The 230162-nt window shown below is 71.9% G+C and carries 212 protein-coding genes and 6 pseudogenes (2 of these 218 cut by a window edge); 78 read left to right on the plus strand and 140 right to left on the minus strand.

Going from position 1 to position 230162, the window contains the following annotated elements; translation table 11 throughout:
• From ACN28F_RS05755 to ACN28F_RS05770, 4 genes are all read left to right on the plus strand, one after another.
• Positions 1-297, plus strand: partial view of a TRM11 family SAM-dependent methyltransferase gene (locus tag ACN28F_RS05755; protein ID WP_421357159.1) — the final stretch only. 759 nt of this gene lie to the left of the window's left edge; 297 of the gene's 1056 nt are visible here — the last part of the coding sequence; its start codon lies beyond the left edge, outside the window; its stop codon occupies positions 295-297.
• A 146-nt stretch (positions 298-443) separates the two neighbouring features.
• Positions 444-2666, plus strand: a complete 2223-nt coding sequence (helR, locus tag ACN28F_RS05760) for an RNA polymerase recycling motor ATPase HelR (RefSeq protein ID WP_421357160.1) — start codon at positions 444-446, stop codon at positions 2664-2666.
• 46 nt (positions 2667-2712) lie between these two features.
• Positions 2713-3186 carry a hypothetical protein gene (locus ACN28F_RS05765; protein ID WP_421357161.1) on the plus strand — a complete coding sequence of 158 codons (474 nt, stop codon included), beginning with the start codon at positions 2713-2715 and terminating at the stop codon, positions 3184-3186.
• 1 nt (position 3187) lies between these two features.
• Positions 3188-3352, plus strand: coding sequence for an alpha/beta fold hydrolase (locus tag ACN28F_RS05770; protein ID WP_289207046.1), 165 nt, complete (start codon positions 3188-3190; stop codon positions 3350-3352).
• 242 nt (positions 3353-3594) lie between these two features.
• Here the strand turns inward: ACN28F_RS05770 and ACN28F_RS05775 are convergent, their stop codons facing one another.
• From ACN28F_RS05775 to ACN28F_RS05785, 3 genes are read right to left on the minus strand one after another with little or no spacing between them, the layout of a single operon-like run.
• Positions 3595-4248, minus strand: a complete 654-nt coding sequence (locus ACN28F_RS05775; RefSeq protein ID WP_289211034.1) for a response regulator transcription factor — start codon at positions 4246-4248, stop codon at positions 3595-3597.
• Positions 4249-4265: 17 nt separating this feature from the next.
• Entirely contained in the window at positions 4266-5144 is an 879-nt protein-coding gene (locus ACN28F_RS05780) for a sensor histidine kinase (protein WP_289207047.1), read from the minus strand.
• A 42-nt stretch (positions 5145-5186) separates the two neighbouring features.
• On the minus strand, positions 5187-5537 hold the full coding sequence (locus ACN28F_RS05785; protein ID WP_421357162.1) for a sensor domain-containing protein: 351 nt from the start codon (positions 5535-5537) through the stop codon (positions 5187-5189).
• Positions 5538-5646: 109 nt separating this feature from the next.
• Between ACN28F_RS05785 and ACN28F_RS05790 the strand changes: the two genes are divergently transcribed.
• Genes ACN28F_RS05790 through ACN28F_RS05800 form a run of 3 tightly spaced genes read left to right on the plus strand, consistent with a single transcriptional unit; the run spans position 5647 to position 7978 of the window.
• Positions 5647-6384 carry an ABC transporter ATP-binding protein gene (locus ACN28F_RS05790; protein ID WP_421357163.1) on the plus strand — a complete coding sequence of 246 codons (738 nt, stop codon included), beginning with the start codon at positions 5647-5649 and terminating at the stop codon, positions 6382-6384.
• On the plus strand, positions 6384-7127 hold the full coding sequence (locus ACN28F_RS05795) for an FtsX-like permease family protein (protein ID WP_421357164.1): 744 nt from the start codon (positions 6384-6386) through the stop codon (positions 7125-7127). The genes ACN28F_RS05790 and ACN28F_RS05795 overlap by 1 nt, the downstream gene beginning before the upstream one ends.
• Positions 7055-7978, plus strand: a complete 924-nt coding sequence (locus tag ACN28F_RS05800; RefSeq protein WP_421357165.1) for a hypothetical protein — start codon at positions 7055-7057, stop codon at positions 7976-7978. The genes ACN28F_RS05795 and ACN28F_RS05800 overlap by 73 nt, the downstream gene beginning before the upstream one ends.
• Positions 7979-7982: 4 nt before the next feature.
• Here ACN28F_RS05800 and ACN28F_RS05805 read toward each other — a convergent pair whose 3' ends face one another.
• From ACN28F_RS05805 to ACN28F_RS05815, 3 genes are read right to left on the minus strand one after another with little or no spacing between them, the layout of a single operon-like run.
• Entirely contained in the window at positions 7983-8570 is a 588-nt protein-coding gene (locus tag ACN28F_RS05805; protein ID WP_421357166.1) for an ABC transporter ATP-binding protein, read from the minus strand.
• Complete coding sequence (locus tag ACN28F_RS05810; RefSeq protein ID WP_421357167.1) at positions 8554-8856, minus strand: ATP-binding cassette domain-containing protein; 303 nt, start codon at positions 8854-8856, stop codon at positions 8554-8556. The genes ACN28F_RS05805 and ACN28F_RS05810 overlap by 17 nt, the downstream gene beginning before the upstream one ends.
• Before the next feature lie 44 nt (positions 8857-8900).
• Entirely contained in the window at positions 8901-9512 is a 612-nt protein-coding gene (locus ACN28F_RS05815; RefSeq protein WP_289207052.1) for an ABC transporter permease, read from the minus strand.
• A gap of 56 nt (positions 9513-9568) precedes the next feature.
• Between ACN28F_RS05815 and ACN28F_RS05820 the strand changes: the two genes are divergently transcribed.
• Complete coding sequence (locus tag ACN28F_RS05820; protein ID WP_289207053.1) at positions 9569-10396, plus strand: TauD/TfdA family dioxygenase; 828 nt, start codon at positions 9569-9571, stop codon at positions 10394-10396.
• A gap of 24 nt (positions 10397-10420) precedes the next feature.
• Here the strand turns inward: ACN28F_RS05820 and ACN28F_RS05825 are convergent, their stop codons facing one another.
• The 7 genes from ACN28F_RS05825 to ACN28F_RS05855 all read right to left on the minus strand — a co-directional run bounded on the left by ACN28F_RS05825 (position 10421) and on the right by ACN28F_RS05855 (position 17138).
• Complete coding sequence (locus ACN28F_RS05825) at positions 10421-11419, minus strand: RNA polymerase subunit sigma-70 (protein ID WP_421357168.1); 999 nt, start codon at positions 11417-11419, stop codon at positions 10421-10423.
• Positions 11420-11627: 208 nt separating this feature from the next.
• Positions 11628-12446 carry an MBL fold metallo-hydrolase gene (locus ACN28F_RS05830; RefSeq protein WP_421357169.1) on the minus strand — a complete coding sequence of 273 codons (819 nt, stop codon included), beginning with the start codon at positions 12444-12446 and terminating at the stop codon, positions 11628-11630.
• Positions 12447-12451: 5 nt separating this feature from the next.
• The gene (locus ACN28F_RS05835) at positions 12452-13246 is read right to left on the minus strand and encodes an alpha/beta hydrolase (RefSeq protein WP_289207056.1); all 795 of its coding nucleotides are present in this window, start codon (positions 13244-13246) and stop codon (positions 12452-12454) included.
• Between the two features lie 38 nt (positions 13247-13284).
• Positions 13285-14121 (minus strand): alpha/beta fold hydrolase, encoded by an 837-nt coding sequence (locus ACN28F_RS05840; protein WP_421357170.1) that lies wholly within the window; start codon positions 14119-14121, stop codon positions 13285-13287.
• Positions 14121-14924, minus strand: coding sequence for an alpha/beta fold hydrolase (locus ACN28F_RS05845; RefSeq protein WP_421357171.1), 804 nt, complete (start codon positions 14922-14924; stop codon positions 14121-14123). The genes ACN28F_RS05840 and ACN28F_RS05845 overlap by 1 nt, the downstream gene beginning before the upstream one ends.
• Positions 14925-15062: 138 nt before the next feature.
• Complete coding sequence (locus tag ACN28F_RS05850; protein ID WP_421357172.1) at positions 15063-16076, minus strand: helix-turn-helix domain-containing protein; 1014 nt, start codon at positions 16074-16076, stop codon at positions 15063-15065.
• Positions 16077-16190: 114 nt separating this feature from the next.
• Positions 16191-17138, minus strand: coding sequence for a helix-turn-helix domain-containing protein (locus tag ACN28F_RS05855; protein WP_421357173.1), 948 nt, complete (start codon positions 17136-17138; stop codon positions 16191-16193).
• 214 nt (positions 17139-17352) lie between these two features.
• Between ACN28F_RS05855 and ACN28F_RS05860 the strand changes: the two genes are divergently transcribed.
• Positions 17353-17913: a hypothetical protein gene (locus tag ACN28F_RS05860; protein WP_353850464.1), complete on the plus strand. Its 561-nt coding sequence runs from the start codon at positions 17353-17355 to the stop codon at positions 17911-17913.
• A gap of 28 nt (positions 17914-17941) precedes the next feature.
• On the opposite strand, the gene ACN28F_RS05865 is transcribed toward ACN28F_RS05860, so the two are convergent.
• Complete coding sequence (locus ACN28F_RS05865; RefSeq protein ID WP_421357174.1) at positions 17942-18460, minus strand: CGNR zinc finger domain-containing protein; 519 nt, start codon at positions 18458-18460, stop codon at positions 17942-17944.
• A gap of 96 nt (positions 18461-18556) precedes the next feature.
• Between ACN28F_RS05865 and ACN28F_RS05870 the strand changes: the two genes are divergently transcribed.
• Positions 18557-19471 (plus strand): alpha/beta fold hydrolase, encoded by a 915-nt coding sequence (locus ACN28F_RS05870; protein WP_421357175.1) that lies wholly within the window; start codon positions 18557-18559, stop codon positions 19469-19471.
• A 24-nt stretch (positions 19472-19495) separates the two neighbouring features.
• On the opposite strand, the gene ACN28F_RS05875 is transcribed toward ACN28F_RS05870, so the two are convergent.
• Together ACN28F_RS05875 and ACN28F_RS05880 are read right to left on the minus strand one after the other, a co-directional pair.
• Positions 19496-20434, minus strand: a complete 939-nt coding sequence (locus ACN28F_RS05875) for a DUF2332 domain-containing protein (RefSeq protein WP_289211035.1) — start codon at positions 20432-20434, stop codon at positions 19496-19498.
• Positions 20435-20479: 45 nt separating this feature from the next.
• Complete coding sequence (locus ACN28F_RS05880) at positions 20480-21958, minus strand: sugar transferase (RefSeq protein ID WP_421357176.1); 1479 nt, start codon at positions 21956-21958, stop codon at positions 20480-20482.
• 81 nt (positions 21959-22039) lie between these two features.
• Between ACN28F_RS05880 and ACN28F_RS05885 the strand changes: the two genes are divergently transcribed.
• Complete coding sequence (locus ACN28F_RS05885) at positions 22040-23104, plus strand: LCP family protein (protein WP_289207064.1); 1065 nt, start codon at positions 22040-22042, stop codon at positions 23102-23104.
• Here ACN28F_RS05885 and ACN28F_RS05890 read toward each other — a convergent pair.
• The 10 genes and pseudogenes from ACN28F_RS05890 to nrdR all read right to left on the minus strand — a co-directional run bounded on the left by ACN28F_RS05890 (position 23101) and on the right by nrdR (position 36201).
• On the minus strand, positions 23101-24483 hold the full coding sequence (locus ACN28F_RS05890) for a glycosyl hydrolase family 28-related protein (RefSeq protein ID WP_421357177.1): 1383 nt from the start codon (positions 24481-24483) through the stop codon (positions 23101-23103). The genes ACN28F_RS05885 and ACN28F_RS05890 overlap by 4 nt on opposite strands.
• Positions 24480-25757 (minus strand): hypothetical protein, encoded by a 1278-nt coding sequence (locus tag ACN28F_RS05895; RefSeq protein WP_421357178.1) that lies wholly within the window; start codon positions 25755-25757, stop codon positions 24480-24482. Before ACN28F_RS05895 ends, ACN28F_RS05890 begins: the two co-directional genes overlap by 4 nt.
• A gap of 16 nt (positions 25758-25773) precedes the next feature.
• On the minus strand, positions 25774-27018 hold the full coding sequence (locus ACN28F_RS05900) for a hypothetical protein (protein ID WP_421357179.1): 1245 nt from the start codon (positions 27016-27018) through the stop codon (positions 25774-25776).
• Positions 27015-28073, minus strand: coding sequence for a glycosyltransferase (locus ACN28F_RS05905; RefSeq protein ID WP_289207068.1), 1059 nt, complete (start codon positions 28071-28073; stop codon positions 27015-27017). The genes ACN28F_RS05900 and ACN28F_RS05905 overlap by 4 nt, the downstream gene beginning before the upstream one ends.
• Positions 28073-29086 carry a glycosyltransferase gene (locus ACN28F_RS05910; RefSeq protein ID WP_421357180.1) on the minus strand — a complete coding sequence of 338 codons (1014 nt, stop codon included), beginning with the start codon at positions 29084-29086 and terminating at the stop codon, positions 28073-28075. The genes ACN28F_RS05905 and ACN28F_RS05910 overlap by 1 nt, the downstream gene beginning before the upstream one ends.
• Positions 29073-30161, minus strand: a complete 1089-nt coding sequence (locus tag ACN28F_RS05915) for a glycosyltransferase (RefSeq protein WP_421357181.1) — start codon at positions 30159-30161, stop codon at positions 29073-29075. The genes ACN28F_RS05910 and ACN28F_RS05915 overlap by 14 nt, the downstream gene beginning before the upstream one ends.
• Positions 30143-31021, minus strand: a complete 879-nt coding sequence (locus tag ACN28F_RS05920) for a hypothetical protein (RefSeq protein ID WP_421357182.1) — start codon at positions 31019-31021, stop codon at positions 30143-30145. Before ACN28F_RS05920 ends, ACN28F_RS05915 begins: the two co-directional genes overlap by 19 nt.
• Positions 31022-31327: 306 nt before the next feature.
• On the minus strand, positions 31328-35065 hold the full coding sequence (locus ACN28F_RS05925) for a vitamin B12-dependent ribonucleotide reductase (RefSeq protein ID WP_353850583.1): 3738 nt from the start codon (positions 35063-35065) through the stop codon (positions 31328-31330).
• A pseudogene (locus tag ACN28F_RS05930) lies at positions 35063-35533 on the minus strand (hypothetical protein); the annotation flags it as partial. The pseudogene ACN28F_RS05930 and the gene ACN28F_RS05925, both read right to left, overlap by 3 nt.
• A gap of 170 nt (positions 35534-35703) precedes the next feature.
• On the minus strand, positions 35704-36201 hold the full coding sequence (gene nrdR, locus ACN28F_RS05935) for a transcriptional regulator NrdR (protein ID WP_282226347.1): 498 nt from the start codon (positions 36199-36201) through the stop codon (positions 35704-35706).
• A 460-nt stretch (positions 36202-36661) separates the two neighbouring features.
• On the opposite strand from nrdR, the gene lexA reads away from it, so the two are divergent.
• Positions 36662-37456, plus strand: a complete 795-nt coding sequence (gene lexA, locus ACN28F_RS05940) for a transcriptional repressor LexA (protein WP_421357183.1) — start codon at positions 36662-36664, stop codon at positions 37454-37456.
• Positions 37457-37511: 55 nt separating this feature from the next.
• On the opposite strand, the gene ACN28F_RS05945 is transcribed toward lexA, so the two are convergent.
• Together ACN28F_RS05945 and hflX are read right to left on the minus strand one after the other, a co-directional pair.
• The gene (locus tag ACN28F_RS05945) at positions 37512-39215 is read right to left on the minus strand and encodes a hypothetical protein (protein WP_289207073.1); all 1704 of its coding nucleotides are present in this window, start codon (positions 39213-39215) and stop codon (positions 37512-37514) included.
• Between the two features lie 72 nt (positions 39216-39287).
• A complete protein-coding gene (gene hflX, locus ACN28F_RS05950) occupies positions 39288-40727 on the minus strand; it encodes a GTPase HflX (protein ID WP_421361282.1) in 1440 nt (479 codons plus the stop codon).
• A 336-nt stretch (positions 40728-41063) separates the two neighbouring features.
• Here hflX and ACN28F_RS05955 point away from each other — a divergent pair.
• Positions 41064-42488, plus strand: a pseudogene (locus tag ACN28F_RS05955) (NAD-dependent malic enzyme); the annotation flags it as partial.
• Positions 42489-42663: 175 nt separating this feature from the next.
• Here ACN28F_RS05955 and miaA read toward each other — a convergent pair.
• Both miaA and ACN28F_RS05965 read right to left on the minus strand, forming a co-directional pair.
• The gene (miaA, locus tag ACN28F_RS05960) at positions 42664-43629 is read right to left on the minus strand and encodes a tRNA (adenosine(37)-N6)-dimethylallyltransferase MiaA (RefSeq protein ID WP_289207074.1); all 966 of its coding nucleotides are present in this window, start codon (positions 43627-43629) and stop codon (positions 42664-42666) included.
• Entirely contained in the window at positions 43614-44444 is an 831-nt protein-coding gene (locus ACN28F_RS05965) for a hypothetical protein (RefSeq protein WP_289211040.1), read from the minus strand. Before ACN28F_RS05965 ends, miaA begins: the two co-directional genes overlap by 16 nt.
• 271 nt (positions 44445-44715) lie before the next feature.
• On the opposite strand from ACN28F_RS05965, the gene ACN28F_RS05970 reads away from it, so the two are divergent.
• On the plus strand, positions 44716-45924 hold the full coding sequence (locus ACN28F_RS05970) for a DUF349 domain-containing protein (RefSeq protein ID WP_289207075.1): 1209 nt from the start codon (positions 44716-44718) through the stop codon (positions 45922-45924).
• Between the two features lie 382 nt (positions 45925-46306).
• On the plus strand, positions 46307-47659 hold the full coding sequence (locus ACN28F_RS05975) for a cellulose binding domain-containing protein (protein ID WP_289207076.1): 1353 nt from the start codon (positions 46307-46309) through the stop codon (positions 47657-47659).
• A gap of 91 nt (positions 47660-47750) precedes the next feature.
• On the opposite strand, the gene miaB is transcribed toward ACN28F_RS05975, so the two are convergent.
• Both miaB and ACN28F_RS05985 read right to left on the minus strand, forming a co-directional pair.
• Positions 47751-49253, minus strand: a complete 1503-nt coding sequence (gene miaB / locus ACN28F_RS05980; protein WP_421357184.1) for a tRNA (N6-isopentenyl adenosine(37)-C2)-methylthiotransferase MiaB — start codon at positions 49251-49253, stop codon at positions 47751-47753.
• Between the two features lie 43 nt (positions 49254-49296).
• Complete coding sequence (locus ACN28F_RS05985) at positions 49297-49797, minus strand: hypothetical protein (protein ID WP_421357185.1); 501 nt, start codon at positions 49795-49797, stop codon at positions 49297-49299.
• 147 nt (positions 49798-49944) lie between these two features.
• Here ACN28F_RS05985 and ACN28F_RS05990 point away from each other — a divergent pair, with 147 nt between their 5' ends.
• From ACN28F_RS05990 to ACN28F_RS06005, 4 genes are all read left to right on the plus strand, one after another.
• The gene (locus tag ACN28F_RS05990; protein ID WP_421357186.1) at positions 49945-50712 is read left to right on the plus strand and encodes an amino acid ABC transporter ATP-binding protein; all 768 of its coding nucleotides are present in this window, start codon (positions 49945-49947) and stop codon (positions 50710-50712) included.
• An 82-nt stretch (positions 50713-50794) separates the two neighbouring features.
• Positions 50795-51682 carry a glutamate ABC transporter substrate-binding protein gene (locus ACN28F_RS05995; protein WP_289207080.1) on the plus strand — a complete coding sequence of 296 codons (888 nt, stop codon included), beginning with the start codon at positions 50795-50797 and terminating at the stop codon, positions 51680-51682.
• A 163-nt stretch (positions 51683-51845) separates the two neighbouring features.
• Positions 51846-52553: an amino acid ABC transporter permease gene (locus ACN28F_RS06000; protein ID WP_289207081.1), complete on the plus strand. Its 708-nt coding sequence runs from the start codon at positions 51846-51848 to the stop codon at positions 52551-52553.
• 70 nt (positions 52554-52623) lie between these two features.
• The gene (locus ACN28F_RS06005; RefSeq protein ID WP_421357187.1) at positions 52624-53640 is read left to right on the plus strand and encodes an amino acid ABC transporter permease; all 1017 of its coding nucleotides are present in this window, start codon (positions 52624-52626) and stop codon (positions 53638-53640) included.
• Positions 53641-53785: 145 nt separating this feature from the next.
• Here the strand turns inward: ACN28F_RS06005 and rny are convergent, their stop codons facing one another.
• The 7 genes from rny to ACN28F_RS06040 form a co-directional block, all read right to left on the minus strand.
• Positions 53786-55567, minus strand: a complete 1782-nt coding sequence (gene rny, locus ACN28F_RS06010; RefSeq protein WP_289207083.1) for a ribonuclease Y — start codon at positions 55565-55567, stop codon at positions 53786-53788.
• 490 nt (positions 55568-56057) lie between these two features.
• A complete protein-coding gene (locus ACN28F_RS06015) occupies positions 56058-56819 on the minus strand; it encodes a regulatory protein RecX (protein WP_421357188.1) in 762 nt (253 codons plus the stop codon).
• 5 nt (positions 56820-56824) lie between these two features.
• Positions 56825-57871: a recombinase RecA gene (gene recA / locus ACN28F_RS06020; RefSeq protein ID WP_282226335.1), complete on the minus strand. Its 1047-nt coding sequence runs from the start codon at positions 57869-57871 to the stop codon at positions 56825-56827.
• Positions 57872-58183: 312 nt separating this feature from the next.
• Positions 58184-58384, minus strand: coding sequence for a DUF3046 domain-containing protein (locus ACN28F_RS06025; protein ID WP_289207085.1), 201 nt, complete (start codon positions 58382-58384; stop codon positions 58184-58186).
• A gap of 57 nt (positions 58385-58441) precedes the next feature.
• Positions 58442-59836, minus strand: a complete 1395-nt coding sequence (locus tag ACN28F_RS06030; RefSeq protein WP_421357189.1) for an MFS transporter — start codon at positions 59834-59836, stop codon at positions 58442-58444.
• Complete coding sequence (locus ACN28F_RS06035) at positions 59836-60510, minus strand: UdgX family uracil-DNA binding protein (RefSeq protein WP_421357190.1); 675 nt, start codon at positions 60508-60510, stop codon at positions 59836-59838. Before ACN28F_RS06035 ends, ACN28F_RS06030 begins: the two co-directional genes overlap by 1 nt.
• A gap of 23 nt (positions 60511-60533) precedes the next feature.
• Complete coding sequence (locus tag ACN28F_RS06040) at positions 60534-61901, minus strand: aminotransferase class I/II-fold pyridoxal phosphate-dependent enzyme (protein WP_421357191.1); 1368 nt, start codon at positions 61899-61901, stop codon at positions 60534-60536.
• 38 nt (positions 61902-61939) lie between these two features.
• Here ACN28F_RS06040 and ACN28F_RS06045 point away from each other — a divergent pair, with 38 nt between their 5' ends.
• Both ACN28F_RS06045 and leuE read left to right on the plus strand, forming a co-directional pair.
• The gene (locus ACN28F_RS06045; protein WP_421357192.1) at positions 61940-62650 is read left to right on the plus strand and encodes a pyridoxamine 5'-phosphate oxidase family protein; all 711 of its coding nucleotides are present in this window, start codon (positions 61940-61942) and stop codon (positions 62648-62650) included.
• 44 nt (positions 62651-62694) lie between these two features.
• Positions 62695-63370: pseudogene (leuE, locus tag ACN28F_RS06050) on the plus strand (leucine efflux protein LeuE).
• Positions 63371-63391: 21 nt separating this feature from the next.
• On the opposite strand, the gene ACN28F_RS06055 reads toward leuE, so the two are convergent.
• The 10 genes from ACN28F_RS06055 to ACN28F_RS06100 all read right to left on the minus strand — a co-directional run bounded on the left by ACN28F_RS06055 (position 63392) and on the right by ACN28F_RS06100 (position 73344).
• Positions 63392-64456: a hemolysin family protein gene (locus ACN28F_RS06055; protein ID WP_289207090.1), complete on the minus strand. Its 1065-nt coding sequence runs from the start codon at positions 64454-64456 to the stop codon at positions 63392-63394.
• On the minus strand, positions 64453-65790 hold the full coding sequence (locus tag ACN28F_RS06060; RefSeq protein WP_289207091.1) for a hemolysin family protein: 1338 nt from the start codon (positions 65788-65790) through the stop codon (positions 64453-64455). The genes ACN28F_RS06055 and ACN28F_RS06060 overlap by 4 nt, the downstream gene beginning before the upstream one ends.
• 128 nt (positions 65791-65918) lie before the next feature.
• Complete coding sequence (gene mnhG / locus ACN28F_RS06065) at positions 65919-66278, minus strand: monovalent cation/H(+) antiporter subunit G (RefSeq protein WP_289207092.1); 360 nt, start codon at positions 66276-66278, stop codon at positions 65919-65921.
• Entirely contained in the window at positions 66275-66568 is a 294-nt protein-coding gene (locus tag ACN28F_RS06070; RefSeq protein WP_289207093.1) for a monovalent cation/H+ antiporter complex subunit F, read from the minus strand. The genes mnhG and ACN28F_RS06070 overlap by 4 nt, the downstream gene beginning before the upstream one ends.
• Complete coding sequence (locus tag ACN28F_RS06075) at positions 66565-67131, minus strand: Na+/H+ antiporter subunit E (RefSeq protein WP_289207094.1); 567 nt, start codon at positions 67129-67131, stop codon at positions 66565-66567. Before ACN28F_RS06075 ends, ACN28F_RS06070 begins: the two co-directional genes overlap by 4 nt.
• On the minus strand, positions 67128-68849 hold the full coding sequence (locus ACN28F_RS06080) for a Na+/H+ antiporter subunit D (protein WP_421357193.1): 1722 nt from the start codon (positions 68847-68849) through the stop codon (positions 67128-67130). The genes ACN28F_RS06075 and ACN28F_RS06080 overlap by 4 nt, the downstream gene beginning before the upstream one ends.
• Complete coding sequence (locus tag ACN28F_RS06085; protein ID WP_289207096.1) at positions 68846-69331, minus strand: Na(+)/H(+) antiporter subunit C; 486 nt, start codon at positions 69329-69331, stop codon at positions 68846-68848. Before ACN28F_RS06085 ends, ACN28F_RS06080 begins: the two co-directional genes overlap by 4 nt.
• 1 nt (position 69332) lies before the next feature.
• Positions 69333-72269: a Na+/H+ antiporter subunit A gene (locus ACN28F_RS06090; protein ID WP_421357194.1), complete on the minus strand. Its 2937-nt coding sequence runs from the start codon at positions 72267-72269 to the stop codon at positions 69333-69335.
• A 179-nt stretch (positions 72270-72448) separates the two neighbouring features.
• Positions 72449-72880, minus strand: coding sequence for a hypothetical protein (locus tag ACN28F_RS06095; RefSeq protein ID WP_421357195.1), 432 nt, complete (start codon positions 72878-72880; stop codon positions 72449-72451).
• A 155-nt stretch (positions 72881-73035) separates the two neighbouring features.
• On the minus strand, positions 73036-73344 hold the full coding sequence (locus tag ACN28F_RS06100) for a hypothetical protein (RefSeq protein WP_421357196.1): 309 nt from the start codon (positions 73342-73344) through the stop codon (positions 73036-73038).
• Between the two features lie 150 nt (positions 73345-73494).
• Between ACN28F_RS06100 and ACN28F_RS06105 the strand changes: the two genes are divergently transcribed.
• The 4 genes from ACN28F_RS06105 (at position 73495) to ACN28F_RS06120 (ending at position 80477) form a co-directional block, all read left to right on the plus strand.
• The gene (locus ACN28F_RS06105; RefSeq protein WP_421357197.1) at positions 73495-78132 is read left to right on the plus strand and encodes an ATP-dependent helicase; all 4638 of its coding nucleotides are present in this window, start codon (positions 73495-73497) and stop codon (positions 78130-78132) included.
• A gap of 117 nt (positions 78133-78249) precedes the next feature.
• Positions 78250-78489, plus strand: a complete 240-nt coding sequence (locus ACN28F_RS06110; protein ID WP_289207101.1) for a CPCC family cysteine-rich protein — start codon at positions 78250-78252, stop codon at positions 78487-78489.
• Positions 78490-78882: 393 nt separating this feature from the next.
• Entirely contained in the window at positions 78883-79554 is a 672-nt protein-coding gene (locus ACN28F_RS06115) for a DUF4142 domain-containing protein (RefSeq protein ID WP_289211041.1), read from the plus strand.
• Positions 79555-79634: 80 nt separating this feature from the next.
• Entirely contained in the window at positions 79635-80477 is an 843-nt protein-coding gene (locus ACN28F_RS06120) for a DNA-formamidopyrimidine glycosylase family protein (RefSeq protein WP_289207102.1), read from the plus strand.
• On the opposite strand, the gene pspM is transcribed toward ACN28F_RS06120, so the two are convergent.
• The 7 genes from pspM to ACN28F_RS06155 all read right to left on the minus strand — a co-directional run bounded on the left by pspM (position 80380) and on the right by ACN28F_RS06155 (position 88211).
• Positions 80380-81165 (minus strand): phage shock envelope stress response protein PspM, encoded by a 786-nt coding sequence (gene pspM, locus ACN28F_RS06125; protein WP_289207103.1) that lies wholly within the window; start codon positions 81163-81165, stop codon positions 80380-80382. The two genes, ACN28F_RS06120 and pspM, sit on opposite strands and share 98 nt — an antisense overlap.
• A gap of 43 nt (positions 81166-81208) precedes the next feature.
• A complete protein-coding gene (locus ACN28F_RS06130; RefSeq protein ID WP_289207104.1) occupies positions 81209-82087 on the minus strand; it encodes a PspA/IM30 family protein in 879 nt (292 codons plus the stop codon).
• Positions 82088-82368: 281 nt separating this feature from the next.
• On the minus strand, positions 82369-82809 hold the full coding sequence (locus ACN28F_RS06135) for a helix-turn-helix domain-containing protein (protein WP_289207105.1): 441 nt from the start codon (positions 82807-82809) through the stop codon (positions 82369-82371).
• Between the two features lie 122 nt (positions 82810-82931).
• On the minus strand, positions 82932-83495 hold the full coding sequence (locus ACN28F_RS06140; RefSeq protein WP_289207106.1) for a CinA family protein: 564 nt from the start codon (positions 83493-83495) through the stop codon (positions 82932-82934).
• On the minus strand, positions 83492-84103 hold the full coding sequence (gene pgsA, locus ACN28F_RS06145) for a CDP-diacylglycerol--glycerol-3-phosphate 3-phosphatidyltransferase (protein ID WP_289207107.1): 612 nt from the start codon (positions 84101-84103) through the stop codon (positions 83492-83494). The genes ACN28F_RS06140 and pgsA overlap by 4 nt, the downstream gene beginning before the upstream one ends.
• 4 nt (positions 84104-84107) lie before the next feature.
• Complete coding sequence (rimO, locus tag ACN28F_RS06150; RefSeq protein ID WP_289207108.1) at positions 84108-85616, minus strand: 30S ribosomal protein S12 methylthiotransferase RimO; 1509 nt, start codon at positions 85614-85616, stop codon at positions 84108-84110.
• 102 nt (positions 85617-85718) lie between these two features.
• Positions 85719-88211 carry an FtsK/SpoIIIE family DNA translocase gene (locus ACN28F_RS06155; protein ID WP_289207109.1) on the minus strand — a complete coding sequence of 831 codons (2493 nt, stop codon included), beginning with the start codon at positions 88209-88211 and terminating at the stop codon, positions 85719-85721.
• Positions 88212-88462: 251 nt separating this feature from the next.
• Between ACN28F_RS06155 and ACN28F_RS06160 the strand changes: the two genes are divergently transcribed.
• From ACN28F_RS06160 to ACN28F_RS06170, 3 genes are read left to right on the plus strand one after another with little or no spacing between them, the layout of a single operon-like run.
• Positions 88463-88933 carry a YbjN domain-containing protein gene (locus ACN28F_RS06160; RefSeq protein WP_289207110.1) on the plus strand — a complete coding sequence of 157 codons (471 nt, stop codon included), beginning with the start codon at positions 88463-88465 and terminating at the stop codon, positions 88931-88933.
• 5 nt (positions 88934-88938) lie between these two features.
• On the plus strand, positions 88939-90801 hold the full coding sequence (locus tag ACN28F_RS06165; protein ID WP_289207111.1) for an HSP90 family protein: 1863 nt from the start codon (positions 88939-88941) through the stop codon (positions 90799-90801).
• The gene (locus ACN28F_RS06170) at positions 90798-92372 is read left to right on the plus strand and encodes a YbjN domain-containing protein (RefSeq protein ID WP_421357198.1); all 1575 of its coding nucleotides are present in this window, start codon (positions 90798-90800) and stop codon (positions 92370-92372) included. Before ACN28F_RS06165 ends, ACN28F_RS06170 begins: the two co-directional genes overlap by 4 nt.
• On the opposite strand, the gene ACN28F_RS06175 is transcribed toward ACN28F_RS06170, so the two are convergent.
• From ACN28F_RS06175 to ACN28F_RS06215, 9 genes are all read right to left on the minus strand, one after another.
• Positions 92314-92703, minus strand: coding sequence for a DUF2784 domain-containing protein (locus ACN28F_RS06175; RefSeq protein ID WP_421357199.1), 390 nt, complete (start codon positions 92701-92703; stop codon positions 92314-92316). The genes ACN28F_RS06170 and ACN28F_RS06175 overlap by 59 nt on opposite strands.
• Before the next feature lie 131 nt (positions 92704-92834).
• Positions 92835-94391, minus strand: coding sequence for a S1 family peptidase (locus tag ACN28F_RS06180; protein ID WP_421357200.1), 1557 nt, complete (start codon positions 94389-94391; stop codon positions 92835-92837).
• 197 nt (positions 94392-94588) lie between these two features.
• Positions 94589-94786, minus strand: coding sequence for a DUF397 domain-containing protein (locus ACN28F_RS06185; RefSeq protein ID WP_289207115.1), 198 nt, complete (start codon positions 94784-94786; stop codon positions 94589-94591).
• A gap of 137 nt (positions 94787-94923) precedes the next feature.
• Positions 94924-95826, minus strand: coding sequence for a helix-turn-helix domain-containing protein (locus tag ACN28F_RS06190; RefSeq protein ID WP_421357202.1), 903 nt, complete (start codon positions 95824-95826; stop codon positions 94924-94926).
• Between the two features lie 108 nt (positions 95827-95934).
• Positions 95935-97602 carry a ribonuclease J gene (locus ACN28F_RS06195; RefSeq protein ID WP_421361284.1) on the minus strand — a complete coding sequence of 556 codons (1668 nt, stop codon included), beginning with the start codon at positions 97600-97602 and terminating at the stop codon, positions 95935-95937.
• Positions 97603-97619: 17 nt separating this feature from the next.
• Positions 97620-98543, minus strand: a complete 924-nt coding sequence (gene dapA, locus ACN28F_RS06200) for a 4-hydroxy-tetrahydrodipicolinate synthase (protein ID WP_289207118.1) — start codon at positions 98541-98543, stop codon at positions 97620-97622.
• A 60-nt stretch (positions 98544-98603) separates the two neighbouring features.
• The gene (gene thyX, locus ACN28F_RS06205) at positions 98604-99359 is read right to left on the minus strand and encodes an FAD-dependent thymidylate synthase (protein ID WP_289207119.1); all 756 of its coding nucleotides are present in this window, start codon (positions 99357-99359) and stop codon (positions 98604-98606) included.
• Between the two features lie 46 nt (positions 99360-99405).
• Positions 99406-100059 carry a DUF2752 domain-containing protein gene (locus tag ACN28F_RS06210; RefSeq protein WP_289207120.1) on the minus strand — a complete coding sequence of 218 codons (654 nt, stop codon included), beginning with the start codon at positions 100057-100059 and terminating at the stop codon, positions 99406-99408.
• A gap of 29 nt (positions 100060-100088) precedes the next feature.
• A complete protein-coding gene (locus ACN28F_RS06215; RefSeq protein ID WP_421357203.1) occupies positions 100089-101339 on the minus strand; it encodes a winged helix-turn-helix domain-containing protein in 1251 nt (416 codons plus the stop codon).
• A gap of 250 nt (positions 101340-101589) precedes the next feature.
• Between ACN28F_RS06215 and ACN28F_RS06220 the strand changes: the two genes are divergently transcribed.
• Entirely contained in the window at positions 101590-101868 is a 279-nt protein-coding gene (locus tag ACN28F_RS06220; protein WP_282226295.1) for a YggT family protein, read from the plus strand.
• Between the two features lie 113 nt (positions 101869-101981).
• On the plus strand, positions 101982-102557 hold the full coding sequence (locus ACN28F_RS06225; RefSeq protein ID WP_289207122.1) for a GNAT family N-acetyltransferase: 576 nt from the start codon (positions 101982-101984) through the stop codon (positions 102555-102557).
• A gap of 53 nt (positions 102558-102610) precedes the next feature.
• Here ACN28F_RS06225 and ACN28F_RS06230 read toward each other — a convergent pair whose 3' ends face one another.
• Positions 102611-103858 carry a helix-turn-helix domain-containing protein gene (locus tag ACN28F_RS06230; RefSeq protein ID WP_289207123.1) on the minus strand — a complete coding sequence of 416 codons (1248 nt, stop codon included), beginning with the start codon at positions 103856-103858 and terminating at the stop codon, positions 102611-102613.
• A 305-nt stretch (positions 103859-104163) separates the two neighbouring features.
• Between ACN28F_RS06230 and ACN28F_RS06235 the strand changes: the two genes are divergently transcribed.
• The 3 genes from ACN28F_RS06235 to ACN28F_RS06245 are packed head-to-tail and all read left to right on the plus strand — an operon-like array spanning position 104164 to position 105622.
• Positions 104164-104544 carry a hypothetical protein gene (locus tag ACN28F_RS06235; RefSeq protein WP_421357204.1) on the plus strand — a complete coding sequence of 127 codons (381 nt, stop codon included), beginning with the start codon at positions 104164-104166 and terminating at the stop codon, positions 104542-104544.
• A complete protein-coding gene (locus ACN28F_RS06240) occupies positions 104541-105257 on the plus strand; it encodes a GOLPH3/VPS74 family protein (protein WP_289207125.1) in 717 nt (238 codons plus the stop codon). The genes ACN28F_RS06235 and ACN28F_RS06240 overlap by 4 nt, the downstream gene beginning before the upstream one ends.
• On the plus strand, positions 105254-105622 hold the full coding sequence (locus ACN28F_RS06245; RefSeq protein WP_289207126.1) for a hypothetical protein: 369 nt from the start codon (positions 105254-105256) through the stop codon (positions 105620-105622). Before ACN28F_RS06240 ends, ACN28F_RS06245 begins: the two co-directional genes overlap by 4 nt.
• A gap of 65 nt (positions 105623-105687) precedes the next feature.
• On the opposite strand, the gene ACN28F_RS06250 is transcribed toward ACN28F_RS06245, so the two are convergent.
• Positions 105688-106932 (minus strand): glycosyltransferase 87 family protein, encoded by a 1245-nt coding sequence (locus ACN28F_RS06250; protein ID WP_289207127.1) that lies wholly within the window; start codon positions 106930-106932, stop codon positions 105688-105690.
• Positions 106933-106963: 31 nt separating this feature from the next.
• Here ACN28F_RS06250 and ACN28F_RS06255 point away from each other — a divergent pair, with 31 nt between their 5' ends.
• The gene (locus tag ACN28F_RS06255; RefSeq protein WP_289207128.1) at positions 106964-107584 is read left to right on the plus strand and encodes a GNAT family N-acetyltransferase; all 621 of its coding nucleotides are present in this window, start codon (positions 106964-106966) and stop codon (positions 107582-107584) included.
• A 17-nt stretch (positions 107585-107601) separates the two neighbouring features.
• Here ACN28F_RS06255 and dapB read toward each other — a convergent pair whose 3' ends face one another.
• The 16 genes from dapB to rimP form a co-directional block, all read right to left on the minus strand.
• Entirely contained in the window at positions 107602-108381 is a 780-nt protein-coding gene (gene dapB, locus ACN28F_RS06260; protein ID WP_421361286.1) for a 4-hydroxy-tetrahydrodipicolinate reductase, read from the minus strand.
• 53 nt (positions 108382-108434) lie between these two features.
• Entirely contained in the window at positions 108435-109784 is a 1350-nt protein-coding gene (locus ACN28F_RS06265; RefSeq protein ID WP_421357205.1) for a M16 family metallopeptidase, read from the minus strand.
• Between the two features lie 11 nt (positions 109785-109795).
• A complete protein-coding gene (locus tag ACN28F_RS06270; protein WP_289207130.1) occupies positions 109796-112159 on the minus strand; it encodes a polyribonucleotide nucleotidyltransferase in 2364 nt (787 codons plus the stop codon).
• 230 nt (positions 112160-112389) lie between these two features.
• Positions 112390-112659, minus strand: a complete 270-nt coding sequence (gene rpsO, locus ACN28F_RS06275) for a 30S ribosomal protein S15 (protein ID WP_278117399.1) — start codon at positions 112657-112659, stop codon at positions 112390-112392.
• A gap of 170 nt (positions 112660-112829) precedes the next feature.
• Positions 112830-113792: a bifunctional riboflavin kinase/FAD synthetase gene (locus ACN28F_RS06280; protein WP_421357206.1), complete on the minus strand. Its 963-nt coding sequence runs from the start codon at positions 113790-113792 to the stop codon at positions 112830-112832.
• 76 nt (positions 113793-113868) lie between these two features.
• A complete protein-coding gene (truB, locus tag ACN28F_RS06285; RefSeq protein WP_421361287.1) occupies positions 113869-114711 on the minus strand; it encodes a tRNA pseudouridine(55) synthase TruB in 843 nt (280 codons plus the stop codon).
• Positions 114712-114791: 80 nt separating this feature from the next.
• Positions 114792-116132 (minus strand): MATE family efflux transporter, encoded by a 1341-nt coding sequence (locus tag ACN28F_RS06290; protein ID WP_289207132.1) that lies wholly within the window; start codon positions 116130-116132, stop codon positions 114792-114794.
• A gap of 345 nt (positions 116133-116477) precedes the next feature.
• On the minus strand, positions 116478-116690 hold the full coding sequence (locus ACN28F_RS06295) for a DUF6186 family protein (protein ID WP_289211044.1): 213 nt from the start codon (positions 116688-116690) through the stop codon (positions 116478-116480).
• A gap of 2 nt (positions 116691-116692) precedes the next feature.
• Complete coding sequence (locus tag ACN28F_RS06300; protein WP_289207133.1) at positions 116693-117100, minus strand: hypothetical protein; 408 nt, start codon at positions 117098-117100, stop codon at positions 116693-116695.
• A 115-nt stretch (positions 117101-117215) separates the two neighbouring features.
• The gene (locus tag ACN28F_RS06305; protein ID WP_421361289.1) at positions 117216-118220 is read right to left on the minus strand and encodes a DHH family phosphoesterase; all 1005 of its coding nucleotides are present in this window, start codon (positions 118218-118220) and stop codon (positions 117216-117218) included.
• 26 nt (positions 118221-118246) lie between these two features.
• Positions 118247-118756: a 30S ribosome-binding factor RbfA gene (gene rbfA / locus ACN28F_RS06310; protein ID WP_289207135.1), complete on the minus strand. Its 510-nt coding sequence runs from the start codon at positions 118754-118756 to the stop codon at positions 118247-118249.
• A gap of 58 nt (positions 118757-118814) precedes the next feature.
• Entirely contained in the window at positions 118815-119108 is a 294-nt protein-coding gene (locus ACN28F_RS06315) for a DUF503 domain-containing protein (protein WP_289207136.1), read from the minus strand.
• Between the two features lie 113 nt (positions 119109-119221).
• Positions 119222-122203, minus strand: a complete 2982-nt coding sequence (infB, locus tag ACN28F_RS06320; RefSeq protein ID WP_289207137.1) for a translation initiation factor IF-2 — start codon at positions 122201-122203, stop codon at positions 119222-119224.
• Between the two features lie 93 nt (positions 122204-122296).
• Complete coding sequence (locus ACN28F_RS06325) at positions 122297-122629, minus strand: YlxR family protein (RefSeq protein WP_353850466.1); 333 nt, start codon at positions 122627-122629, stop codon at positions 122297-122299.
• 9 nt (positions 122630-122638) lie between these two features.
• The gene (gene nusA, locus ACN28F_RS06330; protein WP_289207139.1) at positions 122639-123676 is read right to left on the minus strand and encodes a transcription termination factor NusA; all 1038 of its coding nucleotides are present in this window, start codon (positions 123674-123676) and stop codon (positions 122639-122641) included.
• Entirely contained in the window at positions 123673-124314 is a 642-nt protein-coding gene (gene rimP / locus ACN28F_RS06335; RefSeq protein ID WP_421357207.1) for a ribosome maturation factor RimP, read from the minus strand. The genes nusA and rimP overlap by 4 nt, the downstream gene beginning before the upstream one ends.
• A 315-nt stretch (positions 124315-124629) precedes the next feature.
• On the opposite strand from rimP, the gene ACN28F_RS06340 reads away from it, so the two are divergent.
• The 3 genes from ACN28F_RS06340 to ACN28F_RS06350 all read left to right on the plus strand — a co-directional run bounded on the left by ACN28F_RS06340 (position 124630) and on the right by ACN28F_RS06350 (position 126279).
• Positions 124630-125235 carry a hypothetical protein gene (locus ACN28F_RS06340; protein ID WP_421357208.1) on the plus strand — a complete coding sequence of 202 codons (606 nt, stop codon included), beginning with the start codon at positions 124630-124632 and terminating at the stop codon, positions 125233-125235.
• Positions 125232-125645: a ferritin-like domain-containing protein gene (locus ACN28F_RS06345; protein ID WP_289207142.1), complete on the plus strand. Its 414-nt coding sequence runs from the start codon at positions 125232-125234 to the stop codon at positions 125643-125645. The genes ACN28F_RS06340 and ACN28F_RS06345 overlap by 4 nt, the downstream gene beginning before the upstream one ends.
• Positions 125646-125736: 91 nt before the next feature.
• The gene (locus ACN28F_RS06350; protein ID WP_289207143.1) at positions 125737-126279 is read left to right on the plus strand and encodes a PadR family transcriptional regulator; all 543 of its coding nucleotides are present in this window, start codon (positions 125737-125739) and stop codon (positions 126277-126279) included.
• Here the strand turns inward: ACN28F_RS06350 and map are convergent.
• The gene (map, locus tag ACN28F_RS06355) at positions 126266-127126 is read right to left on the minus strand and encodes a type I methionyl aminopeptidase (RefSeq protein ID WP_289207144.1); all 861 of its coding nucleotides are present in this window, start codon (positions 127124-127126) and stop codon (positions 126266-126268) included. The genes ACN28F_RS06350 and map overlap by 14 nt on opposite strands.
• Positions 127127-127225: 99 nt before the next feature.
• On the opposite strand from map, the gene ACN28F_RS06360 reads away from it, so the two are divergent.
• Complete coding sequence (locus ACN28F_RS06360) at positions 127226-127573, plus strand: STAS domain-containing protein (RefSeq protein WP_421357209.1); 348 nt, start codon at positions 127226-127228, stop codon at positions 127571-127573.
• 62 nt (positions 127574-127635) lie between these two features.
• Here the strand turns inward: ACN28F_RS06360 and ACN28F_RS06365 are convergent, their stop codons facing one another.
• Complete coding sequence (locus ACN28F_RS06365; protein ID WP_421357210.1) at positions 127636-131436, minus strand: SpoIIE family protein phosphatase; 3801 nt, start codon at positions 131434-131436, stop codon at positions 127636-127638.
• A gap of 210 nt (positions 131437-131646) precedes the next feature.
• Positions 131647-132201, minus strand: a complete 555-nt coding sequence (locus tag ACN28F_RS06370; protein WP_289207147.1) for a pyridoxamine 5'-phosphate oxidase family protein — start codon at positions 132199-132201, stop codon at positions 131647-131649.
• Between the two features lie 234 nt (positions 132202-132435).
• Here ACN28F_RS06370 and ACN28F_RS06375 point away from each other — a divergent pair, with 234 nt between their 5' ends.
• Positions 132436-133368 carry a hypothetical protein gene (locus ACN28F_RS06375; RefSeq protein WP_421357211.1) on the plus strand — a complete coding sequence of 311 codons (933 nt, stop codon included), beginning with the start codon at positions 132436-132438 and terminating at the stop codon, positions 133366-133368.
• Positions 133369-133378: 10 nt separating this feature from the next.
• On the plus strand, positions 133379-133906 hold the full coding sequence (locus ACN28F_RS06380) for a DUF309 domain-containing protein (protein WP_289207149.1): 528 nt from the start codon (positions 133379-133381) through the stop codon (positions 133904-133906).
• Here the strand turns inward: ACN28F_RS06380 and ACN28F_RS06385 are convergent.
• The 7 genes from ACN28F_RS06385 to ACN28F_RS06415 all read right to left on the minus strand — a co-directional run bounded on the left by ACN28F_RS06385 (position 133827) and on the right by ACN28F_RS06415 (position 141605).
• Entirely contained in the window at positions 133827-136025 is a 2199-nt protein-coding gene (locus ACN28F_RS06385) for a putative bifunctional diguanylate cyclase/phosphodiesterase (RefSeq protein ID WP_421357212.1), read from the minus strand. The two genes, ACN28F_RS06380 and ACN28F_RS06385, sit on opposite strands and share 80 nt — an antisense overlap.
• 2 nt (positions 136026-136027) lie before the next feature.
• Positions 136028-136849 (minus strand): SAM-dependent methyltransferase, encoded by an 822-nt coding sequence (locus tag ACN28F_RS06390; RefSeq protein WP_289207151.1) that lies wholly within the window; start codon positions 136847-136849, stop codon positions 136028-136030.
• 129 nt (positions 136850-136978) lie between these two features.
• Positions 136979-138184 (minus strand): 3-oxoadipyl-CoA thiolase, encoded by a 1206-nt coding sequence (pcaF, locus tag ACN28F_RS06395; protein WP_289207152.1) that lies wholly within the window; start codon positions 138182-138184, stop codon positions 136979-136981.
• Between the two features lie 21 nt (positions 138185-138205).
• On the minus strand, positions 138206-138997 hold the full coding sequence (locus ACN28F_RS06400; RefSeq protein ID WP_289207153.1) for an ABC transporter ATP-binding protein: 792 nt from the start codon (positions 138995-138997) through the stop codon (positions 138206-138208).
• 15 nt (positions 138998-139012) lie between these two features.
• Positions 139013-139789, minus strand: a complete 777-nt coding sequence (locus ACN28F_RS06405; RefSeq protein WP_289207154.1) for an ABC transporter permease — start codon at positions 139787-139789, stop codon at positions 139013-139015.
• Entirely contained in the window at positions 139786-140649 is an 864-nt protein-coding gene (locus tag ACN28F_RS06410) for an ABC transporter permease (RefSeq protein WP_289207155.1), read from the minus strand. Before ACN28F_RS06410 ends, ACN28F_RS06405 begins: the two co-directional genes overlap by 4 nt.
• Entirely contained in the window at positions 140646-141605 is a 960-nt protein-coding gene (locus ACN28F_RS06415; protein WP_289207156.1) for an ABC transporter substrate-binding protein, read from the minus strand. Before ACN28F_RS06415 ends, ACN28F_RS06410 begins: the two co-directional genes overlap by 4 nt.
• Positions 141606-141754: 149 nt before the next feature.
• On the opposite strand from ACN28F_RS06415, the gene ACN28F_RS06420 reads away from it, so the two are divergent.
• From ACN28F_RS06420 to ACN28F_RS06475, 12 genes are all read left to right on the plus strand, one after another.
• Positions 141755-142978 carry a 4-hydroxybenzoate 3-monooxygenase gene (locus tag ACN28F_RS06420; protein WP_289207157.1) on the plus strand — a complete coding sequence of 408 codons (1224 nt, stop codon included), beginning with the start codon at positions 141755-141757 and terminating at the stop codon, positions 142976-142978.
• Between the two features lie 36 nt (positions 142979-143014).
• The gene (locus tag ACN28F_RS06425) at positions 143015-143854 is read left to right on the plus strand and encodes a CoA transferase subunit A (protein ID WP_421357213.1); all 840 of its coding nucleotides are present in this window, start codon (positions 143015-143017) and stop codon (positions 143852-143854) included.
• Positions 143851-144618, plus strand: coding sequence for a CoA-transferase subunit beta (locus tag ACN28F_RS06430; RefSeq protein WP_421357214.1), 768 nt, complete (start codon positions 143851-143853; stop codon positions 144616-144618). Before ACN28F_RS06425 ends, ACN28F_RS06430 begins: the two co-directional genes overlap by 4 nt.
• A 32-nt stretch (positions 144619-144650) precedes the next feature.
• The gene (gene pcaH, locus ACN28F_RS06435) at positions 144651-145394 is read left to right on the plus strand and encodes a protocatechuate 3,4-dioxygenase subunit beta (RefSeq protein ID WP_421357215.1); all 744 of its coding nucleotides are present in this window, start codon (positions 144651-144653) and stop codon (positions 145392-145394) included.
• Positions 145391-145975, plus strand: a complete 585-nt coding sequence (gene pcaG, locus ACN28F_RS06440; RefSeq protein WP_421357216.1) for a protocatechuate 3,4-dioxygenase subunit alpha — start codon at positions 145391-145393, stop codon at positions 145973-145975. The genes pcaH and pcaG overlap by 4 nt, the downstream gene beginning before the upstream one ends.
• Entirely contained in the window at positions 145950-147392 is a 1443-nt protein-coding gene (gene pcaB / locus ACN28F_RS06445; RefSeq protein ID WP_289207162.1) for a 3-carboxy-cis,cis-muconate cycloisomerase, read from the plus strand. The genes pcaG and pcaB overlap by 26 nt, the downstream gene beginning before the upstream one ends.
• Positions 147340-148158 (plus strand): 3-oxoadipate enol-lactonase, encoded by an 819-nt coding sequence (gene pcaD, locus ACN28F_RS06450; protein WP_289207163.1) that lies wholly within the window; start codon positions 147340-147342, stop codon positions 148156-148158. The genes pcaB and pcaD overlap by 53 nt, the downstream gene beginning before the upstream one ends.
• Positions 148136-148618: a 4-carboxymuconolactone decarboxylase gene (gene pcaC / locus ACN28F_RS06455; RefSeq protein WP_289207164.1), complete on the plus strand. Its 483-nt coding sequence runs from the start codon at positions 148136-148138 to the stop codon at positions 148616-148618. The genes pcaD and pcaC overlap by 23 nt, the downstream gene beginning before the upstream one ends.
• Positions 148619-148646: 28 nt before the next feature.
• A complete protein-coding gene (locus ACN28F_RS06460) occupies positions 148647-149453 on the plus strand; it encodes an IclR family transcriptional regulator domain-containing protein (protein ID WP_289207165.1) in 807 nt (268 codons plus the stop codon).
• Positions 149454-149683: 230 nt separating this feature from the next.
• Entirely contained in the window at positions 149684-150316 is a 633-nt protein-coding gene (locus ACN28F_RS06465; protein ID WP_289207166.1) for a DUF998 domain-containing protein, read from the plus strand.
• Positions 150317-150326: 10 nt separating this feature from the next.
• The gene (locus ACN28F_RS06470; protein WP_289207167.1) at positions 150327-150869 is read left to right on the plus strand and encodes an ArsR/SmtB family transcription factor; all 543 of its coding nucleotides are present in this window, start codon (positions 150327-150329) and stop codon (positions 150867-150869) included.
• Positions 150866-152386 carry a serine hydrolase domain-containing protein gene (locus ACN28F_RS06475; RefSeq protein WP_289207168.1) on the plus strand — a complete coding sequence of 507 codons (1521 nt, stop codon included), beginning with the start codon at positions 150866-150868 and terminating at the stop codon, positions 152384-152386. Before ACN28F_RS06470 ends, ACN28F_RS06475 begins: the two co-directional genes overlap by 4 nt.
• Positions 152387-152423: 37 nt before the next feature.
• Here ACN28F_RS06475 and ACN28F_RS06480 read toward each other — a convergent pair whose 3' ends face one another.
• Entirely contained in the window at positions 152424-152741 is a 318-nt protein-coding gene (locus ACN28F_RS06480; RefSeq protein ID WP_421357217.1) for a hypothetical protein, read from the minus strand.
• A 10-nt stretch (positions 152742-152751) separates the two neighbouring features.
• Here ACN28F_RS06480 and ACN28F_RS06485 point away from each other — a divergent pair, with 10 nt between their 5' ends.
• Positions 152752-153567: an alpha/beta fold hydrolase gene (locus tag ACN28F_RS06485; protein ID WP_421357218.1), complete on the plus strand. Its 816-nt coding sequence runs from the start codon at positions 152752-152754 to the stop codon at positions 153565-153567.
• 10 nt (positions 153568-153577) lie between these two features.
• On the opposite strand, the gene ACN28F_RS06490 is transcribed toward ACN28F_RS06485, so the two are convergent.
• Positions 153578-154417, minus strand: coding sequence for a DUF4081 domain-containing GNAT family N-acetyltransferase (locus ACN28F_RS06490; RefSeq protein ID WP_289207171.1), 840 nt, complete (start codon positions 154415-154417; stop codon positions 153578-153580).
• 56 nt (positions 154418-154473) lie between these two features.
• On the minus strand, positions 154474-154671 hold the full coding sequence (locus ACN28F_RS06495) for a substrate-binding domain-containing protein (protein ID WP_289207172.1): 198 nt from the start codon (positions 154669-154671) through the stop codon (positions 154474-154476).
• Between the two features lie 17 nt (positions 154672-154688).
• On the opposite strand from ACN28F_RS06495, the gene ACN28F_RS06500 reads away from it, so the two are divergent.
• Positions 154689-155882 carry a glycoside hydrolase family 53 protein gene (locus ACN28F_RS06500; protein WP_421357219.1) on the plus strand — a complete coding sequence of 398 codons (1194 nt, stop codon included), beginning with the start codon at positions 154689-154691 and terminating at the stop codon, positions 155880-155882.
• Positions 155883-155921: 39 nt separating this feature from the next.
• On the opposite strand, the gene ACN28F_RS06505 is transcribed toward ACN28F_RS06500, so the two are convergent.
• Positions 155922-157346: a hypothetical protein gene (locus tag ACN28F_RS06505; protein WP_421357220.1), complete on the minus strand. Its 1425-nt coding sequence runs from the start codon at positions 157344-157346 to the stop codon at positions 155922-155924.
• 137 nt (positions 157347-157483) lie between these two features.
• Here ACN28F_RS06505 and ACN28F_RS06510 point away from each other — a divergent pair, with 137 nt between their 5' ends.
• Together ACN28F_RS06510 and ACN28F_RS06515 are read left to right on the plus strand one after the other, a co-directional pair.
• Positions 157484-157918, plus strand: coding sequence for a hypothetical protein (locus tag ACN28F_RS06510; RefSeq protein ID WP_421357221.1), 435 nt, complete (start codon positions 157484-157486; stop codon positions 157916-157918).
• Entirely contained in the window at positions 157915-162084 is a 4170-nt protein-coding gene (locus ACN28F_RS06515; protein ID WP_421357222.1) for a tetratricopeptide repeat protein, read from the plus strand. Before ACN28F_RS06510 ends, ACN28F_RS06515 begins: the two co-directional genes overlap by 4 nt.
• A gap of 1 nt (position 162085) precedes the next feature.
• Here the strand turns inward: ACN28F_RS06515 and ACN28F_RS06520 are convergent.
• A pseudogene (locus tag ACN28F_RS06520) lies at positions 162086-162208 on the minus strand (deaminase); the annotation flags it as partial.
• Positions 162209-162396: 188 nt separating this feature from the next.
• Entirely contained in the window at positions 162397-163311 is a 915-nt protein-coding gene (locus ACN28F_RS06525; protein ID WP_421357223.1) for an NADP-dependent oxidoreductase, read from the minus strand.
• A 99-nt stretch (positions 163312-163410) separates the two neighbouring features.
• Here ACN28F_RS06525 and ACN28F_RS06530 point away from each other — a divergent pair, with 99 nt between their 5' ends.
• Complete coding sequence (locus tag ACN28F_RS06530; RefSeq protein WP_421357224.1) at positions 163411-164289, plus strand: AraC family transcriptional regulator; 879 nt, start codon at positions 163411-163413, stop codon at positions 164287-164289.
• Positions 164290-164302: 13 nt separating this feature from the next.
• A complete protein-coding gene (locus ACN28F_RS06535; protein ID WP_289207179.1) occupies positions 164303-164551 on the plus strand; it encodes an adenylyl-sulfate kinase in 249 nt (82 codons plus the stop codon).
• Positions 164552-164683: 132 nt separating this feature from the next.
• Here the strand turns inward: ACN28F_RS06535 and ACN28F_RS06540 are convergent, their stop codons facing one another.
• Positions 164684-165142: a DUF5980 family protein gene (locus ACN28F_RS06540; RefSeq protein WP_289211045.1), complete on the minus strand. Its 459-nt coding sequence runs from the start codon at positions 165140-165142 to the stop codon at positions 164684-164686.
• A gap of 268 nt (positions 165143-165410) precedes the next feature.
• On the opposite strand from ACN28F_RS06540, the gene ACN28F_RS06545 reads away from it, so the two are divergent.
• Both ACN28F_RS06545 and ACN28F_RS06550 read left to right on the plus strand, forming a co-directional pair.
• On the plus strand, positions 165411-165812 hold the full coding sequence (locus ACN28F_RS06545; protein WP_421357226.1) for a hypothetical protein: 402 nt from the start codon (positions 165411-165413) through the stop codon (positions 165810-165812).
• Positions 165812-167212, plus strand: a complete 1401-nt coding sequence (locus ACN28F_RS06550) for a hypothetical protein (RefSeq protein ID WP_421357227.1) — start codon at positions 165812-165814, stop codon at positions 167210-167212. The genes ACN28F_RS06545 and ACN28F_RS06550 overlap by 1 nt, the downstream gene beginning before the upstream one ends.
• Here the strand turns inward: ACN28F_RS06550 and ACN28F_RS06555 are convergent.
• On the minus strand, positions 167191-168663 hold the full coding sequence (locus ACN28F_RS06555) for an SDR family NAD(P)-dependent oxidoreductase (RefSeq protein WP_421357228.1): 1473 nt from the start codon (positions 168661-168663) through the stop codon (positions 167191-167193). The genes ACN28F_RS06550 and ACN28F_RS06555 overlap by 22 nt on opposite strands.
• 107 nt (positions 168664-168770) lie before the next feature.
• The gene (locus ACN28F_RS06560; protein ID WP_289207183.1) at positions 168771-169181 is read right to left on the minus strand and encodes a nuclear transport factor 2 family protein; all 411 of its coding nucleotides are present in this window, start codon (positions 169179-169181) and stop codon (positions 168771-168773) included.
• A gap of 216 nt (positions 169182-169397) precedes the next feature.
• Here ACN28F_RS06560 and ACN28F_RS06565 point away from each other — a divergent pair, with 216 nt between their 5' ends.
• The 5 genes from ACN28F_RS06565 (at position 169398) to ACN28F_RS06585 (ending at position 173633) form a co-directional block, all read left to right on the plus strand.
• Positions 169398-169949 (plus strand): RNA polymerase sigma factor, encoded by a 552-nt coding sequence (locus ACN28F_RS06565; RefSeq protein WP_289207184.1) that lies wholly within the window; start codon positions 169398-169400, stop codon positions 169947-169949.
• A complete protein-coding gene (locus tag ACN28F_RS06570; protein WP_289207185.1) occupies positions 169946-170740 on the plus strand; it encodes a zf-HC2 domain-containing protein in 795 nt (264 codons plus the stop codon). Before ACN28F_RS06565 ends, ACN28F_RS06570 begins: the two co-directional genes overlap by 4 nt.
• Before the next feature lie 81 nt (positions 170741-170821).
• Positions 170822-171625 carry an ABC transporter ATP-binding protein gene (locus ACN28F_RS06575; protein WP_421357229.1) on the plus strand — a complete coding sequence of 268 codons (804 nt, stop codon included), beginning with the start codon at positions 170822-170824 and terminating at the stop codon, positions 171623-171625.
• Positions 171622-173022, plus strand: a complete 1401-nt coding sequence (locus tag ACN28F_RS06580; RefSeq protein WP_289207186.1) for a hypothetical protein — start codon at positions 171622-171624, stop codon at positions 173020-173022. Before ACN28F_RS06575 ends, ACN28F_RS06580 begins: the two co-directional genes overlap by 4 nt.
• Positions 173019-173633, plus strand: a complete 615-nt coding sequence (locus ACN28F_RS06585; protein WP_289207187.1) for a hypothetical protein — start codon at positions 173019-173021, stop codon at positions 173631-173633. The genes ACN28F_RS06580 and ACN28F_RS06585 overlap by 4 nt, the downstream gene beginning before the upstream one ends.
• A gap of 70 nt (positions 173634-173703) precedes the next feature.
• On the opposite strand, the gene ACN28F_RS06590 is transcribed toward ACN28F_RS06585, so the two are convergent.
• Together ACN28F_RS06590 and ACN28F_RS06595 are read right to left on the minus strand one after the other, a co-directional pair.
• Entirely contained in the window at positions 173704-174048 is a 345-nt protein-coding gene (locus ACN28F_RS06590; RefSeq protein WP_421357230.1) for a hypothetical protein, read from the minus strand.
• 160 nt (positions 174049-174208) lie between these two features.
• Complete coding sequence (locus ACN28F_RS06595) at positions 174209-174622, minus strand: hypothetical protein (protein ID WP_289207188.1); 414 nt, start codon at positions 174620-174622, stop codon at positions 174209-174211.
• A gap of 394 nt (positions 174623-175016) precedes the next feature.
• Between ACN28F_RS06595 and ACN28F_RS06600 the strand changes: the two genes are divergently transcribed.
• The 4 genes from ACN28F_RS06600 to ACN28F_RS06615 all read left to right on the plus strand — a co-directional run bounded on the left by ACN28F_RS06600 (position 175017) and on the right by ACN28F_RS06615 (position 180199).
• Positions 175017-175358: a DUF4212 domain-containing protein gene (locus ACN28F_RS06600; RefSeq protein WP_421357231.1), complete on the plus strand. Its 342-nt coding sequence runs from the start codon at positions 175017-175019 to the stop codon at positions 175356-175358.
• The gene (locus tag ACN28F_RS06605) at positions 175355-177040 is read left to right on the plus strand and encodes a sodium:solute symporter family protein (RefSeq protein WP_421357232.1); all 1686 of its coding nucleotides are present in this window, start codon (positions 175355-175357) and stop codon (positions 177038-177040) included. The genes ACN28F_RS06600 and ACN28F_RS06605 overlap by 4 nt, the downstream gene beginning before the upstream one ends.
• A gap of 158 nt (positions 177041-177198) precedes the next feature.
• Entirely contained in the window at positions 177199-179655 is a 2457-nt protein-coding gene (locus ACN28F_RS06610) for a low temperature requirement protein A (RefSeq protein ID WP_289207191.1), read from the plus strand.
• 115 nt (positions 179656-179770) lie between these two features.
• Positions 179771-180199, plus strand: coding sequence for a MerR family transcriptional regulator (locus ACN28F_RS06615; RefSeq protein WP_289207192.1), 429 nt, complete (start codon positions 179771-179773; stop codon positions 180197-180199).
• Positions 180200-180329: 130 nt separating this feature from the next.
• Here the strand turns inward: ACN28F_RS06615 and ACN28F_RS06620 are convergent, their stop codons facing one another.
• The 5 genes from ACN28F_RS06620 to ACN28F_RS06640 form a co-directional block, all read right to left on the minus strand.
• Positions 180330-182477 carry a cellulase family glycosylhydrolase gene (locus tag ACN28F_RS06620; protein ID WP_289207193.1) on the minus strand — a complete coding sequence of 716 codons (2148 nt, stop codon included), beginning with the start codon at positions 182475-182477 and terminating at the stop codon, positions 180330-180332.
• Between the two features lie 237 nt (positions 182478-182714).
• Positions 182715-183887, minus strand: coding sequence for a flavodoxin-dependent (E)-4-hydroxy-3-methylbut-2-enyl-diphosphate synthase (gene ispG / locus ACN28F_RS06625; protein WP_289207194.1), 1173 nt, complete (start codon positions 183885-183887; stop codon positions 182715-182717).
• Between the two features lie 7 nt (positions 183888-183894).
• On the minus strand, positions 183895-185142 hold the full coding sequence (locus ACN28F_RS06630; RefSeq protein WP_289207195.1) for a M50 family metallopeptidase: 1248 nt from the start codon (positions 185140-185142) through the stop codon (positions 183895-183897).
• Positions 185142-186335, minus strand: coding sequence for a 1-deoxy-D-xylulose-5-phosphate reductoisomerase (dxr, locus tag ACN28F_RS06635; protein ID WP_289211047.1), 1194 nt, complete (start codon positions 186333-186335; stop codon positions 185142-185144). Before dxr ends, ACN28F_RS06630 begins: the two co-directional genes overlap by 1 nt.
• Before the next feature lie 25 nt (positions 186336-186360).
• Positions 186361-186981, minus strand: coding sequence for a Uma2 family endonuclease (locus ACN28F_RS06640; protein ID WP_421357233.1), 621 nt, complete (start codon positions 186979-186981; stop codon positions 186361-186363).
• Positions 186982-187144: 163 nt separating this feature from the next.
• On the opposite strand from ACN28F_RS06640, the pseudogene ACN28F_RS06645 reads away from it, so the two are divergent.
• Positions 187145-187972 (plus strand): annotated as a pseudogene (locus ACN28F_RS06645) (YhjD/YihY/BrkB family envelope integrity protein); the annotation flags it as partial.
• Here the strand turns inward: ACN28F_RS06645 and ACN28F_RS06650 are convergent.
• Positions 187938-190157, minus strand: coding sequence for an MMPL family transporter (locus ACN28F_RS06650; protein ID WP_421357234.1), 2220 nt, complete (start codon positions 190155-190157; stop codon positions 187938-187940). The pseudogene ACN28F_RS06645 and the gene ACN28F_RS06650 sit on opposite strands and share 35 nt — an antisense overlap.
• Positions 190158-190211: 54 nt before the next feature.
• On the opposite strand from ACN28F_RS06650, the gene ACN28F_RS06655 reads away from it, so the two are divergent.
• Positions 190212-191852: a phytoene desaturase family protein gene (locus tag ACN28F_RS06655; RefSeq protein WP_289207198.1), complete on the plus strand. Its 1641-nt coding sequence runs from the start codon at positions 190212-190214 to the stop codon at positions 191850-191852.
• Between the two features lie 49 nt (positions 191853-191901).
• Here ACN28F_RS06655 and ACN28F_RS06660 read toward each other — a convergent pair whose 3' ends face one another.
• Complete coding sequence (locus tag ACN28F_RS06660; protein WP_289207199.1) at positions 191902-193500, minus strand: Rieske 2Fe-2S domain-containing protein; 1599 nt, start codon at positions 193498-193500, stop codon at positions 191902-191904.
• 223 nt (positions 193501-193723) lie between these two features.
• Here ACN28F_RS06660 and ACN28F_RS06665 point away from each other — a divergent pair, with 223 nt between their 5' ends.
• On the plus strand, positions 193724-193945 hold the full coding sequence (locus ACN28F_RS06665; RefSeq protein ID WP_289207200.1) for a DUF2631 domain-containing protein: 222 nt from the start codon (positions 193724-193726) through the stop codon (positions 193943-193945).
• Positions 193946-194024: 79 nt separating this feature from the next.
• On the opposite strand, the gene ACN28F_RS06670 is transcribed toward ACN28F_RS06665, so the two are convergent.
• The 8 genes from ACN28F_RS06670 to ACN28F_RS06705 form a co-directional block, all read right to left on the minus strand.
• Positions 194025-195302: a DivIVA domain-containing protein gene (locus ACN28F_RS06670; RefSeq protein WP_421357235.1), complete on the minus strand. Its 1278-nt coding sequence runs from the start codon at positions 195300-195302 to the stop codon at positions 194025-194027.
• Between the two features lie 35 nt (positions 195303-195337).
• A complete protein-coding gene (gene rlmN / locus ACN28F_RS06675) occupies positions 195338-196468 on the minus strand; it encodes a 23S rRNA (adenine(2503)-C(2))-methyltransferase RlmN (protein ID WP_289207202.1) in 1131 nt (376 codons plus the stop codon).
• Between the two features lie 136 nt (positions 196469-196604).
• Positions 196605-198014, minus strand: a complete 1410-nt coding sequence (locus ACN28F_RS06680) for a phosphatidate cytidylyltransferase (protein ID WP_421357236.1) — start codon at positions 198012-198014, stop codon at positions 196605-196607.
• Positions 198014-198571, minus strand: coding sequence for a ribosome recycling factor (frr, locus tag ACN28F_RS06685; protein WP_289207204.1), 558 nt, complete (start codon positions 198569-198571; stop codon positions 198014-198016). The genes ACN28F_RS06680 and frr overlap by 1 nt, the downstream gene beginning before the upstream one ends.
• Positions 198572-198650: 79 nt before the next feature.
• On the minus strand, positions 198651-199418 hold the full coding sequence (gene pyrH, locus ACN28F_RS06690) for a UMP kinase (protein WP_289207205.1): 768 nt from the start codon (positions 199416-199418) through the stop codon (positions 198651-198653).
• A 161-nt stretch (positions 199419-199579) separates the two neighbouring features.
• Positions 199580-200410, minus strand: a complete 831-nt coding sequence (gene tsf, locus ACN28F_RS06695) for a translation elongation factor Ts (protein ID WP_289207206.1) — start codon at positions 200408-200410, stop codon at positions 199580-199582.
• A gap of 39 nt (positions 200411-200449) precedes the next feature.
• Positions 200450-201295 carry a 30S ribosomal protein S2 gene (rpsB, locus tag ACN28F_RS06700; protein WP_289207207.1) on the minus strand — a complete coding sequence of 282 codons (846 nt, stop codon included), beginning with the start codon at positions 201293-201295 and terminating at the stop codon, positions 200450-200452.
• Positions 201296-201611: 316 nt separating this feature from the next.
• Complete coding sequence (locus ACN28F_RS06705) at positions 201612-202571, minus strand: hypothetical protein (RefSeq protein ID WP_289207208.1); 960 nt, start codon at positions 202569-202571, stop codon at positions 201612-201614.
• A 301-nt stretch (positions 202572-202872) separates the two neighbouring features.
• Between ACN28F_RS06705 and ACN28F_RS06710 the strand changes: the two genes are divergently transcribed.
• The 5 genes from ACN28F_RS06710 to ACN28F_RS06730 all read left to right on the plus strand — a co-directional run bounded on the left by ACN28F_RS06710 (position 202873) and on the right by ACN28F_RS06730 (position 208353).
• Positions 202873-203235, plus strand: coding sequence for a YraN family protein (locus tag ACN28F_RS06710; RefSeq protein ID WP_289207209.1), 363 nt, complete (start codon positions 202873-202875; stop codon positions 203233-203235).
• Between the two features lie 130 nt (positions 203236-203365).
• Entirely contained in the window at positions 203366-204883 is a 1518-nt protein-coding gene (locus ACN28F_RS06715) for a YifB family Mg chelatase-like AAA ATPase (protein WP_421357237.1), read from the plus strand.
• Entirely contained in the window at positions 204883-206115 is a 1233-nt protein-coding gene (gene dprA / locus ACN28F_RS06720; RefSeq protein WP_289207211.1) for a DNA-processing protein DprA, read from the plus strand. Before ACN28F_RS06715 ends, dprA begins: the two co-directional genes overlap by 1 nt.
• Positions 206116-206168: 53 nt before the next feature.
• Positions 206169-207113, plus strand: a complete 945-nt coding sequence (locus ACN28F_RS06725; RefSeq protein ID WP_421357238.1) for a tyrosine recombinase XerC — start codon at positions 206169-206171, stop codon at positions 207111-207113.
• A 37-nt stretch (positions 207114-207150) separates the two neighbouring features.
• Positions 207151-208353, plus strand: coding sequence for an aminotransferase class V-fold PLP-dependent enzyme (locus tag ACN28F_RS06730; RefSeq protein ID WP_289207213.1), 1203 nt, complete (start codon positions 207151-207153; stop codon positions 208351-208353).
• 24 nt (positions 208354-208377) lie between these two features.
• Here the strand turns inward: ACN28F_RS06730 and ACN28F_RS06735 are convergent, their stop codons facing one another.
• The 20 genes from ACN28F_RS06735 to ftsY form a co-directional block, all read right to left on the minus strand.
• Positions 208378-208908, minus strand: a complete 531-nt coding sequence (locus ACN28F_RS06735; RefSeq protein WP_289207214.1) for a peptidoglycan DD-metalloendopeptidase family protein — start codon at positions 208906-208908, stop codon at positions 208378-208380.
• Positions 208909-209048: 140 nt separating this feature from the next.
• Positions 209049-209372: a DUF2469 domain-containing protein gene (locus tag ACN28F_RS06740; RefSeq protein WP_123604412.1), complete on the minus strand. Its 324-nt coding sequence runs from the start codon at positions 209370-209372 to the stop codon at positions 209049-209051.
• Complete coding sequence (locus ACN28F_RS06745; protein ID WP_421357239.1) at positions 209369-210184, minus strand: ribonuclease HII; 816 nt, start codon at positions 210182-210184, stop codon at positions 209369-209371. Before ACN28F_RS06745 ends, ACN28F_RS06740 begins: the two co-directional genes overlap by 4 nt.
• Positions 210178-210696: an NUDIX hydrolase gene (locus tag ACN28F_RS06750; protein ID WP_421357240.1), complete on the minus strand. Its 519-nt coding sequence runs from the start codon at positions 210694-210696 to the stop codon at positions 210178-210180. Before ACN28F_RS06750 ends, ACN28F_RS06745 begins: the two co-directional genes overlap by 7 nt.
• Positions 210697-210741: 45 nt before the next feature.
• The gene (lepB, locus tag ACN28F_RS06755; protein WP_289207216.1) at positions 210742-211374 is read right to left on the minus strand and encodes a signal peptidase I; all 633 of its coding nucleotides are present in this window, start codon (positions 211372-211374) and stop codon (positions 210742-210744) included.
• Complete coding sequence (lepB, locus tag ACN28F_RS06760) at positions 211371-212219, minus strand: signal peptidase I (protein ID WP_421361292.1); 849 nt, start codon at positions 212217-212219, stop codon at positions 211371-211373. The genes lepB (ACN28F_RS06755) and lepB (ACN28F_RS06760) overlap by 4 nt, the downstream gene beginning before the upstream one ends.
• 335 nt (positions 212220-212554) lie before the next feature.
• Positions 212555-212911, minus strand: a complete 357-nt coding sequence (rplS, locus tag ACN28F_RS06765) for a 50S ribosomal protein L19 (protein ID WP_289207217.1) — start codon at positions 212909-212911, stop codon at positions 212555-212557.
• 140 nt (positions 212912-213051) lie between these two features.
• The gene (gene trmD / locus ACN28F_RS06770) at positions 213052-213870 is read right to left on the minus strand and encodes a tRNA (guanosine(37)-N1)-methyltransferase TrmD (RefSeq protein ID WP_289207218.1); all 819 of its coding nucleotides are present in this window, start codon (positions 213868-213870) and stop codon (positions 213052-213054) included.
• 21 nt (positions 213871-213891) lie between these two features.
• Positions 213892-214518, minus strand: a complete 627-nt coding sequence (gene rimM, locus ACN28F_RS06775; protein ID WP_289211050.1) for a ribosome maturation factor RimM — start codon at positions 214516-214518, stop codon at positions 213892-213894.
• Between the two features lie 2 nt (positions 214519-214520).
• Positions 214521-214781: an RNA-binding protein gene (locus ACN28F_RS06780; RefSeq protein ID WP_282229644.1), complete on the minus strand. Its 261-nt coding sequence runs from the start codon at positions 214779-214781 to the stop codon at positions 214521-214523.
• The gene (gene rpsP, locus ACN28F_RS06785; protein ID WP_289207219.1) at positions 214756-215235 is read right to left on the minus strand and encodes a 30S ribosomal protein S16; all 480 of its coding nucleotides are present in this window, start codon (positions 215233-215235) and stop codon (positions 214756-214758) included. The genes ACN28F_RS06780 and rpsP overlap by 26 nt, the downstream gene beginning before the upstream one ends.
• A gap of 230 nt (positions 215236-215465) precedes the next feature.
• Positions 215466-216137, minus strand: a complete 672-nt coding sequence (locus ACN28F_RS06790) for a DUF402 domain-containing protein (protein ID WP_421357241.1) — start codon at positions 216135-216137, stop codon at positions 215466-215468.
• 103 nt (positions 216138-216240) lie between these two features.
• Positions 216241-217647: a proline--tRNA ligase gene (proS, locus tag ACN28F_RS06795; RefSeq protein ID WP_289207221.1), complete on the minus strand. Its 1407-nt coding sequence runs from the start codon at positions 217645-217647 to the stop codon at positions 216241-216243.
• 105 nt (positions 217648-217752) lie between these two features.
• On the minus strand, positions 217753-218838 hold the full coding sequence (locus ACN28F_RS06800; RefSeq protein ID WP_421361294.1) for an amidohydrolase family protein: 1086 nt from the start codon (positions 218836-218838) through the stop codon (positions 217753-217755).
• 14 nt (positions 218839-218852) lie between these two features.
• Positions 218853-220412, minus strand: coding sequence for a signal recognition particle protein (gene ffh / locus ACN28F_RS06805; protein ID WP_289207222.1), 1560 nt, complete (start codon positions 220410-220412; stop codon positions 218853-218855).
• 228 nt (positions 220413-220640) lie between these two features.
• On the minus strand, positions 220641-222896 hold the full coding sequence (locus ACN28F_RS06810) for a [protein-PII] uridylyltransferase (protein WP_421357242.1): 2256 nt from the start codon (positions 222894-222896) through the stop codon (positions 220641-220643).
• 19 nt (positions 222897-222915) lie between these two features.
• The gene (locus ACN28F_RS06815) at positions 222916-223254 is read right to left on the minus strand and encodes a P-II family nitrogen regulator (protein WP_282226188.1); all 339 of its coding nucleotides are present in this window, start codon (positions 223252-223254) and stop codon (positions 222916-222918) included.
• 24 nt (positions 223255-223278) lie between these two features.
• The gene (locus ACN28F_RS06820) at positions 223279-224532 is read right to left on the minus strand and encodes an ammonium transporter (RefSeq protein WP_289207224.1); all 1254 of its coding nucleotides are present in this window, start codon (positions 224530-224532) and stop codon (positions 223279-223281) included.
• Between the two features lie 338 nt (positions 224533-224870).
• Complete coding sequence (locus tag ACN28F_RS06825) at positions 224871-225701, minus strand: phosphotransferase (RefSeq protein ID WP_421357243.1); 831 nt, start codon at positions 225699-225701, stop codon at positions 224871-224873.
• Positions 225702-225707: 6 nt separating this feature from the next.
• Complete coding sequence (gene ftsY / locus ACN28F_RS06830) at positions 225708-226919, minus strand: signal recognition particle-docking protein FtsY (protein WP_289207226.1); 1212 nt, start codon at positions 226917-226919, stop codon at positions 225708-225710.
• 376 nt (positions 226920-227295) lie between these two features.
• Between ftsY and ACN28F_RS06835 the strand changes: the two genes are divergently transcribed.
• Positions 227296-229041, plus strand: a complete 1746-nt coding sequence (locus ACN28F_RS06835; protein WP_289211052.1) for an alkaline phosphatase D family protein — start codon at positions 227296-227298, stop codon at positions 229039-229041.
• A gap of 109 nt (positions 229042-229150) precedes the next feature.
• Here ACN28F_RS06835 and smc read toward each other — a convergent pair.
• Positions 229151-230162: pseudogene (smc, locus tag ACN28F_RS06840) on the minus strand (chromosome segregation protein SMC) (its annotated part continues 2570 nt past the right edge of the window); the annotation flags it as partial.

Here is a 230162-nt window from a genome sequence, read left to right on the forward strand (position 1 = left end):
GCGATCGTCACCGACGCCCCGTACGGGGTGGCGCACGGCACCCGCAGCCAGGCGGACCGGTTGACCCGCGACCCGCTGGGTCTGCTGGCCGAGGCGCTGCCGGTGTGGGTGGCGCTGCTACGCCCCGGCGGGGCGCTGGGGATCTCCTGGAACACCCTGGTCGCCGCCCGCGACGACCTGGCCGCGCTGCTGGTCAAGGTCGGTCTTGAGGTGGCCGACGGTCCGGGGTACGGCGATTTCGCCCACCGGGTCGATCAGGCGATCGTCCGCGACCTGATCGTCGCCCGCCGCCCGTAATGGCTATCGTCTCCCGCCACTATTAACGTATAACGCATAGGGGGTCTTGCGGCAAGACCCGGGTCGTAGCGCACAATCGCGTTCCTACGGCAGTTCTCCGGCATTTGCCATTCGCTGGACGCTGCGCTCGTACTGCCGACCCGAGAATGGAGCTGATCGAGGTGCGCCCGCTGACCACCAGCGCTTTCGATCTCCCCGACCGGCTGCACACCAAGGCCGACCCGAAACTGATCGCCGACGACGAACGGCATTTCGCGGCGATCGCGCACCGCCTGGAGCAACTTTCCGCCGACCTGGCGCAGCGGCTCGACGCGGCGCGGAAGGCACCGGCCGGGAAGGGCCGGCGGGCGGTGGACCGCGACCAGGAGGTCCGCCGGCTCACCGTACGGCTGCGGGCGCTGCGCCGCTTCGGCCTCGACCTGTGTCTCGGCCGGATGGTCCCCGACCCCAGCGCCGCCGACCGTGCCGGTGCCGGCGGCGATAGCGCTGGCGACGACGTCGGACCGGTGTACGTCGGGCGGCAGGGCCTGACCGACGACACCGGCCGGCAACTGCTGCTCGACTGGCGCTCCCCCGCCGCCGCACCGTTCTTCGGCGCCACCCACGGCAACCCGATGGGCCTGGCCAGCCGCCGGCGGTACCGCTGGACGATGGGGCGGATCAGCGACTACTGGGACGAGGTGTTCGCCGCCGACGCGCTCGACGGGCACGCCGCCCTCGACGACCAGTCGGCCTTCATCGCCAGCCTCGGCGGGCACCGGTCGGACCGGATGCGTGACGTGCTGGCCACCATCGCCGCCGACCAGGACGCCATCATCCGCGCCGGCTCGGCTGGTGCGCTCGTCGTCGACGGCGGCCCCGGCACCGGCAAGACCGTCGTCGCCCTGCACCGCACCGCGTACCTGCGCTACCACGACCCCCGGCTCGGCCAGCGTCGCGGCGGGGTGCTGTTCGTCGGCCCGCACCGGCCCTATCTGGCGTACGTCGCCGACGTGCTGCCGCACCTCGGTGAGGACGACGTGCAGACCTGCACCCTGGCTGATCTGGTCGCCGAGGGTGCCACCGCGACCGTCGAACCCGACCCTGAGGTGGCCCGGATCAAATCGTCGGCGCGGTGGGAGGCGGCGGTCGAGGCGGCGATCCGGTTCTACGAGGAGCCGCCGCCCACCGCGACGACGGTGGCGACCGGTTGGACCGAACTCACCCTCACCCCCGACGACTGGGCGGACGCGTTCGCCGCACCCGGACCGGGTGTGCCGCACAACGAGGCCCGTGAACAGATCATGGCGGAACTGCTCACTATTCTGGTCGGCCGCTACGAGGGCGACGAGCCGGACGACCGGGTCCGGGCCGCGCTGGAGCAGAACCAGGCGCTGCGTACGGCGTTGCACCGGGCCTGGCCGCTGCTGGATGCGGCCGATATCGTCGCCGACCTGTGGTCGGTCCCGGCCTATCTGCGTCGGTGCGCGCCGTGGCTCGACCCGGTCGAGATCCGTTTGTTGCAGCGCACCGACGCACGGGCCTGGACCGTCGCAGACCTGCCGCTGCTGGACGCGGCCCGGCTGCGCCTCGGCGACGCGCGGGCGTCCGAGCGCGAGCGGCGGCACCGGGCCGAGGTGGCCGTCGAACGGGTCCACCGGGCCCGGGTGATCGACGATCTCCTCGATGCGCACAGTTTCGACGACGGCGAAGGGGTCCTGGCGATGCTGTACCACCAGGACCTGCGGGAGACCCTGATCGACGAGACGGGCGGGCCGGACGCCGACCCGGACGCGCTGGCCGGCCCGTTCGCGCACGTCGTGGTCGACGAGGCGCAGGAGTTGACCGACGCGCAGTGGCAGATGCTGCTGCGCCGCTGCCCGTCGCGCAGTTTCACCATTGTCGGTGACCGCGCCCAGGCCCGGCACGGGTTCACCGAGTCGTGGCCGGACCGGCTCGCCCGGGTCGGTCTGGACCGGGTCGAGGTCGCCACGTTGACGGTCAACTACCGGACGCCGGCCGAGATCATGGCGTACGCCGAGCCGGTGATCCGCGCGGCGCTGCCGGACGCCAACGTGCCGACCTCGATCCGGCACAGTGGCATCCCGGTCGCGCATCGGCCCGTCGCCGACCTACGGCCGATGCTGGAAACCTGGCTGGCTGAGCACGCCGACGGCACGGCCTGCGTGATCGGCGTGCCGCCGGTCGACGCCGACGCCCTGCCGGCGACGCCCCGGGTCCGGTCGTCGACTCCGGAGCTGGCCAAGGGGCTGGAGTTCGACCTGGTGGTGGTGGTCGATCCGGCGTCGTTCGGCGACGGGGTCACCGGCGCGGTCGACCGGTACGTGGCGATGACCCGGGCCACCGGGCGACTCGTCGTGCTCACTTGACAGCTACCGTCAAGTACTTGACGATGGTCGTCAATAAGGTGCCGTCGTGGCCGTACCGACCCACACCGAACTCGCCGACCACCTGGTGCGACAGATCGACATCAGGCTGGTCGACCCGCTGGAGATCCTGCTCGACGACCCGCTCGACGACCTGCGCGGCCGCGTCAACCGCCGCGCGGACACCCTCGCCACCGCGCTGCTCGACGGCGACGACACCGCCGCACTGCACACCGCGATCCAGCTCTACAGCAGCCTGCACCCCGGCGACGGACCGTTCGACCCGCCCGTCGACTGGTGGCGCACCCCGCTCGGCCAGGTCGTCGCCGCCCGGTTCGGCCACCCGACGGCGGCCGGCGTCTCACTTCCGGTCGCCGGGGCGATGCTCGGCATCAGCCGCCAGGGCGTACACGACCTGGTCCGACGCGGCAAGCTCGACCGCCACCCGGACGGTGGCGTCACCTCCGCCTCGATCCGCGACCGGCTCCGCGCACAGCTGGCCCCACCCGCCACCCGGAGCTGACATGCCACCCGCACCGACCACCATCGACCACACCGTCGACACCGGACACACCACGATCGCCGTACGGGACACCGGCGGCGACCACCCACCGTTGATCCTGCTGCACGGCGCCGGCGGCAACCTCGCCTGGCTGTCGGTGTTGCGTCCTAAGCCTGTCGATCTGTGACCCACAGCAGTCCGCGTCACCTCTTCCACGACCGGACGGCTTTGCGGCAACCTGCTCCGATACGGAGTCGCGTTCACCCCGATCGCCTGACGATCCACGACGTCGGCCAAGCGGCGGGGGTGAGCAAGAACCCGCAGTACGAGCGCCCACTCGGGCAGGACGACCTGCAGATGCCGGGGCTGCTCCAATTGCCCGTGGGCCGCTACGATCGAAATCTTGTGAGGCATCGATAGTCAGGGGTCTCATGCGCTCGGTGAGCCGCGCAGGTAAGTGAGGACGGCGGAGACCCGGCGATCCGAGTGCGGGTCGAGCGGAAGCTTCGCGAAGATGTTGCCGATGTGCTTGCGTACCGCTGCCTCGCTCACGAACAGTTTGCCGGCGATCCCGTGGTTGGTGTGGCCTTCGGCCATGAGCGCGAGCACTTCGCGTTCGCGTTCAGTGAGGCCGGTGAGTGGGCCGTCGGTCCGCCGGAGACCGACGAGTTGGCGCACCACCTCGGCGTCGATGACCGTGCCGCCGGCGGCGACTCGGTCGATGCTGTCCAGGAAGTCGCGTACGTGGCCGACCCGGTCCTTGAGCAGGTAGCCGATGCCCCCGCCGGGGGTCGAGTCGAGCAGCTCACCGACGTAGGCGTCGGCGACGTAGGCCGACAGCAGCATGATCGCGATGCCGGGCTGAGTGGCCCGGATCATCGCCGCCGCGCTCAGTCCCTCGTCGGTGTGGGTGAGTGGCATGCGGATGTCGGTGACGACGAGGTCTGGGCGGCAGTTTCCGGCGTACGTGAGCAGGGCGTGCGCGTCGCCGACGGCCGCGACGATTTCGTGGCCGGCGCGTTCGAGGATCCGCACCAGCCCTTCCCGGAGCAGGGCCGCGTCCTCGGCGACCACGATCCGCAGCGCGTTCTGTGGCGGTGTCAGTGGATCGGGCACGTCATCCTGACCTGGGTCGGGCCCCCGGTGGGGCTGGTGATGTCGAGTTCGCCGTCGAGGGCGTCGAGCCGGGCGTGCAGTCCGGCGAGACCGGTGCCGGCCCGTGGGTCGGCGCCGCCGACGCCGTCGTCGACGACCGAGACGATCAGGGTGTGGTCCTCGATCCACGCGTGCACCTGTGCCGATCGGGCGTGGGCGTGGCGGGCGACGTTGGTCAGGTTCTCGCTGACGAAGAAGTAGGCCGCGGCCTCGACCGTGGGCGGGAGCCGGCCGTCGACGGCGAGTTGGAGGTCGACCGGGACGGGTGACCGGCCGGCGATCTCGTGCACGGCGGCGGCGAGGCCGTGGTCGGTCAGTACCCGGGGATGGATGCCCCGGATCGTGGTGCGCAGGTCGGCGAGGGCCTGCTCGGCCTGCTGGTGCGCTTCACGGACGAGGTCGAGGCCGGGGCCGGCGGGCAGGTCCAGTTCGGCGCTGCCCAGCGTCATGGTCAGGGCGACGAGGCGCTGCTGGACACCGTCGTGGAGATCGCGCTCGATGCGGCGGCGTTCGGTTTCGAACGCGTCGACCAGCCCGGTCCGGGACCTGCGCAGCTGCTGGACCGCTTCGGCCAGCTGGGCCTCGGGCGGGGCCAGCAGGTGCCGGACCAGTGCCGCCTGGCCGCAGGCCAGCGCAGTCGCCGCGTACATCAGCAGGACCAGGGCGACGAGGCCGGCGGGTGCCACGGCCCATGCCTCACCGGCGGTGTCGACCCGCCACCCGGCGATGTCGATGGTGCCGGAACGGACCAGCAGCGGGGCGACGAGCAGCAGCACCGGAACCGTCAGTAGCATCAGCAGCACGGCGTCGGCGATCCAGAACACCGTCGTGAGCAGGACCGTGACGCCCGCCTCCGGCCACGACGCTTAGCGATGCGGCAAGGACGCACGGCGACGCGGCCAGGACGCCCGGCCGCCACGCTGCGGGTCGCGTAGCGCTGGTGACTGCCGCGCCGGCCGCCCGGGGTAGATCAGCCGGATCCGACGCCGCTCATCGGCGGCGGCCAGGCGGACCAGCACCGGAATCCCGGCCAGCACCAGAAGTCCCGCGATCAGCACGACCGTGGCCGCACCCACCGCGACCACCACGGCCAGGACGGTCAGCCAGGCCAGGCCGACCGGTACGGTGGTGGCCAGGTACGCCAGGGAGCGCCACGGCCACGCCGACGCCAGGAACCGTACGGGGTGTCCGCGTACGGCGGTCCAGGCGTCGTTCACGGGTCAAACCCTACGGATCGCGTCGGCCGCGCGGGGTAGCGCGCACGCTACCCCGGAAGTCGCGTCCGAGCCCGGGTGCCGGGCCGGGCCCGTCGGGTCCACTGAGGGCATGACCCAGGCAACTCCGGCGGCCGTCACGCTCGACGGTCTCAGCCGTACCTACCGCGCCCGCGCCGGCTCGGTGCATGCGCTGCGCGGCGTGACCCACGTGTTCCAGCGCGGCACGTTCACCGCGATCATGGGGCCGTCCGGCTCCGGCAAGTCCACTCTGCTCCAGCTCGCCGCCGGTCTCGACCGGCCGACCGGTGGGCGGGTGACCGTCGGCGGCACCCGGCTCGACACGTTGAACGAGACCCAGTTGACCCGTTTCCGGCGTACGGCGATGGCGTTCGTCTTCCAGTCGTACAACCTCCTCGACGCGCTCACCGCGTTCGACAACGTCGCGCTTCCGGCCCGCCTGGCCGAGCGGCGGGCCGATCCGACCACGGTACGGACGGCGCTGGCCCACGTCGGCCTCGCCGAGTATGCCCGGCGCCAGCCGTCGGAGCTGTCCGGCGGCCAGCAGCAGCGGGTCGCGATCGCCCGGGCGCTGCACGGCCGGCCCGAGGTGCTGTTCGCCGACGAGCCCACCGGCGCATTGGATCGCGGCACCGGACGCGACGTGCTCGGGCTGCTGCGGTCGCTGGCCGACGGCGGCCAGAGCGTCGTCATGGTGACCCACGATCCGCTGGCCGCCTCGTACGCGGACGGGGTGTTGTTCCTCGCCGACGGGCAGATCGTCGGTCACCTCGCCCGAGCTGACGCCGGCCAGATCGCCGAGACCATGAACGACCTGGAGCGGCGATGATGCGCGGCCCGACGATGCTGGCCCTGGCCCGGCAGACCGTCCACCACTCCTGGCGCGGCTACCTGGGGGCGTTCGTCGCTCTGCTGTTCGGGGTCGTGCTGATCTCCGTCACCGTGACGCTCATCGGGAGCATCGACGCCACCGACGGCCGGCCCGGCACGAGCGCCGACGAGCGTGCCCAACTCGACGGCCTGGCCGCGATGTTCGGGATGATCGCGACGATCTCCGTGTTCATGGCGGTTTTCGTGGTCGGCAGCACGTTCGGCTTCGTCGTGGCCGGCCGCCGTCGGGAGCTCGGCCTGCTGCGGCTGGTCGGTGCGACACCACGACAGGTACGCCGGCTCCTGCTGGGCGAGTCCGTCGTCGTCGCGGCTGCGGCCACCACGGTGGGCTGTCTACTCGGTACGGTGTCGGCTCCGGCCGTTCTCCGGCTGGTCCGGGCGGTCGGGATCACCACCCTCGATCTGCAGGCTCCGAGCCCGTGGATCGCCTGGGTGGTCGCCGCACCCACCGGTGCGGTGGTCGCGCTCCTCGGGGCCTGGCGGTCCTCGCGCCGGGCCGCCCGGATCAGTCCCAGTGCCGCGCTGCGGGAGGCTGCGGTCGAGCAGACCCGGCCCAGCGTCGTCCAGTTCGTCGTCGCGACGCTCTGCTTCGGTGGTCTGGTGGCACCGTGGTGGCCGCCGCCGACGAGCCGCCGCTGTTGTCGATGCTCGCCTCCATTCTGCTGCCCGAGGTGGTCGTGATCGGCCTGATGTGCATCGGGCCCGCGGTCATCCCACGGCTCGCCGCCCTGCTCGCCGGCCCGTTCGTCGGTCGGGACGTGACGGCCCGGATGGCCCACGACGAGGTACGTGCCGCCGCCCGCACCACTGCTGCGGTCGCCGCCCCGGTGCTGGCCAATTCCGCTATCGCGGGGTCGCTGCTGCTGACCCTCAGTTTGACCGCCGACTGGGCGACCGTGCAGAACCGGGCCCGGCTGTACGCGCCGCTGGTCGTCGAGGTGGGCAGCCCGGCCGCCGCCGCGTCGGTTGCGGCCGATCGGACCGTCGCGACTGCCGACGTACGCCGGCTGGCGATGCTTGTGCACGACGACGACGGCAGCCCCGGCGAACCCGACCGGGTCGAGGTCGTCGACCTCGTCACCGCGTCGGTCGCCCGGGGGCTGGCCGCCACGCGCGGCACCCTCGACGACTTCCACGGACGCGCGGTCGCGGTCACCGCCACCTGGGTCACCGACGCCGGCGTCGACCTGGGCGGCACCGTCCCGGTCTGGATCGACGGCGAACGGGTCCTGTTGCGGGTCGTCGCCGTCCTCCCCGACCTACCCGGCCTGCGGCACCGGTCTGCTGCTGGGCGGTGCCACCATGGCGCTGATGGGCTGGCTCGTCCGCCGCGCCACCACGGCCGACCTGGCCGCCGGCATCGACGCGCCCATCACGATCCCGTGGCTGCCGCTGCTCGGCATCGGCGTCACCTGCCTGCTGCTCACGGCCGCGGCGGCGACGGCCGGCATCCGTACCCGGAAGGCACCGCGCCTTGCCGACGACCCGGCCTGACCGACCGCAGCCGCAGGTGGTCAGGTCGGTTCGGCTGACAGGTCAGGCCGGTTCGGCTGACAGGGAGGTGCGCTGCTGGGAGGCCATGACGAGCGAGTAGACCTCTTCCCGTAGCTCGCCGAAGGTCGCCGTCTGTTTGGTCGCGATCTGGTCCCGGGGCCTCTCGAGTGGGACCGGCAGGTCGGCGACGACGGTGGACGGGCCCTGGGACAGGACGATCACCCGGTCGGACAGGTACACGGCCTCGTCGATGTCGTGGGTCACGAACAGCACCGTCGTCCCGGTCTCCGCCCAGATCTTGAGCAGCAGATCCTCCAGGCTCGCCCGGGTCTGGGCGTCCACCGAGGCGAACGGCTCGTCCATGATCAGCATCTCCGGCCGTACGGCGAGTCCGCGCGCGATCGCCACCCGCTGCTGCATGCCGCCGGAGAGCTGCCACGGGTACAGGCCGGCGGCGTGGGCCAGACCGACCATCTCCAGCGACTGCCGCACCCGGTCGCGGATCTCGGCGCGCGGCAGGCGTCGGTCCCGCAGCGGCAGGACGACGTTCTTCTCGACCGTCAGCCAGGGGAACAGCGACCGGCTGTAGTCCTGGAAGACGACCGCGACGCCGTCACGGGGGCCGGACATGGTCTCTCTCTCTCCCCCCCCCCCCCCCCCCCCCCCCCCGGAAGACCACCTCCCCGGTGGAGATGGGCAGCAGGCCGGCGATGCACATCATGAGGGTCGTCTTGCCGCAGCCGGAGGGGCCGACGACCGAGACGAACTGGCCGGCGTGCACGGCGAACTCGATACTGCGTACGGCGAGCACGTCCCCCTTGCGTGAAGGGTAGGACTTGCCCGCCTTGCGGACGTCGAGCACGGGCGCCGCGACGCCCGGGTCCTGCTGGTGGTGCGGGATCGTCACCGGTTCCATCCGGTCCTCCTCTTGCGTTGGGCCTGGTGTGGTCGGCCGACGGGTCAGTGGCGTTCCGCGCCGTCCGGCCGCACGTTGCGGTGCCAGCCGAGCAGCAGGCGTTCGACCAGGGCGAAGACGGCGTTGAAGAGGATTCCCAACAGCGCCAGAAGCACGATCGCCGACCACAGTTCCGGGAACCGGAACAGCCGCTGCTGGTTGACGATGTAGAAGCCGAGCCCGGCGGTCGCGGCGTAGAGCTCGGAGATCACCATGAGGACCAGGGCGATGCCGATGCTGATCCGCAGGCCGGCGAAGATCGCCGGGCTGGCGCCGGGCAGCAGTACCTGGAGGAAGTAGCGACGCCGGGTCAACCGCAGGCTCTTCGCGGCGGTGACCGCGGTGCGGTCCAGGCCCCGTACCCCGTCGTAGGTGTTGATGAGGATCGGCCACAGGCAGCCGAGCGCGATCAGGAAGACGTTCATGCCGCTGGTGATGCCGAAGACGACGATCGCGATGGGCAGCAGCGCGGTCACCGGCACCGACATGCCGAGCCGGATCAGTGGGTTGAAGAACGCGCCGGCGGGCCGCCATACGCCGATCAGGATGCCGGCGCAGATGCCGACGGTGGCGGCCGTGCCGTAGCCGAGGCCGAGTCGCGCCAGGCTGGGCAGCACGTCGGTGCGGAATTGTGCACTGAGGAACAGCGAGGTGGGCGAAGCGGAGAGCCCTGGTGCGAGGCCTGCGGATGGACGACTACGACGACACGCTCGCCGCAGCCATCTTCTACCTGATGGGCCTGCACCTCGGCGTGCCGATGCGGCAGAACGAACTCGGCGACCTCGTCGATCACGTGATCGCCACGTCCGACAAGACCCTGCAGGACCGCACCGCCCTACCGTCGCGCGTACGGGACCGGCTGCCCTTCCACTCCGACAGCTCCGACGTGGTCGCCCTCATGTGTCTGCGGCCCGCGAAGGAAGGCGGCGCGAGCAGCCTGGTCAGCGGGGCCACCCTGTTCAACGAGGTGCTGCGGCGACGCCCCACCCTGGCACCACTGCTGCTGGAGCCGTGGTACTTCGACTGGCGTCGGCAGGACCCCGACGCGCCGGCCGACTGGTACACCTCGCCCATCGTCAGCTGGACCGAGGGCGTGTTCAGCATGTACGCGGGCAGCGGCATGATCAAGGCCGCCCAGGACTACCCGGACGTACCGCCGTTGACCCCGGAACAGCTCGAGGTGCTGACCCTGCTCGACGACATCAGCCAGGAGCCCGGCGTGGCCCTGGACATGGACTTCCAGCCCGGTGACATCCAGTGGCTGCTGAACTATGCCGCACTGCACTCACGGACCGAGTTCGTCGACCACCCCGAGCCGGGACGGCAACGCCACCTGCTCCGGCTGTGGCTCAAGCGGGAGACCGGCCGCCCACTCGTGCCGAACTTCGGACGGCACGTGGTGATGGACCGTACCGAGACCCGAGGCGACGCGGCGTCGACCGGGTCGGGACACTTCACGATCACGAAGGCGGCGGTCCCCCGACGGGACTGGGGCGTCTGACACTCCCGGCGGTCGGCTCCGGGGCTACTGCGTACCGTCCGCCGGCAGGCGCTCCGGCAGCCCGAGCCGCGCGAACTGGTCGGCGTGGAAGGTGACGATCTCGGTGATCACCCCACCGGTGACCCGCAGGACGTCGATCGTCAGCGGCAGGTACGCGCCGCCTTCTTCCCGCTGGAGGTAGAACCCGATGGCGGGCTGCCGGTTCACGGATGTCGCGACGGTGCGCAGCCGCCCCAGGTCCGCGAAGCCGTCCTCGATCCAGCTGGTCACGACCGCGTCGCGGCCGACCGCCAGACCCGGCGTGGGCGGCATCGAGCAGCGGACGTCGTCACGCAGCAGCGAAGTGAGCGCGGGGATGTCCGTTGCCACGCTGGCGTCGGTGTAGCGGCGCACCAGTTCGCGCGTGCCGGCGTCCTGCGCGCCGCCGGTCCAGTCCTGCCGCTCGGGGGGCAGGTGGCCCCGCAGGCCGGCGCGGGCCCGCTGCAGCGCGCTGTTCACGGAGTTGACCGAGTCCCCGAGGAGCTCCGCGACGTCCTTCGCCGGCCAGCCGAGCACGTCGCGCAGGATCAGCACGGCCCGTGGGCGGGGCGCGAGGTGCTGGACGGCAATCAGGTACGCCAGCTCGATCGTCTCCCGCGCGACGGCGACCGCCTCCGGCTCGTCGGCGTCGCCTGCGGGCAGTTCGTCGAGCAGCCGGTCCGGGTACGGCTGCAGCCACGGCACCTCACCACCGGTTGCGGGCTCCGGGCGGCGGGTGGCCAGCAGGTCCAGGCAGGCGTTGGTGGCGATCCGGTACAGCCAGGCCCGGATCGTCGACCGCCCCTCGAAGGTCTCCCGTCGCCGCCAGGCCCGCAGGAACGTCTCCTGCACCGTGTCCTCGGCGTCCTCGAACGACCCGAGCATCCGGTAGCAGTGCACGTGCAGCTCCCGCCGGTGGCGCTGCGTCAGCTTCGCGAACGCCGACTCGTCGGCCTCGCTCAGCCCGCTCCCGGCCAGCTCCGCCAGCCCCATCTCCGAACTCATCACGTCATCCTTCCGCCCCGCCGTGTCCTGTCGTAGGTGTGACGGGTACGGGTGCGAAAACTCATCACCGGGGAGCTGACCGACGGACCGCGGCCGCAAGATCAGTTGACGTAGATACGGGCGACACGCCGATGAACGCCCGCATTCACATCAACTGATCTTGGCGACCGGCCGGCACCGGCACTGCCGCCAGCACCAGAAGCCCGGGTCAGACCGGTAGGGGTGTGGCCACGCCGGGGGTCAGCCAGTGCAGGCTGTGCCGTACCGGATCCGGGGCATCGGTGAACGCGGCCTCGACCGCCGCGCGGCCCTCGGTGAAGTGGCCCCAGCCCTCGTAGTGCACCGGCACCACCGTGTTGGCCTGGACCAGGGTGCACAGCTCCACACCGTCGGCCGCACTCATCGTGTACCGCAGCGGGCCGGTCAGGCCGAACCGCACCGCCCCCAGATGCAGCACCATCGTGCCGACGGTGAGCCGCTGCGCCACCTGCCGTACCCCGGGGTAGAGGACCGTGTCTCCGGTGATCCACAGTACGCCGTACCGCTGACCTGGCCAGTGCAGCGCGAACCCGGTCACCTCGCCCGCGACCGGGCGGCTCAGCGGCGGCCCGTGCCGACCCGGAGTCGCGGTCACCTCGATCGTCGGACGGCCCGGCGCGGCCAACTCGGTGCCAACCCACGGCGCGAGCCCGACCACCGACGCGGAGCCGACCGCCGACGCGGAGCCGGACCCGGCAGCGCCGAGGCGGCGGCTGCCGGCCACCGTGGTGACGATCCGGTCGACGTACGGCAGCAGCGCCCGACCGGCGTCGTCGAGGTTGTCGGCGTGGTGGTCGTGGGTCAGCAGGACCACGTCGATGTGGCCCAGCGCCTCCACCGGCACCGCCGGGCCGGCCAGTTTGCGTGACGCCGTGCCCCAGCCGAACCGGTAGGTCCGGCCAGGGTCGTCGAACGTCGGATCGGTCAGCACCCGCCAGCCGGCCACCTCGATCAGCGTGGTGGGACCGCCGATGTGGGTGATCCGCACGTCGCTCACCGGGCGTGCCGCAGCGCCCAGTCGAGGACCTCGTCGGCGATGGCCTCCCAGCCCTTCTGCGCCGGCAGCAGGTGGGCGTAGCCCTCGTACTCGATCCGTTCGGTGATGGTGTTCGACTTGTAATGCTTGGCGTTGGACGCCTGAATCGCCGGCGGCATGATGTGGTCCTCACTGCCGGAGACGAACAGCAGCGGCGCCCGGTCGTCGTTGTGGTAGTCGACCCAGATGTCCTGGTGGCCGGGCTGGAAGTTCGCCAGCACGCTGCCCCACAGGATGCCGCCGCTGGCCGGGATGGCGTACCGCTGCCACAGTGCCCGGCCCTCCTCCTCAGTGAACGTGTTGGTGAAGGCGTACTGCCACTGCTCGAAGGTCAACGGCACCGCCTTGTGCCGGTTCGCCGGACTCTTCAGCACCGGGAACGTCGACTTCACCTGCGACAACGGCACCACCCGGACGCCCTCGGTCGGGGCGGAGTTCATCGCCACCCCCACCGCGCCGAAGCCGTGGTCGAGCAGGACCTGGGTGAACGCACCACCGGCCGAGTGGCCGATGAGGATCGGCGGGTTCGCCAGCTCGCCGATGATGGTTTCGTAGTGGGCGATGATCTGCGGCACGGTGGACTGCAGGATCGGCGTCGGGTCGGCGTTGAGCGCCTCCACCTCCACCTCGTACCCGGGGTAGGCGGGTGCCAGGACCCGGAAGCCCTTGGCCTCGTAATGGCTGATCCAGTGTTCCCAGCTGCGCGGGGTGACCCAGAATCCGTGGATCAGCACGATGGTGTCGGGTGCCATGTCAGGCGTCCTCTCCGGTCATGGTCAGGAGGTCGAGGTCAGGAGGTCGAGGTCAGGAAGTCGAGCAGGTCCCGGCCGAGCTGCTCGGGATGGGTGTCGGTGATGCCGTGCGGCGCACCGGGGTAAACGAGCAGCCGGGCGTTCTTGATCCGCGCCGCCGATGCCTGGCCGCCCACCGCGAACGGCACGACCTGGTCGTCGTCGCCGTGGATGACCAACGTCGGTACGTCGATCGCGTCCAGGTCGGGCCGGAAGTCGGTGGCCGAGAACGCGGCGATGCACTCGTAGGCGTTGCGGTGCCCGGAGGCCATGCTCTGCAGCCAGAACGCATCCCGGATGCCCTGTGACACGGTCTCCCCGGGCCGGTTGTTGCCGAAGAACGGCCCGTCAGCCAGATCCCGGTAGGTCTGGGACCGGTCGGCCAACGACCCCGCCCGGATGCCGTCGAAGACCTCGACCGGTACGCCGCCCGGGTTGTCCGGGGTGTGCAGCATCATCGGCGGCACCGCCGAGACCAGGACGACTTGGGCGACCCGGCCGGTGCCGTGCCGACCCACGTACCGGGCCGCCTCGCCGCCGCCGGTGGAGAAGCCGATCAGCGTGACGTCGCGCAGATCCAGGGTGTCGATCAGGGTGGCCAGATCGTCGGCGTAGGTGTTCATCTCGTTGCCGTCCCACGTCTGGGTCGACCTGCCGTGGCCGCGCCGGTCATGGGCGATCACCCGGAACCCGTGCTCCGCCAGGAACAGTGCCTGAATCTGCCAGCTGTCGGAGTTCAGCGGCCAGCCGTGGCTGAGCACCACCGGGCGGCCCGTGCCGGGCCCCCAGTCCTTGTAGAAGATCTCGGCACCGTCGGCGGTGGTCACGTACGGCATCAGGACACTCCCTTGATCGCGGCGAGGATGACGTCGGTGGTCGGGCCGGGCCTGGAAACCATGACCGCGTGCGACGCCTTGACCTCGGTGACGCGGGCGCCCGCCCGCCGGGCCATGAACCGCTGGGCGGCGGCCGGGATGACCTGGTCGTCGGTGGCGACCAGCGTCCACGTCGGGATCGTCGCCCAGGCTGGTTCGCCGGCGGGCTGGCCGAGGGTGGCGAGTTCGGCCGGGCGCTGGGTGGCGGCCATGATCGCGGCGGTGCCGGCCGGCACGTCGGCGGCGAACACCGACCGGAACACCGACGTCTTGATGTAGCCGTCGTTGCCGCCCGGGTAGGGGCGGATGTCCAGCGCGGTCGGGTCGAGCCGGCTGCCGGGGAACTGGCTGGCCAGGCCGCCGACGGTGTCACCGGCAGTCGGGGCGAACGCCGCGATGTAGACCAACGCTGTCACGTCCGGGTCGCCGGTCGCGGCGGTGGTCATGACGAAACCGCCGTACGAGTGGCCGACCAGCACGATGGGGCCGTCGATGGTGTCCAGCACACTGCGCAGGTACGCGGCGTCGGAGTCGACGCCGCGCAGCGGGTTGGCCGGGGCGATCACCGGGTAGCCCTTGCGCAGCAGGTTACGGGTCACGTCGGTCCAGCCGGACGCGTCGGCGAACGCGCCGTGCACGAGCACGACGGTCGGCTTGGGGCCGTGCGGGCCAGCGGCCACCGCCGCCGTGGCGCTCACCCCGAGCAGTACGGCGACCGCCAGCGCCAGGCGTGGCAACCGCCAACTCCGTAGGGATCGGAACATCGGAACTCCTCACGGTGCCGGCCGCGTTCGGGCCGGCGTTGCGAGAAAATGTCGCACCGTGGCGACGCTCGGAGTTTTCTGACGACGCACAGCATTTTCGTCTCGTTGCACACTTTGCTGTCGGTGCACCGGTCGGCGTCAGCCAGAGCCGCCGTCGGCTGCCGATGCGGCGAGGTCACGGCCCCTGGCGAGGTCACGGCCGCGGGATGCGTCACTGGCCGCCACCAGTTGCCGGGGAGTGACGCCGAACGTCTGCCGGAACTTGGTGGCGAAGAAGCTCGGATTGGCGAAACCCCAGGCGCGGGCGACGGCGGCGATCGAGGTGTACCGGCGGTGCGAGGCGGTCAGGTCGGTCCGCGCACCCTGCAGCCGCTGCTCGATGATGGACTGTTCCAGGCTCTGCCCCATCGTCTCGTACAGCTTGTAGAGGGCGCGCAGCGAGATGGCGTTCGCGGCGGCGATCCGGGCCGGCGTCAGGTCGGGGTCGCGCAGGTTGTTGCGGACGTACGCCTGGACCCGGGCCTGCATCGACGAGTGCATGGCGTCGTTGAGCCGCCGGCCGTCGCCGGCGGCGGAGACCACCAGGGCCCGCATCAGCTCGGCGGACGCGGCCCCGAGTTCGGCCGCGCCCGGGCCGTCGGCCAGCTGCTCGGCCTGCGCGGTCACCCGGGCGACGTGGTCACGCACCAGGTCGTAGAGCGGGCTGCGGCGCGGTTCCCGGGCCGCAGCGTGGATCAGGTCGCGGGGCAGGCCGAGCTGGTCGACGTCGACATGCAGGGCGTACGAGGCGCCACCGCCCTGCCAGCCGTAGACGTACGGCAGCGACAGGTCGACCAGCATCAGGTCGCGCGGACCGTACAGCCGTTCCTCGCGGGCCCAGCTCAGGTGGTTGTCGGTGCGCATCGGCAGGGCCAGCACGATCGACGTCTCCGGAATCGACCGGGACATGTACGGCGTACGGCGCAGCGTGGTGCCGGAGGCGTCGATGTTGAAGACCTTCGCGGTGCCGAAGTCGGAGACCGTCATCCGTGCCTGGATCGCGGCCGGGTCCTCGAAGGTCGCCATGCTGGAGGAGCAGTTCGCGCTGACCGTGGCCTGGAACGCCTCGGCGCGGTCGGTGACCGGCAGCGACTGGGTGTCGAGAACGAGCATGATTGCCCCTATCTGGCGCTGACGGTGTGAAGGTAGCGCCGGAGCTCGATGTCGCTGAGGGGCCCTGCGTGCACCGGTGTTGCCCACAGTGCATGGTCAGGCGTCGGGTGCCTCCTACGACGACCGCCGCAACTCCCCCGGCGAGATGCCGTAGCGGGCCTTGAAACGCCGGGTGAAGTGCGTCGGGTCGCGGAATCCCCAGCGGTGGGCGATCACCGCGACCGGCCGGTGCCGGTTCTCCGGCCGCCGCAGGTCGTGCCAGGCGTGGTGCAGCCGTTCACTGATGATCCACTGTTCGAGGCTGATGTCGGCCTGCGCGCACACCTTGTACAGGTGCCGCAGCGAGACGCTGTGCGCGGCCGCGATGCGCCGGGGGGTGAGGTCCGGGTCCGCCAGGTGCTGCCGGACGTACGTGCGGACCCGGGTGAGCAGCGTTTCGGCGAGCACCTGGCTGGTCAGCCGGTCGGTGTGCGCGGCCGAGGCCAGCAGCGCCCGGACCAGCTCGATGCTGGCGGTGGCGACGGACCCGGCGGCGGGGTCGGCGGTGATCCGCGCCGGGTCCCGGGTGAGGTTCGCGATGTGGGCGGTGACCATGCCGTACAGCGGGCTTGACCGCAGCCGGTGGACGGCCTGGCGGATGACGTCGACCGGCAGGCCGAGCTGGTCGCTGGGGACCTGGATGCAGCCGGCCGCCCCGTCGCCGGACCACGAGTAGTCGTACGGCCCGGACAGGTCGACGGCGAGCAGCCCGCCCGGTGGGACGACCTGCAGGTGCCGGTACTGCTCCAGGTGTCCGTGGGCCCGCCGCTGGACCGACAGGGCGACGACCGGCATCGCGTCCTGCTTGGCCTGTTTGGCGGTACGCAGCAGCCGGATACCGGAGGAACGGCTGATGAAGATGTTGGCGTTGCCGAGATCCCACAGCTCCATCCGGCAGTGGATGTCCCCGTCGGGGTCCTCGTGGATGACGTGACACGGGGCCGAGGCGTACATCATCGCCAGATAGACGGCGTCGACGCGGTCCGGTTGCGGCAGGTCCGTGGTGTCGAGAACGTAGGCCATCGATGTCCGCTCTACTCTGTGCGCGCTGCCCGCAATATAGGCCGACGGATGAGTGGGTCGAAAGTATGACCGTCAAGCTGAGTATCAGCGTCCCCGACGAGGTGGCCGCCTACCTCCAACAGCAGGGCAACGGGTAGCACAGCACCGCCACCTGCTGGCAGAAATCTCCGAAGGCGTCCGCTGGCTGTGGCGCCAGCACCTACTGCGCACCCTCGTGGCGATCGCGTCGGCCGGCAACCTGGCCTTCAGCGCCCTCAGCCTGGCCGTCATCGTGCGCGCCACCGACCTCGGCGCGTCCCCGACCGGCGTTGGTGTCCTCCTCGGCCTCTTCGGCGTGGGCGCGATCGCCGGCGCCCTGGTGGCCCCACCGGTGCAACGCCTCGTCGCCCCGAACGTGGTCATGATCGGCGCACTCTGGTGCTGGGTCGCGCAGATGGCGGCGTTGGCCCTGGCCCCGACCGTGTTCACGCTGGGGGCGGTCTACACGGTCGGCGCACTGATGGGCCCGATCTTCAACACCACCACCGCCTACCGGTACGCCCTGACCCCCGACCGGCTCCAGGGCCGGGTCAACGGCGCCTCCCGGATGATCGGCTGGGGTGCCCGCCCCGTGGGCGCCCTCCTCGGCGGCATAGCGCTGGAGACCCTGGGTGCGGTGCCGACCTTCGCCACCCTGGCGGCGTGGCTGGCCGTCGTCGCGGCGGCATCGACGACGAGCCGCCAGATCAGGTGCGCCCCCAGGCTGGAAACGCTGGGCGAACATCCTGGAACCTGAGTCCGTGCCGTGGGTTGGGCTGCCCTGTTCAGGGCGCCGGCTCCCGGCGGGCGCGTTGTTGGTGTCGGCGCGCCTTCAGCCGGTTGCCGCAGGTCTTCATCGAGCACCAGCGGGCGGTGTTGGCGCGGCTGCGGTCCAGGTGGAACAGGCGACACTCGGTGTTGTCGCAGGGCCGCAGTCGGCCGGGTAGCCGGGCCTGTACGTCGAACCAGGCGAGCACCAGCTGCACGGCGAGCATCCGGTCGGGGGGCCCATACAGACGCCAGCGCAGGCCCGACGCGTCGACCTCGGGCAGCTGCTGGACGCCGGCGAGGATCCGCCGCAGGTCCGCTTCGGGCACGGCACCGCGGGTGGCGGTCTGCAGCGCATCTCTGGCGGTCCGCAGCCAGGTGGTCGTTGCCGGGTCGTCGGAGCCTCCGTGCCGGTGTGCCCACTGCCGCAGTGCGGTGTCGTCGGCCCACCGGTCCTGTGGCCGGCCGTCCACCACGGGTGTGCTGTTCAGCGCCTCAATCAGCGCCTGTTCGTCGAGCACGGTGACCTCACCCACCCTCACCACTAACCCCCTCGCCGCTCTTGACAGGTTATCGCAGATCGGGTCCACTTGAAGCTAGATAACCACCACGAAGCTCTGAGAGGGTTAGAGATGATCGAAGTCCACCACCGGTACGCCACCGTGCGAGGGCACCGCGTCTTCTACCGACAGGCCGGCCCCCGCGACGCGACGACGCTGCTGCTCCTGCACGGGTACCCCACCAGCTCACGTATGTTCCGCCGGCTGATCCCGCGACTCGCCGACCGGTTCCACGTCATCGCCCCCGACCACATCGGCTTCGGCCACTCCGACGCCCCGCCCGCCGACGCGTTCCCGTACACGTTCGACGCGCTCACCGACGTCACCGAAGCGTTCCTGGCCGAGCTCGGCGTCACCCGCTGCGCCATCTATGTGCAGGACTACGGCGCTCCCATCGGATGGCGACTCGCCCTCCGCGCACCCGACATGATCACTGCGGTCGTCAGCCAGAACGGCAACGGGTACGACGACGGCTTCGTCCCCGACTTCTGGACGCCGGTATGGGCGTACGCCGACGATCCAGGACCGGACACGGAGCCGGCGGTGCGCACCGCCCTCGGTCTGGACGCCATCCGCTGGCAGTACCTGCACGGCGTGGACCGCCCCGACCTTGTCGACCCCGACACCTGGACGTACGACCACCGCGACATCAGCCGCCCCGGCAACGACCTGGCACAGCTGGCGCTTTTCCGCGACTACGCCACCAACCCTCCACTGTACCCGAAGCTGCACGCGTATTTTCGGCGCAGTCAGGTGCCGCTACTGGCCGTTTGGGGGGCCGAGGATCTGATCTTCGGGCCGGACGGGGCGCGTGCCTTCGCGCGGGACCTTCCGAACGCCGAGATCCACCTGGTGCCCGGCGGCGGTCACTTCCTGCTGGAAAGCCACCTGGACACCGTGGTCGGCCACATCCGGGGGTTCCTGTCCCGCGCGCTGCCGACAACCCGGCCGGCGACAACCCCCGACGCGAGAACCACCCACCTGTGAAACGGCCGCCGCCCGGGTCGGCGGTCAGCCGAACCAGGTCATCCCCTGGCCGTGTGGACGGGTCCAGGCCAGTGGCCGGCCGTCCAGAGCGAGCACGTTGTGCAGGGTGTCGTCCGGTGGCGGTGGCAGCGCGCCGTGGCGCAGGATGTCCGGCCCCTCGTTCGCCACCCAGTGACCCGGCAGACCGCGTACCAGGTCGACGAAGACCGACCGGCGCGGAGCCGGCACGTGGTAGAGCACGGCGGTGTGGAACACCACCAGCGTCGCGTCCGGTGGCGCCGACGCGGCCAGTACCGGCAGGTCGTCGACCAGGTCACCCCGGACCAGCAGCGGCGGATCGGCCGCCGCGACGGCCGCAGCGGCCGCCAGCCGGGCCCGTCGATGCTCCTGCTCCGGCCAGATCAACGCGTCCAGCCAGGCGACGTCGTCGGCGTCGGTGACGTCCAGCGGGGTCAGGTCCAGCCCGGCCCGCCACACCACCTCCGGCCGGGTACCCGGCGGCGTCAAGCCGGCCGTCGCGCAGTCGAGCAGCGGCTCGCCGTCCCCCACGATCGGGCCGCCGTCGTAGCGGTAGGCGTACCGGTCCGGGTAGAGACACAGGCCCGCCGACGCGCCGACTTCGAGCAGCGCCAGCGGCTGCGGCAACGCCGCCAGCACCGGCAGCAGTACGGCGCACCGCCCGGCCTCGTTGGTCTGAGTCAACCGGCGACGCAGCTGCGCCTCGACCGCCGGCCAGTGCGCCACCGTGAAGTCGTGGAACGCGGCCGGGTCGTCGACCGGCCCGCCGAGCAGCCGGACCACGCCGAACAGCAGGTTGGGTTGCCGGGTCGGCGGCGGCACCGAGTCCAGCAGACCGAGGATGTCGTCGTCGCCGGAGACCGCGTACGCCAGCCGTTCGTAGCTGGGCGACACCCCGGACGCCTGCCGGCGGGCGAAGTCGGCGTACCACTGGGCGGTCGACAACCTCGGCGTCGGTTCTGCGGCGATCACCGCCCCATGATCGCCGCGTCAGCGGCCGCCGCCCCGCAGAACCTCCAGGATTGTCCGCAGGATCACCTTCACGTCCAGCCAGAGCGACCAGTTCTCGATGTAGTAGTTGTCGAACCGGGCCCGGTCGGAGATCGGCGTGTCGCCGCGCAAACCGCTGACCTGCGCCAACCCGGTCAGCCCGACCGGTACGCGGTGACGCATCGCGTATTCGGGGTAGTCGACCGAGAACTGGTCGACGAAGTAGGGGCGTTCCGGGCGCGGGCCGACCACGGTCATGTCGCCGCGCAGGATGTTCCACAGCTGGGGCAGTTCGTCCAACGACGTACGGCGCAGGAACCGGCCGACCGGGCGCAGCCGGGGATCGTCCGCCACCGACCAGGTGGTCTGCGCCTCCATCTCGTCGGCGGGCCGCATCGACCGGAACTTCAGCAGCTCGAACGACCGACCGTGCCGCCCGACACGGACCTGCCGGAACAGCACACCGGGGCCACCCTCGACCCGGGTCGCCACGGCGCAGGCCGCCAGCACCGGGCTGAGCAGCACCAGGGCGACGCCGGCGGCGACGATGTCGAAGGCGCGTTTCACCGCGAACTGCGGGCCGGTCAGCGACGGCGGGGTGACCCGGCTGACCCCGATCGCGCCGATGTGGTCGGGGATGCCGTTGCGGGCGTGGAACTCCCGCAGCCGGGGCACCACCCACAGATCGCAGGCGGCGACCCCGGGCAGCCGGGCGACCCGCAGCAGCTCCTCGTCGCTACAGTCGACGTCGGCGATCAGCACCACCTCGCACCGGACCCGGCGGATCAGCTCCTCGATCTGGTCGAAGCCGCCGAGCAGCGGCGGGCCGTCGGCACCGCAGTGCCCGGTCGCGGCGAGATCGGTGCCCCGGTGCCCCGTCGCGGCCGCGTCGGTGCCCCGGTGCCCGGTCGCCGCCACGTCGACGAACCCGACGACGTGCAGGCCGTACTCGGGGTAGCGGTGCAGCAGCCGGGCGAGCTCGGCGGCGACCGGGCCGCCGCCGACGATGACGGCGACGTGCTCGACCCAGCGGCGGCGGCGGGCGAGCACCACGGCCAGCCGGGTCAGCAGCCGCCCGAGGAGCACCAGCCCGGCGCTGACCGCGACCACCCGCATGAACCCGGCGACGTAGTCCACCGAGTCGTGCCGTTCGGCGGCGACGATCGCGACCACGGCGGCGGCTGCCAGCAGCCGCACGCACAGCTGCGGCAGCTCGTCGAGGAAGCTGACGTGCCGGCGGCCGGCGTACAGTCCACCCAGGGCGAAGATGGCCACAGTGACCAGGCTGGCGGCGATGACGCCCTTCCAGTGGTCCCGGTTCCAGGCCAGTGGCAGCAGGAACGCGGCCAGGTCGACGGGGAGCGTGAGCATCCAGGCCCGTAGCGCGCTGCGGTGCCCGGCCGGCGGTGCCGCCGCCGGGCCCAGCGGTGCGACCGTCGACACCGTACGCTGCCGTGGTACGGCCTCCACCTGTGTCATGACGACGTCCCCCGAGAAGCTGACCAGCCGTCCAGATGATACGGCGGCCGTCGATTGCCGCGCAGCCGCTACCATCCGGGCATGCCCGCCGACACGACGTCCGCCGACGACGCCGCAGCTCCCGCCCGGTCGCCGGCCGCCCCACCCCGACGACGGCGGTGGCTGCGGACGACGCTGGTCACCCTGGTCGTCCTCGCCCTGCTCGGCGGTGGTGGCGCGGTCGCGGCGTGGTGGTACGCCCGGGACATCGGTGCCGACATCGTCCGCATCGAGGCGTTCGACCAGGTGCCGCAGGAGGAGCGTCCGGTACGTGAGGAGGTGGCGGCGAACGCGATGAACCTGCTGATCCTGGGCAGCGACACGCGCGACCCCGGGTCGACCGGCGGTTCCCGCGCCGACACGATCATCCTGATGCACGTGCCGGCGGACCGCTCCGGCGCGCAGCTGGTCTCCATTCCCCGGGACACCTGGATCCACGTGCCGAGCAGTGCCGACGGCCGGTACGGCGACACCGACGCGAAGATCAACGCGGCGTACGCCTGGGGTGGTGCACCGCTGATGGTGCAGACCGTCGAAAACTACACGGGGGTACGGATCGACCATGTGGTCATGGTCGACTTCGCCGGTTTCAAGGACATCGTGGACGCCCTCGACGGAGTGGAGATCGACGTCGAGGAGGCGTTCACCTCCACACATTCGCTGAACCCGGACAGCATCCGCCGATTCGAAGCCGGACCGCAGACCATGGACGGTGCCGCCGCGCTGGACTACGCCCGGGAGCGGTACGCGTTCGCCGACGGCGACTTCGCCCGGATCCGCCACCAGCAGCAGGTGATCCGGGCGATCATCGACAAGGCGTCGTCGGGAGGGATCCTCACCAACCCGGGCCGGCTCAACGCGTTCCTGCGGGCCACCGCCGACGCCGTCGCCGTCGACGACACCCTCAACATCGTCGGCGTCGCCACCGACCTGCGCCATCTGCGCAGCGGGAACCTCAGCTTCTACACCAGCCCCACCTCGGGCACCGGGATGCGCGGCGACCAGAGCGTGGTGCTTCCCGACACGGCCCGGGCCGAGGCGTTCTACGACGCGGTCCGCCGCGACGACACGGCGGCCATCGCGGCCACCGGCACCGCCGCCGGTTAGGTGTCGGCGGCCAGGACCCGCACCTCGCCGTTGGCGAACCGGGCGCACAGCTGGGTACGGCCGTCGACCTCGCGGGCGAAAACCCGGACCTGGCTGTCGTGCGGGGCCGGCGGCGTCGGCTCGGCCCGCAGGTCGAACGCGGGCCGCACGACCAGGTTCTTCGGATGCCCGAGACCGTGGGTGATCTCCACCTGGGTGTCCGGTGCCGGCCGGCCGATCCAGCCGAGCCCGGTGCCTGCGACGCCGGCCACTCCCGGCTGGGACAGGGTGGCCCGCACGCTCGACAAGCCACGGTCGGCACCGAAGTCGACGGCGGCGGTCGCGCAGTTGCGGATCAACGTGTCGACGGTGACGCAGGCCGGCTCCGCCGCGACGGCACCGGGCACGAACTGGATGCCGATCTCAGTGGCCGGGCCGGGGTGGTTGGCCCCCTGGACGTAGCCGGCCAGCCAGCGGCAGTCGTTACGGGAGATCCGGACGCCGACCCCGCCGTCGAGGTCGGCGTAGCAGTTCACACAGCCGATGCCGGAAGCGGCCAGCTCGAACGAGACGTTCTGCCGTACCCCCCACGCGTGGCAGTTGACCATCAGGGTGCCGTACGAGTTGCCGTCCAGGTGAAACCCGGTGCCGGCGTTCTGAAACGACAGGCAGTTGAGGAACATCGAATCGTGCGGCCCGGCGAAGTTGACCCCGTGGCCGCCGTTGTCGTGGGTACGCAGACCGGTGACCCGCGACTCCATCTGATGCGACGGTGCCGGCAGGTGCCCGGCGGTCCCCCAGCCACTGACCACCCCGTCGGCACCACAGTTGAACACCGTCAGGTCGGTCAGTTCGTAGCCGTACCCGTACAGCCGCAGCCCGCAGCTGACCGGGTTGCCCTCCCCCTGGTTGCCGTCCACGGTCAGGTCTCGGACGCTGAACATGGTGATGCCGGCGTCGCTGCCGGCCCGCGACTGCGCCGCAAAGCCGTCGGACTCGACGACGGCGGTGTTGCTGTCGGGGGCCAGCCGCAGAATCGTGGCGTCGCCGCCGGAGCCGCGCAGGTGGACCCGGGAGTAGAGGGTGAGCTGGCGGGTCAGGTAGACGCCCGGCGGCAGGAACACGATGCCGCCGGTGGCGCGGGCGGCGTCCAGGGCACGCTGCAGGCTGTGGGTGTCGTCGGTACTGCCGTCGCCGACGGCGCCGAACTCCCGTACGTCGTAGTCCCGCTCGGCCGCCGCGGCCAGCCCGCTGCCGTACGCCGCAGCGCCGATCCCGCCGACCCCGGTGCCGGCGAGCAGCGCGGCGGTGGTGACGATCGCCCGCCGACGCGGCACGGCCCGACGCGGGTGCGGCTCGCCGGACGGCTGCGTTCGCTCGCCGGGCGGCTGCGGTCTCATGACTTCTCCTGCGGCTGACGGGACGTGACGAGAGTAGTCGATGGATCGCGCGGCCTGACAATCTCCACAGCCGGTGCGGTGGGCGGCGGGGCCGACGTTGCCGCCAGGCGGGCCGCATACCAGAGGGCGACCAGTGTCTCCCCCACGGCGAGCAGCCCGAACAGGCCACCAACAGCGTCCACCCACAGCAGCGCGGCAACCAGCCCGACCACCGCGATCGTCCGTGATCCGACCGCCGAGACGAGGAACGTCCGAGGTGCCGCCCGGACCATGTGCCGCACCGACAGCCAGGTCGACACCATCACGGCGGCTTTGTACGCGGCGTACAGCGCCACTGGGACCAGGCCGGCCGTGGCCAGCTCGGCGGCCAGCAGCCCCCGGACCCCGGCGCTGGCCAGCAGCAGCCCGCTGACCCCGACCAGCAGGACCACGGTCAGCAGCCGGGTCCCGGTGCGTAACCGGGCGGCCCGCCCGGCCACCAGGTCCTCGCGGGTGGTCGCGGCCAACGCCACATGGAACGGCCCGAACGCCAGATCCATCGCCCGCAGCACCACGATCGCGGCCGGGCCGGCCACCACGGCGGCGACCGCCGGCAACGCCACCACGTACCCGAGGTCGACCGCCGCCGCCAGGCAGTAGGTCAGGCCCGGTCGGAGCCCGGCCAGCAGGCCCGGCCGGGTCCGCCCAGGGACGCGGCCGCGGGTCCGGGTGCGGCGCCCGGTGCCCAACGCCCAGGCCAGTACGGCGAGCTGGCCGGGCACCGCCGCGATCTCCAGCCGGGCGCCGACGACGAAGAAGACGACGGCGGTCCCGATGGTGCCGGCCGCGACCAGCTGCGGTACCAGGTTCGCCCGCCGCCGCCCCCGGTCGGCGGCCATCGACCAGAACAGCGCCTCCAGCGGCAGCTGCAGCAGCACCGGCGCCACGACCAGCAGCCGGTCGGCGACGCTGGTCTGCGGCAGCGCCACCGACACCGCCGCGACGCCGACCACGGCGACCGGCAGCGTGACCACCGCCGCCACCCGGGTCGCCCACGCCTGCCGGTCCCACCCGGCCGGCACCACCCCGGCCGACTGCGGACGGCCGACCAGGGCCTCGATCAGGGTGTACGGGACGGCGAGCAGGGCACCCTGGAACGCCACCAGCGCGACGTGACCATGGTCGGCCCAGGACGCCAGCAGGAACACCGCGATGCTGGCCGACCGGGTCGACGCCTGCACGGACAGCTGCGACCGCTGCAGCCGCCCGACCAGCACCGTGCCGCGCCGGATCATGACGTGCCGGGCCGTGTCATCGCCGGGCCGGGTCGGACGCTGTCGGGTCGGGCCGCAGGCCGTGGTAGCCGAACAGGATCAGCGTCAGCATCGTCGAGGCGAACTCCCAGGTGTCCACCGTCAGGCTCGCCCCGGCCAGCCCGCTGAGCAGCGCGATCGGCAGGACCAGCTCGGGCCGGCCGGCCGACGCCCGGGCCAGGCGCACCAGGGCGTAGGCCGTGGCGGCCAGCAGCAGCACCATCACCACCGGACCGAACTGCAACCCGACGTTGAGGAAGTAGTTGTCCACGAACCGCGGCGGCGAGCTGGCCACCCGCGAGTACGAGGCACCACCGGCCGCGCCGATGCCGTCGCCGGCCAGCGGCACCGTCGCCAGCAGGTCACCCCAGACACCGAACCGCTCGAACAGGCTGGCGGTGCCGCCCGCGCCGATCACCACGAACGTCGCCGCGACACCGACCGCGATCGACCCGGCGATCGCGACCGCGAGCAGCCGCCGACCCCGGGACCGGGTGTACGGCAGCACCAGCGCACCGGTCACGCCGGCCACCACCAGTAGCGCGCCGGAGCGGCTGGTGCTCAACACCAGACACAGCACCGCCGCCGTGGCGGCCACATGCCACAGCACCGACAGTGGCCGGCGTTTCGGGGTCAGCCAGCAGGCCACGTAGCCGAGCAGGTACGCCCCGGCCAGCAGGCCCAGTTCGGCGTTGAACTCGGTCAGGCCGGGCACCCGGAACACCCCGTCGATGTAGCGGACGTTGTGGTGCGGGCTGAACCCCCATTCGACCAGGGTCGCCGGGCCGATCAGCACCTGCGCCACCCCGGCCACCGCGTTCGCGACGACCATCCAGGACAACGCGGTGAGCAGCCGCCGGACCGCGTCCGGGGCGAGCGCGGCGACGATCACGGCGAGCGCCACCGGGATCAGGATCAGCCGCAGACCGGTGACGGTCTGGGCCGTCCCGTGGTGGGCGATACCGATGACGCTCCAGATCACCGCCACCCCGGCGGCGGCCGCGCCGACCGCCACCCACCGCACCGGCAGGTCGCCGCCCCGGCGCAGCACCACCCCGGCGGCCAGGGCGCAGGTGACCACGGCGGCGGCCAGGTTGATCACCCAGGACCGGCCGCCGAACAGCAGCCACGACAGCCCGGACAGGGCCAGCGGGGCGGTGCTCGCGACCAGCACGAACAGCAGCCCGTACTCGTCGATGCGGTCCCAGCGTGACGTCGTGCGCGGCGGTGGTGCGGTGATCATCGCTCCTCGTAGGCGTCGAGTACGGCACTGACGTGGTCGTCCCAGTCCAGTTTTCGGCCGTCGGCGGCCGCCGACGCCGCCATCGCGGCGTACTCGTCGGGCGGCATCGCCGCAGCCCGCCGCAGGGCGACGCGCAGCCCGTCGACGCCGGTGTAGAGCAGCGTCGACGTCCCGGCCGCCATCGGCGGGGGCGCGTGCGCGCCGGCGATCAGCGGCCGGCCGGCCATCAGCGCCTCGGCGCAGGCCAGACCGTACGTCTCGGCCCCCGTACTGGGAAACACCAGCCAGCCGGCCCGGCCGACCGCCGCCCGTTTCGCCGCCTCGTCGAGGTAGCCCAGCGCCCGCACCGACGGACCGGACCGTTCGACACGGGCCCGTAGCGGCCCGTCCCCGGCCACCAGCAGGGTGCCCGGCCCGTCCCAGGCGTCCAGCAGCTGATCGAGGCCCTTGTGTGCACTCAACGCGCCAAGGAAAAGAAAGGTCCGCCGGTCGCCGACCGGCCAGGCCCGCCGGTTCCAGTCGGTCGCCACCGCCAGCGGCACCACCCGGCTGGTCGGCCGCCGGGCACCCGACGCGCCGCGCAGCACCGTGTCACGGACCCGGTCGGTGGCGCACAGCAGCCGCAGCCGCGTGAACCGCCGCAGGATCCACGCCGAGCGGGCCCGCAGCAGCGCGTCCAGCAGCCGCGACCGGCCCACGTTGCGCATCGTGTTGTTCGGGTCCACCACCGCGTGGTCGTGCACGGTGTGCACCGTCGGGTACGCGGCCGCCAGCCGGGCCACCACCGGCACCCCCAGCCCCTGCCAGTTGTGCACGTGCACCACGTCGGGCGCGAACTCCCGCAGGTCCGCCGGCCGCAGACCGGTCGGGTCCAGCAGGTCGCCCAGGTGCACGGCGACATTACCGGGCAGCCGCGCCGACCACCGTGGCCGGTCCGCGGCGGTGAAGACCCGCACCTGGTGGCCCCGGGCGACCAGGCTGGCGGTCAGGTCGTCGATGTAGCGCTCCGCCCCGCCCCGGACCGTGAACGAGGCGTGCACCATCGCGATCCGCATCAGCGCCACAGCCGTTCGACGAGCTCCGCCGTGGCCTGCCGCCAGCTGCGTACCGCCACCGGCCCCGGTTTCCCGACCCGCGTCACCGCCTCGACCCCCGTCGACGCCTCGACCCGCGTCAACGCCTCGACCAGCGCCCCGACCGACCAGTCCCGCATCCGGACCGCCGCCCCGGCGGTCGCCTCGTGCAACGCCGGATCCGGCGAGACGATCGTGGGAACGCCGAGGGCGAGCGCCTCCGCCGCCGGCAGCCCGAACCCTTCGAAATGGCTCGGCATCAGGAACGCGGCGGCACCGGCCACGGTCGCCGCGTAGGCTGCGTCGTCCAACCGGTCCAGGAACACGGTACGGCCGGAATCGTCCCGGAAATGCCGGGTCCCGCCGGTCAGCACCACCAACGTGTACCGGGGCACCGCCCGGACCGCCTCGATCGCCAACTCGACCCCCTTGTGCGGGGCGTGGCCGGCGACCAGCACGTACTCGGCCGGCAGCGGCGGCCCCACCCCGGGCGCGGCCAGGTCACTGCCCGGATGCCAGACCGTCGCCCGGTCACCGGCCACCCCGTAGAGGCCGAGCAGATCATGGCGGGTCCGGTCGCTGACGCACAGCAGCGCCGAGGAGCGGCGCAGCGCCGTCGCGTAGCTGCACCGCCGGTACGCCCGCACCGACCGCGACAGACCGGCCGGCCAGAGCCGGAACGCCACGTCGTGCACGATCGTCGCCACCGGCAGCCGGGCACCGGCGACCGCGATCGACGGGCTCAGCGACAGAATCCGCCCGGACCGCTGCCGGCGCAGGACGGCGGTCGCGGCGGCGATGGTGCCCGCCCGGCCGCCGGCCTGGTGACTCACCACCACCCCGGTGGCCGCCTCGAACCCCGGTGGCGCGGCCACGATCCGCAGGTCGTGATCGGTCGGCCAGTGCCGCACCACCTCCCGCAACATCCGGGTGATCCCACCCGGGCCGACCCCGCTGGCGTCCAGCACCGTCACCCGGCGCTCATCCGACGGCATCGTCGACCCACCTCGTCATCCGCTGCGCGAACCGGGCATGGCTGAACCGGGCCGCCTGCGCCCGGATCCGCGCCCGGTCCAGCCGGGGCACCTCGGCGAGCAGCCCGGCGAGGACCCGCGGGTCGGTCGAGTCGGCCAGCATCCCCGTCTCCCCGTGCACCACCGTCTCCAGTAGACCACCACGGGCCAGCCCCACCACCGGGGTACCGGCGGCCTGCGCCTCGACCGGCACGATGCCGAAATCCTCGTGCGCGGGAAACAGCAGCGCCGCCGCCCCGGCGTACAGCTCGCGCAGCCGCGCCCGCGACGGACGCACCTCGAACCGTACGGCGGACCCGGCCCGCCGACGCAGCTGCGCCTCGGCCGGGCCGGACCCGGCGAGCACCAGCGGCATCCCGGCCTGCTCCGCCACCTCGATCATCAGGTCGAACCGCTTGTACGGAATCCACCGCCCCACGCCGAGCAGGTAGTCCCGGTCACCGTCCGGCCCGGCGCCGAAGAACTCCACGTCCACCGGCGGGTTGACCACGGTCGCGTCGCGGTGCCAGAACCGCAGGATCCGGTCCCGGACCTCCACGGAGTTGGCCGCGTACGCGTGCACGTGCCGCCCACCCCACCGGTCGACCCGACGCAACGCCGCCCGGGGCAGCCCGAGCAGCGGATTCGCCCCCCGACCGTCGAAATCCGGCGACCACACGTACCGGGCCGGGGTGTGCACGTAACTCAGGTGCCGGGTCCGCGCCGGGTCACCGAACTTCACCGTGTGCGCGAACGCGTGACTCGACGAGATCACCACGTCCGGGGCGGGCCGGCCGGCCGTACGCCAGACCAGCGGCATCACCGGCAACGCGAGCGCCTTCGACCGACGCAACGGCGTACGGGCCAGCCACGTCTGCCGCAGCCCGGCCGGGTCGGCGTCCGGCTCGGCCCACAGCACGTGCCGGGAGGCGTGCGGAACCAGGTCGGCGATGGCCAGGAAGACGTTCTCCGAACCGCCGACGGCGCTGAACCACTCGTGCACCACCGCCACCGACCGGTCGGCCAGCAGGTCGGCCATCAACTGTGCCGCTGCCACACCGCGCGCAGCGGCTCCCACTCCCCACCGAGGCTGTCACACAGCACGTCCACGTAGACGGCCGTGTCGGTGTCGTCCGGGCTCCACCACACCCCGCACAATGCCGGGTCCTCGCCGGCGCGCACGGCGTACTCCACGTAGGTGCCGCCGACCCCGGTGACCCCACCCAGTTTGCGGTCCGGCTGGTCGGCACCGGGCAGGACGCTCGACGAGTTCAACGCGATCTGCCGCCGGAAGCTCAGGTCGGCGGCCTTGGCGTCCGCCGAGACATAGGCGACGAAGTGCAGGTACATGCCGCCGTCGCGGCACAGCACATGGGACCGCTGGCCAGGGTCCAACGTCGGGCCGTCGCTGTCGGTGTCGGCGACACAGTCGCTCATGTCGGCCAGCCACGGCTGCGCCACCGGGAGCAGGTCGTCGGGGAAACTGGCCCGGTTGGCCTCGATCAGCTCGGTGATCGCCGGCGGCTGGGCGGCGACCACCGGCACCGGGTCAGCGGCATCCACAGTGGCCCGGCCGACGAAGAACGCCGCCGTGCCGGCCACCAGGGCACCGGCGAGCAGGCCCCCGACCAGGCTGGGCCAGATCCGCCGGGGCGGCGGGGCCGGCAACGGCAGGATCCGGCGCTGCGGCGGCGGTGACGGCTCGATCGGCGGGTACGACGACGCGAAGTAGTCTCCCGTGCCGGGCTGCGCAGGATAGCCGCCGAAGGCCGGCGCGGCGGGATAGCCGCCATCCGCCGGTGGTCCGGCGTAGCCGCCGGTGGTGGGCGCGGCGGGGAACCCACCGGATGCCGGCGCGATGTCGAGGCCGAACTCGTCCCGGCCGTACGGGGCGGCCGCCGCCGGAGACGTGGGCACCGGCGGTCCGGCCTGCGGAGACCACGGACCGGGTGGCGACGACGTCGGCACCGCGCCTGGCTGGGCCGGCTGGACCGGATGTCCAGGTTGACCCGGCTGGACCGGCTGGCCTGCGTGACCCGGCTGGACGGGCTCGCCGGGCCCCTGCCCACCGCCCGGCCACTGCTGCCCTGACCGGGCCGCTTCATCAGTCACGAGCGGCACGATATCAGCCGCCTCGACTCAGGACCGGCACCGCGACCATGGTCACCGGACACACCGGAGGGGTCCGACCTGCTGGCCGAACCCCTCCGGTGTCCACTGGTGTCAGCTGCAGCCGGACGTGGATCCGCAGCCTTCGCAGACGTAGCAGCTACCCGCCGGGCGCATCTTCGTCCCGCAGGTGAAGCAGAGCGGCGCGTCGGCAGCCTTGCCGATCACCGCCTCAAGCAGCTCCGTCGACGAATGCACCGAGGCCGGCGCCGGGGCGGCGGCGGCCGGCGCGTCCGCCGTACCGCTGACCGGCTCGACTGACGACGGGGCCGGCGCCTCCGGGTGCTTCGGCTCGACCGGCGCGGACACCGCCATCGCCGACAGCTCCGACGCCGCGCTCTCCGCCTCCGCCTCGGCCCGCATCTGCGCGGTCCGCTCGGCGGCGGTGAAGATGCCCAGCTCGGCGCGACGGTCGTAGGGCAGGAAGTCCAACGCCAGGCGACGGAAGATGTAGTCCATCACCGACGCCGCCATCCGCACGTCCGGGTCGTCGGTCATGCCGGCCGGCTCGAAGCGCATGTTGGTGAACTTCGCGACGAAGGTCTCCAGCGGTACGCCGTACTGCAGGCCGATCGAGATGGCCACCGAGAAGGCGTCCATCACCCCGGCCAGCGTGGAACCCTGCTTCGACATCTTCAGGAAGACCTCGCCGAGGCCGTCGTCCGGGTAGGACGACGCGGTCAGGTAGCCCTCGGCACCGCCGACCGAGAACGACACCGTCTCCGACGGGCGCTTCTTCGGCAGCCGCTTGCGCACCGGCCGGTACTCGACGACCTTCTCGACGATCTTCTCGACGGCGGCGGTCTGCTCGGCGGTAGCCGCCTGGGTGGCCTTGTCGCTCTTTGCCACCGACAGCGGCTGACCCACCTTGCAGTTGTCCCGGTAGATCGCCAGCGCCTTGAGGCCCAGCTTCCAGCCCTCGTAGTAGATCTTCTCGACGTCGGCGACGGTCGCCGCCTCCGGCATGTTGACCGTCTTGGAGATCGCCCCGGAGATGAACGGCTGCACCGCCGCCATCATCCGCACGTGCCCCATCGGCGCGATCGACCGCTCCCCCATCGCGCAGTCGAACACCGGGTAGTGCTCGGTCCGCAGACCCGGTGCGTCCACCACGTGACCGTTGTCGGCGATGTGCTCGACGATCGCCTCGACCTGCTCCTCCGGGTAGCCGAGACTACGCAGCGCCCGGGGCACCGTCTGGTTGACGATCTGCATCGAGCCGCCGCCGACCAGCTTCTTGAACTTGACCAGCGCCAGGTCCGGCTCCACCCCGGTGGTGTCGCAGTCCATCATCAGACCGATGGTCCCGGTGGGCGCGAGCACACTTGCCTGCGAATTGCGCCAGCCGTTCTTCTCGCCGAGCTTGTTGCCCATCTCCCACTGCCGAGCCGCTTCGCGGGCCAGGGCGGTTGCCACCGGTCCGGTCGGGCGGATCTCGTCACTGGCGGCGGCGTGCTTGCGCATCACCCGCTTGTGGCCCTCGGCGTTGCGGGCGTAGCCGTCGTAGGCGCCGACGACGCCGGCGAGTTCGGCCGAGCGGCGGTACGCCGTACCGGTCATCACCGACGTGATGGCGGCGGCGTAGGACCGGCCGGCCTCCGAGTCGTACGGCATTCCGGAGGCCATCAGCAGGGCGCCGAGGTTGGCGTAGCCGATGCCGAGCTGCCGGTAGGCCCGGGTGGTCTCACCGATCTTCTCGGTCGGGAAGTCGGCGAAGCAGATGGAGATGTCCATCGCGGTGATGACGAACTCGACGGAGCGGACGAACTTCTCGACCTCGAAGCCGCCGTCGGCTCGCAGGAACTTCATCAGATTCAGCGACGCAAGATTGCACGAAGAATTGTCCAAATGAAGGTATTCCGAGCAGTTCCGGACGACCACGCCGTTGGCGATGTACGAGTGGTTGCGCGGCTCGGACAGGTTGTAGGTGGTCTCGAAACCGTCGAACTCACGGCTGACCAACCTCGCCGTCTGATCCGTGCGGTAGAACCGGTGCTGCTCGAGCCAATGGGCCACCCGCTGGGCCTTGGCCTGGTGGTCGAACCCGATCCGGCTGGCGAACAGGCCGATGTTCTCCCCGCTGATCCGCAGGTCGTAGAGCTGCTTGCCGTGGTACTCGCGCTCGTCGCCACTGTTCGTGGTGTACCGGAAGGTGGTGTCACCGGCCTTGCGGGTGGCGTAGATCCGGCTGCCGATGCCGAACCCGCTCAGCAGACGCTGCGCCTCGCGGAGCAGTTCGATCGAGACCGCGCCGAGCCCGACGTAACGGGTGCCGTTGGCGGTTTCGGCGGCGCAGCCGTCCGCGTCGAACAGCCCGCGTAGGAAGGCGGCCTGGATCTCGGGCGGCGCCTCCAGCACCGACGACGGCAGCCGCTTGTCCACGGCGCGGGCGGTGCTCACGCCGAGCCCGGTCAGGAACTCGACGACGGCAGTACGGTTGCTGCGTAGTTGCAGGGTGCCATTGGGCATCTGCACCGGATCGAATCGCAGGCCGACGATGCTCTCCAGCACACTCTGGTGCCGCTCGATGATCGCCTCCGGGTCGGACTGGCTGTAGACCCAGCTGGCACCGGGTCCGTTGCCGCGTACGCCCGGGGTGCCTTCCCGGACTGAGCCGTCGCCGACCAGCCAGCCGAGCAGGTGGGCGAAGTCCTCGGTCCACTTCTCCGGCAGTCGGGACTCGCGTTGCCACTTGGTCGGGACGACGTCGCCGGGTGACACACTGGCGTCCGCGCGCATGCGGAACTCCCAGGACGCGGCGGTCGCCGGGGTGGGCTGGTTGAGCGGCAGGATCTGGTCGTCCGGGGTGAGGTCCTTGGCCTCGACGTACCCCCGGTTGGTGGTCCAGATCCGGTGATTCGGGGTGCAGCGCAGCACCATGCCGTTGCTGAACTCGAGCCGGGTGATCTCGTTCGTCCCGGTGATCATGACCGCTTTGGGACGGGTCAGCACGACCTGGTCGGCGGGGGCATCCGGGTTGGTGGCGTCGTGGGTGTAGACACCGAACGATTCGCCCTGCCGGCTCCGGTCCACGAGTGCGTCGAACCGGATCAGGCCCTTGTCGGTGTGGACCAGGGTGTCGCCAGTGAAGCAAGGATTGGACGCGGTGATGCGTCCGCTCTCCGGGCAGGTGTGCCAGTCGTTGATGGTGTCGTCGTACTGCAGACCCGGGTCGGCGCATTCCCAGGCCGCCTGCGAAATGGTCCCGAACAGCTTCTTGGCGTCGATGGTGTCGATCACCGAGCCGTCGAGCCGACCGCGCAGGTCGAAGCTGCCACCGTCCTCGTACGCCCGCATGAACTCGTCGGAGACCCGGACCGAGTTGTTGGCGTTCTGGTACTGGACGCTGACGATGTCCGCGCCACCGAGGTCCATGTCGAACCCGGCGTCGCGCAACGCCCGGATCTTGTTCTCCTCGCGGGCCTTGGTGAGGACGAACTCCTCGATGTCCGGGTGGTCGACGTCGAGGATGACCATCTTGGCGGCCCGGCGGGTGGCGCCACCGGACTTGATGGTGCCGGCCGAGGCGTCGGCGCCGCGCATGAAGCTGACCGGGCCGGAGGCGGTGCCACCGCTGGAGAGCAACTCCTTGGAGGAGCGGATCCGGGACAGGTTGACGCCGGAGCCGGAGCCACCCTTGAAGATCAGCCCCTCCTCTTTGTACCAATCGAGGATGGAATCCATCGAATCATCCACAGAAAGGATGAAACACGCTGATACCTGCTGCGGGGAGGCCGTGCCGACGTTGAACCAGACCGGCGAGTTGAAGCTGAACACCTGGTGCAGCAGCATCCAGGTCAGCTCATGCTCGAAGATCTCGGCGTCGGCGCCGGTGGCGAAGTAGCCGTGCTGCTCGCCGGCGGCCCGGTAGGTCTGCACCACCCGGTCGATCAACTGCCTGAGCGACCACTCCCGCTGCGGGGTCCCCACCGCCCCCCGGAAGTACTTGGTGGTGACGATGTTCGCCGCGTTGACGCTCCAGGTCTCCGGGAACTCCACGCCACGCTGCTCGAAGTTGATCGAGCCGTCCCGCCAGTTGGTCATCACCACGTCGCGGCGCTGCCAGGTCACCTCGTCGTACGGGTGGACACCCTCGGTGGTCCAGACCCGTTCGACGGTGAGCCCGCCGGTGCCGGCCGCCTTGGCCCGCACCCGACCGTTGCCGTTGGCCGCCGCGCCGGTGCCCGCCTTGCCGTTGGCCCGGGCCGTGCCACTACCACCGCTACCGCCTGTTTTCGCGGTCACACCATCCCCCGCCATCTGATCGCCCCCTCAGGCTCTCGCGCAGCGTCGTGCCACGCGTTCGTTTCCGTCTGTGCTGTCCAGCTTTTTCGCGCCCCGCCCGCGCCTGGTCCGGCGAGGGAGGGCGTACGCCCTGTTGGTGCACGGCCGGTCGCGGCCCGGCAGTCAGCCGGGCCACCTCGGCCCGGTCAGCCGGGCCCGGCTCCGGCCGCCACCGGGTCCGCGCCGGCGGCCCGCGCCTGGGCCGCGGCCCGCAGCGTGTCGATCTCGCGCTCGAAGTCGTCGAGGGAGTCGAAGGACCGGTAGACGCTGGCGAACCGCAGGTACGCCACCTCGTCGAGTTCGCGCAGCGGGCCGAGGATCGCCAGACCGACGTCGTGGCTGGGGATCTCGGCGGCGCCCTTGGCGCGGACGGTCTCCTCGACCTTCTGCGCCAGCAGGGCGATGGCGTCGTCGTCCACCGGACGGCCCTGACACGCCTTGCGTACCCCGCCCATGATCTTGGACCGGCTGAACGGTTCGGTGACGCCGCTGCGCTTGACCACGGCCAGGACCGCCTCCTCGACCGTGGTGAACCGCTTGCCGCACTCCGGGCAGGAGCGGCGGCGGCGGATGAGCTGACCGTCGTCGGCCTCACGGGAGTCGACCACGCGCGAGTCGGCGTGCCGGCAGTACGGGCAACGCATGCCGAGGTCCTTTCCGTGGGGCCGGGTGTGGTCGCTACCGGGTGGTCGTCGCCCGCACCGCCACGCGGGTACGTGAGGTCCACTCGCGGGGAGTGTCGCTCCCGACGATGAACCCAACCTGTAGACGACTTACGCCCTTGTAACTACTAGATGTTGGGGTCGACGGTATTCCGCAACCGGGGTCCGGTCAAGTTGACCGGCACACCTCGGCGCGTCGTCACTCTGCCAACACCCGACCACGGCCGAGGGTTACCGGCAGGAGCGTGACAGCACCACCAGGGGCACGTCATTAGAACATGAGTACGATAGAATCGCGGTGCGCCGCACCGAACGCCGACACGACACGCCGACGCACCTCGTACAGATGTTTGAACCGGGCCGATTCTCTGACTACGGTCATGGTCAACACCGACGGTACGCCGGCTCAGCGGAATCTGAGGCGGCAGGGGAAGGGACGCACGTGTCGACCGACGACAGGACCGGATCGCCCCGGCAGAGCGCCGGCAAGGGTGCCGCGACGACAGCCAACGCGGGCGCATCGGTGCGTGCGGGGCGCGCCAGCCGGTCGGGCGAGGCACGACTGCGGGCGGTGACCTCGGTGGTCAGTTCCTTCCCCGACCCGGCCACCAGCGAACTGACCGCCCGGCAACGCCGGATCCTGGAGTTCATCCGGACCTGGGTCGACCGGCACGGCTACCCGCCGAGCGTGCGGGAGATCGGCGAGGCCGTCGGCCTGGTCTCCCCGTCGAGCGTGGCGTACCAGCTCAAGGAGTTGGAGCGGAAGGGCTTCCTGCGGCGGGATCCGAACCGGCCACGGGCGGTGGACGTGCGGCCGCCGGCCGAGGTCGCCGACGACGAGGCGGCGCGGGCCTCCCGGCCGGCACCGGCGTACGTGCCGATGCTGGGCCGGATCGCGGCCGGTGGTCCGATCCTGGCGGAGCAGGCGGTGGAGGACGTCTTCCCGTTGCCGCGTGAGCTGGTCGGCGAGGGCGAGGTGTTCATGCTGCAGGTCAAGGGCGACTCGATGATCGACGCCGCGATCTGTGACGGGGACTGGGTCGTGGTGCGTCAGCAGCCGACCGCCGACTCGGGTGAGATCGTCGCGGCGATGATCGACGGCGAGGCCACGGTGAAGACCTACCGGCGACGCGACGGCCACGTGTGGCTGATGCCGCACAACGCGGCGTTCGATCCGATCCCTGGCGACGAAGCGACGATCATGGGTCGGGTCGTGGCGGTGCTGCGCCGGGTCTGACGCCGCCGCGTCACCACGGCAGCCCCGGTCAGCCGGTTGGACGCCCGGCGGCCCGTCAGTCGTCGGGGTGGTCGGCGGCGGGTCGCCCGTAGACTCCGGCGTCCCGCCCGCCGCGGCCACGCTCGGGCGGGCGGCCGCCGGCCCGGGGCTGGTCGTAGCGGTCCGCCGGATAGCCCTCTCCGGGGTAGTCGCCACCGACGTCGCTGCCGCCGGCGGACCGGCCACCGCCGTACACTCCGCCGCCGGGCCGGGCCGGCGGGGGTGGCGGAGCCGGCGTGGCCGCGCCGTAGACCGCGCCCGAGTCGACCACCCCGGCGGCGCGGTAGCCGCCCGATTCCCGACGCGGCGCGGCGGGACCGCCGCCGTAGACGCCGCCGGACGGCTTCTGCCCGCCATAGACACCGCCGCCGCCCCGGGGAGCGGCCCCGGCGACGGGGGGCGGTCCGCCGGCCGCCGGCGGTCGGGCGGCCCCGGCGACAGGCCTGGCAGCGCCGTAGACGCCGCCGGACTTCGCCCCGCCGGCCGCGCCGGTGGGCACCGCACCGCTGCCCAGCGCACCGCTGGCGTACGCGCCGCTGACCAGGTTGTCACTGGCGTACGCCGAATCGCCGTCGTCGTCGCGGTCGGCCCGGACGGTCTCCCGGGCGCCGTTGCGGCGCACCCGGCGGCGGGCCCGGACGATGCCGTAGATGCCGACCCCGACGAGCAGGGCACCGAGTACGCCGACGGACGCGATCAGATAGTTGATGTCCTGAAGGGTGATCCGGTTGAGCCAGGACGGGCCCTCCTGCCCGTCGTCGCCGTCGGCGGCGACCTCGGCGGCGACCTCGGTGCTCGGCGTGTAGCGCAGGATCTCCACCGGGGTGTCCTCGTCGAGGGTGGCGACGTCGGAGACGGTGACGAAGCTGGTGCCGTCCGGGGTGTAGGCGATCGCTTCGCCGAACTCGTCGGCGAGCGCGGTGGCCCGGGGTTCCTCGCCGGTCAGGATGGCGACCAGGTCACCGTCGGCGGGCACGTCCCATTCGAAGGCGTCGGCGTACGTGCGGATGACGACGCGGGTGCCGTCCGGGGAGCGGGCCGCCCCGGTGACGGTGAGCCGCCCAGCGGCGGCGAAGAGGTTGGGCGTGGCGGTACGGGGAAGTTCGAGCTCGCCGACCTTCTCCATCGGCACCGGGTCGTCGTTGTTGCTGCGCAACTGCTCGACCGGCCGGTAGATGCCGGCGGGCCCGGTCTCCTTGGTGATGATCAGCGGGACGCCGTCGGGGCCGATCAGCAGTGCCTCGGCGTCGTGCGGGCCGTCCGGGTAACTCACCCGGTGGATCACCGGCTGGTCGGAGCCGTCCACCGGCAACGACCACAGGGCGATGCGTTCCCGACGTTCGTCGTTGGTCGGGTTGTCGCCGATGTCGGCGATCCAGAGCGTCTGCCCGTCCGGGGAGAGCGCGAGGTCCTCCGGGTCCAGCGGCCGGGACGGGTAGGCGACCGTGTCGTCGACCTCGCAGGACGAGTCGAGAAAGAAGATCCGCTCGTTGCGGTCGACCTCGGTGCCGTCGTTGACGACGACGTAGCCGTCGGCGGTGGCGACCAGACCGGACAGCTCCCGCAGCCGCTCGTCGGTGATCTCGCAGACCCGTTCGCCGGCCGCCGGTGCGCCGGCCGGGTCCTGCGCGGGCAGAGCCAGGGCGGGACCGGCCGGCAGTGCGACGTAGGTCGCGAGCAGCCCGCCGAGGACCGCGGCCGGGGTGAGAAACCGACGCATCCGACGAGTGTCGCACGCCGACCTCAGCGCTGGTGTTACACAGTGATCAATCACTGGACGTCATCAAGAAAGTCACTCATCGTCGGCAAGGAATGGTTGCAGTTCGGCGGCGAGCGCGTCGTCGACCCGGGCGTGCAGCAGCGTACCGGCACCGGTGTGGGCGGTGGCGAGCACCTCGCCGCGGTGGTGCACCCGCGAGACAAGGTCACCCCGGTGGTACGGCAGGACGACGCGGACCTGCACAGACGGACGGGGCAGCCGCTGCTCGATCGCGGCCCGCAGGTCCTCGATCCCCCGGGCCTGCCGGGCGGAGACGAAGACGGCGTCGGGCCACAGCCGCTTGAGCCGCAGCAGCTCCTCTTCGCTGGCGGCGTCGATCTTGTTGACGACCAGCAGCTCGGGGCGACGGTCGGCACCGACCTCGGAGAGCACCTCGCGCACCGCCCGTACCTGCTCCTGCGGGTCCGGGTGCGCGCCGTCGACGACGTGCACCACCAGGTCCGCCTCGGCGACCTCCTCGAGGGTGGACCGGAACGCCTCGACGATCTGGTGCGGCAGGTGCCGGACGAAGCCGACGGTGTCGGAGAGCGTGTAGACGCGGCCGTCTGCGGTGTGCGCCCGGCGGGTGGTCGGATCGAGGGTGGCGAACAGGGCGTCCTCGACGAGGACCCCGGCACCGGTGATCCGGTTGAGCAGACTGGACTTGCCGGCGTTGGTGTAGCCGGCGATCGCCACCGCCGGAACGGCGTTGCGGGTACGGCGGGCACGTTTGGTCTCGCGTACCGTCCGCATGCCTTTGATCTCCCGCCGCAGGCGGGCGATCCGGGTCCGGATCCGGCGCCGGTCGGTCTCCAGCTTGGTCTCACCGGGGCCGCGCAGACCCACGCCGCCGCCGGCGCCGCCGCCGCGACCGCTACCACCGGTCTGCCGCGACAGCGTCTCGCCCCAGCCGCGCAGCCGGGGCAGCAGGTACTCCAGCTGGGCCAGCTCGACCTGGGCCTTACCTTCCTTGCTCTTGGCGTGCTGGGCGAAGATGTCCAGGATGAGCGCCGTCCGGTCGATCACCTTGACCTTGACGGACTGTTCCAGGTTGCGCAGTTGCGACGGGGACAACTCACCGTCGCAGATGACGGTGTCCGCCCCGGTGGCCAGCACGACGTCGCCCAGCTCGCCGACTTTTCCGCGACCGACGTAGGTGGCGGGATCGGGGCGGTCGCGGCGCTGGATCAGGCCCTCGAGCACCTGGGAACCGGCGGTCTCGGCGAGCGCGGCCAGCTCGGTGAGCGAGTTCTCCGCGTCGACGACGGTACCGGCGTCCCAGACTCCCACCAGCACCACGCGTTCCAGCCGGAGCTGGCGGTACTCCACCTCGGTGATGTCGGTGAGTTCGGTGGAGAGCCCGGCCACCCGGCGCAGCGCGTGCCGGTCGGCGAGTTCCAGCTCGCCGGCGGTGTCGGCGGTCTCGGGTGCCGCCGCGTCGTCGACGGTCGGCGGGGCGAACGACGGGTGCACGACCTCGTCGGCACGATAAGTACGCAAAAGTTGCCTCCTCAGGTATCGATCGTGACACGCGGGCGGCCGGGACGCACCTACAATTCGCACCCGTCGGCGCTGCCGGTTCCGACCGACAGGGGCTTACCCAGCGGCGACCCGCTGATCCGTGCCGGGCCGTCCATGTGCCGGACCGTCCATGTACCGGACCGTCCATGTACCGGGCCGGGCCGGGGCGGGCGGTCAGGCCGGGTCGCCACGCCGTACGCTTCGCCCGCACCGCCGCCGTGCCGGATCGCGCGCAAGAATGGTCGGGCGGCCCGGCCCGGCCGCACCCACCAACGACGGAGGGAACCCGTGGCGACCACCCGCCTGCCCAGCGCCGGCTTCTCCATCACCATCCGGATCAGCATCCCCGCGGACGCGTCGGCGATCGGCCGGCTGACGACCTGTGTCGGCGAGGCGGGGGCGATCGTGACCGCGCTCGACGTGGTCGACTCCGATCCGGTCAGCGTGGTCGTCGACCTGACCTGTGACACGGCGGACTCGGCGCACGCCGACGACGTGGTCAAGGAGCTGGAGGCACTCGACGGCGTCGAGGTCCGCAAGGTGTCGGACCGGACGTTCCTGCTGCATCTGGGCGGCAAGATCGAGGTGTCGCCGAAGGTGTCGCTGCGCAACCGGGACGAACTGTCCCGGGCGTACACGCCGGGCGTGGCCCGGGTCTGTCTGGCGATCGCCGACAATCCGGCCGACGCCCGCCGGTTGACCATCAAACGGAACACGGTGGCGGTCGTCACCGACGGGTCGGCGGTCCTCGGACTGGGCAACCTCGGCCCGGCCGCGGCGCTGCCGGTGATGGAGGGCAAGGCCGCGCTGTTCAAGCGGTTCGGTGACGTCGACGCGTGGCCGGTGGTGCTCGACACCCAGGATCCGGACGAGATCGTGTCGATCGTCCGGGCGATCGCGCCGGGCTACGGCGGCATCAACCTGGAGGACATCGCCGCGCCGCGCTGCTTCGAGATCGAGTCGAAGCTACGTGAGCTGCTGGACATCCCGGTGTTCCACGACGACCAGCACGGGACCGCGATCTGCGTGCTGGCCGCGCTGACCAACGCGCTGCGGGTGGTCGGCAAGCAGCTCGGCGACGTACGGGTGGTGGTGTCCGGGGCGGGTGCCGCCGGTACGGCGATCATCAAGCTGCTGCTGCGCCAAGGAGTCGGTGACGTCATCGCCTACGACCGTCCCGGTGCGCTGCACCGGGGGCTGTCCGGGCTGAACCCGACCTGGCAGTGGCTGGCCGAGCACACCAACGTCACCGGCTACGCCGGTGACCTGCCCGGCGCGCTGCGGGGCGCCGACGTGTTCATCGGGGTGAGCGCGCCCAACCTGCTGACCGGTGACGACATCGCGACGATGGCCCCCGACTCGATCGTGTTCGCACTGGCGAACCCGGACCCCGAGGTGGACCCGCGCGAGGCCCGCAAGTACGCGGCCGTCGTCGCGACGGGGCGGTCCGACCAGCCGAACCAGATCAACAACGTGCTCGCCTTCCCCGGGGTGTTCCGGGGCATGCTGGACGCCCACGCGGAGTCGTTCACCGACGACATGGCGTTGGCGGCGGCGCGGGCGATCGCGGACGTCGTCGGCGAGGACCGGATCAACCCGACGGTGATCGTGCCGAGCGTCTTCGACCCCCGGGTCGCGCCGGCGGTGGCGGCCGCGGTGCGGGCGGCGGCCCAGCAGGCGGCCGCCGTACCGGCGGCGGCGGTGACCGACGACGGTGCCGGCGGCGGGAGTCCGGTGGCGGCCACCGACGGGGGTCAGGCGACCGGCGGCGGCCCCGCCACGCTGGTGCAGGCCGGGCCGGCGCTGGTCGAGCAGCAGCCGACGACCGCCGCGCACTGACCCCTACGGCGCGGGTCAGCCGACGCCGGTCAGCACCGTACGGCGCGGGTCAGCCGACGCCGGTCAGCACCGTACGGGCGACGTCGGTGAGGTCCGCGACCGTACCGGTCAGCCAGTGCACCCGAGGGTCCCGGCGGAACCAGGTGCGCTGGCGGCGGACGAAGCGCCGGGTCGCCCGCACCGTCTCCGTCCGGGCCTGCGGCTCTTCGTAGACGCCGTCGAGCATCCGGAGCACCTGCTGGTAGCCGAGTGCCCGGCTGGCCGTGCGGCCCTGCCGCAGGCCCTGCCGGACCAGCGCCTCGGTTTCGGCGACCAGGCCGTCGGCCCACATCCGGTCGACCCGGCGGGCGATCCGCTCGTCGAGTTCGTCGGTGGGCAGGTCCACCCCGAGCTGCACCGCGTCGTAGTAGGGCACCGGGTCCGGCAGGGCGGCGGTGAACGGGCGGCCGGTCAGCTCGACCACTTCGAGCGCGCGGACGATCCGCCGACCGTTGCTCGGCGAGATGGCGGCGGCGGCTGCCGGGTCGGCGGCGGCGAGTCGGGCGTGCAGCGGCGCCGGGCCCAGGGTCGCCAGTTCGCTTTCGAGCTGGTCGCGCAGCGCCGGGTCGGTGCCGGGGAAGTCGAACTTCTCCAGGACCGCCCGGACGTACAGGCCGGAGCCGCCGACCAGCAGCGGAAGTCGCCCACGGCGGTGGATGTCGTCGATCGCCGTTCTGGCCAGCCGCTGGTACTCGGCGACGCTGGCGGCCACGGTGACCGGCCAGATGTCCAGCAGGTGGTGGGGCACGCCGGCCCGTTCGTCCGGGGTGAGTTTCGCGGTGCCGATGTCCAGGCCCTGGTAGAGCTGCATCGAGTCGGCGTTGACCACTTCGGCGTCCAGTGCCTGGGCGAGCGCGATGCTCAGCGCGGACTTGCCGGCTGCGGTCGGGCCGACGATTGCCACGACCCGGCCGGCCCGCGCCGTCGGGTCCGGGCCGTGGCCGGGGCGGTCCTGGTCGGTCACGTGTGCTGCCACGAGGCCACAAAGTACGCCACCCCGTAGGGAGCGGCGTACCAGTGCAGTCGGCCCGCCCACCCGGCGGTCGACCCGGCGGCCGCGCCGGCGGTCACCTGCCAGGCCGCGCGGCCGGCGACCCGCAGTTCGGCGGCGACCTGCGGGTCGAGCGCCGCCAACGCGCGGTGGTCGGCACCGGCCAGCGCCGTACCCACCCGGTCGTCGAAGGGTTCGGCACGCTCGTCGTGGTACCCGGGGGCGGCGGCCCCCCGGCACGCCGAGCCGTCCCCCATCACCAGGGCCGCCCAGGCGGTGGGGTCGGCGGCGAGGTGCTGGCCGAACCGGCGGCAGTCGGCCGCCGACGCCTCGTCCGGCACCGCGACCAGCTCGATGGTGTGCCGGCCGCCGTCGAAGCCGTTGCGGGCCAGCAGCCAGGCGGCGACGGTCAGGCTCAGCGGCAACCGGCGACCGGATCGCGCCGCAGCGGACCCGGTCGCCGCAGCGGAACCGGTCGCCGCCCGGGTCGGCCGGGCGGGCAGGTCCACGTCGGCCGGTATGCCGTAGGGCCGGAAGCTGGCCCGCACCGGCGGTCGGTACACCGGCCAGGCCGGCGAGGAGGTCGGGAGCGTCGGGGCCGCATCGGCCGCCGAGGCCGGGGCCTGGGCCGGGCCGGGATCCTGACCGCCGATCACCACGATCCGGTCGACCGGGCAGGCGAGCAGTTCGCGTACGGCGGTGTCGGCGGCGGCGCGCAACGCGTCGAGCTCGCCGGCCGCCCGCCCCGCGCCCTCGGGAACGATCACCGGCGGCTGTGGGCAGAAGGCGGCGTGGATCATCGGCACCGGCCTACGGTAGCCGGGATCCGACATGGCATTGAGCAATCGGACAGTGACTGTCGGTGCCGCAATTCGGCCCGTTCGGGTACGACTGCCGGGTCGACCCCGGACAAGGACACCGTATGGTCACGGTCGGCGACAGGCGCTCGACGCGGACAGGGTTGGACCTGTGACAATGCGCGGGGGAAACTTACCCGCAATCTAACTGCGCCGTGGCGGCGTCCATCGAGAGATCTCGATCTTGTGGCGCCGGGAGAACGAGGATGGGCACATGAGCGACTGGACTTCCTTCGGACGGGTTGATGCGGACGGCACGGTCTACGTCAAGACCTCCGAAGGAGAGCGCGCGGTCGGTTCCTGGCAAGCGGGAGCGCCCGAGGAAGGGCTGGCGCACTTCGCCCGCCGGTTCGCCGATCTGGTGACCGAGGTCGATCTGACGGAGGCCCGGCTACAGTCCGGCGCCGCAGACGCGACGCATTCGCTCAGCACGATCCGGCGATTGCGGGGCTCACTCGCCGAGGCCCACGTGGTCGGCGACCTCGACGCGCTCGCGGAGCGGCTGGACAAGCTCACCGCACTCGCCGAGGAGAAGGCGGCACAGGCCAAGGTGGCCCGCGACGCGGCCCGCGCCGAGGCGTTGGCCCGCAAGACCGCGCTGGTCGAAGAGGCGGAGAAGCTGGCCGCCGAGTCGACCGGCTGGAAGACCGCCGGGGACCGCTTCAAGGAGATCCTCGACGAGTGGAAGACCATCCGGGGCGTCGACAAGAAGGCCGACGGCGAGTTGTGGAAGCGGTTCGCCGCCGCCCGGGACGGGTTCACCCGCCGCCGGGGTGCCCACTTCGCGACCCTCGACTCCCAGCGCAAGCAGGCCCAGACCGCCAAGAGCGAGTTGGTCGCCGAGGCGGAGTCGTTGGCCGAGTCGACCGACTGGGCGGCCACCGCGAACCGGCTCAAGGAGCTGATGGTCCAGTGGAAGGCGGCCCCCCGCGCGTCGAAGGAGGCCGAGCAGAAGCTGTGGGAACGGTTCCGGGCCGCGCAGGACGCCTTCTTCACCCGCCGCAGCGAGGTCTTCTCGGCCCGCGACGCCGAGCAGCGCGCCAACCTGGAGCGCAAGCAGGCGCTGCTGACCGAGTTGGAAGCCATCGACGTCGACGCGGATCCGCGTACCGCGCAGGCGAAGCTGCGCGAGGCGCAGGGCCAGTGGCACGACATCGGGCGGGTACCGCGCGAGTCCCAGGCCGGCCTGGACCGTCGGCTGCGGGCCGTCGAGGACCGGGTACGCGAGGCGATGGACTCGGCCTGGCGGCGGACCGAGCCGTCGGCCAACCCGCTGCTGACCCAGATGCGTGAACAGGTCGCCGAGGCCGAGCAGCGGCTGGCCCGCGCCCGGGCCGCCGGTGACGCGAAGCGGATCCGCGAAGCGGAGAAGGCCCTCGCCGGCAAGCGACAGTTCCTCGCCCTCGCGGAGCAGGCCAGATAGCCCCAGCATCGTCGCCCGTCGACGATCACCGACTCGCTTGACGCCGATCCCCGTTCCCCCTCGAACGGCGGATGCGCCTCGATGCCGTCGGCCGCGATCAACAGCAGCGGCCGACGGCCGGTGCGTCCTGTGCACTGGTCGACGTCGTCGGTTTGCGGACCAGGCAGGCGGATCGTCCCCGCCCGGTCTCCGCTCAACCTCCCTTTGACATCTGTGTAGGTCTATGTTTTGCTAGGAAAGCGCTTCCCCACATCGTCCAACGGGGAAAGCCATCCTTCCATTCCCCATGGCAGGACGCGCCGTCGGCGCTACACAACCGAGCCAACCGGGCTGGCTCCTTCCCACCGGCAACGCACCCGCCTATGCGTAAGGAGATCCCACAATGCACGTAGTACGGCGCCCCACCGCGCTGATCACCAGTGCGATCGCGGCTGTTGCCCTGACCGGGGCAGCCACGGTCGTCAGCGCAACCACCGCCCACGCCGCCACCGGTTGCCGAGTAGACTACTCGGTCGCCTCCCAATGGCAGGGTGGCTTCACCGGCAACGTCGTCCTCACCAATCTCGGCGACTCGATGTCGTCCTGGTCACTGCAGTGGACCTTCAACTCGGGCCAGCAGATCACTCAGGCGTGGAACGCCGAAATCTCGCAGAGCGGAAGCTCGGTCACCGCCCGCAACGTGAGCTACAACGGCAACCTCGCCTCGAACGCAAGCGTTTCGTTCGGCTTCAACGGCTCGTGGAACTCGTCGAACCCGGTGCCGAGCAACTTCAGTCTGAACGGGGTGGCCTGCAACGGTGGCACCAGTCCGACCACCCCACCGCCCAACCCGACCACCCCACCGCCCAACCCGACCACCCCACCACCCGGACAGACGCCGACCGGCCTGGTTGGCTGGGCCACTCAGAACGGTGGCACCACTGGCGGCGGCAACGCCTCCCCGACCACCGTCACCAGCTCGTCGGCGTTGTCCTCGGCGATCAGCGGATCCGGCTCCGCCGTCATCCGCGTCTCCGGCACGATCTCCTGCTCCGGCATGCTGAACGTCGGTAGCAACAAGACGATCGTCGGCATCGGCTCCTCGGCCACGATCTCCGGCTGCGGATTCAACATCAGCAACCAACGGAACGTGATCATCCGCAACATCAACTTCCGCAACTGGAACGACGACGCCATCAACGTCCAGACCGAATCCACCAACGTCTGGGTCGACCACAACAGCTTCACCAACGGGTACGACGGAGCCGTGGACATCAAGCGCGGTTCCGACTACATCACGGTGTCGTGGAACCGCGTCTTCAACCACGGCAAGTCGATGCTGCTCGGCCACTCGGACAACAACGCCAGCCAGGACCGCGGTCATTTGCGGGTGACCTACCACCACAACTGGTTCGACGGCTCCGGTTCCCGGCACCCGCGGGTCCGCTTCGGCAACCCGGTGCACGTGTTCAACAACTACTACTACGACAACGACTACGGCGTCGCCTCCACCATGGGTGCCGGCGTGCTCGTCGAGGGCAACTACTTCGAGAACGTCGACGACCCGACCCACGTGGGCTACGCCAGCTCGGGCCCGGGCACGCTCGTCGCCCGCAACAACCACTTTGTCAACTCCGGCACCCCGGAAACCTCCGGGAGCGTGGCGAGCATCCCGTACTCGTACTCGCTGACCAGCGCCAGCCAGGTCAAGTCCGTCGTCACGAACGGCGCCGGCACCGGAAAGATCGGTCTCTGACCCGATGACGTCCGCCTCCCGGCCGCATCGTGCGGCCGGGAGGCGGCGCGTCCGCCGTCGGACATCAGGCGGAGGCTTTCAGGCGACGGGCTCAGCGGTCGCAGGCCGAGGCGGTGACCGGGGCCGGCGGCGGTGCACCGATCGTCGGCAGACCCAGCAGCACGCCACCGGCGGTACGCGGCGCACGGCCCGCTTCGTACGCGTCACCGGCCCGGGTCCGGCGGTGCGCGACCGGCTCGCCGTCGGCGTTGAGGTGATGCGGCGCGGCGTAGCTGACCACGGTCTCGACGATGTCGCCGGGACGGATCAGGCCGGCGAGTGAACCGGCGTCGAAGTGCACCAGTCGACCGTCCCGGGCCCGCCCGGAGAGCCGGCCGGTGCGCTCGTCCTTGCGTCCCTCGCCGACCGCGACGAGGACCTCCACGCGTTGGCCGACCAGCCGGCGGTTCTCCGCCCAGGTGATCTCCTCCAGGCAGGCGATCAGTCGCTCGTACCGCTGCTGCACCACTGCCTTCGGCAACTGGTCGGGCAGCGCCGCCGCCGGCGTACCGGGGCGTTTCGAGTACTGGAAGGTGAACGCCGAGGCGAACCGGGCGGCCCGGACCACCTCGAGGGTTCGCTCGAAGTCCTCCTCGGTCTCCCCGGGGAACCCGACGATGATGTCCGTGGTGATCGCCGCGTCCGGCATCGCGGCGCGGACCTTGTCGATGATGCCGAGATAACGCTCGGCGCGGTACGACCGGCGCATCGCCCGCAGCACCGCGTCGGATCCGGACTGCAGCGGCATGTGCAGCGAATGGCAGACGTTGGCGGTCTCGGCCATCGCGGCGATCACGTCGTCGGTGAAGTCCTTCGGGTGCGGGCTGGTGAACCGGACCCGTTCCAGCCCGTCGACCTCGCCGCAGGCGCGCAGCAGTTTGCCGAACGCGAACCGGTCACCGAACTCCACACCGTAGGAGTTGACGTTCTGCCCGAGCAGCGTCACCTCCAGCACGCCCTCGGCGACCAGCGCCCGCACCTCGGCGAGAACGTCGCCGGGGCGGCGGTCCTTCTCCCGGCCACGCAGCGACGGCACGATGCAGAAGGTGCAGGTGTTGTTGCAGCCGACCGAGATGGACACCCAGCCGGCGTAGGTCGACTCCCGACGCGCCGGCAGGGTGGAGGGGAAGACCTCCAGGGATTCGAGGATCTCCACCTCGGCGGTGGCGTTGTGCCGGGCCCGGTCGAGCAGCGCCGGCAGGGCGCCGATGTTGTGCGTACCGAAGACGACGTCGACCCAGGGGGCGCGGCGGACGATCTCGCTGCGGTCCTTCTGCGCCAGGCAGCCGCCGACGGCGATCTGCATCTGCGGGTGCGCGTCCTTGACCGGCCGCAGATGGCCGAGGTTTCCGTACAGCCGGTTGTCGGCGTTCTCCCGCACCGCGCAGGTGTTGAAGACGACGACGTCTGGGTCGTCGGACTCCCCCGCCCGGACATAGCCGGCCGATTCCAGCAGGCCGGAGATCCGTTCGGAGTCGTGCACGTTCATCTGGCAACCGTAGGTGCGCACCTGGTAGGTACGCGGGTGGCGGGCGTGTGCTGCGCTGGTAGTCATGACAGGGGACAGCGTAGCCGCCGCCGCGGCACCGGTGTCACGCTCAGGCAGCCGCCCGGGCCGGCACCACCGAGTCCGGTCCCCAGCGGGACGCGCCGCAGGACACGCCGTTGTGACAGCCGGGGTCGACGAGGCTGCACGGGCGCAGGTTGCCGCGCTGGTCGCCGTAGCTGGTCGGCTGGATGTCCAGGTGCACCGGGCGCATCGTGCCGTCCGGCGAGATCAGCAGGTGCCGGCTGGGGTCGAGGGTGTCGTCGGGCAGCACACAGCGCCGGCGTACCCGGCGGGCGAACGCGGCGAGCACCCGGGTTTCGGACAGTTCCGCCGGGGCGGCGTAGCAGTCGACCGTCACCGGGAACTCCCCGGCGCCCTGCCAGACGTCGCAGAGCACCGCGTCGTCGGGGAACTGGTCCGCGACGGCGTCACTGAGCGCGACCACCGGCCGGCCCAGTACGGCCGTGAGGCCGGCTCGAATCTGACCGGGGGTGAGCGGCCCGTCAACGGACCAGTTCCACAGCGCGGCGCGAAACGGTGCAATCGCCATACGATCATGTTGCCGGGGCGGCCGCGACTACGCGGCGTGTGTTATCGCTCCGTGACCATTCGAGTTGCCTTCCGACACACAGCCCCGCCTAAAGTGGCGGGACGGTCGTGAGGTGGCCTCGCCGATCGCCGGCACAGGGGACGGTGCATGACAGGACGGAGCTCGACGGTGACGACCAGTGAACCTCTCATCGTGCTCAGTGGGGTCAACAAGTGGTTCGGCCCGCTGCACGTCCTCGACGATGTCGACCTGTCGGTCCACCGGGGCGAGGTCGTGGTGGTGATCGGCCCGTCGGGTTCCGGCAAGTCCACGCTGTGCCGGGCGATCAACCGGCTGGAGCCGATCAACTCCGGCACGATCCTGTTCGACGGTCGACCGCTGCCGGCCGAGGGCCGCGCGTTGGCCCGGCTGCGCAGCGAGGTCGGCATGGTGTTCCAGTCGTTCAACCTCTTCGCGCACAAGACGATCCTGGAGAACGTCACGCTCGGTCCGGTCAAGGTGCGCCGGGAGAAGTCGGCGACGGTCCGGGAACGTGCCCTGCAGTTGCTCGACCGGGTCGGCATCGCCAACCAGGCCGACAAGTATCCGGCGCAGCTCTCCGGCGGCCAGCAGCAGCGGGCGGCGATCGCCCGGGCGTTGGCGATGCAGCCGAAGGCGATGCTGTTCGACGAGCCGACCAGTGCCCTCGACCCGGAGATGGTCGGCGAGGTGCTGGACGTGATGACCTCACTCGCGGCGGAGGGGATGACGATGGTCGTCGTCACCCACGAGATGGGCTTCGCCCGGCACGCCGCGAACCGGGTGATCTTCATGGCCGACGGCCAACTGGTCGAGGACGCCCCGCCGACGGAGTTCTTCGCCAACCCGCGTAGTGACCGCGCCAAGGACTTCCTGTCGAAGATCCTCACGCACTGACACCGCTTCCGGACATGTTTCATCCATCGTGGAGTCGGCCGCGATCCGGCGGGCTTCCCATCGAAAAGGAGATCACCGAGCAATGCGTATGTCACGTGTAGCGGCGGTAGCCGCCGCCGCCGCCCTGGCGCTGTCCGTGGCCGCCTGCGGCGACAACAGCGACGGTACGGGCAGTGAGAACCCTGATGTGGCGACGCCGACGTTCGAGGCCGGCACCACCATGGCCCGGCTCAGCGAAGCCGGAAAGATCACCGTCGGCACCAAGTTCGACCAGCCCGGCTTCGGCCTGCTCGGCCTCGACGGCAAGCCGGCCGGTTTCGACGTCGAGATCGCCAAGCTGATCGCGGCCGAGCTGGGCATCGAGGCCGACGACATCGAGTACGTGGAGGCTCCGTCGGCCGTCCGCGAGGAGGTCATCGAGCAGGGCCGAGTCGACATCGTGGTCGCCACCTACACGATCAACGACGCCCGCAAGGAGCGGATCGACTTCGCCGGCCCGTACTACGTCGCCGGCCAGCACATCATGGTCGGCGCCGACGACGACTCGATCACCGGACCGGAGTCGTTCGAGGCCGGCGACAAGAAGGTCTGCTCGGTGCAGGGCTCCACCCCGGCGGAGAACATTCAGGAGTACCTGGCCAACGCCGGGGAGCAGCTGGTGCTCTTCGACGTCTACGACAAGTGCGTCGAGGCGCTGCGTGGCGGTCAGGTCGACGCGGTCACCACGGACAACGTGATCCTGCTCGGCTTCATCGCCGAGAACGAGGGCGAGTTCAAGCTGGCCGGTGAGCAGTTCACCGAGGAGCCGTACGGCATCGGGGTCGCCAAGGGTGACGACGCGTTCCGCGACTTCATCAACGACACCCTGGAGAAGATCTACGAGGACGGTTCGTACGCGCAGGCGTGGGAGTCCACCGCGGGCGCGTTCGACGACAACACCCCGACCGGCCCGGCCGTCGACCGCTACTGACGACCGACCCGGTCACACCTGACCGATCGCGGCCGGCCCGGGGGCCATCTCGGCCCGGGTCGGCCGCCCGGCACCGGCCGGCCCGGGCCTCCTTGGTCCCCGGGTCGGCCGCCAGGCACCGGCCGGCAACCCCGGCGCACGCTTCGCAGGAAGGGTCCACCGCGTGAGAGTGCTCGTCGACCACTTCGACGTGTTCGTCGGAGGTTTCTGGCTCACCCTTCAGCTGTGCGTGCTCTCCGCGACCGGCGCGCTGCTGATCGGTACGTTCATCGCGATCCTGCGGATCTCCCCGGTGCCACCGCTGCGCTGGCTCGGCGGGGCGTACGTCACCGTCTTCCGCAACGTGCCGCTGACCATCGTGATGTTCTTCTCCGCCTTCGGCCTGCCTGCGCTCGGCTCCAACGCCGACTTTCTGCGGATTCCGGGGCTGAGCACGATCTTCAGCCGGCTCGGCATCGACCTGCCGTACTTCCGGTTCGCGGTGATCGCGCTCAGCGTGTACACCGGCGCGTTCGTCTGCGAGGCGCTGCGCAGCGGGATCAACGCGGTGCCGCCGGGGCAGGCCGAGGCCGCCCGGGCCATCGGGCTGACCTTCACCCAGAACCTGCGGCACGTCGTGCTGCCGCAGGCGTGGAAGGCGGCGATCGTTCCGCTCGGCAGCGTGATCATCGCGATGATCAAGAACTCGGCGCTCGCCGGCTTCTTCGGCGTCGTCGGTGACCTGTCGAACTCGGCGCAGAACCTGACCAGCGCGCTGGGTGAGCCGATCATCCCGGTCTTCGTCGGCATCTCGATCGGCTTCCTGATCATGACCGTGCCGCTGGGGATGCTGCTCGACCGGGTCGAGGCCCGCCGGGCGGTGGCCCGGTGAGCACCGTCGACGGCGGCCGGCCCACGGTCGCGTACCAGGGACCGGGCCACATGAGCGAAGGATGGGCAGCGTGAGCCAGCAGAGCGTGCTGTACGACGCCCCCGGGCCACGCGCCCGGTTGGTCACCCTGATCGTCAGTGTGCTGTCGGCGGTCGCGGCTGCCGTCGCGGCGTACTTCCTGGTCTACCGGCCGCTCGCGGCCCGGGACCAGTTCACCATGGACAAGTGGGGTCCGCTGGTCGACCCCGGCAACGAGGTGTTCAGCCAGGTCTGGTCGCTGCTCGGGCAGGGCATCCGGGCCACGCTGACCGCCGCAGGGCTGGCGATCGTGCTGTCGCTGCTGTTCGGCACCGCGCTGGCGGTGCTGCGGATCCAGCTCAAGGCGCTGATGCGGCGCCGATTCGTCGGTCTCGCCGCCCCGCTGGCGATCGCGGTACGGGCGGCGAGCTGGGTGCTCAACGGGGTGACGCGGTTCTGCGTCGAGGTGTTCCGCGGCCTGCCGGTGGTCATCACGATCTTCTTCGTGGCGCGCGGCCTGCCGGAGCTGGGGCTGGAGATCACCCTGCCGTTCGGCCACGAGATGCTGCCGTACCTGGTGCTGGGCCTGACGATCTACAACGGCGTGGTGATCGGTGAGATCGTGCGCTCCGGGATGGAGGGGCTGCCCTCGGGACAGCGGGAGGCCGCCGCCGCGATCGGGTTGACCTCGTTCCAGACCACCTGGATGATCCTGCTGCCACAGGCGTTCCGGATCATGCTGCCGGCGCTGATCAGCCAGCTGATCGTGGTGCTCAAGGACACCTCGCTGGGCTTCATCATCGGCTACCAGGAGACGCTGCTGATGGGCCGGACGATCATCCAGAACCTGCGCAACCCTATCCAGGTGTACATCGTGATCGGGGTGCTGTTCATCGCGGTCAACTACGCGCTGTCCAAGCTGGCCGAGTTCGTTCAGCGAACCCTGGCCAGGGGGCGGCGTACCGCCGCGACTCCGCCGGCGGCGCCGCCACCGTCGACGACGGCGGCCGGCCAGCAGCCAGGTACCCCCGCCGGTGGCGCGACGGCGGCAGCCACCCCCACCCCCTGAGACCGCCCCCTGCCCCCTGCCCCCTGCCCATGATCGCGGCGATCTTGCACTTATTGACGGACAAACGCGACATTTGCTCTCGATAACTGCAAGATCGTCGAGGGAAGGGCGGGCGGGAGTAGGGGGCCGGGACAGGGCGGGGTTGTCAGCGGGCGATCTCGGTGACCCGTGACTCCCGGACGACCGTGACCCGGATCTGCCCCGGGTAGGTCAGTTCCTCCTCGACCTGCTTGGCCACGTCGCGGGCGAGCACCGCCGCCCCGATGTCGTCGACGTCGTCGGGCTTGACCATCACCCGGATCTCCCGGCCGGCCTGCATGGCGAAGACCTTCTCGACACCGACCTTGCCGGCGGCGATCTCCTCGATCCGCTCCAGCCGCTTGACGTACGCTTCGAGGCTTTCTCGCCGGGCACCCGGGCGCCCACCGGAGCAGGCGTCGGAAGCCTGGGTGAGGACCGCTTCGATGGTCTGCGGCAGCACCTCGTTGTGGTGGGCCTCGATCGCGTGGACGACGTCCTCGGTCTCCCCGTACTTGCGGGCGACGTCGGCGCCGATCAGCGCGTGGCTGCCCTCGACCTCGTGGGTCAGCGCCTTGCCGATGTCGTGCAGGAACGCGCAGCGCTTGATCAGGGGCACGTCCAACCGCAGCTCGGCGGCCATCACTCCGGCGATGTGGGCAGTCTCGACCAGGTGCTTGAGCACGTTCTGGCCGTACGAGGTGCGGTAGCGCAGCCGACCGAGGAGGGTGACCAGCTCCGGGTGGATCTCGGTGATACCCACGTCGACGAGGGCGTCCTCGGCCGCGCGGTGGCACAGCTGCTCGACCTCGCTGCGGGCGGTGTCGAAGACCTCCTCGATCCGGTGCGGGTGGATCCGGCCGTCGAGGACCAGCTTCTCCAGGGTCAGCCGGCCGATCTCCCGGCGCACCGGGTCGAAGCAGGACAGCAGGACGGCTTCCGGTGTGTCGTCGATGATGAGGTTGACCCCGGTGACGGACTCGAACGCCCGGATGTTGCGCCCCTCGCGGCCGATGATGCGGCCCTTCATCTCGTCGCCGGGCAGGTGCAGCACACTGACCACGCTCTCGGCGGTCTGTTCACTGGCCACCCGTTGGATGGCGTCGACCACGATGTGCCGGGCCCGCTGGTCGGCGGTGGCGCGGGCATCGGATTCGATGTCGCGGACCAGGATCGCCGCTTCCCGTTTGGCCTGGCTCTCGATCGCCTCGACGAGCTCGCCACGGGCCGCCTCGGATGTCAGCCCGGCGACCCGTTCCAGTTCGCGCTGCCACCGCTCCTCGGCGGCGGCCAGGTCGGCCTCGCGGGCGACCAGGGCGGCCTTGCGCTGCGCCAACTCGGCGGCGGTGGCGCTGAGCCGCCGGTCCCGCTCGGCGACCCGGTCGGCCTCCTCGGCGTGCAGCCGTTCCCGCTCGTCCATCCGCTGCGTGCGACGGTCCAGCTCCACCGACTGTTCCTTCACGGTACGGGAGAGCATCGCGATCTCCCGTTCGCCGCTACGGCGGGCCGCCGCCCGTACCTGCTCGGCCTCGGACTCGGCCTGCCGGTGTGCCCGTTCCAGGATGGTGTCGGCCTCGGCGCGGGCCGCGTCGAGCACCCGCCGGGCTTCGGCGCGGGCGGCGATCGCCTCGGCCTTGGCGGCGGCGGCGTCCGTCCGGGCCGCCGCAGCGGCGGACTTGGCCTGCTCGACGGCGGAGGAGGCCTCGTCGGCGGCGGTACGCAGTGCGGCCAGCGACTGTTCCTGCCGGTCCCGGGCGGCGACGAAGGCCGGGTCGTCCTCGGCCGGCGGCGCCGGCGGCGCCGTGAGAGTGAGTCGGCGCAGGGTGCGCACACCGATGGCCAGGCCGGCGAAGACGACACCGGCGAGCAGGACGACGATGGCGAACAGCGCCCACTCCAGCCCGGTCATGCCGGACCTCCGGGCACGCTGGCACCCATGTCTTCCGCTGCCCTACGCTGCGCCACGCCCGCCTCCAGTCCGCCGTCGGCTACCCGGAGGTCTGTCGCTCCGGCCCGGCCACGGCTATGGGAACACCCGACCGTGGCGGCTGACCATCGACCAGACGGCACCTCGCGGTGCCTCGTCACGGCAGGCGAGAGCCGCTGTGACGAGCCATGGTCACCGGACCGGCCTGTCCGGTAACGACGTATCTGGCTACTGAGCTGTTGCGAAGTGATGCCGTACCGTTATGCGATCTATGTTGTGCGGTTAGCCTGCGACGGATCGGTTGTTCGTCTGTAACGCGAGGCTAGGTCGCGAGGGGCCGTTCGGTCAAGAACTCATGATCCGGGTGACAGCAGAACGTAGGGCAGCGGCGCGCTCACTCGCAGCTGATCGCACTCAGGATGCGGCGGGATGAGTCGGAAATTTGGCACATCCTGCGGGGGACGATGTCCCGTCACGTGGACCAGGACTGCCCAGCATCCGGGTCTGGAAGGTCACCGATCAGCGCATCCTCCGCCACCGTGTCGGTGAACTCCGCCGCTTCGGCCGACTTTGCGGCGAGCGCGTCGCGCACCACCGGCACCGCCACGCCCGCCGGGTAGCCCTTACGGGCGAGCATCGCGACGAGCCGCCGGAACAACACGTCGGGCGCGCCCCGAGCGGCCCGCAGCTTGCGGGCGACCAGTTCCTCGGCGGTCGCCCGCTCGGTCTGCTCGTCGAGCCCGTCGAGCGCGTCCCGGGCCACCTGCGGATCCACGCCGCGCTGGCGCAGCTCGACAGCGAGATTGCGCCGGGCCAGGCCGCGGCCGTGGTGCCGGCTGCTCACCCAGGCACGGGCGAACGCGGCGTCGTCGATCATCCCGACCTCGTCGTAGCGGTCCAGGACAGCTCCGGCCGTCTCGTCGGAGATGCCCCGACGTCGCAGTGCCGCCGCGAGCTCGGCCCGGGTACGCGGGCGTACGGCGAGCTGGCGCAGGCAGATGTCCCGGGCCCGCTGTGCCTCGTCCGGTGGCTCGCCGCCGGCACCGGCGCTGGCCCCGGCCCGGACGGTGCCTGAGTCGCCCCGGCCGGCACCCGGACGATCCGGGCCGCTGCCCGGGCTGATCGGATCGTCGTCGGAACCGGCGGCCGGCGGCCGGCCGGCGGCACGACGGGGACGGGGTGGAGCCGCGTCCCAGCCCCGCCCCGTCCGTGCGCCTCGGCGCCGCCCCGCCATGTGGGTCAGAAGTCGACCGGCGGCAACTCAGGCCCGCCGGCTTCGTCGGCACCGAGCACCCCGACGCCCAGCTTCTCCAGGATCTTCTTCTCGATCTCGGCGGCCACGTCCGGGTTCTCCCGGAGGAACTCGCGGGCCTTCTCCTTGCCCTGGCCGAGCTGGTCGCCGTCGTAGGTGTACCAGGCGCCGGACTTACGGATGATCGACTGCTCCACCCCGACGTCGATCAGCGAGCCCTCCCGGGAGATGCCCTTGCCGTACATGATGTCGAACTCGGCCTGCTTGAACGGTGCGGAGACCTTGTTCTTCACGACCTTGACCCGGGTCCGGTTGCCGACGATGTCGGTGCCGTCCTTGAGGCTCTCGATCCGGCGCACGTCCAGCCGCACCGAGGCGTAGAACTTCAGCGCCCGGCCACCGGTGGTGGTCTCCGGGGAGCCGAACATCACACCGATCTTCTCCCGGAGCTGGTTGATGAAGATCGCGGTGGTCCCGGTGCTGTTCAACACACCGGTGATCTTGCGCAGCGCCTGGCTCATCAGCCGGGCCTGCAGACCGACGTGGCTGTCGCCCATCTCCCCCTCGATCTCGGCGCGCGGCACCAGCGCCGCGACCGAGTCGATGACGACGATGTCCAACGCGCCGGAGCGGATCAGCATGTCGGCGATCTCCAGCGCCTGCTCACCGGTGTCCGGCTGGGAGACCAGCATCGCGTCGGTGTCCACGCCGAGTGCCTTGGCGTACTCCGGGTCGAGGGCGTGCTCGGCGTCGATGAACGCCGCGATGCCACCGGCCCGCTGGGCGTTGGCCACCGCGTGCAGGGCGACCGTGGTCTTACCGCTGCTCTCCGGCCCGTAGATCTCCACCACCCGGCCACGGGGCAGGCCGCCGACGCCGAGGGCCACGTCGAGGGCGATGGACCCGGTCGGGATCACCGCGGTCTGGATCACCGGCCGCTCGCCCAGCCGCATCACCGAACCCTTGCCGAACTGCTTGTCGATCTGGGCCAGCGCCAGATCGAGCGCCTTTTCCTTGTCTGGCAATGCCGCCATTGCTGCCACCCCTACGTTCGCCGACTTCCCAGGCGTCCTGGCCGAGCTTCTCGTCACACGGGTCACGCTAGGCGCTGGGTCCGACAGAAAACAGCCGACTGGCCGCAGCCTGTGGACGAGCACCTCGCTGTGGACAATAGCCGAACAGGTGTACGACTGGACCAGCGGACACGCCGATGAATTTCACACCGAAATGCAGTCAACCAAACACTTGAAGTCATCTATTACCGAGAGCGCATGAATGAACGACGACGGGTGACCGAAACAGTGGCCCGCTCGTCTCGTCCGGACCGGATCGCCGTGTCGGCCCGCTCACCGTAACCGGGCAGGCACCCGGTCCGGATAGGCGGCGCAGACCGCCCGCCAGACCACCGCGGTCTCCTCACCGGCCGCGAGCGCCTGCGCGATGGTACGCCCACCCAACTGGGCCAGCACCTGGTCCGCAGCGATGCTGCGGGCGTACGCCGGCCCGAAGACCTCGTCCAGCCGTCCCCAGAAGTCCGTCAGCCGCATCCCGCGCCCCTCCCCCATCGTCGTACCGCGACCCGCACGTCGTACCGCTGCGCCCGGTCAGCCCGGCCGCCCGGCGGGCCGTGCCGCCGGGGCCGGGCGCAGCGCCAGAGCCAGCAGCGGCACGGTGGCCACCGCGGCCAGAATCGTCAGTACACCGAAACTGCCCAGTCCCACGATGACGCCGCTGACCGCGCCGGCCGCCGCGCCGGCCAGCCCCATCGCCAGATCGGACAGGCCCTGCACCGACGGCCGTACGTCGGCCGGTACCGACTCCGACAGCAACGTCGAACCGGCCACCATCGTGCCCGACCAGCCCAGGCCGAGCAGCACCAGCCCGATCACCAGCCGCAGGGTGTCGTGACCGGCGGTCCCGGCGACCGCGCACGCGGCCAGCAGCAGCCCGACCCCACCCAGGATGACCGGCCGGCGACCGGCCCGGTCGGTCAGCCAGCCCACCACCGGCGCGAACGCGTACATCCCGGCGATGTGCAGGCTCAGCACCAGGCCAACGACCTGCAGCAGGTCGTCGCCGACGTGTGCGTAGCCGAGGTGCACCGGTGTCATCGCCATCACGCCGACCATGACCAGGTGCCCGACCGCCACGGCGGCGATGCCGAGCCGGGCGGTGGGCCGGGCGGCGATCACCGCGAACGCCGCCCGCAGCCCCCGCCCCGGCGGCACGGCGGGACCGGGCGTGGCGGGACCGGGCGTGGTGGTGGGTGCGGCGGGACCGGGCGTGGTGGTGGGCGCGGCAGGTGCCCCGTCGTCAGGGCCGGGTACGGCAGCCGGTGGCCCGGCGGCCAGTCGCCGGGCGAGCAGCAGCGGATCCGGACGCAGCAGCAGCCAGACGAGGCCGGCGGCGAGCAGGAACGCCAGCGTGCTGAAGGCGAACGGGCCGGACAGCGGGGTCAACCCGACCTCGATGCCCGCCTGGTCGGCAAGCCCCGCGAGGTTCGGTGCGGTGACCGCGCCGATCGTCGTCGCCCACACCACCAGGGAGAGCTGCCGGCCCCTGCGGTGCGGCTCGGCGAGGTCGACGGCGGCGTACCGGGCCTGGAGTCCGGCCGTGCTCGCCCCGCCGAACAGCAGCATCCCGGCGAAGAGCAACGGCACCCAGCCGAGCGCGGCGGCGACCACGACCACTACGCCACCGACGGCGCCGACCAGGTAGGCCAGCGCCAGGCCGGGGCGACGCCCGTACCGGTTCATGATGCCCACCACGGGTACGGCGAGCAGCGCCCCACCGACCACGGCGGCGCTCTGCGCCAACCCGGAGACGGTCACGCCGCCGAGGCGGGCCGCGAGCAGACCGCCCACCGCGATGCCGATGGTGATCCCGATTCCGCCGATCACCTGGGTGCCGGCCAGCAGTCGCAGGGTGCGCCGCTGCACCCGGGCGGTGTCGACCGGCGGTGGGCCGGTCACCATGGGCGACGCGGTCGAGGAGATCATCACGGATGTCCCCGGGTCAGCAGCCGCCCGGCGACGGTGAGGTCGGCGACCAGCCCCCGGTAGGCGACGTCGCGGTCGTCGGCCCGCAGCACGGCCGAGGGGTGGATGGTGGCCACCAGCTCGGCCGGCGCGTCCGGGAAGTCCCCGACCCGCTGGGCCGAGTCCGGCCAGGGCATCGGCACCCCACGCGAACGGGTGACCCGGAAGGACGGACCGAGCAGGGCCTGCCCGGCGGTCGCGCCGAGCACCACGATCACGCGCGGACGCAGCTTCGCGAACTCCGCGACCAGCCAGGGTCGGCAGGCGGCGATGTGCACCCGGTCCGGCGTCTGATGGATCCGCCGTCGACCGCGCAGCTCGAACCGGAAGTGTTTGACCGCGTTGGTCAGGTAGATCTGGTCGACCGGGATCGCCGCGTCGTCGACCGCGCGGCGCAGCAACCGGCCGGCCGGGCCGACGAACGGCAGACCCTGCTGGTCCTCGACGTCGCCGGGCTGTTCGCCGACCATCACCACCCGGGCGTCGGGCGCGCCCCGGCCGAAGACCACTTGGCTGGCGTCCCGGTGCAGTTCGCAGCCCCGGCAACCGGCGGCGGCGCTGCGCAGGGCGGCGAGGTCGGCGGCGTCCGTGGGAACGTAGCGGTCCGCGCCCGTCGTGGTCTGCTGTGTGGTCACCGGACCTTCATACCGCTCCGACCTCACCGCCCGACACCCGGCCTGTGCGCCGGTGTACGGACCTGCCCGACCGTGGCCGCCTGTGCGATCGCGGCCGCCAGTGCGGGGACGGCCGGGTCGTCGAGGCTGCTGACCGTGACCCGGATGCCGGGCGCGCTGCGCAGCCGGTGCCGCGAACCCGGGGAGACGCAGTAGCCGGCGGCGTGCAGGGTGGTGACGGCGTGCAGCTCGTCGGGGACGGGGATCCACACGTTCAACCCGCTGTCGCCGTGGCTGGCGACGCCGAGCCGGGTCAGCGCGGCGCGCAGCGCCTGCCGGCGGTGCCGGTACGCCGTACCGGCCGCCGCCACCGTCGCGGCGACCTCGCGGTCGCGCCACAGCTCGGCGAGCAGCCGCTGCAGCACGGTGGAGACCCAGCCGGCGCCGATGCGGGCCCGGCCGACGACCCGGCCGACGGTGGCCTCGTCGCCAGCGAGCACCGCCACCCGCAGGTCTGGCCCGTACGGTTTGCTGGCCGAGCGGAGGAAGGCCCACCGCCGGCTGGCCCCGGCCAGCACCTGCGGCGCGGCGTCGGAGAGCTCGGCGGCGTGGTCGTCCTCGATGAGCAGGACGTCCGGGCCGGACCGCAGGGTGGCGCGCAGAGCCGCCGCCCGGTGCGGGCCGAGGACCGCGCCGGTCGGGTTCTGGGCGCGGGTGGTGACCACGACGGCGGCCGCGCCGGCGGTCAGTGCCTGACGCAGGCCGGCGTCGGTGGGGCCGGAGTCGTCGACCGGCATCGGCACCGCGGTGAGGCCGAGGGCGGCGACCAGGTCGAGCAGGTCCGCCCAGCCGGGGTCCTCCACCGCCACCCGGTCGCCCGGCCGCAGGTGGCTGGTCAGGAGGCGTTCCAGGCCGTCGAGGGCACCGCTGGTGAGGGTGAGGGCTCCGGGCGGCAGGCCGACCTCGGCGAGGCGCTCGGTGGCCAGCGCCGTGACTTCGGGGAGTACGCCGGCGTCGGCGTAGCCGGCGGTGGCACCGTCGCCGGCCAGTTTCCGGGCCACCTCGGCCAGCGGTCCGGCGAGGCCGGGCAGCAGTCGGCGGTCGGGTTCGCCGGTGGACAGGTCGAGCCCGCCGGGTGGTGGGCCGGGTCGTGGGGCGGACCGGGGTCCGGCGACCGGCGGCCGGGGCCGGATCCGGGTGCCCCGGCGACCGGCGGCGTCGACGATGCCGCGGTGCCGCAGTGTCTGGTACGCCCGGGCGACCGTGGCGGGGCTGACCCCGAGCGCGGCGGCCAGGCTCCGGACCGCCGGCAGCGGGTCGCCGGCGGCCAGTTCGCCGGTACGTACGCCCGCTTCGACGCTGGCGGCGATCTCGATGGCGGTGGATCCGCTCGGCTGATAACGTACTGCCACAGTCTGAAGATTGTACTAGTACGAAATCGGAGCAGCCGATGTACCCCCGTACCGCCCGCACCACGGCAGCCCGCGACCGCGACCGGATCAGCTATGAACGCCACGCCGCCCACCGGATCCTGGACGAGGCGTACCACTGCTGCCTGACCTTCGTCGTCGACGGCGCGCCACGCGCCCTGCCCACCCTGCACGTCCGCGTCGACGAAACGCTCTACCTGCACGGATCCACCGGCAGCACCCCGCTGCTCGCCGCCCGAGGGCCCGACGGGCTCGCGGTCTGCGTGGCGGTCACCCTGCTCGACGGGCTGGTCTACGCCCGGTCCCAGTTCCACCACAGCGCCAACTACCGGTCCGTGGTGGTGCACGGCACCGCCCGACTGGTCACCGACCCCGACGACAAGCGCCGGGCGCTCGACGCCCTGGTCGACAAGGTCGGTCCCGGTCGCAGCGCCGACGCCCGACCGCCGAGCCGCAAGGAACTCGCCGAGACGGCGGTCCTCGCCGTCGGCCTCGACGAGGTGTCGGTGAAGTCGCGCAGCGGCGCGCCGATCGACGACCCGGCCGACCTGGCACTGCCCTACTGGGCCGGGGTGGTGCCGCTGCGTACCGTCGCCGACCCGGCGCAGCCGGCGCCCGGGGTCACCGGCCCGACCCCGGCGTACCTGCCCGGCGTCGCGCCCGAGCCGGCCGCCGTCCCGGCCGCTGAACCGGCCGCTGAACCGCCCACCGTGCCGCAGGACACACCGTGACCAGCGACAAAACCGCTCGCCCCGGAGCCCGGCGGTAGGCGAGGATGGCCGGCGTGCTGGGCATCACCGACATCTGGACCTACGTCCTCGGTACCGTGGCGATCATCCTGCTGCCGGGACCGAACTCGCTGTTCGTTCTCTCCACCGCCGCACGTCGGGGCGTACGCTACGGCTACCGGGCCGCCGGGGGTGTGTTCCTCGGTGACACGGTGCTGATGGTGCTCTCCGCCGCCGGGGTCGCCTCGCTGCTCAAGACCCACCCGACCCTCTTCACGGTGATCAAGTACGCGGGGGCGGGATACCTCACGTACGTCGGATTCACGATGCTGCGGGGGGGCCTGGCGACGGTGGCGTCGACGCGACGACCCGCAGGCGCCCCGACTGGTGGACGCCGCCGAGCCGGCCGCGGTCCGGCACCCGTTCCGCCGGGCGACCGTGATCAGCCTGCTCAACCCGAAGGCGATCCTGTTCTTCGTGTCGTTCTTCATCCAGTTCGTCGACCCGGCCTACCCGTACCCGGCGCTGTCGTTCCTGCTGCTCGGCCTGATCGCACAACTGTTCAGCGTGGTCTACCTGACCGTGCTGATCTTCACCGGCACGTACCTGGCGATGCAGTTCCGCCAGCGACGCCGGCTCGCCGCCGCCGTCACCAGCGGCATCGGCGCGCTCTTCCTCGGTTTCGGCGTCAAACTCGCCACCGCCAGCGCCGGCGCGGCCTGACGACCCACGGTGCCGGCGGGTTCAGCGCAGCCGACGCCCCCGGGCGGCGGTGTCCGTCTCGTCGTCGAACTCGCCGATGACCTCCTCCAACAGGTCCTCCAACGCCACGAACCCGACCGGCCGGTCGGCGCCCGCACCGTTGGTGACCAACGCCAGCTGGACCTGGTCGGCGCGCATCGCGGCGACGGCCTCGGTCACCGTGGCGGTCGCCGGCAAGGTGAACGGCCGGCTCATCAGGGTCTCCGCCGTCGCGGCCCCACCCCCGGCGTTGGCCAGCACCGCGTCCCGTACGTGCACGATGCCGATCAGGTCACCGGCGTCGCCGGCGACGACCAGCCGGGACCGCCCGCTGCCCCGCGACGCCGACTCGACCTGATCTGCGGAGTCCGTGCGGGCCACGGCGACGACCTGCTCCACCGGCTGCATCACGTCGCGCACCGTGATCCGCTCCAGCTGGAGCATCTTCGCCAGCAGTTCATGCTGGTCGGGCGGGAGCAGCCCGTGTTCGCGGGACTGCTCCAGCAGGATCCGCAGCTCCTCCGGGCCGTGCACCTGGGCCAGCTGGTCCTGCGGCTCGACCCGGAACACCCGCAGTACGGCGTTGGCGATCGCGTTCAATCCGAACAGGATCGGCCGGGAGACCCGGGCGAAGGCCCGGAACGGCAGGGCCAGCAGCAACGCCGACCGCTCGGGATGGGTGATCGCCCACGACTTCGGGGCCATCTCCCCCACCACCAGGTGCAGGAAGACCACCAGCGCCAGGGCGAACAGGAACGCGATCAGGTGACTGGCGGCGTACGGCAGGCCGGCCGCCTCCAGCCAGGGCGCGACCAGCCGCTCGACCGCCGGCTCGGCCAGCGCCCCCAGCCCGAGGGTGCAGACCGTGATGCCGAGCTGGGCCCCGGCGAGCATCAACGACAGCTCCCGGGAGCCGTCGACGGCGGCCCGCGCCGCCCGCGACCCGGTCGCCGCCGCCTGCTCCAGCCGGTACCGCTTGCTGGCCACCAACGCGAACTCGGCGGCCACGAAGAACCCGTTCAGCGCCAGCAGCAGTACGGAGGTCAGCAACGCCCAGCCGGTGCTCATCCGATCACCTCCACCCGGACCGAGTCCGGGACGTGCCGGTCCACGGTCAGCACGTGCAGCACCGCGCGCTGGCCGGCCCGGTGACCGTTGCCGGCGGTCGCCTCGTCGAGGTCGATCGAGATCCGGTCACCGACCTCGGGCACCCGGCCCAGCTCCCGCATCACCAGACCCGAGAGGGTGTCGTACTCCGGGGCGGTCGGCAGACCGATGCCGGTGGTGTCGGCGACCTCGTCGATGCGCCACCGGGCCGGCACCAGCCAGGACCCGTCGGCCTGCCGGGTCGGCGTGGGCTCCTCCGGGTCGTCCTCGTCGCGGATCGGGCCGACCAGCTCCTCGGCGATGTCCTCCAGGCTGATCACCCCGGCGAACCCGCCGTACTCGTCGACCACGCAGGCCAACTGCCGGTGGCCCTTGCGCAGCCGGTCCAGCACGGCGGGCAGCGGCAGGGTCTCCGGCACCAGCAGCGGCGGGACCATCACGGCGGCGACCGTGGTGCTCGCGCGCTCGGGCGGCGCGACGGTGAGCACGTCGGCGATGCTGGCGATCCCGACGACGTCGTCGACGCCGTCGGAGCCGTGCACGGGGAACCGGGAATGGCCGGTGGCCAGCAGCTCGACCAGGTCGGTGACCGGGGCGTCGACCCGTACGGTGTGCACGTCGACCCGGGGCACCATCGCCTCCCCGGCGGTGAGCTGCCGGAAGTGCAGCCCCCGGTCGAGCAGTGTCGACATCGCCGAGTCGAGGTGCCCCTCCTGGCGTGACTCGGCGATGATCTGGCCGAGGTCCTCGGCGGTGGCACCGCTTGGCAGTTCCTCGATCGGGTCGATGCCGACCCGGCGCAGCAGCCGGTTGGCGGCGATGTCGAACATCCGGATCAGCGGCCCGGCGACCGCGAGGTAGATCAACGTCGACCGGCTCAGTGCCCGGGCCAGCGATTCGGCGCGGGCCAGAGCGAGATTCTTCGGCGCCAGCTCACCGAGGACCATCTGCACCACCGTGGAGATGACCAGTGCGAGGGCGATGGACAGGGTCAGGCTGGCAGCCGCCGGTACGCCGACCCCACCGAGCAGCTCGGACAGGCCGGCACCGAGGTACGGCTCGGCCACGTAGCCGACCAGCAGGGCGGTCACCGTGATGCCCAGCTGGGCACCGGAGAGCATGAACGACAGCCGGCTGGTCACCCGCAGCGCCCGGGCCGCCGCCTGGTCACCCTGGTCGGCCAGGGTCCGCAGCCGGCCCCGGTCGACGGCGACGTACCCGAACTCCTGAGCGACGAAGTAGCCCGTCGCCACGGTCAACACGACGATCAGCAACAGACCGAAAGCGATCAGCACAGGCGACTCAGCGCTCCGCCGACCGGCGACGGGGACAACGGCAGCCGGGTCTCACCCGGCTCGCTACTGCTGCCCTCCTGGGCAGGAGCGTCGGTCATGGCGGGATTATATAGCTGAATCGACCTGGTTCAGCTGGGCTGACGGCCCGGCGTCTCGTCGCGGATCCCGGCCGCCTCGTCGACGATCAGCAGATCCCGGCGCATCAGGTCGGCCCGGTAGGCGGCCCGGCAGATGATGTGGGCAGCCACCGGCGCGGTCATCATCTGGAAGACCGCCACCAACACCAGGGTGGCCAGCTCCGTACCGCTGGACAACCGCAGCGCTAGGCCGGAGAGCATCAGCAGCAGACCCAGCACCTGAGGCTTGGTCGCGGCGTGCATCCGCGACGCGACGTCGGGAAACCGCAGCAGACCGATGGCAGCCGCCACGCTGAGCAGCGCGCCCCCGATCAGGAACACCCCGGACAGTACGGTCACGACAGCGGTCACTGTTCCTCCCGACGCTCGGCCGCCGCGACCGCCGCCGAGCGGGCCGCCACGAACCGGACGATGCTCACCGTGCCGACGAAGCCGAGCAGCGACAACACCACCAGCACCGGCAGGGTGGTGGCGTGCTGGTTGATGGCGGCCTCGGCGGCGATGCCACCGACGATGATCGCGATCAGTACCTCGGCGGCCACGACCCGGTCCAGCAGGGACGGGCCACGGATGATCCGGCCGACGGCCAGCAGGGCCGCCGTACCCAACGCGACGGCGACCACGACGGCGACCGCGCTCATGCGACCTCTCCTCTCGCCGGTGCCGGCAGGTCGAGTTGGCGGACCTCGTCGGCCGAGCCGACCGCGCGCACGATCCGGGCTTCCAACGCGAGCACCTTCTCCCGGGCCCGTTCGACGTCGCGCACGTCACGCACGTCGAGTACGTGGACGTAGAGCGTGCCGCTGGCCGGGTCGGCCTCGGCGACCAGGCTGCCGGGCACCAGCGACAGCGCCTCCGCCGTCAGCGTCAGGTTCAGATCCGTGCGGACCCGCAACCGGACCGCGATCACCGCGCTGCGCGGCACGTGCCCGAACCGGACGGCGGTCCAGGCCACCTGGGCGCTGGCCACCAACAGGTCGATCAGGAACCGACCGAGGAAGCGCAGTACGGCCAGCGGCCGGACCCGCCCTTCGAAGGCCACCGGCGGCAACGGGAACACCGTGATCACCACCAGCGCGACCAGGGTGCCACCGATCAGGTTGCCGACCGACAGGTCACCGTAGAACAGGTTCCAGAGCGCCACCAGTGCGGCGACGGCGATCAGTTGGCTGCGCCACCGGGCGGCCTTGGTGACGGGACTCATGGGGCTCCCTGCGGGAATACAGCTTCGACGTACGGGGTGCGGTCGACCAGGTTGGCCGCCGCTTCGGTGCTGATCTGGAACAGCGGCCCGGCCAGCACCGTCAGCGCCAGCCCGAGGACGACCAGGGCGGTCGTCGCGCCGACCAGCAGCGGAGGCATCGGCTCCACCGCCCCGGGACCGCCCGCCGCCAGCGGCGTGGAGTCCGAATCGGTCGACGGCACCCGGACCGCGACCGGCGCGGCGGTCGCGGTACCCGATGACGCGACGGTCGACGTACCCGTCGGCGCGGCGGTCGGGCCGCCCGCGACGACCGGCCGGGAGCCCGTCGACGCGTCCTGCCGCCAGGCCCTGCCCAGGAGCGGTTCGGCCTCGGACTGGGCGTCACCGGACACGGCGTCCGGCGCCGGCTTGCGCCAGAACGCCAGATTCCACACCCGGGTCACCGCGTACAGGGTGAGCAGGCTGGTCACCGTGCCGCCGGCGACCAGCGCCCAGGCCAACGGGCCGCCGTCAGCGACGCCGGCCTGCAGCAGACCCAGTTTGCCGAGGAACCCGGAGAACGGCGGAATCCCGGCCAGGTTCAATGCCGGCAGGAAGAACAGTACGGCGAGCAGCGGTGCCGCGCGGGCGAGCCCGCCGAGACGTTCCAGGTTGGTGCTGCCACCCCGGCGTTCCACCAGTCCGGTCGCCAGGAACAGGGTGGTCTGGATGGTGATGTGGTGCACCACGTAGAAGATCGCCGCGGCCAGCCCGGCGGCGGTGCCGAGTGCCACCCCGAACAGCATGTAGCCGATGTGGCTGACCAGGGTGAACGACAACAGTCGCTTGATGTCGGACTGGGCGACCGCACCCAGGATGCCGACCACCATCGTCAACAGGGCGACCACCAGCAGCATGTCCCGGGTGCGTCCGCCGGGGAACAACAGGGTCTCGGTACGGATGATCGCGTACACGCCGACCTTGGTCAGCAGGCCGGCGAAGACGGCGGTGACCGGCGCCGGCGCCGTCGGGTAGCTGTCCGGCAGCCAGGCCGACAGCGGGAACACCGCGGCCTTGATGCCGAACGCCAGCAGCAGCATCAGCTGCAGCACCAGCCGCAGATCGTCGGGCAGGCCGTCGAGTCGCGCGGCCAGCTGGGCGAGGTTCACCGTACCGGTGGCGGCGTAGATCAGCCCGATCGCGGTCAGGAAGATCACCGACGACAGGATGCTGACCACCACGTACGTCGTGCCGGCCCGGATCCGTACCTCCGTGCCGCCGAGGGTCAGCAGTACGTAGCTGGCCCCGAGCAGGATCTCGAAGCCGACGTACAGGTTGAACAGGTCGCCGGAGAGGAAGGCGTTGGTCACCCCGGCGGTCAGGATCAGGTACGTGGGGTGGTAGATGGCCACCGGGGTGCTCTCCCGGCCGTCGGCCCGACCCTCGCCGATGGAGTAGAGCAGCACGCACAGCGTGACGGCGGTGGAGACGACCAGCATCAGCGCGGCGAGCTGGTCGGCGACCAGCGCGATACCCAACGGCGCCGGCCAGCCGCCCACCAGGACCACCTGTGGACCGTGCAGGTGCGCGGTGACCAGCAGGGCCAGGGCCACCCCGAAGGTGACGGTGAGGACCGCGACGCTGGTGGTCCGCTGCGCCCGCGGGTGCCGGGCCAGCACCAGGGTAATCCCCGCACCGAGCAGCGGCAGGATCACCGGCAGGGGCACCAGAAACGTCACTTGCCGCTCCCTTCGAGATCGCCGGCGCGGGCCGGGGACTGGCGTGGCGCGCTGATCGCGTCGATCGGGTCGGTGTCGTCGTCCTCGTCGTCCTCGGCGTCGTCGTCGGCGTTCGGGCCCTGGTCGGCGACGGCCCGCTGCATGATCTGGCGGTCCTCCAGGTCGTCCTGTACCTCGTCGTGGCCGAAGAGCAGCCAACTGCGGTACGCCATGGCGAGCAGGAAGGCGGTGAGTCCGAGGGTGATCACGATGGCGGTGAGGATGAGCGCCTGGGGCAGCGGATCGCTCATCTCCTCCTGCGGGGTGACCTCGGCGATCGGCGCGCCGCCGGCCCGGCCGCCCAGCAGGATCAGCAGGTTGGCACCGTTGCCGAGCAGGATCACCCCGAGCACCACCCGGGTGAGGCTGCGTTCCAGCAGCAACGTGACCCCGGCGGCGAAGAGCACCCCGACGACGAGGACGAGTACGAGGTTGGGTGTCATGTCAGCTCCTCGATCCGACCGGCTCGGGGTCGCCGACACCGTCGGTGATCTCGTTCGTGGGCGTGTCGTCGACGTCGACGTCCGGTTCGGCCGACCGGGCGATCTGGCGGTCGACCTCGGCACCCAGGCTGCGCAGGATGTCCAGGACCAGGCCGACCACGATCAGGTAGACGCCGACGTCGAAGAAGAGCGACGTCACCAGGTGCACCTTGCCGATGACCGGCACGTGCAGATCGACGATGGCGCTCTGCAGGACGTCGCCGCCGACCAGGATCGGGCTGAGCCCGGCACCGACGGCGAGGAACAACCCGACCCCGAGGACCAGACCGGCGTCGACCGGGGCGGCCTCGTTGAGCTCGTACCGTCCGCCGGCGAGATACCGCACGGCGAGGGCGAGGCCGGCCACCAGTCCGCCGGCGAAGCCGCCGCCGGGTGCGTTGTGCCCGGAGAAGAGCAGGAAGATCGAGTAGACCAGGACCGCGTGGAACAGCAGCCTGGTGATCACCTCGAAGATGATCGACCGGCCACGGGGCGCCTGGGTGGCGCCGCCGCGCAACCAGATGCGTGCCCGCCGGGACCGCGCCGGTGGTCCGCCCGTCGATGGCTCGGCTCCGCCGGCCGGCCGGGGGCCCGGCCCGCCGGCCGGGGCCTCGACACTGGCCCGCCGGGGGCCCGGACCGGTACGGGGCCGTAGGAATACCAGGCTTGCCACGCCGGTGGCGGCCACGACCAGTACGGAGATCTCGCCCATGGTGTCCCAGGCGCGGATGTCCACCAGCGTCACGTTGACCACGTTGCGCCCACCGCCGTACTCGACGGCCTGCTCCGGGAAGGCGTCCGAGATCGGTGCGGCCTCCCGGCCGCTGACCGCCGCCGCCGCCATCCCGGCCATCACCGCGCCGACGGCCACCCCGAGCGCGATCCGGGCGTAGCGGCTCGACCGTAGCGGTCGTTCCGAGAAGTAGATCGGCAGCCGGCGCAGCACCAGCACGAACACGACGATGGTGATGGTCTCCACCAGGAACTGGGTCAGCGCCAGGTCCGGCGCGCCGTGCAGGACGAACATCAGCGCGGTGCCGTACCCGGTGACACCGGCGAGGATCACCGCCTTGAGTCGACGCTGCGCGCGTACCGTCGCGATCGCGGCGACGACCATCACGGCCGCGACCGCGACCTGCACCGGCGTGTCGTACCACCGCCACTGTTCCAGCCACGGGCGGTTGACCAGCAGCGCTCCGCCGGGCACGGCCACCAGGACCAGCAGGATGATGCTGAGGTACTGCGGCAGCGAACCCCGCTGGGTGGCACCGGTGACCTCGACCGAGAGCCGGTCCAGTCCGTGGGTGGACTGGGCGTACACGGTGGACCCGTCGGTGGGGGCGCGCAGCCGCCGCTGGATGGTCGCGACCCGGTCGCGCAGCACGAACAGCACCGCGCCGGCGGCGAGCGCGACCAGGGACAGCCCCAGAGCGGGGGTGAACCCGTGCCACAACGCCAGGTGGTAGTCGCCCGGTCCGAACAGGCCGGCGTACGGCGCGAGGATCTCGTCGACGGTGGCGGCCAGCGGGCCGAGGGCGAGACCGGTCAGGGCGAGGACGCCGACCGGGACGACGAAGGTCGCCCCGACCGGTGTGCTCGCCGTCGGTTCCTGGCCGGGTTTGCTGGCGAACGCACCCCAGACGAACCGCGCGCTGTACGCGGTGGTGAGCACCGCGCCGAGCACGATCAGCGCCAGGACCAGCGGATCCGGGGCGAACGCCGCCAGCACTGCTTCCTTGCCGACGAAGCCGAGCAGCGGTGGCACCCCGGCCATCGAGGCGGCGGCCAGCACGGCGGCGACGGCGACGAGCGGCATCCGCCGACCCAGCCCGCTCAGCTCGGTCAGGTCCCGGGTGCCGGCACACTTGTCGACGATCCCGACGACCAGGAACAGGGTGGCCTTGAACAGGGCGTGGGCGAGCAGCATGGTGATTCCGGCCAGTGCCGGATCACGGTCGCCGGCACCGGCGACCACCATCAGCAGGCCGAGCTGGCTCACGGTGCCGTAGGCCAGGAGCAGTTTCAGATCGGTCTGGCGCAGCGCCGCCCAGCCACCCACCAGCATCGTCGCGGTGCCGGTGACGACGATCAGCCAGTACCACCAGGGGTTCGCCGCATACACCGGGGACAGCAGCGCCACGAGGTAGACGCCGGCCTTGACCATGGCAGCGGCGTGCAGGTAGGCGCTGACCGGCGTCGGGGCCGCCATGGCGGCCGGCAGCCAGAAACTGAACGGGAAGATGGCCGACTTGGACAGCGCGCCGACCAGGATCAGCACCAGCGCGGCCGCCAGGTAGCCGCCGGACGGCGGCGTGCTCTCGACGATCTGCGACCAGCGGTACGTCCCGGCCTGCTCCCCGAGCATGATGAACCCGATCAGCATGGCGAGTCCGCCGAGGGTGGTCACGATCAGCGCCTGGGCGGCCGCCCGACGGCTGGCCCGTTTCTCCGGGTGGTGGCCGATGAGCAGGTAGGAGAAGACCGTGGTCAGTTCCCAGAAGATGTAGAGCAGAATCAGGTCGTCGGCGATGACCAGGCCGAGCATGGCTCCGGCGAAGCCGACGAAGACCGCGGTGAAGCGGCCGAGCCCGGGCTCGTCGGCGGGGAAGTAGCGGGCGCAGTAGATGAGCACCAGGGCGCCGACCCCACCGACGAGCAGCACCATCAGCCAGGACAGGGTGCCGGTACGCAGGGCAAGGTCGAGCCCCAACTGCGGGACCCAGGGGTAGGTTTCCTCGATCGGGCCGTCATCGCGTACCGCCGAGGTGTTGGCCAGTGCCCAGACGAACGCCGCACCCGGCGCGGCGGCCACCAGGTAGCAGGCACGCGGACCCCACCAGCGGACCAGAAGCGGCGCGATCAGCGCGGTCACGAGATGGACGATCAGCAGGACCAGCACACAGGGCTCCAGGTAGGTGTCGTCGCGGGCCGTCGGCCCGGGTCCGTTGACAGATTCGCATGGTTGGCGCGGCGGGAGGCGCCGGACGGCGTGTCGCCACCATGCGACGCGCAAGCTGTCCGGCCTGCCCTGCGAGGGTGCGGTGTCGGTGAGTCGGACACCGAGCGGTGCCGGCCGGGTCAGCTCGAGGTAGTGGCCAGGTCAGGCTGGGGTCGGCCGGGTGGTGCCCGGCTGCCGTTGCAGCGGTGGGTGCCCCGGGCGACGTGGTCGCTGGATCGGCGATGAACGCACCCCGCGCCGGTCTCCGGCCCGGACGGCCAGTCCGCGGCGAGTGCCGGGGCCAGCCCGGCCTGGTCGCCGCCAGCGGACCGGGGGCGGTCGTCGACGTGTTGCCGGTCGTCGCGCTCAGTGGCGGCGTCGTCGGCTCCGCTGCGCCCACCGGGCGAGATCGTCTGGTGCAGCAGGGCGGCACCGATGGAGGCCGGACCGGCGGCGATGGCAACGGCGGGTACGGCCACCGAACCGGCACCATGCACGGCGGTACCGGTCAGCAGGAAGAGCAGCGCGATGGCGACCCAGCGGGGGCATGACAGGCGGCGGATTCGCACCATCGTCGCCCCCCTCCACGCAGTTGTCGTCCCCGCTACCCTACCGGCCCACGGTCACCGGCCCCCGACCGTCGGGACCTGGATGGTAAGCCATCCTACGTGGTTGGGCAGTTACATCGCGGTTACCGACGCGTGGCGGGCACCGGACGGACCGCTACTCAGTCCATGATGGCTGGTCCGGGCGCGACCGACGGAGTGGGGCGCACGGCGGCGACGGCCGGGATCTGCAACAGGCCGCCGCGACCGGCCAGCACCATGTAGTAGTGCACCGTCGCCCGGACCCTTGCCCGGTCCGCCGCACTCGCCGAGGCGCTGTTCACCACCAACGCACGAAGCGCCTCGACGACGGGCTCCACCATCGCGGCGTCCGGGCCGGGATGCCGCAGCCGCAGCAGGGCGGCGAGCCCGTCCACCCGACGGAGCAGCACCTCGGTGTCGTGGTGCAGGCCGCGCTCGACGACGGGCATGGGGGTACTCCTCAGCAGACCGGATGATGACCGAAAGTTACTGCATAACTACTAAGTCGGGCAAGTCCGGTGTGCCGACTTCACCATGTTTTTTCGCCCTATGGTGGTCTCGGGTACTGAACTGTCAGATCCAGCAGGCAGGATGAGGCTATGGTCCTGCAGCGGTTCGGTGCCGCCACCCGGGAGTGGTTCGGCAGCGCCTTCGCGGCACCGACAGCCGCCCAGCAGGGCGCATGGGAGGCGATCAGCGACGGCCAGCACGCTCTCGTCGTCGCACCGACCGGGTCCGGCAAGACCCTCGCCGCCTTCCTCTGGTCGTTGGACCAACTGCTACGGACGCCCCCGCCGGCCGATCCCCGGCACCGTTGCCGGGTGCTCTACCTCAGCCCGCTCAAGGCCCTCGCCGTCGACGTCGACCGCAACCTACGTACCCCGTTGGTCGGCATCGGGCAGGCCACGGCCCGGCTCGGTCTGCCCGCGCCGACGGTCACCGTCGGGGTACGCACCGGCGACACCCCGGCGGAGCAGCGTCGTGCCTTCGGCAAAGCGCCACCGGACATCCTCATCACCACCCCGGAGTCGCTGTTCCTGCTGCTGACCTCGGCCGCCCGGGAATCGTTGCGCGGCGTGCAGACGGTCATCGTCGACGAGGTGCACGCCGTCGTCGGCACCAAACGCGGCGCGCATCTGGCGCTGTCACTGGAACGGCTGGACGCGCTGCTCGCCGCGCCGGCCCAACGGATCGGGCTGTCGGCCACCGTACGGCCGGTCGAGGAGACCGCCCAGTTCCTCGGCGGCCGGCATCCGGTCCGGGTGGTCGCCCCACCCACCACGAAACTCATCGACGTCAGCGTCCAGGTCCCGGTGCCCGATCTGGCCCACCTCGACGAGCAGCCCGACGGTGACGACGACGCGCCGGGCCGTACCAGCCGGTCCATCTGGCCCGCCGTCGAGGAACGGGTCCTCGACCTGATCCTGCGCCACCGCTCCACCATCGTGTTCATCAACTCGCGCCGCTCGTCGGAGCGGCTCTGCGCCCGCCTCAACGAGCTCGCCGCCGACCGGGCAGCGGTGCAGGCTCCCGCCGACCAGCCGACGGCACCCACCGCCGGGGTCACGGCGGCGCAGCGGAGCACCCGGATGCCGGCGGAGATCATGGCCCAGTCCGACGCCGCCCGTGGCGCGCCGCCGGTGATCGCCCGTGCCCACCACGGCAGCGTCTCGCGCTCGGAGCGGCTGCAGATCGAGGAGGCGCTCAAGTCCGGCCGGCTCCCGGCGGTGATCGCCACCTCCAGTCTCGAGCTCGGCATCGACATGGGCGCGGTCGACCTGGTCGTGCAGATCGAGGCACCGCCGAGCGTCGCCGCCGGTCTGCAACGGGTCGGCCGGGCCGGGCACCAGGTCGGCGCACTGTCGGAGGGCGTGGTGCTGCCGAAACACCGGGGTGACCTGCTTGCCTGCACGGTCGTCACACAGCGGATGGCCGACGGTGAGATCGAACAGTTGCGGTTCCCCCGTAACCCACTGGACGTGCTCGCCCAGCACGTCGTCGCGATGGTCGCGGTCGACCCGTGGCGGCTCGACGAGCTCGCCACACTGGTCCGCCGGGCGGCCCCGTACGCCGAACTACCCGACTCGGCGCTGCACGCGGTGCTCGACATGCTCTCCGGCCGGTACCCGTCGACCGCCTTCGCCGAGCTGCGGCCCCGACTCGTCTGGGACCGCCACAGTGACCTGCTGACCGGTCGACCGGGCGCCCAGCGGCTGGCGGTGACCAGCGGCGGCACCATCCCCGACCGGGGACTGTTCGGGGTCTTCCTGGCCGGTGCCGCCCAGACCACCAGGGTCGGTGAGCTCGACGAGGAGATGGTCTACGAGTCACGGGTCGGCGACGTGTTCCTGCTCGGCGCCACTTCCTGGCGGATCGAGGAGATCACTGCGGACCGGGTGCTGGTCACCCCCGCACCAGGCCAACCCGCCCGGATGCCGTTCTGGAAGGGCGACCAGCCGGGGCGGCCGGTGGAGCTGGGCCGCGCGCTCGGTGCCCGGCTGCGCGAGCTGGGTCGGCTGGACGCCCCGACCGCGCGCGCCGCGCTGGGCACCACCGGGCTGGACGACTGGGCCACCGACAACCTGCTGCGATACCTCGCCGAGCAACGTGACGCCACCCGGGTGTTGCCGGACGACCGGACCATTCTCGTCGAGCGGTTCCGTGACGAGCTCGGCGACTGGCGGCTGGTGGTGCACAGCGTCCTCGGCGCCCAGGTCAACGGCCCCTGGGCGATGGCCATCGGTCGGCGGATCAGCGAACGGTACGGCGTCGACGCCCAGGTGCTGCCCGCCGACGACGGCATCGTCGTCCGGTTGCCCGACATGGTCGACACACCGCCCGGTGCCGATCTTGTCGTCTTCGACGCCGACGAGATCGGCCCGCTCGTCGAGGAGTCCGTCGGCGGGTCCGCGCTGTTCGCCGCACGGTTCCGGGAATGCGCCGCCCGGTCACTGCTGCTGCCCCGCCGGGATCCGCGTCGCCGGCAGCCCCTGTGGCAGCAGCGGCAACGCGCCGCTCAACTGCTCGACGTCGCCCGGGAGTTTCCCGATTTCCCGGTCACCCTCGAAGCCGCCCGGGAATGTCTACAGGACGTGTTCGACATGTCGGCCGTGACCGGGCTGATGGCCGACCTGACGACCCGTCGACTGCGACTCGTCGAGGTCGAGACCGCCCGGCCCTCACCGTTCGCCCGGTCGTTGCTGTTCGGATACGTCGGCGCGTTCCTCTACGAAGGCGATCTGCCGTTGGCCGAGCGCCGGGTCGCCGCGTTGAGCCTCGACGCGACGCTGCTCGGCGAGCTGCTCGGCCGGGTCGAGCTGCGGGAGCTGCTCGATCCGGCGGTGCTCGCCGAGACCCACCGTCAGCTGCGATGGCTCGACGGACACCGCCGGGTCCGCGACGCCGAGGACCTGGCGGAGATGTTGCGCGTACTGGGCGACCTGTCCGAGGCGCAGCTGCGCGAGCGGCAGGTGGATCCGGCCTGGCTGACGGAGCTCGTCCGGAGCCGACGCGCGATCGAGGTACGGGTCGCCGGCGAACAGCGCTGGATCCTGGTCGAGGACGCGGCGCGGCTGCGCGACGCCCTCGGCGTCGCGTTGCCGGTCGGCCTCGCCGAGGCCCACCTCGCCCCGGTCGACGACCCGCTCGATGACCTCGTCCGGCGTTACGCGCGGACCCGGGGCCCGTTCGACGCGACACAGTGCGCCCAACGGTTCGGGCTGGGCCGCTGGGTCGTCGAGCAGACGCTGCGCCGGTTGGCCGCGGCCGGCCAGGTCGTCGCCGGTGAGTTCACGATGGACCTGTCCGGGCCGCAGTGGTGCGACGCCGAGGTCCTGCGGATGCTACGGCGCCGGTCGTTGGCGGCCCTGCGTCGGGAGATCGAGCCGGTTCCGGCGGCGACGCTGGCCCGGTTCCTGCCCCGGTGGCAGCAGGTCGCCGGCACCGGGCGGGGGGTCGACGCCGTGGCGGCGGTGATCGAGCAGTTGCAGGGGGTGGCCGTACCGGCCTCAGCGTTGGAACGCCTGGTGCTGCCGGCCCGGGTGCCCGACTACACATCGTCGTATCTGGACGAGCTCTGCGCCAGCGGCGAGGTCCAGTGGGCCGGTGCGGGCGCGATCGGTGCCAACGACGGTTGGGTGAGGCTGGTCTTCGCCGAGACCGCCGCGCTGGTGTTGCCGCCCCCGGAGGCGGCACTGACCATGACCCCGGTCCACACGGCCCTGCTCGACGCCCTCGCCGACGGGCAGGCGCTGTTCTTCCGGCAACTCGCCGACCGGGTCGCCGCGGCCGCCCCTGTCGACGGACCGACGGCCACCGACGCAGCTGGCGACGGACCGACGGCCACCGATGCGCCGGGCGGTGGTGTGGCCGGACACCGGTACGACCCGGGCACGATCGAATCGGCGCTGTGGGACCTGGTCTGGGCGGGCTGGCTGACCAACGACACCTTGGCGGCGCTGCGCGCCGTGCTGGGCCCCGGCGGAGCGCACCGGTCCCGCGCCGGTCAGCCGCCCCGGACCAGGTCCCGCCGGCCGGGTCGAGGGTTCGCGGTGCGCCCGGCGGCACCGACACTCGCGGGCCGCTGGTCGCGTCTGCCGGACCGGGACCCGGACCCGACGCGGCGGGCGGCGGCGCTCGCCGACGTCCTCCTGGAGCGGTACGGCGTGCTGACCCGTGGCGCGGTGGCCGGCGAGGGCACCCCGGGCGGCTTCGCCGCCGTATATCCGGTGCTGTCCGCTCTGGAGGAACGCGGGGCGGCCCGCCGGGGCTACTTCGTCGACGGGCTCGGCGCCGCCCAGTTCGCCCTGCCCGGCGCGGTCGAGCGGCTGCGGGAGTTGTCCGGACCGGCAGCGGACCGCCCGGACGGCGACCCGATGGTGCTGGCGGCGACCGATCCCGCGAGCCCGTACGGTGCCGCACTGCCGTGGCCGCAGCGGCCGGGCGAACAGGACGGGCACCGGCCGGCGCGCAAGGCCGGCGCCGTGGTGGTGCTCGTCGGCGGCGAACTGGTGCTCTACGTCGAACGCGGCGGCCGTAGCCTGTTGCGCTTCACCGACGACGGGCAGCGGCTGGCCGTGGCGGCTCGGGCGCTGGCCGCCACGGTGACCTCCGGCGCGCTCGGTGCCATCTCGGTCGAGCGTGCCGACGGCGAACCGGTCCGGGATTCGCCGCTGCATCCCGCGCTGGCCGCCGCCGGATTCCGGGTCACCCCGCGTGGCCTGCGCCTGCGCGGCTGAGGGTGGGTTTCTCGGCCCGCCCATGTTTGGGCAGCGTCCGAGGGATGCCGATCGACCACAACGGAGTCAACCGACCGCAATCGCAGGTCTGAAACGCTCCTGTGGAAGGCTTACCGGGTGGGCCCGCACTCCGTCGACAGATGTCCCTGCTGTGGTTACCGGACCGGATGCACCACCTGCCCTGTCTGCTTCTGGACCGACGACGGCCAGGGCGACCAGGACGCCGAGGTGGTGCGTGGCGGGCCGAACGGCGATCTGAGCCTGTCCCTGGCACGGCTCAACTTCGCGATCTACGGCGCGAGCCACCAGCGCTACGCCGACATCGTCCGGTCTCCCCGACCCGACGAGTACCCGTAGCGAATTTCGCCGTTTCACAGGGTCAACAATGTGCCGACATTCTGCTACCGTCGGCACATCGTTACCCCGGCGCAACACACGCTGCGCGCCACGACGCGGTTCACGCCAGAATTTGCAGTCTGTGAGCAACTCCCTGACCTGGCGCTTGAACCGTCGGGATCATCCGAACGGACGATGCCTGTGAGTTGAGTCAAATTAGCCACAGGAAGCGATTAAATGTGGCGCAGATCCAGCAATATTCATGCTGAGAGCATTGACGGGTCAGAGGCATTCGACATACGGTTCTGATCGTTCACATACTCCTCTATGGCTTCACTCGGAGGTTGAGAAACTATGGCCCGGGCACGATCTGCGGCATCCACTCCACGCCGACTGACAGTAGTCCTGGTGGGCATGGTCGCCGGACTGCTCGCGCTGCCGGGCGTCGCGGTTGCCCAACAGTCCGGAGCGACCCAGCTCGGCGCCGCCGACATCGCGCTGCTCAACGGAGTCCGGCTGGCCGGGCTGTGGGAGATCCCCGCCGGGCAGCTGGCAGCCGAGAAGGGCAGCACGCAGCGCGTCCGTGAAGTGGGCGCCGAGATCGCCAAGCAGCACATCGAGCTGGACCTGCTGGCCGTCGAGGCCGCCAACAAACTCGGTGTTGAACTGCCCACCGACCCCACGCCGACCCAGCAGGGCTGGGTGGACGAGATGAAGGTGGCGACCGGGGCCCGGTTCGACCGGATCTTCGTCGAGCGGCTCCGCGCCGCGCACGGCAACATCTTCCCGGTCATCGGTGCGGTCCGGGCCAGCACCCGCAACGACGTCGTCCGGCAGCTCGCGCAGGACGCCAACGGCTTCGTCCAGACCCACATGACGCTGCTGGAGAGCACCGGCCTGGTCCGCTACGGCGAGTTGCCGCCGGTGGCGATGCCCGCCCCGCCGGACGACAGCCTGTTCGCGGCGGTCGCGGCAAACGCCGAGCTGGGCACCGGCATCAACTCGACCGCCGTCTGGGTGATCCTGGGTGCCGCGCTGGTGCTCGGCACCGGTGCGACCTGGGCGGTCTTCCGACGACGATACTGACGCGTGACACGACGCGGGGGTGGCGGAGGGTATCCGCCACCCCCGCGTCGTGTCACGCCCGGATCGGGCAGGATGGGATCGTGCCCGAAGGCGACACGGTCTGGAACACCGCCGAGCGGTTGCGGCAGGCGCTGGCCGGGCAGCGGCTCACCGGCAGCGACCTGCGGGTCCCGCAGCTGGCGACGACCGACCTGTCCGGCTGGCTGGTGCACGACTGCGCCAGCCGTGGCAAGCACCTGCTGCTACGCCTCGCCGCGCCGGACGACCGGCGTTACACACTCCACTCCCACCTGCGGATGGACGGCAGCTGGCGGGTCTACCGCAGCGGCGCCCGCTGGACCGGCGGCCCCGCCCAGCTGATCCGGGTGGTGCTGCGGACCGCGACGGTGGTCGCGGTCGGATACCACCTGCACGAGCTGACGATCGTACCGACGCGGCAGGAAGCGCGGCTGACCGGCACGCTCGGCCCGGACCTGCTCGGCGCGGACTGGGATCCGGCGGAGGCGGTACGGCGGCTGGCCGCCCACCCCGAGATCACCGTCGCCGAGGCCCTGCTCGACCAGCGCAACCTGGCGGGCATCGGCAACGTGTACGCCTGTGAGGTGCTGTTCCTGCGCGGCGTCGCGCCGTGGACACCGGTGGGTGCGGTGCCGGACCTGCCGGCGCTGGTCGACCTGGCACACCGGCTGCTGCGGGCGAACCGGGGCCGGCCCCGTCGCAGCATCACCGGCCTACCGGCGGCGGGCACATACGTGTACGGGCGCGCGCACCAGCCGTGCCGCCGCTGCGGTACGGCGGTACGACGGGCCGAGCTCGCCGGTCGGGTCAGCTACTGGTGCCCGAACTGTCAACCGGACCGGCGTGGCGCCGCAGCTCCGCCAAACCGGCGGCGACCCCCCGGAGCAGATCACTCGCCTCGGTGAGCCGGTGCACCGACGGGTGCTCACCGATCGCCCGGCCGTCCTCGGCGACGTAGCCGGCCGCTGCCGCGACCATGCCCTCGTAGGCGACGATCCCGGCCTGCATCTGCTCGACGAGCACCTGGTGGGAGTTGACGAGCGTGGCGTCGGTCGGGGCCAGCCGCAACGCCTTCTCCACGCTCGCCACCCGGTAGACGAGGTCGCGCAGGGACCGCTCGGCCACGGCCGCCTCCAGCTGAACCGACTCGGCCGGACCGGTCAGCCGTGGTGTCAGCTCGCCGAGGGTCCCCGCCGCGCGATCCAGCCGGGACCAGGGTTCAGCGGCGGCGGTGCCACGCAGGGCGAGCAACGCCTGCTGGCGGCGTACCTCACCGACCGCGGCCCGCCCGAGCGGGTTGCGCTCCACGGCGGCGACCAGCCGTTGCCGGGCCTGCCGCCCGGCGATGGCCGGGTCGGCCTCCGGTGGCGGTGGCTGCGCGGTGAGCGCCCGCAGATCCGACCACCGCCACGCGGCCAGCGCGGTGCTCGCACCGGCCGCGGCCGCCCAGATGGCGTCGACGGCGCTCACGCCGCCGAGTGGCAGGAGAACCGCCGTCGCGCCGCCGAAGCCACCGGCGAGCACGCTCCACCGCCGCGCGGACCGACGGAACCGGCGCAGGTTGCGAAAGTAGCGGGTACGTGGATCTGCCACCGGTTGCTCCTCCCGCCGGCCGGCCGGTCAGCGCCGCCGGCGCTCAGCTGGCGGCGCTGGCGTCACCGGCGCCCTTGTCCTTGTCCTTGGCCATCGAGGCACGCAACTGGTCGAGGCGGGCGACGCCGGCGCTGTCCGCGGCTGCGGCCTGTGCCTGGCCGGACTCGACCGCCGGGGAGGGCTGGGCCCCGGCGAGCTGCTCGCCGGCCATGCTCGCCCGGATCTGGTCCAGTCGCGACGAGCCGGCCAGATCCAGGGTGGATTTCTGCACTTCCAGCATGCGTCCCTCGACCGAGTTGCCGGCCAGCTCGGCCCGGCCCATCGCGGTGGCGTACCGCTGCTCGATCTTGTCGCGCACCTCGTCCAACGACGGGGTGTTCTTCGGTGCCGCGAGCGCCGACATCGACTCCAGCGAGGCGGCCACCGTCTCCTGCATCTTGGCCTGCTCCAGCTGGCTGAGCAGCTTGGTGCGCTCGGCGAGCTTCTGCTGCAGGATCATCTGGTTGTTCTCCACCGCCTGGCGTGCCTGGGCCGCCGCGGCCAGCGACTGGTCGTGCAGGGCCTTGAGATCCTCCATCGACTGCTCGCCGGAGACCAGCTGGGTGGCGAGCGTCTGAGCGGTCTGCTCGTACTTGGCGGCCTCGGCCTCGTTGCCCTCGGCGCGGGACTTGTCGGCCAGCACGAGCGCCTGGCGGGCCATCCCCTGCAGCCGCTCGACCTCGCTCATCTGCCGGGACAGCTTCATCTCCAGCTGCCGCTGGTTGCCGATCACGGCTGCGGCCTGCTGGACCAGCGCCTGGTGCTGTCGTTGGGCGTCCTCGATCGCCTGTTGGATCTGCACCTTGGGATCGGCATGCTCGTCTATCTTGGCGCCGAACAGCGCCATCAAGTAGCGCCAACCCTTGACGAACGGGTTCGCCATCTCCGCGGTATCCCCTCAATATCGGCGCGTACGGTCGGGTGACCTCAGGCGGGCCCGACCCGGGCAGTGGTGCGACGCACCCTCACCATCGTCCCAGGCCGACGCCACCGCGTCATGGGGCGTCAGTGGGAATTCCGCAGGGTACGCCGGTAGAGGATCAACCCTAGTGCGCCGGATCCAGTCCTGGCCAACCGAAGGGGTCGTGCGGGCACGGTACGCGGGCCGGCCGGCAGTCGTCGTGACCCGTCGCCGACGGGCCGGCGTCGACCGGACCGGCCTGGTCACGCCGCGCAGACGACGTCGCGGTCGCGACCACTGCCGGCTGGCACCCGCCGGGTCGTACGCAGGGTGGCCTTCAACGGCGAGTCGCTGCGCACCGAGACGGTCAGGCCGTCCTCGACAGCGACCTCGCCGGCCGGGTGCTCGGGATGTGGCCGCAACGGTTGACCGGACTGCTCGGGAACGGCCACCAGGACACCATGGCGCTGCTCGGCGTCGGCGACGGTGTGGCTGACGTCGCGCAGGACCTCGGAGAGTCTGGCACCCAGGGCGTCACATATGGCGGCGAGCAGTTCGCTGGACGCTTCCTTCTGCCCGCGCTCGATCTCGGAGAGATAGCCGAGACTGACGTTGGCCGCGGTGGAGACCTCCCGCAGGGTCCGGCGTTGACCCTGCCGGCGGGCGCGCAGTGCGTCACCGATGACGCGGCGTAGCAGGACCATCGCACCTCCCCCTGATCGGGACCGGCCGGCGAGTGCCGGAGGCTTCCCGCAACCTTATCCGGTAGGCCACCGATCGACACCCCACCCCGGGCCACGAATGACGTCCACGGCCGAAAAAGAGGTCACGGGTCGGTGAGCTGATTGGCCAGCAACCGCAGTGCGGCGGTGACCGTCGCGGCCCGGACGGCCTCGCGTCCGCCACCGAGGTCCAGCCGACGGACCTGCGGCGCGGTCGGCCCGGCCAGCGCGACGTAGACCCGCCCGACCGGTTTGCCGCCCTGTGACTGCGGCCCGGCCACGCCGGTGGTGGCCAGCGCCCAGTCCGCGCCGCAGCGGGTCCGGCCACCCTCGGCCAGCGCCACCGCGACGTCCGGGTCGACCGGCCCACGCTGTGTGAGCAGCTCCGCAGACACCCCGGCCAGGGTCGCCTTCAGCTCGGTGGCGTAGACGATCAGACCACCGCGGAAGACCGTACTGGCCCCCGCGACGTCGACCAGCGCGGCGGCCAGCAGCCCGCCGGTCAACGACTCGACCACCGCCAGGGTCTGCGCCCGATCCGCCAGCGCGTGCACCACCGCCGCCGCCGGGCTCCCGGTCACCGGCCGGCCGACTCCGAGATCGGTGCCGGCCGGGGCGTCACCGCCGGGATCCGAACCGGCCGGGGCGTCACCGCCGGGCAGACTCATCCGCCGCCCCCGAGCGGCGTCGGTCGCCGCAGTCGCACCGCCCGTACCACGTAGTCAAGGCCGGTCGCCACGGTGATCAACAGCGCTGCACCCATGATCCACGGGCCGACGGCGGCGAGCAGCCCCGGCAGCGGCAGCAGGTACCACGCGATCGCCGTGATCTGCAGCGCGGTCTTCGCCTTGCCGCCCCGGCTCGCCGCGATCACCCCGTGCCGCAGCACCCAGAAGCGGATCAGGGTGATGCCCAGCTCACGGATGAGTACCAGCGCCGTCACCCACCACGGCAGCAGGTCGTACCAGGAGAGCAGCACCAGCGCGGTGCCGGTCAGCGCCTTGTCCGCGATCGGGTCGGCCACCTTGCCGAACGAGGTCACCAGGCCGTACCGGCGGGCGATCCAGCCGTCGACCAGGTCGGTCGCCGACGCGACCAGGAAGGTCAGGCACGCGGCGACCCGCCAGCCCGGATGGGTCATCCCGGAGACGACCACGAACAGCACGAACACCGGTACCAGCACCATCCGCAGCCCGGTGAGGGCGTTCGCCGCGTTGACCACCGGTACCGCCGGCACGGTCGGGCGGGCCCCGGCGGAGGCGCTCGGCTCGGTCACCGGCTCACCCGGCCACGGCCGACAGCGGCCGGCTACCCGCCGTCGACGAGACCACCGCGACCGGCACCGCGGTCAGGTCCACCCCTTCGGTACCGGTGACCGTGGCGCGCACCAGGTCGCCGGCCCGCAGCCCGGCCAGCTCCACCGACGGGGTGGTGCCGGACGGTGCCGCGACGAGAGTCGTGGAGCCGTCCACCTCGGGTGCCTGGTGAGCGGCGCGGCCCTCGACGACCCCGTCGTCGACGGAGTCGACCAGCACCTCCACGGTGCTGCCCAACCGGTCCTCGGCCCGCTGGGCGCACAGTTCGTCGGCCAACGCGCTGATCCGGTCGTACCGGCGCTTGACCGTCGCCGCGCGGACCTTGCCGGGCAGGTCGGCGGCCTCGGTGCCGTCCTCGTCGCTGTAGTCGAAGACGCCGATCGCGTCCAGCCGGGCAGCTGACAGGAACCGGACCAGCTCCTCGACGTCGGCCCGGTTCTCCCCCGGGAAACCGACGATGAAGTTGCTCCGGGCACCCGCCTGCGGGGCCAACGCCCGGGCGGAGTCCAGCAGGTCCAGGAACCGCCCGGTCGAGCCGAACCGGCGCATCCGGCGCAGTACCGGCTCACTGGCGTGCTGGAAGGACAGGTCGAAGTACGGTGCGACGCCCGGGGTGGTGGCGATGGCCTCGATCAGGCCCGGGCGGGTCTCCGCCGGCTGCAGGTAGCTGACCCGGACCCGGACGATGCCGTCGACCGCGGCCAGCTGGGGCAGCAGTTTCTCCAGCAGCCGTGGGTCACCCAGGTCCTTGCCGTACGAGGTCGAGTTCTCGCTGACCAGGACCAGTTCCCGCACGCCGGTGCCGGCCAGCCAGTGCGCCTCGGCGAGCAGTTCGTCGGGGGTCCGCGAGACGAACGCCCCCCGGAACGCCGGAATGGCGCAGAACGCACAGCGACGGTCACAGCCGCTGGCGAGCTTCAGTGAGGCGACCGGGCCGGTGTCGAGCCGCCGGCGCAGCACCGCCCGCAGGTGCGCCGGGGTCCGCTCGTCGACCACGGAGTGGCCGGGCACGACGACGGCGGACTGCTGGCGGGCCACCGGGGTCAACGGCAGCAGTTTGCGACGGTCCCGTGGGGTGTGCGCGGGCAACTGCTCCCCGGCCAGCACCGCGTCGAGCCGCCGGGAGATGTCGGGATAGTCGTCGAAGCTGAGGACCGCCTGCGCCTCCGGCAGGTGCTCGGACAGCTCCCGACCGTACCGCTCGGCCATGCAGCCGGCGGCCACCACCCGGGCCCCGGTGTCGGCGGCGTCGAGCAGGGTCTGTACGGAATCCTGCTTGGCCTTCTCGACGAAGCCGCAGGTGTTGACGAGCACGACGTCGGCACCGTCGGCATCGGTGGTCACCTGCCAGCCGTCGGCGTCCAACCGTGCCGCCAACTCCTCCGAGTCGACCTCGTTGCGGGCGCAGCCCAGGGTGAGCAGGGCGACTCGCCGGCCGGGCGATGGGGCGGGGGTCGGGGCAAACGCAGACACCTGACGAGGGTACCGGGCCAGGGGCACGCGGTCTCCTGGCGGCGGCACCGGTTCATCGGCGATTCGCCGTCAGGACGGCAGCCGTCGCCAGCAGTGCTGCGGTCAGCTCGCCCCGACGCCGCGCAATCCGGCCAGCGCCTCCTCCAACTCGTCCGGTTTGACCAGCACGTCGCGGGCCTTGGAGCCCTCGGACGGGCCGACGATGCCCCGGGACTCCATCAGGTCCATCAGCCGGCCCGCCTTGGCGAAGCCGACCCGCAACTTGCGCTGCAGCATCGAAGTCGAGCCGAACTGCGAGGTCACCACCAGCTCGACCGCCTGCACCAGCAGGTCGAGGTCGTCACCGATGTCCTCGTCGATCTTCTTCTTGCTCTCCTGGGCGGCGGTGAGCACGTCCGGGCGGAACTCCGGCTCCCGTTGTTTCTTGCAGAAGGTGACGACGTCGTCGATCTCCTTCTCGCTGACCCAGGCACCCTGGATCCGCAGCGGCTTCGACGCACCCATCGGCAGGAACAACCCGTCGCCCCGGCCGATCAGCTTCTCCGCACCCGGCTGGTCCAGGATGACCCGCGAGTCGGACAACGACGACGTGGCGAAGGCCAGCCGGGACGGCACGTTCGCCTTGATCAGGCCGGTCACCACGTCCACCGACGGCCGTTGGGTGGCCAGCACCAGGTGGATCCCGGCGGCCCGGGCGAGCTGGGTGATCCGGACGACCGAGTCCTCCACGTCGCGCGGCGCGACCATCATCAGGTCCGCCAGCTCGTCGACGATCACCAGCAGGTACGGGTACGGCCGGATCTCGCGCTCGCTGCCCGGCGGCGCGCTGACCTCCCCGGCGCGCACCTTGCGGTTGTAGTCGTCGATGTGCCGTACGCCGTTGGCCGCCAGATCGTCGTAGCGCATGTCCATCTCGCGCACCACCCACTCCAGCGACTCGGCCGCCTTCTTCGGGTTGGTGACGATCGGCGTGACCAGGTGCGGGATCCCTTCGTAGCCGGTCATCTCGACCCGCTTCGGGTCGATCAGCAGCAGCCGGACCTCGTCCGGGGTGGCCCGGGTCAGGATCGAGATCAGCAGCGAGTTCAGGCACGACGACTTGCCGGCCCCCGTCGCGCCGGCGATCAGGATGTGCGGCATCTTCGCCAGGTTGGCCACCACATAGCCGCCCTCGATGTCCTTGCCGAGCGCGACCAGCATCGGATGGTGGTCGGCACCGGCGGCCCGCGAGCGCAGCACGTCACCGAGCGCGACATCCTCCCGGTCGGTGTTGGGGATCTCCACACCGACCGCGCTCTTGCCCGGGATCGGGCTGAGGATCCGCACGTCCGGCGACTTGACCGCGTACGCGATGTTGCGCGACAGCTGGGTGATCCGCTCGACCTTCACGCCGTGGCCCAGTTCGACCTCGTAGCGGGTGACGGTCGGACCACGGGTGAACCCGGTCACCGCGGCGTCGACGTCGAACTGTTCGAACACCCCCTGCAGCGCCGCGATCACCTCGTCGTTGGCCTTGCTGCGGGTCTTCGCCGGCGAGCCGGTGCGCAGCAGCTTCGGCGGTGGCAGCGTGTAGTCGCCGGACAGCCCGGTGATCGCCAACTGTTCGGCCCGGGTCGGCAGCGGCGAATGCTCGGGTGGCTCGGCCGGCTTACGGGTGGTCGGCACCTTGGCCGGTGGCCGACGCGGCAGCTCCACCGTCTCCTGCAGATCCGGCAGGTCTGCCGGATCGTCACCGGTGGTGGCGGCCGCCGTCGCGTCGGCGGGCGGGCCGGCCGGCCGGCGGCGCGGCGGGCGCTGCCGACCACGGGCCGGCCCCGGATCGTCGGCATCGTCGTCGTCGGCATCCGGCCCGGCCGGCGGCTCCCGGCCGGCGACCACGCCGGCGAGCAGACCCAGCCGTTCGGGAATCTTGTTGATCGGGGTGGCGGTGACCACCAGCAGTCCGAAGATCAACAACAGGATCAACAACGGTACGCCGACCCAGTAGCTGACCGTACGCGCCAGCACCTCGCCGACCCCGAGCCCGATCAGCCCGCCGGCGTAGTCGCGCTGCAGGTCACCGTCGGGGCTCTGGCCGATGTGCAGCAGGCCCGCGGTGCCGACGAACATCGCCGACCAGCCGACGAACCCCCGACCCCGGGGCTCCGGCTCCTCCGGCGGGTCGCGCATCAGCCGGACCGCGCCGATCAGCAGCAGCAGCGGCACCGCGACCGCGATCGCGCCGACGAACAGCCGCAGCGAGTCGGCGATCCGCGTACCGAACGGCCCGGCCGCGCCGAACCAGACCGCCATCGAGGTGAGGATGGCCAGACCCAGCAGGAACAGCCCGGCACCGTCGCGACGGTGCTCCGGCCCCAGGTCGCGGGCGGTGGCCGCCCGCCGACCGGCGGCCCGCACCGCCCACCCCACGCCGTGCGCGAGCCCCATCCAGGTGGTGCCGACCGCCCGACCGACCAGCACCGCCGGCGACGTCCGGGCCGGCCGCTTACGAGCGACCGGGCGCTTGCGCGCCGGCGTGCGGGCGCGCGAGGTCGAGGCGCCACGGGTCGTCGACCCACCACGGCGTCGACTCGGCTGAGAGGAACGGCCCGCCATAGAGTCACACCGTAACCCGGCCGCGCACCGAACCTCGCTTTTCCGGGCCGTGTCCCGGGCACACGCTGCTGCACGGCTGTGCCACCATTGCCGGTCGGTGCCCTGTGCCACCATTGCCGGTCGGTGCCGCCGTCCATCGGGTGCCCGCCCGATGCGGTCGGCGGCCCCACCACGCCCCGCGACCGCGACGGCCCCCGCCACCGCGACAACCCCGCCACCGCGACGACCCTGCCGTACCGAGAGGAACCCCCATGTCCCCGCCGGACCCAGACGACCTGCCGGACGCGCCCGTCGGTGGCGGCGAGATGCAGGTGCTGCGGCCACTGACCACCGAGTTCATCGCCGAGACGCTGCAGGCCCGGGAGTACCGGTTCCAGACCGACCCCGACGGTGACCTGGTCGGCCGATGGAACGACAACGTCATCTACTTCTCCCGCCTCGGCCCGCACGGTGAGGTGCTGCGGGTGCGGACCATCGCGGCGACGGCGTTCTCCGTGGACGACGTGCCGGCGCTGTACGCGTTCTGCAACGAGTGGAACCACGACCGGCTGTGGCCGAAGACCTTCGTCCACGTCGACGACGACGGCACCGCACGGGTCTGCGGTGAGCTGATCACCGATCTGGAGCGCGGCGTCACCCCGGCCCAACTCGACCACCTGGTCAGCTGCGGGATCTCCACCGGATGCCAGGTCGCCGAGGCCGCCGCCGAGCTGGCGACCTGACCGACATGGAGAACCGATTCCAGGTCGACCTGCGCGGCATCGTCGACCTGCTCAGCCACCACCTGTACGCCAGCCCCCGGGTCTTCGCCCGGGAACTGGTGCAGAACGCCACCGACGCGATCACCGCCCGCCGCGACGTCGACCCGGACTGGTCGGGTGGATCGGTACGCATCGAACCGACCGCCGACGGCGGGCTGCGGGTCCACGACGACGGCATCGGCCTCACCGAGCCCGAGGTGCACTCCTTCCTGGCCAGCGTCGGACGGACCTCCAAACGCGACGAGCTGGGCTTCGCCCGGCAGGACTTCCTCGGCCAGTTCGGCATCGGCCTGCTGTCCTGTTTCATGGTCGCCGACGCCGTCGAAGTGGTCACCCGGTCGGTGCGGGGCACGGCGGCGGTGCGGTGGACCGGGTACGCCGACGGGCGCTACACCACCGAGGTCGACCCCGACGCGCGCGCCGAGGTCGGCACCACCGTCACGCTGCGCCCGCGCGCCGGTGCCGAGCACTGGCTCGCCGCCGGCCAGGTCCGCGAGCTGGTCAGCGGCTACGCACACCTGCTCGACGTACCGGTGTGGTTCGCCGCGCCCGACGACGGGGTCGCGCCCGACGACGGGGCCACGGCCGGTGCCGGAGCGGTGCGGCTGACCGAGCCGCAGGCACCGTGGGAGCGTCCGTACGACGACCCGCAGGCCCGCCGCGACGCGCTGCTCGACTACGGCACCACATTGCTCGGCGCGCGGCCGATGGACGTGATCGACCTGCGGGTGCCGGAGGCCGGCCTGGTCGGGGTCGGGTTCGTCCTGCCGTCGGCGGCCACCGTCGGCCAGGGCGGGCACCGGGTCTACCTGAAACGGATGCTGCTCAGCGACAACGCCGGCAAACTGCTGCCGGAGTGGGCATTCTTCATCCGCTGCGTGGTCGACACCGCCGTCCTGCGACCGACCGCCAGCCGCGAGGCGCTCTACGAGGACGACCTGCTGGGCACCGTCCGGGAAAGCCTCGGCGAGCAGGTACGCGACTGGTTGCTGCAACTGCCGGTGCACCACCCGCAACGCCTGGCCGCGTTCCTGCGGGTGCACCACCTCGGCGTCAAGGCGCTCGCCGTGCGCGACGACGACATGCTGCGGCTGGTCGACTCCTGGCTGCCGTTCGAGACCAGCCGGGGCCTGATGCCGCTGCGGGCCTTCCGCCAGCACCTGGCGATGATCCGGTACGTGGAGACGGTCGACGAGTTCCGCTCGCTCGCTGCCATCGCCTCCGCCGCCGGTACCCCGATCGTCAACGCCGGCTACGCCTACGACGCCGAGATCCTGCACCGGCTGCCCCGGCTGGACCCGGCGGTACGCACCCGTCGGCTCGACCCGGGTGAGCTCGCCGCCCGTCTGGAGACCCTCTCCCCCGGGCAGTTGGCCGCCGCCGCCGACTTCCTGGCGACCGCCCACTCCGTACTGGCCGACCTGGACTGCGTACCGCAGTTGCGGCAGTTCGACCCGGTGACCGTGCCCGCTCTCTACGTCGTCGGCCGGGCCGCCCAGGAGCAGGACAGCATCCGACGTGGCCGGGAAGGCTCCGACGAACTCTGGTCCGAGGTGCTGTCGGCGTTCGCCGACGTCGACGTCGACCACCGCCCGGAGCTGGTGTTCAACTGGCGGCATCCGCTGATCCGCCGGTTGGCCGCCGTACCGCAGTCCCCGGCCCTGCGGCACGCCGTCGAAGCGCTCTACGGTCAGGCGCTGCTGGCCGGGCATCACCCGTTGCGTGCCGTCGACAGCGCCGCGCTGAACCGTTCCTTCCTGGCCCTGCTGGACCGGGCCTTCACCGACCCGGCGACCGGGCCGGGCACCCCCGCCGAGGAGACCCCGTGAGCCCCGAGGAGCTGATCCAGGCACTGGACGAGGCGACCGACCTGCCCGACGGCGACGGCAAGATCGCCGAGCTGGAACGCATCGCCGCGCACGCCGACGCGGCCGGGCAGACCCGGATCGGATTCGACACCCGGATGGCGTTGATCGACACGTACAACAACCACACCGAACGGTGGCGGATGCTGCCGGCGTTCGGCTGGTGCCTGCGCACCTTCGACGAGCACCCGGAGCTGTTCGAGGGGTGGGACGCCGAGCTGCTGCGCTGGTACCACAAGTGGGCGGTCGCCACGTTGCGCAGCACGCCGCAGGTCGGCCTGGCGCAGACCCAGGCGGCGCTGGACGATCTGGAGCGCCGGTTCACCCGTGACGGGCAGAGCCTGCAGGCGGTCTACAACCTGCGCTGCCGGATCGCCGACCACGTCGGTGACACCGAGCAGGCCCGGCAGTGGCTGGACCGGTGGCGCACCGCGCCCCGCGACGTCAACAGCGACTGCGCCGGCTGCGATCCGTCGCGGCAGGCCGAACTGCTGGCCGACTGGGGCGAATGGGAGCAGGCGATCGCGGTCGTCGAACCGGTGCTCAGCGGTGCGCTGGGCTGCACCGAACAGCCGGAGAAGGCCCTGGTCGCGGTGATCATGCCGTACCTGCGTCTGGGCCGGTACGCCGAGGCGGCCCAGGCGCACGTACGCGCCTACCGGCGGCACCGCCACGAACGGGACGCCTTCCCGTACCTCGCCGACCATCTGCGGTTCTGCGCGTTGACCGGCCACCACGAGCGGGGTCTGGCGATCCTCACCGAGCACCTGGAGTGGTTCGACCGGCCCTACGACGACGCGTCGGCGATGGAGTTCGCCGCCGCCGGTGCCCTGATCTGCCGGCTGGCCGGCACCGCCGGATCCGGTGCCCGCACGGTGCACCGGCCCGAGCACGGCCAGCGACCGGCCGCAGAACTGACCGTCGACGAGCTCGGCGCGCTACTGACCGAGGCCGCCACCGAGCTGGCCGGCCGGTTCGACGCCCGCAACGGCACCGACCACCAGTCCCGGCGGATCGCCGACTGGCTGGCCGCCGAACCGCTCACCGACGGCGTCGAGCTGCCCGCCGACCAGCCGGCCAGATCCGGGTACGTCGCCGAGGCGGTGCCCGCCGAAGGCACCCCGGACGTGGTCGCACCGTTGACGTTGGAGGGCATCACCGCGGCGCTCAACGAACGCGGCGACCGGTACTTCGTCGACGACGACGGTGTGGTCGGCGGCAAGTGGGGCCGGGCGGTGATCCACTTCGAACGCCTCGGTGAGCAGCGGGAGATCCTGCACACCCGGATCATCGCGGAACGGCGGCTGCCGGCCGGCCGGCTGGCCGAGGCGTACCAGTTCTGCAACGCATGGAACCACGACCGGCTGCTGCCGAAGGTCTACGTGCACGACACCGGTGAGGGTGAGCTGATCCTGGCCGGCGACGTCAGCACCGACCTGGAGCACGGCGTCAGCGGCGCGCAGCTCGCCGTACTGGTCAACGCGGCGATCCTGACCGGAGCAGGCTTCGCCGACGCCGTCGCCGAGCTGCCCTGACCGCCCCGGCCCAGCTGACCGCCACGGCGGCGGCCAGCACCAGCTGGGCCAGCCAGGCGTACCGCTCGGGGTAGATCACGCCGGACAGGTAGCGGTCGACGAACCCTTCGTCGAAGCCGACCTGTCCGGCCCGCCGGCGCGACCAGTGCTCGGCCACCGTCAGCGGACAGCTCAGGTTGGCGGCGACCACCAGCACCCCCCAGCCGGCGGCGCACAGGTGCAGCCAGATGGTGCGCGGCCACCGCCAGGCCAGGAAGCCGCCGACGGCCAGGTAGGCCAGGAAGCCGAAGTGCAGGATCAGGATGACGGTGGTCAACAGCTGGTAGCCCATGGCGGAACCTCCCCGACTGCCAGGCTACGAACGGCACCGGGCGGCCGGGAGGGTACGCGTACTCAGATCGACCAGGGTGGTGCGCCGTCCCCGGGGAGGGCGGTCCCCGGGGACGGCACGGCGGGTGGCGGTCAGTTCACCGAAAACCCGAGGAGGTAGCCACCCACGCCCTGGTCGGACCCGACCCGGTACCGGTACGACCCGGCGGGTCCGGAGAAACTCAGCTCGGTCACGGTGCCGTCGGCATCGCCCCGGGCGACGGTGCGCCAGCCGGCTGCGGTGAAGCGCTGCAGGGCGAGGTCGTACCGGGCCCCGTCCGGCGCCTGCAGGCAGGCGCTGTGCCGCCCGGCACCGGCCCGGAAGGACCGGCCGTCGGGCTGTACCTGCCGGTCGCCGACGGCGTCGAGCTCGCCCCGGCGGACCACCTCGTGCCCGGTGCACCCCTGCGACGAACCGTCGCCCGGCGGGGTCGGTGCCACGGTCGGCACGGCGGGTCCGCCGCCCGGCGGGGTGTCGGCGTCGGTGGTGGTGACCAGAGTCAGGTTGTTGACCTCGAGGATCTCGGCCAGCGGCTGGAAGAAGGTCACGCCACCGATCTGGCAGTTGCCGGAGCCACCGGAGGTGACGCCCTGCGCCTGGTCGCCGGAGAGCCAGGCACCGCCGGAGTCGCCCGGCTCGGCGCAGACGTCGGTCCGGGTCAGCCCGGTGACGGCGCCTTCCGGGTAGTTGACCGTGACGTTGCGGGCCTGGATCACGCCGCAGCGGGTGCCGGTGGTCGATCCGGACCGGCAGATGCTGGCACCGACCGGTGCTTCGGTGGCACCGGCGACCGGCAGGGTGCCGCCGTTGAAGTCGTTGATCACCGGCTGCGGGGTCCAGTCGCCGTTGACCGCGACGAAGGCCCAGTCGTCGCCGGGGAACGACGACGCCTGGAACACCCCCTGCGCCTGCTGGTTGAACCCGGTGGTGGTGTCGCCGGGCCGGCCGCAGTGGCCGGCGGTGACGAAGCCGCCGACGACGGAGAAGCCGACCGAGCAGCGCCCGCCGGCACCGATGAAGTACGGGTCGCCGCCGCGCACGTCGAACAGCGGCACCGGGGTCTCGTCGGAGACGTCGACGCGCAGCGCGTCGACGGGCACCCCGGCGGTGGCGGCGAAGTCACGGGCGGCGGCCTGCGCACCGGGTCGGGCGAGCAGCACGACGGTGTTGTCGGCGACGTCGACGTACCAGCCGGCCAGGTCGGGGTTGGCCGACCCGGCGTCGGCGTCGAGCTGGCGTTTGACCGCGTCGAGCTGTCGTTGGCTGCGCGGCACGAGCTGCGCCCGGGCGCCGCTGGCGTCGACCCGGGCGGCCAGGTCGGGGTCGGTGACGGCGACGACGAGGTCGGTGCCGTCGGCGGTGATCCAGGCGCCGCCGTACGCGTCGCCGAGGTCAGCGCGCAGGGTGGCCACGGTGCGACCGGCCCACCGCTCGGTGGCCAGCCGGGTCCGGGCGTCGGCCGTGCTGACGCCGAGGTCGCGTCCGAGAGCGGTGACGATTTCGGTGGCGGCCGGCTGCCCGGCGCCGGCCCGGTCGGTGGCCGGCTGGTCGGTACGGTCGTCACCGGCCAGCGCCGGCACCGTCACTGCGGCGAGCAGGCCCACTGCGGCCACGGTGACTCCTGCGGTGATCACCCGTCGGCGTCGCATCGCTGTCTCCTTCCGCCGCGGGCGCCGGACTTTCTGGCGCCGCGCGGTGGTACGGAGCACATCCGTCGATGGATCAATCCTCGACGATGCGAAATTTCACAGCGGGTCGGGTGAACCGGGCGGGCCGGTGCCGCGTTGACTGTGACGGCCGCACCGGTAGGGATCGGCCTCCACCCGATCCCTACCGGTCGGCGCTGTCACCGGCCGGTGAGCTGCCCCTGGCAGATCCCCCGCAGGAACGATCGCCACTGGTGGGGCCCGAAGCCCAGTTCCGGGCTGGCCGGGTCGGCCGAGTCCCGCAGCGCCGCGCCACCGGTCTCCGTCGCCGCCACCTCCACGCAGGCGTTGGTGTCACACCGGCTGCTTCGTCGCCAGCCCTGGTCGGCACGCAACATCGCAATCCCCTTTCACGATTTACACCTATTTTTCGGGAATTATGCCGGCCAAGCTGCCCGACCGATGGCTGATCCACCCAGAGTCGGTCCGGTCGGCCGGCCGGACGCGTCAACCGTCCGGGCCGCAAGGCTGGGCCTCAGTCGCGCACCACCGGCTCGCCGTCGCCCAGCGCCGCCGCCCGTTCGGCGATCAACCGGGCCGACGTCGCCTCGTCGTGGGCCGCAGCCCACAGATGGGCGAAGTAGCCCCGGTGCCGGTCGATCCGCTGCGCCGCGTGGACGATCTCGTCGATCAGGATTCCTTCGCGGTAGAGCAGCGCGTTGTCCTCGTCGCCGAAGTCCAGCAAGGTGAACGGGGCCAGCATCGCCATGATCGCGGCGTCGGCGAACGGTGCGACCCGCACCCGGACGTGCGGTGCGCGCATCTGCTGCAGCAGGTGGGCGAACTGCCGGGCCATCACCTGGGGGCCGCCGATGGTGCGCCACAGCACCGACTCGTCGAGCACCAGATGGAACTCCGGCGGGTCGGGGCGGTCCAACACGTGCTCGCGACGACGCAGCCGGGCCTCCAACCGCAGCACCCGGTCCGCCTCCGGCAGCTCGCTACGCCAGAAGTTGAGCACGAACTCGCCGTACTCCCGGGTCTGCAACATGCCGGGGATGAGCGTCGGCTGAAACACCCGGATGGCGCTGGCGTCGCTCTCCAACTGCAACAACTGCAGCATGGCCGGGGTCAGGTGCTCGCGGTAGCGGGGCTCGTCCCACCAACCACGGCGCCGGGACGTGCGGGCGTCGCGCAGCATCCGCTCGGCCCGGTCGGGGTCGACGACGCCGTAGAGCGCCAGCAACGCCCGCAGGTCCGTCGACGAGACCGTGACGTCGCCCTTCTCGATCCGGTTGACCTTGGACACCGACCAGTCCAGCGTGTCGGCCACCTTGCCCTGGGTGAAGCCGGCCGCTTCCCGCGCGCGGCGCAACGCCAACCGGAGCCGACGCCGCGCCGCCGCCGGGGACTCGCCGGGACCGGGATCGTCACGCACGCCAGGCCTTCCGGACCACGGTAGGTAACTGTCGGTCCAGTATGCCGCCAACAGGTCGCCGGGTCAGCCCCGGCGACCCGTCAGGGCGTCTTCATCCCCAGCTGTCCGTCAGACCTCCACCACGGTCGGCACGATCATCGGCCGACGGCGGTACGCGTCGTTGACCCAGCGTCCGACGATCCGGCGGACCACCTGCTGCAGCTGGTGCGGGTCGGTGATGCCGTCAGCGGCGGCCCGCCCCAGCGCCTCCGTGATCAGCGGAACCACCGCGTTGAACGCCTCCGGGTCCTCGGAGAACCCCTTCGCCGACACGGTGGGGCCGCCGACGACCTTGCCGGTGACCGAGTCGACCACCACGGTCGCGGCGATGAACCCACCGTCGCCGAGGATCCGGCGTTCGGTCAGCAACGACTCACCGACATCGCCGACGGCGAGACCGTCCACGTAGACGTACCGGCTCTTGACGTGCCCGACCAGGGTGGCGTGCCCGTCGACCAGGTCGACCACGTCGCCGTCCTCGCAGAGCACCACCCGCTCCGGGTCCAGGCCGGACTCGATGCCGAGCCGGGCATGCGCCCGCAGGTGCCGCCACTCACCGTGCACCGGCAGCAGGTTGCTCGGCCGCACCACGTTGAGCAGGTACAGCAGCTCCCCCGCTGGCGCGTGCCCGGAGACGTGCACCTTCGCCACGTCCTTGTGGATCACGGTCGCCCCGGCCCGGGACAACTGGTTGATCACCCGATAGACCGACGTCTCGTTGCCCGGCACCAGCGAACTGGCCAGCACCACGGTGTCCCCCGGCGCCACGGTGATGTGCCGGTGGTCGCCGGTGGCCATCCGGCCCAGCGCACTCATCGGCTCGCCCTGCGACCCGGTGGACATCAGCACGATCCGGTCCGGCGGCAACGCCGTCGCCTCGTCCAGCCCGACCACCAGGCCGGCCGGAATCCGCAGCAGACCGAGATCACGGGCGATGCCCATGTTGCGCACCATCGACCGGCCGATCAGCGCGACCTTGCGGTCGTACTCGTACGCCGAGTCCAGCACCTGCTGCACCCGGTGCACGTGGGAGGCGAAGCTCGCCACGATGATCCGGCCCTTGGCCTTACCGAAGATCGAGTCCAGCACCGGCCCGATGTCGCGTTCCGGGGTGACGAAGCCGGGGATCTCGGCGTTGGTGGAGTCCGACAGCAGCAGGTCCACGCCTTCGGCGCCGAGCCGGGCGAACCCGGCCAGGTCGGTGATCCGCCCGTCCAGCGGCAACTGGTCCATCTTGAAGTCACCGGTGTGCAGCACCAGCCCGGCCGGGGTCCGGATGGCCACCGCCAGCGCGTCCGGGATGGAGTGGTTGACCGCGAAGAACTCGCACTCGAACGGCCCGATCCGTTCCCGCTGGCCCTCCCGGACGGTCAACGTGTACGGCTCGATGCGCCGCTCGGCCAGCTTCGCCTCGACCAGCGCCAGGGTGAACTGCGACCCGACCAGGGGGATGTCCGGCTTGTGGGCGAGCAGGTACGGCACCGCGCCGATGTGGTCCTCGTGACCGTGGGTCAGCACGATCGCCTGCACGTCGGCGAGCCGGTCCAGGATCGGGGCGAAATCCGGCAGGATCAGATCGACGCCGGGCTGCTCGACGTCCGGGAAGAGCACCCCGCAGTCGACGATCAGCAGCTTGCCGTCGAACTCGAAGACCGTCATGTTGCGCCCGATGGCACCGAGCCCACCCAACGGGATGACCCGCAACCCGCCCGGCGGCAGCTGCGGCGGCAGATCCATGTCGACGTGTGCCTGACTCACGGCAGCTCCAGTCCGGCCGCGGCGCAGTCGGCGCGCAACTGGTCCAGCTCGGTGTCGGTGGCCTCGACCAGCGGCGAACGGACCGTGCCGGCGGGCAGGTCCAGCGTCGCCAACGCCGCCTTGACCAGGATGGTGCCGGGACTGCGGAAGATCCCGGTGAACAGCGGCAGCAGCCGGTGGTGCAGCGCCAGCGCGGCGGCCCGGTCGCCAGCGACGTACGCCTCGATCATCTGCTTGGTCAACGCGCCGGTCAGGTGCGTCGAGGTGCCGACCAGCCCGACGCCGCCGATCGCCAGCATCGGCAGGGTCAGCGGGTCGTCACCGCAGTAGAACGCCAGGTCGGTGCGGCTGGTCACCCAGGAGGTGGCGACCAGATCGCCCTTGGCGTCCTTGACCGCGACGATCCGCTCGTGCTCGGCCAGGCGTACCAGGGTCTCGGTGGCGATCGCGATCCCGGCGCGGTGCGGAATGTCGTACGCCATCACCGGCAGCCCGGTCGCGTCGGCGACCTCGGTGAAATGCCGGACCACCCCGGCCTGCGGCGGCTTGTTGTAGTACGGCGTGACCACCAGCAGCCCGTGCGCGCCGGCCTTCTCGGCGGCGACCGCCAACTCGACGGTGTGCCGGGTGTCGTTGGTGCCGACGCCGGCCACCACCTTGGCCCGGTCCCCGACGGCGTCGACGACGACCCGGAGCAGTTGCTCCTTCTCCGCGTCGGTGGTGGTCGGCGACTCGCCGGTGGTGCCGCTGATCACCAGCGCGTCGTTGGCCTGCTCGTCGACCAGGTAGCTGGCCAGTCGCGCCGCGCCGTCGAAGTCGAGCGAGCCGTCGTCGTTCATCGGGGTGACCATGGCGGTCAGGAGCCGCCCGAACGGGGTCGGCCTCCCCGCCCCGGGACCGGCTAGGTGGTGCTGCGTCATACGGACAACCTATCGGACGGCCGCACCGCGATTTCAGGCCTGGCGGTACGGGCGGACGGCCTACTCCCCCTGCCGGGTGTACGGGCTGGCGGCGACCTCGCTGCCGTCCGGCAACTGGCTGATCTCGAAGTCGGCGAAGACGCTCGGCGCGACCCGTTGCAACTGTCGCAGGCACTCCACCGCCAGCTCGCGGATCTCCACGTCGGCGTGCTCGGTGGCCCGCATCCCGATGAAGTGCCGCCAGGCCCGGTAGTTGCCGGTGACCACGATCCGGGTTTCGGTGGCGTTCGGCAGCACCGCCCGCGCCGCCTGCCGGGCCTGTTTGCGGCGCAGCGTCGGGTTGGGTTCGTCGGCGAACCGCTTCTCCAGACCCTCCAGCAGCTCGGTGTAGGCCCGCACACTCGCCTGCGCGGCGGCGACGAACTGCTGGTGCAGCTGTGGATCCTCGGCGATGACCGCCGGCTCGACCATGGCCGCGTCGCGCTCGGGCACGTACCGCTGGGACAGCTGGGAGTAGGAGAAGTGCCGGTGCCGGATCAGCTCGTGGGTCAACGAACGGGAGATCCCGGTCAGGTAGAACGTGACGCTGCCGTGCTCCAGGACCGACAGGTGGCCGCTGTCCAGGATGTGCCGCAGGTAGCCGGCGTTGGTGGCGGTCGCCGGGTTGGGTTTGCGCCACGACTGGTAGCAGGCCCGGCCGGCGAACTCGGCCAACGCCTGGCCACCGTCGGCGTCGGTGGACCAGTCGACATCGGCGGGCGGCTCGAAGTGGGTCCAGGCGATCAGCGTGACCTGGGGTGACACGATTTCCGGCATTTCTCGGACTCTAGTTGTCGGCCCGCGCCACGAGCAACACGGGCAGTCAGACGTAGAACCAGGTGAACGGCGGCCACGGCAGGTTACGCAGCACCGAGAAGGCCAGCCACGCGCCGAGGAACCAGCCGATCACCTTCGGGGTCATCGCCAGCTGCGGCAGCCGCCACCGACCCATGTGCTGGCCGGCCCAGGCGACGTAGACGTAGAGCAGGAACGGGATCGCGAAGACCAGCAGGACGTGGTGCCGGGCGGCCGCACCCAGGTCGCCGTTGAGCAGGTACCAGACCGCCCGGGTGCCGCCGCAGCCGGGGCAGTCCAGCCCGGTGGTCAGCTTCAGCAGGCAGGTCGGGGCGGCCTCGGCGGTGCTGGTGGCCGGGTCGGTGAGCACCGTGTAGCCGGCGGCGGCTCCGATGCAGCCGAGCACCGCCAGCGGGGCCAGCCAGCGGGGCGACCGCGCCCAGACGTTGTTGACCCAGCGGGTCAGCCGGTCCGGCTGCGGCTGCGGCGGGTAGCCGTAGCCGTCCGGGTACGGCTGGGCGTACCCGTGCGGGTGGGCGTGGGGTGGCGGTGCATGGTGCCCGTGTGGGTCGGCGTACCCGGGCGGGGTCGGGTCGGTCGACGGCGTCGGGCCGGTCGACGGCGGCGTCGGCTGCTCGTCGACGGCGGCTGCGCTCGCGGCCGTGCCGTCCTGACCCGCCATCGCCCCTCCTCCTGCACCACCGGAAGATCTCACGGTACACCGACCGTGCCACGCGCACCGGCGGCAGTCAGCGCCCGGGACAACGGTCCGGCCAGGTCGCCGCCGACCGGTGCGGCGACCTGCGACAGGCCGAGCCAGCCGGCCAGCCGGACCAGCTCGTCGGCCAGGGCCGCCGCGGTCTGCTGCGGGTCGGTGGTGGCACCGGGCACCGGCCAGGCGGCCGGCACCCGCAGCACCCCGGCCGGCCGGTCCGCCTTGAGGTCAACCAGGGCGGTGAGCCGGTCGCCGTCGAGAAACGGCAGTACGTAGTAGCCGTGCACCCGCTGCGCGGCCGGTACGTAGATCTCGATGCGGTACCGCAGCCCGAACAGCCGCTCGGTGCGGGCCCGCTCCCAGACCACCGGGTCGAACGGGCTGAGCAGCGTGGCGGCCCGGATCCAGCGCGGTAGTCGGGTCTGATGGTGCAGGTAGGCGGTCTGCGACCAGCCCTGCACCCGGACCGGGCGCAGGATGCCGTCGGCGACGAGGTCGGCCACGACCGGCCGGACCGCAGCCGCCGACAGCCGGAAGTAGTCCCGCAGCTCCGGCTCGGCGGCCACCCCGAGGCAGCGGGCGGCGATCTCGACCAGCTGCCGGTGCGCCTCGGCCGGGGTCGGCGTCGGCGCGGCGAGGACCCGGGGCGGCAGCACCCGCTGCGGTACGTCGTAGCGCCGCGCGAAGGTGCTGGTCCGCCCGGCGGAGGTGATCTCGCCGGCCCAGAAGAGGTACTCGAGGGCGGTCTTGACCGCCGACCAGTTCCACCCCCAGTTGCCGGTGGGACGGACGGTGTCCTGCTCCAGCTGGGCGGCGGTGACCGGACCTCGGGCGCGTACCTCGTCGAGCACCCGGGCGACCAGCTCGGGCTGCTCGACGGCGATCCGTCGGACCCCGCCCCAGGCGTCGTCGCGGGCGCGGGCCATCCGCCAACGCAGCGCCGGCTGCAGGTCGACCGGGATCAACGACGCCTCATGACCCCAGTACTCGAACAGCTCCCGGGGCGCGTGCCCGGCCGCCCGGTCCAGCAGGTCGGTCGGGTACGGACCGAGCCGGCTGTACAGCGGCAGGTAGTGGGCGCGTTGCAGGACGTTGACCGAGTCGATCTGGATCAGCCCGACCCGGTCGAGCACCCGACGCAGGTGCCGACGGGTCGGCACGCCGGTCGGCACGGGGTCGGCGAAGCCCTGGGCGGCCAGCGCGATCCGGCGGGCCTGGGCGAGTGAGAGACTGTCTGGTGCGGGCATCGTCACGCAAGCTACCGCCCCGGTACGACACGTTGGCCGGGCGCCGGTGTCGTCCGGCCGCCACGTCCGAAGATCAGTTGTCGTAAAACCCGAACGACACCGGCGTGTCGGCCGGATCCGCGTCAACTGATCATGGTGGACAGCGCTCCGGCTGATCGGAGTCCGTTCGCCCTGCGGTGAATCACAGCTACTCCACACCATCGCCAGGCATAGTGGAACGCTCACCGCCTGGCACTGGAGGTCTGCCCCGATGGGTCCCCTGTTCGCTCTGCTGAGCCTGCTGCTGCTGATCTTCCAACTGCTGCTCATCGGCCGCGCGATCCTCGACTGGAGCACGGTGCTGGCCGGGCCGAGCGCCCGCGACTCGCTGCGCTCCCGGGCGACCGTCGCGTTGCACACGCTGACCGAGCCGGTCCTGGCCCCGGTCCGCCGGGTGCTGCCGCCGGTACGGGTCGGCGGGGCCGCCATCGACCTGTCCTTCATCGTGGTCTTCGTCGCCATCGTGATCATCCGGGCGGTGCTGCCGTGACCCGACCGGCACCGGCGACGGCCTGGTCCCTACGGCCGACGGCACCGGCCACCCGGAGGCGACACCCGACAGCGCTGCTGGACGTCCGGGGCGAATCAGGATAGAAAGCCCATATGCCAGAAGTCAGGCAGGAGACCCCGGACGACGCCGAGGCCATCGCAGCCGTCCACGTCCGCGCGTGGCAGGCCGGCTACGCCGGACTGGTCCCCGCCGACGTCCTCGACCGCCTCAACGTCGCCGCCTGGGCCCAACGCCGCCGCGACGTCGGCACCGCCGACCCGGAGCAGCCGTTCCGCACCCTGGTCGCCACCGACGGCGGACAGATCGTCGGGTTCAGCACCTACGGCCCGTACCGGATCGACCAGGACCGGGACAACGTCGACCCGACGTACGGCGAGATCGTCAGCATGTACGTCGACCCGACCCGCTGGGGCACCGGGATCGGCCGCACCCTGCTCGCCGCCTCGATCGCCGGGCTGACCGGCCAGGGCTGGCGGGCCATGCGGCTGTGGGTGCTCGACGGCAACCAGCGTGGCCGGCGCTTCTACGAGTCGGCCGGGCTGCGCCCCGACGGGCACCGCAGCGTCTACCAGGTGCCCCGGTCACCGGGGCAGACCCCGGTCGGGCTCGACGAGCTGCGCTACCTGGCCCGGATCACCGGCGACCGGATCCTCGCCCTGGCCGGCTGACCGGCGATCGGAAAGCCGCCCCCCGATGAAGGATCGCCTGCCATCATCGAATGTTACCCGGCTTCAGCGAAGGCACGGATCTCAGCCCGCAACTGATCGGCCTTCCGGGTGCCGGCGAATCGCTTGTTCCCGAGTATGTCGACCATGCGCCCGATACGTTTGTGAATCCACGAGATGCGGCGCTCCGGCGGAAGATCGAGCACCGGGCGAACGGCGGCCGCAGCCTCATCCAGCTTGCCGACCTTCAGGTAGGCGGTTCCCTGATAAACGCGCGCCAGTGCTTCGTCGTCCAACGATCGATTCTCCTCAGATCCATTCTCCCAAAGCCGAATTGCCTCAGAAGCTTCCCGGACTGCCCGATCTGCATCGGAAGCTTCATCCAGCCAGATCAGGCTACTGCCGGCATAATAGTGCTGCTTGGCTTCACTGAAGCCGAAAATTCCGCGTTCCGATGCCCTCGGGATCAACTTCTCCCGCTCGTGTTGCACCTGGTCGAGGGCTCGGTTGCTGCCGGCTGAGTCCCCAAGGTTCGCCTTGCACTGGGCGTACCCGCACAGCAGGCGCAACCTACTCGCGCTGGCGGTGGAGTGCGCGAGCCCGTCGGTGACGGACGCGAGAGCTCGACTGTAGTCGTCATCGAATCTGGCTATGAGACTCTGGGTTCCCCGCACCCAGGCCCGAAGCTCGCGATCGCCCGAATTCTCGGCGCAGATCATCGCTGCATCCGCATGTGTCATGGCTACCGCCGACTCTCCGAGGTCGAGAGCAGAGTATGCGAGAATGCCTTGAAGGCGGCCAGCTATCTGATACAGGTCGGCCAGTTCATTCGGCCGGTACTGGCGGCTTCGTAGGCGGCGCAGGACGTCACTCCGTAGCTCCACAGCGGAACGCAGCATCGGCGCCGGCGCGGTGCCGAGGTAGGCAATCGAAAGCCGGGTCGTGGCTCGTTCGAGATCGGCCAGATCCATGGACTCTTCCACGGAAGCGATCATCTTCAGCGAGTCTCTGGTTGAGGCGGTCAGCATCCGTCCGGTCGCCAGATCCTTTTTTCGCTCCTCGGCCGTGTCTTTCCACGCTGCCACCAGGGAGCCATCAGCGCCCAATTCCCGGTCCGCAAGCTCAGCGAACTGCCGTTCAGGAAACTTCTCGCCTTGTTCTACCTTCCCAATGTAGCCGCGATTAAATCGTATCCGTTCACCAAGATCGCGAAGTGACCACCCCCGACCGATCCGGCGCGCCCGCAGCGCACGACCGAAGTGGGCCGGGTAACTCTCGTCGGTATCTCCTGGCTGTGGTGCCATCGCGGCCTCCCCGCTGTCGCCCATCGCTGCCTACAGCCTCCAGGCGACAGATTACCCCTGCAAGTTTGGATCGGCATCGTCCAGTGTGGGTCTGACATAGGCGGGCCATCATGTCGTTGATCAATCACCTCGCACACCTGACGCCGTGGCGCTCGCCCGTGCTGCAGCTGAAACCGCTGTACGCAAATCGATCAAGTGGCCTTTGGAGGAGCGTTGTGGGTTTTGTTTGCAGCCGTGGTCGGTCTGCTCGTTGGCGTGGTGGGTGGGTTCGTGTTGTGCCGGTGTCGGCACCGGTGGTGTCCGGTGTGCGGGCAGACGTTGACCTGCCCGGACTGCACCGCCCCGATCGACCGGACCTGGGGCACCACCACGCCACCGCCACCGCAGTCAAGCCCGCGCGGGCGGCGGCACCGCAACCAGGCCGGGGTGCAGCACCGGTGACCGGCCGCGACGACGTGCTGCACGTGCCCGTACGGCCGGTCTGGTCCTGTTCGGGGTGCGGGCCACAGGTCGACTGGCCGTGCGAGTACGCCCGCGCCGAATTGACCGCGAACCTGGACCCGATCTCCCGCAGCATGTACGCGGCCGAGCGGATGGTGGAGGCGATCGCCGACCTACCCGAGGAGGCGACACCGGGGGAGCTGTTCACCCGGTTCCTGGCCTGGACGAGGCGGGCCGCCCGGTGACCGTCTACCGCACCTGCACCCGCGGCTGGTCCACCACCACGCCCGCAGCGGCACCGGCGGCGCTGGCGGAGCCGGCCGTACCGCTGCCGCCGACCGGCTGGCTCGCCGACGAACTGTTCCTGATCGCCCACGACGACGTGACCGGCGCGCTGCGCGCGCCGGACCGGACCGTCGGGCGGGGGCTGGCCGCCGCGATGCTCGCCGACCTGGCCTTCGTCGGCGCGGTCACGGTCGCCGCGACCGGCAACCTCGTCACCGGTACGGCCGCGCCGGGTGCCGTCGACGCGTGGGGGCGGACGGTGCTGCGCTGGATCGACACTGACGCGCCGCACCCGCCGGCCGCCTGGATCGACCGGCTCGCCGGGCACGCCTACCGCAGTGTCGCCGACCGGCTCACGGTCGCCGGGGTGGTCCGGCCGCGCACGGTCCGCCGCTGGTGGCGTCGGGAGACCGCGTACCCGCCGGTGGACACAAACGTCGCGGCCTGGCCGTGGGCGCGGTTGACGATGCGGGTACGCCGCCGCACCCGCCTCAGCGCGCACGACAGCGCGTTGGCCCGACTCTGTCTGGCGACCGGACTCGGCGGCTACGTCCTCGGCGCGGACACGTCGACCGCCCGCCGGCAGCTGCGGCAGCTGCTCACACCCGTACCGCCGGGGGTCGACGAGCTGATGCGGCATCTTGCCGCCGCCGACGGACGGAGCCGGCGGTGACCACGACCGCCGGCCCGACCAGACCGGCCGGCGCGGTGCGAGTGCGGCGGGCCGGGGTATACGACGTGCCGCGCCTGGCCCGGGTGTCGGCAGACGGCCCGGCTGTGGCGGATCACCAGCCATCACTGCGACCGGTTACTCCAGCTCGCGACCTGCTGCGGCACCGCCACCGGATCTGCGACAACGCCGACATCGCCAGCTACCTGGTCGCGACCAGCCCTGCCGCCCGCGACCTCTACCTGCGCCACGGCTACCGGCCCACCATCCGACACCCACTGGCATTGCCGCACAACGGAACGCCGCTGTGGCCGATGTGGCGGCAGCCGCACCCGACCAGCCCAAGCACCGACACCGCCGCACGATGACCCGCGCGCAACATCGAGGTGAGGCTGACGCACGTCATCTTCGCGCGTCTTGACGTGCGTCAGCCTCACCTCGATGTGATCCCTCGACCGGCGGCCGGCTGCGGCCAGGTCGCGGAGCGGTCCAACTGCCGCACCGGCAGCACCAGCAGCAGCCCGATACTGATCCAGACATAGGCGTTGCTGCCCAGGAAGCCCAGCAGATCCGCGGCATCCTGATTACGCCAGATCCAGACGAACCGGCTGATCAGCACCAGGTAGCCGGCCACGGCGAAGCCGAGCAACGCCCGCCGCCGCCGGGACCGCGCCGGTGCCGCCAGCGCGTTGTCCACCAGCAGGATCAGCGCCGGCAGCAGCCACACCAGGTGGTGCACCCAGGTGACCGGGCTGACCAGGCAGCCGACCACACCGGTCAGCGCCAGCCCGGTCGCCTCGTCCCCGGCGACGACCGCGCGGCGGCAGCGCCACGCCCACCAGAGCACCGTCACCAGCACCAACGCCAACCAGGCGACCGTACTCGGGTGCAGCGGGTCGATCCGGGCGACGACCCCCCGCAGCGACTGGTTCGAGACGAAGTCCAACGCACCGACCCGGTCGGTGTTCCACAGCGCCTGCGTCCAGAACTCCCGGGAGGCGTCCGGGGCGAACGCCGCCGCGAACAGGGTCGCCACGGTCGCCGTGGCGGCGGCGGTGAACGCGGCCCGGAAGCGGCGGGTGACCAGCAGGTAGACGATGAAGATGCCGGGCGTGAGTTTGATCGCCGTCGCCAGCCCGACCCCGACGCCGGCGAGCCAGCGCCACCGCTGCGGCACCGGCGACCCGGCCGCCACCAACCAGAGCAGGTCGGCCGCGACCAGGAACAGCAGCACCGTGTTGACCTGGCCGAAGTTGACCGTCTCCCGCATCGGCTCGTACGCGGCCACCAGGCAGACAGCGAGCGCGAAGGCGAACCAGCGGGTCCAGCCCTCGCGGCGGGAGATCGGGTCCACCAGCCACCACAGCAGCAGCGCGCTGGTCACCACGGCGAGCTTCACGCTGACCACGATCGCCAGGTGCCACGGCAGCAGTGCCATCGGCGACATCACGAACGCGGCGAACGGCGGGTACGTGAACCCGTACTGGCTGAACGGCTTCATGTGGTCGTAGAGTTCGCCGCCGTCGCGCAGCCAGTGGTGCATCGCGCCGTAGTAGACCTTCAGGTCGAAGAAGCCGTGCCGCTCGGCGGCGACGGCGAGGAAGCCGGCGACGACGACCACGCAGGCGACGACGATCGCCACCTGCCGGCCGGTACCCCCGGTGGCCCGCTGCGGCATGGCCGTCCCCCTGTCCGTACGCTGACCAGTCATGGCGCTCGGATATGTCCGTCCTGCCCGACCGGGCGACGCTGGTGAGATCGCCCGCCTCCAGTTGGCCACCTGGCGGGTCGCCTACCGTCGGCTACTGCCCCGGCAGGTGCTCGACGAGGTGGACGAGGGCTGGCTGGCGCAGCAGTGGGATGCCGCGATCACCAGCCCGCCGTCGCCGCGACACCGGGTGCTGGTCGCCGTCGAGCAGGCCGAGCAATCGTATCTGGTGGGCTTCACCGCCTCCGGCCCGGTCGACGAGCAGGCCCTGGCCCCGCAGGAGCCGGCCGAGGCGCTCGGCGACGGGGTCGCCGCCGTCACTGACCTGCTCGTCGAGCCGCGCTGGGGGCGACGCGGGCACGGCAGCCGGCTGCTCGCCGCCGCCGTCGACCTGTGGCGCGGCGACGGCTTCGACACCGCTGTCGCGTGGGCGTACGAGCGGGATCCGGCGACCCGCGCGTTCCTCGGCTCGGCCGGCTGGGAGCCGGACGGGGCGACCCGGGCACTGGACGTGGCCGACATGCTGGTGCCGCAGTTGCGGCTGCACGTGGCGATCCCACCGGAAGCACCGGAACAGGCCGACACACCCGACCAGGCCGACCCGCCGCCCGCTGGCGAGTGAGCTGACGGTCGGCGGGCTCAGTCGAGCAGGCTGTCCAGGCCGACGGTCAGCCCGGGGCGACGCGTCACTTCCCGTACCGCCAGCAGCACGCCCGGCATGAACGACGCCCGGTCGTACGAGTCGTGCCGGATGGTCAGGGTCTCCCCCGCCGTGCCGAACAGCACCTCCTGGTGGGCGACCAGTCCGGCGGCCCGTACCGAATGCACCCGGATCCCGTCGATCGACGCGCCCCGGGCACCCGGCACCTCGGCGGTGGTCGCGTCCGGCATCGGCCCCGAGCCGGCGGCCGCCCGCGCCGCCGCGATCACCCGGGCGGTGTGCCCGGCGGTGCCACTCGGCGCGTCGACCTTCGCCGGGTGGTGCTGCTCGATGATCTCGACCGACTCGAAGTACCGGGCAGCTTTGGCGGCGAACTGCATCATCAGCACCGCGCCGATGCCGAAGTTGGGGGCGATCACCACGCCGACCTCGGGGGCCCGGGTCAGCCAGGACCGGACCTCGTCAAGTCGGGCGTCGGTGAACCCGCTGGTCCCGACGACCACGTGGATGCCCCGGTCGATGCACCAGCGCAGGTTGTCGAGCACCGCGTCGGGGTTGGTGAAGTCGACGACCACCTCGGCGGCGGCCGCGTCGGCGATCGGATCGCCCTGGTCGATCGTGGCGACGAGGTCGAGTCCGTCGGCGGTGTCGACCGCCCGGCAGACCTCCAGACCCATCCGGCCCCGGGCGCCGAGCACACCGACCCGGACCGGTGCCCCGACCGCCCGGCCTGCGCCGGCGGCAGCCGCCGGCACCATGGTCACATTCGCACCATCTTCGCTCACCGGCACAACCTATCCCACCCGGCGCGTCACGGTCCGGACAGCGTCGCCGACTCCACCGGGCCGATGACCGCCAGCGACATCGGCCGGGTGAGCAGGTCCGCCGCGACCTCGGCGACCTGCTCGACGGTCACCGCCGCGACCCGCTGGAGCAGGTGGTCCACCGGCAACTGCTCGCCGTAGAGCAGTTCGCCCTTTGCCAGCCGCCCCATCCGGGAACCGGTGTCCTCCAGCCCCAGCACGTAGCCGCCCCGGCTCATGCCCTTACCCCGGGCGAGTTCGTCCGGGGTGATTCCGTGCGCGGCCATCGCCGCCAGCTCGGCGCGGACCAGGGCCAGCACCTCGTCGAGGCGGGTCGGCGCGCAGCCGGCGTAGACGGCGAACGTGCCGGCGTCGGCGTACTGGCTGGCGTAGGAGTAGACCGAGTAGGCCAGCCCGCGCCGCTCCCGGACCTCCTGGAACAGCCGACTCGACATGCCACCGCCGAGGACGTTGTTCAGTACGCCGAGGGCGAACCGCCGATCGTCGGTGCGGTGGATCCCGGAACCGCCGAGCACCAGGTGGGCCTGCTCGGTCTCCTTGTGCCGCAGGACCACCCGGGGCGGCCGGGTCCGTACCGCCGGGGTCGCCGCCCGGGGCGGATCCGGCTGGCCGGGCCGTTCGGCGTCGAGCGGGCTGCCCCGCAGCGCGGCCCGGACCTGGCGGACCACCGTACGGTGGTCGAGGTTCCCGGCGGCGGCGATGACCATCGCCCCCGGGGTGTAGCGGCGACGGTAGAAGTCGTTGATCTGCCGGCGGGTCAGCGCAGAGATGGTCGCCTCGGTGCCGGAGATCAGCCGGCCGAGCGGGTGCGGCCCGAAGACCGCCTCGGCGTGCAGGTCGTGGACCTCGTCGTCGGGTTCGTCGTCGTGCATCGCGATCTCTTCGAGGATCACGCCGCGTTCGGTCTCCACGTCGGCCGGATCGATCACCGAGTTGGCGACCAGGTCACAGACGACGTCGATGGCCAGTGGCAGGTCCTCGTCGAGCACCCGGGCGTAGTAGCAGGTGTACTCCTTGGCGGTGAAGGCGTTGGTCTCGCCGCCGACCGCCTCGATCGCCGAGGAGATCTCCCAGGCGGTACGCCGGTGGGTGCCCTTGAACAGCAGGTGTTCCAGGAAGTGCGAGGCACCGGATCGGGCGGGCGTCTCGTCGCGGGATCCGACGCCGACCCACACTCCGAAGGAGACGCTGCGCATCGCCGGGATCGCCTCGGTGACCACCCGCAGCCCGTTGGGCAGCACGGTACGGCGTACCGTGCCGCCCAACGGGTCGGTGGTGAGTGTCCGGGTCACCGGCCGGGACCTGCCCCGGCCGGTGACCGGTGCGGTCCGAGCCATGCCGGCCGGCGTCAGCTGTGCCGGTTGCGGCGGCGACGCGGCTCCCCGCCGTCACCGTCGCCCCGGCTCGGGCCACGGTCGCCCCGCTCGCGGTCACCCCGGTCGCGTGGCCCACGGTCGCCCCGGTCCCGACCGCCGGGCCGGTCGCCGCCGTCAGCGGCCTCGGCACCACCTTCGGCGGCCGGTGCCTCGGCACCCTCCGGGCGGACCTTGTCCAGGTAGATCTTGCCTCGGGCGTCGATGTCGGCGATGGACACCTCGACCTTGTCGCCGACGTTGAGGTGGTCCTCCACCCGCTCGACCCGCTTGCCGTCGCCCACCTTGGAGATGTGCAGCAGGCCGTCACGGCCGGGCAGCAGCGAGATGAAGGCGCCGAACGCGGCGGTCTTGACGACCGTACCGAGGAACTTGTCGCCGACCTTCGGCAGCGTCGGGTTGGCGATCGCGTTGATCCGCTCGACGGCGGCTTCGGCCGACGGCCCGTTGGTGGCGCCGACGTAGATGGTGCCGTCGTCCTCGATGGAGATGTCCGCGCCGGTCTCGTCCTGGATCGCGTTGATGGTCTGGCCCTTCGGGCCGATCACCATGCCGATCTTGTCGACCGGGATTTTCACCGTGGTGACCCGGGGCGCGTGCTCGCTCATCGCGGCCGGGCCCTCGATCGCCTGGCGCATCACCTCGAGGATGGCCAGTCGGGCCTCGCGGGCCTGCTGCAGCGCACCGGCCAGCACGTCCGACGGGATGCCGTCGAGCTTGGTGTCGAGCTGCAGCGCGGTGACGAACTCGGGCGTGCCGGCGACCTTGAAGTCCATGTCACCGAAGGCGTCCTCGGCTCCGAGGATGTCGGTCAGCGTGACGTAGCGGGTCTGCCCGTCGACCTCGTCGGAGATGAGCCCCATCGCGATGCCGGCCACCGGGGCCTTCAGCGGCACACCGGCCGACAGCAGCGCCAGCGTCGAGGCGCAGACCGAGCCCATGCTGGTCGAGCCGTTGGAGCCCAGCGCCTCGGAGACCTGGCGGATCGCGTACGGGAACTCCTCCCGGGTCGGCAGCACCGGCACCAGGGCCCGCTCGGCGAGCGCGCCGTGGCCGATCTCGCGCCGCTTCGGCGAACCGACCCGGCCGGTCTCCCCGGTGGAGTACGGCGGGAAGTTGTAGTTGTGCATGTAGCGCTTGGACTTCTCCGGGGAGAGGGTGTCCAGCGTCTGCTCCAGCCGGAGCATGTTGAGCGTGCTGACGCCGAGGATCTGGGTCTCGCCACGCTCGAACAGCGCCGAGCCGTGCACCCGGGGCAGCACCCCGACCTCGGCGGTCAGCGGCCGGATGTCGCGCGGGCCGCGGCCGTCGATGCGGACCTGCTCGCGGAGCACCCGGGCGCGCACCTCGGACTTGGTCAGCGACCGGAAGGCCGCGCCGAGCTCCTTCTCGCGTCCCTCGAACCGCTCGGCGAGCTCGCCGGCGACCTTCTCCTTGATCCGGTCGAGGGCGTCCTCGCGCTCGGCCTTGGAGGCGATCTTCAGCGCCTCGGCGACCTCGTCGCGGCCGGCGGTCACGACCGCCTCGTAGACGTCGTCGGCGTAGTCCAGGAAGACCGGGAACTCGGCGATCGGCTTCGCCGCGACCTCGGCCAGCTCACTCTGCGCCCGGCACAGCTCCCGGATGGTCGGCTTGGCCGCCTCCAGCCCGCTGGCGACGACCTCCTCGGTCGGCGCGCTGGCGCCACCGGCGATCAGACCGACCGCCTGCGGCGTGGCCTCCGCCTCGACCATCATGATCGCGACGTCGCCGTCGGGCAGGGCCCGGCCGGCGACGACCATGTCGAAGGTGGCGCGGGCCAGCTCGTCGAGGGTCGGGAAGGACACCCACTGACCGTCCACGTGGGCGATCCGGGTCGCGCCGATCGGCCCGGAGAACGGCAGGCCGGAGAGCTTGGTGGACATCGACGCCGCGTTGATCGCGACGACGTCGTACGGGTGGGCCGGGTCGAGGGCGAGCACGGTCTCGACGACCTGGACCTCGTTGCGCAGGCCCTTGGCGAAGGTCGGCCGCAGCGGCCGGTCGATCAGCCGGCAGGTGAGGATCGCCTCCTCGCTGGGCCGGCCCTCGCGGCGGAAGAACGAGCCGGGGATCCGGCCCGCGGCGTACATCCGCTCCTCGACGTCGACGGTGAGCGGGAAGAAGTCGAGATGCTCACGCGGCTGCTTGCTCGCCGTGGTGGCGGAGAGCACCACGGTGTCGCCCAGCTGGGCGATCACCGAACCGGCGGCCTGACGGGCCAACCGGCCGGTGGAGAAGGTGACCTCGCGGGTGCCGAAGGACCCGTTGTCGATCACTGCGGTACTGCGTTGGGTGCCGAGAGTGTTCTGCTCGGTCATGGTGATGTCGCGCTCCTTTACGCGTCGTGGGCCACGACCTCGGGGAGCTGCTCAACCGGCCGGTCTTCGATCGAAGCGCCCGGGGGAGCCGGCGGTGCCGGCTGGCCCGGGGGCCACTACCGAGGACCGGTACGTTGACCGGCTCCCGTCGACGGGTGGGTCGTGGTGGCCCGGTGTCGGGTGGTGGTGCGGCGCGGCGGCACCGTCACCGGTGCCGCCGCGCCGTCACGTCACCGCCGCAGGCCGAGTCGCTCGATCAGCGACCGGTAGCGGTTGATGTCCTTCTTCTGCATGTAGTTGAGCAGCCGGCGACGCCGACCGACCAGCAGCAACAGACCACGACGGCTGTGGTGGTCGTGCTTGTGCACCTTGAGATGCCCGGTGAGGTCGGCGATCCGCTTGGTCAGCACCGCGACCTGGACCTCCGGCGAACCGGTGTCCGCCTCGGCGGTGGCGTACTCTTCGCGGATCTTGCGCTTGGCTTCCTGATCGAGCGCCATGGTCTCCCTGATCTGTGTGGGGGTGTCCCTCGCCTCGCACCCGCGGCGTCGTGCAGGCACGCGAGACGACACGTCGGTGTTCCGACGCCGGGTTCAGGCTACCAGCAGGTCGCCGCGCGGGATCGCAAGGCCACGGTGGGTCGCCCCGGCCGGGTCGTCAGGCGTCGCGTTCAGGCGCCGAGAACCGCCCGCACCTGGACGACGTCGGCGTTCATCTGGGCGACCAGCGGGCCGACGCCGTCGTAGCGACGGGTCTCCCGCAGCCGGGCCACGAAGTCGATCGCCACCTGCTCGCCGTAGATGTCGCCGTCGAAGTCGAGGATGAAGGCCTCGACCCGTCGGTCGCGGCCGGCGAAGGTGGGGTTGGTGCCGATCGAGGCCGCCGCCGGCAGCCCTGGGCCTCCCCCGCTGAGCCCGTCGGGGCGTACCGGGCCGTCGGAGCGGACCAGGCGGGCCGCGTAGATGCCGTCGGCCGGCACCGCCACGTGTTGCGGGGTGAGCAGGTTCGCGGTGGGGAAACCGATCTCACGGCCCCGCCGGTCACCGCGCACCACCACGCCTTCGAGCCGGTGCGGGCGTCCCAGCGCGGCGGCCGCCGCGGTCACGTCACCCGCGTCGATACAGGCCCGGATGTACGTCGACGAGAAGATCGTCCCGTTGTCACTGACCAGACCCGCGCCCTCGACCGCGAACCCGAAGGTCCGGCCGAGCTGCTCCAGCAGCGCCACGTCACCGGTCGCCCGGTGACCGAACCGGAAGTTCTCCCCCACCACGACCACCGCCGCGTGCAACTGCTCGACCAGCAGGTTGTGGACGAACTGCTCGGCGGTCAGCCGGGAGAACTCCATGGTGAACGGCAGGACGCAGAGCACGTCGACGCCGAGCGCCTCGATCAACTCGGCCTTGCGCGCCGGGCCGGTCAGCACCGCCGGGTGGCTGCCCGGCCGGACGACCTCGGCCGGATGCGGGTCGAAGGTGACCACCACGGACTGGATGCCGAGGTCACGGGCGCGTTTGACGGTGTGCCCGATGATCGCCTGATGTCCCTGGTGGATGCCGTCGAACACGCCGATGGTGACCACCGACCGCCCCAAGCCACCACTGGCCGCCGTCACGCCCCGCCACCGCTGCATTGTGCCTCCCGCCTGTGGTGCCACGTGTCTGTCGTAAGGGCTGCGCCGACCGGGGCCACCGGCCGCACCGATGCTGTCACGCCGGAGCCAGCACGATCTCCGCGCGGGCCCGACCGCCCCGTTCGGAGACCACCGCCAGCAGCTCACCGGCCGGGTCGAAGACCGCGTACGGACCCGGCTGACCGACCGGCGGGATCGGGCCGCCGTGCCCGAGCACCCGCGCCTCGTCGGCGCCCACCTCCCGCCGGGGCAGGATCCGGTCGGCGGCGGCGGCCAACGGCAGCCGCACCACGTCCGGGGCCTGCTGCTCCAGTTCGGCCAGGGTCGCCGCCTCGGCGAGGGCGAAGCCGCCGACGGCGGTGCGGCGCAGCGCGGTGAGATGTCCACCGACCCCCAGCGCCGTACCGAGGTCACGGGCGATCGCCCGAATGTAGGTGCCGGACGAGCAGTCCACCGCCACGTCGACGTCGACGTGGCGGTCGTCGTCGGGCCGTACGGCCAACGGGTCCAGCCGGGAGACGGTCACCCGACGGGCGGCCAGCGCCACGTCCTCGCCAGCGCGGACCCGCTTGTACGCCCGCTGCCCGTCGACCTTGATGGCGCTGACCGCGCTCGGCACCTGGTCGATCTCGCCGGTCAGCGCGGCAAGGCCGGCCCGGATCCGCTCCGGGGTGACGTCGGTCACCGCTGTGCGGGCGGTGACCTCGCCCTCGGCGTCGTCGGTCGTCGTCGACACGCCCAGTCGGATCGTGGCGGTGTAACTCTTCCCCGCGCCGATCACATAGGTCAGCAGCCGGGTGGCCCGGTTCACCGCCACGATCAGCACTCCGGTCGCCATCGGGTCCAGGGTGCCGCCGTGGCCGACCCGTCGGGTCCCGGCCAGCCGCCGGATCCGGGCGACGACGTCGTGCGAGGTCATCCCGGCCGGCTTGTCGACCACGATCAGTCCGTGCGTACTCACGACTGCCAAGCCTGCCAGATCCCACCGCGCCACGGCGATCAGGTCCGGTCCACCGGCACGCCGAGCACTGCCCAGCGCGGTGACCGCAGCCGGGCGACCAACCCGACCAGCCGCACGAGCATGAACAGACCGAGCCCGGCCCAGATGCCGGCCAGGCCCAGCTGCAACGCGTAGCTGGCCCAGATCGCCGGTAGGAAGCCGCCGAGGGCCGCTCCGATCGTCAGGTTCCGCAGATAGCGCAGGTCACCGGCGCCGATGAACACCCCGTCGAGAGCGAAGACCACACCGGCGACCGGTTGCAGCGCCACGAACCACGGCCAGACCAGCATGGCCTGGTCGTGCACGGCCGGATCCGGGCTGAACCAGCCGGGGACCACCGGGGCGCCGAGGGTGAACACCGCCGCGAACACGACTCCGGCGCCGGCACCGAGCCAGACCAGGCGGCGGGCGAGCAGCCGGGCACCCACCGCGTCACCGGCACCGAGCGCGGCGCCGATCAGCGACTGCCCGGCGATCGCGAGGGCGTCCATCGCCAGCGCGGTGAAGAACCAGAGCTGGATGGCGATCTGGTGGGCGGCGACCGGGGCGGTGCCGTACCGGGCCGCCACGGCGGTCGCGGACAGGAAGCTCGCCTGGAACGCCGCGCCCCGGATCAGCAGGTCGCGGCCGACGGCCAGGTGCGTCAGCAGGTGCTGCGGCCGGGGGCGCAGCGGTACGCCGGTCCGGATCAGGGCACGCACGAACAGCGCGCCACCGAGGGTCTGCGCGACCACGTTCGCGACCGCTGAGCCGACCAGGCCGAGGCCGGCCGGGTAGACCAGCAGCGGGCAGAGTACGGCGGAGATCCCGTTGGCCACCAGGACGTACCGCAGGGGGCGGCGGGTGTCCTGGACCCCGCGCATCCACCCGTTGCCGGCGGCGGCCAGCAGCAGACCGGGCGCGCCCCAGGCCGCGATCCGCAGCCACTGGGCGGCGGCGTCGGCGACCGGGCTGCCCGGGCCGGCGAGTCCGGCGGTGACCGGGCCGGCGGCGAACTGCGCGGCGACGGCGAGTGCCACCCCGACGGCGAACGCCAGCCAGGATGCCTGGACACCTTCGGCCTGGGCCGCCGAGGCGTCACCGGCACCGAACCGGCGGGCGGCCCGGCCGGTGGTGCCGTAGGCCGCGACGGTACCGAGCCAGGCGGCGACGGACATGACGGTGCCACCGACGGCGACTGCGGCGAGCGCGGTGGCACCGAGGCGGCCGACCACGGCCGTGTCGACCAGGACGTACAGCGGCTCAGCGGCGAGCACCACCAGGGCGGGCAGCGCGAGGTGCGCGATCCGCCGGTGGGACACCTGGCGCGGGGCGGTCCCCGGCCCACGGGCACTGGTCATCGACGCAGAGCATCGCAGCCGATCAGTAAGGACCGCTGTTGCCTACGTCACTTACGACGCGAGCAGCCTGCTACTGGCGGGTGTCCATCGACATCTGCAGTGCCCGGCGGGCCTGCTCCCGGGCGTCGTCGGTGGTCTCGGGCTTGGGCTTGCTGGGCATGGCGACACGACCTTCTCGCATAGTGGACACGGGACGCCAACAGCGACAGAGCCGGGATCTCCGGGTCGCGACCAGGCGAGCAGAACGCGGGCAGGTGTGGCCAGCGCCACACCCAAGCTATCGTTCAGGTCCACATCCTGCCCACCGTTCCCATGATGTGGAAGAATTGCATCGCCGTCCGTCGATCACCTGGCGAAGAAGTGCCACCCGACCCACCACCAGAAGCCGAGCACCCCGAGGCGCCCGACCGGTACCTTGCCCACCTCGTACTGCATGACGTAGGCACAGACGTCACCGAACGACGGGATGCGCGAGCCCGGCCGGCGGGCGAGCACCTCCACCGCCACGAACAGGGCGACGGCCAGCACGAAACCGCCGACCACGACGATGCGGGCCATGCTCATCGACGCACCAACGCCCAGAACGCGGCGAGCCAGGCGAAGTATCCCGCGCTGCGGGCGAGCGGGGCCTCCAGCACCGGGTCGGCCAGCTTCGAGAAGGTCGGAAAGTCCTCGGTCGAGCCGAGCGCGAAGGTCGCCGACTCGAAGACGGTGAAGACCGCGACCGGCAGCACCCACCAGACGGCGCCGTCGCCGAGACGGCGCGGTGACGGCCGCCGGGGCACCCTGCTGGACAGGCCGATCCAGATCAACGCGCCGCCGGTACCGATGGTGTAGAGATTGGCCGCCGTCGAAAATGACGGCAGTTGCCCGCCGACCAGCGACAGCACGGCGATGACCGGCATCGAGACCACCGGCCGGTCCCACGTCCGCGGCACGTCCGCGGCAAGCTCAGACGGCTGTTCCATCATCCGATTGTCCCCGCCAGCTCACGGCGAGTGAAGCAGGTCGGGCCGCCGCGCCCGCCGACCGTCCGGGCACCGATCGAGGCGACGTCGCGCGCGACCCCGCGACCGGTACGGATCAGTCCAGTTCGGCGCGGATCGCCTGGATCACGTCCGGTGCCGCGCCGACGCCGGTGAAACCGGCCGCGAGCCGGTGCCCGCCGCCGCCGAGCGCGACCGCGACCCGGCTCACGTCCACCCCGCCCTTGCTGCGCATCGACACCGCCCAGGTGGCCTCGGCGACCTGCTTGAGCACGCAGCTCACGTCGGCCTCGACGGTACAGCGGACCGAATCGATCAGCGCCTCCAAGACGTACGGCTGCTGATCGTAGGTCTCCAGATCGGCCAGCGTGGCGTAGGTCCAGACGAGCCCCCGCCCGCCGGCAGCCGTCGGCTCCAGAACGCTGCGCTGCAGCACCGCCCCGAACAGCCGGACCGCGCCGAAGGGACGGCTGTCGAAGACCCGCCGGGCGATCTGCGCGGGTGCGACCCCGGTGGCCAGCAACCGGGCGGCCAGTTCGTGCACGGCCGGGGTGGTCATCTCGAACCGGAACGAGCCGGTGTCGGTGACCAACGCGATGTACAGGCACTCCGCGATCTGCACGTCCAGCGGTACGCCGAGTCGGTCGAGCAGACCCTGCACCACCACCGAGGTCGCGGCGGCACCCGGATCCACCAGATGGATGCCGCCGAACCGGGTGTTGGAGGCGTGGTGGTCCACGACGATCGACGTCGGTGCCGACATCCGGTCGGCCAGCGTGCCCAGCCGGGAGGCACTGGCCACGTCGAAGCAGAGCACCAGGTCCGGATCGGACCACACCTCGTGCGGCGCGACCAGCAGGTGGGCGCCGGGCATGCCGTGCAGCGCCGGCGGCAACTGTTGCCCCCCGGGGTAGGCGGCCTGGACCTGGCGGCCGCCCAGCCGGCACAGCCCGAGGCCGAACCCGAGCATGCTGCCGAGGGCGTCGCCGTCCGGGTTCACGTGGCACAGCAGCAGCACCCGGCCACCGGCCGGCACCGCCTCGATCGCCGCCACGGCGGCCGCCCACTCGTCCTCGGTCGGCCCCGACACCCGGTCGGTCAGCGGACCGGCCGGCGAGGGAACGCTGATCATCGCGCCCGCCGCCCCGGATCCACCCCGTCGGCCGAGGCCGGCGCGGCATCGTCGTCCTCATCGGCCTCGGCCTCGTCGTCGTCCTCGTCGGCGTCCTCGCGGTACGGCTGGGCGTCCCCGGCGTACCGGGCGTTCGCCGCCAGACGCTGCACCTCGGCGTCCGCGTTACGGGCCGCCGCCAGCAGGTCGTCGATGTGCTTGGCGTGCTCCTGGACGTTGTCCAGGACGAAGGTGAGCGTCGGCGAGTGGCGCAGCCCCAGCGCCTTGCCGACCGTGCTGCGCAGCAGGCCGTTCGCGCTGTCCAACGCCGCCTTCGTACCGGCCTCGGCCGCAGCGTCGCCGAGCACGGTGTAGAACACCGTCGCGTCGCGCAGGTCGGCGGTGATCCGCGCGTCGGTGATCGTGATCATCCCGAGCCGAGGGTCCTTGATCTGGGTACGCACCACCGAAGCCACCAGCTCGCGCACGCGCTCGGCGTGCCGGCGTACCCGGGCTGGATCCGTCATCTTGCTACCTCCGCGCAGTCCGTCAACGTCTCGACCCTACCTGTGCCAGGTGCGGCGCTCAGTCGTCGACACCGTAGAGGCGACGGCGTACGGAGAGCAGTTCGATCTCGGGCCGGCCGGCCACCGTCCGCTCGCAGTTGTCGAGCACCTCGCGGACGTGTGCCGCGTCGGCGGCGACCACCGCGACCGCGATCTCGGCGCGGCCGTGCCGGTCGAGCGCACCGACCTCGGCCGCCGACACCTCGAACCGGCGCAGCGCGGCGACGATCGGGCGAACGTAGGAGCGTTTGGCCTTCAGCGACTGGGAGTCGCCGGGCAGCAACATGTCGAAGAGTGCGGTTCCGGTGAACATCGTCCCGCAGGATACGCCTGACCACGCCGCCGACGACGACCGACGGGCGGTCGGGACCGGCGCAGCTGCGCCGGTCCCGACCGCCCGTCGGGTCGCTGTGTCACCTCAGCGGGTCAGGCGCGAGCCTTCTCCCGCATCTCGAAGGTCTCGATGACGTCGCCGACCTGGATGTTGTTGTAGTTACCCAGGGTCAGACCACACTCGAAGCCCTCCCGGACCTCGGTCGCGTCGTCCTTGAAGCGCTTCAGCGAGCTGATCGTGACGTTGTCCGCGACCACCGCCCCGTCGCGCAGCAGGCGGGCCTTGGCGTTGCGGCGGATGACGCCGGACCGGACCATGCAGCCGGCGATGTTGCCGATCTTGGACGAACGGAACACGTCGCGGATCTCCGCGCTGCCCAGCTCGACCTCCTCGAACTCCGGCTTGAGCAGGCCCTTGAGCGCTGCGTCGATCTCCTCGATGGCCTGGTAGATGACGGTGTAGTACCGGATCTCCACGCCTTCGCGCTCGGCGATCTCCCGGACCTTGTTGGAGGCCCGGACGTTGAAGCCGATGATCGTCGCCGCTTCGGCGGACGCGCTCGCGAGCATCACGTTGCTCTCGGTGATCGCACCCACGCCCCGGTCCAGGATCCGCAGTTGGACCTCGTCCGGGATGTCGAGCTTGAACAGCGCGTCCTCCAGTGCCTCGACCGAGCCGGAGACGTCGCCCTTGAGGATCAGGTTGAGCGAGGTCTTCTCGCCCTCCTTGATCTGCTCCATGAGCGTCTCCAACGTGGCCCGACCGCGCGAGTTGGCGAAGCTCGCCGCCCGGCGGCGTGCCTGCCGCTGCTCGGCGATCTGCCGCACCGTACGGTCGTCCTGCGCGGCGAGGAAGGTGTCGCCGGCGCTGGGCACCGCGGTCAGACCGAGCACCAGCACCGGACGGGCCGGCCCGGCCTCGGAGACCTGCTGGCCGTTCTCGTCGAGCATCGCCCGGACCCGGCCGTGCGCCCCACCGGCGACGATCGAGTCACCGGTGCGCAGGGTGCCCTTCTGCACCAGCACGGTGGCCACCGCACCACGGCCCTTGTCCAGGTGGGCCTCGATCGCGATGCCCTGCGCGGGACCGTCGATCGGGGCGGTCAGCTCCAACGCGGCGTCGGCGGTCAGCAGGACCGCCTCCAGCAGGTCGTCGATGCCGATCCCGGGCTTGGCCGCCACGTTGACGAACATGGTCTCGCCGCCGTACTCCTCGGCGACGAGGCCGTACTCGGTCAGCTGCTGGCGGACCTTGTCCGGGTTGGCCTCGGGCTTGTCGACCTTGTTGACCGCGACCACGATCGGCACGTCCGCCGCCTTGGCGTGGTTGAGCGCCTCGATGGTCTGCGGCATGACGCCGTCGTCGGCCGCGACCACCAGCACCACGATGTCGGTGACCTGGGCACCACGGGCACGCATGGCGGTGAACGCCTCGTGGCCCGGGGTGTCGATGAAGGTCAACGCCCGGTCGACCCCGTCGTGCGGGACCTGCACCTGGTACGCACCGATGTGCTGGGTGATGCCGCCCGCCTCACCCTCGACCATCTTGGTCTTGCGGATGGCGTCGAGCAGCTTGGTCTTACCGTGGTCGACGTGGCCCATCACGGTCACCACCGGCGGCCGGCTGACCAGCCGGTCCGACGCGACCTCGGCGTCGAGGTCGATGTTGAACTGCGCCAGCAGCTCGCGGTCCTCGTCCTCCGGGCTGACGATCTGGATGTCGAACCCGAGGTGCTCACCCAGCAACTGCAGGGTCTCGTCCGAGCAGGACTGCGTCGCGGTGACCATCTCGCCCAGGTTGAACATCTCCTGGACCAGCGAACCCGGGTTCGCGTTGATCTTGTCTGCGAAGTCCGACAGCGACGCGCCCCGCGACAGCCGGACGACCTGGCCCTGGCCGCGTGGTGCACCCGAGCTCATGGTCGGTGCCGACAGGTTGTCGAACTCCTGTCTGCGCTGCTTCTTGGACTTGCGACCACGGGTGGGACGGCCACCGGGCCGACCGAACGCACCGGCCGTACCGCCACCACGGCCACGGCCGCCGCCACCGGGCCGACCGCCGCCACCGGCTGGCGCGCCGGGGCGGTAACCACCGCCGGCACCCGCGCCGCCACCGCCACCGGGACCGCCACGGAAACCACCGCCGCCGCCACCGCCACCGGGACCGCCACGGAAACCACCGCCGCCGCCACCGCCACCGGGACCGCCACGGAAACCACCGCCGCCGCCACCGCGACCGGCACCGCCGGGACCACCCGGACGCCCGGCACCGCCGGGACCACCGGGTCGACCCGGCCGCTGCGCCGGCATCGACGCCGGGCTCGGCCGGGGCGGCATCGAGGCTGGGCTCGGCCGGGGCGGCATCGACGCCGGATTGGGTCGGGGACCGCCACTACCGGCGGCAGGCCGCTGCCCGCCGCCCTGGGTGATGCCGAACGGGTTGTTGCCGCCGCTGCGGGCCGGCGGGCGGGCGCCCGGACGACCCGGCGTCGCCGACGGCGCACCGGGTGCGGGCGGACGGCCACCGGTCGACCGGCCCGCGGCCGGGCTGCCCGGCCGTGGCGGCACCGAGCCCGGACCGGGCTTGGGCCGTGGGCCACCCTCCGGCGGGGCGTCCCGACGGGTGGTGTCGCGCTGCTTCGCCGCCTGCTGGGCGGCCTTGACGTTCGCCTCCTGCTCGGCCTTGAGCGCGGCGGCCCGCGCCTCGGCGGCGGCCACCTCGATGTCGTGGGCGCTGGCCGGTTTGGCCACCGGTGCCGCCGACGGCGGCGGTCCGGGGACCGGGCCCTTGGGCCGCATCGACGACGGGGCGGCCGGTCGACGCGGCGGAGCCGGCTTGGCGGAGATCCTGGGTTCGGTGCCACCCGTCGACGGCGCGGCCGACGGGGCCGGTGCCGAGGTCGACGACTGGGCGGATGCCGCGAACGCACCACGGAGGCGTCGGGCGACCGGTGCCTCCACCGTGCTCGACGCGGATTTCACGAACTCGCCCATCTCCTTGAGCTTGGCGAGAACGGTCTTACTCTCGACCCCGAGCTCCTTGGCGAGCTCGTGTACGCGGGCCTTGCCTGCCACTGCACTCCTCACTCCGAGGTCGTGCGGGCAGCACCCGCAGCGACCTCACTCGTGCACTTGAAGCCTGATCATTGCTGGGACTTCATCGTGTGCTCATGTCGGTCGTCCTACCTTGCTGTGCGACCCTCGTCCGGCCGGATGACCGGACGTAGCGGTTGACGCGCGAATGTGCTCAGCCAGCTCACCGGAGTCCACGACACCGGTGACGCGCAACGCCCGCCCGAAAGCGCGACGCCGCTGTGCCAGCTGCAGACACGCCGGATCGGGATGCAGGTGCGCACCTCGCCCCGGCAGACCACGGATCGGATCGGGTCGCAGGCGCAACTCGTTCTCGCCCCCCACCACGACGAACCGTAGTAGCTCGTGAACCGGTGCACGTCGCCGACAGCCCACACAGGTGCGCTCCGGCGACGCACGTCGTACCACGAAGAAAGTCTACCCCGCCGCGCCAGAGACCGCGCCGCCCGGTTCCGGAGCAGGGTCGCGTCCGGCGGGCGCCGCCTCGGTATCCGGGCGAATGTCGATCCGCCAACCGGTCAACCGGGCAGCAAGGCGGGCATTCTGCCCCTCCCGGCCGATGGCCAGCGACAACTGGAAGTCCGGCACCGTCACCCGGGCAGTACGGCTGGCCAGATCGACCACCTCGACCCGTAGCGCCTTCGCCGGAGACAGGGCGTTGCCCACGAACGTCGCCGGGTCGTCCGACCAGTCGATGATGTCGATCTTCTCGCCGTGCAGTTCACTCATCACCGCCCGGACCCGCTGACCCATCGGCCCGATGCAGGCGCCCTTGGCGTTCACGCCGGGCGTCGTCGACCGTACCGCGATCTTGGTACGGTGACCGGCCTCGCGGGCGATCGCGGCGATCTCCACGGTGCCGTCGGCGATCTCCGGCACCTCCAGGGCGAAGAGCTTCTTCACCAGGTTCGGGTGCGACCGGGACAGCGTGATCTGCGGACCACGGAAGCCCTTGGCGACATGTACCACCACACACCGGAGCCGCTGTCCGTGCGGGTAGCTCTCCCCCGGCACCTGCTCGGGTGCCGGCAGCACCGCCTCCAGCTTGCCGAGGTCGACGGTGACGATCCCCTTCTCGGTCCGCGCCTCGTGGGCCTGGACGATCCCGGTGACCAGGTCACCGTCGCGTCCGGCGTACTCGCCGAAGTGCACCTCGTCGGTGGCCTCCCGCAGCCGCTGCAGGATCACCTGCTTGGCGGTCATCGCCGCGATCCGCCCGAAGTCGTGCGGGGTGTCGTCCCACTCCCGAACCACCACGCCGTCGTCGCCGACCTCCTGGGCGTACACCAGCGCCATGCCGCTCTTGCGGTCGATCTCGACCCGGGCCTGGGCCTGGGCGCCTTCGGTGTGCCGGTACGCGGTCAGCAGCGCGGCCTCGATCGCCGCGAGAATCGTGTCGAACGGGATCTCCCGCTCGCGCTCCAGTGCGCGCAGCGCCGCGAGGTCGATGTTCACCTCTCCTCGTCCTCCACTTCGTCGTCGGTCGAGCCGTCGAAATCCGCCAGGTCGTCGTCGAAATCCGCGAGGTCGTCGTCGACGACCTCGTCAAGGCGGTGGAACTCCACCTGGACCCGGCCGGGGCCGAGATCCGCGTACGGCCACTGCCGCACCGATCCGTCCACGTCCAGGCTGACCGAGGCGTCGTCGGCGGCGACGACCCGGCCGGTCACCTGACGCTGGGCCGCGCTCACCCGGACCAGCCGGCCGACGTTGCGCCGCCAGTGCCGGGGCAACCGCAGCGGACGGTCCACCCCGGGCGAGCTGACCTCGAGTTGGTACTCACCGACGACCAGATCCGCGCCGGCGGTGGACTCGGCCTCGTCGAGAGCCGCCGAGATCGACCGGGAGACCTCCGCCACCGCGTCCAGACCGACGCCGCCGTCCGCGTCGACGATCACCCGGACCAGGTGGCGACGCCCCGCCCGGGACACCGACACGTCCTCGAGGTCGAAGCCGGCGGCCACGACCACCGGCTCGATCACCGCGCGCAGGCGGTCGCGCCGCACGACCGGCTCGACCCGGGGGCGCGGGCCGCCCTCGGGACGGGAGCGGGAACCGGGTGACCTGCCACCGGCACGGTCACGCTGTGTCATCTCCGCACCCTTCCACCGTTATCGTCTTCGACATGCGCCGTCACCACTGCGGCGGCATCGCCGGATGCGGTTCATCCGGGGCTGGGCAGAGCGTAACGCGCCCCCGAAGGGATCGACCGCCCGGCGCACCGACGAAACCACCCGGGGCGACGCGTGGGTCGACCACCGGGCACCACAGGCGGCCGTCGACACCGAGCGTCGCCACACCGCTACGACACGCCGCCTGCCCGCGACAGGGTTCGAGCCGGCGGCCGGCCGACGCCCAATCGGGCCGGTACCGGCGCATCCGCCGCACCGATGGTGTTGACTAGCCCGGTGTCCAGACCCCACCACCACCCGGTGCGGCGTGCCCGCGCCACCGGCCGTCCGGGCGCGCGAACCGGTGCCGGCTGCAGCCGGCGGGACCTGATCCGGGGCGCCGCCGGCGCGATGTTCGCCGCCGCCACCCCAGCGGCGGTCACCGGCTGCGGCCTGTTCGACCGCACCCCGGAGCCCGAACCGGCCCCGGACCCGCTCGCCGGGTTGCTCGCCGCAACGGTCGAGCTGGCCGACGAGTACGCGGCCGCAGCCGCCAGCGTGGCCGACCTCGATGCCCTGCTGACACCGATCGCCACCACCCATCGGGCGCACGCAGCCGAACTCGCCCGGGTCACCGGCACCGAACTGGCGACGCCCACGTCCCCGGCGGACCCGACGGCCACCGCGCAAGGCCCGGTGGCCAGCGGCGGCGCCACCGTCAGCCCGGATGGCACCGGCACACCGGCACCTGACCGCGCCACCGTCGTCGCCGCGCTGCGTACCGCCGAGGAGTCGGCCCGCGACGCCGCCGTCGCCGCGTGCCTCGCCGCGACCGCCGACCGCGCCGCGCTGCTCGGGACGATCGCCGCCGCCCGCGCCTGCCACCTGGAGGTGCTCCGATGACCCCGTGGGACCGGGCGTTGGCCGCCGAACATGCGGCGATCTTCGCGTACGGGCTGATCGGGGCACAGCTGACCGGTGACGCCGTCAACCGGGCGCGCACCGCCGAGACCGCCCACCGGACGCGACGCGACGAGTTGATCCTGCGCTCGACCGGCAGCGACATCGTGCCGGCCCAGGCGGCCTACGAGGTGCCCTTCCCCGTCACCGACCAGGCCAGCGCGCTGCGCCTGGCGGCCGAGGTCGAGGAGCGCAGCGCCGCCGTCTGGCGGGACCTGCTGGCGGCCACCGAGGGCCCGCAGCGCGAATCGGCGCTGACCGCGATGATCGAGTACGCGGTGCGGGCCACCCAGTGGCGGCAGACCGCAGGCAGCACACCGGTCGTGCCGACCTGGCCGGGGCGGCCGGACTGAGCCGCCGGCCGACCCGAGCCGGCCCGACACCTGACCCCGGATTCATGACCTCGGTTGCCGGCGCCATACCTGGTACGCATACTCGAGTGCCATGTCCATCCGTCACGGCCTGCTGGCGTTGCTCGGGACCGGACCGATGTACGGCTACCAGCTCCGCGCCGTGTTCGAGGCGCAGACCCGCCAGACCTGGCCGCTGAACATCGGGCAGGTCTACACCACGCTGGCCCGGCTGCAGCGCGACGGCCTCGTCCACGCCCTGCCGGCCAACGAGGCCGGGCAGCGACCGTTCGAGATCACCGGTCCCGGCCGGGACGAACTGGCCCGCTGGTTCGCCAGCCCGGTCCCCCGCGCCACCCGTGGCCGGGACGAGCTCGCCATCAAGGTCGCGGTCGCGCTGGTCAGCCCTGGTGCCGACGTACCGGCCATCCTCGCCACCCAACGCGCCGCGATCATGGACGAGCTGCGGGACCTGAACCGGACCCGGCTGGCGGTCGCCCCTGCCGACCTGGCCCAGCGGCTGGTGCTGGACGCCCAGCTGTTCCAGGCGGAGGCGGAGGTCCGGTGGCTCGACCACTGCGAGAACGTGCTGAGTCGGACCGGTGGGCCCGCTCCGGCGGCCGTCAGGGCAGGGTGAGGATCTCGTAGCCGTCGTCGGTCACCACGATGGTGTGCTCGAACTGCGCGGTCCACCGGCGGTCCTTGGTGACCACGGTCCAGCCGTCGCGCCAGACGTCGTACTCGTGGGTGCCGAGGGTGATCATCGGCTCGACGGTGAAGGTCATCCCCGGTTCCATCACGTCAGTGGGGCGCGGGCTGTCGTAGTGCGGCACGTAGAGCCCGCTGTGGAACGCCTCACCGATGCCGTGGCCGGTGAAGTCGCGGACCACGCCGTAGCGGAACCGGCGGGCGTAGGACTCGATCACCCGGCCGATCACGTTGATCTGCCGGCCCGGGGCGACCGCCCGGATGCCCCGCATCATCGCCTCGTGGGTCCGCTCCACCAGCAGCCGGGCCTCCTCGGAGACCTCACCGACGCAGAACGTGGCGTCGGTGTCGCCGTGCACACCACCGATGTACGCCGTCACGTCGACGTTGATGATGTCGCCGTCGGTCAACACCGTCGAGTCCGGGATCCCGTGGCAGATGACCTCGTTGAGGCTGGTGCAGCAGGACTTTGGGAAGCCCTTGTACCCCAGCGTGGACGGGTAGGCCCCGTGGTCGCAGAGGAACTCGTGCACCACCCGGTCGATCTCGTCGGTAGTCACCCCGGGCTTGCAGTACTCGCCGGCGAGCTGCACCGCCTGGGCCGCCAGCCGACCGGCGAAGCGCATCCGCTCGATGGTCTCCGGGGTCTGCACGTGCGAGCCGCGCCACGGGGTGGGCGAATCCCTGCCGACGTACTCCGGCCGGGCGATGTGCGTGGGCACCTCGCGCCAGGGCGAAACGGTGCCGGGGGTCAGCGGTGCGCGGACGGCGGTCATCCCCCCAGGGTATCGCCGGACCTGGGCGGCTGACGTCCCAGGCGGGCCCGGCCCGCTGCCCCGCCGGCGACCCGGACCACCCGGTACCTCCGATTCTTGATGGATCCGCACAGTTGTGCCATCTTCTACTGCGTGGACCTCGAGGATCCGGAACCGGTCTTCTCCGCCACCAGTGACCTCGACGGCGACCGCCTGACCGTCACGGTGCAGGGCGAAGTCGACATGGCGACGGCGGACAGCATGTACCAGGCGGCGACCCGGGTCGCCGCCGACGCCCTCACGCTCGACCTGCGTCAGGTGTCGTTCTTCGACTCGGCAGCGATCCACGCGTTGATCCAGCTCATCGACCGCTACCCGCAGGCGCTGACGGTACTGCCGTCGCGGCAGGTCCGCCGGGTTCTGGAGGTCTCCGGGCTCGGCGAACAACCGTGGCTCGCCACGGCCTGACCGTCGCCGGTCAGCCACCCGTCTGACCGTCGCGGGTCCGCCACCCGCCCGGCCGTCGCCGCTCAGCCGCGACCGGGGCGCGCCGCCAGCCGACGGCCCAGCGTCACCCGACTGCCGTGTTCGTCACGGTCGATCCGCAGCTGGGCCAGGGCGGCGATGAGTGCCAGCCCGCGCCCCCGGAACCCGGCGTCGGTCGCCTCCCGCCAGCCGCCGCTGTCGCGCACGCTGGCCGTCAGGTCGTCGCCGTCGATCGAGACGTCGACCCAGATGTCGGAGTCCGCCGGGCTCACCGGGTGCTCTATCGCGTTGGCGGCCGCCTCGGAGATCGCCACGGTCAGATCGAACTGGTCGGTCTCGCTGAGACCGTGCGCGGTGAAGAAGTCCTCCAGCCGCCGCCGCAGCAGCGCCAGCTTGGTCGCCTGCGCCGGCAGTCGCAGCGTCAGCCGGTCCAGCTCGGTGGTCTCCAGCACCAGCACCGCGACGTCGTCGCGGCGGGGCCGGCGGGCCACCCGTAGCAGCAGCCGGTCGGCGACGTCCTCGACATGGTCGCCGCCGGCCACCGCGTCGGCGCGGACGTGGTCCAGGCCGGCGTCGATGCCCTCGCTCCGGTCCTCGATGAGCCCGTCGGTGTAGCAGATCAGCCGGGTGCCGACGTCGAGCCGGGTGACCGCCGTGGCGTACCTGCTCGCCGGGATCGCCCCGATCGGCGGCCCGAGGGCCCGCTCGTGCAGCAGGTGCGCCGTACCGTCGACGACCAGCACCGGCGGCGGGTGCCCGGCGCTGGCGTAGCGCAGCTCACCGGTCGCCGGGGCGACCGACAGGCACACCACGGTCGCCAGTGACCGCCGGCTCATCGTCGCCATCAGACGGTTCAGCCGGGTCAGTGCGTCCCCGGGGGCGAACCCCTCCAGCAGGTATGCGCGCAACGCGTTGCGCAACTGCCCCATCGTGGCGGCCGCGCTGACGCCCTTTCCCACCACGTCGCCGATGACCAGCACGAGCCGGCCGCCGCCGACCTCCACCGCGTCGTACCAGTCGCCGCCGACCTCGGCCTCGGTGTTGCCGGGCAGGTACCGGCTGGCGAGCAGGGCACCCGGCACCCGGGGCAGCGTCTGCGGCAGCAGGCTGTGCTGCAGGGTGGTGGCGATGCGGTGTTCCGCCTCGTACAACCGGGCATTGCCCAGCCGCAGGCCGACCAGCCGGGCGAACTCCGCCAGGGCGGTGGAGTCGATGTCGGTGCCGGCCTCGTCGGCCGGCCAGACCAGTAGTTCCCCGAGTCGTTCCCCGGTCGCGCCGATGAACGGGATGGCCGCTGCCGGCTCACCGGTGCTGCGACCACCACCGTCGGCCTCGTGGCGGGCCCCGGGGGCGGTGGCGACCACCCGGGCCGCGTTGGCCAGTCGCTGGACGTGCGCCACCGTCGCCCGTAGCACCTCGGTGGTGGTCTGCGCGGTGTTCACCGCGATGGCGGCGTCGGCGAGCGCCCGCAGCTGGCGGATGATCCGGCCGCGCAGCTGGCCGAGTTCGACGTTGGCTCGGACCCGGGCGACCAGCTCCCGCGCCGCGAACGGCTTGATCAGGTAGTCGTCGGCACCGGCGGCGAGACCTTCGACCGCGGACTCCGGCCCGGCGCGGGCCGAGAGCACCACGACCGGTACGTGCCGGGTCCGCGGGTCCGCCCGCAACGCGGCGACCAGCCCGAATCCGTCGAGGTTCGGCATCATCACGTCGGTCAGGACCAGGTCGAAGGCGGTCCGGGTGGCCAGGTCGAACGCTTCGGCGCCGTCGGTCGCGGTCGCCACCTGCCAGTACGGTGCCAGCAGCCGGCTGACGTGGTCGCGCAGGTCGGCGTTGTCGTCGACGACCAGCACCCGTCCGACCGGCGCCCCGGCCCGCGACGAGGACGCGGGGTCGGTGCCGCCGTGCGTCGTCGCCTGCGGTCCGGCCGGTGCCGTACCGGTCCACCGTTCGGTCTCGGCCAGGTGCAGCCGGACCACGTCGTTGTCGGCAACGGCGTTGCCGACAATGCCGTTGCCGTCGGAGGCGTCGACGTCGGAGGCGTCGACGTCGGAGGCGTCGACGTCGATGGCCGCCGGCCCGACCGACGGGGACGGCAGGTGCCCGGTGCCGAGCGGGACGCCGACGGTGAAGACGCTGCCGTGGCCGGGTTCGCTGCGTACCGCCACGGTGCCGCCGTGCAGCTGCACCAGCTCGCGGACCAGGGCCAGTCCGATGCCGGTGCCCTCGTGGCTGCGGCCCCGGGCTCCGGCCACCCGGTGGAACCGTTCGAACAGGTGCGGCAGGTCCGCCGCCGGAATTCCGATCCCGGTGTCGGCGACGGTCAGCTCCGCCAGCTGGTCGCGCTGGCGCAGCCGGACGGTGATGCCGCCCTCCAAGGTGAACTTCAGCGCGTTGGAGAGCAGGTTCAGCACGACCTTCTCCCACAGGTCCGGATCGACGTGGACCTCGACAGGCAGCGGCGGGCAGTCCGCCACCAGGTCGAGGCCGGCGCGCTGCGCGGCCGACCGGAACGTGCTGACCAGGCGATTGGTGAGGTCGGCCAGGTCGACCGGCTGGAACGCGGCCCGCGCCCGCCCCGATTCCAGTCGGGAGAAGTCCAGCACCGTGTTGACCAGCTTGAGCAGCCGCAACGCGTTGCGGTGCATCATTTCGGCCCGTTCCCGGTGCGCGGCGGGCAGGTCGGGCTCGTCGAGCTGGTCCTCGATCGGCCCGAGCAGCAGCGTCAGCGGGGTCCGGAACTCGTGGCTGACGTTGGCGAAAAAGTCACTCTTGGCCTGGTCGATCGCGGCCAGTTCCGCCGCCCTGGCCCGTTCGTGCAGATAGGCCCGCTGGTTGGTGACCGCGCTGGAGACCTGGCGGGCGAGCAGGTCGAAGAAGTCACGGTAGTCACCGGTGAAGGGCAGATGCCGGCTGCGCCCGACGACCAGCGCGCCGACCGGATCGGTGGCGGCGCAGATCGGTAGGACGACCGCGTCGGCGGCCGCGCTGTCCGGTGCTACGGCGACGAAGTCACCGACCGGTGCCGACCCGTCGGTGCCCTCGCGCAAGGCGGCGAGCAGCGCCGCCGGGGCGGCGTCGGAGTCCGGATGCCGGGGCGCGACGACGGTCTCCGCCGGCACGCCGGTGACGCCGGCGAGTCGGGCGGAATCGGCGTCGGGACCCAGATAGAGCAGAGCGAACGGTACGTCGCCGCGACACCCGTCGAGTACCTCGAGCACTCCCCGGCGCAGCTCCGCCTGACTCTGCAGATCCGACAACCGGGTGCTGAGGTCGGCCAGCGCCCGCAACCGCCGCTCACCGAGCACCCGACCGGTGGTCTCGCTGACGACGCAGTAGACCCCGCCGACGCTGCCGTCCTCGACCCGCAACGGATCGTAGGAGACGTCGAAGTAGGTCTCCTCCAGGAAGCCGTGCCGTTCGAGCATGAACGGGTGGTCGGTGCCCCGGTAGGCGGTCCCGCTGGCGACGACCCGGTCGAACAGTGGCTCCAGGACGTCCCACAGCTCGGACCAGTGGTGTGCCGCAGGCTCCCCCAGGGCCGCCGGATGCTTGGCCCCGATGGTGGGCAGATACGCGTCGTTGTAGAACGCCCGCTGTTCGTCACCCCAGTACAGGACGATCTGGGCCTGGGAGGAGAGCATCATGGCGACGGCGTGGCTGAGACTCGCCGGCCACTGGTGCGGCGGGCCGAGCGGCGTGGCGGACCAGTCGCGGTCGCGAATCATCGCCCCCATGTCGCCGCCCGCGTCGAACGCGGCGGCGAGCGCGGCAGGCAGGGCGGCTCCCGTGGTGGCTGGTGCCGGTGCCGGTGCGGTCCCCGCCGGCTCATCACCCTCTGCCATCACTGACCACCTTCAGTAATCGAACCCCGTCACGCCACCGCACCGCCCGGCCGGTGCCGGACCGTCCCCTGCCCCGGACCATCCGGCGTGGCCCGCCTCCTACCCTGTGGCGGTCCCGCCCTAACGTGCCGGCGGACACCATCGGTCGCGTGAACGCACCGACGGACACCATCGGCAGCGCCGCCGACCGGACCGGCGGCGACGGCGCGGTCAGGAGAACGCCGGCAGACCGTCGAGGCTGACCGCGTTGCGGGTGGCGCGGTAGTCCACCAGATCGTCGGCGCTGCGGCGGGCGTGCGCCTGGATCAACAGGTCGCGGTCGCCACCGTACTGCAGCAACGGGACGCCGTACCCGCACGAGTCGCTGACCCGCGTGACGTCGACCAGGATCACCGAGCGCGCCCCGTGCTGATCCGGTGCATCGTCGAAGATCGCGGCCAACCCGGTGAACCGGGGGTCGTCGACCGGCACCACCGACCCTTGGCCGTGCAGCCGGACGATCTTCGGTGGGCCGTCGAACGCGCAGAACATCAGGGTGATCCGCCCGTTGTCGCGCAGATGCGCCACCGTCTCCGCGCCGCTGCCGTGGTAGTCCAGGTACGCGACCCGATGCGCCCCGAGTACGGCGAACGTGCCCCGCATTCCTTTCGGGGAGACGTTGACGTGACCGTCGCCTCCCGACGGCGCGGTCGCGACGAAGAACATCGGCTGTGCCTCGATGAAGGCCCGTAGGCGGCCGTCGATGTCGGGGTACACCTTGCCCATCGCCCCATCGTTGCACGCCGCGACCGCGCGTCGACACGCCGCGCGTCACCGACGACGCGTGCCGTAGGCGACACCGCAGGGACGCCGACGGTGCCCGTACGGTACGAAGGTCACCGGCCGGGTCACCCGCCGGTGCGGCCGTGACGTCATGCCGGGTGTGAGTGCTGTGTTCGACACGACCGCAGGCGGTTCCGGTTCGGCGACACGGGAGAGGCGGGCACGGTGGCGGGTGAGATGAAACGGCTGCTGGAGCAGGAGCTGCTCGGGCAGCCGGCGCCGCCGCTCGGGGACCTGGTGACGACGTCGATCCGGTTGGGCCGGCGGCGACGCCGGGTACGCCGGGCGCTGGCCACCGTCGGCGGTGTCGCCGCCGCGGCGTTCGCCACCGTCGCGATCCTGCTCACCCCGGCAGTGCTGGGGGCGATCGCCAGCGGCGGAGTCGACGACGTGGCGCCGGCCGCCGCCCCGCCGGCCACCGTCACGGTGCCGGCACCGGCACCGGCCCTGACCCGGGGGCCGTCCGCCGGTGCCCTGGCGAACCCGAGCCCGCTCGCCACGCCGCGTCCCCGGTGCGGCGAGAGCGATCCGGCGGGGCTGTCGGCGTCGCTGTCCCCGCGCACCCACGTCACCAACTGTCCGGCGCCGGAGTCGCTCGATTTCACCGTCGTCGCGCCCGAACTCGACGGACAGATCGCACCGGCGACCGCCCAGGACGCGCTGAAGCTGCTGCTCGGGCTCCTCCCCAAGGGCCGGACCAGTGACTACCGGGTGAGCGACGAGCCCTGGACCGCGTCGGGCATGTCGACCGTGGCGCTGCGACTGGACCGGGGTGCCGGGCCGGGGATGATCCGGTTGACCGTCTCGCACGTGGATCCGGCCTCGGCAACGCGGTGCGAGGCCGGGCAGCTGTGCTATTCGTTGCCGGACGGCACCACCGTGGTCATCTACGACCTGCCGGACGACTGCCTGACCGGTCGCGGGCTGTGGGTACAACAACCGAACGGCATTCGGGTCGAGCTGAACATCGCCCGCTGCGTGCCGTGGGACGACAGCACCAGCCGGCCGACCGAGCCGGTGTTGACCACCCAGGAGGCGCTCACCATCGCGCTGGATCCGCGATGGGGTGGCGGGTCGTCGGCGCGGGTCCTGCCCCCGGCCGCCAGCTAGGGTTGGCCGGGTGACCCGTACGCCGATCGGCCGCGACCGCGACGGTGCGGGGCGTCCCCGCAACGCCCGGCCCCGCGACGAGCTCGGTCGGCCGCTGCCGCCGGGGGCACCCGGGGTGCCGACGATGCCGGACGACCTGGTGCTCCCCCCGGTGGAGGCGCTCGACGAGGCGCAGCGGCTGCTCGACGCCGGCCGGCCGTTCCACGCCCACGAGGTGCTGGAGTCGGCCTGGAAGGCGGCACCGGCACCGGAGCGGGAGTTCTGGCGCGGCCTGGCCCAGCTGGCCGTGGGACTGACCCACGCCCGGCGGGGGAACCCGACCGGCGCCGCCCGGTTGCTCGCCCGTGCGGCCCAACGGATCGCGCCGTACGCCGAGCAGCCGCCGTACGGCGTGCCCGTGGCGGACCTGGTGCGGTTCGCCCGCGCGGCGGCCGAGGAGCCCCCGACCGACGGCGCCGTCACGGTCCGGTTGCGTCCGGCCCCCGGTCCGGCCCCTGGCCCGGCCCCTGGTCCTGGTCCCGGGACAGCGCAGCGGTGATCTGGTCGGCCGGCACCGGACGGCCGAAGTGCCAGCCCTGTGCCTGGTCGCAGCCGAGCGCGGCGAGCCGCCGCGCCTGCTTCGCGGTCTCCACGGCCTCGGCGGTGACGGTCAGGTCGAGGGCGTGCGCGAGGCGGACCAGCGCGTCGACGATCCGCTCGTCGCGGTCGCCCTGGGGCCCGTCGGCGCGCATCCCTTCGACGAAGCCGCCGGCCAGCTTCAGTACGTGGATGGGCATCCGCCGCAGGTAGGCCAGGTTGGAGTAGCCGGTGCCGAAGTCGTCGATCGCCAACCGGACGCCGAGATCGGCCAGGCGGCGCAGGGCCCGCAACGGCTCGCCGCCGGTGGCCATGACCGCGCTCTCGGTCAGTTCCAGCTGCAGCAGGTGCGGCGGCAACCCGGTGCGGGTCAGTACCCCGGCGACCTCGGCGACCAGTTGCGGATCACTGACCTGCCGGGCGGCGATGTTGACGCTGACCACGACCGGGACGTGCGGGTACGCGGCATGCCACCGGCTCGCCTGCCGGCAGGACCGCTCGAGCACCCACCGGCCGAGTCGCACGATCAGGCCGGTCTCCTCGGCGAGGGTGACGAACCGGTCCGGGCCCAGCCGGCCGAGCTGTGGATGCTCCCAGCGGACCAGCGCCTCGACCGCGGTCGTCGTACCGTCGGCGAGGCGGACGATCGGCTGGTACTCCACCACGAACTCGCCCCGGTCCAGGGCCGCCGGCAACGCGGCGGCCAGCGCCGAGCGGGTGACGTCCTGCGCACCACGGACCGGGTCGAAGGCGGCCCACCGGCCGCGCCCGGCCGCCTTGGCCCACTGCAACGTCGTGTCGGCGGCCTTCATCACATCGGTGGGATCCCGACCGGCCTGCGCGGATTCCACCACCGCGGCGCTGGCCGTGACGGTCAGCTGGTGACCGTCGACGTGGATCGGTGCGGCGAGGGCGGTCAGCACCGACTGGGCGACGCCGACCAGCTCCGTGGTGCCGGCGCAGCGGTACACCAGGATCACGAACTCGTCACCGCCCATCCGGGCGGCCAGATGCCCGGCGTCTGCGACGCTGGCGACGAGCCGTTGGGCGACCACGGTCAGCACCCGGTCACCGACACCGTGACCGAGCCCGTCGTTGATCGACTTGAATCCGTCGATGTCAAGGAAACAGACCCCGACCTGCTGCTGGTCGTCGGCGAGCGCCGCCGCGAGCTCGTCGAAGAACCGCACCCGGTTGGGTAGTTCGGTGAGCGGGTCGTGCTCGGCCTGGAACCGCAGCCGTCGCTGCATCTCGTACCGGTCGCTGATGTCCTCGACCATGGCGACGGTGAACCGGGGGCGGCCGTCGTCGTGGCGCACCAGCGACACCGCCAGGTCGGTCCAGATCGGTCGGCCGTCCTTGCGGTAGTACCGCTTCTCGACCCGGACGCTGTCGTGTTTGCCCTCGATCAGCTCCAGGTAGTGCTGGTACATGCCGGGAGCGTCGTCCGGGTGGAACAGCTGCCCGACGTTGACCTCCCGCAGCTGCGCCACCGGGTAACCGAGCATGTCGGCGAAGGCCTGGTTGACGTCGATGATCCGGCCGGTGAGGTCGGCGATGCCGATACCGATGGCGGCACCGGTGAACACCGCCCGGAACCGGGCCTCGCTGTCGCGCAGCGCCTGTTCGGCGGCGTCGCGGGCGGACCAGGCGGCCCGGCGGATGCTGGACTGCTGCGCGAAGACCCGGTTGCGCAACGCGCGGGCGTAGCCGCCGGCCAGTGTTCCCTGCAACTGGCTGACCCGTTGCCGGGCCGGTGCCGGGTCCGCCAGGTGCGGCAGCACCAGCGGCAGGAAGTCGCGGCCGAGGGCGGACACCGTCCAGTCGAGCACGGCCGGCTCGGTCAGATGGTCGTCGACCAGCGCCCGCCCGACGTCACGGCCGGGCTCGTCGCTGAACGTCGCGGCCGTCACCGCGGCGGCCAGTCGCAGGGTGTGCCCGAGAAGGATGTCGACGGTCTCGGCTGAGCTCAGGGGCAGGTAGCCGAGCTGGCCGGCGGCGGCCGCCCAGCGCTGCGCGAACCGCCGCGCACCGTCGACGTCGATCCCGGCGGCCGCGTCGCCCGTACCGGACGCCGACATGATCAGGACAGGGCGGCGTCCCGGCGGGCGACACCGCCGAAGGCACCGAACCGCTCCGGGTGATCATCCACGTCGGTCGGCGAGTCCGGCCGCCACAGCGGCAGGTGCACGATTCCGGGCTCGACGACGGTGAAGTCGCCGAACATCGCGGCGACGTCCGCCCTGGACCGCAACGTGATCTCCGTGTCGGTGCGGGCCGACAGCCGCTGGGCGGCGAGCACCTCCGGCGGCTGGTCCTCGTAGGTGGCGTGGGAGATCACCAGATAGCTGCCGGGGGCGAGGCGGGCCCGCAGCCGGCGCAGGATCTCCTGCGGACCGTCGGCGTCGGGGATGAAGTGGGCCACTCCGGCGAGCAGCACCGCCACCGGCCGGTCGAAGTCGATCAGCCCGGTCGCCGCGGCCCGGTCGCAGATCGTGTCGGGCTCACGCAGGTCGGCCTGGATCACGGCGGCGGTGGTGACGTCGGCCAGGATGGTCCGGCTGTGTGCCACCGCCACCGGATCGATGTCCACGTAGACGACGGTCACCGTCGGGTCGACCGCGTGGGTGACCTCGTGGACGTTGCCGACGGTGGGGATGCCGGATCCGATGTCGAGGAACTGGTCGACGCCGTCGGCGAGCAGCATCCGTACCGCTCGGCGCAGAAAGGCCCGGCCGGCCCGCATGGTCTCGGCCAGATGCGGTGTCATCGCCATGATCTGCTCGGCGAGCTGCCGGTCGACCTCGAAGTTGTGCGCGCCGCCGAGAAAATAGTCGTAGACCCGGGCCGCGCTGGGGCGCGAGATGTCCACCCCGGCCGGTACGTCGTCGAGCTGGTCCGCCATCCTGCCCTCAGCCTCCTGGCGACGCGGTTCGCCGGCCCATGGTAGCGCCGCGACGGTGGAATGTGCACCGCTGGCAGATTCACGACAATGCCGGAAAGCTGCCCGACGGCGTACCGGCCCGGGGGAACCTCAGCGGGCCGACTCCAGCAGCAGCGAGATGCCCTGCCCCACCCCGATGCACATGGTGCACAGTGCCCGCTGGGCGGACCGTTCGCGCAACTCCAGCGCTGCGGTCAACGCCAGCCGGGCGCCGCTGGCACCGAGCGGATGCCCGAGTGCGATCGCCCCGCCGTTCGGGTTGACGTGCTCGGCGTCCTCCGGTAGGCCCAGCTCGCGGAGCACCGCGACGGCCTGCGCCGCGAACGCCTCGTTCAACTCGATGACGTCCACGTCGGAGACCTTGAGGTCGAGCCGGCCGAGCAGTCGCCGGGTCGCCGGCACCGGGCCGATCCCCATCACCCGGGGAGCCACCCCGGCGGTGGCCGCACCGACCACCCGGGCCAACGGGGTCAGCCCGTACCGCCGCACGGCGTCGGCACTGGCCACCAGCAGCGCCGCCGCACCGTCGTTGACCCCGGAGGAGTTGCCGGCGGTCACCGTACCGCCGTCGCGGAACGGCGTCGGCAGCGCGGCGAGTTTGTCCGCCGAGGTCTCCCGGGGGTGTTCGTCGACCGCGACCGTCACGGTGCCCTTGCGGCCCTGCGGCACCTCGACCGGCGCGATCTCGGCGGCCAGTCGGCCGCTGGCCTGTGCCCGGGCGGCCCGCTGCTGGGACCGCAACGCGAAGGCGTCCTGCGCGGTGCGCTCGACGCCGTACTCGGCAGCCACGTTCTCGGCGGTCTCCGGCATCGAGTCGGTGCCCCAGCCGGCGCGCATCAGCGGGTTCACCAGCCGCCAGCCGATGGTGGTGTCGTGGATCTCCGCCGCCCGCGAGTACGCCGTAGCCGCCTTGGGCAGCACGAACGGTGCCCGGCTCATGCTCTCCACCCCACCGGCGACGACCAGGTCGGCCTCACCGGCCACCACCGCGCGGGCGGCGATCGCCACCGCGTCCAGCCCGGAACCGCACAGCCGGTTGACCGTGGTACCGCTGGTCTGCTCCGGCAGCCCGGCCAGCAACGCCGCCATCCGGGCCACATTGCGGTTGTCCTCACCGGCCTGGTTGGCGCAGCCGAGCACCACGTCGTCGACGGCCGCCCAGTCCACCGACGGGTGCCGGGCGACGAGTTCACGGATCACGTGGGCGGCCAGATCGTCCGGACGCACCGCAGCGAGCGCGCCGGCGAACCGACCGATCGGGGTACGGACGCCGGACACCAGGTAGGCGACGGACATGACAGGGCTCCCTCCGGCAGGTCAGTGCTGGCCGGCCGGGGCGCGCTGACCCCGCTTGGCGGCCTGGATCTGCTCGTAGACGTGACCGCGCAACTGGGTGAAGCGCGGGTCGGCGCGGGTGTGCAGCTGATCCCGGTCGACCGGCAGGTCCACCGTGACCTCGTCCTGCACCACCGTCGGCGAGGAGGACAGGATCAGCACCCGCTGACCCAGGTAGACCGCCTCGTCGATGTCGTGGGTGACGAACAGGATGGTGACGCCGAGCCGCTGCCAGAGCTGGCGGATCAGATCCTCCAGGTCCGCGCGGGTCTGGGCGTCGACCGCGGCGAACGGCTCGTCCATCAGCAGAACGTCCGGCTGGTACGCCACCGCGCGGGCGATCGCCACCCGCTGCTGCATGCCGCCGGAGAGCTGCCACGGATAGGCGCTGTGGGTGTCGGCGAGACCGACCGCGGCCAGCGCCTCGTCGACCAGTGCCCGACGCCGGGCCCGGGCCATCCGCTTCTGCCGCAGCGGCAGCTCCACGTTGTCCCGCACGTTCATCCACGGGAACAGGCTGCGCCCGTACTCCTGGAAGACCACGGCCATGCCCGGCGGCGGGCCGGTGACCGTCTCGCCGCGCAACCGCACCTGCCCGGAGGTGGGCGGAAGCAGGCCGGCCATGCACTTGAGCAGCGTCGTCTTGCCGCAACCGGACGGGCCCACCAGGCACACCAGGTCACCGGCGGCGATGGTGAAGGTCAGGTCACGCACCGCCTCCACCTGGCGCTGGCGCCCGTCGTAGACCTTACGTAGGCCCTGGACATCGAGCATCGCTCGGCACCTTTCTCATGAGCTGCGCTGCGCCCGCCGCAGGCCGTGGTACCAGGCCAGGGCGCGCAGCTCGACGAAGCGGAACAGCACGGACAGGGCGAAGCCCAGCAGGCCGAGCAGCAGGATGCCGCTCCACATCTGCGGAATCGCGAAGGTGCGCTGGAACTGCACGATGGTGAAGCCGAGCCCGTTGCTGGCCGCGAACATCTCGCTGATCACCATCAGGATGATGCCGATCGACAGTGACTGGCGCATGCCGGCGGCGATCTGCGGGCTGGCCGCGCGCAGCACCAGGTGCCGCAGGCGGGCCACCCCGGTGATCCCGTACGACCGGGCGGTGTCGGAGAGCACCTCGTCGGTGGCGCGCACGCCCTCGACGGTGTTGAGCAGCACCGGCCAGACGCACCCGGCGGCGATCACCACGACCTTCATCGTGTTGTCGATGCCGGCGAAGAGCATGATGATCGGCACCAGCACCGGCGGCGGAATGGCGCGGAAGAACTCCAGCACCGGTTCCAGCACACCGCGTACGGTCCGGAAGCTGCCGACCAGGACGCCGAGTCCGATCCCGACCACGACGGCCACGGTGTAGCCGCCGGCCAGCCGCAGCAGGCTGGGCAGTACGTCGGCCAGCAGCCGCTCGGGCGTCCAGGTCGTGGGGAACACGGTGAGGATCCGGCTCAACGGCGGGGAGTAGAAGCTGGTGCTGCCGGCGGTGGCGAACCACCAGACGGCGAGCAGCACCGCCGGCAGGGCGAGCGCGAAGCCCACCCGTTTGACCAGCCCGGTCACGCGATCACCTCGCCACGCATCGACTGGTGCCAGGACAGCGCCCGGCGCTCCACCGCCCGCGCGATCAGGTTGATCGCCACGCCGAGCAGGCCGGTGACCACCACCAGGGCGTACATCAACGGCACGGCACCGGAGGTCTGGGCGACCGCGATCCGGTTGCCGAGCCCCGGGGCACCGATCACCAGTTCGGCGGTGATCGCCAGCACCAGGGCGACGGCCGCGGCCAGTCGTACGCCGGTCATCACGTACGGCAGCGCGGTGGGCCAGACGACGTGTCGGACCCGGGCCCAGGTGCCCAGGCCGTAGCTGCGGGCGGTCTCGTCGGCGACCGGGTCGACGTCCTGTACGCCGTAGAGCACCTGGACCAGCACCTGCCAGAAGGCGGCGTAGACGACCAGCAGCAGGGTGGACTCGATGCCGGTGCCGTAGAGCAGCACGGCGAGCGGGATCAGCGCCACCGACGGGATGGGGCGCAGGAACTCGACCGTCGAGGCGGTCAGGGCCCGCAGCAGCGGCACCGTACCGATCAGCACTCCCAGTGCGATGCCGGCGCCGACGGCGATGGCCAACCCGATCGCCCAGGCGGTGAGGGTGTCGCCCAGCGCGACCCAGAACCGGCCTTCGCCGAGCAGGTCGACCAGCGCGGCGAGGATCTCGGTGGCCGGCGGCAGGTACCGGGCCGACACCAGCGGCGTGGCGGGCAGGATCTGCACCACGGCGAGCAGGCCGGCCAGCCCGGCGAGGCCGAGCAGCAGGTTCGACGGCCGGCGCCGCCGGGTCGGCCGGGGCCCGGATGGTGACGTGCCCCGGTCGGGGCCGGCGGTGCCGGCCCCGACCGGGGTGTTGTCGACCGCTGTCACGGCAGCAGCGCGTCCAGATCCGGCTCGGACTCGAAGACGCCGTCGGCGAGGCCGAGCTCGGCGACCCGCTCGATCGACGCACGGTTGATCTCCGCCGGCCACTGCGGCAGCGTCATCGCGTCCAGGATGGCCTGGTCGATGTCGGTGTAGCTGCGCAGCACGTCACGCACCTCGTCCGGGTGGGCGTTGGCGTAGGACAGCGACTCGGCCATCGCCTCCTGGAAGCGGGTGACCAGGTCGGGGTTCTCCTGGGCCAGCTTGGTGCTGGTGAAGTAGACCGCCACGGTCAGCTCGGGGGCGGTGTCGACGAAGTTCCACGCGACGACCCGGGCACCGGCGTCCTTGGCGACGGTCAGCGACGGCTCGACCATCCAGGCCGCGTCGACGTCGCCGTTTTCGAGCGCCGCGGGCATCTGGGGGAACGGCATCTCGACGAACTGAATGTTCTCGGGGTCGCCGCCGGCCTTGCGGACCGACTCCCGCACGCTGGTGTCGCCGATGTTCTTGAGGGTGTTGACCGCGACCTTCTTGCCGGCCAGGTCGGCCGCCGTCTGGATCGCGCTGTCCTCCTTGACCGCGACGCCGCCGAAGTCACCGTCGGCGCTGCCGGTCGAGGCCACCCCGTTGGCGACGACCTTGATCGGTACGTCGCTGACCTGGGCGGTCATCAGCGAGGTGACGTTGCTGAAGCCGAACTGGAACTGCTCACTGACGACACCGGGGACGATGGCGGCGCCGCCCTGGCCGCTCTCCATCGTCAGGTTGATGCCGCGCTTGGCGAAGAAGCCCTTCTCGTCGCCGAGGTAGATCGGCGCGACGTCGACGATCGGGATGACGCCGACGGTGACGTCGGTTACTTCGCCGGTGCCGTCGGCCTCGTCGGAGGACGAGTCGGAACCACAGGCGGCGACCAGCAGTGCGGTGGCCAGAGTGAGGGCGACGAGGGGCCGTCGCATGGGACCTCCAGTTGAGGGATGGGTATGACCGATCGGGGGTGTTCGCGTACCGAACGATGGTTCTTATGATGAACGTACGGGCTACCCCGGCTCACGTCAATGTGCATATCGGAAGATACTCTGCCAATCCGGCAGGGGAAGGGAGCAGCGTGCGCACCCAGGTTGGCATCATCGGAGCGGGACCGGCGGGGCTGATGCTCTCCCACCTGCTGCACCTGGAGGGTATCGACTCCGTGGTGCTGGAAACCCGCAGCCGGTCGTACGTCGAGCGCCGGGTCCGGGCCGGCGTGCTCGAGCACGACACGGCACAACTGCTCGCCGACACCGGCGTCGGCGACCGGATGCGCCAGGAAGGGCTCGTCCACACCGGCCTTGACCTGCGCTTCGACGGTGTGTCGCGGCGCATCGACCTGGCCGCGCTGACCAGCGGACGGTCGATCACCGTCTACGGCCAGCAGGAAGTGGTCAAGGACCTGATCGCCGCCCGGCTGGCCGCCGGCGGCGAGATCCTGTTCGAAGTCTCCGACGTCAGCCTGGACGGCATCGACACTGATGCCCCCGTGGTCCGGTTCGAGCACGAGGGCACGATACGCGAACTGCACTGCCTGGTCGTCGCCGGCTGCGACGGTTTCCACGGGGTCAGCCGGGGCGCCATCCCCGAGACGGCCCGACGCACCGTGGAGCACACCTACCCGTTCAGCTGGTTGGGGATCCTGGCCCAGGCCGCGCCGTCGGCGCACGAGCTCATCTACACCCACCACGAGCACGGTTTCGCCCTGCACAGCATGCGCAGCCCCGACGTGACCCGGCTCTACCTGCAGGTTCCCAACGAGACCGACCTGGCCGACTGGCCGGCCGCCCGGATCTGGGACGAGTTGCACACCCGGCTGGCCACCGACGACGGCTTCACCCTGAAGGAGGGTCCGATCCTGGAACAGGGGGTGACACCGATGCGCAGTTTCGTTACCGAACCGATGCGCCGCGGCCAGCTGTTCCTCGCCGGCGACGCGGCCCACATCGTGCCGCCGACCGGCGCCAAGGGGCTCAACCTGGCGGTGGCCGACGTGCGGTTCCTGGCCGAGGCGCTGACCAGCTGGTTCAAGCAGGGGCGGGGCACCGGGCTCGACGAGTACTCGGCCCGGTGCCTGCGGCGGATCTGGCGGGTGCAGCACTTCTCGTCCTGGATGACCGGGTTGCTGCACCGACCGGCCGACGCCGACGAGTTCTCCCACCGGTTGCAGGTCGCCCAACTCGAGTACGTCGCCACCTCGACGGCGGCGGCGACCACCCTCGCGGAGAACTACGTGGGGCTGCCGTTGGACTGGAGCCGGCGCGTTGACATGCCGGCGCGACCGACCGTACCGTTCGCTTAGCGAACGATTGTTCTACACACGCACCGGGGATGTGGCATGGGTGAAATCTCCTCACTGTCCGACGCTGTCGCCGAGCTGGTCCACGACGGCGACAGCGTCGCCCTGGAGGGCTTCACCCACCTGATCCCCACCGCCGCCGGGCAGGAGATCATCCGCCAGGGCCGGCGGGACCTGACGCTGATCCGGATGACCCCGGACATCGTCTACGACCAGCTGATCGGCGCCGGCTGCGCCGCCAAACTGATCTTCAGCTGGGCGGGCAACCCCGGCGTCGGATCACTGCACCGGTTCCGCGACGCGGTGCAGCGCGGCTGGCCCCGGCCACTGGAGATCGAGGAACACAGCCACGCCGGCATGGCCAACCGGTACGTCGCCGGCGCCGCCGGGCTGCCCTTCGCCGTCCTGCGCGGCTACGTCGGCACCGACCTGGTCGCCCACACCGCGACCATCGCGCCGATCACCTGCCCGTTCACCGGCGAGGTGCTGACCGCCGTACCGGCGCTCAACCCCGACGTCGGCATCGTGCACGCCCAACGCGCCGACCGGCAGGGCAACGTCCAGGTGTGGGGCATCACCGGGGTGCACAAGGAGGTCGTCCTGGCGGCGAAACGGTCTCTGGTCACCGTCGAGGAGATCGTCGACGAGCTGGAGCCCCGCCCCGGCGCGATGGTGCTGCCCGGCTGGGCGATCACCCGGGTCGCCGAGGTCCCCGGCGGGGCCCACCCCTCCTACGCGATGAGCTACAGCGACCGGGACAACGCCTACTACCAGCAGTGGGACGAGATCAGCCGGGACCGCGAGACGTTCACCCGCTGGCTCGACACGCTGATGCACCCCACGGCCGCCGCCGCACCGACCGACGGGGGTGCCGCATGAGTGACCCGACCGCCAGCACGGACTTCACCCTCGACGAGATGATGACCGTCGCCGCCGCCCGGGCGCTGCGCGACGGGGCACGCTGCTTCGTCGGCATCGGCCGGCCGAGCACCGCCGCCAACCTGGCCCGCCGTACCCACTCCCCCGGGCTCGTGCTGATCTACGAGTCCGGCACGATCGGGGCCAAGCCCGACCGGCTCCCGCTGTCCATCGGCGACGGCGTCCTCGCCGAAACCGCCGACGCGGTCGTCTCGGTGCCGGAGATCTTCAACTACTGGCTGCAGCCCGGCCGCATCGACGTCGGATTCCTCGGCGCCGCCCAGATCGACCGGTACGCCAACATCAACACCACCGTCATCGGTGCCACGTACGCCGACCCGAAGGTCCGGCTGCCGGGTGCCGGCGGTGCGCCGGAGATCGCCGCCTCCTGTTGCGAGGTGATCGTCATCGTGCCGCAGAGCCGACGGACCTTCGTCGACCGCGTCGACTTCGTCACCTCGGTCGGCTTCGGCGCCGGCCCCGGCGACCGGCAGCGACTCGGCCTGCGCGGACACGGACCGACCCTGGTCATCACCGACCTCGGCCTGCTGCGGCCGGACCCGGACACCTGCGAACTGACCCTCACCCAGCTGCATCCCGGGGTGCAGGTCGACCAGGTCACCGCCGCCACCGGCTGGCCGTTGAAGGTCGCCCCCGACCTGACGACCACCGCCGAGCCCACCGCGCGGGAGCTGGCCACGCTGCGCCAACTGCTGCACCCCTGACCGGTCGACGCCCCCCGAGGAGGCAACCGTCCATGCCTGAGCACGCCGCGCCCGATGCGAGCCCCCACGGGCTGCTGCTACCGCGCTACCGCCGCGACGACACCGCCGTACACCCGCCGCTGCTCTCCCCCGGGTACAAGTCCACCGTGCTGCGCGCCCCGGCCGAGCCGCTGGTGCTGCTGCCGCAGACCCTCACCGAGGTGACCGGCCCGCTGCTGGGCGAGGGTCGGGTCACCGCCGCCGACGCCGACCTGAGCTCCGACCGCGACGGCCAGGCGCAGGGCCAGCGGATCATCGTGCACGGCCAGGTCCGCGACAGCGACGGGCGGCCCGTGCCGGACACCCTGGTGGAGGTGTGGCAGGCCAACGCCGGTGGGCGTTACCTGCACAAGCTCGACCAGCACGACGTACCGTTGGATCCGCACTTCACCGGCGTCGGCCGGGCGGTGACCGACTCGATGGGCCGCTACCGGTTCGTCACCATCAAGCCCGGCGCCTACCCGTGGCGCAACCACGCCAACGCCTGGCGGCCGGCGCACATCCACTTCTCGCTGTTCGGCCGGGCCTTCACCCAACGCCTGGTCACCCAGATGTACTTTCCCGACGACCCGCTGTTCGCCTACGACCCGGTGCTCAACTCGATCTCCGACCCGGCCGCCCGGCAACGGCTGATCTCGACCTTCGACCTGGACAACACCGTCGAGGAGTGGGCGCTCGGGTTCCGGTTCGACATCGTGCTGCGCGGGCGCGAGGCGACCCCGATGGAGGAATCATGACCAGCGGCGCTTCAGCGGTGTGGGACCAGCTGACCGAGCTGACGCCCGCGCAGACGGTCGGACCGTACCTGGGGATCGGCCTGCCCTGGCCGGACGGGTCGTACGTCGTCGAGCCCGACACCCCGGGCGGGATCTGGCTACGCGGGAGACTGTTCGACGGGGCCGGCGACCCGGTGCCGGACGGTCTGATCGAGACCTGGCAGGCCGACGGGCAGGGCCGTTTCGACCACCCGGACGACCCCCGGGGCGCGGTGGCCGGGTTCCGCGGCTTCGGCCGCTGCCCGACCGACGAGTCCGGCGGGTACGCCATCTACACCCGTAAGCCAGGGGCGGTGCCCGGCCCCGGCGGGCGGCCGCAGGCACCCCACGTCGACGTGTCGGTCTTCGCCCGGGGGCTGCTGCACCGGGTCGTCACCCGGATCTACTTCCCGGACGAGGCCGAGGTCAACGCCGCGGACCCGGTCCTGGCCGAGGTGCCGGCGCACCGGCGGGCCACCCTGGTCGCGACCGCCGAACCGGACGGCTACCGCTTCGACATCCGGCTGCAGGGCGAGCATGAAACCGTTTTCTTCGCCGTCTGAACCCGACACCGGCCCCACCGAGACCGGTCCGGGCGGACTGTTCGACGCCCTGCTGGCCGCCGGAGCGGTCCGCGCCGCCGTCGACGACCAGGCGTGGCTGCGCGCCATGCTCGACGTCGAGGCGGCGCTGGCCCGCGCCCAGGCGGCACTCGGGACGGTGCCGGCGGCCGCCGCCGAAGCGATCACCGCCACCGCCCAGGAGCACCGGTTCGACCTGGCGGGGATCGGTGCGGGAGCCACCGGTGCCGGCAACCCGGTGGTGCCGCTGGTCGCCGCGTTGCGCGCCGCCGTCGGCCCGGACACCGGCCGGTACGTGCACGCCGGGGCGACCAGCCAGGACATCCTGGACACCGCCGCGATGCTGGTGGTCCGCCGCGCCCTGGCACCGCTGCATGACGACGTGGTCTGGGCCGCCGCTGCCGCCGCCCGGCTCACCGAAACCCACCGCGACACCCTGCTGCCCGCCCGTACCCTGCTGCAGCAGGCCCTGCCGACCACCTTCGGGCTGGTCACCGCCGGCTGGCTGACCGCCCTGGACACCGCCGCCGACGCCCTGGCCACTGCCGGAGACCGGGTCCCGGCGGTGCAGCTCGGTGGCGCGGCCGGCACCCTCGCCGCGTTCGGCCCCACCGGCCCGGCACTGGTCGACCGGCTCGCCGCCGAACTCGGGCTGACCGCACCGGTGCTGCCATGGCACACCGACCGCAGCCGGCTGGCCGAGCTGGCCGGTGTTCTCGGTGGCACCGCCGGCAGCATCAGCAAGATCGCCCGCGACGTCACCCTGCACGCGCAGACCGAGATCGCCGAGGTCGTCGAGGAACAACCCGGCGGCTCGTCGACCCTGCCACACAAACGCAACCCGGTCGCCGCGGTCACCGCGCTCGCCTGCGCCGCCCAGGCACCCGGGCTGGTCGCCACCCTGCTGGCCAGCATGACGCAGGAGCACCAACGCGCGGCCGGTGCCTGGCACGCCGAGTGGCGGCCGCTGCGCAGCCTGCTGGAGTCGGTCGGCTCGGCGGCGTACTGGCTGCGCCGCTGCCTGGAGGGGCTGCGGGTGGACGCGGTCCGGATGCGGGCCAACCTCGACGCCACCGGCGGCGCGCTGCTCGCCGAACGGGTCAGCGGCGCGTTGGCCGGGCAGCTCGGCCGGCAGCGGGCCAACGAGATCGTCAAGGCGGCGGTGACCGACGGGCCCGCCACCGGGCTGGCCGAGCGGCTCGCCGCCGATCCGCAGGTGGGCACCGTACTCGACCGGTCGCGGCTGGACGAGCTGCTCGACCCGGCCGGCTACCTCGGCGCGTACGACGAACTGATCGACCGGGCGCTGCACGCCCACCACCGCCGACCGGACCAGGGGAGCGCTGATGAACACCGAGGGCCATCCGGTGGACCTCGACCACGAGATCGTCGGACCTGACGGCGCACCAGTGGTGCTGCTGGCCAACTCACTGGGCAGCACCCGGGCGATGTGGGATCCGCAGGTGCCGGTGCTCACCGGCGCCGGGCTGCGGGTGCTGCGCTTCGACACCCGGGGGCACGGCCGCTCCCCCGTACCGCCCGGTCCGTACACGCTGGATGATCTCGGTGCCGACGTGCTCGCCCTGCTCGACCGCCGGAAGCTGGACCGGGTCCATGTCGTCGGGCTGTCGCTCGGCGGGATGATCGGCATGTGGCTGGCCGCGACAGCCCCGGCCCGCGTCGACCGACTGGTGCTCTGCTGCACCTCGGCGCTGCTCGGGCCGGCGCAGGCGTGGGCCGAGCGGGCCGCCACCGTCCGGGCCCAGGGCACCGGCGCCGTCGCCGACGCGGTCGCCGCCCGCTGGTTCACCCCGGGCTTCGCCGCCCGCCGACCCGACGTCGTCACGGCCGCCCGGGACATGATCGCGGCGACCCCGTCCGAGGGGTACGCCGGCTGCTGCGCCGCGGTCGAACGGATGGACCTGACCGGGCGGCTGGGCTCGATCACCGCGCCCACCCTGGTGATCGCCGCTGCCGACGACCCGGCGACCCCACCGGCGCACGGCGCGGCGATCGCCGACGGTATCCCGGGCGCCCGCCTGCGGATCGTCGACGACGCCGCGCACCTGTCCACCGTGGAGCAGCCGGAGACCATGTCCCGGCTGATCCTGGACCACCTGACCGGACCGGAGGTGACCGTCGATGCCGACCGACCCGCCGACTGACCCGGCAAGCGCCTCACCGGCCGACCCGCGCCACGAGGCCGGGATGGCGGTGCGCCGTGCCGTCCTCGGCGACGCGCACGTGGACCGGGCGGTCGCCAACACGACCGGGTTCACCGCCGACTTCCAGGACTTCATCACCCGGTACGCGTGGGGCAGCGTCTGGGCCCGCGACGGACTGGACCGGCGTACCCGCAGCTGCATCACCCTCGCCCTGCTCACCGCACTGCACTGCACCGACGAACTGGCCATGCACGTACGGGCGGCGCTGCGCAACGGGCTCACCGCCGACGAGATCAGCGAGGTGCTGCTGCACACCGCAGTCTACGCCGGGGTGCCGGCCGCGAACAGCGCGTACGCCGTGGCGCAACGGGTGCTTGCCGAGACCACGGAAGTGGGTAGTCACAACCCCGACAGCACAACGGGATCATCGGTGGATCCCGGCGCGGTGGAACCTCGATAAGGTTCTGCGACAACACAACGGGAGAGCCATGAGCGAGCACGGGCGGGAAGCTCACTTCGTGCAGTCGTTGGAGCGCGGCCTGGCCGTGATCCGCGCGTTCGACGCCCGCAATCCCGAGCTGACGCTCAGCGAGGTCGCCCGGATCTGCGACCTGACCCGCGCCGCCGCCCGCCGCTTCCTGCTCACCCTGGTCGACCTCGGGTACGTGCGGACCGACGGGCGGATGTTCTCCCTCACCCCCCGGGTGCTGGAGCTGGGGTACGCCTACCTGTCGGCGATCTCGCTGCCGGAGGTCGCCGAGCCGCACCTGGAGCGGCTGGTCGCGCAGGTGCACGAGTCGTCGTCGGTGTGTGTCCTCGACGGCGACGGGGTCGTCTACGTCTCCCGCGTACCGACGTCGCGGATCATGACGGTCTCGATCAACGTCGGGACCCGGTTCCCGGCGTACGCCACCTCGGTCGGCCGGGTGCTGCTGGCGTACCTGCCCGAGGAGGAGGCCACCGCCCGGCTGGAGGGCAGCCGGCTGGACCGGCTCACCACCCGTACCCTGCACACGGTGCCGGCGCTGCGGGCGGAGCTGAACCGGATCCGCACCCAGGGGTACGCCATCGTGGACCAGGAACTGGAGGACGGCCTGCGGTCGGTGGCGGCACCGATCCGGGACCGGGCCGGCACCGTGGTCGCGGCGGTCAACATCTCGGTGCACGCCAGTCGCCACACCCTCGAGTCGATCCGCCGCGAGTTGCTGCCACACCTGTTGGCCACCGTCGCGAAGATCGAGGCCGACCTGCGGATCGCCGCACCGGGCCGCACCGCCCGGCTCCCCGGCGCCTGACCGAGCCTTCGCCCGACCGCCCGATTCGCCGGCCATCGCCGGGCCCACGGACAACTGTGCCGCTCGGCGGTATTCCTCTGAGGAATAATTATTCCTCAGAGGAATACCGCTGATCCGGACATGTGGTCGGGGGAACCGTCAGCCGGTCGCCCGCTGCCCCGGGTCCGACCGCTGGCCGGCGTCGACCGGGCGGGCCGTGACACCGTAGCGGGCTGTGACACCGTAGCGGGGTGTGGCGTACCAGGTGGTGGGCGGTCGGGGCGGCGGTCGGCGCGGTCGGCGGGGCGGCGACCGCGACGGTCGCGGTCGTCGCCGGTCCCGGTCCGCGACTGCGCGGGTACGTCAGCGAGTCCGGCGTCGGCGACGGCGGCTACGTGCTGGCGTACCAGTTGGGGTTCCTGGTGCTGGCGGCGAGCCTGCTACTGCTCGGCGGGGCGCTGCGGCCGGTGCCGGTCGCCGCCGCGCTGCTGGTCGCGGCAGCCGTGGCGACGGCCGTCTCGGCGGCGGTGCCGTGCCGGGAGGGCTGCCCGCTGCCGCCGCACGATCCGGTCACCGTCGCCGATCTGGTGCACGGCGGGGCGAGTGTGCTCGCCGTTGCCTGCTGTGTCTTCGCGATGGTCGCCACCTGGTGGTCCGCCGCGTCGACCCGCACGGTGCGCCGGCTGGCGCTGTGGGCGCTGGCGGGCGCACTGCCGCTGGCGGCGACGGTCGGGCTGACGATGCTGCTGGTCGGCGCGGGGCTGCTGGTCGGCGTGCTGGAGCGCCTGCTGTTGCTGCTGATCGTGGCGTGGTGCGTGGGTACGGCGGCGAGCGTTGTCCGTGACCCGGAACACTCCGATTGCAGAAACTACGTAGGTACGTAATAGTTGCTTCATGAGTGATGAGCTGGCGGAGCGGGTCACCGCGCTCGAGGAGCTGGTGCGAACCCTGGTCGACCGGTGGGATGCCGGGTCGCCGGCCGCCCCCGCTGTCACCACGAGCGGCCCGGACACACCGTCGGGCCCGGACCGGCACCCGTTCTGGGCGCTCGACGGGCTCAAGGCACAGGTCGGCGACACCTCAGGCGCGGTGCTCTACACCGGGACCGTCACCCTGCCCACCGGCGAGCACTACGACTGGCAGTACGGGCACACCGTCGACGACCTGCTCGACACCGACTGGCGCGGGTACGCCGAGACCCTGACCGCGCTCGCCCACCCGGTGCGGCTGCTGCTGATCAGGCAGATCCTGGCCGGCACCCGGACCGTCGCCGCCCTGGCCGAGATCGACGGGCTGGGCACCACCGGCCAGCTCTACCACCACCTGCGGCAGCTCGTCAGTGCCGGCTGGCTGCGCTCGTCGGCCCGGGGGCAGTACGCCGTACCGCCGGAGCGGGTCGTCCCCCTGCTGATCGTCCTGTCTGGAGCATACCGATGAATCCGGTCCGTACCCGCGCCATGGTCGTCGCGACGGTCGTCGCCGTCGTCGGCGGGCTGCTCGCCGCGCTGATCGCCCCCTGGCCGGCCCGTCTGGGCGGCACCGACACCGGTGACGCCGCGCTGGCGGCCGAGGTCCGCGCGGTGATCGACGACCCCGGCGGCTACCGGGGGCTGGCGGTCGCCCGGATCGTCGACGGTCAGGTCCGCACCGCCGGGCTCGGCGACCGGACCACCGGCCTGGCCGGGGCCAGCGGGGAGCCGGTGACCCCGGACACCCCGTTCGAGATCGGTTCGATCGGCAAGACGCTGACCGGAATGGTGCTGGCCGACCAGATCGCCGACGGGCAGGTCGACGCCGACACGACGCTGGCCGAAGCCCTGCCCGATCAGGAATTCGGTGACCCGGCGGTCGGTGAGATCACCCTGGCGGAGCTGGCCAGTCACCGCTCCGGGCTGCCCCGGCTGCCGCCGGTCGGCCTCGCCGAGACACTCACCATGTCGCTGGGGGCGCTGCGCGGCACCGACCCGTACACCGGTCTGGACACCGACCGGATCCGCGAGACGCTGGCCGACGCCGAGGTCGGCGACGGACGCGGCGAGGTGGACTACTCCAACTTCGGCATGGCGCTGCTCGGCATCGCGCTGGCCGAGCAGGCCGACACCAGCTTCCCTGAGCTGGTGCGGCGGGAGATCTTCGACCCGCTCGGGCTGGCCGACACCGGATACGCCCTCGACGGTGCCGCCGTGCCGGACGGCGCAGCGACCGGCGGGATGGCCAGCGGCAAGGCCACCGAACCGTGGCAGGCGTCCGGGCTGGCCGGAGCCGGCATCGGGCCGTGGTCCACGGCGCCAGACCTGGCGACCCTGGTCGCCGCGATGCTCGACGGCAGCGCGCCCGGAGCCGACGCGGCGCAGGCCCGCTTCGACGCGGGCGAGGACAGCCGGATCGGCTACAGCTGGTTCACCACCAGCTACGACGGCCGGGAGATCGTCTGGCACAACGGCGCTACCAGCGGATTCCGCTCGTACGTCGGCTACGACCCGGCCACCGGTGACGCCGTGGTGGTGCTGGGCAACACCGACAAGGGGGTCGAACCGATCGGGTTGTCACTGCTCGGAGTGGCCGTCGACGACGACCCGACCGGTGCCGGGCCGCTGATGATCGGCGTCACCGTTTTGTTGCTGCTGGCCGGGGCGGTCACCCCGGTCCTGGCCGCGCTCGGTGGCCGGCGTCGTTGGCTGCCGGCGGCGGACCGGCTCAAGCTGGTCACCTCGACGCTGACCGCCCTGATCTACCTGCTGATCGTCTACGGCACCGGTGCCTGGCATGACGTGTGGGCCGGCTGGTGGGCGCTCGCCGCCGGACTGGCCGCCGGTGGGGCGGCGACTGGGGCGCTGCGCTGGCGTCAACTGCCGCTGATCGGCTCGGGCCGGCGGTGGCTGCGCTGGACCGGTGCCGCGCTGACCGGCACGGTCGCCGCCCTGCTGCTTGCGCTGGTCGTGCTGTTCAGCTGACAGCCGTCAGAACAGCGCGCCGTTGAACAGCGCAGTCTTACCCGGCCTCGGTGAGCAGTCCGCGCAGGACACTTCCTACGGTCACTTCGAAGAGATCGCGCGGCGCTGACGACGCGGGCGACTCGGTAAGGGCAGCGGAGAGGTTCGGAAGCACCGCCATGTCGATCCCGTCGAAGGAGACCGGCGGGCCTGCGGATTCACTGCGCGCGAAGAGCGACACCACGCCGGTCATCATGGCGATCGCCTCGAACTTGGCGGTGGTCGTGGCCGGCACCGGCCGGAGGATCGCCAGGCAGTGGTCGAACCAGGCGAGGCTCTGCGGGCCGAGGGCGGTGGGTCGGGGCAGGATCTCCACCAGGCAACGGGTGCCAGCGGCCGACGGCGCCGAGATCGTGCTCGACTCCACCGGCACCGGGCCGGGCATCGTCGTCGTGCACGGCGGCGGCGTCACCATCGAGATGTACCGACGGCTGGCCAGCCGTTTCACGATGCACCTCTACAACCGCCGAGGGCGGGCCGACGCGGCTGCCCGCGCCGAGCCCTACGACGGCGAACAGGACATCGGCGACCTCGCGACACTGCTGACCCACACCGGAGCCTGCAACGTGATCGGCCACAGTGGCGGCGGCTTCATCGCTCTGCGCGCCGCCGCGCGACGGCTGCCGATCAGCCGGCTCGCCCTCTACGATCCAGCGGTCCAGATCAACGGGCTGAGCCCGGCCGGGTGGCTGCCAGCCGCACAGCAATCGGCGCGCACCGGCGACATCGCCCGCGCCACGGCTCTCACCAGCGCCGGCATCAACACCCACTCGGCCGCGTCGCGCCTGCCACTAGGCCTACAGGTCGCCATCTGCCGACTGTTCATCCGAACCCCCATCGGCCGCACCATGGGAGAACTACTTCCGACCTCACTCGACGAGAGCGCGCTGATCCACTGGCACGACGGCCCGCCGGAGCGGTGGTCCGGCATCGACGCGGAGGTGCTGCTGGCCTACGGCGCTGACGGTCCGCCCTACTACCCGCCCATCATCGAGGCCCTGGCCCGGGTCATGCCTCATGCCCGCACCCTGACGGTGCCGCGCGCCGGTCACGACGCGCTCAACCGCGCCCCGCGACACCTCACCGACGCGCTCGCCGAGTTCTTCACCGCCCCAGTCACCTCGGCGCCCCCCGATGCGTAAAGCTCGCCGATCAGAACAGCACGGTGGCGAAGGTGCCGACGCGGCGGAAGCCGCACCGGTCGTAGACCCGGCGGGCGGCGGTGTTGTAGTCGTTGACGTACAGGCTGACGGTGGGGGCGACCCGGCGCAGCGCGTCGCGGACCACCGCCGCCATCGCCGGCGTGGCCAGCCCCCGGCCGCGCCACAGCGGATCGACCCAGACCCCCTGGACCTGCGCGGTGTGCCGGGTGACGACGGCCAGCTCGGCCTTGAAGACCACGGTGCCGTCGACGATCCGGGCGTACGTGCGTCGGGCCCGGACCAGTTCGGCGACCCGCCGCTGGTAGCCACGCCCGGCGTCGTCGGCGATCGGCGACACCCCGACCTCTTCGGTGTACATGGCCACCGCCGCCGGGAAGAGCAGGTCGATCTCGTCGGTGCGGACCAGCCGTACGCCGGGGTCGGCCGGCACCGCCGGTGGCCGGTCGGCGACCAGCAACGGCTGCTCGGCGCGGACCTCGCGGGCCGGCCCCCACTGCTCGCCCAGCTGCTCCCACAGGCCGAGTACGGCGTCGGCCCGCCCGACGATCGACGAACAGACGCGCTCCTCGATGGCGAGCCGTTCGGCGAAGGCCGCGACCGCCGCCGCAGTGGCGTGTACGGGGCTGAGGTGCCCGCCGAGCCAGCACAGCGACTCGAGTTGCCGCCGTGGGCCGTAGCCGAAGACGCGGCCGTCGGCACGCCACCAGGCCAGTCCGTGCGCGGCGACCCGTTCGGCGACCTGGGGTGCGGCGAAGGGATCGAGGTCGAGGATGCGTTCCACCGCCCCGCGTTCGGTCTCCCCGAGTTGCCGCACCGGCACCGTCAGCACGGCTACCAGCCTGCCAGATCCGCCGCGACGCGGCAGACCCGATCGGCCATCGACGATCAGGCGCTGCCCCGGACCACCAGTTCGGTGGGGAGGATGACGGCGGCGTGGGAGTCGCCGGCCAGGTGGCCGAGGAGCAGCCGGACCATTTCGACACTGATCCGGCCCAGTGGCTGGCGGATGGTGGTCAGCTGCGGCAGCGACGCGGTGGCGACCTCGGAGTCGTCGAAGCCGCCGACGGCGACGTCGCCGGGCACCCGGCGCCGAGGCCCGGGTGGCGATCCCGACTACCGGCACCTGGACGCAGATCTCGGTCTCCACGACGGTGACCAACGGGCAGTGCACGGTCAGTTTCGTCTCCAACGCCCGCGCCGGAAACTGGATCAACGTGGACGATGTGGAGTTCACCGGCGGGCCGACCGGCAACCCGGGCGTACCCGGCGGGTTCATGGTCGGCGCCGACTTCTCGACGTTGGCCAAGAACGAGGACCGGGGCGCGGTCTACCGCGACGCCGCCGGCAACCAGCGCGACGCCGTCCAGCTGCTGCGCTCGGCCGGCGTCAACTACGCCCGGTTGAAGGTGTGGGTGAACCCGACCGACGGCTACAACGACAAGGCCCGGGTGCTGACGATGGCCGCCCGGGCCAAGGCGCAGGGGATGCGGCTGCTGGTCGACTTCCACTACTCCGACACCTGGGCCGACCCGGGCAAGCAGTACAAACCCCGGGCCTGGGCGAACTACAGCGTCACCCAGCTGCGCGACGCCGTCTACAGCCACACGTACGACGTGTTGAGCGCCTTGAAGGCGCAGGGCACCACCGCCGACATGGTGCAGGTCGGCAACGAGATCAACGACGGCATGCTGTGGCCCGAGGGCCGCAGCAACAACTGGGCCAACCTGGCGACGTTCCTGACCGCCGGGGCGCAGGCGGTCAAGGCCGTCGACGCGAACACGCGGGTGATGCTGCACCTGGCCGAGGGCGGCAACAACAGCCAGCACCGCTGGTGGTTCGACCAGGCCACCTCGCGCGGCGTGCCGTTCGACGTGATCGGGGTGTCGCACTACCTCTACTGGCACGGCTCGATCACCAGCCTGCGCACCAACCTCAACGACCTGGCGGCGCGCTACCAGCGGCCGGTCGTGGTGATGGAGACCGCGTACGGGTTCACCACCGCGCAGAATGATCACGAGCCGAACATCTTCAACGCCTCGCTCGCCTCGGCCGGCGGCTACCCGGCCACTGCGCAGGGCCAGGCCGATGCGCTGCGCGCGGTCTTCGACGCGGTCAAGGCGGTGCCGAACGGACGCGGCCTCGGTGTCTTCTACTGGGAGCCGACCTGGACGGCGGTCTCCGGCTCCGGCTGGGATCCGGACGACCCGTCGTCGGGCAACGGCTGGGAGAACCAGGCGGTGTTCGGCTACTCCGGTCGGGCCCTGCCGGCGCTGGCCGTCTTCGGCCAGGTCTGACCCGCCGGACAGCGGTGTGACCCGGGGGCCGGGCCCGGGTCAGCCGGCCAGGGCCACTGCGCCGAGCGCGACGAGCAGCGCCACGATCTGGCAGCCGCCGATGGCCAGAAAGGTGAACCCAGGCTGGCCGAGCCGGCCGCTGTCGACCCGCAGCAGCCTGGCGAGTGGTCCGTCCCGGTCGGTGCCGAACCTCGCCACCGACGAACCGAGGATCAACGCGAACAGCGCCGCCCCGAACCCCGGGTGAAGCAGCTCCAGCTCCGGACCGACGGCGTCGACGGAAGCCTGATCGGCCGCGCCGTCGGTCTCGGCGAGCATGACGGTCAGCCCGCAGGTGAGGACGGCGAGCGCGGCGAAACACACCCGGACGGTGACCCGGCTGACGTCGCCCAACAGGTAGGCGGTGACCATCACCAGCATCGGCACGCCGATGATCGCCCAACCGAGCGCCGCCAGGACGACGGGCCGGCAGCCGGTGTCGGAGCAACCGACGTCGAGCAGACCGACGAGCAGCGCCTCGCGCCGGATGATCCCGACGACCAACGCCCCGACGATGAGCGCGGCGAAGACGACCAGCTCCCAGCGGCCCAGATCCGCCCACGCGTGTCGGGCCGACCGCGACGACAGGATGGCCCAGATCCCGTCCTCGTCGGTGCCGTGCCGGCCGGGTCGTCGACGCCCGGGGCTGCTGTGGCGGCCTGCGGGCGGCTCCGTGCGGACCGCGCGCCAGCCGAGACCGACACCGACGATCGCCAGCATCGCCGCCAACGCATACCACGGGCTGGCGTCGTACGGCTCGGCGACCAGCTGACGCAGCCCGCGGTCATCGACGGCGATCCGGGTGGTCGAGCCCACCGGAAAGTCGTCGGCGTCGTATACCTCGACGAAGATCGACGGCCGGTCGCCGGGCAGGTCGAGCTCGATCTCGCTCGAGCTGACGTGCGACCGTACGGTCGCCGCCAGGATCTGGGCGGCGCGCTGCTGCGCGTCGGCCCGCTCCTGGCGTTCGACGCTGAAGGCCACGCACGCCAGGGCCGCACCGATCAGCACGACGACGAAGAAGACCGCCGACGGCGCCGGCCGACGCCAGCCCGCCTGGCTCGGCCGCCGTGCTGCCCTGGTCAGCCACGCGTAGCCGGCGGCGAGACCGACGAGCAGCAGGTAACCCCAGAGCGCGGCGTCCTCGTCCGGTCTGGACAGGTCGTACGCGAACAGCGCCGCCGGGGCGGCGAACGCCAGTGCCGAGGCGAACTCCAGCTGGATCCAGTGCAGCAGCGGCAGCACCGTGAGCATCCCGAGCAGCAGGTTCGCGGACGGGTCCGGGCCGCACGGCGACGCCTCGCGGCACGGCACCTCTGGCGATGCGGCGATGACCACGGCGAAGATCGCGGCGGCGGTGGCCGGCAGCAGCCAGCGTTCGTTGCCCGGCCGCAGCAGCCGGCGGAGGGGTCGCGCCTCGGACACGCCGCGACAGTACGCATCCTGGTCAACGGTCGACGACCGCAGCTGGGCTGGCGGTGATCCGACAGTGCGCTGGCGCGGACCCGGTCAGGGCCGGACACTGTCGACTACTCTGGACCGTGACGCCGCTGGAGGCCCTCATGTCGCGACGACGGGCACAGCTCACCGCTGCTGTCTCCGCGATCGTCGGCGTGCTCTCCGGGGTGCTCGGCAACCTCGCCACCGACCGGCCCGGACTGCTGGTGCTGATCGGGCTCGGCGCGGCCGGGCTCGCCGCCGCAGTGCTCGCCGCGCTGCTCACCGGTCAGGATCGGGCAGACCCGTCACCGCCAACGCCCAGCGGTCCGCAGGCGCGTCACGTCCAGCGCGCCGACGGCGGCCGGATCGACGGCTCCCACATCGACGTCGACCCGGACACCGGCGCGGCCACCCGCCAGGAGGCACGCGGTGGTGGCGTGATCTCCGGCAGCTCGATCGTGGTCCGCCGGCACCCCGCCAGCGGGTCGGCCGCAGGTGGTCCGACGCCGGGCGGGCCAGCGGCCGACGGGACCGACGATCCGGTCGCCCCCAAGTGACCGGCCCGGACGCAACGACCGGCCAGACCGACCCGTTCGTCGACCGGGAAACGGCGCTCGCCGCGTTCGACCAGTTCACCGCCGGGGCGCCCGAACGGGTGCTGGTCTACTCCGGGATGTCCGGGCAGGGCAAGTCGCGGCTGCTGGTCGAGCTGGGCCGGCGGCTGGCGTCCGGGCGGACCGGGACCGTGGACCTCGACCGCCTGGTGGAGACCGCCCCGGGCGGCCACGCAGACGTCGCATTCGCGACGACCGACGCGGTCGCCCGGATCTGTGCCGGCTGGACCGGCGCCCGGCTGCGCCGGTACCAGCAGGCCCGCCGCGCCGCCGAGGCGGCTCTCGCAGCCGCGTACGCCGAGGTGCCGACCGTCACGGTCAGCGCCACCGACGGGGCGGTCGTGCAGGACGTGTCGATCACGGTGGTCACCGACCCCGCCGCGCTGCGGGCCGCCGGCGTACGGGCCCACCAGCGCACCCTGATCGCCGAGGCCCTCGCCGACGAGCTGCGCGGCGCCGACCTGACCGGCCGGGTGCTGTTCGTCGACACCGTGGAACGGCTGCCGTACCTCGACGAGGTCGCCGGCCCCGACGACGAGGCCCGGGGCGCCCGGCAGACCTCCTGGTTCCTCGGTGAGCTGCTCCCCCGACTGCTCGACGCCGCACCGGATCTGCGGATCGTGCTCGCCGGCCGGGAACCACCCGCCGCCGGCCCACCGATGCTCCACGTCGCGCTGACCGAATGGGAGCCCGTACACACCGCACAGTTCCTCGCCACCCGGGGCATCACCGATCCGGCGCTGGTCGAGGCGGTGCACCGTACCTGTGCGGGGTTGCCCGGCTGGACCGACCTGGCCGCAGCGGCGATCGACACCGCTCGGGGGTCCGGGCCCGGGTTGACCGCCGACGAGATCGCCCGCCGTGCCGCCGGCCAGCCGGTCGAACGGTGGCTGCCGGAGGTGTTCCTGGACCGGCTGGCGGCACCCTGGCACGCGGTGGTGACCGCCGCCGCCGTACCCCGCGTGCTGAGCCGGGCGGCCGTCGCCGCCCTGCTCGATCCGGCACCGGCCGACGACACCTGGTTCCACCAGCTCGGCCGCTACACCTTCGTCCGGCTCGGCACCGACACCGACGGCTCCACCGTGGCCACTCTGCATCCGCTGGTCCGCATCGCGCTGCTGGACAGCCTGCGGCGCAACGACCCCGGCCGGCTGCGTGAGCTGCACCTGCGGGCCCGCGCCTACTTCGCCGGGCTGGGCGAGGCCACCGAGGAGCTGTACCACGCGCTGGCCCTCGGCAGCGGCCTGGCCGGCACGTTCTGGCGGCAGCGCTTCGACCAGGCGATCGCGACCCTGCAGACCGCCACCGCCCGGACCCTGATCGACCTGGTCCTCGCCCCGGAGCAGCGGGCCGGCCTGCTCGTCGCGGATCCGCGACTGGCTGTCGACGCCGAGGTGGGCGCCGCCGTCGTGTCCCGGCTGACCAACCGGCACGACGACGCGCAGCGGCACCTGGCGCAGGCGCAGCACCTGGCCGGGCGGTCCGGTTACCGCGCGGCGCTCTCCACCATCGCCCAGGAGCGGGCTCGGCTGGCGTTGTGGGGCAGCCAGGTGGCCGACGGCATCGACGAGGCCCGGATCGCCCTGTCGATCGCCACCGACCTCGGCCGCGACGGTGACCAGGGTCAGGCACACGACCTGCTCGGCGACCTGTCCATGCGCTCCGGTGACCTGGCCACCGCCCGGCAGCACTTCGCCGCCGCGATCGCCGCGTTCGAACAGTCCGGATCCCCGGAGGGGAAGGCCAACTCGCTGCTGTCCCTGGGCAACCTCGAACTGCGCGACGGCGACCCGGTCGCGGCCCGGCGCAGCCTGGACACCGCGCTGACGCTGTACGTCGCCGCCGGTCGGCGACGGGGTCAGGCCGACGTGCATCTCTCGCTCGGTCTGCTGGACCGCATGAGCGAGGATCCGACGAACGCCCGCACCCACTACCTCACCGCCGAACGCCTCTACCTGGCCGTCGACGACGAGATGGGCGCGGCGAACTGCCGCTACCGGCTCGGTGAGCTGGCCGTCGACGCCGGCGACCTGGCGCAGGCCGAGCAGTACTTCACCCACGCCGAGCAGGTCTTCACCGCTCACGGTGACCGACTCGGAGTGGCCAACACGCAACGCGGGTTGGGCGGCAGCGCCCTGCACCGCAAGGACTACGGTCTCGCCCAGCAGCGGCTGCGGCGGGCGGCGGAGATCTACGACGAGATCGACTCGGCGTACGGCCGGGCGATGGTCAACTACCTGCTCGGTGAGGTCGCCGTCGGCGTCGGTGACCTGCTCGACGCCGGCCGGCTGCTGGCGATCAGCCTCGCCACCGTCGAACAGGTCGGCGACGTGTCACTACGCGGGCAGATCCAGCTCCGGCTCGGCCTGGTCGCGGTGGTGACCGGTGACCCCACCCGCGGCGCGGAGCTGATCCGGCAGGCCCTGGCCGATTTCCGCCAGGCCGGCCTGCCCGGCGCGGCCGCCTCCGCCGAGCAGGCGTTGGCAAAGATCGACCAGGACCGGGGTCAGGTGCTGGCCCGGCTCGACGCGCTGGCACCGGCGCCCCGGCTGCTGCTCGACCTGATCAGCCTGGTCGCCGCCGACGACCGCTGGTCGTTCGTTGTCGAGGCGGTCTGGCCGGTGCTGTGGCAGGCGGTGCACCCCTCGTCGGGTGCGGCGGTGCCCGACTTCGCCGCCGCCCTCGCCGCGCTGACCCGCGCCGGGCTGGTGACGACACAACGCACAATCACCCCGGACGCCGGGCCGGTGACCCGCTACGGCTTCCCCGACGATGCCGTACGGGTGATGGTGCGCGACGCCGCCGAGGCCGACCGGACCCGTACGGTCAACGAACTGCTCGCGGTGGCCTGGTTCCAGCGGTTCGAGGCCGAACGGGCCACGCCGACGCCGACCACCGTACGGGCCGGGGTCGGCGCCGCCGTCTACACCGCCGAACTCGGCGATCTCGACACGGCCTGGCAGGTGATGGAGGCGACGCTGCAGGTCGCCCAGGTCACCGACCAGGTGGCGGCGATGCTGCCGATGCTGCGGGAGATCGCGATGCGCAGCGGCGACCGGCAGCGGTTCGCCCAGTATCTGCTGGCCACCAGCGACGACACCGGCGAGTTGACCGGGCTGCTCGACCAGGCCCGCGCCGACGGCCACGACGAACTGGCCACCGCGATCGCCGCCGGCATCCACGACCGGCTGCTCGCCGAGCACCAGCCGGCGCGGGCACTCGACCTGGCCGACCAGGAGCTGCGTACGGCGACCGGCGAGCAGCGGGCACGCTGGCTGCGCCGCCGCCTCGCTGCCCTGTACGACCTGGGCCGTCACCGCGACATCCTCGCCGGCCTGGACGACGCGCTCACCGCCGCCGCCGAGGCTGGTGCCGACCTGGACACGCGGGCCGCCGCCGACCGGGACGAGTTGGCGCGGTTGCAGGTCGCGATGCTGCACCACGGGGTCGGCGCGGCAAAGGCCACCGCCGAGTGGGAGCTGGCGTTGTCGCTCAATGACCGCATTCTGCACCAGCTCGCCGCCATCGGTGCCAGCCCGGCGGAGCGGGCGTACTACCGGTTCAGCGGCTACGCGGCGCTGCTGGAGCTGGGCCTGTGGCAGGACTGCGAACGGGTGCTCGCCGACAGCGAACGCGCCTTCCGGGCCGCCGACGACACCACGATGGTGGCGGCGGTGCTCAGCGCCCGCGCGATCCTGGCGAGCCGTCGAGGGGAGCCGTTCCTGGCGCTGGAGTTCGACCGCGAGGCGCTGGCGACCGCGTACGCCGTCGGTGACCTGGGCACCGTCAGCCAGGTGCACGCCAACTACGCCAACCATCTGGCCCAGGCGGGCGGTGCACCGGCCGAGCGCGTCGCCCACCGGCTGGCCTCGGCGCTGCTCTACCGGCTCGTCGGCAACGCGCCGATGGTCGAGCGGACCTTGGCCGGGCTGGCGGCGGAGCCACGCCGTACCGGCCTTCGGTCGACGCTGCCCCGGTCCCTGGCGGAGCTGGCGCAGCGGGTGGCGGTGGTGCCCGGCGTCGACCTGGTGGGGATGCTGTCCGCACTCGGCGCGGACGCGGTCGCGGTCAACGACGCCTTCGACCGGTTGATGGTCGCGGCCCGGTGATTCAGCACGCGCGGCGGTAGTGCAGGACCACCGCGCCGTTGCGCAGCGGCCCCGCCGAGAGCAGTTCGAACTGGCGGGTGCCGGACAGCCCACCCTGGTACAGCGTCGGGCCGTGACCGGAGAGGCCAACGGCGCTGCGGTGGCGGGGTTGTCGTCTTTGCCGCCACAGCAGGTATCCGTCGGCTCAGTGCGGTGGTCGGGGGATGGTCGCGGTGGTGAGCTCGCCGCACCGGGGGCACCAGCGCAGCGGGTCCTCGAAGTAGGACGATGCTCGCCCTCCTCGAATAGCTCGACCGGGTTCGCCGCCACAGTTCACGGAGTCAAGATGATCTTTCCCCGATTGCCGCCGGCTTCGGCGATCCGGTGCACCTCGGCGAGGTCAGTCAACGGGTAGCTGGCGGAGATGTCCACTGTGACTGCCCCGGTGTCGACCAGCCGGACCAGGGCGGCGAGCTGACCGGTGTCGTTACGGGCCACGAAGTGCTTCGCGGTCACCGCCGCACCGGCCGGTGCGGTGACGGGGACGGTCACTGAGACGACGACGCCGCCGGGCCGGGCCAGGGGCAGCAACGCCGCGTTTTGTGCCGCATCGGCCACGACCAGGTTGAGGATCACGTCGACCGGCTCGTCCACCGCGTCGGCGAGCGACGTGGTCAGGTAGTCGACGACCTGATCGGCACCGAGCCGGCGTACCGCCCCGGCGCTGCGTGGGCTCGCGGTGGCGATCACGTACGCACCGGCGTGCCTGGCCAGTTGGACGGCGAACCCACCGACGCCACCGCCCGCGCCGACGACCAGCACCCGTTGCCCGGCGGCGACGTCGGCGTGCTCGAACACCGCCTGCCAGGCGGTCAACCCGGCGATCGGCAGCGCGGCGGCGTGGGCCAGCGGAATGCTGGCCGGCGCGGCGACCAGTGTGCCGACCGGCGCGACGCCGTGGTCTGCCGCCGCGCCGCCCCCGTCGAGACGGCCCACGACCTGGTCGCCGACAGCGACGTCGCGGACATCCGCGCCGACCTCGGTCACCGTGCCGGAGACCTCACCGCCCAGGGTGTACGGCAGGTAGAGCGGGAAGAGCGACCGCAGCAGTCCACGGCGCAATCCGATGTCGGACGGGTTGAACGAGGTCGCGGCGACCCGGATCAGCACCTCACCGGCACCGGGCACCGGCCGGGGGATGTCGTCGTCGCGGATCACCGAAGGGTCGCCGTACCGGTGAATTCGCATCGCTCGCACACCTCGAACCTATTGGCGCGCGACGGACCGGACCATGCGCGCGACGCCGCGGTTCATCCGCGATCGTCCCGGCCCGGATACCGTCGCCGGGTGGACGTGCTCAGCGATGTGATGGCGGTGGTCCGGACCGGGCAGCCGCGTTCGGCGCGGCATCAGTGGCGGTCGCCGTGGGCGCAGCGTTTCGATCCGGTGCCGGGCTCGATCGGCTTCCAGGTCATCCTCCAGGGTCCGTGTCGACTGACCCGCGAGGGTGCCGCGCCGGTCGACCTGGCCGCCGGCGACATCGTGCTCCGGCCCCGTGGGCGTGGGCACACACTGGCCAGCGGTCCGGGGGAGGATTCGACCACTGCCAGCGTCTGCGGGGCGTACCAGCTCGACGCCGGCCATGCACTTGCGTTGCTGGACGACCTGCCGGAGCTCATTCACCTCCCCGGGCACCTCGACCGGCAGCCACAACTGCGCGCCACGGCGGAGCTGCTCGCTACCGAGTTGGACCGCCCCCGGCCCGGTACGGCGGCCATCGTCCCCGCCCTACTGGACATCCTGCTGCTACACATGTTGCGGACCTGGCTCGATCAGCAGTCAGCCGGCGGCGTGGCCAACGGCTGGGCGGCGGCGCTGCGCGACCCGCCGATCGCCGGTGCGTTGCGTGCGATGCACCGCGACCTTGCCCGATCGTGGACGGTCGCCGCGTTGGCCGCCGAGGCCGGGCTGTCCCGGACAGAATTCGCCCGCCGCTTCGCTCTACTGTTGGGTCGACCGCCGCTGGCCTACCTGACCTGGTGGCGGATGACGACAGCCGGGCGGCTGCTGCTGCAGTCCGACGCGCCGCTGCGGGTCATCGCCGCCGAGGTCGGGTACCGGTCGGAGTTCGCCTTCGCCAGCGCGTTCAAACGCCACTTCGGGATCGCCCCGGGTGCGCACCGCCGTGGTGGGAACCCCGTTGCCCGATCAGGTTCGGACCGCTGACGATGGTCCGGTCATGGCACATCTGGTGATCCTCACCGGCCCGATCGCGGCCGGCAAGAACACCGTAGCGGAGCTGCTCGCCGACCTGCTGACCGACGCCGGGCGTACCGTCGTGGTCGTCGACGTCGACGAGGTCGCCGCCATGGTCCGCCGGCCCGGCGCGGGCGCGGGCGGATTGTGGTTCGCCGCGCACGAGGCACACGGCGCGCGGGCTGTCGCGCGATCCGGGGTTTCACCACCGGGCGCACCACCGGTTCCGTGAGCACCTGCCGACGATCCCCGCAGACCGGGTGTTCGACTCGGACCGGCTGGACGCGAGCCGGTTCGCGACCGCGATCGCCGAGTCGCTGCCCGCCCGGTGAGTCACCAGCCGTGGCGGGCAGCGGATGTCGGCTCAGCAGCCCCAGCGCTCCTGCGCCCGGATCAGGATCGGCATGGTCTGGGTACTCGACCCGTCGGTCACCGTCATCACGGCCGGGTAGTCGCCGTAGTCCAGTGCCGGCACGTTCACGCTGACCCAGGCGGTACCGATGTACCGGTCACCGTTGTCTCTCGGCGCGATCGGCGGGTGCGGCAGGCTGGTGACGGTGCCCTCGGGCAGCCCCTGCACGTCGACCTGCAGCGGCGTGGACCAGCTGCCAGCGATGAAGCCGACGAAGTACGTCCAGAACGGAGCGTTCGCCGGGAAGCATGCCTTCTGCTGGTAGTCCGACAGATCCCAGGTCGCCTCGGCCGCAGCCGTGGCGGACCCCGGTGCGGTGGTGTCGGCGGGTGCTGCGGCCGCCGGGCTGGCGGTCGCCATCAGCGCCAGCCCGGTCGCCACGGCGAGCATCAGTCGGACGGTACGGGACATCGATCTCACGACGAGCCTCCTTCGGTCCTCTACCGACGGGCAGCCTCCGACCCCAGGACCCGGTGTTTCATCCGGGACGCCGCCCCTTGTTAACGGAGTATTACCACCAAGGCGATCGACCACCAGGAATCTCTCGGGGATCACCCACCTGTCCGTGGTCGACCAACGCCCGGCCGGCGACAGGACTGCGCTCCGTCAGGTGCACGGCGACCCGGCTGGGCGTTGTATGTTCTTGGCGCTCGACCCAACGTGCCGAACGGGATCGCCAGTGAAACTCCGACAGTCGCGCCCCGTCCGGCGGGCGGCCCAGATGCTCGTGGTCGCGCTCGCGCTCCTGTGCGTCGCGCTGGCCAACCGGGGCGCGATCGAGGCCGGGATCACCGGATTCGACTACGTCCGTACTCCGGGCCAGCTGGCCGCGCAGCGACGCCTGCACCAGGACTTCGAGGCGATCCGCAACGAGTTCACCGCGACCTTGCCGGCGGGTAGCCGGGTGATCATCGATCCGCCGCTGCAGCACCTGTGGTTGCAGCGCTTCAGCGAGTTCACCGCGCTGGCTGGCGGCACCGTGGTCGTCGACCGACGGGAAGCCGACTACCAGGCGAGCCTTGTCCAGTGGGAAAGCTCGGTGGGCCCACGGTACGCCGTCGAGCTGACGGTGGTCAGCTGATGTCCGCCGGACACCTGCTGACGGTCACGCTCGTCGTGGCGTCCGGGCTGGCACCGGCGTTCGCCGTCGCCCGGTCACTGCCCGTCGCACTGCTGCTCGCTCCGATCGCCACGGCGCTCGTCAGCACGGTCGCGGTCGTCGCGATGCTGGCCTTCGGCGCCGACCTGCGCATCTGGCTGGCGGCGGCCTTCATCGTCGCCTGGGCGATCAGCCTCTGGTTGCTCCGCCGGCCACGTCCGGCTCAGCCCGCCGTACCGTGGTTGGCCGTCGCCGTCACGTCCGGCGTCCTCGCCGTACCCCTGCTTCTTGTTCTCCACCCGCCGACGAGTTGGGACGCGCACTCGATCTGGTGGCTGCACGCCGGGTACTTCACCTACGACGGCGAGATCGCCCGCGCGGCGATGGCCAGCCCCGGGTTCGTCTTCTCGCACACCGACTACCCTCCGCTGGCCTCGGCCCCGGTCGCGGCGGCGTGGGCCCTGTTCGGTCAGAGCTACCGGACCGCGCAGGTGGTGTCGACCCTGACCACCTTCTCGGCGGTCGCCACGGCGGTCGTGGCGGTCGCGGCCGTGTTCACCCGCAGCCGGCCATGGCTCGCCTGGTCCGCCGGCATCGTCGTCGGCCTGTCGACCTGGGCGACCGGCGCGGAGTACGTGGCCGCCGGCTACGCCGATGCCCTCTGGTCGGCGTGTCTGGTGGGTGCCGCCGCGGCGCTGCTGCTGCACCGCGACCCGTTCGCCCGTCCCGCTCTCGGGCTGGTGCTGCTGACCGCCGCGGTCCTCAGCAAGAACGAGGGACTGGTCGCCGGTGGCATCCTCGCCGCGCTGGTGACGGTCCGGTCCCGGCGCGACCTCGGTCGGGCCTGGCTGGTCTGGCTGCCGGTGGGATCCGGTCTGGCCTGGGCCGGCCTGGCCCGGGCGGTCGGCGCGACGTCGGACATCGAGCAGGCTGAGCCGTTGGGCGGCGTGTTCGGCGACACCGGCCGGCTGGCCACCCGTCTGCCACCGACCCTCGACGCGTTGTGGGAGACGGTCGGCCCGTTGGTGGTGACGGCGCTCGGCTGCGCGTTGGTCGGCTTCCTGCTGGTCCGTACGCGACGCGCGACGCTCGGTGTGGGCTCGGACGGCTGGATCTGGCTGCTCAGCTGCGGGTACACGGCGACGCTGGTGTTCACCTATGTGACCGGGCCGTCGGACATCGACTGGTGGCTGGGCGCGTCGGCGGACCGCGTCACCCTGCCCGTCGCGATGCTGGCCTGTCTCAGTGCCGTGTCGTGGCTGCTGGCGGCGGTGGGTGCCCGGGACGGGCTGCCGCCCGCCGGCACGTCGACGCCGGCGAAGGCGTCGCCGCCCGATGGCCGGGAGCCCCGGGCTGCGGCCTACCAGGCGGCGGGGGCGTAGTCCTTCAGGAAGCAGCCGAACAGGTCCTCGCCCTGCTCACCCCGTACGATCGGGTCGTACACCCGGGCGGCGCCGTCGACCAGATCCAGCGGTGCGTGGAAGCCTTCGTCGGCCAGGCGCATCTTCGTCGGATGCGGCCGTTCGTCGGTGATCCAGCCGGTGTCGACGGCGGTCATCAGGATGCCGTCGGTCAGCATCTCCCGCGCGCTGGTGCGGGTCAGCATGTTCAGCGCGGCCTTGGCCATGTTGGTGTGCGGGTGGCCGGGACCTTTGTATCCCCGGCTGAACACTCCCTCCATCGCGGAGACGTTCACCACGTACTTGCGCCGGGCCGGTGCGGCGGCCATCGTCGGCCGCAGCCGGCTGATCAGGATGAACGGTGCGACGGAGTTGCACAGCTGCACTTCGAGCAGCTCCACCGCGTCGACCTCGTCCACCCGCTGCACCCAACTGTTCACCGGGTCGAGGTCCGGCACCAGCCCACCGGCGTCGATCGCGGTGGCCAGGGCGATCCGGTCCGGGGTGGCCGAGCCGCTGGTCAACGCCAGCGCGGTGAGCGCCTGCGGGGTGATCGCCGACGTCTGCGGCTGCCCGGCGGCGATCGCCGTCGCGGCGTTGCCGCGCCCGCCGGGCGAGGAGAAGCTGACGATCTCCGGCAGCGGACCGTCGGGCAACGGTGCCGACTCGGCGGCGACCAGGTGGGCGTACGCGCCGGGGCTGCGTCGGACGGTCTGCGCCGCGTTGTTGATCAGGATGTCCAGCGGGCCCTGGGCGGCGACCGCGTCGGCGACCGCGATCACCTGGGCCGGGTCGCGCAGGTCGACGCCCAGGATGCGCAGCCGGTGCAGCCACTGGTCGCTGTCGTCCATGGCGGCGAACCGGCGGGCGGCGTCCTGTGGGAAGCGGGTGGTGATCGTGGTGTGTGCGCCGTCGCGGAGCAGCCGCAGCGCGATGTACATGCCGATCTTGGCCCGACCGCCGGTGAGCAGCGCCCGCCGACCGGTCAGGTCGGTGCGGGCGTCGCGGCGTTCGTGGTTGAGCTTGGCGCAGGGCGGGCAGAGCTGGTGGTAGAAGGCGTCGACCTCGCGGTAACGCTCCTTGCAGATGTAGCAGGCGCGGGGTTGGCGCAGGATGCCGGCGGTGGCGCCGACGGTCGACGACACCAGCGGAATGCCCTTGGTCTCGTCGTCGATGCGCCCGGGTGCCCCGGTCGCGGTGGCCGCGGTGACGGCCCGGTCGGCGGCGAGGACTTCCTCCCGTTTCTCGGCCCGCCGCCGCAGCTTGACCGATTTGTACAGCTTGGCGGTGGCCCGCTGCACCCGTACCACGTCGGGGTGGTCAGACGGCAGCGCCGACAGCGCCTCGATGACGTCGAGGCAGACCGCCAGCTGCGCCGGGTCGACCCCGGTCGGGGTCGGATCAAGATCCGGTCGTACGTCGTCCACCGTCATGCCCGTACCCGTTCCGTCCCTGTCACGTCACCGCGTCGCCGATGCGACCTGAGACTCTACGCACCGGGCCTGGTGCACCGCGAGAGCCCGATACCGGGTGACCGGGTTCATCCGGCGACGTGCTGCCAGACCGGCACGATCCGGGCGCTGGTGAACCGCCAGCCGCCGGGTGTCCGGACGGCGACGTAGTGGGCCTGTGCCCCGGCCGTCCGGTACGGGGCCTCGCCGGGCCGGAAGAAGTAGACGAGCTGGTGGGTGTCGACCTCGGCCCGGTCGCCGTCAGCGTCGAGATCGACGACCACGTCGGTGTTGAAGTGCTGGATGCCCTCGTCTGCCGGGCTGGTCCGCCGGAAGCCCTCGATGATCTGGTCGATCCCCCGCAACTCACCGCGCGGACTGCTGGTCGCCGCGTCCGAGGTGTAAACGTCGCGCAGGTCGTCGAAGCGCCGCTGGTCCTGGGCCCGGGCGAGCCGGGCGACCAGTTCGGCGATCTCGACGCGGTCGGCCACCGGTGACATCCCGTTCTCCTCCAGTCGTCGCCTCCTACGGCGGGGCGAGGGCACCTGCATTGTCGGCACACCTGCCAGTTGACGACAATCCAGGTGCCCTCGCCTCAGGTCTGCCGGTGGTGTTCCCTGGCCTGCCGGCCGCCCGGGCGCCGCCATCACACCGAACATGACCCAGGTCACTCGATGTGGAAAACCGTCCCGAGGACCTGGATCGTCTTGCCTGTTGTGAGACGGAGCCTGGACGCACTCGACGAGGGTGCACTGCTACGCCGCGTCGCCCGCGGCGATCGGCGCGCCTTCGACGAGCTGTACCGCCGAACGTCGCCGTGGCTGACCGCCCGCCTGCGGCGACGGTGCGCCGACGACGACATGGTCGCCGAGGTGCTGCAGGACACCTACCTCGCGGTGTGGCGGTCGGCCGGCAGCCAGGCCCAGGACGCGGCGAAGGGCAGCGCCGTCGGCTGGCTCTGGACCATCGCGGCCCGGCGGCTGGTCGACGCGTTCCGGGCCCGCGCCCGACGGGATCGGGTGCCTGCGGTGCAAACCTTCGCCACCATCGCGCCCGCCGCCGAGGAGGAGGCACTCGCCGGCCGGATGGACGCCGACTTGGAGCACGCACTGCTGGCGCTGCCGCCCAACCTGCGTCAGGTGCTGCGTGCGATGGTGCTCGACGGTCTGACCACGCGGGAGACATCGGTACTGCTCGGCATGCCGGAAGGGACCGTGAAGACGTACGCACGGCGCGCCCGGATCGCGCTACGGGAGGCGTTGTCATGACCACCCACCCCACCCCCACTCTCATCTCCCGCTACGCCACCGGTGACGACGGCATCGACGACGCCACCGTCTGGGCGGTCGAAGCCCACCTGGAGACCTGTGCACCATGCCGAGCGCAGCTGGCCGACGCCGTCGCGCCGACCGACCGGCAACTGCTCGACCGGGTCGCGGCCGGAATCACCGCCGGCATCGACGCCGGGCCCCGACCGGCCCGCCCCCGTCTGCTGCGGCGCACCGGCGCGGCCGCCCGGATGCTGCCCTGGCTGGCCACCGTCGCCGCGTTGATGCTGGTGGCCGTGCTGTTCGAATCGACCTTCGCCAGCCTGCCGTCGTTGGTGCTGCTGATCGCGCCGGTCGCACCGCTGCTGCCGGTGGCCGCCGCCTGGAGCCGCCGCACCGACCCGGCCTGGGAACTGGTCTCCTCGATGCCCCGTACCGGGCTCGCGCTGCTGCTGCGCCGGACCCTGGCAGCGGTGCTCACGGTGGTCCCGGTGCTGGCGGCGGCGAGCTGGTCGACCGGCCACTCCCCCGTGCTGTGGCTGCTGCCGTGCCTGGCCTTCACCGCCGGTGCCCTGGCCCTGGGCGGTCTGGTCGGCGTCGACCGGGCCGCGCTCGGGTTGTCCGCCGTCTGGTCCGCCGCCGTCGTCGCGCCCAGCGTCGTCGGCCAGCGCCTGCCGGTGATCCTCGAGGCCGGCAGCTGGCCCGGCTGGGTGGCGGCCACCCTGGTGCTCGGCGCGGTCGTGCTGCTGCGCGGCACCGACCACAGCCGACTGCACGTCGGTCGACTCTGACTCCCGGGTCGTCGGCGCCCTCTCGCCGACACCTTTCCACCACTGCCGATCCCCGCCAGCACCACGACGAATGGAGAGATCATGATGCGTGCGGTCAGCGCGGCGGAGACCGCACCGACCACGTACGCCTGGTCGGTGCACGCCGAACAGCTGGTGGTCCGCGCCGGGCGGCACGTCGCCGTCAACGGGCTCGACCTGGCGCTGGGCACCGGTGTGCACGGGCTGCTCGGCCCCAACGGCGCCGGCAAGACCACCCTGATGCGGGCGCTCGCCACTGTCGTCAAGCCCAACGGCGGGCGGCTCGACCTGCTCGGCGAGACCATCACCAGCCGTGCCGACCTGCGCCGGGTACGCCGGCGGCTCGGCTACCTGCCGCAGCATTTCGGCTTCTACCCCCGGTTCACCGTCCGCGAGTTCGTCGAGTACATGGCCTGGCTCAAGGAGATGCCGAAGGCCGAGATCCCGAGCGCGGTGCAGCGGGCGGTCGACCGGGTCGGCCTGACCAGCCGGACCGACTCGAAGCTGAAGTCGCTCTCCGGCGGCATGCTGCGCCGCGCCGGCATCGCCCAGGCGATCGTCAACGACCCGGAGGTGCTGCTGCTCGACGAGCCGACTGTCGGGCTCGACCCGGAACAGCGCCTGGACTTCCGGGAGCTGCTACGTGAGATCGGCGTGGACAGCTGCGTACTGGTCTCCACCCACCTGGTTGAGGACGTGGCGGCGGGTTGCACCGACGTGGTGCTGATCAACGAGGGCCGGCTGGTCTGGCAGGGCACCCCGGCGCAGCTGGCTGAGCAGGGCGGAGCCGGTGACGCCGGGGACAGCGCCACCGAGCGCGGATATTCGGCGCTGCTGCGCGCGTACCGGGGGAAGGTGCCGGCATGACCGGGCGGATCATGAAAACGGAGGTACGCCGGACGGCCGTACCCGGGATCGCGCTGCTGCTGCTGGTGATCGGCGCGGCGTTCACCCTGCTGTCGATCGAGTTCTTCGCCGGACGCTGGACCCAGCTGGCCCTGTACGGCCGGGGATCGCTGCTGCTGCTGATCCCGCTGGCGTTGGCCGGTGGCGCCTGGCTGGGCCGTCGCGACCGACGCAGTCGGGTCGGTGAGCTGTTCGCCACCACGGTGCGCCCGCGCTGGCAACGGACGCTGCCGCTCGCCGTCGGGTACGCCGCGATCATGGTTGTGGTGTACCTGCTGGCGACCGCCGTCGGGGCGATCTGGGTGGCGCCGACCGCCGCCTACTTCTCCTCCACCGTGTTCGGCATCACCACAGTGGGCGCGCTGGGCATGGTCGCCGCCAGTTGGCTCGGCATGGCCGCCGGCCGCGCCGTGCCCCGGATCGTCACCGCGCCGGTGCTCGCCGTCGTCGGGTTCGCCGTCGTGGCGCTGCTGCCGGACTACATCTCCATGGCGGGCTACGACGCCAACTGGGTGAAAACGCAGCCAGATCCGTCGGCGTTGCTGCTGACGCCGGCCTTCCCGGGTGGCTTCGACGACCTGCAGACGCTTCCGACCTCGGTCAGCGCCCTTCAGGCGGTGTGGTTGGCCGCGTTGGCCGGCACCGCACTGCTGCTGATCGGCACGGCGCGCCGCAGCCTGCTCGCCCTCGCGGTGCTGCCCGCTGTCCTCGGTGCCGCCGTGGCGGTGCCGCTGCTGCCCACCGGCGGCTACTTCGGGGCGGCGGTCGTCGACCCCGCCGCGGCCGAGCTGGTCTGCGACGACGACGGCCCGCAGGTGTGCGTCCGCAAGGTGCACGCGCAGCTGCTACCCGACATCGTCGGTCCGGCCCGCGAGGCGCTCACGCTGATGGCCGCCAAGCTGCCCGACCCGCCGGTACGCGCGCAGGAGAGTGCGCGACCGGTCGACTGGGCGACACCGGGCCGGCCGCCTGCACGGCGCCCCCCGGACACCCTGGTCTTCGACCCGGTCGGCGTCACCGCCGACGGGAAAGCCGACCTCAGCGACGGGTACTTCGAGGCGAATCTGCTGCACGCGGCGTGGGCGCAGGAGTGCCACGCCGTCAGCGGGCCCGGCCAGGCCGTCAGGAGCGTGCCCTACCAGGCGGAGGCGGTGGCGACCGCCTGGCTGACCGGCGAACCGCCGAAACGGGAGGACTGGTTCCGGGTCGAAGACATCCAGCAGATCGAGGCGGGCTACCAGGGGCTGACCGCGCTACCGGCGGATCAGCAGCGGCAGCTCGTCGGACGGGCCCGCGCGGCGGCGCTCGACTGCGACTACGACCAGTTCGAGGCGTTGCTCCTGGCAGGCGATCAATGAGGTTCGTCGGCCTGTACCTGCGCTCCCGCCGGGTGCCGCTGGCCGTGGCGATCGCGCTCGGGACTGTCGGCCTGACCTGGGTCACCTGGCCGTTCTTTTCCGACGGGCAGACCGTCAACACCCGGATGATCAGCGTCACCGTGCTCATCGCGGCGGTCGCCCTGGGCACCACGCTCAGTGGTGCCGACGACGCCCTGGACCACTCGGCCTCGGCCCGCTGGCCGGCCCGCCGGGCTGTTCACCTGCTGCTGACCGTCGTCGCGGTCGTCGCCCTGCTGCTGGTCACCACGGTGACCGATGTTCGGTACGAGCCGCTGGGTGTGGTGGTGCGCAACACGGCCGGGCTGCTCGGGTTGACCGCGCTCGGCGCCGTGCTGCTCGGTGCCGCGCTGTCCTGGATCGCGCCGTTGACCTGGACCCTGGTCGCGATCATGCCCTGGATGGGGCCGAGTGAGCAGCTGCGGATGCAGCTCGGGGCCTGGCTGATCCAGCCGGGCGACAGCACCGCCGCGACGGTCTGCGCCCTCGTGCTGTCGGTGACCGGCCTGGTCGCGTACACGGTGCGGGGTTGCCCGCTCCAGCCGGCGACGGAGACAGCGCCGAACCAGTGAGGCGGGCGGCCCGGGGTGTCATCGTCGGATCATCCGATCCGACGGCGCCGCCCCGGGTCCGCTCGACGCTTCAGCGGTACCCGGCGGCCAGCCGGGAGTTGTGCTTCTCGGTGGCGCGCAACGCCAGGATCGGGCCGGCGATCAGGTACGCCACCCAGGTCGCCGGCAGGGTCAGCCAGCCGATGAAGATGAAGGTCAGCAGTACGTTGATCCAGAACAGCACCCAGAACGACACCATCAGCACGATGCCGGTGGGGATCCGGCCGGCGTAGATGTTGCCGATGCCGAAGATGCCGAACAGGCCGGGCACGAGTTCCAGGGCGACGGCCGCGCCGGCGGACTTCGGCACCGCCACCCCGGGACCGGGGGCGGGGTGGTACCCGCCCTGCTGGTACGGCTGGCCCGAGGTGGGCACGGGGTGCTGAGGCTGCTGCGGCCCTGACTGGTACGGGTTGGGGTAGGTCACGGGCGTCAGTCTTCCAGCGGCGGATCACCTGCGAAAACCGTGCGTTTGGTCGGGCCGGTGCGCTACCGGGCCGGGCCGGGACCGCCGCCGGGTCGAGCGAGGACCGCGGCTATCGGATCGAGACCAGTCGGATCCCGGTACGCAGCAGCACGACCGCGCCGCCGGCGGCCATCACCATGCCGATGCCGGGCATCAGCTGCCCCCAGCTGTCGGTGATCGAGCTGAGGTAGATCAGCCGCGCCACCTGCCAGCCGACGATGACCGCAACCGCCAGGCCGGGCAGCAGGCTGTGCGCGATGGCGACCTTGCGGTACGGCAGCAGCGCACCCGCGATGGCGATGAAGCCGGCACACAGGGTCCACAGGCCAGGGCCGGCGGCGCCGGACAGGGAGCCGAACGGGGTGATGACCCAGGGCAGCAGCGAGCCGACCAGCGCCAGCAGCCCGCCGACGATCATGCCGAGGCTGCCGGCGTGCAGGACACGCCGACGGGTGGGTGCGGCGGTGGTTGCGGTGTCAGCCATGTCCGGATGCTAGGTCCCGGCGCGGTCGGTGACCTAGTCGTCAATCGGTGAGTGGTCAGACCGGTCCGCTGGGCGGCACGACGATCGCCACGAAAACGCACAAAAGAGGCGGGAACCGACCGTCAGCCCACCGTCGCCGACCGCTCGCGGACCACGGCGGACCGTTCAGCGCCCCAACCCGGCGTCAAGCAGATCAACTCTTGCCTGAGCTCGCCGCGTCACGTTCTCTTCCCAGATTAAGGGTGTGACCGACCGCACAAGCCGCCGGGCAGTACGCCGCGCGGCACGGGCGGTACGGCCAGCGGCACCGCCACGCCGGGGCGACCGAACGGAGTCGTCACGGCGCGGCCCGTCACCGGACCTGCCGTTCCCATGACGACTAGGAGGCCCCACAGTGACCGAGGTAACCCCCGATAGCAGTGCGGGTGGCGAGGAGTCGCCACCGCCAACCACGCCACCGGACAACGGTTGGCGGCAGCAGTACTGGCGCCGGAATCTGCGACTGATGGTGATCCTGCTCGCCATCTGGTTCGTCGTGTCGTTCGTCTTCGGCATTCTGCTGATCCAGCCGCTGAACAACATCGAAATTTTCGGCTTCCCGCTGGGCTTCTGGTTCGCCCAGCAGGGCTCGATCTACACGTTCGTGATCCTCATCCTGGTCTACGCCAAGATGATGGACCGCCTCGACGACGAGTTCGGCGTCAGTGAGCGTGCGGCGGAAGGGAGCCAGAAGTGAGCAACATCCAAACCTGGACCCTCGTCTTCATCGTCGGCACGTTCGCCGTCTACCTGGGCATCGCCTGGCGCAGCCGGGTGAAGGAGACCACCGGCTTCTACGTCGCCGGTCAGGGCATCCCCACCGTCGCCAACGGTGCCGCCGTCGCCGCCGACTGGATGTCGGCCGCGTCGTTCATTTCGATGGCCGGCCTGATCGCCTTCCTCGGCTCCGACGGCTCGATCTACCTGATGGGCTGGACCGGCGGTTACGTACTGCTGGCCCTGCTGATCGCCCCGTACCTGCGTAAGTGGGGCAAGTTCACCGTGCCGGAATTCGTCGGTGACCGTTACTCGGAAACCGTACGGACGATCGCGGCGGTCGCCGCGCTCATCATTTCCTTCACCTACGTCGTCGGTCAGATGCGCGGTGGCGGCATCGTCTTCAGCCGGTTCCTCGGCCTGGACATCACCGGTGGCGTCATCGTCGCGGCGCTGGTGATCTTCGCGTACGCGGTGCTCGGCGGCATGAAGGGCATCACCTGGACCCAGGTGTCGCAGTACACGGTGCTCATCATCGCGTACCTGATCCCGGCGTTCGCGGTGGCGCAGCAGATGACCGGGCTGCCGATTCCGCAGGTGTCGTTCGGGCAGATCCTCGACGAACTCAACGCCCTCAGCGTGCAGATGGGGCTGACCCAGTTCACCGAGGCGTTCTCGGCGCGGCCGCAGATCGACGTCTTCCTGGTGACGATGTCGCTGATGATCGGCACCGCCGGCCTGCCGCACGTGATCGTCCGGTTCTACACCACCAAGACGGTCCGGGGCGCCCGCTACTCGGCGTTCTGGGCGCTGTTCTTCATCGCCCTGCTCTACACCACCGCCCCGGCGGTGGGCGCGTTCACCAAGCTGAACCTGCTGCAGTCGGTGAACGGTGTGGCGGTCGACGCGCTGCCGGCCTGGGTCAACAACTGGGCGGCGACCGGGCTCGTCACGTTCGGCGACGGCGTGCAGACCATCGGATCGGTCAGCAACAACCCCGCCTCCGGGGCCGACCTGATCGTCAACAACGACATCCTGGTGCTGGCCAGCCCCGAGATCGCCGGTCTGCCGGCACCGATCGTCGGTCTGGTCGCGGCCGGCGGCATGGCGGCCGCCATGTCCACGGCCGCCGGTCTGCTGCTGGTCATCTCGTCGTCGTTCTCGCACGACCTGTACTTCCGGCGGGTCAAGCGGGACTCCACCGACGCTCAGCGGCTGCTCGCCGGCCGGATCGCCATGGGCCTGGCGGTGCTGATCGCGGTGTACGCCGGCATCAACCCGCCGGCGTTCGTCGCCCAGGTGGTCGCGTTCGCGTTCGGCCTGGCCGCCGCGAGCTTCTTCCCGGTCATCGTGCTCGGCATCTTCTGGAAACGGTGCAACGCCACCGGCGCCGCCTCCGGCATGGTCGCCGGTCTGGTGTTCACCGCCGCGTACATGATCTACACGTTGGAGGTGTTCGGTACCTCGGCACACGCGCACATCTTCGACATCAGCCCGGAGGCGATCGGCACCATCGGTGCCATCGTCAACTTCATCGTCACGATCGTCGTGTCGAAGATGACGGCACCGCCGCCAGCGGAGATCTCCGAGATGGTGGAGAGCATCCGCTACCCCGGCACGCGCCGTACGGTGGCCGCCAGCAGCACCGGCGACGCCGCCTGACCCACTCCCACCCCACCGACCGGCACCGGCCGGCGGTCGGCGACAACGACGTCGCCGGCCGCCGGCCGGCCCGTTCCCACGCGCGGTCGCCGGCCGGTGGTGGCCGGGAATCCGCCAATCCACCACCCGGTGCGGGTGGTGGTTGCCAGAGTTGACGCGTGCACGACGAGACCCCGCATCCGCACCCGACCGCCGGCGGCCTGCGCCTGGTGCGGCGCGACGCGCGGGTGACCGGCGACGTCAGCTGGATGGAACTCTTCGTCGACGTACTCTTCGTCTTCGCCTTCCTCGAGATCACCAGCCTGATGGCGGCCGACACCGCACTCCTCGGCACCATCCGGGGCATCCTGGTCGTCCTGCTGCTGTGGCACTGCTGGACCGCCTGCGTCTGGCTCGGCAACGTCGTGCACGTCGACCGTGGTGGGGTGCCACCGATGATGGCCGGGATCGCCGCCGTACTGCTGATCGTCGCGGTCGCGGTCCCCGAGTCGTTCGTCGACCGGCCTGGCAGCCTGGCTGGTCCGCTGGTCGTGGTGCTCGGCTACCTCGCGGTCCGGACCAGCGTCCTGGCGATCCTCACCCGGTCGCGCTGGCACGAAGGCCCACCCGGCCGGCGGCCGGCGGCCATCGCCTGGGCGACCCTCGCCGCCTCGGCGCCGGTGCTGCTCACCGCCGCGCTGCTGCCGCGGTGGCTGATGGACCTGCTGCCGGCGGCGATCGACCCGGAACTGGCGCGGATCGGGCTGTTCGCGACCGCGCTCGCCATGGACTTCATGATCCTGGCAGCCGTCGGACGGGGCAGCTGGCAGATGGTCTCGCCGTGGCACCTCGCCGAACGGCACGCCCTGGTGGTCCTGGTCGCCCTCGGCGAGACGATCATCTCGATCGGCACCGGTGGCGGGCCGGGCACGGCGATCCCGGTCACCTGGTCGTTGATCGCCGCCGCCGGGCTGGGGATGTTGATCGTCACCCTGCTGTGGTGGAGCTACTTCGACCTCGCCAAGATCCTCGCCGAGCACGCCCTGGCCCGCCTGTCCGTCGTCGACCAGACCCGGATGGCCCGGGACGCCTACAGCGGGATGCACCTGCCGATGATCGCCGGGTTGATCGTGCTGGCGCTCGGCCTCAAGCAGGCGGTCGCCGCGACCTCCGGAGCCTCCGGCGCGGCATGGGGGCCGACGCACGTCCTGATCGTCTACGGCGGGGTACTGATCTACCTCGCCGCCCTCGTCGGCTTCGAATGGCGGACCGGTCGGCTGTTCGGTCGCAGCCCACTGCTCGGCATCGGGCTGCTGCTCTGTCTGCTCCCCCTGGCCACCCGGCTGTCGGTGCTGGGTGCCCTGGCCCTGCTGGCCGCCGGCCTCGTCGCGATGATCCTCGCCGACCGCACCGTGTTCCACAGCCGGCACACCCAACTGCACCACATGGTCGAGTCCGGGGCGTCCCGGCTGCACGGCGTGGTCCCCCGGGAACTCTTCCTCGACCTGGTCTTCGTCTTCGCGTTCCTCCAGGTCACCGTGTTGATGACCCGGCAGACCTCGGGGTGGGGCATCGTCCGGGGGCTCACCCTGCTCGCGATGCTGTGGTGGGCCTGGACGTCGTACTCCTGGCTGGCCAACGCGGTGCGCACCGAGACCACCCTGGTCCGGTTGAGCACCGTCGGGATGGCCACGGCGGTCCTGCTGATCGGGATCGCCGCCCCGCAGGCGTTCGACCCGGCCGCCGGCGGCCTGCCCGGACTGCTGATCATCGTGTTCTGCTATCTCGCCGGCCAGGTGATGCAGGCCATCCTGTTGTGGCAGGCGTCGCAGACCGATCCGACGCTGCGCGACCTGGGCCGGCAGGCCGCCGTACCGTCCAGCGTCGCACTGCTGCTGCTCGCCGGCTACGCCGTCGTGGAGCTGGCGACGCCGGGCCCTGTCGCGGGAACGCCCGCCGTCACCGTGCTGTGGGTCGCGGCGATCACCGTCCAGTTCGTCGGCAGCTACCCCACCGGGGTCCACAGCTGGCGGCCCCGCTCCACCCGGCACTGGGTCGACCGGTACGCGCTGATCACGTTGATCGCGTTCGGCCAGGCGGTGATCTCAGTCGGTCTGGCGGTCGGCGAGCGCTCGATCTCGGGCGGCGTGATCCTGGTCGCCGGGATCGCCGCAGTCATCCTGGTCCTGCTCTGGTGGTCCTACTTCCCTACCATCGACTCGGCCCGGCTGGCCCTGGAGGCCAGGACCGGCGTCGACCGGGCGAAACTCGCCCGAGACGCCTTCACCTACCTGCATCTGCCGATGATCGCCGGCATCATCATGGTCGCGTACGGCCTGCACCAGATCGTCGGCGACCACGACGACACCGCGATCCGGTACGGGCACTACGCCATCTACTGGGGGGCGGCGTTCTACCTGCTGATCAACCAGGTGTACTGGTGGCGGCTCTGGCGCGTCGTGAGCTGGTACCGGGTGGTGAGCGCCGCCGCCGTCGTACCGCTGGCGGTGCCGACCGCGTGGCTGTCCCCGTTCTGGGCGCTGACGACCCTCACCGCGTTCGGCCTGGCGTCGGCGACGGTCGAGTTCGTTCGCCTGGGCGATCCGCGGACCCGCCAGCCCGAATTCGTCGGCTGAGCGGTGGCGGCCGCCGACGGGTGGCGCGGGTGTGCCGCGATCGCCGGCTGAGCGGGTGCCGCCGGCGCACCAGGGCTTGACCTTGGAGTGCACTCCAAGGTCTACCGTCGTCGACATGGGCACCTATCCCGGTACCGGGATGCGGGTCGCCGAACTGGCCGCGGCGGCCGGGGTGGCACCGGACACCATCCGCTACTACGAGCGGGCCGGGCTGCTGCCACCCGCGCCCCGGTCAGCCGCCGGCTACCGACGCTACGGCGCGGACGCGCTCGACCGGCTGCGGTTCATCCAGGGCTGCCAGCGGCTCGGGCTGCGGCTCCGGGAGATCGCCGACCTGCTCGCCGTCCGGGACACCGGGGTCTGCCCGTGTGAACCGGCCGAGCAGTTGCTGCGCCGTCGGATGGCCGAGGTCGACGCGGAACTGGCCCGGCTGACCGCGCTACGGGCCGAGATGGCGGCGATGGCCGCCGCCCTGCCGGCGGCCGGCTGCCCGCCGCCGGAGCCGGGCCGGTGGTGCCCACCGGACGACCAGGAGAGGAGGTGACGATGATGTTGGAGCCGACCACGCGCTGCGCGTGCGAGCCGGACTGCTGCGGTCCGGACTGCTGCTGACGCCGCAGGCCACAGTGGGTGCCGCCGAGCGCGCCGGCGACACCCACCATGAACCGTACGGGCTATCCGACGGTGCCGGTCACCGATGAGCCGCTACGGCGCACCGTGTAGGTGACCGTCGCCCCGCTCCAGAAGTGGAAGGTGAGCGTGACCGGGGCGTTGTCGTTGACCTCGGCGAAGAAGGTCGAGGTCAACGAGATGTTGTTGGCGCTGTAGTTCGGCGCGAACGTGACGTCGAACTCCTTGTACGACGTCCAGTTGTGCGGGCCGGCGTTGGATCCGTCGGCGTACCGCGCCTCCATCGTGGCCAACTGATCGCCGTTGAAGGCGGTCGGGATGCTGAACGCCGATGTGGTGCCGGTCGCGTTCTGCAGCACCGGCCGGTCGTTCGAGAGGATGTCGATCCGCCAGGGGACGCCGGCGGAGAAGTGCGCGTGCAGGGTCGCGTTCACCCCGTACGCCCGGTTGCCGACCAGCCGGGTCAGCGCCGCCGCGGTCAATGTCAGCTGGTTGCCGCTGACCGTGTAGTCGGTCCCCTGTACCAGGTTGGTGCTGCCCTGGCGCAGCGACTGGAAGTTCAGCCCGTTGAGGTTGAGCGTCAGGCTCTTCGCCGTGACGGCGCCGGTACGCGGTACGAAGACCATGTCGCTGGCGGCGGTGCCCGACCGGGTGGTCCAGGCGGACTTGATCTGGGCGATCAGCTCCGGATCGCTCCACTGGAAGCTGGTGCGGCCCAGGTGCTGACCGTTGTCCCAGAGCTGGGTGGCGATGTTGCGGGTCCGGGTGTGGTAGCCGAAGAACTCGAAGAACTTGAGTTTCTCACCCTGTTGGATGGTGCCGGTGTGCCGGTCGAAGCCGAGCAGTCCGAACTCGCCGATGACGACCGGGATGCCCCGGGAGACGAAGGTGTTCTGCACCCGGTTGAGCGAGTCGATCACGTCCTGCTGGGCGGTGGCGTCGAAGCGGTACCCGCCGGCGACGTTCACGCTGAACGGCCAGTACCCGTAGTAGTGCACGGTGGCGATCAGGTTGCGGTCGCCCAGCGCGGTGAAGGTGCTGGCCAGCTCGTCCAGCCGGGCCTGGTCCGACGAGGTGTGCAGGGTCGGCAGGATGAGCAGCCGGGTGGCGTTGTTGCCGCCGGAGCCTCGGACGATCCGGTGGAACGTCCGGTTCAGCTCGTCCAGCAGTTGGGCGTTCTGGGCGTCCCCGGAGCTGTTGGCGAACTGCGGCTCGTTGACGCTTTCGAAGTGCAGTTTGGGGGACGAGTCCCGGAACGTGGTGGCCAGCTGGGTCCACAGTGCCGAGTAGCGGGCGAGTACGGTGCTGCGGTTGCTCGGCATCGTGTGGATCCACTGCCACGAGTCGTGGTGCAGGTTGATCATCACGTACAGGTCCTCGGCGAGCGCCCAGTCGACGACCTGCTTGACCCGGGCCAGCCGGGTGGCGTCGATCGTGTAGTTGGGGGCGGCACCATGGTGGTGGGTCCAGGTCGTCGGGATCCGGATGCTCTTGAATCCCTGAGCCTTGATGTTGCGGATCAGCGCCTGGGTGACCAGCGGGTTGCCCCAGGACGTCTCGCCGCTGCCGGCGAGGTTGTCACCGGTGGCGTCCAGCGTGTTGCCGAGGTTCCAGCCGGGCTGCATGTCGTTGACGACCGCCTGCGGGTCGCCCGGTGGACGGGGGGTGACGGTCGGGGTCGGTGACGGCGGCGCGGTGGTGGGCGGTGCCGTGGTGGGTGGTGCGGTGGTGGGTGGCGGTGGGGTCGTCGGGCCGACGCTGCCGGTGCAGGTGACCCCGTTGAGGGCGAACGAGGTCGGCGCGGTGTTGCTGCCGGTCCAGGAACCGTTGAAACCGAACGAGACGGTCGCGTTGGTGCCGAGGTTGGCGTTGTAGCTGACGTTGGTGGCGGTGACCTGGCTGCCGGAACTGGTGACGGTGGCGTTCCACGCCTGGGTCACCTGCTGGCCGGCCGGGAAGGTCCAGGTCAGCCGCCAGCCGTTGATCGGGTCGCCGAGGTTGGTGACGGCCACGTTGGCGGTGAAGCCGCCGGGCCACTGCGACGGTGCCGAGTACACCACGCGGCAGCCGGTCGCCGCGTGGGCGCTGGCCGCGATAGCGATGCTGCCGCCGACCAGTGCCGCGGTCACGCCGCCGGCCACCAGGCCGGCGCGCCACCGCCTGCCGCGCGCCGTCGTTGCTTGTCGATTCATGTCGCTCCTCGCCGTGGGGGGCCTGCGGGCAGGCAGGAAGGACGGGCACCGGCGGTCACTGCGGGCAGCCGACGCCAGCGAAGTGGCCGCAGACTAAGTCGGGATTCTAAACTTTGTCAATCGTCGTCTGCCTATGTAGACGGCTGACGATCAGTATGAAGCGACCGCACAACGAAAGATCCCGCCGGAGGATCACCATCCTCCGGCGGGACCACCCCGCAGCCGAGCGGAACGACGTCAGTGCACCGTGACCGTCGGCCCGGACACCAGCTCGCGCATCTCCTCCGGCAGCTCGGCACCCATCGCGTCGGCCAGCCGCAGCGCCTCCTCGACCAGGGTCTCCACGATCTGCGACTCCGGCACCGTCTTGATCACTTCGCCCTTGACGAAGATCTGGCCCTTGCCGTTGCCCGACGCCACCCCCAGATCGGCCTCGCGCGCCTCACCCGGACCGTTGACCACACACCCCATCACCGCGACCCGCAGCGGCGCCGGGAACCCCTCCAGCGCTGCCGTCACCTGGTCGGCCAGGGTGTAAACGTCCACCTGGGCCCGCCCGCAGGACGGGCAGGAAACGATCTCCAGACCCCGTTCCCGCAGCCCGAGCGACTCCAGGATCGCCGTACCGACCTTGATCTCCTCCACCGGCGGCGCGGACAGCGACACCCGGATCGTGTCGCCGATCCCCTCGGCCAGCAGCGCACCGAACGCCACCGCCGACTTGACCGTGCCCTGGAACGCCGGCCCGGCCTCGGTCACCCCGAGGTGCAGCGGGTAGTCGCACTGCTGCGCCAGCAGCCGGTACGCCCGGATCATCACCACCGGGTCGTTGTGCTTGACCGAGATCTTGATGTCACGGAAGCCGTGCTCCTCGAAGAGCGAACACTCCCACAGGGCCGACTCGACCAGCGCCTCGGCCGTCGCCTTGCCGTACTTGGCCAGCAGCCGCTTGTCCAGCGAACCGGCGTTGACGCCGATCCGGATCGGCGTACCGGCCGCCGACGCCGCCTTGGCGATCTCCGCCACCTTGTCGTCGAACTGCCGGATGTTGCCCGGGTTGACCCGCACCGCCGCGCAGCCCGCGTCGATCGCGGCGAAGACGTACTTGGGCTGGAAGTGGATGTCGGCGATCACCGGGATCTGCGACTTGCGGGCGATCGTCGGCAACGCGTCGGCGTCGTCCTGCGACGGTACGGCGACCCGCACGATCTGGCAGCCCGACGCGGTCAACTCCGCGATCTGCTGCAACGTGGCGTTGACGTCCGACGTCAACGTGGTGGTCATCGACTGTACGGAGACCGGCGCACCGCCACCGACCGGCACCGCACCGACCATGATCTGCCGGCTGACCCGACGTGGCGCCAGCGGCGGCGGCGGCACCGCGGGAATGCCCAGACTGACAGCGGTCACTTTCAACTCACCTCGAGAACAGCGTGATCGGGTTGACCACGTCCGCGGTGATGGTCAGCAGCGTGAACGCGCCACCGATCAGCAGGACCGCGTACGTGAGTGGCATCAGCTTGAAGTAGTCGACCCGACCGGGATCGGGGCGGCCGAAGACCGCGTACACCCAGGATCGGATCTTCTCGAACCAGGCGATCGCGATGTGCCCGCCGTCCAACGGCAGCAGCGGCAGCAGGTTGAACACCCCGACGAAGAAGTTCAACGAGATGAACAGCAGGACGAACAGCTCCCACGCGTCGTTGGCCACCGCCTCGCCGCCGAGCCGGCTGGCACCGACCACGCTGATCGGGGTGTCGATGTCGCGTTCCGCGCCGGTGATCGACGCCCACAGCGCCGGGATCTTCTCCGGGATCCGCATCATCGCCTCGACGGTGCCGATCGCCATCTGCCGCAGGTAGTCGCCGGTCGCCCCGAACGCCTCGATCGGCCCGTACGTCACCATGCCGGGCTTCTCGATCCGCAGCCCGACGCCGAGCGCCGCCACCGTGCTCAGCGGCCCGTCCTCGCTGCCCAGCTCGGGCCGCTGCACCGCCGCGAGCTGCGCCTCGACGGTGTCGGTCACCCCGTCGCGTTCGTAGGTGACGGTCGCGGCCCCGGGCTCGGCGCCCCGGACCACCTCCAGCATGTCGCCCCAGGTGTCGACCGGGGCGCCGTCGACGGCGAGGATCCGGTCCCCGTCACGCAGGCCGGCCTGCGCCGCCGGACTCGCCGGGTCGGTCGCCTCGCAGGCCCGGGAGACGTACTCGACGACGACGCAGTCGGTCACCGCGACGACGGCCGGCTCCTGCCGGGCCTGCTCCTCGCTCGACGGGAAGTCCGGGTTCGGCAGGCCCATGAAGACCGCCGCCAGCCAGAGTGCGACGATCGCCAGGCCGAAGTGCGTCACCGACCCGGCGGACATCACGATGGTGCGTTTCCACACCGGGTACCGCCACATCACCCGAGACTCGTCGCCGGGTGCGACGTCGTCGTCCTGCGGCGTCATCCCGACGATCTTGCAGAAGCCGCCGAGCGGGATGGCCTTGAGGCCGTACTCGGTCTCGCCGCGCCGGAACGACCAGATGGTCGGGCCGAAGCCGACGAAGTAGCGGGTGACCTTCATCCCGAACTTCTTGGCCGTCACCATGTGACCGGCCTCGTGCAGGCTCACCGAGATGAGAATCGCGAGGGCGAAGAGAACCACCCCGAGCAGGTACGCCATCAAGCTCCCTCCGCCGACGCACCGATGAACTCCTGCGCCCGGGCCCGCGCCCAGGATTCCGCAGCGAGCACATCCTCGACCGTACCCGGTTCGTCGAAGTCCGGTGCCGACTGCAGCACCCGGTCCACCGTGTCGACGATGCCGAGGAACGGTAGCCTGCCGGCGACGAACGCCGCCACACACTCCTCGTTCGCCGCGTTGTACACCGCCGGGCGGCACCGACCGGCCGCCCCGGCCTGCTTGGCCAACGCCACCGCCGGGAAGGTCGCCTCGTCCAGCGGGGCGAACTCCCAGGTGTGCGCGCGGGTCCAGTCCACCGGCGCGGCGGCGGCCGGCACCCGGGCCGGCCAGCCCAGGGCGAGCGCGATCGGCAACCGCATGTCCGGCAGGCTGGCCTGGGCGATCGTCGAGCCGTCCACGAACTCCACCATCGAGTGGATCACCGACTGCGGATGGACCACGACCTCGATACGAGGGTACGGAACACCAAACAGTTCGTGCGCCTCGATGATCTCCAGCCCCTTGTTGACCAGGGTCGCCGAGTTGATCGTGATGACCGGTCCCATGTTCCACGTCGGGTGGGCCAGCGCCTGGGCCGGAGTCACCTCGGTCAGCTCGGCGCGGGGCCGGCCCCGGAACGGGCCACCGCTGGCGGTCACCACCAGCCGGTCCACCTCGGCCGCCGTACCGGAGCGCAGACACTGGGCAAGTGCCGAGTGTTCGGAGTCGACCGGCACGATCTGGTCCGGACGCTGCACCGCGGCCCGCACGATCGGCCCGCCGGCGATCAGCGACTCCTTGTTGGCCAGCGCCAGGGTCCGGCCGGCCCGCAGGGCGGCCAGGGTCGGCGCCAGCCCCCGGGAGCCGTCGACCCCGTTGAGCACCACGTCACACGGCCACTCGGCGAGCTCGGCCATCGCCGCCGGGCCGGCCAGGATCTTCGGAATCTTGAACCCGCCGGTCGGGTAGCCCTGCCGGGACGCCTCGGCGTAGAAGGCGAGCTGCAGGTCCTGGGCCGCCGAGGCGCGGGCCACCGCGACCACGTCGACCTGCAGCCGCAGCGCCTGCTCCGCCAGCAACTCGACGTTGCCGCCGCCCGCGCCGAGGCCGACGATGCGGAACCGGTCCGGGTTGCGGGTGACGATGTCGACCGCCTGGGTGCCGATCGAACCGGTCGAACCGAGCAGGACGATGTCTCGCGGGGAGGCTGTCACCGCCTCATTCTGTCGCAGCCTCGTCCAACAGCTCCGCCGGGTCGATCGAGAACTCGAACGGCTCCTTCATCAAGAACAGGGTGCCGGCGGCGGCCGCCGCCACCGGGCGGTACTCCCCGTCGCTCAGCTCGTGCAACGCCAACGCCGGCACCCGGTTGCGGAGGTCGACGCGCAGGAACCACGGAACCCCGGCTGCGGCGTACTGCCGTGGCCGGTCGATCACGTCCTTGCGCCGGTTGCTCTTGGAAACGATCTCGCCGAGCAGCACCGCCTCCGAGATACGCATGGATACCTGCCCGCTCCCGGATGTGCGGAGCACCGCGATGTCCGGAATGAACAGGTCGTCGCCCGAAACGATGTTCACTTCGTGATAGAGCCAGAGCTTGGCCCGACGCGCTGCCTGCTTCAACAGGTACGCCAGATCCAGCTCGATCGTCTGATGGTCGTACCCGGCATGTGGTGTCACGATCACGCTCCCGCTGAGGACCTCGACCTTGGGACCATTGGTCTCCGGCAACAGGTCAAGGGCGAGCTGCGCGGTCCACGGCTCGTCGAAATCCCCGAGTACGTCGAACGACGGCTCGCGCGGTGGCTCCGGATCGCTCGCGAACGCCGGCAGCGCCATCGGGCTCACCCCTTCCCGCGGGACATGATGCACCGACCAGCGTAACCGCGCCGGCCCGCCACGGCGGGACACCGGGCCATGTCACCAACCCGACGGTCGACGTGACCGGGCCCGCATCTGGTCACGGGAGTGACGGTTGCCCCGGTGGGGAAAGCTAGGGCCCATGGTCAGCAGAGGTCGCCGGATGATCCGGGCTGCGTTCCGGCCGCTGCGCGGGCGGGACCTGTCTCTGCACGCCGCCTCGATCACCTTCTTCGGGGCGATCGCGGTGGTGCCGGTGGCGCTGCTGGCGATCTGGCTGACCGGACTGTTCGCCGGGGCGGGGCGGGTCCGCCGACTCACCGACCCGGCGATCGCCACCCTGCCCGGTCAGATCGGTGCCGACCGGGCCGCCGCCGCGCTGATCGACGCCGGACTGCACCTGACCCCGGCACTGGCGTTGGCCGCCCTGCTACCCGCCTCGCTGTACGGCGAGGGGCTGCGCCGGGCATTCGTGTCGGTGGCGCCGCCGCCGGAGCCGGCCGGTGCCCTGGTCGGCTGGCGCGGGCGAATCCTGCTGCTGCCGTTGCTCGGTGCCGCACCGGCGCTGATGCTGCTGGTGCTGCTGGCGCTGCCGTCGGCCGCCGAGCTGTTCGCCCGGGGCGGCTGGGCGGGCGCGCTCGGCGTGATCGTGTCGTTCCTGGCCGTCTGGCTGGGGCTGAGCCCGGTGCTGGTCTGGGTGTTCCGGATCGTCGGCCCCGGCAAGCCGGACTGGTTGGCCACCGTCGCGGTCGGGTCGTTCACCGCCGCCAACCTCTCCGGCTTCCTGCACGGCTTCATCCTGTTCTGCTCGCTTCCGCTGGACCTGGGTCTGCCGTTCGGCGGGCTCGAGCAGGTCGGGGCGGCGGTCGCGGTGCTGCTCTGGCTCTACCTGCTGCACGTGATCGTGCTGGCCGGCTACTCCGCGACGCTGGCGTTCAGCCGCTGGCGTCGCCGCCGCCACCCGTCGGGCCCACCGACACCAGCTGCGGCTGCGCCGGGGTCTCGTGCAGACCGAAACGACGGTACAGCCGGCCCAGCGGACCCGGCGCCCACCAGTTCCACCGCCCCAGCAGCCGCATCGTCGCCGGCACCAGCAACACCCGGACCAGGGTCGCGTCCACGACGATCGCCACGATCATCCCGACGCCGATCAGCTTGATGAACGAGATGCCGCCGGTGGCGAAGCCGGCGACGACCACGATCAGCAGCAGCGCGGCGGCGGTGATGATCCGCCCGGTGTGCTGCAGGCCGGCGGCGACCGACGCGGTGTTGTCGCCGGTGCGGTCCCACTCCTCGCGCACCCGCGACAGCAGGAACACCTCGTAGTCGGTGGCCAGCCCGAACAGCACGGCGAGCATCAGAATCGGGTTGGTCGGGTCGATGAACCCGGTCGGGGTGAACCCGAGCCAGTCGGCGAAGTGCCCGTCCTGGAAGACCCAGACCACCACGCCGAACGACGCACCGATCGACACCAGGTTCATCAGCACCGCCTTGACCGGCAGCACCACCGACCCGAACGCCAGGAACAGCAGCACCATGGTGGCGGTCGCCATCAGCAGCGCCATCCACGGCAGGTAGCGGCCGAGGCTGTCGAGCATGTCGATGTCGGCGGCGGTCCGGCCGCCGACGAGCACCTCGGCACCGGCCGGCGGGGGCAGGTCACGGATGGCGCGGACCAGTTCCTCGGCGTCGTCGCCGGTGGGTTCGCCGACGTAGCTGACCCGGATCAGCGCCGAGGCGTCGCGTACCGCCGCGATCTGCGCCCCGGTCGCGCCCGGCAGCGTGGCGATCTCGTCGGCGAAGGCCTGCGCCACGTCGGGCCCGGCGCCGGAGACCAGCACCTCGACCGGGCCGACGCTGGCGCCCTCGGGAAAGTCCTCGGCGAGGGTCTCGGCGACCACCCGGGACTCGGCTCCGGCCGGCAGCACCCGCTCGTCGAAGCCGCCGAACTCGGCCCGGGCGAACGGGGTGGCCAGCAGCAGCAGGCCGACCACCACGACGGTGGCGTAGCGCACCGGGCGGCGCATCACGCTGCGGGCGATCCGCGCCCAGGCTCCGACGGTGGCCGGGTCGGCCGCCGTCGCGCGCGGACCCGCCGTCGCCGCCGGGTCGGTGCGCCGGCGGCGCCACGGCAGCGGTACGGCGAGTGCGTTGATCCGGGGGCCGAGCACCGCCAACAGGGCCGGCAGGGCGGTCACCGAGGCGAGCATGGCGACCAGCACGGCGGCCATCCCGCCGAACCCGATCCCGGTCAGGAACGGCTGTGGGAAGATCAACAGGCTGACCAGCGACGTACCGATGATCAGCCCGGAGACCGCGACGGTACGCCCGGCGGTGGCCACGGTGCGTACCAGCGCCGCCTCGGTCGGATGCCCGGCGGCCAGCTCCTCGCGGAACCTGCTGACCACGAACAGGGCGTAGTCGATCGCCATGCCCAGCCCGATCAGGGTGATCACGTTGATCGCGAACACCGACACCTCGGTGACCAGGGTCAACGCCCGGACCGCGACGAACGCGCCAAGAATGGCGAGCACCCCGACCAGCAGCGGCATCGACGCCGCCACCAACCCACCGAAGATGAGCACCAGCAGCACCAGCAGGATCGGCATGGCGATCAGCTCGGCCCGGGTGATGTCCCGGATGGTCTGCTCGTTGGCGTGGTCGAGGAACGGCACCGGGCCGCCGGCCTGCGTGGTCAGCCCGGGTGCGTCCAGCAGCGGCCGGATCTCGTCGTACCCGGCGGTCCTGGCGTCCTCGTCGGCGCCGGCGAGCTGCACCAGCGCGTAGGTGGCCCGCCGGTCGGTGGCGACCAGCGCCGGCGACTGCGTGTCGTAGAAGCTGGTGACGCTGGTCACCTCGGGATGCGCGGCCAGGTCGTCGAGGGTCGCGGTGACCGCCTGCCGGAACGCCGGATCGTCGACCGTGGCGGTGTCGCTGCGGTAGAGCACCAGGACGTCGACGGCCTGGTTGCCCAGTTCGGCCTCGATCCGCTCCTGGGCCCGGGTCGACTCGGCGTCCGGGTCGGCGAACCCGCCACCGGAGACCGCGCCGAACAGGCCGAGCCCCCAGGTCGCGCCCACGACGACCAGCAGCCCCGCCGCCGCCAGCACCACCCACCGCAACCGGACCACGGTCCGTCCCCACCATGCGAACACGGCTCGACTATCGCAGGCCCATCATGGACGCCGCACGGGGACTAGGGTCGACACATGGGTACGTCACAACTTCCGGCGGGCGCGTCCGGCCCGGCGGGCGACACCGCGCTACCGGCCCACGCCGACGTGGTCGTCGTCGGGGCCGGGCACAACGGGCTGGTCTCGGCGATCCTGCTGTCCCGCGCCGGGCTGGACGTGCTGGTGCTGGAGGCGGCCGACGTCGTCGGCGGCGCGACCCGCACCGAGCAGCCGTTCCCGAAGGTGCCGGGGCTGCGGCACTCCACCGGGTCGTACCTGCTCGGGCTGATGCCGCCGGAGCTGCTGGCCACCCTCGACGTGACCATCCCGGTGCTGCGCCGCGACCCGCACTACTTCCTGCCCACCCCGGGTGGGCCCGGGTCGCCGTACCTGCTGTTCGGCGCCGACCGGGCCGCGACCCGGGCGCAGATGGCCGCCACCTTCTCCCCTGCTGACGTCGCCGCCGACGACGCGATGCAGGCCGAACTGGCCGCGCTGCGCGACGATCTCGCGCCGGCCTGGCTGGCCGAGCCGCTGCCGGTGGAGCAGACCGCCGACCGCTACGTCCGCCCGGCGCTGCGGCAGGTCTTCGTCGACCTGGTGCGCGGCTCGGTCGCCGACTACCTGGCCCGCTTCGCGTTCCGCTCCGAACTGCTGGTCGCCATGTACGCGGTCACCGACGGGCTCAGCGGGCTGACCGCCGGCCCGGACGACCCCGGTACCGGCCACAACTTCCTGGTCCACAACATGTGCCGGCTGCCCGGCGCCGACGGCACCTGGATGATCGCCGCCGGTGGGATGGGCACCGTGTCACGGACCTTCGCCGACGCCGCACGGGCCGCCGGGGCGCGGATCGTCACCGGCGCACCGGTCACCGGGATCACCGTGACCAACGGTGCCGTCGACGGGGTCGTCGTCGGCGACGGCCGGGCGGTGACCGCCGAGGTGGTGCTCGGCGCCTGTGACCCGTACCGGCTGCTGGAGCTGGCCCCCGACGGTGCCGTGCCGGCGGAGCTGACCGACCGGATCGCGGCCACCCGCCGCCCCGGCAGCACCTTGAAGGTCAACCTGGCGCTGCGCGACCTGCCCCGGTTCAGTTGCCTGCCCGCCCACGCGCCGAGCCCGTTCGGGGCCACGATCCACCTGCTGCCCGGCTCGGCGTCGCTGCTGCCCGACGGCGGGGGCACCTCGCCGATGACCGCGCTGCGGGCGATGTGGGCCGACGTACGGGCCGGCCGGCTGCCCGCCGAGCCGACCATCGAGTGGTACCTGCACACCACCGTCGACCCGTCGCTGCGCGACCCCGCCGGGCACCACTCCTCGGCGTTGTTCGTCCAGTCTGTGCCGTGGCAGCCGGCGGGTTCGTCGTGGTCGACCGAGCTACCCGGGTACGTGGACCAACTGTTGGCGATCTGCGACCGGTACGCCCCCGGCGCCAGCGCGCTGGTCGCCGACGCGGTACCGCTGGCCCCGCCCGGCATCGAGGCCCACTTCGGCATCACCGGCGGGCACATCCACCACGTCGACAACACCGTGTCGTTCACCGACCGGATGCCGTACGCCACCGGGCTGCCCGGCCTGTACGCGGGCAGCGCCGGCACCCACCCGGCCGGCAGTGTGATCGGTGCCGCCGGGCACAACGCGGCCCGACGGATCCTCGCCGACCTGGGGCGGTGAGGCCGGCTCCGGCCCGCTTGGCGCCGGCGTCAGTCCTGCGCGTGCCGGGTCAGGCCTGCGCCGCCGGTTGGCCCACCGGTGCGTCGGCCGGCGTCTCCTCGGGTGCCGGGGTGCCGGCACGGCGGGCCCGGACCTCGTGCCCGACGCTGGTCAGGCAGCGTCCGCTGGGCAGGTCGAAGCGCCAGCCGTGCAGCTGGCAGGTGAGCTGGTCGCCGTCGACGATGCCGAACCGGGTCAGGTCGGCCTTCAGGTGCGGACAGCGCCGCTGCACGATCCAGTCGCCGAGCTTGATGTCCTCGGCGTCCGGGCGCTGCTCGGCGTACCAACCCTCGGCGTACTGCAGCCGCTCCGTGGACAGGCACTTGAAGAACGCGTAGACGAACTCGTTGTACTGGCCGATGCGGGCCGCCGAGAAACGGCAGGAGAGGAAGAGCGAGTTGACCCAGTCCACCTCACCGATGTGCAGCAGGTGCTCCACCAACGCCCGTTCGGTACGGAACCGGTAGCGGACCTTCTCGTCGGCGTACGGGCGGACCTGCTTGCCGGGAAAGTCGACGACGATCGACTCGACCGACTCGCCGTCGTAGCCGACCAGGTCGAACCGGACCGGCCCGCCGACGCCCTTGGCCAGGTAGACCGACTCTTCCAGCAGCGGCTCGATGCGGCGCTTCATCTCGCCCAGTACGTCGATCTCCGGGTGGCGCCAGGACGCCTTCTCGGCCTCGATGACCGGCCGCTTGCGCTCACGCATCTCGACCAGGTGGGCCTGCTTGCCGGCGAAGAACTCCTCGACCGGCTGCGGATGGGTGGCCCGGCAGTCGTCGGCGGTCACCTCGGCGACCGAACCGGGCAGCAGCACCACCGCGTTCGTCCCGCCGACCTTGGCGTACTCGGTCAGGAAGACCTGCTGGTCGGGGAAGATGTTGCCCTCGTCGCCGTGGATGTCGTTGAACTGCCACAGCTCGTCGTCGAGGAAGCACGGCGGCCCGGCGATCGGAAAGACGTACGACGCCTTCAGGTCGTCGATGTAGCGCCAGGTCCGGTCGAACTGGCGTTCCCGCTTCTGCTTGCCGAACGCGGACTTCGCGGCGGCCGGCAGCTCGTAGACCATCGGATACCAGATGGCACCGGAGAACTGCAGCATGTGGGCGTGCACGTGGCCGAGGGCCGCGAACGTCGACAGGTCGGTGGGGCGCGCGTCGTTCTGGTTGAGCAGCCGGATGCCGTCGTGCTCGACCCAGAGCGACGAGTCACCGATCGGGCCGTCGGTGGGGCTGGTCAGCGCCTGGATCATGATGTTCAGCCCGCCGTCGAGCTCGACGACCTCGTTGCTCTTCGTCCGCAGGAAGCTGGTGAAGCCCAGCTCCCGCAGCTCGTCCTCCAGCTCCGAGGTCGGGTACTCCGGCAGCAGCACGGTCGCCTTCTTCGAGACGAAGCGCTTGAGGTGCGCCGCGTCGAAGTGGTCCCGGTGCAGGTGGGACACGTACAGGTAGTCGACCTGGCCGAGGGACTCCCAGTCGAGCTGGGAGTTGTCCGGGAAGGGGAACCACGAGGCGAAGTAGGCCGGATTGACCCACGGGTCGCACAGGATGCTGCCCGCGGCCGTGTCGATCCGCATGCTGGCGTGCCCGGTACCCGTCACTCGCACCGCACAGACCCCCTCGGTCACAGAAATGGGTGTACGCCCGAACGCTACCGGAGTCCGTCGGCGCACCGGTCGGCGACGCCCGGATCGCCGTACGGTCGAAGCCCTCACCTGGGGTGCGCGGTGGTATGCCGGGCGGGGTGCGGCGGTACGCCGGGCGGGGTCGTGCCAGACTGGTCGGGTTCCGAACGAGTGAGCGGGTTCCGCTCGTAAAGGAGGACCAGCCGTGGCCGGAACCGAGCCGGTGACCTCGCCCGATCAGCACAAGCCGGGCCACCGAAAGCTGGGGCGCATCGGCGCCGTCGTCTCAGCGTTGGCGCTGCTGTCGATGCTGATCGGCAACCACGACGGCCGGGTGGAGGACATCTGGCTGATCGCCCTGGCCGTCGGACTGCTCGCCATCGTCGTCGGCGACACCGTGCTGCGGCGCAACGGTCTGCGGTCCTGACCCGTCCCCGCCAGCGTTGACCGTCCCCCGCCAGCGCCATCCGCCGGGCCCGGTCAGACCGGGCCCGGCGGATGGCAGGTCAGCGACCCCGGTGCAGGATGTCCTGCACCTCCTTGAGCGCCGCGTCGACCTCCGCCTCGAAGTAGCCGCCCGTCACCAGGCCGAACTGCATGGTGTCGAGGTCCGTGGTGTTCACCGGCATCGGCCCACGCCCCGCCATCGCGGTCAGGATGTCCTCGAACAGCCGGTCCACCTGCATCGGGTCGTAGCCGCTGCCGAACCTACGCACCTGGAAGGTCCGTCGGATCTGGTCGACCCGCTGCAGATCACCGCCGCCGCCGGCCGGCGGTCCACCGGGTGGGGTGCCCAGACCAGGCTGACCCGGCCCGCCCGGGTACCCGCCGACGCCGGGGTAGCCGCCCGTCGCGTGGTGGCCACCGCCACCCGGGTGACCGGCCGCACCGGGATGTCCACCGAATCCCGCGCCTGCGGGCCCCGGCATCCCCGGACCACCGTCACGTGGACCGGGGCCACCGTCACGTGGACCGGGGCCACCGTCACGCGGACCGAAACCGCCGTCACGCGGACCGAAACCGCCGTCACGCGGGCCGGGGCCACCGTCACGCGGGCCCGGACCGCCCGGGCCGGGCATCCCGCCAGGGCCCGGCATCGGCCCGGGGAGCTGCGGGTGCCCACCGGTCGGCGGGCCGGCCGGACCCGACCGCCGGTCCGGGAAGTAGATCTCTGCCGTCATGTCGGCCTTGCCGTGGCGTCCCTGTTCGAACCCGTCGAACCGGCCTTCCGGGCCCGGCCCGAAGCCCCGGTGCGGACCAGCGGGAACCGGTGTGGCCGGCGGTCCGCCGGGGCCGCCACCGGGCGGCGGGTAACCGCCGGCGCCACGCGGGTCGTCGTAGCGCCCGTAACCGGCTGCGGCGGGCTGCTCCGGATAGCCGCCGCCACCGTACGGGTCGTGCGGTGGCGGAGCCGGCAGGGCGGGCACCGGCCGTGCCGGCAGGGCCGGGGCCGCCGCGGCGACCGGCCGGTCCTCGCGCGGCGGTGGGGCCAGCCGATCGGGCGGCACGGCGGCAGCACCGGAGCCACGGGCCGCCGCAGGCCGCTCCTCCAACTCGGCCAGTTGTCGTTCGACCCGGTCCAGATGCAGGTCGACCTGCCATTCGTCGTAGCCGTTGAAGCGGACACGGAATACGACGTCGTGCACTTCCTGTGCGGAAACCGGTGATCCGACCGGTTCGCCGGCGAGTGTGGCCTCGACGCGGTCGAGGAAGGCATCCACTTCGTCGACCTTGTAACCCCGACGAAGCGCCTTGCGCCGGAAGCGCTGTCCCTGACTCGCCACTATGTCTCCTGATTCACTCGCTGATCACCGGTAGCTCACGTCGCCGTCTGCGCGGCGGCGAGCTGCCCGCATGCACCGTCGATCTCCCTGCCCCGAGTGTCGCGTACGGTGACCGCGACACCGGCCGCCCGCAACCGGCGGACGAATTCCCGCTCGACCGGCTTCGGGCTGGCATCCCAACGACTGCCGGGAGTCGGATTGAGCGGAATGAGATTCACATGGGCCATCCGACCAGCCAGCAATCGGCCCAGCAGATCCGCCCGCCATGGCTGGTCGTTCACATCCCGGATCATCGCGTATTCGATGGAGACCCGCCGGCCCGTGCGGTCCGCGTAGTCCCACGCGGCGTCGAGGACTTCAGCGACCTTCCACCGTTGGTTGACTGGCACGAGTTCGTCGCGCAGATCATCATCGGGCGCGTGCAACGACAGCGCAAGAGTCACCGAAAGGTCTTCTCCGACGAGTCGGCGCATCGCCGGCACCAGGCCGACCGTGGAGACCGTCACGTGTCGCTGGGACAGCCCGAGACCCTCCGGCGCCGGCGCGCAGAGCCGGCGGACCGCAGCGATCACCCGGCCGTAGTTGGCCAGCGGCTCGCCCATGCCCATGAACACCACGTGCGACAGGCGGGGCGGGGATCCGGTGACCCCGCCACGTGCGGCCACCCCGGCGAGGAAGACCACCTGGTCGACGATCTCCGCGGTGGAGAGGTTACGGGTCAGCCCGGCCTGACCGGTCGCGCAGAACGGGCAGGCCATACCGCAGCCGGCCTGGCTGGAGACGCAGGCGGTGACCCGGTCCGGGTAGCCCATCAGCACGCTCTCCACCAGTGCGCCGTCGTGCAACCGCCACAGCGCCTTGTGCGTCGACCCGTCGTCGCAGCTGCGCTGCCGTACGGCGGTGAGCAGAGTCGGCAGCAGGCGTTCGGTGATCGGCGCACGGGCCGCCGCCGGCAGGTCGGTCATCGCAACGGGATCACGGACCAGCCGGGTGAAGTAGTGGGTGGAGACCTGCCGGGCCCGATAGGCCGGTTGACCGAGCCCGGCCAGCAACGTCTGCCGCTGTGCGAGATCGAGATCAGCCAGGTGCTGGGGTGGCAGGGCCGGACGACCAGCGGGCGTGGCGGTGGTCGTCGGACGGGTCGGGGTCAACGGCAGACTTCTCATGGCAGATCCAGTCTCCCACGATCCCACCGAAATCGGCTCGCCCCGGGGCCCAGATCGGGTCACCCCGACAGTTGAACCCGGACTCGGCGCCTCAGCCAGCGCGGCGACGGCCCGGCGATCGGGCCGGCGGTGCTCGTCAGCCGGCCGGCACGATCAAGGTCAACACGAGATACGAGACCGGCAGTGCCAGCAGGATCGAGTCCAGCCGGTCCATCAACCCGCCGTGTCCGGGCAACAGGTTGCTCATGTCCTTGACCCCGAGATCCCGTTTGATCATCGATTCGCCGAGATCACCCAGGACCGCCGCGATCGACACCGCCACCCCGAACAGGGCACCCCACAGGGGCATCACGTCGAGCAGCAGATAGAGCAGTACGGCGGAACCGGCGGCAGCGGCGGCCACCGAACCGGCGAAGCCCTCCCAGGACTTCTTCGGGCTGATCGTCGGGGCCATCCGGTGCCGGCCGAAGAACACCCCGGCGGCGTACCCGCCGGTGTCGGACAGGATCACCGCCGCGAGCGTGACCAGGATCCGCAGATCGCCGTCGGGACGACTGGCGAGCAACCCGGCGAACCCGCCGAGAAACGGCACGTAGACCGCGATCAGGGTGGCCGTGGCGGCGTCCCGCTGGAAGCCCGGTGGTCCGTCGCCGAGCCGCCAGACCAGCATGGCCAGGATCGTCAGCAGCAGCCCGAGGGCCAACGCGTCCGGCCCGACCTGCCAGGCGAGCACCGCCATCAGCACGCCGCCGGCGAGCAACGGCGGCAGGGGCGGTCGGGCACCGCTACCGCGTACCGCCCGGGTCATCTCCCAGGTGCCGAGGCTGACCGCGGCCACGACGACCGCGAGGAAGGCAGGCCGCCAGACGAACAACGAGGCGAGAACCAGCGCTCCCAGGCCGACCCCGACACCGATGGCCGCCGGAAGGTTGCGCCCGGCCCGGCTCGGCTCCGGTGTACCCGGGCCGGGAGGCGTGGCCGGCTGAGCCGTCGAGCCGGCCGGGGCGGGCTCGCCGACACCGTCGGCACCGGGCCGTGGCTGACGGGTCGGCGTCGAGCGACCGGCCCGGCGACGTCGGACCCCGGCCCGTCGCCGGGCCGCCGATCCCAACTCCGGCTCGCCGTCGGACGGCGCCGGCCCCTCGGTGGCAGGTCTGTCCTCGAACGGCACCGGCTCGTCGGACCACGGCCCAGGTGGCGGCGGCTCACTCGGCGGCCACTGGCCGGACGACGGGTCCGGCGGCCACCTGTCGTGCCCACCGGAGCGCGGGCCGTCGTGCCCGGCGGTCTGCGTACCGTTGAACGACCCGCCGCCGGACCGGTGGTCGGCCACGTAGCCGACCCCGGTGCCGATGTACGGTCCGGCGTGCGGTAGCTCGCCGGTGCCGGTGTACGGACCGGCGGGCCTGCCGTACGGATCGGTCCACTCGACCGCCGGATGGCCGTTGCGCACCTGGCGTGCCGACGAGTCGGGCGCGGCACCGGGGCGCCGCGCCCGAGTTCGCGCATCCGGGTGGTCGCCGCCGGCGGTCTCGGGATAGGACATCAGACCTCGAGCAGCTCGGTTTCCTTGTGCTTGACCAGTTCGTCGACGCTGGAGACGTACCGGTGGGTCAGATCGTCCAGCTCCTTCTCGGCACGGCGTCCATCGTCCTCGCCGGCTTCGCCGTCCTTGACGATGCGGTCCAGCTCTTCCTTGCCCTTGCGCCGGACGTTACGGATCGCCACCTTGGCGTCCTCGCCCTTGCCCCGGGCCACCTTGATCATGTCCCGGCGACGGTCCTCGGTCATCTGCGGCAGCAGGATCCGCAGCTGGTTACCCTCGTTGTTCGGGTTCACGCCCAGGTCCGAGTCCCGGATCGCCTTCTCCATCGCGGCGAGCTGCGACATGTCGTACGGCTTGATGATCGCCATTCGCGGCTCCGGCACCGCGACGGACGCCATCTGGGTGATCGGCGTCGGGGTTCCGTAGTAGTCGAGCACGATCCGGGAGAACATGGCCGGAGTGGCCCGACCGGTACGGATCGCGCCCAGATCCTCCTTGGCGTGCTCGACCGCACGCTCCATCTTCTCCTCCGCTTCGAGCAGAGTCTCCTCGATCACCTGTTCCGTCGCCTCCTTCTGGCTCCCTGTCCTACTGCGTACCGCCGGTCGGCACAGCCCGTGGGGGCGGACCGGTCGGTCAGGTCGTGATCAAGGTACCGATGCGTTCCCCGGCGACCGCGCGCACGATCGTGTCGTCGCCCTGCGCACCGAAGACCAGCATCGGCAGGTCGTTGTCCATGCAGAGGCTGAAGGCGGCGGCGTCGGCGACCCGCAGACCACGTCGCAGCGCCTCGGCGAAGGTCACGGTGTCCAGCTTGCGGGCAGTGGGATCGGTCCGCGGATCCGCGGTGTACACCCCGTCCACCCCGTTCTTGCTCATCAGGACGACGTCGGCGTGAATCTCCAGCGCCCGCTGGGCGGAGACCGTGTCGGTGGAGAAGTACGGCATCCCGGCGCCGGCACCGAAGATGACCACCCGGCCCTTCTCCAGGTGCCGGATCGCCCGCAGCGGAATGTACGGTTCGGCGACCTGGGCCATCGTGATCGCGCTCTGCACCCGCGTCTCCACGCCTTCCTTCTCCAGGAAGTCCTGCAGCGCGAGACAGTTCATCACCGTGCCGAGCATGCCCATGTAGTCGGCACGGGCCCGGTCCATGCCGCGTTTCTGCAACTCCGCGCCGCGGAAGAAGTTGCCGCCGCCGACCACCACCGAGACCTGGACCCCCAGCCGGGAGACGGTCGCGATCTGCCGGGCGATGTCCTGGACGACGTCCGGGTCGACGCCGATCGCCCCACCGCCGAAGACCTCACCGGACAGCTTCAGCACCACCCGCCGGGAACGCCCCGGCGGCGGTGCCGTGGGGTCGTCCGCCGCGAGCGGGCTCCCACTCGTTGCCTGCGTCATCCGACCCGCCCTTCCCTAGCTGAGCCCACCCTACGGAACGAGGAGGCCGTGGTGCCTGTCACGTACACCAACGGCCTCCTGCGTCGATCGTGCTACCGGTCCTGGCGGGTGGTCGCCGTACCTGCGCCGTGACCCGGCGGGCCGACGACCACCGCCGTGGCTCAGGCCTGCCCGACCTCGAACCGGACGAAGCCGGTGAGGTCGATGCCTGCCTCGGCGACGACCTGCTTGACGGTCTTCTTGTTGTCGGCGACCGAGGCCTGCTCCAACAGGACGAAGTCCTTGAAGAAGGCGTTCACCCGGCCCTCGATGATCTTGGGCATCGCCGCTTCCGGCTTGCCCTCCTCGCGGGCCGTCTGCTCGGCGATCCGCCGCTCCGACTCCACGGTCTCGGCGGGCACCTCGTCGCGGGTGAGGAAGCGCGGCCGCATCGCGGCGATCTGCATCGCCACACCCCGGGCGTCGGCGTCGGCGGCCTCGTCGGTCTTACCGGCGTACCCGACCAGCACACCGACCTGCGGCGGCAGGTCCTGCGCCTTACGGTGCAGGTAGACCGCGATGGTGCCGTCGAGGCGGGCGAACCGGTTGAGCACCAGCTTCTCGCCGATCTTGGCCGACTGCTCCTGTACGGCGTCGGCCACCGACCGACCGTCGGCCAGGGTGGAGCCGAGCAGCGATTCGGCGTCGGTCGCCTTGATCTGCTCACCGTGCTCGACGAGGAGCTGGGCGAACTCGATGAAGTCGGTGTTCTTGGCGACGAAGTCGGTCTCGCAGTTGAGCTCCAGCAGGGCCGACCCGGCGTGGGCCACCAGGCCGTTGGCGGCGGTACGCCCGGCCCGCTTGCCGACGTCCTTGGCACCCTTGATCCGCAGGATCTCGACGGCCTTGTCGACGTCGCCCTCGGCCTCCTGCAGCGCCTTCTTGCAGTCCATCATGCCGGCGCCGGTGAGGTCGCGGAGCTTCTTGACGTCCGCGGCGGTGAAGTTGGACATGACTCTCTCTTCGATCTCGTCAGTCGGCTTGGGTGGTCGTCATTCCGCAGCGGCAGTGGCGGGAGCAGGAGCGGCGGGAGCGGGCTCGTTCTCCTTGTTGGCCGGGCCTTCGAGCAGCTCACGCTCCCACTCGGGCAGCGGCTCGTCGGTGGCGACGGCACCCGGCTCCGGCTTGTCCTCGGCACCGCGCGACTTGCCCGACCGGGCGATCAGGCCGTCGGCGACGGCGGCCGCCACGACCCGGGTGAGCAGCTCGGCCGACCGGATCGCGTCGTCGTTGCCCGGGATCGGGAAGTCGACCTCGTCCGGGTCACAGTTGGTGTCGAGCACCGCGATGACCGGAATGCCCAGCTTGCGGGCCTCGTCGACGGCGATGTGCTCCTTCTTGGTGTCGACGACCCAGATCGCCGCCGGCACCTTCTGCATGTCCCGCAGACCACCGAGCGTACGGCTGAGCTTGTCCTTCTCCCGTGACAGCTGCAGGGTCTCCTTCTTGGTGTAACCCTGCGCGGTGCCGGTCAGGTCGAGCGCCTCCAGCTCCTTCATCCGCTGCAGCCGCTTGTACACCGTCTGGAAGTTGGTCAGCATGCCGCCGAGCCACCGGTGGTTGACGTACGGCTGACCGACCCGGGTCGCCTGCTCGGCGATCGCCTCCTGCGCCTGCTTCTTGGTGCCGACGAAGAGGATGTTGCCACCGTCGGCGACGGTGTCCCGCACGAAGACGTACGCCTTCTCGATGTAGTCGAGGGTCTGGCGCAGGTCGATGATGTAGATACCGTTGCGCTCGGTGAAGATGAAGCGCTTCATCTTCGGGTTCCAGCGCCGGGTCTGGTGCCCGAAGTGAACACCACTTTCCAGCAGCTGACGCATGGTCACGACGGCCATGGTGGGTTTCTCCCTGTTGTCCCTGGTTGTCACGCCGGCCGGGCGGCCAGCGTCCTGGTGCCCGGTCGGCGGTCATGATGGGCCTGAGAGATCAGGACCAGGGAACCGTCGCCCCCACGGCAACCGCCGGGGAGAAGGGCACGCGAGGTCGACCGCACAGGGCGGTCGCCAGTGTTCGAGTGTACGCCCTGCACCGTGCGCGGACCCCGCCAGCCCGGACCACCAGCGACCACCAGGGGTCGCGACGCCAGCCGGCAGAGCCCGCCACCAGGTCCGTCGCTCAGCCGGCAGAGCCGCCACCAGCTCGTCCGGTAACTCAGCCGGCCAGCCCGGCCACCAGGAACAGGAACAGACCGACCAGCAGGTACGCGGTGGGCGGACGAAGCCATGCCTCGACAGGATCCCCCACCTTCGTCGCACCCGTGGTCAACCCGAACATGCCGAGTCCGAAGGCGGGCAGGCCCAGCATCAGCGCCGTACCGGCGACCACCGCACCGGGGCCGGCCGGCTCCGCCAACGCGCCGTCGAGCAACAACCGCAACGCCGGCACCTCGAGGATCATCACCAGTACGGCGTAGAAGATCGCCTGCGCGGGCCGCCGGCTGCGGTACACACCGTCGCCGATCAGGCCACCGGACGGCGGACGGCGGCCGTACTCACCGGCGGGTGGCGGCGGCTCGGCCGGCGGCCGTGGGGTCACCGGCGGCATCGGTCCGGTCGGCACGTCGACCGACCCGCGCGGCTCGCCGCCCCGGCCGGTCTCCGCGACCGGCCCCGGACCGGCCCCGAGCCCCGGTTCCACCGCAGGGTCCGAAGCCCGGGACCCGCCCGACGTCCCCGGCGGCCCGCTGGCCGGCTCGGCGAACGGTGCCGCCGACACGGGTGCGGCGAACGGTGGACGCGGCGACGCACCCGCCGGGGCGAACGGCGTGGGCGAGGTCGAGCCCGGCGGCGCGAACGGCGGCGCGGAGACCACCGGCATGCCGTACGGCGGCGCCGAGGACGGCTCGACGGCCGCGCGGCGGCCGGGCTCGGGGGCAGCCCGACGACCGGACTCCGGCGCCGCCCGACGGCCGGACTCGCCGTACCGTCCGCCGAGACCCAGCGGGTCCTCGCCGAAGCGGTCGGTGGTCGGCTCGGCGGCCGGACCGGTGCCGTCGCGCGATGCCACCGGGTACCGATCCGGGGTGCTCGACTGCCAGGACTGGTCGACGTAGGTGCGCTCGGAGTACCACCGGGGGTCGGCGTCCTCCGACTGGTGTGCGTTCGGGTCCACGGTCAGGCACCGTATGCCACCCGTACCACCCGCGCCACCCGGACCCCCGTCGCGCCCGCACCTCCGACGACCCCGCGTCGGCGCAGATCACGCCGGTCGGCGCCCAGACGAACGGGCGCTGATCACACCGGTCGGCGCCCAGACGAACGGGCGCTGATCACACCGGTCGGCGCCCAGACGAACGGGCACGGGTTAGCACATCGGTCCGGTGCCGGCGCCGTTGTCCACAGGCGGCCCCGCTGTCCACACCGGCGGCGTCGACCGCCGACGCCGGCCCCGGTCCGCAGCCATCGTCCGGGGCATGACCACAAGCAGACAAACCATCGGTCGGTACGGCGAGCGCTGCGCCGTCCGGTTCCTGGCCGACGCCGGGCTCGTCATCGTCGACCGCAACTGGCGCTGCCCGACCGGCGAGATCGACATCATCGCCCGGGACGGTGACACGGTGGTGTTCTGCGAGGTGAAGACCCGACGCGGCGACCGGTTCGGCACGCCGGCGGAGGCGGTCACGCCCGTCAAGGCCGGCCGCATTCGCCGGCTGGCCGCCGCATGGCTCGCCGCGCACCCCGACAACCGACGCCGCGAGGTGCGTTTCGACCTCGTCGCGGTACGCGTCGGCCGCTCCGGCTCGGCCCAGGTGGATCATGTTCCCGCAGCGTTCTGAGAGTGGCACGGGCAGGTCCGCCGTACCACATGTCGGGGAAGATCGCCGGACCGTCCACAGGGTCGACAGTTGTCCACAGCCGGCGGCACAACGACCCGCACGGACCGCGCCGGACAGCCACCGTTGGCGGATGAGTTACGCGAAGGTCCTGTGCGTCGGGCTGGTCGGGGTGACCGGACACCTGGTGGAGGTCGAGGCCGACCTCGCCGCCGGGCTGCCCGCCGTCATCATCTCCGGTCTACCCGACACCACCCTGCACGAGGCACGCGACCGGGTCCGCGCTGCGGTCGTCAACTCCGGCCAGAGCTGGCCGAACCGGCGGATCACCGTCAACCTGCTGCCCGCCACCCTGCCCAAGATCGGTTCCGGGTTCGACCTGGCCATCGCCACCGCGCTGCTCGGCGGCACCGGGGAGTTGCCGCTCGCCCCGGTCGACGGTGTCGCCCTCCTGGGCGAGCTCGGCCTCGACGGGACCGTACGACCGGTGCGCGGAATCCTGCCGATGGTGGCGGCGGCAGCCCGCAGCGGCGTCACCCAGGTCGTCGTTCCGACGACGAACGCCGCCGAGGCGGCGGCGGTTCCCGGGGTACGGGTGCGTGCCGTCGACACCCTGCACCGGCTGATCGCCTACATCAGAGGCGAGGGTCCGCTACTGGATCCGCCGGCCACGGCACCGGCTGCCGAGCCCGCCGTGCCGGATCTCGCCGATGTCTCCGGCCAGGCGCTCGGCAAGCGTGCCCTGGAGATCGCCGCCGCCGGCGGCCACCACATCGCCCTGTTGGGTCCGCCCGGAGCAGGCAAGACCATGCTGGCGGAGCGGCTGCCCGGCCTGCTGCCGCCGCTCGACGACGATGCCGCCCTGGAGGTCTCCGCGCTGCACTCGATCGCCGGTGTCCTGCCGCCCGGTGGGCCGCTGCTACGCCGGCCGCCGTTCCAGGCCCCACATCATTCCGCGACCGTCGCGTCGCTGGTCGGCGGCGGCACCGGACTCGCCCGGCCCGGCGCGGTCTCCCTGGCCCATCACGGGGTTCTCTTTCTCGACGAGGCCGCCGAGTTCACCACCCGGGCCCTGGAATCGTTGCGGCAACCGCTGGAGAAAGGTCGGGTGCTGATCACCCGCTCGCGCGGGGTCACCGAGTATCCGGCCCGCTGCCAGCTGGTCCTGGCCGCCAATCCCTGCCCCTGCGCCAAGCCCGCCGGGGACCAGTACTGCGAATGCCCGCCGACGGTCCGCCGCCGCTACCGCAGCAGACTGTCCGGGCCGCTGCTGGACCGGGTCGACCTGCAGGTGACGCTGCCGCCGTTACGCGCCGCCGAGCTCACCTCGACCGCCGCCACGTCGGAGACGTCCTCGTCGGTGGCGGCCCGGGTCGCCACCGCCCGGGCGGCCGCTGCTCGGCGCTGGTCCGGACACGGCTGGCGGTGCAACGCCATGGTGCCCGGTCCGGCGCTGCGCCAGCCGCCCTGGCGGCTACCGGCGACGCACACCGCCGAACTCCGGCACCGACTGGACGTCGGTGCGATCTCCGCCCGCGGCTACGACCGTGTCCTGCGGCTCGCCTGGTCGATCGCCGACCTCGACGAGCGGCCACGGCCAGACGGCGCCGACGTCGGTGAAGCGATCCAACTACGGACGGGGGACCTGTGATGCCATCGACGCACGACCCACAGAGCCTGGCCCCGGCGACCGGAGCCGGCCCGACCGAGGCACAACTCGCCCGGGTCGCGTTGACCTGGCTCGCCGAACCCGGCAACGAGGCCGTCCACCAGTTGGTGGCCGAGGTCGGTCCCGTCGAGGCGCTCGCCCGGCTGTGTGCCGGACGGGAGCTCGGCGAGGCTGCCCGGGCCTCGGCTGCGGCACGGTTGGCGACCGCCGACCCGATCGAGGTGGCGACGGCTGCCGTCGACCGGGCCGACCGGGTTGGCGGCCGGCTGGTCACCCCGGAGACCACCGAGTGGCCCCGACAGATCGAGGACCTGCGTCGGCTGACCCGCCACGGCACCCGCGCCACGACCGCCGACGGTCCAGGGGTCCGCCAGGGCGCGCCGCCGCTGGCGCTCTGGGTCCGAGGGCCGCTGGCGGTCGACGCGGCACTGGCCAGATCGGTCGCGGTGGTCGGCACCCGCGCCCCCACCGACTACGGCCGGCACGTCGGCGGCGAATTCAGCCACGGCCTGGCCACCCGCGACTGGACGATCGTCTCCGGTGGGGCGTACGGCATCGACGCCTGCGCCCACCGGGGAGCGCTGGCCGCTGGCGGACCGACCGTCGCGGTGCTCGCCTGCGGAATCGACCGACCCTACCCGGCCGGCAACGCGGCGATGTTCGATCAGATCGCCGAGACCGGCCTGCTGATCAGCGAGTGGCTGCCGGGTGCCGAACCACTGCGCCACCGGTTCCTCACCCGCAACCGGCTGATCGCTGCGGCCACGGCCGGCACCGTCGTCGTCGAGGCCGGTGCCCGTAGCGGCGCGGCGCAGACGATCCGGCGGGCGCTGGCGCTCGGCCGGGCCGCGATGGTGGTGCCGGGTCCGATCACCTCGGCGGTGTCGGTCGGCTGCCACGAGATCCTGCGGGACCACCCACAGGCCCGGCTCGTCGCCGGGGTGGCCCACGTACAGGAGGAGATCGGCCGGATCGGCGTCGACCTGGCCCCGCCGCCGCGCGGGCCGCAACGTCCACGCGACGCGCTCGACCCCCGGTCGGCCCGGGTCCTGGAGGCCGTGCCCGGTCGGGGCTGGATCGACCTCGACGATCTGGCTGGGCGAGCCGGAGTCGACATCCGCTCCACGATGCGGGCGGTCACCGAACTGCAGACCAGAGGGCTGCTGGCCGGCGCCGACGGGCGTTACCGGTTGCCGCCGCCGAAGCGGGCATGAAACAGACGGCGTGGTGCCTTGACCGGCCGGCTGTCGGCGGCCACGGTCGGCGCATGGGCAGGGACGGCAGGCGGGGTACCGCCGAGCGGCATGCCACACTCCCGGCCGGGATGCGCGACGCGGTGGACTCGTTCGCCCGGCATCTCGCCCTGGTCGACAACCGCTCCGCGCACACCGTCCGGGCCTACGTCGCCGACGTCGTGTCCCTGCTCGACCATGCCACCCGGATGGGCGTACGGACACCGGCCGGGCTGGACCTGACGGTGCTGCGCAGCTGGCTGGCCCGCCAGCGCACGGTGGGCGCGGCACGGGCCACGTTGGCCCGGCGGGCCGCCACCGCCCGGACCTTCAGCGCCTGGGCGCACCGCGCCGGTCTCGTCGCCACCGACCCGGGTGCCGCCCTGGCCAGCCCGAAACCGCACCGGCGGTTGCCGGCCGTGCTCCGCACCGACCAGGCGGAGCAGCTGATGCCGACGGCCGACGGCGCCGCCGACCCGCTACCCGTGCGCGACCGGCTGGTGTTGGAACTGCTCTACGCCACCGGTGCTCGGGTCAGTGAACTGTGCGGACTAGACGTCTCCGACGTCGACCAGGGTCGGCGGATCGTACGGGTGCTCGGCAAGGGCGGCCGGGAGCGCACGGTGCCGTACGGCGAGCCGGCCGAGGCGGCGCTGCGCGACTGGCTGCGGCACGCCCGGCCCGAGCTGGTCGGCCCCCGGTCCGGCGACGCACTGCTGCTGGGGGCGAAAGGCGGCCGGTTGCAGACCGCGGTGGCCCGCCGGATCGTCGCGGCGGCGGCACATGCGGCGGGCCTGCCCCGGACCACCCCGCACGGGTTGCGTCATTCGGCGGCGACGCACCTGTTGGAGGGCGGCGCCGACCTGCGGTCGGTGCAGGAGCTGCTGGGTCACGCCGCGCTGTCGAGCACCCAGCTCTACACACACGTATCGGTCGAACGGCTACGGCAGGCCTACCGGCAGGCACATCCACGGGCGTGAGGTCGCCGCCGTGCCGGCGCGCCCTAGGATCGGCAGGATGATCGGTGGCTCGGCACCACCCGTACCGCTGCCCGGCGCACGGATGCTGTTCTCCCTCGACCCGGCGACCGCCTATCTCAACCACGGCGCGTTCGGCGCGGTGCCGGTGACCGTGCAGCGGACCCAGCAGCGGCTGCGCGACGAGATGGAGGCCAACCCGCACCGCTTCCTGACGCAGGGACTGCTGGACCGGCTCGCGCACACCCGCCGGCACCTGGCCGCTTTCCTCGGTGCCGATCCGGACAACGCGGCACTGGTCGACAACGTGACCGTCGCGACCGCGATGGTGCTGCGCACGCTACGGCTGGCCGCTGGCGACGAGGTGCTGCTGACCAACCACGGGTACGGCGCGGTCGCCCTCTCCGTCGACCGGGAGTGCCGCCTGACCGGGGCCGCCCGGCGGGTCGTCGACCTGCCGTTGGCCGCTTCGGCCGCCGAGGTCGTCGAGGCGGTGCGCGCGGCGCTGCGCCCCGGACGTACCCGGCTGCTGGTGGTGGATCAGGTCACCTCCGCGACCGCGCGGCTGATGCCGGTCGCCGGCCTCGTCGCGGCGGCCCGCGACGCGGGGGTGCCGGTCCTGGTCGACGCGGCACACGTACCGGGGATGCTGCCGGTCGAAGTGGACCGGATCGGTGCCGATTTCTGGGTGGGCAACCTGCACAAGTGGGCGTTCGCGCCGCGAGCGACGGCGCTGCTGGTTGTCCGACCGTCCTGGCGGGCCCGGCTGGAGCCGCTCGGTGTCTCCTGGGAACAGGACAGCGGGTTCCCACAGCGGGTCGAGTGGCAGGGCACCCGGGACTACACCGCCTGGCTCGCGGCACCGGTCGGCCTGTACACACTGCGCAGCCTGGGGGTGGACAGGGTACGCCAGCACAACGCCGCCCTGGTCGGCTACGGCCAGCGGGTGGTGGCCGACGCGTTGGGGGTACCCGAGGAGCAGTTGCCGCAGCCGGATGCCGACCAGCCCGGTGCCGCCGCGCTGGCGATGCGGCTCGTCCCGTTGCCCGGTGCGCCGGTCGACGGTACGGCGCAGGCAACCCGGCTGCGGCAGCGTATCGCCGACGAGTTGGCCACCGAGGTGTTGGTGAGCTGGTGGTCGGGGCGTGCCTGGCTGCGGATCTGTGCCCAGGTCTACAACCAGGCCGCCGAGTACGACCGGCTCGCCGAGGGGCTGCCGGGGGTGCTGCGCCGGGCCGGTTGACGTTTGCCGTGGACGCCGCCGCCGCTATCCGTGGGTGGGCAGCAGCCGGGTACGTCCGTCGCCGAGCAGCAGCAGCGGATCGAGGTAGCCGCCGTCGTGCTGCCGCAGGCCCCAGTGCAGACAGGCGCTGGCCGGGCAGCCAGGGTGCCCGTCGGCGAGTACGCCGATCGGGGTGCCGGCGACGACGGTCGCGCCGACGGGCAGTCGGGTGTCGACCGGCTCGTAGGTGGTCCGGAACCCGCCGGGGTGGCTGATGCTCACCACGCCCCGGTCGACGATCCGGCCGGCGTGGCTGACCGTGCCGGCACCGGCGGCGTACACGGTGACGCCCGGTACGGTGGCCTGCAGGTCGACGCCACGATGCCCGCGGCCCCAGGGCAGCGATGGCGGATCGAATCGCCGGCTGACCAGGGGCGGCCCGTCCAGCGGCAACCGGAACCGCTCTGCGGTGGTCGGGTTCCCCGCGACCACGGTCTCCAGGGTGGGCGGCATGCCGGCGGGTGGTACGGCGGCGAGGGAGGCGGCGATCAACGCCGCCGCGACGACGGTTCTCATTCCGGCAGGCTGCCGCCGACCTGGCCTACCGGGCAACGCGCGGCACCGGCTACCTGTGGATGACAGGCCGGATGGGGAAAGGACGACGCCTGCGGCAGAATTCTGCTAAAGACGCCGGGCCGGTGTGCGGCGAGCTCGGATCAGCCGCTGAATCCAGAATCTGCGGGTAGTGATATCTCCGGCTTGTCCAACTCTTCGACATTCACGTCTTTGAACGTCATAACTCGGACATTTTTCACGAAGCGTGCAGGGCGGTACATGTCCCACACCCAGGCGTCGTGCATCTCCACCTCGAAGTACACCTCGCCGTCAGAGTTGCGTACGTGCAGGTCGACCTGATTCGCCAGGTAGAAGCGGCGCTCGGTCTCGACGACGTACGAAAACTGGCGGACGATGTCGCGGTACTCCCGGTAGAGCTGCAGCTCCATCTCTGTCTCGTACTTTTCGAGATCCTCGGCGCTCATCGCCATCCGCCTTCCATGACCACATCTTCCCCCAGTAGCGCCGGTTGGCGAAGCTGCTCGTCCAACGCCACGCCGACGGTACCGCGTGCCGGGTCCATCCGCCCCATCGGCTCACGGATGCCGATGTCGGGCACCGGTCGCCGGGCCCGGGGCGGGCGGCCGGACCGACCGGAGGCAGCGGCGACGTTGACGTACGAGAAGCGGTGCTCGACGCACGGACCGTGCCGGTCCAGCGCGGCCTGATGATCGGCGGTGGCGTAGCCCTTGTGCTCGGCGAACCCGTACCCGGGGAACTCGGCGTCGAGCTGGACCATCAGCCGGTCCCGGGTCACCTTCGCCAGCACGCTGGCCGCCGCCACGCAGGCCGACACCCGGTCGCCCTTCCAGACCGCCAGACCCGGCACGCCGAGTCCGTCGACGCCGAATCCGTCGGTGAGCACGTACTCCGGTGCCACCGACAGCCCGGCCAGGGCGCGCCGCATCGCCGCGAGGTTGCACACGTGCAGACCGCGTCCGTCGATCTCGTCCGCCCCGATGACGACCACCTGGTACGCCACCGCCTGCGCGACGACCGCCGCGTAGACCCGTTCCCGGGCCGCAGCGGTGAGCAACTTGGAGTCGGCCAGGCCGGCGATCTCGCCGCGCCGACCGGGTGCCAGCACCACCGCCGCCGCGACCAGCGGGCCGGCGCAGGCACCGCGCCCGGCCTCGTCGGCACCGGCGACGTGCGCGAAGCCGCGCCGCTGCAGGGCACGCTCCAGCGCGTACAGGCCGGCGTCGCGGCGGACCACGGTCCGCGGTGGAGTCAGCACGAATCACTCCTGTCCGGCAGTCGCCGCAGCACCGTCAACAGCTCCGGCGGGTAGACCCGCTCGGACGTCGCGGCGAGCTCGCCTTCGCTCCACCAGCGATGGGTGTCGATGGTACGCCGCTCAAGTTCGTCGAAGCCGCTGGTGTCGACCCGCCAGGCCGGTACCCGCAGCAGGAAGAACTGCTGCCGCTGGCGGTACCACTGCCCGTCGAAGGGGAACTCGACGGTCTCCTGCCAGACCGGCGCTCCCAACGCGCTCGCCGCGACCCGAAGGCCGATCTCCTCGGCCAGCTCACGGACGGCGCCGTCGGCGGGTTCCTCACCAGGGTCCAGACCACCGCCGGGGGTGAACCAGTAGCGATGGTGCGGCCGCGCCGGATCGTGCCCGCGCAGCAGGAGCACCCGGTGCGCCGCGTCGATCACCAGCACGCGGGCACCCTGACGGTCGCGCACCACCGCGTGCGCCGGGGTGGCCGGCAGCGCCGGGCCCGTCGGCGGGTGCGGGTACGTCACCCGTCCAGAGTAGGAGACCCGCCGGACATTCACCGACGGCCCCGGTCACGGCTCCGGGACGCTGTCGAACGGCTCCGGTACGGTCAGCCAGGTCGCCCGGCCGACCGGCCAGAAGATCGTGAAGGCCCGCCCGACCACGTCGTCCTCCGGGATGGTGGCGACGTCGATGTTGCCGGTACGGTCCCAGTGCTCCAGCGAGTCGCCGGAGGCGGACCGGTGGTCGCCCATCACCCAGAGCCGCCCCGCCGGCACGGTGATGTCGAAGGGCCCGACCGCCGCCGGGTCCTGAATGCCACCTTCGGAGAAGATGTACGGCTCGTCGAGCGGCTCGCCGTTGATGATCAGACGTTCCTCCGGGTCGCAGCACTGCACCCGGTCGCCACCGACGCCGATGACGCGCTTGATGAAGTCCTCGCCGTCCGGGTTGCTGCTCCACTCCGGCGGCGCCCGGAACACGACGATCTCGCCGCGGTCGGGTGAGCGGAAGTGGTAGACGACCTTGTTGACCAGCACCCGGTCGTTGATGTCGAGGGTGTGTTCCATCGACGGGGACGGGATGTAGAAGGTCTGCAGGACGAACGCCCGGACCAGGACTGCGACGAGGACCGCCACACCCAACAGGATCGGTAGTTCACGCCAGAAGGAATTGGGCTTCTTCTCGGTCTGCTCGTCGATCACAACCGGAGCCTACGACGTCTGGCCGGCAACGACCGCACGGAGCCTGAAGCGGCGAGTAGCGGAATCAGCACGGGCAGCACCACCACCAGGTCACCCGATGTGTCCGGTACGTTCTCCGGACGCTCCACCGCAGCGGGGGTCGCCGTGGACGGTGGCAGGTCGGCGAAGGTCTCCGGCACCGACAGGCCGTCCCAGCGGCCCTGCGGCCAGACGATGACGAAGGCCCGGCCGATGACGTTCTCGATCGGTACCGACCCCTGGCAGCGGGAATCCTGCGAGACCAGCCGGTGGTCACCCATCACGAAGAGGTGCCCCGGCTCGACGACGATCTCGCCGAACTGGCGGGACCGGCACTCCCCCGGGTTGGGGGGTACGTCGAGTGGGGAGTCCTCCAGCACGTACGCCGACTCGTCCAGGGGCTGACCGTTGACGGTCAGCCGGCCCTGGTCGTCGCAGCAGCGGATGCGGTCGCCCGGAACCCCGATGACCCGCTTGATGAAGTCCTTCTCACCGGGTCGGCCGAGCCCGATCAGGTCGCCGATCGTCCGGCCGAGTTTGGCGGTGAACCCCAGGTTGGGGTCCTCGACGTTCTCCGGGACCCAGTTGTTGGTGCCCCGGAAGACGACGACCTCGCCACGAACCGGGTCCCGTACGTCGTAGACGACCTTGTTGACCAGCACCCGGTCGCCGACGAGCAGGGTGTCCTCCATCGACCCGGAGGGGATGAAGAAGGCCTGCAGCAGGAAGGAGCGGATCAGCACCGCCAGGCAGAAGGCCACGACGAGCAGCAGCGGCAGTTCCTGCCACAGCGGCATCTGCCGACGGCGACGCTGCACCATCTGCATGGTGGACCGACTGGGCCGACGGGCCCGTGGGCGTACCGCCGAACCGGAGCCGGTCCGGGCCTCCCGTCGACTTCGCGGTGCGCCACCAGCGGAGGAGGTGCGCCGCCAGGGGTCGAGCTCTTCGTTCGGATCCACGCTACGCATCTCCCCGGTCCCGAGACACGGCGCTACCGCCCACGGCGCCTCTCGTCAGGCGCCACAGGCGGTAGCTCGGTCGACTACCGCCGCCGCAGCGGCTGCCACGGGTGTAGCGCTGCTCATCGGTCACTACCGCAAGGGTAGTTGGCCGAAGGCCGCAGCGGCAGTCCTGGAATCGGGAACCGGGACGAACAGGCTCAGCTGACCTGCTTCTCCCGCTTTTCCTTGATCTTGGCGGCCTTGCCGCGCAGGTCCCGGAGGTAGTAGAGCTTGGCTCGACGTACGTCACCACGGGTCACCATCTCGATCCGGTCGATGGCCGGGCTGTTGACCGGGTAGGTCCGCTCGACCCCGACACCGAAGCTGACCTTGCGGATGGTGAAGGTCTCCCGCAGGCCCGCCCCCTGGCGACGGATCACCACGCCCTGGAAGACCTGGACCCGGGACCGGTTCCCTTCGACGACCCGGGCGTGCACCTTGAGCGTGTCACCGGCGCGGAAGTCCGGGAGGTCGGTCCGCTGCGACTGGGCGTCAAGAGCGTCCAGCGTGTTCATCGCTGCATCCTTGGGCTACTCAAGGCGCACCGGCTCCCGGTGCGCGGATGGATGATTCTGATCCTGGGCGGACCGCGACTGCGCTCCACACGGTCAGGATCCTCGCAGCCGGACGCGCGTGCCCGGCTGCGGCAACCCCACTACTCTGCCATATCCCCGGTCGGTACTTGAAATCCGGCCGTCCGCAACAGCGTAATGTCGTTTTTGTCGAAACTATCGGGTGACAGCTCCGTGATCAGGTCCGGCCGTCTGGCCGCCGTCCGCAGCAGGCCCTGGTCGCGTCGCCAACGGGCGATCCGGCCATGGTCGCCGGAGCGCAGCACCTCGGGTACGTCGTACCCACGCCAGTTGGCCGGCTTGGTGTACACCGGCGCCTCCAGCAACCCGGCCGTGAACGACTCCTCGTCGAGGGACCCGGCGTTGCCGAGCACCCCCGGGATCAGTCGGGTCACCGCCTCCAGGACCGCCAGGACCGCGACCTCGCCGCCGAAGAGCACGAAATCACCGAGCGACACCTCGCTCACCGGCATCCGGTCCGCCGCGTGGTCGATCACCCGCTGGTCGATGCCCTCGTAGCGGCCGCACGCGAAGATCAGCCGGGGCTCGGCGGCCAGCCGCTGGGCCAACGCCTGGTCGAACCGCTCACCGACCGGGGTCGGTACCACCAGGCGGGCCGGTGGCTGGTCCGCCCCGGCCAGCTCGTCCAGGGCCGCGCCCCACGGTTCGGGCCGCATCACCATTCCGGCGCCGCCGCCGTACGGCGTGTCGTCCACCGTACGGTGCACGTCGTGGGTCCACCGGCGCAGGTCGTGCACCCGCACGTCGAGCAGCCCCGCCCGCCGGGCCCGCCCGATGAGCGACAAGTCCAACGGGGCGAGGTAGTCCGGAAAGATCGTGACGACGTCCACCTGCCGCGCCGGCGGCGGCGAAGCCGGGCCTGAGTCAGCGGTCGATGTCACGGTCACCTGTCCGTCGCCCGGTCACAGGTCGAACAGACCCGCCGGGGCGTCGACGACGACCCGACCGCCCGACAGATCCACCTCCGGCACGATGGAGCGGACGAACGGCACCAACGCGGACCGGCCGTCCGGCCGGCGCAGGACCAGCAGGTCGGACGCGGGCGCGTGGTCGATCCGGGTCACCTGCCCCAGGGTCTGGCCGTCCGGTGCGACCGCCGTCAGACCGACCAGCTGGTGGTCGCGGAATTCATCCGGATCGTCCGGGTCGTCGACCTCGGCGCTGTCGACGCAGAGCAGGACGCCCCGCAGGGCCTCGGCGACGTCGCGGTCATCCACCCCGGCGAACCGCACCAGCGGCCGGCCCTGATGCCAGCGCACCGACTCGATCGTGAGCCGGCTGGGCACCTCGAAGCGGACCGCTGCATCCGGCACCGACCCGTCAACCACCGTTCCGTCGGCCGTCGTCCCGTCAGCCGCCGACGACGGATCGGCCGACGGCGGGGCTGCGGCGACCGGCCGCACCGCCGTCGAATCGGTGGTCAACACCGATCCGACGGCGAAACGGAGCTCCGGCTCGTCGGTACGCACCTCGACGGTGACCTCGCCACGGATGCCGTGCGGACGGCCGATCCGGCCGACGATCAGCAGCATCAGTACGAGTCGACGATGTCGACGCGCACCCCGCGGCCGCCGACCGAGCCGATCACCTGGCGCAGCGCCTTGGCGGTCCGCCCGCCACGGCCGATGACGGTGCCGAGGTCCTCCGGGTGCACCCGTACTTCGAGGCGCTTGCCCCGACGGGAATCGACCAGCCGGACCCGGACGTCGTCCGGGTGGGTGACGATCCCCTTGACCAGGTGCTCCAGCGCAGGCCGGAGGGCCATCTCAGGCCTGCTCACCGGAGCCCGCAGCGGCCGGCTCCTCGGTGGCGGTCGCCTCGGCGGCGGGTTCGGCCTTCGACTCGGCCTTGGGCTCGGCCTTCTTCTCCGCCTTCTTGGCCGGCTTGGCCGGGGTGTCCGCGACGCCTGCGGCGGCCTTCGCCTCGGCCTCGTAGGTGGCCTTCCGGTCGGCCCGCTCCGGGGCGACCAGCAGCGGCGGCGGCGCCGGCAGGCCCTTGAACTTCTGCCAGTCGCCGGTCTTCTCCAGCAGACGCTGGACGGCCTCGCTCGGCTGCGCGCCGACCGAGAGCCAGTACTGCACCCGGTCCGAGGTCACCTCGATCAGCGACGGGTGCTCCTTCGGGTGGTAGATCCCGACGAACTCGATCGCCCGCCCGTCACGCTTGGTGCGCGAGTCGGCGACGACGATGCGGTACTGCGGGTTGCGGATCTTGCCCATCCGCAGAAGCCGGATCTTTACGGCCACGGTGTGTTCGCTCCTGTTGCGATCTTCACCAGCCCTCTGGGGCGGTGCGCGGGTGAACGCCGACCGGCACAGTGGGGTTGGGCCAGAGGCAGCTCGGGTGGACTGGATGACGTGCCCGGGTAGAGGGCGCCGGACACGCACCGGATACCAACACGCCATTCTGCCAGACGGTCGGCGGATCGCCACATCCGGTGGCCCCGGTGCGTCGACCGCCGGCCGGAACCGCCCCGCTACCCGCCGAGGGCCCCGCCCCCACCGGCCACCGGTGGCCGGTCCCAGCCGGGTGGCAGCGCGGCCGGCGGCTGCCATCCGGGGTCCGGGCGGAAGTCGCACCAGGTGCCGTCGAACGGGAACTCTCCGGCCTCGGCGATCGCGATCACCCGTCGGCCCTCGGCCCGTACCGCCGCCTCGTCGAGGACCCAGTAGTGCTCGGGGAAGGCGAGGCGCTCGACGAACTCCTCCTCGTCCTTCCACGTCCAGCTCAGGTCGGGGCGGACCACGACGTCCAGGTCCTGGTCCACCACGTCGATGCCGGCGAGGTCGTCGTCGGCCCAGCGCACACCGGGCTCCTCGAGGTTGACGTACCAGTTGAGGAACCGTCCGGCGTCGTCGCGGAACCACCAGACCGAGTGGGCCGCGCCGGCCGGCAGGAACTTCAGCACCGGGGGGCCGAGCCAGCAGCCGTGCTTGATCCGGTACGAGCGGGTGATCCACTCGGTGAACGGCATGGCCCGCATGCCCCGGCCGTCGTCGGCGACCTCGTTCGCCACCGGTGTGCCCCGGTCGACCCAGAGCAGCAGGCCACGCTCGTCGTCGGCGACGACGCGGGCGGGTCGGACCCAACCGAGCCGACCGCGCCGGACGTTCCGATGCATGATCAACTGACCTGGCGTGAACCGCATCTCGCTCCTTCGCTCACCCTGACCAACGACGACGACCGGCCCGCCGGACCGGTCCGGGCACAGGCGGGTGCGCGACCCCCGGGCCGCCCGCCGTCACCGGCGGTCAGTAGGAGCGCGCCAGCACCGCGGTGAGGTCCGGCTCGTCGTCGCTGTCCGGGACCGAGCCGTCCGGGCGCAGCAGGCACCGTACGGTGACGCCCTGACCGTTCGCCTCGGCCTCACCGGCCGGGCCGACCTTCGACCACGGCACCCGGGCCCAGCCGGTCGCCGCCGCGGCGATCCCGTCGGCGAGATCGTCGACCTCGACGGTGCGCGACTCCCGCAGCGCCAACGCCTGGTCGTGCAGGGCCTGCTGGTCGGCGTCGAGCGCCGCGCGGACCGCGCCGACCACGTCGGCGATCGGCACCGGGGTCTTCGACCCGTCGGTACGCCGGACCAGCACCGCGTTGCCGGCGGCCAGATCGCGGGGGCCCACTTCGATCCGTACCGGATAGCCCTTGAGCTCGGCGTCGACGGCCCGGCGGCCGAACGGGGTGTCGACCCGGTCGTCCAGGCCGACCCGCAGTCCGGCGTCGCGCAGGGCGTCACGCAGCGTGACCGCCGCCTCGGTGACCCCGTCGCCGGCCTTGACGACCATCACGTACGCCTGGACCGGCGCCAGCCGGGGCGGCACCCGCAGCCCGTTGTCGTCGCCGTGCACCATGATCAGCCCACCGAGCATCCGGGTGGAGACCCCCCAGGACGTGGTCCAGGCGTGCTCGACGGTGCGCTCGGCCGAGGTGTAGGTGATGTCGAAGGCGCGGGCGAAGTTCTGACCCAGCTCGTGCGAGGTGCCCAGTTGCAGCGCCTTGCCGTCGCCCATCATGCCTTCGAGGGTGTACGTGCTGGTGGCGCCGGCGAACCGCTCCCGGGCGGTCTTGCGCCCCACCAGCACCGGGATGCCGAGCACCTCGACCAGGAAGTTCTCGTACACCTCGTGCAGGATGCGCCGGGCGTAGGCGCGGGCGTCGGCGAAGTCGGCGTGCGCGGTGTGCCCCTCCTGCCAGAGGAACTCGCTGGTGCGCAGGAACACCCGGGGGCGTAGCTCCCAGCGCACCACGTTGGCCCACTGGTTGAGCAGCAGCGGCAGGTCCCGGTACGAGTCGACCCACTTGGCCATGAACTCACCGATGACGGTCTCGCTGGTCGGCCGGACCACCACCGGCTCGGCGAGCTGCTTGCCACCACCGTGGGTCACCACGGCCAGCTCCGGGGAGAAGCCTTCGACGTGCTCGGCCTCCCGGCGCAGGTAGCTCTCCGGGATGAACAGCGGGAAGTACGCGTTCTCCGCCCCGGCCGCCTTGATCCGGTTGTCCAACTCGGACTGCATCCGCTCCCAGATGGCGTAGCCGGCCGGCCGGATCACCATGGTGCCGCGCACCGGGCCGTTGTCGGCGAGCTGCGCCTTGGCGATCAGATCCTGGTACCAGCGGGGAAAATCCTCCGCACGAGGTGTGAGCACGCGGGCCATGACCGGACATCCTATGCGCCGCCGGTGACGGGTCAGCGCAGGACCCGGCCGACAGGTCAGCACAGCACCCGGCCGCGCAGGTCGGCGCACGGTCCGGCCGATGGGTCAGCGCAGCACCCGGCCGCGCAGGACGATCCGGTGCGGAGCGCGGACCACCCGCAGGTCGGTCCGGGGGTCGGCGGGGTAGGCGACGAGGTCGGCCAGCCCGCCTTCGACCAGGCCGGGGAAGCCGAGCCAGCCGCGGGCGGCCCAGCTGGCGGCGGCCAGCACCGCTTCGGCCGGCATCCCCGCCCGGGTGTGCAGGGCGAGCATCTCGTCGGCGGCCCGGCCGTGGTCGATGCCGCCGCCGGCGTCGGTGCCGACGAAGATCGGTACGCCGGCGTCGTACGCGGCGCGGACCACGTCGGGGAAGCCGTCGCGCAGGGCGAGCATGTGGTCGGCGTACCGGGGGAACTTCTCCCGGGCCCGGTCGGCGATGCCACCGAACGTGGCGATGTTGATCATGGTAGGGATCAGGGCGGTCCGCCGCCGCGCCATCTCGTCGATCAGGTCGAGGCTCAACCCGGTGCCGTGCTCCACCGAGTCGACCCCGGCCCGGACCAGGATCTCCACCGCCGCCTCGTCGAAGGTGTGCGCGGCCACCCGGGCACCGGCGCGATGGGCGGCGGCGATCGCCCCGGCCATCGCGTCGGCGCCCCAGGCCGGGGCGAGGTCGCCGGTGGAGCGTTCGATCCAGTCACCGACCAGCTTGACCCAGCCGTTGCCGGCGGCGGCCTGGGTGGTGACCGCGTCGGCCAGCTCCGCCGCCGCCACCTCGACGCCGATGTCGCGCAGATAGCGCCGGGGCGGCGCGACGTGCCGGCCGGCCCGGGCCAGCCGGGGCAGCTCCGGTTCGTCGTCGAGCTGCGGATACGGGTACGGCGATCCGGCGTCGCGGATGGCCAGCACACCGGCGTCCCGGTCGACGTACGCCAGTTGACGGGCCTCGTCGAGGGAGCCGATCGGCGCTCCGCCCCGGGCGATGCCGATGTGGCAGTGGGCGTCGACCAGTCCGGGCAGGATGAACCCGCCGTCGACCACGGTCGTCGCCCCGGGCACCGGGGTCAGCGTCACCCGGTCACCGACCAGCCACAGGTCCCGGGTGCGGTCCTCGGGCAGCACGACGCCGCGTACGTGCAGCGCGCCGGGCACGGTCACGGCGGTGCTCAGTCCTCGTCCTTACGCTTGTTCAGCTTGTTGAAGTCGATCTTGGGAAGGGTGAACCCGGGGGGCAGACCACCGCCGCCGCCGCCGAGCGCGTTCGGATCCAGCCCCGGCGGCAGCTGCGGCATCCCGCCCGGGAAGCCGGCCGGCAGCTGACCGCCGGCCCGCGGCCGGGCACCGCCGCGGCCGCCCTTGGTGCCCTTGCGCTTGTTCTTCGGCGACTTGGTCGCCTTGCGCCGACCGCCACCTGGCAGACCCATCATGCCGCCCATCTGCTTCATCATCTTCTGCGCCTCGGCGAAGCGGTTGAGCAGCTGGTTGACATCCATCACGGTGACCCCGGAGCCGTTGGCGATCCGGGCCCGTCGGGAACCGTTGATGATCTTCGGGTTGGTCCGCTCCCCCGGCGTCATCGACCGGATGATCGCGGTGACCTTGTCGAAGTGCTTGTCGTCGACCTCGGCCAACTGGTCCTTCATCTGCCCCATTCCGGGCATCATCGCCAACACGTTGGCGATCGGCCCCATCCGACGCACCGCGATGAGCTGGTCGAGGAAGTCCTCCAGGGTGAACTGCTCGCCGCCCATCAGCTTGGCGGTCATCTTCTCCTTCTGATCGGCGTCGAAGGCCTGCTCGGCCTGCTCGATCAGAGTGAGCACGTCGCCCATGCCGAGGATCCGGCTCGCCATCCGGTCCGGGTGGAAGACGTCGAAGTCGCTGAGCTTCTCCCCGGTGGAGGCGAACAGGATCGGCTCGCCGGTCACCTGCCGCACCGACAACGCGGCACCACCACGGGCGTCGCCGTCGAGCTTGGACAGCACCACACCGGTGATCCCGACGCCGTCGCGGAACGCCTCGGCGGTGCGTACCGCGTCCTGCCCGACCATTGCGTCGATGACGAAGATGACCTCGTCGGGGTCGACCGCGTCGCGGATCGCCGCCGCCTGGGCCATCATCTCGGCATCGATACCGAGCCGGCCGGCGGTGTCGACGATGACGATGTCGCGGGCGGTCCGGCGGGCGTGCTCCAGCGACGCCTTCGCCACCGCGACCGGGTCACCGACCCCGTTGCCCGGCTCGGGGGCGAAGACCTCGACCCCGGCCCGGCCGCCGAGCACCTGCAGCTGGCCGACCGCGTTGGGCCGCTGCAGGTCGGCGGCGACCAGCAGCGGCTGGTGGCCCTGGGCCTTGAGCCAACTGGACAGCTTGCCGGCGAGCGTGGTCTTGCCGGAGCCCTGCAGACCGGCCAGCATGATCACCGTCGGCGGCTGCTTGGCGAACCGCAGCCGGCGCTGCTCGCCACCGAGGACCGCGACCAGCTCCTCGTGCACGATCTTGATGACCTGCTGGGCCGGGTTGAGCGCCTGGGACACCTCCGACCCGCGCGCCCGTTCCTTGATCCGGGTGATGAAGGACTTCACCACCGGCAGCGCGACGTCGGCCTCGAGCAGCGCCAGCCGGATCTCCCGCGCGGTGGCGTCGATGTCGGCGTCGGTGAGCCGCCCCTTGCCTCGGAGCTTGCCGAAGATCCCGGACAGCCGATCACTCAAAGTGTCAAACACGACGCAACATCCCGTACGTTGATCCGGCAGGTCAGGTTCACGGCGGCATCAGAGGGCTCGACACCGGCGACCACGCAAGCCTAACCGCCGTACGCACCGCCCGCTCCACCACTACGGGCAGCCCCCATGATCACGACGATCTTGCACTTATCGACGGACAATCCCGACAAAAGTTCGCGATGAGTGCAAGATCGCCGCGATCATGGGGAGGGTGGGGGTGGGCGGGGATCAGCGGGCGGCTGCGAGCACGGCGGCCGCCAACCGGTCCCGCTCGGCGTCGTCGGGCCAGCCACCCACCAGATAGAAGGTGTCCACCACGTCACCGCCGAGGGTGGAGATCCGCGCGGCCCGCACCTGGGCACCGGCCTCGTCCAGGGCGCTGGTCACCCGGTAGAGCAACCCGGCCGAGTCGGCCGCCCGCAGCTCCAGCACCACCGCGTCGGTGGCCGCCTCCCGGTGCCAGACCACCTTGGGGTCGGCGCCGGAGCGACGGGCCGCCATCGCCCGCCCACGCACCCGCTGGGTGACCGAGACATCGCCGGTGACCGCCCGACGCAGGTCGGCGGCGAGCGCGATCCGCTCCGGTGGGCTGCCGTAGCGGGGCTGCACCCGGAACTCGACCAACGCCCGGCCGTCGACGGTGGAGGCGTCGGCGGTCAGCACGTCGAGCCGGTGCAGCGACAGGCAGCCGGCGACCGCGGCGAGCAGCCCGTGCCGGTCGGCGGCCGCCACCGCGACCCGGTCGTCACCGTCGATGTGCACGGCCGGCAACGGGCCGGCGACCAGCGCCGGGTCCGGTTGCGGCGGCTGCGGCAGCACCCCGGTGTCCAGTGCGGTGTGCACCCGGCGGACCAGTTCGGCGATCAGCCGGCCCTTCCAGTCCGACCAGGCGGCCGGCCCGGTGGCCTGCGCGTCGGCCCGGGCCAGCCCGTGCAGCAGGCTCAGCGTGGTGGTGTCGCCCACCGCCTCGGCGACCTGCGCGATGGTCACCGCGTCGCTGAGGTCACGCCGGGTGGCCACCTCAGGCAGCAGCAGGTGCAACCGGACCAGCTTGTCGATCAGGTCGACCTCGGCCGGCGGCAGCCCGATCCGGGCGGCGATGCCGGCGGCGATCGGCGCGCCGACGGTGCTGTGGTCGCCGGGCAGGCCCTTGCCGACGTCGTGCAGGAACGCGCCGAGCAGCAGCAGGTCCGGGCGGTCCACCTCCCGGGTGTACGCGGTCGCCTCCTGCGCCGCCTGCACCAGGTGCCGGTCCAGGGTGAACCGGTGCACCGGATTGTGCTGCGGCAGGCTGCGCATCCGGGGCCACTCCGGCAGCCAGCCGTCGACCAGCCCGTACCGGTCGCAGGTTTCCCAGGTGGGCACGAGACCGGGACCGGCACCGAGCAGGGTGATCAGCGCGGCGCGGGCCGGTTCCGGCCACGGCGCCGGCAGCGGCGGGCAGTACGCCGCCAGCCACTCGCAGGTCGCCCGCGCGATCGGCAGCCGGCTGGTGGCGGCGGCCGCCGCGACCCGCAGCGACAGGCTGGGATCCGGGCGGGCGCCGATCGCGGTGCGGGCGAGGACCAGTTCGCCGTCGTGTTCGACGACGTCGCGGGCCACCGGACTGCGCACCGGCGGTCCGCCGCCCCGACGGCGGCCCGAGCGCAACCGCTCGGCGCTGCGCCAGGCGTCGTCGAGGGCGTGGGTGATGGTGCGGGCGTCGGAGGCGACCCGGCGCAGCAGGGTGTCCGGGTCGTCCAGGTCGAGCAACCCGGCGACGGTGGCACGTTCCTGGGCGACCAGCCGGTCCACCCGACGGCCGACGGCGACGTGCAGCGCGTCGCGGGTGTCCAGCAGCCGCAGGTGCGCGGCGCGGGCGGCCGGCCGCATGCTGTCGGCGATGCCGGCAAGGGCGATGCCGCGCAGGATGCCGACGTCACGCAGCCCGCCGGCGGCCTCCTTCAGGTCGCCTTCGAGGAGGAAGGCCAGCTCACCATGGGTGCGCCAACGGGACTCGGTGACCTCGCGCAGCGCCGGCAACTGCCGTACGGCGGTGCGCCGCCACTGGTCGGTCGCGGCGGCCTGCAGGTCGGCGGTGAGCTCCCGGTCGCCGGCGACGTGCCGGGCGTCGAGCAGGCCGAGCGCGACCTTGACGTCGTCGTGGGCGACGGACAACGCCTCCGGCAGGGTACGCACGGAGTGGTCCAGCCCGAGCCGGGCGTCCCAGATCGGGTACCAGATCCGGGCCGCGAGTTCGTCCATCCCGGCGACCCCGCGGTGCAGCAGCACCAGGTCGAGATCGCTGTACGGGGAGCACTGCAGTCGGCCGAGCCCGCCGACCGCCACCAGGGCGATCCCGGTCAGCCCGGCCGGCATCAGCGCGGTCAGCCAGACGTCGAGCGCCGCCGCCCGCTCCACGCGGGCGGCGGCGCCGATGCCGTTGGACAGCGACGGGCCGGGGCCGGCCGCTGCGCGGTGCCGGACCCCGACTCCGTCGGTCATCTGTCCTCCAGTCGCCGGATCAGAGCGCGTCGAGACCGCGCTCGCCGGTACGGACCCGGATGACGTCCTCGACGGCCGTCACCCAGACCTTGCCGTCGCCGATCTTCCCGGTACGGGCTGCCGTGACGACCGCGTCGACGACCTTCTCGACGTCGATCTCGTCGGTCAGCACCTCCACCCGGATCTTCGGCAGGAACTCGACGGTGTACTCGGCACCCCGGTACACCTCGGTGTGGCCCTTCTGCCGTCCGTACCCCTGGACCTCGCTCACGGTCAGCCCGGCCACGCCGAGGGCGTGCAGGGCCTCCTTGACCGCGTCGAGTTGGTACGGCTTGATGACCGCGGTCACCAGCTTCATGTCTAAGCCCTCCATCAGGGAACGTTAACCGGCGACCTTCTCGCTGACCGGAGCGGACTCGCCCGATGCGGCGGGCGCCTTCCCGATACCCGCGGCGGCGAAGCCGCCACCCGAGGTGCTACCGAACTCGTAGGCACTCTCCGCGTGCTCGGCGGTGTCGATCCCCTCGACCTCGGCCTCGGGCTTGAGCCGGAAGCCGATGGTCTTGTCGATCGCGAAGCCGAGGATGTAGGCGACGACGAACGAGTAGACCAGCACCGCGACCACACCGAGCGCCTGCAGGCCGAGCAGGTCGATGCCGCCGCCGTAGATGAGTCCGGCGTTGCCCTCACCCGCGAGGACCTCGACGGCCAGGAAGCCGATCAGCAGCGAGCCGATGATGCCACCGACCATGTGCACGGCGACGACGTCGAGCGAGTCGTCGTAGCCGAGCTTGTACTTCAGGCCGACCGCCAGGGCGCAGACGGCACCGGCGATGATGCCGAGGGCGATGGCCCCCAGCGGCTCCAGGAACGCACAGGCGGGGGTGATGGCGACCAGACCAGCGATGGCACCGGAGGCGGCACCGAGGGTGGTCGGCTTACCGTCGCGCAGCCACTCGACCACGATCCAGCCGAGGACGGCGGCGGCGGTGGCCACCTGGGTGTTGATGAAGGCGACCGTGGCGGTGCCGTTGGCGGCCAGGGCCGAGCCGGCGTTGAAGCCGAACCAGCCGAACCACAGCAGGCCGGCACCGAGCAGCACCATCGGCAGGTTGTGCGGCTTGAACTTGTCCTTCGGCCAGCCGACCCGCTTGCCGAGGACCAGTGCCAGGGCCAGCGCGGCCGCACCGGCGTTGATGTGCACCGCGGTGCCACCGGCGAAGTCGAGGACGCCGAGTTCGAAGATCCAGCCACCGCCCCAGACCCAGTGGGCGACCGGGAAGTAGACCAGGGTGGCCCAGAGGCCGGCGAAGAGCAGCCACGGGCCGAACCGGGCCCGGTCGGCGATCGCGCCGCTGATCAGGGCGACGGTGATGATGGCGAACATCATCTGGAAGACGACGAAGAGCAGGTCCGGGATGCCACCTTCGGTGCCGGACTCGAGCATGCCGCGCAGGCCGGCCATCGACAGGTCACCGGTGATGCCACCGACGTCGGTGCCGAAGGCGATGCTGTAGCCGTAGAAGACCCACAGCAGACTGACCAGGCCGATCGCGCCGAAGCTCATCATCATCATGTTGAGCACGGACTTGGACCGCGTCATGCCACCATAGAACAGCGCCAATCCGGGCGTCATGAGCAACACCAGGGCGGCGGAAGTCAAAATCCAGGCGGTGGCACCAGAATCTAGTTCCGGCACGCTGCCTCCTCTCAGTTGGAAACAAAACCGGCACCAAGAGGCAGCATCGCCCGCTCGCCGGTTGCGCGAAGCTTGCTGGGCTGCTGTTTCACTTACGGTGCCCGAGCCGTTTCCGGCACGTGACGGGTTGTTTCCAACATGTGAAGAAAGCTTCACTATCCGAAGATCAGGCGGGGGCATATCAGCCGAATAGCCACCGCCGCGTGTCCGGAAGGCGACACAGCCTTGCCACTGGCCACGTCGACGATGCCGAGCGGCCGACCGGCTCGGACCGGTCAGCGCAAGGCGTACTCGAGAATGTGCCGTTCGTAGTCCAACAGCCGAAGGTCGCGCATCGGGCGACGAAGGTGACCCTTGTGCACGATCCGGACGAACGCCGGATCTCCGGCCGCCGCCATCCGCCGAATCCCCTCGACGTGATCGACCACCCGTTTACGGATCGTCCGGATCAGCCGGTGCCGGTCGCGCGGAATCAGACCGTAGGCGTCGGCGAACAACCGCAGTCGACGGGGCCGGTCCGGCTGGCGCCAGCCGAGGGTGTAGGAATCCCGGTCGGAGAAGAGCGGCACCCAGGTCCACGCCGCGTACGCCACGTCGTAGATCCGCGCACCCGGCGAGGCGAGGTCGAAGTCGATCAACGCGAGGGTGCCGTCCGGCCGCCAGATCACGTTGTGCGGCGCCGCGTCGTGGTGGCAGATCACCTCGGTGTCCGGCGGCGGCGGGCCGAACGAGCGCCACACGGCGCTGCGCGGCGGGTTGAACCCGTACTGGGCGTCGTGGAACATCCGCAGCATCGTCGCGACGGTGACCAACGCCTCGTCGCTGACCCAGTGCGGGGCCAGCGGGTACTCCCCGCACTCCCCCTCGACGTACGACAGCACCTCACGGTTGCGTTCGTCCATCCCGAGCACCCGTGGCGAACCGGTGAACCCGACGTACTCCAGGTGCCGCAACAGGGCGTGCACCGACGGGGTCCACGGGCCGACGTTGCGTCGGACGGTGTCACCGACCCGCACCACGGTGCTGACGTTGCCGCCGCGCAGCGGGATCTCATGCTGGGTCACGTACGGTCGCCCGAGACGTGGCTCCTGATCGCGGTACGTCACCCGGGGCTACGCATCCGTTCCACGTGACTCGACACCCATCAGGGCGTCGACGAACTGCACCGGATCGAACGGGGCCAGGTCGTCGGGGCCTTCCCCGAGCCCGACCAGCTTCACCGGGATACCGAGCTTGCGCTGCACCGCGATGACGATGCCCCCCTTGGCCGTGCCGTCGAGCTTGGTCAGCACCACCCCGGTCACCTCGACCGCCTCGGTGAACACCCGCGCCTGTTCCAACCCATTCTGCCCAGTGGTGGCGTCGAGCACGAGCAGTGTCTCGTGCACCGGACCGTGTTTGCCGACCACCCGCTTCACCTTGCCGAGCTCGTCCATCAGCCCGATCTTGTTCTGCAGCCGGCCGGCGGTGTCGATCAGCACCGCGTCGACCTTGGTGTCGATGCCGCGCTTGACCGCGTCGAACGCCACACTGGCCGGATCGGCGCCCTCCGGCCCCCGGACCACCTCGGCACCGACCCGGGACGCCCAGGTCGTCAGCTGGTCGGCAGCGGCGGCCCGGAAGGTGTCGGCCGCACCCAGCAGCACACTGCGCCCGTCGGCCACCAGCACCCGGGCGATCTTGCCGCAGGTGGTGGTCTTGCCGGCACCGTTGACCCCCACGACCAGCACGACGCTCGGCTCGCCGGAGGTGTTCAGCGCCCGGTCCAGCTGCGGATCCAGGGCGGCGACCAGCTCCTCGGTGAGCAGCGCCCGCAGTTCGTCGGCGCTGCGGGTGCCCAGCACGCGGGTGCGTTCGCGCAGCCGGTCGACGATCTGGCGGGTCGCGTCGATGCCGACGTCGGCGGAGATCAGGCTCTCCTCGATCTCCTCCCAGACGTCCTCGTCGAGCCGGTCCCGGGAAAGCAGGCTCAGCAGACCCTTGCCGAGCAGCCCCTGCGACCGTGACAGCCGGGTCCGCAGCCGGACCAGTCGACCGGCGGTCGGCTCGGGCCGCTCCAGCACCGGCCCGGTCGGCGCGACCGGCTCGGCCGGAGCCTGGTCGGGCTCCACCGGCGGTGCCGGCGGACGCTGCTCGACGGCGACGCCGGCCGGTTGTTCGCCCTCGTCGACCGCTGGGGGCCGCTGCTGCGGCCGGACCTCGCCGGGGGTCGTCGGCGGCGCTGGTGGCAGCGGCGGCTGCCGGCGCAGGCGGGGCACCACCAGCCCCAGGCCGGCGAGCAGCAGCACGCCGAGCAGGATCGCGGCGAGGACGAGGTAATCCATGCCGAAATCCTGACAGATGGCTGTCGGCGCGTCCCGCCCACCGTACCCAATTGGGCCCCGACGCCCACGGTTTACAGTGTCGCCGGCAGATCGTACGGTCGTGGGCCTGGGTATGCGGGCCAGGTCGCGGGTACAAAGGGACCGATCACCCGGCTCGCGAAAGGTCGACCATGTTCCGACGTACCACCGGCGCGGCGTCCGGCACGCCGATGCCGACGCCGAGCCTGCGGCCCACGGCGATGGCGACCCGGCGGCCGCGACGGTGACCGGGACCGACGGCGACCCGGCGGCCGAAGCGGTGACCGGGACCGACGTCCCCGGCCCGGCTCAGGCCGACCGGCCGGTGCCTGACGACCACACCGCCGGGCCACCCCGCCTGCTGGTCGGCCCGCTGCTGCGGCGGGTGGTCGCCGACCGGGCGACGATCTGGGTGGAGACCAGCGCTGCGACCACCGTACGGGTGACGACGGACGGCCCGGCGGGTGGCGCAGCGGCCACGTTCAGCGCGTTCGGGCACCACTACGCGCTGGTCGTCGTCGACGGCCTGCCGCCCGGGGCCGGCACCCCCTACCAGGTCCTGTTGGACGACCGGCAGGTCTGGCCGGAGCCGGACCAGCGGTACCCGGCGAGCGTGATCCGGACCCGTCGCGCCGACGACGCCGACCAGCCGGTCCGGCTGCTCTTCGGCTCCTGCCGGGAAACGACCCAGCATTCCACCGCCCGCCGGCTGCCACCGGACGCGCTGGACGCCTACGCCCGCCGGTTGGCGGAGCTGGACCCGGCCGACGACGCCTGGCCGGACCTGCTGATGCTGCTCGGCGACCAGGTGTACGCCGACGAGACCTCGCCGGTGATCCGACGGTTCCTGCGCCGCCGTCGCCGGCACCGGGGGCTGCCGCCCGGTGCCCCCGACGACCAGGTGGTGAGCTTCCCCGAGTACACCCGGTTGTATCTGGAGTCGTGGCGGGATCCGGAGATCCGCTGGCTGCTGTCGACCGTACCGAGTGTGATGATCTTCGACGACCACGAGGTGATCGACGACTGGAACACCTCGGCCGCGTGGCGGGCCGAGACGCGCGGACAGGCCTGGTGGTCCGAACGGATCAGCAGCGGTCTCGCCTCCTACTGGGTGTACCAGCATCTCGGCAACCTGAGCCCGGACGAGATCGCCGCCGATCCGGTCTACCGGGCGGTCACCGGCACCGAGGACGCCACCGAGGTGCTGCGGGAGTTCGGAGCCCGGGTGGACGCCGAGGCCGACGTGGCACACGACCAGCGCCAGTGGTCCCAGGTGCAGTACCAGTGGAGCTACGCGCTGGATCTCGGCCGGACCCGGGTGGTCGTGCTGGACAACCGGTGCAGCCGGGTGCTGCGGCCCGGGGCCCGTGCCATGCTGCCGGCCGGTGAGTGGGCGTGGTTCACCGACCAGGTGCACGGCGACTACGACCACCTGGTTGTCGGCTCGTCCCTGCCGTGGCTGATGCCGCACGGCATCCACCACCTCGAAGCCTGGAACGAGAAGCTCGCCGACTCACCGCGCCGCGCGGTGGCCACCGTCGCCGAGTGGCTGCGCCAGGGCGTGGATCTGGAGCACTGGGCCGCCTTCCGGCGCTCCTTCGACGCCCTCGGCCAACTGTTCGCCCGGGTCGGCGCGGGGCAACGCCGGACCGCCGACGCAGGTGCCGGCGCCGGTGCAGGTGCCACGCCGACCCGGGTGGGTGCCGGGCCGGCGTACCCGCCACCGGCGTCGATCAGCGTGCTCTCCGGAGACGTGCACCACTCGTACGTGGCCCGCGCGGCGCTGCCCGGCGAGGTGCACACCCCGGTGCACCAGCTGACCTGTTCGCCGATCCACAACCAGGTGCCGGCGGCGATGCGTCCGCTGATGCGGCTGGGCTGGTGGCGCGGTCCGGCGGCGGCGGTACGCGCGTTGGCGCGCGCCGCCGGGCTGCCCGCGCCGTCGCTGCGGTGGCGCAAGCTCGACGGGCCGTACTTCGGTAACGCGGTGAGCAGCCTGGTGCACGACGGTCCCACCGCCGAGGTGCTCCTGGAGGGCACCGGCAAGGACGGTCAGCTGCGGACGGTGGCACGCCGGCGGCTCACTGATCCGCCGCCGCACTGACCTGCGCCTGGGCGCTGTCGTCCTCGACCGGCGCGCCGGGCCGCGCCGCCGGGCCAGGCCGCGCCGCCGGTTCGGGCTGCGCCGCCGGGCCGGCCTGCGTCGGGGCGGGCCGGGACTCGTCGGCGGACTTCAGCCGCTGGCTGATCACCTGGGTCACCCCGCTGCGCATGGTGACGCCGTACAGCGCGTCCGCCACCTCCATGGTGCGCTTCTGGTGGGTGATGATGATCAGCTGGCTGCGGTCGCGCAGCTGTGCCATCAGGGTGATCAACCGGCCGAGGTTGACGTCGTCCAGGGCCGCTTCGACCTCGTCCATGATGTAGAACGGGCTCGGCCGGGCCCGGAAGATGGCCACCAGCATCGCGACCGCGGTCAGCGAGCGTTCCCCGCCGGACAACAGCGACAGCCGCTTGATCTTCTTTCCAGGTGGCCGCGCCTCCACCTCCACCCCGGTGGTCAGCAGGTCGTCGGGGTCGGTGAGCACCAGCCGGCCCTCCCCGCCGGGGAACAGCACCGTGAACACCTGCTCGAACTCGCGGGCGGTGTCGGCGTACGCGCTGGCGAAGACCTCCAGGATCCGGGCGTCCACGTCCGAGACCACGGTGAGCAGGTCCTTGCGGGTCGCCTTCAGATCCTCCAGCTGGTCGGACAGGAACTTGTAGCGCTCCTCCAGGGCGGCGAACTCCTCCAACGCCAGCGGGTTGACCTTGCCGAGCAGGGCCAACTCCCGCTCCGCCTTGGCCGAGCGCTTCTCCTGGGTGGCCCGGTCGAACGGCACCGGTGTGGGCTCCGGTTTGCCATCGGTGGCGGCCGCCGCCACCTGGGCCTGCGTCGGCGGCACCGGCTGGTGCGGACCGTACTCGGCCAGCAGCGTCTCCACGTCCAGGGAGAAGTCCTCGGCCGCCTTGGCTTCCAGCTGCTCGATCCGCAGCCGCTGCTCCGCGCGGGCCACCTCGTCGCGGTGCACCGCGCTGGTCAGCCGCTCCAGTTCCGCGCCGAGGCGTTTGGCCGCACCGCGTACCTCCTGCAGCTCGGCCTCCCGCGCCGCCCGCGCGCCGGCGATCTCGTCGCGGGTGCGGGCCGCCTCGACCAGCGAGTCGGCCAGCCGGCCGAGCGCGAAC

Origin of the sequence: Solwaraspora sp. WMMA2101 (genome assembly GCF_049179175.1) — a bacterium.
In the GTDB taxonomy this organism is placed as follows: Bacteria; Actinomycetota; Actinomycetes; order Mycobacteriales; family Micromonosporaceae; genus Micromonospora_E.

Coding starts and splice junctions, on each gene's coding strand:
- ACN28F_RS06370 (WP_289207147.1), bottom strand. CDS start 132,201: ATGGGCAAGGTGTACCCCGACATCGACGGCCGCCTACGGGCCTTCATC.
- ACN28F_RS06580 (WP_289207186.1), top strand. CDS start 171,622: ATGACCGGGCGGATCATGAAAACGGAGGTACGCCGGACGGCCGTACCC.
- ACN28F_RS05835 (WP_289207056.1), bottom strand. CDS start 13,246: ATGGCACCCGACACCATCGTGCTGATCCACGGATTCTGGGTCACCCCG.
- ACN28F_RS05885 (WP_289207064.1), top strand. CDS start 22,040: ATGCCCGCCGACACGACGTCCGCCGACGACGCCGCAGCTCCCGCCCGG.
- ACN28F_RS06270 (WP_289207130.1), bottom strand. CDS start 112,159: ATGACCGAGCAGAACACTCTCGGCACCCAACGCAGTACCGCAGTGATC.
- ACN28F_RS06230 (WP_289207123.1), bottom strand. CDS start 103,858: ATGGCACCACAGCCAGGAGATACCGACGAGAGTTACCCGGCCCACTTC.
- ACN28F_RS06510 (WP_421357221.1), top strand. CDS start 157,484: ATGTCGCGACGACGGGCACAGCTCACCGCTGCTGTCTCCGCGATCGTC.
- ACN28F_RS05845 (WP_421357171.1), bottom strand. CDS start 14,924: ATGTTCCGATCCCTACGGAGTTGGCGGTTGCCACGCCTGGCGCTGGCG.
- ACN28F_RS06820 (WP_289207224.1), bottom strand. CDS start 224,532: ATGACGCCCGGATTGGCGCTGTTCTATGGTGGCATGACGCGGTCCAAG.
- ACN28F_RS05895 (WP_421357178.1), bottom strand. CDS start 25,757: ATGATCCGGCGCGGCACGGTGCTGGTCGGGCGGCTGCAGCGGTCGCAG.
- ACN28F_RS06215 (WP_421357203.1), bottom strand. CDS start 101,339: ATGCCCGCACCAGACAGTCTCTCACTCGCCCAGGCCCGCCGGATCGCG.
- ACN28F_RS06550 (WP_421357227.1), top strand. CDS start 165,812: ATGTCCGCCGGACACCTGCTGACGGTCACGCTCGTCGTGGCGTCCGGG.
- ACN28F_RS06195 (WP_421361284.1), bottom strand. CDS start 97,602: ATGGATCTGCCGCCGCAGCTGCCGCCGGGCGGGTTGCGGGTCATCCCG.
- ACN28F_RS06385 (WP_421357212.1), bottom strand. CDS start 136,025: ATGTCGGCGTCCGGTACGGGCGACGCGGCCGCCGGGATCGACGTCGAC.
- ACN28F_RS06475 (WP_289207168.1), top strand. CDS start 150,866: ATGAATCCGGTCCGTACCCGCGCCATGGTCGTCGCGACGGTCGTCGCC.
- ACN28F_RS05925 (WP_353850583.1), bottom strand. CDS start 35,065: ATGCTGCTGCACCAGGTGTTCAGCTTCAACTCGCCGGTCTGGTTCAAC.
- ACN28F_RS06715 (WP_421357237.1), top strand. CDS start 203,366: ATGAGTTACGCGAAGGTCCTGTGCGTCGGGCTGGTCGGGGTGACCGGA.
- ACN28F_RS06160 (WP_289207110.1), top strand. CDS start 88,463: ATGTCCCCGCCGGACCCAGACGACCTGCCGGACGCGCCCGTCGGTGGC.
- ACN28F_RS06055 (WP_289207090.1), bottom strand. CDS start 64,456: ATGAGCACCGGCTGGGCGTTGCTGACCTCCGTACTGCTGCTGGCGCTG.
- ACN28F_RS06155 (WP_289207109.1), bottom strand. CDS start 88,211: ATGGCGGGCCGTTCCTCTCAGCCGAGTCGACGCCGTGGTGGGTCGACG.
- thyX (WP_289207119.1), bottom strand. CDS start 99,359: ATGCCGGAAATCGTGTCACCCCAGGTCACGCTGATCGCCTGGACCCAC.
- ACN28F_RS05990 (WP_421357186.1), top strand. CDS start 49,945: ATGACAGGACGGAGCTCGACGGTGACGACCAGTGAACCTCTCATCGTG.
- rbfA (WP_289207135.1), bottom strand. CDS start 118,756: ATGACGGATCCAGCCCGGGTACGCCGGCACGCCGAGCGCGTGCGCGAG.
- ACN28F_RS06140 (WP_289207106.1), bottom strand. CDS start 83,495: ATGAGTCTGCCCGGCGGTGACGCCCCGGCCGGTTCGGATCCCGGCGGT.
- ACN28F_RS06360 (WP_421357209.1), top strand. CDS start 127,226: ATGGATCCGCACAGTTGTGCCATCTTCTACTGCGTGGACCTCGAGGAT.
- pcaF (WP_289207152.1), bottom strand. CDS start 138,184: ATGTCCGTCGCCTACCTGGTGTCCGGCGTCCGTACCCCGATCGGTCGG.
- ACN28F_RS06015 (WP_421357188.1), bottom strand. CDS start 56,819: ATGGCGGGGCGGCGCCGAGGCGCACGGACGGGGCGGGGCTGGGACGCG.
- ACN28F_RS06210 (WP_289207120.1), bottom strand. CDS start 100,059: ATGGCGGGTCAGGACGGCACGGCCGCGAGCGCAGCCGCCGTCGACGAG.
- rpsB (WP_289207207.1), bottom strand. CDS start 201,295: ATGGCCGTCGTGACCATGCGTCAGCTGCTGGAAAGTGGTGTTCACTTC.
- ACN28F_RS06740 (WP_123604412.1), bottom strand. CDS start 209,372: ATGAGCGCCGAGGATCTCGAAAAGTACGAGACAGAGATGGAGCTGCAG.
- ACN28F_RS05890 (WP_421357177.1), bottom strand. CDS start 24,483: ATGAGACCGCAGCCGCCCGGCGAGCGAACGCAGCCGTCCGGCGAGCCG.
- rpsO (WP_278117399.1), bottom strand. CDS start 112,659: ATGGCGCTCGATCAGGAAGCCAAGCGCAAGATCCGCGAAGAGTACGCC.
- ACN28F_RS06620 (WP_289207193.1), bottom strand. CDS start 182,477: ATGAATCGACAAGCAACGACGGCGCGCGGCAGGCGGTGGCGCGCCGGC.
- ACN28F_RS06375 (WP_421357211.1), top strand. CDS start 132,436: ATGAAACGGCTGCTGGAGCAGGAGCTGCTCGGGCAGCCGGCGCCGCCG.
- ACN28F_RS05945 (WP_289207073.1), bottom strand. CDS start 39,215: ATGCGTCGGTTTCTCACCCCGGCCGCGGTCCTCGGCGGGCTGCTCGCG.
- truB (WP_421361287.1), bottom strand. CDS start 114,711: ATGACCTCGCACGACGTCGTCGCCCGGATCCGGCGGCTGGCCGGGACC.
- pcaD (WP_289207163.1), top strand. CDS start 147,340: ATGAACACCGAGGGCCATCCGGTGGACCTCGACCACGAGATCGTCGGA.
- ACN28F_RS06815 (WP_282226188.1), bottom strand. CDS start 223,254: ATGAAGCTGGTGACCGCGGTCATCAAGCCGTACCAACTCGACGCGGTC.
- ACN28F_RS06430 (WP_421357214.1), top strand. CDS start 143,851: ATGAGTGACCCGACCGCCAGCACGGACTTCACCCTCGACGAGATGATG.
- proS (WP_289207221.1), bottom strand. CDS start 217,647: ATGGCCCGCGTGCTCACACCTCGTGCGGAGGATTTTCCCCGCTGGTAC.
- pcaH (WP_421357215.1), top strand. CDS start 144,651: ATGCCTGAGCACGCCGCGCCCGATGCGAGCCCCCACGGGCTGCTGCTA.
- ACN28F_RS06525 (WP_421357223.1), bottom strand. CDS start 163,311: ATGCGAATTCACCGGTACGGCGACCCTTCGGTGATCCGCGACGACGAC.
- ACN28F_RS06460 (WP_289207165.1), top strand. CDS start 148,647: ATGAGCGAGCACGGGCGGGAAGCTCACTTCGTGCAGTCGTTGGAGCGC.
- pcaG (WP_421357216.1), top strand. CDS start 145,391: ATGACCAGCGGCGCTTCAGCGGTGTGGGACCAGCTGACCGAGCTGACG.
- ACN28F_RS06225 (WP_289207122.1), top strand. CDS start 101,982: ATGCCAGAAGTCAGGCAGGAGACCCCGGACGACGCCGAGGCCATCGCA.
- pyrH (WP_289207205.1), bottom strand. CDS start 199,418: ATGACGCAGGCAACGAGTGGGAGCCCGCTCGCGGCGGACGACCCCACG.
- ACN28F_RS06045 (WP_421357192.1), top strand. CDS start 61,940: ATGTACCCCCGTACCGCCCGCACCACGGCAGCCCGCGACCGCGACCGG.
- ACN28F_RS06350 (WP_289207143.1), top strand. CDS start 125,737: ATGTCCATCCGTCACGGCCTGCTGGCGTTGCTCGGGACCGGACCGATG.
- ACN28F_RS06095 (WP_421357195.1), bottom strand. CDS start 72,880: ATGGTGCGAATCCGCCGCCTGTCATGCCCCCGCTGGGTCGCCATCGCG.
- ACN28F_RS06130 (WP_289207104.1), bottom strand. CDS start 82,087: ATGGCGAACCCGTTCGTCAAGGGTTGGCGCTACTTGATGGCGCTGTTC.
- ACN28F_RS06630 (WP_289207195.1), bottom strand. CDS start 185,142: ATGGCGTACCTGCTCGGGGTGGTTCTCTTCGCCCTCGCGATTCTCATC.
- ACN28F_RS06570 (WP_289207185.1), top strand. CDS start 169,946: ATGACCACCCACCCCACCCCCACTCTCATCTCCCGCTACGCCACCGGT.
- ACN28F_RS05770 (WP_289207046.1), top strand. CDS start 3,188: ATGCCACCCGCACCGACCACCATCGACCACACCGTCGACACCGGACAC.
- ACN28F_RS06535 (WP_289207179.1), top strand. CDS start 164,303: ATGGCACATCTGGTGATCCTCACCGGCCCGATCGCGGCCGGCAAGAAC.
- ACN28F_RS06730 (WP_289207213.1), top strand. CDS start 207,151: ATGATCGGTGGCTCGGCACCACCCGTACCGCTGCCCGGCGCACGGATG.
- rlmN (WP_289207202.1), bottom strand. CDS start 196,468: ATGAGAAGTCTGCCGTTGACCCCGACCCGTCCGACGACCACCGCCACG.
- ACN28F_RS06470 (WP_289207167.1), top strand. CDS start 150,327: ATGAGTGATGAGCTGGCGGAGCGGGTCACCGCGCTCGAGGAGCTGGTG.
- dapA (WP_289207118.1), bottom strand. CDS start 98,543: ATGACGCAGCACCACCTAGCCGGTCCCGGGGCGGGGAGGCCGACCCCG.
- ACN28F_RS06655 (WP_289207198.1), top strand. CDS start 190,212: ATGGGTACGTCACAACTTCCGGCGGGCGCGTCCGGCCCGGCGGGCGAC.
- ACN28F_RS06680 (WP_421357236.1), bottom strand. CDS start 198,014: ATGTCCTATCCCGAGACCGCCGGCGGCGACCACCCGGATGCGCGAACT.
- ACN28F_RS06085 (WP_289207096.1), bottom strand. CDS start 69,331: ATGACACCCAACCTCGTACTCGTCCTCGTCGTCGGGGTGCTCTTCGCC.
- rny (WP_289207083.1), bottom strand. CDS start 55,567: ATGACCGGGCTGGAGTGGGCGCTGTTCGCCATCGTCGTCCTGCTCGCC.
- ACN28F_RS05805 (WP_421357166.1), bottom strand. CDS start 8,570: ATGTCCGGCCCCCGTGACGGCGTCGCGGTCGTCTTCCAGGACTACAGC.
- rplS (WP_289207217.1), bottom strand. CDS start 212,911: ATGAACACGCTGGACGCTCTTGACGCCCAGTCGCAGCGGACCGACCTC.
- ACN28F_RS06165 (WP_289207111.1), top strand. CDS start 88,939: ATGGAGAACCGATTCCAGGTCGACCTGCGCGGCATCGTCGACCTGCTC.
- ACN28F_RS06115 (WP_289211041.1), top strand. CDS start 78,883: ATGGTCGCCGGACTGCTCGCGCTGCCGGGCGTCGCGGTTGCCCAACAG.
- ACN28F_RS06075 (WP_289207094.1), bottom strand. CDS start 67,131: ATGAGTCCCGTCACCAAGGCCGCCCGGTGGCGCAGCCAACTGATCGCC.
- ACN28F_RS06290 (WP_289207132.1), bottom strand. CDS start 116,132: ATGACCAGTGCCCGTGGGCCGGGGACCGCCCCGCGCCAGGTGTCCCAC.
- ACN28F_RS06255 (WP_289207128.1), top strand. CDS start 106,964: ATGGCGCTCGGATATGTCCGTCCTGCCCGACCGGGCGACGCTGGTGAG.
- nrdR (WP_282226347.1), bottom strand. CDS start 36,201: ATGCGTTGCCCGTACTGCCGGCACGCCGACTCGCGCGTGGTCGACTCC.
- ACN28F_RS05795 (WP_421357164.1), top strand. CDS start 6,384: ATGCGCGGCCCGACGATGCTGGCCCTGGCCCGGCAGACCGTCCACCAC.
- ACN28F_RS06250 (WP_289207127.1), bottom strand. CDS start 106,932: ATGCCGCAGCGGGCCACCGGGGGTACCGGCCGGCAGGTGGCGATCGTC.
- ACN28F_RS06295 (WP_289211044.1), bottom strand. CDS start 116,690: ATGGCCCGCATCGTCGTGGTCGGCGGTTTCGTGCTGGCCGTCGCCCTG.
- ACN28F_RS06560 (WP_289207183.1), bottom strand. CDS start 169,181: ATGTCACCGGTGGCCGACCGCGTCGAGATCGCCGAACTGGTCGCCCGG.
- ACN28F_RS05985 (WP_421357185.1), bottom strand. CDS start 49,797: ATGGCGATTGCACCGTTTCGCGCCGCGCTGTGGAACTGGTCCGTTGAC.
- ACN28F_RS06595 (WP_289207188.1), bottom strand. CDS start 174,622: ATGGCTGACACCGCAACCACCGCCGCACCCACCCGTCGGCGTGTCCTG.
- ACN28F_RS05840 (WP_421357170.1), bottom strand. CDS start 14,121: ATGCCGTACGTGACCACCGCCGACGGTGCCGAGATCTTCTACAAGGAC.
- ACN28F_RS06280 (WP_421357206.1), bottom strand. CDS start 113,792: ATGCAGCGGTGGCGGGGCGTGACGGCGGCCAGTGGTGGCTTGGGGCGG.
- ACN28F_RS06400 (WP_289207153.1), bottom strand. CDS start 138,997: ATGCTCGATGTCCAGGGCCTACGTAAGGTCTACGACGGGCGCCAGCGC.
- ACN28F_RS05810 (WP_421357167.1), bottom strand. CDS start 8,856: ATGGAACCGGTGACGATCCCGCACCACCAGCAGGACCCGGGCGTCGCG.
- ACN28F_RS06220 (WP_282226295.1), top strand. CDS start 101,590: ATGGGTCCCCTGTTCGCTCTGCTGAGCCTGCTGCTGCTGATCTTCCAA.
- ACN28F_RS06615 (WP_289207192.1), top strand. CDS start 179,771: ATGGGCACCTATCCCGGTACCGGGATGCGGGTCGCCGAACTGGCCGCG.
- ACN28F_RS05790 (WP_421357163.1), top strand. CDS start 5,647: ATGACCCAGGCAACTCCGGCGGCCGTCACGCTCGACGGTCTCAGCCGT.
- ACN28F_RS06105 (WP_421357197.1), top strand. CDS start 73,495: ATGGTCCTGCAGCGGTTCGGTGCCGCCACCCGGGAGTGGTTCGGCAGC.
- ACN28F_RS06555 (WP_421357228.1), bottom strand. CDS start 168,663: ATGACGGTGGACGACGTACGACCGGATCTTGATCCGACCCCGACCGGG.
- ACN28F_RS06135 (WP_289207105.1), bottom strand. CDS start 82,809: ATGGTCCTGCTACGCCGCGTCATCGGTGACGCACTGCGCGCCCGCCGG.
- rimP (WP_421357207.1), bottom strand. CDS start 124,314: ATGACACAGCGTGACCGTGCCGGTGGCAGGTCACCCGGTTCCCGCTCC.
- ACN28F_RS06790 (WP_421357241.1), bottom strand. CDS start 216,137: ATGCGGTTCACGCCAGGTCAGTTGATCATGCATCGGAACGTCCGGCGC.
- miaB (WP_421357184.1), bottom strand. CDS start 49,253: ATGACTACCAGCGCAGCACACGCCCGCCACCCGCGTACCTACCAGGTG.
- pcaC (WP_289207164.1), top strand. CDS start 148,136: ATGCCGACCGACCCGCCGACTGACCCGGCAAGCGCCTCACCGGCCGAC.
- ACN28F_RS06540 (WP_289211045.1), bottom strand. CDS start 165,142: ATGTCCCGTACCGTCCGACTGATGCTCGCCGTGGCGACCGGGCTGGCG.
- ACN28F_RS06365 (WP_421357210.1), bottom strand. CDS start 131,436: ATGGCAGAGGGTGATGAGCCGGCGGGGACCGCACCGGCACCGGCACCA.
- ACN28F_RS05855 (WP_421357173.1), bottom strand. CDS start 17,138: ATGGCCTACGTTCTCGACACCACGGACCTGCCGCAACCGGACCGCGTC.
- dapB (WP_421361286.1), bottom strand. CDS start 108,381: ATGGTGCCGGCGGCTGCCGCCGGCGCAGGCCGGGCGGTCGGGGCACCG.
- ACN28F_RS05975 (WP_289207076.1), top strand. CDS start 46,307: ATGCACGTAGTACGGCGCCCCACCGCGCTGATCACCAGTGCGATCGCG.
- ACN28F_RS06735 (WP_289207214.1), bottom strand. CDS start 208,908: ATGAGAACCGTCGTCGCGGCGGCGTTGATCGCCGCCTCCCTCGCCGCC.
- ACN28F_RS06575 (WP_421357229.1), top strand. CDS start 170,822: ATGATGCGTGCGGTCAGCGCGGCGGAGACCGCACCGACCACGTACGCC.
- ACN28F_RS05995 (WP_289207080.1), top strand. CDS start 50,795: ATGCGTATGTCACGTGTAGCGGCGGTAGCCGCCGCCGCCGCCCTGGCG.
- ACN28F_RS06585 (WP_289207187.1), top strand. CDS start 173,019: ATGAGGTTCGTCGGCCTGTACCTGCGCTCCCGCCGGGTGCCGCTGGCC.
- dprA (WP_289207211.1), top strand. CDS start 204,883: ATGCCATCGACGCACGACCCACAGAGCCTGGCCCCGGCGACCGGAGCC.
- ACN28F_RS05850 (WP_421357172.1), bottom strand. CDS start 16,076: ATGCTCGTTCTCGACACCCAGTCGCTGCCGGTCACCGACCGCGCCGAG.
- ACN28F_RS05900 (WP_421357179.1), bottom strand. CDS start 27,018: ATGATCACCGCACCACCGCCGCGCACGACGTCACGCTGGGACCGCATC.
- pcaB (WP_289207162.1), top strand. CDS start 145,950: ATGAAACCGTTTTCTTCGCCGTCTGAACCCGACACCGGCCCCACCGAG.
- ACN28F_RS06100 (WP_421357196.1), bottom strand. CDS start 73,344: ATGCCCGTCGTCGAGCGCGGCCTGCACCACGACACCGAGGTGCTGCTC.
- helR (WP_421357160.1), top strand. CDS start 444: ATGGAGCTGATCGAGGTGCGCCCGCTGACCACCAGCGCTTTCGATCTC.
- ACN28F_RS06640 (WP_421357233.1), bottom strand. CDS start 186,981: ATGGCGCTGCCGGCGTTCGCGAGCGATCCGGAGCCACCGCGCGAGCCG.
- ACN28F_RS06425 (WP_421357213.1), top strand. CDS start 143,015: ATGGGTGAAATCTCCTCACTGTCCGACGCTGTCGCCGAGCTGGTCCAC.
- ACN28F_RS06030 (WP_421357189.1), bottom strand. CDS start 59,836: ATGATCTCCTCGACCGCGTCGCCCATGGTGACCGGCCCACCGCCGGTC.
- ACN28F_RS06710 (WP_289207209.1), top strand. CDS start 202,873: ATGACCACAAGCAGACAAACCATCGGTCGGTACGGCGAGCGCTGCGCC.
- ftsY (WP_289207226.1), bottom strand. CDS start 226,919: ATGGATTACCTCGTCCTCGCCGCGATCCTGCTCGGCGTGCTGCTGCTC.
- recA (WP_282226335.1), bottom strand. CDS start 57,871: ATGGCGGCATTGCCAGACAAGGAAAAGGCGCTCGATCTGGCGCTGGCC.
- ACN28F_RS06180 (WP_421357200.1), bottom strand. CDS start 94,391: ATGCGACGCCGACGGGTGATCACCGCAGGAGTCACCGTGGCCGCAGTG.
- ACN28F_RS05905 (WP_289207068.1), bottom strand. CDS start 28,073: ATGCGGATCGCGATGGTGCACGCCTCGTTCACGGTCCGGGGCGGGGCG.
- ACN28F_RS05965 (WP_289211040.1), bottom strand. CDS start 44,444: ATGATCCACGCCGCCTTCTGCCCACAGCCGCCGGTGATCGTTCCCGAG.
- ACN28F_RS06300 (WP_289207133.1), bottom strand. CDS start 117,100: ATGGAACAGCCGTCTGAGCTTGCCGCGGACGTGCCGCGGACGTGGGAC.
- lepB (WP_421361292.1), bottom strand. CDS start 212,219: ATGCAGATGGTGCAGCGTCGCCGTCGGCAGATGCCGCTGTGGCAGGAA.
- ACN28F_RS06390 (WP_289207151.1), bottom strand. CDS start 136,849: ATGGCGGACCAGCTCGACGACGTACCGGCCGGGGTGGACATCTCGCGC.
- tsf (WP_289207206.1), bottom strand. CDS start 200,410: ATGTCCAACTTCACCGCCGCGGACGTCAAGAAGCTCCGCGACCTCACC.
- ACN28F_RS05970 (WP_289207075.1), top strand. CDS start 44,716: ATGAGCGACTGGACTTCCTTCGGACGGGTTGATGCGGACGGCACGGTC.
- ACN28F_RS06315 (WP_289207136.1), bottom strand. CDS start 119,108: ATGTTCACCGGAACCGCACTCTTCGACATGTTGCTGCCCGGCGACTCC.
- ACN28F_RS05870 (WP_421357175.1), top strand. CDS start 18,557: ATGATCGAAGTCCACCACCGGTACGCCACCGTGCGAGGGCACCGCGTC.
- ACN28F_RS05825 (WP_421357168.1), bottom strand. CDS start 11,419: ATGAGTTCGGAGATGGGGCTGGCGGAGCTGGCCGGGAGCGGGCTGAGC.
- ACN28F_RS06265 (WP_421357205.1), bottom strand. CDS start 109,784: ATGGCTCGGACCGCACCGGTCACCGGCCGGGGCAGGTCCCGGCCGGTG.
- ACN28F_RS06025 (WP_289207085.1), bottom strand. CDS start 58,384: ATGCGGCTGACGGACTTCTGGGGACGGCTGGACGAGGTCTTCGGGCCG.
- ACN28F_RS05880 (WP_421357176.1), bottom strand. CDS start 21,958: ATGACACAGGTGGAGGCCGTACCACGGCAGCGTACGGTGTCGACGGTC.
- ACN28F_RS06070 (WP_289207093.1), bottom strand. CDS start 66,568: ATGAGCGCGGTCGCCGTCGTGGTCGCCGTCGCGTTGGGTACGGCGGCC.
- ACN28F_RS06415 (WP_289207156.1), bottom strand. CDS start 141,605: ATGCGACGGCCCCTCGTCGCCCTCACTCTGGCCACCGCACTGCTGGTC.
- ACN28F_RS05910 (WP_421357180.1), bottom strand. CDS start 29,086: ATGCCGTCGGATGAGCGCCGGGTGACGGTGCTGGACGCCAGCGGGGTC.
- ACN28F_RS06725 (WP_421357238.1), top strand. CDS start 206,169: ATGGGCAGGGACGGCAGGCGGGGTACCGCCGAGCGGCATGCCACACTC.
- ACN28F_RS06185 (WP_289207115.1), bottom strand. CDS start 94,786: ATGTTGCGTGCCGACCAGGGCTGGCGACGAAGCAGCCGGTGTGACACC.
- ACN28F_RS06175 (WP_421357199.1), bottom strand. CDS start 92,703: ATGGGCTACCAGCTGTTGACCACCGTCATCCTGATCCTGCACTTCGGC.
- ACN28F_RS06345 (WP_289207142.1), top strand. CDS start 125,232: ATGACCCCGTGGGACCGGGCGTTGGCCGCCGAACATGCGGCGATCTTC.
- map (WP_289207144.1), bottom strand. CDS start 127,126: ATGACCGCCGTCCGCGCACCGCTGACCCCCGGCACCGTTTCGCCCTGG.
- ACN28F_RS06810 (WP_421357242.1), bottom strand. CDS start 222,896: ATGACCGACGGAGTCGGGGTCCGGCACCGCGCAGCGGCCGGCCCCGGC.